Raw genomic sequence first — 221,736 nt, 5'->3', positions numbered from 1 at the left:
CGCGCCCGGCGGCGTCGGATCGTCCCACGCGAACGTGTCGCGGCCGACTCCCCGGAGTTCGCCGTCGACGGTCGCGACGGCGTCGGCGTCGCCGTGGACGCCCACTCCTTGCCGGTCGCTCGTCGTCGCGACCGTCACCTCGTGGGTCGCATCGCCGAAGTCGGCGTCGAACCGCTCGCGGATCGGCTCGGAGGCCTGGACGACCGTGTGGCCCGCGTCCAGGAGCAGATGCGTGACGGCGGTGGTGTAGATGCCGCGGACGCGGACGTTCGCCACGTCGGTGGCGTCGTTGGCGGCCGCGTCGGCACGCTCGCCCCCGTTCTCGTCGTCACTCATCGGCGCAGATCCTCCGGTCGGCTCATCGCAACGCGTCCTCGTCGTGCGCGAACCGGACGCGGTCGTGGACGGTCGGACCGAGCGAGAGCTCGACGACCTCCTCGGAGAGGATACGCCCGTCCTCGACCGGGACGCCCCAGGTGTCGAAACGGAGGTAGCCACGGAGGTCGCCCCCGTGCGTGAAGAGGTCGAGGAACTCGACGTCGTGTTCGTGGATGTCGTCGGTGCTGTGTGCCTTCTCCATATCGGAGTAGACGACGTCGCACTCGAAGAACTCGCGGAGGTCGGCGGCGTCGCGCTCGACGGCCGCCGAGACGAGCTGTGACGCCTCGCGGATGTCCTCGCGAGAGAGTCCGACGTCCTGTAGCGCAGCCTGTGTCCGCTGGTCGAAGTGCATCGGTACGCGTCGCTAGGAGCGGGCGGGTTTTGAATCCAGCCTGTCGGCCGCGCAGGTGAGTGAGACTCGCTGTGAGCTGCCAGGGGCCGAAGACCTTAGGTAGCGGGGTGTGAAGCCGCCGTCGATGACGAGGCGACGGGATCCGGTCGAGGAGGCGTCCGATGGCTCGCAGGACCTCTACGACGTCGCGACGTGGGAGGAGCGAACGCTGGTCGACAGAGCCGCAGCGCTGATCTGGCGGGTCGTCGCCGGATCCGCCCGCCTCGCCGTGGTGTTGTTCGCGTTTCTCCTTCTGCTCGGGATCGGCGGGTTCGCGGCCTTGACCGATCCGCAGACGGGGCTGCTCACGGTCCTCTCGGCGATCCCCGCGATCGGACTGGCGGCGTACGTCTACTCGACGGACGTGACCTCCAGCGAGCCGCTGTCGCTCCTGGTCGCGACGTTCCTCCTCGGCGTGTTGACGGCGAACTTCGCCGCCGTGCTCAACACCGTCCTCCAGCCGTACTTCCGCGTCCTCGGATTCTTGGGTTCGGCGCTGTTCTTCTTCCTCGTCGTCGGGCCGGTCGAAGAGACCGTGAAGCTCCTGGCCGTGCGGCTGTACGCCTACACCGACACCCGCTTCGACGCCGTCCTCGACGGGACGGTCTACGGCGCGATGGCCGGCCTCGGCTTCGCCGTCATCGAGAACGCGCTCTACATCACTCGCCAACTCCCGAATCAGGGCCTCGACCTCGGGCTCGGGCTCATCGGCGCCGGTGGCGGGATCACAGCCGTCCGGGCGCTCGCGGGGCCGGGACACGTGATCTACTCGGCTATCGCCGGCTACTACCTCGGGCTCGCGAAGTTCAACCCCGGCAAGCGCGGCCCGATCGTCGTCAAGGGAATCTTACTCGCGTCGTTCGTTCACGCGACGTACAACACGACCGTCGGAATCGGCACGGCGGCTATCTCGATCGCGACCGGCTTCACGGGGCTGGCGCCGTACCTGGTCTACGTCATCATTTACGACGGCATCTTCGGGCTGTTTCTGCTGCGGAAGATCCGGCGGTATCGGGACTGCTACAAGCGGGCGCACGCGCCGAAAACGGCCGAGTCGGACTTCGACTCTGAGTTGACCGAGTTCGAGTAGGAGATCCGAACGGCGTCAGTCGTCGCCGAGGGCGTCGGCGTACCCAGACACCATCTGTTCGACGTACTTCGCGACCACGTCGACCTCGACGTGGATCGGATCGCCGACCGACTTCTCCGAGAGCGTCGTCAACTCGTACGTCGTCGGGATGATCGCGACGCCGAAGCGCTCGGGCCCGCGCTCGGCGACGGTGAGGCTGATACCGTCGAGTGCGATCGACCCCTTCGCGACGACGTAGCGCGCGATCGATTCTGGAAGGTCGAACTCGAACACCCAGTCGTCGCCGACGCGCTCGATGCCCGTGACTTCGGTCGTCGTGTCGACGTGACCCTGTACGAGGTGGCCGTCGAAGCGGCCGTCGGCGGCGAGGGCGCGTTCGAGGTTCACGCGATCGCCCGCCGCGACCGTTCCCAGATAGGTCTTTGCGACGGTCTCTGCGGCGAGAAACACCTCGAACTGGGCCGGATCGGTCTGGAACGCTTCGACGGTCAGACAGACGCCGCTGACGGCGATCGACTGGCCGTGGTGGAGATCCGAGTACTCGGCCCCCTCGTCCGGTTCGATGCGGATGCGGCGGCCGCCCTCGTCGTCGGTTGCCTCGACGACGGTGCCCGTCGTCTCGACGATGCCGGTGAACATACTGCTCTGTTGGGTTCAGTTCCGAAAAGCGTCTCGGAACGGTGGTGCGGTCGACGTCGAGGCCGACTACCGGCAGTAACTGTGGCGAGCGTTCCGCGCCGCAAATCCGGGTGCCGGCCCGGGGTTCAAACGACCGACCTAAGAGATACCATACCATCAGGCGTTGAGCCGTCTCGCGACCGTGCAGACGACCGGCGGGCGGCACCGTCCATCCCGGCGCCGCCAGCGGATCGGTGGGTTTCCAAAGGTCTTTGCCGTTCCCGCCGCTAGGAGTGGTCGATGGACGACGCCGTGCGGGTCCGTGACGCCGCGCACGAGGCGGTCGACAACATCGAGCCCGACCGACTCCGCGAGGTGCTGTTCGATCGCCTCTCTGTTGCGCCGATGACGCCAGCCGTCCTGGCGCTGGTGAGCGCTCGCGCACCCGAAACCGGAGTAGACACCGATACCGATGGGCTCGCAGAGCGCGCCGCCGGCGTGCAGTTGATCTACGAGGGGCTACGGCTCACACGGTCGCTCGCACACGACGAGCCCTGGACGCTGACCGACGAGAGCGACGTCAGCGGCGACATCGACGCCGACCTCGACGTGCTCGCCGCAGACGTGCTCGTCTCGCGTGGGTTCTACCTGCTGGCCCGGACCGACGCCGCAGACCGCGCGGTCGACGTCGTCCGCGCCTTCGGGCGGGATCAGACGCTCAGACGTGGCGAAGGCGCCGACGTCGACTCCTTAGACCGGAACCTCGAAGCCGACGTCTTCGCGCTCGCCGTCGTCGCCGGGATGACGGCCGTCGGGGAGACGCCCTCGCCCGCCGTACTCGAATACGCCTCGGAGTTGGGCCGCGAGTGCGACCGCGGTGGACGGCTCCAGTCAGCCGACGCCGCATTCTCGGAGTCGACGACCGAGCGCATCGCGTCGCTGTCGACCGTCGGCGGCGGTTCGGACGACCGCGTACCCTCTTCTGCGACCGACTCCTGACGCCCGAAGTCCGACCTGTCGCGTGAGTTCGTATCGCACACGTCACCGCCGGGAATCGAAACGCCTAAAGACGAATCCGCGCTACGGAGAAACGCGCCTGGGTAGCTTAGCGGTAAAGCGCGTCCTTGGTAAGGACGAGACCCCGGGTTCAAATCCCGGCCTAGGCTTCTTCGGATTTTTCGGGCTATTCGAGTCTGTAGCCGTCGTGTCCGGCAGCGACCGTGAATTGCGGCCGTGTGCTCTCCGTACCCGTCGCTACCGATCGAGCGGCGTCAGACAAAACGAGTCGAGTTGACCGACCGATCACGCGCTCGTCGCCCGTTCGCACTTTACACACAGCGCGCTCTCGTCTTCCTCCGGTACCACGGTCCCGCAGCGGGGACACCGAAACCGGGTGTGCGTGTACTCGGTATGGGATTCGATCGGCGTTAGTCCACTTTTCGAGGACATACTCCCGTAAACAACACACTATCTCAAAATACTTCTGGACATACACATACATACTCCTAATATCGGTTGGGGACAGAGCGAACGGGAGCGGTCGCGTTTCGAATAATCGAAAGAAGTTGCCGAAAAAGTGGACGGAACAGATCGAGAGCGAATTACTGGAAGTCCTCGACGAACCGGGCCGGGAGCCGGTCGACGAAGTGCGGAGGGAGCGCGTCGACGGCGATCTGGGCGACGGTCACCATCGGCTTGCGTAGGAGGACGTACACTGCAGAGATACCGACAGCGACGAAGACGGCGGTCTCGACGACGCCGTCGAAGGCGTACACCGCCGGGACCGCGAACACGGCGGCGGCCAGCAGATCCTCGGGCGCGCCGTCGTAGCGGATCCAGCGCCGCGGACGGATCCAGCGGCCGTGGTAGTGGCTGTAGACCGCCCGTTCGGAGGTCCCGAGCCACGGTTTCAGCTCCAGTCCGCCGCCGAGCGCGTCCATCCCCGAGTGCAGCGCCGCTGCAGCGAGGAACAGCGCGGCAGCGACGGTGAGCGTCGTGGGAACGGCGACAGCGACGGCTCCGGCGACGGCTGCCGCGGCCGTGAAGTACACCGGGAAGTGCAGCGTCCGACGGTGACCCGCATAGAGGTCGAAGTCGGGGAACAGCCCACCGAGGGCGGCGGCAGCGATGGGGATCGACGAGGTTCCAGCGGCGCTCTCAGGGAAGAGCACGCCGACGAGAACGGCGAGCACGACGCCTGCGAGCGCGTGCGTGGTAGCCATCATCATCGGTGCATAGGGCGATGAGCCCTAAGACCGTTGCGTGTATCTCGATACCATATCTGTTGGTGCAGGAAGGTCAGAATACCTGCCGGGCTTTTTACTACGGAACGTCTAGGAGGGGTATGTGGCTGCCATCCCGTTCGGAGGCGGCGAGACAGGCAGCCAGCGGAATGCGGATGAGCGTCGCCATCATCCTCGGATACGGCATCGCGACGCGGAACCTCAGCGTCATCATCAACGCCGTCGTCGCACTTGCGGTCACGTACCTCCCAGCGCTGTTAGAGCGCGACTGGGACGTTCGCCTCTCCCCGGAACTGACGTTCGTCGTGACGCTCGCCGTGTCGTTGCACACGCTGGGAATGGTCGGTCTCTACGAGGAGGTCTGGTGGTACGACCACCTGACGCACACGCTCTCGGCGATGCTCGTCGCGGCCGTGGGCTACGCTGCGACGCGGGCGATCGACCTCCACTCCGAGGAGGTCTCGTTCCCGCCGCGGTTTCTCTCGTTGTTCTTGCTGCTGTTCACGCTCGCACTCGGCGTGTTCTGGGAAGTGCTGGAGTTCGCGGCACGACAGGCCACAGCGACGCTCGGGATCGAGGACGTCCTCGTCCAGTACGGACTCGAAGATACGATCCTCGATCTCGTCTTCGATACCGTCGGCGCGATCCTCGTCGCGCTGTTCGGAACCGAACGTCTCACCGAACTGACCGAACAGCTCCGAGAGCGGCTCGCGGTGTGACCGGGTCTACGCTTTTGTACTCCGAGTGTGTTACGTTGTCATATGACGTTCATTATCGTTGGGTACGGACGAGTGGGCGCGCGGACGGCCCGGATTCTCCACGAGGAGGGCCACCCGGTCGTAGTCGTCGAGAACGACCCCGACAAGGCCGACCGGGCCCGCGAGGCCGGATTCGAGGTCGTCGAGGGCGACGGCAGCAACGAGTCGGTGTTGAAGCGCGCCGGCGTCGAGAACGCAGCGGCGCTCGGCGGCCTCACCGGCGACCCGAACGCGAACTTCGCCGCCTGTATGATCGGCAAGCAGTTCGGGTGCCGGGTCGCGATGCGGATCAGCGAGGACTACAGAGAGGAGATCTACGAGCGGTACGCCGAAGACGTCGACGAGGTCATCTACCCGGAACGCCTCGGTGCGGCCGGCGCGAAGACGGCGCTACTCGGCGGGAGCTTCAACGCCATCGGCGAACTGACCGAGCAGTTGCGGCTGACGACGGTGACGATTCCCGAGGACGCGCCGGTGGTCGGACAGAAAGTCAACGACGTCGACCTCGACGACTTCGGCCGCGTCTACGCACACGGCCGCGACCGGGAGCCGATGACGATTCCGCTCCCGGGGACGGTCATCGAGCCCGGTGACCAGTTGGCGCTCGTAGTCGAGGAGGACGGCCTCGAACGGATGAAATCGGCGCTTCTCGGACCGGACAGCGCAACTGCGTAGTCGACACTCGGAACCGAGAACTGTATGCGTCGTCGCGGGGGACGACGACGCCGTGTACCGGGGTGCAACGTCCGCGTGTTGGGCGCGCGGTGGGAGGATGGGAACTGATTTGGCCGTCAGTGCGCGCCCAACCGTGTGCTCTTTCGTACCACACTTAAAACCGCGTCAGACGACAGGCAGACTTGTGGCGTCTGACGCCCGAATGCGGCGACAGAGTCGTCGTACTCGCTCCGCTGGATCTCGGATCGTAGAACGGCAGTTTCGACGCGACTTCGGGGCCGAAGCGGACGCGAACGCGGAAGAACAGCGCGTCTTAGCTGCGCGCGTAGCCCTGGATGTACGCACCGATGAACATCCCGGCGAGCGCCCAGAGGATCGTGACGTTACCGACGCCGAGGCTGGCGTAGGCCGCGCCCGGGCAGATACCGGACAGTCCCCAGCCGACGCCGAAGACCGCGCCGCCGATCAAGACGTTCTTGTCGAACGGCTTCAGCCGGCGCTCGTACCGGCTCCCGGTGAGCGGCGCGCTGTCGCGGATCCGGGGCAGCGCCCAGAAGGCGATCCCGGAGACGATCGCCGCGCCGAACATCACGAACGGCAGTCCGAGGTCGTCGAACTGGAGGAAGTTCAGCACGACTTCCGGCCGCGCCATATGACTGAACCCGAGCCCGAACCCGAAGATCAGCCCGCCGACGAGGATCAGCGGGATGAACAGCGGATGACGGTCGCTCATGGGCTCACCCCCAGCGCAGCGACGACCTGCGCCGTTATGATCGCGACGAGGAGGAACGTTCCCACGCCGGCGAGTGACGTCTTCGACGCCGAGCCGACGCCACAGACGCCGTGACCCGACGTACAGCCCTTACCGATTCGCGTCCCGATCCCGACGAAGATCCCGCCGACGAACAGCCGCCACGGCTGGACATCTGTCGTCCAGAGCGTGATGCCGGCGAATTCGTACAGTGTCCCGGTCGATCCGGGCTCGTAGAGCGATGTCGAGATGAGCCCGGACTGGACTGTCGCGGCGAATGCCAGCGCGCCGAGGATGATGCCCAGCGTGAAGACGACGCGCCAGTTCCGCGAGGAGACGTACTGCTGGAACCGCGATTGGCCCGAGAAGTACGACAGCGTCGACTCGAGGAACGTACTCGCGCCGGCCGGGATGCCGGTGCCGATGTAGATGACGACCACGCCGAGGCCGACGAGGAATCCCCCGACGGCGTAGCGGCTGATCCCGTTCGGGAACAGCTCGGCGGCCATCTGTAGTGGAAGTGGATCTGTTACCATTTCGTATATTTTAGAGTCGTATTGATTTAGGGTCGTCTGTCTCAGTCGTCAGCGAGCGATTCCTGGCTGGCGGCGCAGTTGTTGGGGCCGAGTTCCAGCGAGAAGGCTTCCTCGTCGTCGGCCACGTTCTGCCCGAGGTTCGTCGCGATGATGTCCTCGTAGTTCGCCGGCCGCGGCGGCATATCTGCGAGGATGAGCTCGACGAACGCGTCTTCGTCCATCGACAGCGCGTCCATCCGCTCTTTCAGGTCGCCGATCGGTGCCGTGTACGTGCCATCGTCGGCCGGTACTGCGGCATCACTGAAGTGTGCGCCGCCGATGAGCGTCTCGTCGGGCAGCGTCAGCACGCGCTCTTGCAGCGACTCGTAGAGCATCCGTGCGGCGTCGGGCGCGCCGTCGTCGCCCTCTTCGAGGTCCGGGCGGGCGACGCTCTCGATGAACAGGCCGTCACCCGTCGCCAGCAGACTCTCGTCTAAGAGGTACGACGTCATTCCGGTCGTGTGCCCGGGCGTGTAGACGGTCTCGATCTCGGCGTCGCCGACCTGGAACGTGTCGCCGTCTTCGGCCGTCGTCACCTCGTCCGCGTAGGTGACGCCGCGGTCGACGGCAGCAGCCGGAATGACGCCCTCGACGCCTTCGTCGTCGAGGTTGCGGACGCCCGAGATGTGGTCCGCGTGGATGTGGGTGTCTAAGGCGTACTGCAGGTCGACGCCGAGCTCGTCGGCGTCGTCGAGGTAGCGGTCGGTAAAGGCCCGAAGGGGGTCGACGATGGCGGCTTCATCGCCGTCGACGAGGAGGTAGCCCAGGCAGCCCGAGGAGGGGCGCTGGTACTGGTAGAGGGTGCCCGCGCCGTCGTAGTTGGAGACTTCGACGCGCTCGTAGATCTTCGCCCAGCCGTTCATACCGTCTTCGAGGGTGAGGGCGTCGTAGCCGAGATCGACGAGAGTGCCAGCGACGAACTCGCTGGAGCCGCCTTTGGCACAGAGGACGACGAGTTCCTCGTCGTCGGGGATTTGGTCGAGAACGTCGTCGTCGATGTCGTCGTCGAGGAACTGGAAGTAGGGGAGGTTGATGGAGGTGACGTTGTCGTCGTCGATGTGCCATTCGTCGTAGTCGGACTGCATGCGGACGTCGAGGATGGTGACGTCGTCGCCGGCGTCGATCTGTGCTTTCAGGTCGGTCGGCGAGACGGCGTCAGCCTCTGCGTCGGGGGTGGGAAGGTCGTCGGCGTTCATATCGTACAGTCGCTCTTACTGGGTGGCGACACAAAAATATTTGCATAGTAGTTCAACTGATGCACAATACACGTTCCGAGAAGACGTGTCGAGGCCGGGGTGTTGCCGGGGAAATCCGCTGTGTAAAGTGCTCCAATAGCTCAATAGCGATATCGTGAACGTCCGCTCGAACGCGCGTATTTGAGCTTCATACACTTAGTTGTTCCTGACGTTTGCAAGAATCGGTAATCTTTTAATCACCGGACCGATATTGTGCGGTAGCTCCAATACGAATCACGGAGCGGATACCCAATGAGTGTTGAATTCGATATCGCGGAGACGCTGGACGTGAAAGGTGCATCGTGCCCAATGCCTGTTGTGCAGACGAAGTCTGCCATCGACGACCTCGCGGAGGGTGAGGTCCTCGAAGTACTCGCGACCGACCCCGGCAGTATGAGCGACCTCGACGGCTGGGCGGACGGAACAGACGGCGTCGAGATGCTCGACCAGGTTGAGGGCGACGACGTCTACAAGCACTACGTCCGCAAGACGGAGTAAGCACGATGGACAAGATCGGAATCATCGTCGACAGCGACAGTCCGAAGAGCCTCGCGATGGCGATGAACCTCGGACACACGGCCCTCGCGTCCGATATGGAGGTTCTCGTCTACTTCACCTTCGATGGCCTGACACACCTTCTCGAGGGCGAGAAGGACGTCTCGGAGATCGAGCCCCTCCTCGATGAGGGGATGCCGAACCCCTACGACCTCCTCGACGCCTTCGTCGCCGACGGCGGCGAGCAGGTCACGACGGTCGCCTGTACGTCGACGCTCGATATGCTCGCGTGGGACCAAGAGAACATCGACGACTCTGTCACCACCAAGTTCGCGGGCGCGGCGACCTTCCTCGAAGCGGTCGACGACGCAGACCAGGTGTTTACCTTCTAATTATGAGCACGGATACATCAGACACCACGACTGAAGACGGACCGAACGGCGACGCAGCCGAAGAAATCCCCTCGCGCGCCGAACTCGCAGCGCGCGTCGAAGAGCTCGAAGAAGAGCTCTCCGACGTCGCAGCGGGCCAGAACAGCAAGAAGATGTCCATCGTCGCGACGAAGGGCACGCTCGATATGGCGTATCCGCCGCTCATCCTCGCCAGCACGGCGGCGGCCTTCGGCTACGACGTGACCGTCTTCCACACGTTCTGGGGACTCGACATCCTCCACAAGGAGCGCTCGAAGAACCTCAAGCTCAGCTCTGTCGGCAACCCCAATATGCCGGTCCCGAATATGGTCGGCGCGCTCCCCGGTATGGACCGCGTGACCACCTCGATGATGGAAAAGCGGATCAACGACAACGACACCGCGACCATCGAGGAACTCATCGAGACGTCGCTGGATATGGGCGTGGAGTTCCAGGCCTGCCAGATGACGATCGAACTGATGGACTACGACGAGGACAACTTCTACGACGGCGTCACGACCGGCGTCGGCGCGGCGACGGCCATTCAGGATATGGCCGACGCCGACATCCAGCTACTCGTCTAACCCGGGACTGATTTTTCCGGCCTTACGAGCCGCTACTCGATCCACCGAACCGGCAGACTTCTTGTTCGCGACGGCACACGCGTAGGTATGCAGCCGTGGAGCGCGCTCTTCGAGCGAGCGGCGAGATACGACGTCGACGAGGACGACATCCGAGAGATGCTCGCGGGACTCCGCGAGACTGATTCGGACGACGAGACCGGCGGAACGGCGGGGGGTTCGTCGACTAGCGAGGAGACCGATGCGACGGCAAACAGCGGCGAGAACGAGCTCACCCCACCAGAGGAGTCGGGTCCCGCTCGCGTCGTCGCCGACGCCGACGTCCTCGCGGCGGACCTCCTCGTCGGCGGTGACGCCCGCCGCGCGCTGGACCCGCTCCGCGAACATACCTGGATCACGCTCCTCGCGAGCGAGCCGCTCTTGGACGACGCCGAGGCCGTCGTCGCCGACCTCGCCGAGGCCGATCTCGCAGCCGACTGGCGCGAGCGCGTCACCGAGTGGTGCGAACTCGTCAGCCAGCCCGCCGGCGATCATCCGGCGCTCGCGACGGCCTACCGCGGCGGGGCGATGCACCTGCTCTCCTACGACGACCGCCTGCTCTCGGCGCAGGCGGGCGCGACGCTCGGAAGCCGGATATCGGTGAGCGCCCGCCACCCGCGGGCGTTCGCGACGCTGTTCGACGCCGAAAGCCTGTATCAGGAGGTCGTCGGGGGCGAGTACCCGGGGCCCGATCGCGACCCGCGGTCCTGATACTGTCGGACAGCAGTTCGTGAATGATGTCGGCACCCACAGGGTGCCGCTACTTTTCACATCGTTCTGTTCGACAGTATGAACCGCCACGTCTCGTCGGTTCGGACCGAAGCGCGTTTCCACGACGCGGCCGAGGGGAAAGTATGGTCGCCACGACGACGCCTACGGAACTGCAAGAACGGCTCGACGAGGCAGACGACGACGCCCTCTCGATCGTCGACATCAGAGATCCGTCGTCGTACGCCGCCGGCCACATCGAGGGCGCAGTGAACGTCCAGCCCCACCAGCTCTCGACGGCGACGCTCGACGCCGAGTGGGCACAGGTCGACGAGGTCGTCGTCTCCTGTTACCACGGCAAGAGCTCTCAGCGGGTGGCGATGCTCCTCGATCAACACCTCGACGCCGACGTCGCCAGTCTCAACGGTGGCTTCGAGGGCTGGGATGGCCCCATCGCCGACGGCCGCGGTGATTCCGAAGGCGGCGCAGTGTCGCCTACCCGGACCGAAGAAGGACCGGGGCCGTCTGACGCGCCGTTCTGAGTTCGGCCGTCGTTCTCGATCGGTCGTCGTTCTCGATCGACCGTCGCCGTCGCTTCTCAACCGGACGAAGCGGAGAAGCGCCGCTGTTTGTCGTGTCGGCTGCGAGAAAGTACGTTTAGTGCAGCGTTAGCTGGCTTCCGAGGCCTGCCAGCGGAGCCCGCAGTTCTGACACACGTTCAGACCGCCCTCTTCTGATTCGATGTCGGTGGATCGGCACTTCGGGCATTCAGCGTCCATACTCTCGTGGACGCGAATGGGGAGTAAAAAATGTGTGGGTGGTTCTCATTGACGTGCAGCGAGCTAAAGAGCGATACTACCCGTTTGACAACTGCCGTAGTTGGACGGTTAGAACGCGCTGCTCGGCGGGTAGTCCGGCGTAAAAATTCGGGATTGTGCGTGTCGCGTCGGCGCGTCCGCGGAGCCGACGAGTACCGCAGCGTCGGACCGCGCGGTTACTTGCCGCGGCGTCGGTCCGAGGAGATGCTCGGGCGCGTGTGTTCGGTGCCCTTGCCACGGTTCTGGAGACCGCGGTTGTCGCGTCCGGCGTTCGTCAGACCGCGGAAGGCGCGGCCCTTGTGGTCGTCGCTGCAGATCCAGTTGAGGTCGTCGTCGTTCTCGATCGCGGGGTGCTCGGGATCGACGAGGATCACTTCGTGCCACTTCTGGGAGCCGTCTTCGCCGACCCAGTAGGAAGCGAGCGTGCGGAGGTTCGGGTACTTCCGCGCGGCGCGCTCTTCGGCGATACGCTGTATGCTCTTGCGGCGACCGATCCGGTTGACGCCCTGGCGCTTACTGCGGCGGCCGGCCGTGAAGCGCTGCTTGCGAGCGCCGCCCTTGCGGACGGAGACGCGCGCGACGACGATGCCCTGCTTGGCCTTGTAGCCGAGTTCGCGGGCCTTGTCGAGGCGCGTCGGTCGGTCGACGCGGACGATGGCGCCCTGGTCGCGCCACTCCTGCTTTCGCTGCCACTGCAGCTCGGCGAGCTTGCCGTCGCCGGGCTGTTTCCACGCTTCCTTGATGTGAGAGTAGAAGCTTCGTGCCATTGGTTTCACCACGGGCGCTTTCGATTCGGGCGGCGTTCGACGCCGACCCACATTTCGTCCCGATCTCTCGGGTGCCCGCTGGCGTCCCGTTCGGCCAGCGAGTTGTCGAGCCTACCGTCGTGGCGCTCTTAACCACTTCGAATCGGTCACACTCGGGCGGCGCTCGGGAGTGCACCCGTCGACAGCGACTTCGCGGTGCCGGGAGGACAGACGCCTGCGCGTTACGGGAACGAACGGCTTTTGATGCCGGGTGTCGGAGGCGTAGGTATGGCTACGGAAACGCAGAGCGGACTTTCCGATCACCTTCGGGGAGTCACGGTCACCACGCTCGCCTGCATCGCCGGCGTCGCCGCCGCGCTGGCGTCCGCCAGGTTCGTCGGGACCGACGTCGCCGCCGCGGCGAGCCAGCAGTCGCTCCTCATCGTCGGAGCGCTCGTCCTCGCGCAGTTTCCGATCCTGCGCGTCGTCGGCGTCGACATCTCCGAGTTCGGCGTCAAAGACTACCTCTACGTGGCGTTTATGACGTTCACGCTGTGGTTCATCACGTTCGGCGTGCTACTGACAGAGAGCGTCGCACTGTAAACTATGGCGGACGACAGTATCGCGGTCGTCGACCTCGATCGGTGCCAACCCGACCGCTGCAGTTACGAGTGTGCGAACTACTGCCCACCGAACCGCACCGGCAAGGAGTGCATCGTCACGCGCGGGGAGTACTACGAGGAAGACGAGCCGTACGACGGCGACCCCGACCAGATCCGGATCTCCGAGGAGGTCTGTCTCGGTGAGACCTGCGGCATCTGCGTCGAGAAGTGTCCCTTCGACGCCATCGAGATCATCAACCTCCCGACCGAACTCGAACAGGACCCCGTCCACCGCTACGGCGAGAACGCCTTCGCGCTCTACGGCCTCCCAGTGCCCGAATCGGGGACCGTAACGGGCATCCTCGGTCCCAACGGGATCGGGAAGACGACCGCCGTCCGCGCGCTCGCCGGTGAGATGGTCCCCAATCTGGGCACCTACGACGAGGAGCCGAGTTGGGAGACCGTCCTCGACCGCTTCCGCGGCACCGAACTGCAGACCTACATCGAGCGCGTGCAGGACGGCGACGTCACCATCGCGCGCAAGCCGCAGTACGTCGATCAACTCCCGAAGCAGTTCGACGGCACGACGATCGAACTGCTCGAATCGACCGACGAGCGCGGCGCCCTCGACGACTACATCGATCGGCTGGGCATCCGCCCGGTCGTCGACCAGCCGCTCGACACCCTCTCGGGCGGGGAACTCCAGCGGGTCGCACTCGCGGCGACGCTCGCTCGCGACCGCGACTTCTACTTCCTCGACGAGGTCTCTCCGTATCTGGACATCGGCCAGCGCGTCACCGCGGCGCGCCTCATTCGCGAACTCGCAGACGAGGAGGACCGCGCGGTACTCGTGGTCGAACACGACCTCGCGATCTTGGACCTGCTCGCGGACTCGCTGCACGTCGCCTACGGTGAGCCCGGGGCCTTCGGTGTCATTACTGATCCGAAATCGGTCCGCAACGGCATCAACGAGTACCTCACGGGGTATCTCTCCAACGAGAATATGCGGATCCGACCCGGCGAGATCGAGTTCCACGAACACGCCCCGCGGCAGACCTCGAAGTCGACGCCGCTGGTCGAGTACCCGGCGCTCTCGAAGTCCTACGGCGAGGGCGAGTTCTCCCTGGAAGTCGACTCCGGGACGATCTACGAGTCCGAGGTGCTGGGCGTCGTCGGTCCCAACGGGATCGGGAAGTCCACGCTCGCGAAACTGTTCACGGGCGCGCTCGAACCCGACGAGGGCGACCTCGACTTCCGGCTCGACATCTCCTATAAGCCGCAGTACATCGAGATCGACCAGCCGATGCGCGTCGACGCGTTCCTCTCGTCGATCACCGACGACTTCGGGACCTCCTATTGGAACACGGAGGTCGCGAACCCGCTCCAACTGAACCGGATTATGGAGCGCAACCTCGACGACCTCTCGGGCGGGGAGCGCCAGCGCGTCGCCATCGCGGCGTGTCTCTCCGAGGACGCCGACCTGTACGTGATGGACGAGCCGTCCGCCCACCTGGACGTCGAACAGCGCGTGCAGGCGACGACCGCCATCCGTCGCTACGCCGAGAACCACGACGAGACGGTGCTCGTCATCGACCACGACATCTATATGATCGATCTGCTGGCGGACCGCCTGATGGTCTTCGACGGCGAGCCCTCCGAGTACGGCCACGCCGCCACGCCCCAGGAGATGCGCGAGGGGATGAACGACTTCCTCTCGGATCTCGACATCACGTTCCGCCGCGACGAGCGGACCCAGCGCCCCCGCATCAACAAGCCGGGGTCCCAGCTCGACAGCAAGCAGAAGAAGCAGGGCGAGTACTACTACGCGCCCTGAGCCGACCGCGAAGCGTTCGAGTTCACCGCGACGCCGACACCGTCGCTTCCGAGCCGCCCGACGCCTTCCGAATCGACACGTCGTAGCCGAAGGCTTCGACGAGGGCGACGTTCGTCTCGACGTGATCGGTGACGCGCGGAATCCGCACGCTCCCGCCAGCGAGCGCGAGCCACACCACGAGCTGGTCGCCGAGGTGCGGGTCGACCGGCGCGTCGGTCTCTCGCCACGCCGCGACCTGCTCGACGGCCGCCTGTGCGACTTCCTCGGAAGGGACGCCGCGCTCGCCGTACGCGCCGAACCCTGCCCGCGGGCGGAGCGGTGTCGGGTCCTCCGACGGCGCCTCGCTCCCGCTGCCCGTCTCTGCGCCGAACTCGGCGTCGATGGTGGTCACGGCCCCCGGCGAGTACGACTCGACGTACGTCGCGTTCGCGCTCACAGTGCTTCCCGAGGCCGCGTCACCGCCGATTCCCAACGTCTCCAGTTCCGAAACGGCAGTTTCGGCCATCCGGTCTGCGACCTCCGCGTCTTCGAGGGCCTCGGATGCGACCGCACGAACCGAGTAGCGGTCGGGCGTCGGATCCAGCACAGTACGAGTCGAGTCCGACATATCGCCAGACGGTTCCGGCGCGTCGGCCCCACTGCGCCGCGCTGGAAGCACAATTTCGGACAGCGTAGACGGGCGGATATCGACGACGAGTTCCCCGCCGCCGGCGGGATAGAAGCCGCGTCGGTTCACCGTCACGCTGGCGTCGAGGCCGCACTCGCGGAGGAGCGGGAGTTTGACGTGTCTGAGGTAGTCGGCCGGCGGCGACCACTTGACGTCGGTGCCGCCGACGAGCGTGGCCTGGATCGGGTGATCGAGGGAGGCCGCGAGCGGGAGGAGCGTGTCGGCGACGAGCGTGACGCTGCCGGCGGTGCCGACGTCGACGGCGAACTCGCGTGGCTCGGCGGTCCCCTCGGCTCCGGGGTCCGCGAGCGGACCGTCGCTGTCACCGTTGCCGGGCTCGAACGTCAGCGTCTCCGAGCCGACTTCCGCACCCGACACCTCCGCGTCGGCGACGTCCGCGAGCAGGTCCACGCAGGCGAGGTGCTGCCGTTTCAGTCCGGGGTTCGGTCGGTTGCCGCGGACGTCCGCCATCCGAAACGGGCGCCCGTCGAGGACCGAAAGCGTCAGCGCCGTGCGGACGAGTTGGCCGCCGCCCTCCGTGCCCTCTAGTTCGAGCATCGACGATCCCGCCGGGCGTTACGCCTCGTAACCCTTCACGACCGTCACGGGGACGGTCGCGTGTTCGACGAGCCCTTTCGCGACGCTGCCGACCATCCCCTCGACGCGGTCGGAGAGGCCGCGGTGGCCGACGACGATCCCGTCGACGGCCTCCTCGATGGCGTACTCGTCGACGGTATCGACGGGATCGCCGTAGAGCAGCGTCGTCTCGACGGGTACGCCGGCCCGCTCGGCACGTTCACGGGCGTCGTCGAGGACCTCTTCGCCGCGCTCCTCGGCGACTTCCAGGTCTTCGGTGTAGATTCGCTGGCCGACCTCGGCGTTCGTCGGCGCTTCCTCGTCGTTTTCTTCGACGAGGACGCGCGGTTCGACGGCGTACGCGACGAGCAACGACGCGTCCGCGCGCGTCGCGAGATCGATCGCGTATTCGAGCGCTTCGGTACTCGACTCGGAGCCATCGACGGCGACAAGGTACTGCATCGTCGCTAACAGTACGTTCGGAGCCCGTTTAGTAGTTTGCAGTACTGCAGCGGTCGGACAATCACGGCACGGACGACGAAGAGAAAGCGTGGCGAAACGAGGAGGTGCTCGGCGAGTCAGTACAGCAGTTGACTGCAGGTGCCACAGAGGTTCTCCTCTTTGACGTCGACCTCGCGAACGGTGGGCGAAAACGACATCACGCACTTGCTGTTGTCGCAGTGTTCGAGACCGAGCGTGTGCCCGATCTCGTGGACGACTTCCTTGCGGACGCGGTCGGCGAAGACCTCTGATTGGGGTTTAGAGGTGATGCCGCCGTCAGAAGAAGTCTGGAGCCGGTGTGTCGAAATCACCGAGCCGTTGCCGTTCAGGTAGGCGAGTCCGAAGACGTAGTTCCGCCGCCGGTAGTAGAGGTCCTGTGAGGTGATCCCGATGTTCTTCTCGCCCGTCCCGACCCGACTCGCCAGTTCGATGAACTGCTCGGCGCGGTACTGATTCCGGCTGCGGTCGAACGCGCCGTCGGGAATCGACTGTTCCTCCTGAACCGTGACGTCGCAGTCGTAGACCCCTCGGAGCGCCGCCGACGCCTCACGCTTGACTTGCGCGGAGAGGTCCCCGATCGGCACGATGTCGACGAGCATAGAAGGGCTTAAGCGGGGTGGATTGATAAATATCCCGCCGTGGAAACGCACCGTAACGCCGCTCTCGTCGCCCGGTTTTCGCCGTACGGGTCGGCGACCGAAATCGGAGTTGGCCGCCGTCCGGAGGTCGCCGCCGCGCTGGCGGACGCCGGGGTGTCGGTGACTGCCACAGACATCACCGACGTCGACGTTCCGGCGTCTGTCGAGTTCGTCCGCGACGACGTCGTCGACGCCAGCGAGCGCGACGAGCCCGGCGAGCACTACCAGGTCGACCTCCTCTACGGGCTGAACCTCCCGCCGGAACTCCACCGTCCGACCTGGGACGTCGCCCGAGCCGTCGGCGCCGACTTTCTCTTTACCACGCTCGGGTTCGACGAACCGACGGTTCCGTGCGACACCGAGTCGCTGGCCGGCGGCGAGACGCTGTACGTCGCCCGCGGGGGCCCGTGGCGGTTGTGACTTTCCCGGGCCGTCGCGATTATCCGCGGCGAACGGGACGCAGCGTCAGCGGCGCGACGGGCTCCGACGGTACGGATTCCGGTAGTGGATGCTCGTCGCGTGGTGGTGGCCGTCGTAGGCGTCGATGCCGTCGCCGAAGGCCCACTCCAGACGGAAGTTGTCGAACAGCGTCGAGTAGAAATAGTCGACGAAGGTCATCAGCACACGCACGTTTCCGTCTCCGCGGACGACGCTCGCGAGCCCCGTGTATGCGTGGTCGTGGCGATCGTCGCGAACGATCGCACCGAAGACAGGGATCGACTGCCGATGCGGAGGGACTGCCTGAAAGGCTTCGATCGACCGAAGCGCGTACTCGTAGCAGTACATACCCGAGGAACCGTCGAGGAGTGCGTCGAGGTGGGTCGGCTCGTGGACGTGCCGCTTGAGCGGTACCGCCCCGAGGAGGAGGTATCGCTGCACGGTTCCGGCTACGTAGCGGGCGTAATCGAAGTGCGTCCGCTCGCCGAACCCCTCCGCGAGCCCGTCGACGAGTGCCGCCGGATCGCGGGGGCCGACGCCGGCGAACCGTCGGACCGTCTCGGGTGACGGTCGGCGGTACCGACCGCCTCGAAGCGCAGCGACGGTGAGCGGACGGGGCGTGGCGTCCGCGAGTCGGTCGAAGAACGCGTCGACACCCACAAACTCGAACGCGATATCACCGCGCTCGACGGCTCTGAGATCGGCTACGAGTCCAGACAGCGGCTCCGCGAGGCGGGTGGGATCTTCCCCGGCGTCGGTGACCGAAACCGTGGCCGTCCGGGCTCCGGTCTCGTCGCGCAGTTCGACCGTCTCCCCATCGAACGCCAGCCGGGAGCCCGACAGTCGAAGCGTGAAGGAAGTCGGGGCGAGGCGTCGTCGGGCGACCGGTTCGAGGCGCTGTTCGGTGAGGTTGGTTCCGGTGAGGTGGCCGAACCCGGTGTACTCGTAGCCGACCTTGGCCGCTCCAGCCCCGGCAACGCCGCTTCCCGCCAGTTTGAGGACCTGACGTCGGGTCAGGCCGGAGGGCGGCGTAGACGTGGAGCGATCGTCCGTATCGTCTTTCATATGGCTATCACTGGCTTCCGTCGCCGATCGGGACGCGGTTACCGCCCTATCTCGCCTGTCGGAGACGGGTTTCGGGAGTCGGAGCTCCGCGAAGGATCACGAACTCGGTAGCATTCGGGAGGATGTGGTCGTGCACTGAAACGAGTTTCGCCCATATGAAACGGAGGTCGCCCATACACGGATAGGCGGCCGAATTCCGCGAGTGCTCACCCTGTTTCTCGATTTCGCAAAATCGGTTCGGATCGAGAACGATCCGCGACCTACTCCACGTCGATGTGGTGTGCGTCTTCGTCCTCGATGTTCCGCTTCGGGAGCGTCACGGTGAGGACGCCGTTGTTGTACGTCGCCGACGCGTCTTCGGCGCGGACGGCCGCGGGCAGGCGGATCGAGCGCTGCACCGAGTCAGACCGCCGTTCGCGCTGGACGTAGTGCTCGTCGTCCGTCGCGGTCGATTCTTCGCGAGTGGCTTCGATTGTCAACAGCTCGTCGGTCACCGAGAGGTCGAGGTGCTCTCTCTCGAACCCTGGAAGGTCGATGATAGCGACGAACGACTCCGACCCCTCGCGGAGATCAGCGGCCATCTCACGCCCGAATCGTCGGGTCTCGTCGAACTGGCGGCTCATCTCTTCGAGCTGTCGGGACATTCGGGCGAAGACGTCGTCGAACTCGAAGTCGTCGAAATTGGGGGAACGCTTCATCATTGTGTATTCACCATCCTACAGATGAACGGGAGAGATAATAAATGAGACAGGACGCGTGAGCGCAGATCGCACGCGAGGGAGCCTGTAAGTGGGAAAAAGAGCGCTCAGTACAGAACGTGTCGCTTGTCGTACGATCCGAGCCGCTTGACCCAGCCGTTTTCGGCGATCGCCTCGACGTCTTCGAGCGCGGCCTGTGCGCGGTCCTCGTAGAGGCCGGCCTCGAAGTCGATGTGGAAGAGGTAATCGCCGAGTCGATTGCCGCTCGGGCGGGACTCGATCCGCGAGAGGTTGATGTCGCGGTCGGCGAAGGCTTCGAGGAGTTCGAGGAGCAGTCCGGGGTAGTTCGCGTTGGGGTAGACGACGATCGTGGACTTGCCACCGCCGTCGGCACGCTCGGAGGCGGGGGCGATCACGAAGAAGCGAGTCGCATTCGAGGAGCGGTCCTGGATGTCCTCAGCGATGACAGAGAGGTCGTCACCGGCGTTGTCGGGGTGGCCGATACCGGCGACCGCGGGGTCTTCGCGGGCGTACTCGACGCCCCGAGCAGTGCTCGTGACGGGCTCCAGGTCGACGTCGGGGTACTCGCGTTCGAGGAAGGAGCGACACTGCGCGAGCGCCTGCGAGTGGGAAGCAACGGTGTCGAAGTTCGGCGACTGCGCGAGGAGCGCGTGACGGATCGGCGTGACGATCTCCTGAGTAACGGCGATGTCGGCGTCGGCGATGGCGTCGAGCGTCTCGGTGACGCTCCCCTCGATGCTGTTTTCGATGGGGACGACGCCGCGCTCGTACTCGCCGGCGTCGACTGCGGCCACGATGGCCGAGACCGACTCGCGGAACACGACGTCGTCGTCGACGGCGCGAGCGGCGCGGTGCGAGTACGTTCCTTCGGGACCCAGCGTGACTACCTGCATAGCGCCGTCTACTGCGGGGGGTCCTAAAAGCCCGTCGGGGATCTGTGAGGTGACAGCGGCGAGGACGATGTCGACGGCGTACGGTGGTCGTTAGGATGGGGCAGTGGCAGTTACTGCTCGGCGCAGTACTCGACGAAGTTCCGGAGGATCTGCAGGCCGGTCTCGCCGGACTTCTCGGGGTGGAACTGCGTGCCGAAGACGTTGCCCGCCTCGTTCGCGATCACGGCGGGGAACGTCACGCCGTAGTCGGTGGTCGCGACGACGGCGTCGGGGTCGTCCGGTTCGGCGTAATAGGAGTGTACGAAATACGCGTACTCCCCGTCGACGCCCTCGACAAGTGGGTGATCGCGCTCTACGTGCAGTTCGTTCCAGCCCATATGGGGCACCTTCTGGTCCTGTTCGAACCGGACGTTCGTCCCGGGGACGAAATCGAGTCCCTCGACCTGGCCCTGACCGGCGTGGTCGGCCTCCTCGCTGGTCGTGAGGAGCATCTGCATCCCGAGACAGATACCGAAGATCGGCTGGCCGCGCTCGGCGGCCGCGGCGAGTGGCTCGCGGAACGGGCCGGCGTTCTCCATCCCCTCGCTGAACGCGCCGACGCCCGGGAGGACGATGCCGTCGGCCGCCTCGAAGTCGGCCGGGTCGTCGGTGATCGACACCGACGCGCCGGCGCGTTCGAGCCCCCGCTGTGCACTCCGAAGGTTGCCGAGTCCGTAATCGACGAGGACGACTTCCGCTACCGTCTGAGCGCTCATACGCTCGCTTCGCGGGGCCGGGTCAAATCGTTTCCGACACCCCCGCGCCTCGACCGCATCAGATCGAGTCACGTGGCTTGGGGAGACCTATCGTGTGCTATATATAATTGAATCAGAATTTTTATCCGCCTCATCTCGGTGTATACGCGTGTTCGTATGTCGAAGCGACGAGATTTCATCAAGTCCGCGGGGGCTGTCGGGGTCGCTGGCCTCATCGCTGGCTGTAGCGGAAGCACGGGTGGGAACGAAGAGACGGCCGCAGAGACAGACGGGACCGACTCGACCGCGACGCCGACGGGGACCGAGACCCCCGTCTCCTACGGCGACGGTCGCGCGACGTTCTATATGTCGCCGAGTGAGCCACAGCAGCTGATGGAGGCGCAGTACGCGCCGATCCAGGAGATGCTGCAGAGCGAACTCGCCGTCGACACCGCGACGCTCCAGTACGCCGCCGGCTACAGCGCCGTGCTCCAGAGCCTCGCCGGCGGGACCGGCGACATCGCCGAGACCGGGCCGTTCGCGGCCGCACTCGGCGTCGCCAACGATCGCTGCGACATCATCCTCCAGCGGTACGGCTACGGATCGTGGACCTACGCGTCCGTCATCGTGACGCAGGAGGATTCCGACATTCAGTCCCTGAGCGACCTCGAAGGCGAGCGCGTCGCCTTCGCCGACCGGCTGTCGGCGTCGGGCGCGCTGTACCCGCTGTATATGCTCAAACAAGCGGGCCTCGACATCGGCGACCTGCCGACCGACACGGGCAGCGCCGACTTCACACCGCAGTTCTCCAGCCACGCGGAGGCGTTCGCCGCACTGGAGCGCGGACAGGTCGCCGCAGCCGGCGTCGGGCAGTTCATCACGCTCAACGACAACCGCGAACTGAAGGACGGCTTCCGCTACGTGGAGATGACAGAAGACATCCCGCGGGCGCCGATCGTCGTCAGTCCGGAACTCTCCGACGAGGAGCAGACGGCCGTCAAAGACGCCTTCGTCAACGCGTCGGACTCGCTGTATCTCGGCGAAGACGGCGAAGAGGGAACCGACGACGACCTCTGGTTCAGCGACGTCCGCGAGGCCGACAACGAGACCTACCAGCCGGTGGTGGACGTCGCCAACGAACTCGGTATCAGCGCGGAACTCCTCGACTCCTAAGATCGAGCGACACAGCTCGCACCGCCCGCATTATTTATTTCGACCAGAAGATACCCAGATATGCCACACGTCTCGCTACAGAACGTCACGAAAACGTACGGCGAGGACACGGTCGCCCTCGACGACGTCTCCGTAGAAATCGACTCCGGGGAGTTCGTCGTCGTACTCGGCCCCTCCGGCGCGGGGAAGTCGACGCTCCTGCGCATCCTCAACGGTCTCACAGAACCCACAGAGGGCACTGTCGAGATTGGCGACAGTCCCGTCTCCGACTCCGGAAGCGAGGTCGGGATGGTGTTTCAGATGCACTATCTCATCGAGTCGATGTCGGCGTACCGCAACGCGCTCACCGGCGCGCTCGGCCGGACCGACGACCTCCGGAGCATCCTCACGCTCAACGATCGCGACGACAAGCGCGAAGCCCTCAGCGCGCTCGAAACCGTCGGTCTCCTGCAGGAGGCCGAACAGCGCGCCGGGTCGATGTCCGGCGGCCAGAAACAGCGCGTCGGCATCGCCCGCGCGCTCGTCCAGAATCCGTCGCTGCTGCTGGCCGACGAACCCGTGTCGAGTCTCGACCCGAAGGCCGCCCGCGACGTGATGGGCTATATGAAACAGGCCGCCAGCGAGCGCGACCTCACCACGCTCGTGAGCCTCCACCAGGTGAACATCGCCCGCGAGTTCGGCGACCGGTTCATCGGGATCCGCGACGGGTCAGTGGTCTTCGACGGCGACCGCGAGGAACTGTCGATGGAGGTCGTCGACGACCTCTACTACGGGGCCGAAACCGAGGGGACGTTCGCCGACAGAGCCGAGAGCGGGGCGAGCGGAACCGAATCGGCAGGCGCCGAATCCGACGCTGACGTGGAAGCCGGAGGTGTCGAGACGTGAGCGCCGACTCGATCGATCAGATCCTCACCCGGATCGAGCGGCGAATCGCGATCCGGCGCGGACTCGGAGTCGTCGGCGTCGCGGTCGCGGCGCTAGTCGTCTACTTCGGGACCGGATTCCTCGGAACGCGCCCGGTGCCGGAGATCGTTCGCTTCGCGCAGTTCGACTTCTTCTTCGCGGAGTTCCTCAAGTACGCCCAGCCAACCTTCGTCGATCTGACGTTCTACACCCAGGAGAACGAGATCGGGGGGCTCGGGGCGATTCTCGCGACGCTCGCGCGGCCGATGACGGTCGTCGACACTGTCGGGTCGCTCCGGAGCAGCCTCATCGTCTCGGCAGTCGTGATGACGCTCGCGATCGGTATCGTCGGGACGGTTCTGGGATTCCCGTTCGCGCTGTTCTTCGGCGTGTTCGGCTCCGAGCGCGTCACGCCGTTCCCCTTCAATTTCCTCTTCCGCGGCGTGATGTCGACGATCCGGGCGATCCCGGCGCTCGTGTGGGTGTTCATCTACGCCGCGCTCGTGCCGCTCTCGCCGCTGACGGCGATGCTCGCGGTCGCGACCGACACCGTCGGCAACCTCGGTCGGCTGTTCACGGACGAACTCGAAGAGATCGAAGAGGGGCCGATCGAGGCCGTCTCCTCGACCGGCGCCTCTCGCCTCCAGGTGATCAACTTCGGGATGCTCTCGCAGGTGTCGACGTCGTTCGTCGCGTGGACGCTCTACATCCTGGAGATCAACACGCGGATCGCCATCTCGCTCGGCGTCGTCGGCGCCGGCGGGCTCGGGCAGTACATCCAGCAGAATCTGAATCTGTTCAACTCCTACCGCGCCGGGGCGGGGCTAGTGACGCTGCTCGCTCTCGTCCTCTCGATCGAACTGCTCTCCTCGCGGCTCCGCGCCCGACTGCGCCCCTCCGAACACGACTCCAAGAGCTTCCTGGATTCGCTGCGGGATCTCACCGACAGCAGCAAGTGGCTCGGCACGTCGACGGACCGCTAGAACGACGCCGCTGAATCGGCGCTCGGCGTCTCTTGTCCGCTATCAGAAGTCGCCGAGACTCGACTGGCCGCTGCCGTCGGTCGCGACGCCCGCGAGGTCGGCGGCGTGCGCGATGGTCTCGAAGAACGTCTCGCGCTGACTCCCGTCGTAGAGCGTCGCCGCCGGATGGACCGAGACGACCGCGCGATACGATCGCTCGCCGAGTCTGACGTCGACGACGTCGCCGGCCTCCTTCGTCACCGCGACCGAGCGATCCAGCAGGTGTTCGGAGGGCACTTTTCCGAGCGTCACGACGAGTTCGGGGTCGATGAGCGCGAGTTCGCGCTGGAGATAGCCCCGGCAGTTCGCGAGTTCGGCACTCGTGGGATTCCGGTTCTCCGGCGGGCGACAGCGAACGCAGTTCGTGATTCGGACGTCCGCACGGGCGAGTCCGGCATCGCGGAGCGCCTCGTCGAGCACGCTGCCCGAGCGCCCGACGAACGGTTCGCCCTGGTCGTCCTCGTTCGCACCCGGTGCCTCGCCGAGAAACACCAGGTTGGCGTCCTCCGGGCCGGTGCCGTTGACGATCTGGGACCGCGACTCGACGAGTTCGGGACAGCGTTCACAGGAGGTGACGGCGAGTCCCTCCATCGTTCCGTCGTCCGCGCTGGTCATACCGGAGAGGCGTGCGGGCGTGACTTACTCGTGACGGTCCGGGTCGTCTGGTGACCGGCGCAGACGCCCCGAAGTACGGCAGGGTCAGCGGTCTGCGTCGTCGGCGCGCCACGCCTGCGCGCCGCGCGCCGCGAGGCGGGCGACCCGGACCGGTTCGGGCCGGCCACCGGCCGGCGTGTACGCGCGAACGACGCGAGCGGCCTCGTCGTCGTCGACGCCGACGCCCCGCACGAAAACCGTCTCGTCGTTCACGCGCAGGCGACGCCGGGCCGGCAATCGGTCGTAGATCGCCAGCCGCGAATCGAGCGCGTCGCCGTCGAACTGTTCTCTGAGTGCCGGTTCGAGCCCAGGACTAACCTCGTAGGAGACCGACAGCACCGGCCGGTCGGCGGCTGTGGCGATCCGATCGAGGTCCAGGAGGTTGAACCACGCGGGCGCGACGCCCGACACCAGCAGGTACTGTACGTCCGGCCGGTCCAGTCGGTCGAGAAGCGTACAGACGGCGTCGGTGGCGTCGAGGCCGCCGACAGTGGCCGTCGCGAACGCGAAGCCGTCGACAGCGCGGTCAGCGCGCACGACTGCGCCGCAAAAGATACAGCGGCCGCTAGTCTCGTCGGTCGACTCCGCGATGCCGAGTGCGCGCGTGCCGGGTTTCACCACCCACGCAACACCACCGCGGCGGTTTCGTACTCGGCGGGCCTCCGATCGAAGTCCCGCACAGCGGTCGGTTGCAGAGCGATGCGTCTGTCAGAACAGCAGTTCGGTGTCGCGTCGAGAGATCGATGCGTGTCCGGATCACCCCCCATCGTCGCACCGGTGTTCGGTCGTCGCCCCCGCGGCCGGTACGCGGGAATCACCGTGGCCCTACTCCTCTTTGATGTCTTTGAGTCGGTCCAGGAGTTCGTCGTTCGACGCCCCAATCTCGAACTCGACGTCGCCCCCGTGATCGGCCTGGGAGGTCGCGACCCCGTCGTCGTCGTCGAGATCGGTGTCGAAGTCCTGATTTTCCTGTTCGGACTCGTCGTAGCTCCCAAATCCCATACACGAAGATGTACGAAACAGAACGACAAAAAACACACGCAGGTTTCGGGTCGCCATTTTCAGTCGAGTAGTGAGCTCGAAGGCGACGGGCACGAGTCCCGAGACGACGACGTAGCAGGGAGCGGCCCGGAGGTTTTTCGTCGCCGCCGCAGAACTCTCGCGTATGGAGATTCACACGGTCACCGAGAACGCGACGGAGTTCACGTGTAACGCCTATCTGCTGGACTGCGAGCGTCCCGTGCTCGTCGACGCCGGAACGATGCCGGGCGTCGAAGACGTCATCGCGGAGTACGTCGACGACCTCGACGCGGTCTATCTCACCCACCAGCACGGCGATCACGTCGCCGAACTCGACGCGGTGCTCGACCGCTTCGACGCCGACCTGTACGCCTACGGCGACCACCCGCGACGGACGGGTGGGCTAACCGACGGCGAGGTACGAGAACTCTGTGGAGAGTCCTACGAGGTCGTCTACACGCCCGGCCACGCCGACGACCACGTCTCGCTCGTCGGGGAGACGCGCATCTTCAGCGGCGACGTCGTCGTCTACAACGACGGCGCGTTCGACGACGGGAGTTTCGGCCGGACGGATATGCGAGGGCAGTCGCGCGAGCGCCTCATCGAGAGCCTCGAAACGCTGCTCGATCGGACGCCGGAAACGGTCGAGGAACTGTACGCCGGCCACGGCGACGTGTACCGCGCCGATCCGGACGGCGAGGACGCTGTACGCGACGTGATAGCGCGGGCGCTCGAACGAGCGGAGCGCCGAGAACCGAAGTATCCCGAAGAGTAACTACGCGGCGCGGCGTTCCTTCGACTTGGGTCGAAGGTTCTTGTAGCCGCACTTGCGGCACTGCTCGGCTCGCTTCGGGTTGCGTGCGTTACAGCGCATACAGATCTGCTTTTCCAGTTCTCGTTTCACTGCGGCCTCGTTCTTTGGCATAAGGCAGGCTACCGGGCGGGGAAGTATAATGCTTGCGAGACACGCGACGAGAGCCTCGGGCTACCGCGGTGAAAAACTGGAGCGAGAAGCGCGGATCAGCGACAGCAGGCCGATTAGCCTGGCGGTTGGAACTGATAGGGGTTATCGTAAGTCTCCATAGATGTCTCGCCGGACGGTACGGCGAGAATCTCCGAACAGTGACGATAATCCCTGTGAGACTGCGTTACGCGCCGGCGGGCCGGGCGGCCTGCTGCAGCGCGGCCTCGATGTCTTCGCGCTGTGTGAAGCCGACGAACCGGTCGACGATGTCGCCGTCCTGCTCGACGACGACCGTCGGCAGCGAACGGACCTGGTACTGATTAGCGAGGTCCTGCTCCTCGTCGACGTCGATCTTCTGGAAGTCGACGTCACCGTATTCGGCTTCGAGGTCCTCTAAGATGGGATCCTGCTTCTTGCACGGGCCGCACCAATCGGCGTAAAAATCGAGTACTCGGACGGTCATCGTGTGCGTAGCGAAGTTGCGCGGGGCCTCGCATAAGCGTTTCCACCGCCCCGTAGTCACCATCATATGCGACCGCCAGTGGCGGCCTCGATACGGCCACGACTCCGTCGGGACCGCTCGCAGATCCGAAACGTTTAGGCGAGGGACCGCCGACCTACAGGTATGAGCAGCGGCCAGAACAGCGGCGGCCTGATGTCGAGTGCGGGGCTCGTTCGATACTTCGACGCCGAGGACCGCAACGCCATCCGCATCGATCCGAAGACCGTCTTCGCGTTTGGACTCCTCTTCGGCGTCGGCGTCCTCGTACTGAACGCCGTCGCGATCTAACTCCCGGGCGACGCACGGCGACGCACGACCGGCGGGCGACCCGGGGCGACGCCGTACAGCGACTCCACGTACCGACCCGAGACGACGACGAACAACGGACGCTTTTTGTCGATTCGACTCCGACGCACAGCTATGTTACGAGCGGGTGTCGTCGCCGTCCAGGGCGACGTCTCTGAACACGCGGCGGCTATCCGGCGCGCCGGCGCGGCCCACGACGAGGAAGTCGACGTGATCGAGATCAGGCAGTCCGGTCACGTGGCCGACTGCGACGTCTTACTGCTGCCCGGCGGGGAGTCGACGGCCATCTCACGACTGCTCGCGAGCGAGGGCATCGACGAGGAGATCCGCGAGCACGTCGCGGCCGGCAAGCCCGTCCTAGCGACGTGTGCGGGCCTCATCGTCGCCTCCAGCGACGCCAACGACGAGCGCGTCGACACGCTCGACCTGCTCGATGTGACCGTCGACCGCAACGCGTTCGGTCGGCAGGTCGACAGTTTCGAGGCTCCGCTCGAGGTCGCCGGGTTCGACGAGCCGTTCCCCGCCGTGTTCATCCGCGCGCCCGCCATCGACGAGGTCGGCGAGGGCGTCGAGGTGCTCGCCGAGTGGGAGGGCCGCCCGGTCGCCGTCCGCGACGGCCCGGTCGTCGGCACCGCGTTTCACCCCGAACTGACCAACGACAGCCGGATCCACGACCTCGCGTTCTTCGAGGAACTCGCTGTCGAGGCGTGAGGCCACGGCGAGCGTGAAGCCACGGGGAGCGTGAAGCCACGGCGAGAAGCCGCGGCCGGACGTGGCGGGGACGCCGCCGACGTGCTCCCGAGACTTTTCTACGATGGGGCGGAACCTCCGCGTGTGAGCGAGAATCGGACGGACGTGGTGGCGCTGACGCGACGGCTCGTTTCCATCCCGAGCTACGAGGACGAGACCGCCGCAGGCGACGCTATCGAGAAGTGGTTGCGAACCGAGACCGACGCGGACGTGACGCGAGATCGGCACGGCAACGTCGTCGCCCGGCGGGGAACGGGCGCCACGTCGCTGGCGCTGGTCGGCCACCACGACGTCGTCGAACCCGACGCGTCGCAGGTCGCGAGCAGCGGGACCACCGAGAAAGGCGACACGAAGTACGCCGTCGACGAGCGAGATGGAAGGCTCTACGGCCGCGGCACGGCCGATATGAAAGGGTCGCTGGCGGCCGCGATGCTCGCGTTCCGCGACGCCGACCCCGCTGGTGAACTCGTCTTCGCCTCGTTCGTCGGGGAGGAACAGGGCGGCGTGGGCGCGCGCGCCGCCATCGAGGACGGCTTCGCGCCCGACTACGCCGTGGTCGGTGAGGGATCGACGAACTACGCGGGTGAGAACCAGACGGACGTCGTCGTCGCTCATCGCGGCCGGCGCGGATCGACGATCACGGCACGCGGGGCCGCCGCACACGCGAGTGAACCTGAGACTGGTGAGAACGCGGTCTACCGCGCCTGCGACGCCGTCAGGACGATCCGCGATCTCGACGCGCCCGACGCGACGGTCCTCGGCCGAACGCTCACGGGAAGCGTCGTCGTCACCGAGATCGACGGCGGGTCGGCGTGGAACGTCGTCCCCGATACCTGCACGGTGACAGTCGACGAGCGCACCGTCCCGAGCGAGCGGGCGCACCTGGAGCGAGTCGAGGAGATCGACGGCGTCGAGTGGGCTATCGATCAGGACCTCCCGCCGATGGCGTGCGACGAGGCCGCGTTCGCCGACGCCGCGCTCGCCGCGGCCGACGCGGCGCAGACAGCGACGCCCGAGCGCGTGACCAAACCACACGCGACCGACGCGGGGTGGCTCGCGGCCGCGGGAGCGACCTGTGTCGTCGCCGGCGCGTCAGAGCCCGGTGAAGCGCACACGGCGAACGAGAGTGTCTCGATCGAGGCGCTGGCGCGGTGTCGGCGGCTGTATCAGAACCTCGCCGAGCGGTGGCCGAGCAGGTGACATAAAAGAGAGGCGTCGGCTTGATACGCACTCGCGTCCACAGTCACGACGATGGCGACAGACGCACCCGAGGCGGCTTCGGAGTCGGAGCGAGACGACGAGAGCGCACCGGACGCCTACGAGACGCTGCTCGAAGAGTACCGACGCGTGGCGAACGTCCGCAACGCGAGCGGCATCCTCTCGTGGGACCAGCAGGTGATGATGCCCGACGCGGGGACGCCGGCGCGGTCACAGCAACTCTCGACGCTGTCGTCGCTGTCGCACGACCTCCTCACAGACGACGCCGTCGGCGACGCGCTCGACGAACTCGAAGCGACGGAACTGAGGGACGAACAGGCGGCCGTCGTCCGCGAGATCCGTCGCGAGTACGACCGCGCAGTCGCCGTGCCGTCCGAACTGGTCGAGGAAATTTCGACGACTGCGTCGGAGGCGCTGCCAGCGTGGAAGGAAGCGAAAGCCGAAGACGACTTCGAGGCGTTCGCGCCGTACCTGCAGAAGCACGTCGAACTCAAACGCGAGTACGCAGAGCACATCGATCCGGACCGCGACGCCTACGAGGTGCTCTTCGAGGACTTCGAGCCGTGTCTCTCCTTAGAGCGCGCGGAGTCGATCCTCGAAACGCTCCGGGAGACGCTCGTGCCGATGATCGAGGAGATCAGGGAGTCCGAGGCCGAACTGGCGACGGACGCGTTCACCTCGCTCGGCGAGTATCCCGCCGGCGAGCAGGAGGACCTCTGTCGAGACGTGCTCTCGACGCTCGGCTATCCCTGGGATCGGGGCCGCCTCGACACCGCGCCGCACCCGTTCTCCTCGGGTACGACGTTCGACGCGCGGGTGACCACTCGCTTCGACGAGACCGATCCGCTCGGATCGCTCACGTCGACGATCCACGAGTTCGGGCACGCGACCTACACGCTCGGCCTGCCAGACGAGCACTACGCGAGTCCGCTCGGCGAGGATCGGGACCTCTCGGTCCACGAGTCCCAGTCGCGCCTCTGGGAGAACCACGTCGGGCGCTCGCAGGCGTTCTGGGAGGGCTTCTTGCCCACGTTCGCCGAGCACTTCCCGAAGGCTTCCGAAGTGACGCCCCGAGAGGCCTACGAGGCCGCAAACCAGGTCTACGAGGACAACCTCATCCGCGTCGAGGCGGACGAACTCACCTACCATCTGCACATCATCATCCGCTTCGAGATCGAGCGCGCGCTGATCGCCGGCGACATCGACGTCGACGAGGTGCCGGAAGTCTGGAACGACAAGTACGAGCAGTACCTCGGCGTCCGCCCCGACACCGACAGTGAGGGCTGTCTCCAGGACATCCACTGGAGCCACGGCAACTTCGGGTACTTCCCGACGTACTCGCTGGGGTCGGCGATGGCTGCCCAGTTGTACGCGGCCGCCGAGGACGACATCGACGATCTGGAGGCGGAGATCACCGCTCGCGACTTCGACGCGCTGCACGAGTGGCTGACCGAGAACGTCCACCGCCACGGGGCGCGCTACGAGACGAACGAACTCGTCGAGCGGGCGACCGGATCGGCGTTCACCGCGGAGGCGTTCGTCGACTACGTCACCGAGAAGTACGGCGCGCTCTACGACCTCGATTCCGTCTGAGGGGCGGGCCGGCGGTCGATCGCACCCGCCACCCGTCGGACGCTGTTCTCGACGCGTGAGCGGAGGCTCGCGACCGATCCTCACGACTCTGTACTCGGCAGTAGGACTAAGTATTGGTACGACATACCATATCGTGTATGGCCTCAGCACCGACTTCCGACGACGCTCTGTTCGACCAGTTCCTCGACGACCGCGGTCACGATACCGAGACAGTAGACTGGGAGACGTCGTATAACAAGAAGCAGTGTCCGGAGTGTGGTGCACTTCACGACGCCAGCGCGACCGACTGCGCCGTCTGCGGGTGGGATCCGCGCGCGTAGGACGGCCCGCACGAAGGCTCGAATCGGCGTCTCGAACTTCATTCTCGAAACAGGTACTTTATCACGCGCAAGCGCGTGAACGCCTTCAATGAGCGACTCCGACGCGACGGTCACCCGATTGTTCGGTGGCCCCGGAAGCGGGAAGACGACGGCCCTGCTCGATCGGGTCGACGAGCTACTGGATCAAGACGACGTCACGATCCGGGACATCCTCGTCGTCTCCTACACGCGGGCGGCCGCCGCAGAGGTTCGCGAGCGGCTCGCAGAGCGGCTCGACATCTCCCCGCGGGCCCTGAAGGGCAACGTCGCGACGATGCACGCGAAAGCGTACGAACTGCTGGATCTCTCCCGGAACGACGTCGTCGGCGAGAGCGACAAAAAGGAGTTCTGTGAGGAGTACGGCGTCGAATTCGAAGACGAGTACGGCGGCGCCGGCCGACGGACCGCCCGCTCGACCACGATCGGCAACAAGATCATCGCGACGAGCCAGTGGCTCCAGCGCACCCGCCGAGACGTCTCGGACTGGTACGACGTCCCCTTCCAGTGGAACGTCGAGGAGGTCCGGCTGCCGCCCGAGGTCGACCCGAACGCCCAGGAGGGCAACAAGTACACCCCGACGTGGCCCTCCGACGACGACCGGATCGACGTCCCCGAGGTGATCCGCGCGTGGCGGAGCTACAAGGGTGAACACGGCCTCGTCGGCTTCGCGGATATGCTCGAACGCGTGAAGCAGCGCTCGCTCGTGCCCCACGTCGACTACCTCGTCATCGACGAGTTCCAGGACATCACGACGCTGCAGTACGACGTGTATCAGGAGTGGAAGCCCCATATGGAGCGCGTCCTCATCGCCGGCGACGACGACCAGGTCGTCTACGCCTGGCAGGGCGCGGACCCGAACCTGCTGCTCGACGCCGAACGCGACGAGGACGAGGTCCTGCCGAACTCCTATCGGCTTCCCTCGCAGGTCCTCAACGTCGTCAATCAGGAGATCCGCCACATCGACAAACGCCAGGAGAAGGACCTCCGGCCGCGCAAGGAGGGCGGCGTCGTCGAGGGGATCGAATCCCCGTCGATGCTGGATCTCGCACGGAACGTCCGCTACACGATCGAGCAGGGCGACGACGACGAGACGGTGATGGTGCTGTTCCGCGCCCGCTATCAGCTGTTCCAGTTCATCGACGAGTTCCTGCCGCTCGGGATGCCCTTCTCGGCGCTCACCGACCAGCGGATGTGGACCGATCGGCTGACGCAGTACGTGCGCGGGATCGAGCGCCTCGAACGCGAGGAACCGCTCGACGGACTGCAGGCGCGGCGGCTCGCAGATATGCTGCAGGACTCGGCGTTCGGAAGCAACGACCGCGACGACCTCTTCGATCGCATCGACGAGCTACAGGAGGACGCCGGCGTCGACGACCTCACCGACCTCTCGGTCGATCCCGACGTGATCACCGAGTTCGCGCCGTTCGCCCCCGACGGGGCCTCCGCGGGCGATATGCTCCGGAAGGTCACCTCCTTCCAGCGCAACTCCGTCGAGGCGTACTTCGCGGGCGAGTACCGCGGGATGGACCCCGACCGCGTCCGCATCGGCACGATCCACTCCGCGAAGGGTCGCGAGGCCGACCACGTCTTCGTCGCGACCGACCTCACCGAGAAGGTCGTCGAACAGATGGCCGCCTCGGTCGAGGACGACGAAGTCGACGCCGTCGAGGAGTTCACCGCCAGCACCGACCCCGTTCCGATCCTCACCGACAACGAGCGCCGGGTGTTCTACGTCGGGATGTCCCGTGCGCGCGAGCGCCTCGTCATCCTCGAAAACCTCGTCAGCGGCGCGCCGACGCTCCCGGTGAGCGTGCTGCTGCACAACGAGATCCGCGACGAGTCGGTCGAGGAGCTGCTGGCCGACGCCCAGGAAGGCGAAGTCCCGGCACCCGAGCCGGACGCCTGACCGAGCGTGTCCCGCGAGGGTTCCGAGTCAAGGTCGATTCGGACCGACTGGTCGTTCCTCGACGACGCGCTCGGAGCGACCGACGCGGTCGGCTTCGTCGCCGCCGGCGGCCGGCGTGACGACAGTCTCCGGTACCTGACGCGCTTCGACGGACCGGATCGCGAGTACGCGTTCGTCCGAACGGCGGGAGCAACGCGCGAGAGCGTGCTCTGTGCACCCGCCGGGTTCGAGACGAAAGCGACCCGGCAGTTCGACGGCCGCGTCGCGACCGAGCGCGCCGGCGACCCCGCAGGCGAGCGAGCCGCCGCGATACTCGACCACTCGGAAGCAGGAGCCGCGAGCGACGGCGAACCGCCGCTCGTTCTCGTCCCACCGACGATCCCGCACGATGCCGCCGTCTATCTGGAGCGCGCGGGCTACGAGTTGCAGTCGACGACGGCGGTCGCGGACGCCCGACGGATCAAGACCGACAGCGAGATCGACGCGATCCGGGGCGTCCAGGCGGCGGCAGTCGCGGCGGTGCGTCACGCCGAGGGGATTCTCGCAGCGGCGGACGCGGCGGCAGACGCAGACGCGGGAGACGGCGGGGGGCGCGAACTCCGCTGGCAAGACGCACCGCTCACGACCGATCGGCTGACGCGAGAGGTAAACGCCGAACTGGCTCGGCACGGTGTCAGCGACGTCGGAAACACCGTCGTCAGCGTCGGGGCACATCGCTCGGCCGGCGACGGAGGGACCTGCGAAGCCGTCTCGATCCGAACGAACGAGCCGATCCGTATCGAGGTCGCGCCGCGCGGATCCCACGGCTATCACGGCGCGCTTACGCGGACGGTCGTCGTCGACAGCGACGGCGGCTGGGATCGCCGCGCGTACGTGGCCGTCGAGTCGGCACTCGACGCCGGACTGTCCGAGATCGAGGCCGGTGCCGACGCTGGGGACGTCGCCCGCGAAGCCGACGCGGAACTGGCTGCGTTCGGCTTCGATCCGACGACCGGGATCGAACTCCCAGACGGGCCGCTCGACGTCGGATACGGCGTCGGACTCTCGCGGCGCGAGTCGCCGCCCCTCCGCGGTGGCACAGCACTCGAAGCAGGGATGGTGATTGCTGTCGCGCCCGGGGTGGCCGATCCCGAGCAGGGCTGCGTCCGGCTGAGCGCGCTGGTCGTCGTGACCGGATCTGGGTACGAACGCCTCGGCGACGACTCGCACTCGTTTTCGCCGCGGGCGTAATTGGCCCAGAAATCAGGGTGTGTCCTCGTCGTCGTCCGGGGTCTTCACGACCGCGCCGAGGACGCGTTCGCCGATTTTCATCGGGACATCTCCGGGTGTCGTAAGGTACTGCGGGAGAACGACCATCGCGACAGCGATGGCTACCGCGCCGGCGCCGAGGGCGATGTCGCCCTCCGTCAGTCGAGTAAGCCCGAAGATCCCGACCGGTGCGGCGAAGATCATCGTCGCCGCCAGTTGCAGCGTCCCGAGGATACCGAGTCGCATCGTGCGACAGATCGACCGCGTTCGGGTAAAAGGCTCGCGTTCGGGTAAAAGGCTCGCGGTCAGAAGAAAGACTGCGGGACCAACGCAGGCGAACGGCTGCTCAGCGGTGCAGCGGCTCGGGAGCCGGCGGCATCGAGCGCTTGTGGGCGCTGCCCTCGTAGAGGTCGACGACCCGCTCGATCTGCGCTTCGGTGACGTCCAGTTCGCGGACGGTCGCCGCCACCGAGAGCGGGCCGTCGACGTGGAGCGCGAGGATCGCATCGAGCGTGTCGTAGTCCAGTCCCATCTCTTCCTCGTCGGTCTGGCCGGACCACATCCCGGCGGAGGGCGTCTTCATCACCAGTCCCTCCGGCGCGCCCAGGAAGTCCGCGAGCTGGCGCACCTGCTGTTTGTAGAGGTTGCCGATCGGGTTGCAGTCGACCGCCTGATCGCCGTACTTGGTGAAGTAGCCCGTCAGCGCCTCCGAGCGGTTGCCGGTCCCGAGGACGACCTTGCTCTCGTGGTTGGCGACGAAGTAGTTCAACACGCCGCGAACGCGGACGTAGACGTTGCCGGCGGCCATCCGATCGTCGGCGGCCTCGGGAAATGTATCGAAGAACGTCTCCGCGATCGGCTGGATCTCGACGACGTCGTAGGGGATTTCGAGTTCCTGTGCGAGCCACTCAGCGTCGCTCATATTGTCTTCGGTGTTCACCACGCTCGGCATCACGAGGCCGTGAACGTTCTCGGCGCCCAGCGCTTCGACCGCCAGATACGCCACGGTCGTGCTGTCGATGCCGCCCGAGAGACCGAGGACCGCGCCCTCGGCACCGGCCCCGTCGACGACGTCGCGGATGAACGACTGGAGGTGGTCGGCCGTCCGTTCCAGTTCGGGTTCCGAGAGCCGAAGATCGAGCGGTGCGTCCTCTGTGAGGACCGAATCGTCCGTAGTCATCAGAGAAGGATACCGACTGAGGACACTAATACTCACCCGTCGTGGGAGATAAGTGGCCGTCCGTTCAGTTCCCTGGGGGTTTTCGCGGAGAATAGTCGTCGGTCTCAGCCCGGGAGTCATAGGGATTATCGTAAGTTCTCATAGATGTCTCGCCGGACGGTACGGCGAGAATCTCCGAACAGTGACGACAATCCCTATCAGATGTCGCGACCGCCGTCGACTTCCAGCGCCGTGCCGGTGATCATCTGGGCGTTCTCGCTTGCGAGGAAGACCGCGGCGTCGGCGACGTCGTCCGGTTCGGCGAGGCGACCCAGCGGGATCGTCTCGGCCATTCCCTCGACGGAGAGGTCGTCGCCGGCGAACTGCGGCAGCATCCCGGTGTCGGTGGCGACCGGGCAGATGGCGTTTGCCCGGATGTCGTCGTCCGCCAGTTCGAAGGCGAGTTGTTTCGTGAGCGTGATCATCCCGCCCTTCGAGGCCGCGTACGCCGAGAGGCCCGTCCGCGGGCGGATGCCGGCCGTCGACGCGGTGTTGAGAATGACGCCGCCGCCCTGTTCGCGCATCCGCGGAACGGCGTACTTCGCGCCGAGGAACGCGCTCTTGAGGTTCACGTCCTGAATCCGGTCCCAGGTGGCTTCCGTCACCTCCTCGACGGGCGTCGCCTCCTGTGGGATGCCCGCGTTGTTGTGGAGCACGTCTATCGACCCGAACTCCTCGACCGTCCGCGCGATGAATCCCGCGACGTCGTCGGCGTCGGAGACGTCCGCGGTGATCGCGACGGCCTCGGCGGGTGTTTCGGCTTCGATCGTCTCGGCCGTCGCTGCGGCCGCGTCGGCGTCGATATCGACGACGGCAACGGCCGCGCCGTGTTCAGCGAATCGGTGCGCGATTCGTTCGCCCATCCCCGAGCCGGCGCCAGTGACGGCGACTGCTCGACCCTGAAAGTCCATAGTTGCTGGCGAAGCCGTCGGAGTATGAACGTTTCCCTGTGTTCGATTCATACTGGCGGACAGAACTATGTGAAAAGTATTGGTACCCCGTGGCTACCAAGATGATTCACGAACTGCTGTCCGACAGTATCAGTCATCGGTGTATGTCCGTCTCGATCCAAACATTGACACGGGCCATCGACGACCAGGAGGTATGCGAGAGCCAGACGTTCGAGAGCGGTACCCGCACCTCGTCGGCGGGGAGTGGACCGAGCCCGCGGCGGGCGAGTACGTCGAGACCACCGATCCAGCGACGAACGAGCCGATCACGACGGTCGCCGCGGGGACGGCAGCCGACGTCGACGCCGCGGTGGCGGCCGCCCGGGAGGCGTTTCCCGAGTGGCGCGACACCGACCCCGTGACGCGCGGACAGCGCGTCCACCGGGTCGCGGAGTTGATCCGAGAGCACAAAGACGAACTCGCGGCGATCGAATCGCTCGATCAGGGGAAGCCGCTCTCGCAGGCGAAATCCGACTTCGAGGGCGCGGCGCGGTACTTCGAGTACTACGCCGGCGCGGCCGACAAACTGGAGGGCGAGTCGATTCCGGTCGGCACCGGGCAGGTCGACTACACCGTCAGAGAGCCATACGGCGTCTCCGCGCAGATCGTGCCCTGGAACTTCCCGGGGAATCTGTTCGCGCGGGGCGTCGCGCCCGCACTCGTCGCCGGCAACGCGACCGTCGTCAAGCCGGCTCCGACGACGCCGCTGTCGGCGTTCCACCTCGCAGAGCTCTGCTATGAGGCCGGAATCCCCGAGGGCGCGGTGAACGTCGTCGCCGGCGGCGGCGAACCGGGCGAAGCGCTCACCGCCCACGAGGGCGTCGACACGATCACCTTCACCGGCAGTGTCCCTACTGGGCAAGCGGTGATGCGCTCGGCGGCCGAGAACGTCACGCCCGTCACGCTCGAACTCGGCGGGAAGAATCCCGCGATCGTCTACCCCGACGCCGACGTCGAGGAGGCGGTCGGCTGGATCGCGACGGCGATCTTCACGAACGCGGGGCAGGTCTGTTCGGCCGCCGACCGGGCGCTCGTCCACGAGGACGTGTACGACGAGTTCGTCGAGCAGATCACCGATATCGCGGACGCCTACGAACTCGGTCCCGGACGGGACGATCCCGATATGGGGCCGCTCAACAGCGCGGCGCACCGGGATCGGGTGTGTGAGTACATCGAACAGGGCCGCGAGGAGGGTGCGGCCGTCGCGGCTGGCGGCGGCGTGCCCGACCGCGAGGGCAACTTCGTCGAGCCGACGGTGTTCGTCGACGTCGACAACGAGATGGTCGTCGCCCAAGAGGAGATCTTCGGTCCGGTGTTGGTCGTCGTACCGTTCGGCGACGACGACGATCCGATCGAGATCGCCAACGACGTCGAGTACGGGCTCACGGCGGGGATATTCACGAACGACGTCCGCCGCGCTCACCGCGACGCCCAGCGACTCCAGGCCGGTAACGTCTACGTCAACAAGTGGTTCGGAGACACGAATCAGACGCCCTTCGGCGGGTACAAGAAGTCGGGCATCGGCCGCGAGAAGGGGTTCGAAGCGCTCGACTCGTACCTCCAGACGAAGAACGTCGCCGTCAACCTCGAACGGGGGCTCGGCGACGACCTACCCGGGGCCTGATACTGATTACTCTCGTCTCTTACCGCCGACCGACACCACCGGGAGTGGCGCTCGCCGGTACACAGTGAGAGTAATCACTATGAGATCGGGGCGCGGATAGTTGTGAGTACGTATGTCACCCTAGCAGCGGGGTGAAAACCGATACCATCGCATATACATTTATTACAAATACTCGTCGAGTGTGTCGCGTGAAGCAGAGACGCGAATTCTTAGTTGGGGCAGGGACAGCAGCGGTTGCCGGTCTTGCGGGCTGTTCTGGTGGCTCGGGATCGGGAAGTACCACTGAATCCGGTGAAGGGACCACCGCCACGGGTGGAGACGAGACGACGACCAGCGGTGGCGACGGCGGAAGCGGCGGCGACGCGATCCCGATCGGCGTGCTGCTGCCGTTCTCCGGCGAGTACGCGTGGGTCGGCGAGAACGTGCTGCCGGTGACGCGGATGATCGCCCAGGAGATCAACGAGCAGGGCGGCATCGGCGGCCGCGACGTGACGCTCGTGCAGGCCGACACCGAGGGGTCGCCGTCGGCGTCGCTCTCGGCGGCGAAGAAGCTGATCAACGTCGAGAACGTGGCCGGCATCATCGGTCCGACGTCGATCACTATGTCCGCCGTGTTCGACCTGTTCCAGGAGAATCAGGTGCCGATCGTGACGCCGACGGCGGGGACGACGTCGCTCGACGACCGCGGCGGCGAGTACGTCTTCCGGACGGTGCCATCGGACGCGCTCGGCGGGCGGGCGATCGCGAAAGCGCTCCGGAACCAGCAGTACAACACCGTCACCGACTACTCGAATATGGCGCTGATGGTCGGGAACAAGGAGGTCTTCCAGTCCTTCAAGAGCCCGGTCCGAGAGTCCTTCGAGGAGTTCGGCGGAACGGTCACCGAAGCCGTCGACTTCAAGACCGGCAAGGCGTCCTACGAGAGCGAAGTGCAGACGGTGATGAACTCCGATCCGGAGGTCACCGTCCTCGTCGGGTCGAAAGACGACAGTATCAAAATTATGCGGGCCGCCTATCAGGCGGGCTACGAGGGCAACTGGTACGTCACGCAGGACCAGACGACAGACGTCTTCCTCGAGGAAGCCCCCGAGCAGGTCACCGGCGGGATTCTCGGACTGCAGTCTGCGACCTATCAGGCCGCCGAGGAGGAGGGCCGGATCGAAGCCTTCCAGCAGCGCGTCACCGACTTCAGCGGCTCGAAGCCGAAACTGTTCGCGCGGAACGCCTACGACGCGATGAACACGCTCGGCCTCGCGATGAAGGCCACCGCGACGGCCGGCGACGAGATCACGCCCCCGAACGTCGCGGGGAACGTTCGGACAGTCGCGAACCCGCCGGAGACCGTCGTCACGAACTACACCGACGGCGCGTCGGCGATCGAGGAGGGGTCGGACCTCGATTACCGCGGCCTCGTCGGTCCGATCGACTTCGACGAGGACGGCGACGTCGGGTCGCCGTTCGCGATTATGCGAGTCGAAGAGGGTAGCTGGACGCAAGCGGCGACGATTCCGCCGAGCGAACTGTAGCGTTCGTTCCACGCTATGGTCGCCTTCGTTACGCAGTTCATTCAGACGCTTATCTACGGCCTGATCGAGGGCAGTGTCATCTCCGTCGGCGCTGTCGGACTGACGCTCTCGTACGGCGTGACCCGCTTCATCAACTTCGCGTACGGCGAGTTCCTCACCTACGGGGCGTATCTCGCGTTGTTCCTGTCGGGAGCCGGACTCGGCCTCTCGCTTCCGCTCCCCCTCGCGACGATCGTCGCGGTCCTCGTCGTCGGCGCGTTCGGCGTCGGCGTCTCCCGGGTCTTCTTCGAGCCGTTGTCCGATCGGGGGCCGCTGCCGCTGCTCATCACTTCGATCGGCGTCGCGTTCATCCTTCGGTACGCGCTGACGGCCGCCGTCGGCGTCTCCGCGAAACAACTTCCAGTGCCGCTGATGCGGCCCGTCGAGGTCTTCGGCGTCGGGACGACCCCGCTCCGTGCGGCGGTCTTCCTCGTCGCGATCGCGACGATGCTCCTCATCCACGTGCTCTTGACGTACACGATGCTCGGGAAGACGATGCGGGCGACGAGCGGGAACCGCAACCTCGCCGAGATCGCCGGTATCGACACCGACGGCGTGATCCGGCGGACGTGGTTCATCTCCGCTGGCGCGGGCGCGCTGGCCGGCGTCCTCTATGCGGTCCTGTTCGCACCGTTCCGCCCGACGGTCGGCTTCGAGTACCTCATCGTCATCTTCGCCGCGACGCTTTTGGGCGGCATCGGTCGGCCGTACGGCGCGATGCTCGGCGCGATCATCGTCGGCGTCGCGATGAGCCTCGGGACGACGTACCTCTCTGCGGAGTACACGATGGCGTACGCGTTCGCCATCCTCGTCGGCGTGCTGCTGTTCAAGCCCGACGGCATCGCCGGAGGTGAGATCTGATGGGCGTGTTCACGCCGACGGCGCTCCTTTCGCTGCCCGGTTGGGGATCGTTCCTCCTCACGGTGCTCACCATCGCGGGCATCTACTCGCTTCTGACGCTCGGGCTCAACATCCACTACGGCTACACCGGCCTGATCAACTTCGGCCACGTCGCGTTCTTCGCGGCGGGCGCGTACACGGCTGCCTTGCTGACGGTGCCCCCGCCGGCGCAGGTCTCCGGCGCGGAGTACGTCTTCGGGCTGAACCTCCCGATGCCGCTCGGCCTGCCGATCAGTCTGGTCGCCGCCGCCGTCGTCGGTGGCTTGCTGGCGACGCTCATCGGCGCGACGAGCGTCCGCCTCGGCAGCCACTACCTCGCGGTCGCGACGTTCGCGCTCGCGGGCATCTTCGGCAGCGTCCTCGAAAACGAGGCGTGGCTGACCAACGGCTCGTTCGGCCTCAACAGCGTGCCGAAACCCGGGCGCGCCGCGATGAGTGCCGACACGTGGGCGGTGACGTACTTCGTCTTCGTCGTCGTCGTGCTCGTCGTCGTCGCGTTCGTCCTCTCCCGGCTGACGGGGTCACCCTTCGGTCGCCTGCTCAAAGGCGTCCGCGAGAGCGAAGACGCCGCACAGATGCTCGGCAAGAACACCATCCGCGTGAAGCTCACGTCGTTCGCGATCGGCGGGGCGGTCGCCGGACTGGCCGGCGGTCTCTACGCGCACTACGTCGGCAGCGTCGTCGTCCAGCAGTTCGTCCCCGCAGTGACGTTCACCGTCTGGGCGGCGCTGCTGCTCGGCGGCGTCGCCTCGAACACCGGCGCGGTGTTCGGCGCGTTCCTGCTCGTTGGCTTCCGCGAATCGACGCGGTTTCTCACCAACATCTACGACAGCCTGCTCGCGTCGCTGCCGACGGTCGCCGCCGACGCGCTCCGTCTCGCAGTCGAACCGCTTCCGGATCACGCCTCGTTCGTCCCCAGCCTCCGATTCGTCGTCATCGGGCTGTTGATCGTGCTCGTGATCCGCTACCGGCCGGAAGGCGTCTTCGGTGATCCGAACGAGATCGACGCCATCGGGGAGGAAGACTGATGAGCCGAGACAGCAGCGAATCGGACGCCGCCGCAGGCGTGACCCGTTCCGACTCCGACGCGCCGCTCCTCGAAGTCGACGACGTCGTGAAGCGCTTCGGTGGCCTGACCGCTATCGACCACGCCTCCTTCGGCGTCGAAGCGGAGTCGATCACCGGCCTCATCGGGCCCAACGGGGCCGGGAAGTCGACGCTTTTCAACTGCGTCACGGGGATGCTGACGCCCGATTCGGGGGCCGTCCGCCTCGCCGGCGAGGACGTTCAGGACCTCCCCCCGAATCGGATCGCCCAACGCGGCCTGGGGCGGACGTTCCAGACGCCGAAGATCTTCCGCGGGATGAGCGTGCGCGAGAACCTCGCGTTCGCGGCGCGCGGACAGACTGGCGAACGGCCGATTTCGGCGCTCGTCCAGCCCGGTACCGTCGGCTCCGAGGAAGCAGACATTCGAGAGCGCGTCGACGACACGCTAGAGTTCCTCTCGCTCGATCACCTCGCCGAGGAGTACGCCAGCGGGCTCTCGGGTGGGCAGCGGAAACTGCTCGAACTGGGACGCGTGCTGATGTTAGATCCCGAGATCATCCTCCTCGACGAACCGATGGCCGGCGTCAATCCGTCACTCGCCGACGACCTCCTCGATCGGCTCCACGAACTCAACGACCGCGGGCGGACGATTCTCCTCATCGAACACGATATGGACCTCGTTATGAACCACTGCGACCGTGTCGTCGTCCTGCACAACGGCCAGACACTCGCGAGCGGCCCGCCGTCGATCGTCCAGGAAGACGAACGGGTCGTCGAAGCGTACCTGGGAGGCTTCGAGAATGCATAATGCAGACCTCGAAACAGTCCCGGAGATCGACGACGCGCTCTTCTCGGCGCGTGGCATCGAGACGGGCTACGGCGAACTGCAGGTGCTCTACGGCGTCGACGTCGACGTCCGCGACGACGAGATCGTCCTCGTCTTCGGGCCGAACGGGGCCGGCAAGTCGACGCTGATGAAGGCGCTCTACGGTCGCCTGCCGCTGTGGGAAGGGACGAGCGAGATCGGCGGCACCGACCTTTCAGAAGTCCGTTCGAACCGGATGATCGAACACGGTATCGGGTTCGTCCCGCAGACCGAGAACGTCTTCCCGAATCTCACCGTCTCCGAAAACCTCGATATCGGCGCGATCCACACCGAGGATCCGGCGTCGCGGCGAGCGGAACTCTTCGAGCTGTTCCCGCGACTGGAGGAACGACTCGAACAGACGGCCGAGACGCTCTCGGGCGGCGAGCGGCAGATGCTGGCGATGGCGCGCGCGCTGATGCCGGACCCGGATCTGCTGTTCATCGACGAGCCGTCGGCCGGGTTGGCCCCACAGCTCATCGAACGGACGTTCGAGCACATCGCGCGAATTCGTGACGACGGGACGGCCGTGCTGATGATCGAACAGAACGTCAACGCCGCGCTGTCGGTCGCCGATCGGGGCTACGTCCTCGATATGGGCGAGAACCGTTTCGAGGCCGACGCCGAAACGATCCGGGAATCCGAGCGCATCCGGGATCTGTACCTCGGGAAGTAGGCCGCTCGCCCGTCGGCTGGGAAGAACGCTGCGCGGCTTTCTGCCGGGGGTGAAACCGTTCTCGCCCCCCGTTCCGTCATCCTTAAGTCGAGCCTGTGGCTCTGTTTCGAGTGGAGGCCGGCGTAATTGCTGCCAGTGCGCGCCAGTGGTCCAGTGGTAGGACAGTGGCTTCCCAAGCCACTAGCCCGGGTTCAATTCCCGGCTGGCGCATTCTCGTCCTCGTTTCGCTCGATAGCTGCTGTACTAACCGCTCTCTCGCTCGCTATCGTCTCTGTGAGTCTCGGGGGACGCTCTTACGGCAGGACGCGATCAGAGAAAGATCGGGTTAGGACTCGGACGGCGTCGGATCGACGACGAACAGGTCCCCCTCGTCGACGACGACGTCGAACGTCGGCAGTCGAATGCTCTCGTCGCCGACGTGGACGCCGGTTTCGAGATCGTACTCCCACCCGTGTAGCGGACAGGTGACGGCTGGATCGTCACAGAACCGCTCGACGTCGCGCTCGCCCGGTTCCGTGACGTCCGCGACGAGTCGTTCGTGGACTTTGCCCTCGTTGAGTGGCCCGCCGTCGTGTGCACAGCGGTTCAGGATGGCGAAGTACTCGCCGCCGTAGTTGAGGACGGCGACTTCGTGACCGTTCACCGTCACGACGGCACGCGAGCCATCGTCGAACGAGTCGGCCTCGCCGACGCGGATCCGGCTCATATGCCAAACACCGCCTCGGCGTTTTCGCCCAGAATTTTCCCCTTCTCCGAATCCGAGAGGAACGACTGGTCGGTGATCCGAGTGGGGCGATCGAAGTCCCAGTGAGGATAGTCGGAAGCGTACATCAGTCGCCCCGCGCCGCCGATCATATCGATCACGGATTCGAGATACTGCGGATCGACCTCGGTTTCGAGCGGCTGTGTACCGAAGTAGAAGGACTCTTTGATGTATTCGCTCGGGCGCTGTTCGAGCAGTGGCGCCTCCGACGGCCGCTTGAGATACTCACAGTCGAGTCGGCTCATCAGCAGCGACACGTAGAAGATGCCCGCTTCGAGGAAGACGAAGTCGAGATCCGGGAACTTCTCTGGGATACCTTGCACGAGGACGCTCACCGCCTGCGCGAAATTGTTCTCGACGAAACCGAGCGTGTGCGTCTCGATCAATTTCTCGTAGCCCTTGGTGTGGTAGTTGTCGATGCCCGCGCCACTGGTGTGATAGCAGACAGTGAGGTCCTTCTCGGAGGCCGCCTGATAGACCGGTTCGTACTGGCGATTCCCGAGCGGAGGTTCGGCCCCGCCGGTGATCATATAGACGCCGGCGATCCCCTCTTCGTCGCCGACGCGGTCGATCAGGTCGACAGCGTCGTCGGGGTCGTCGAGCGGGATCGGAATTGCGGTGTAGATGCCCTCGTTCGGATCGACGACCTGATCGAGCAGGTAGTCGGTCGCGCCGCTGGCGAACGTGGTCATTCGCGTGTCGTCGCCTCCGAGTGCTGGCGCGGCCGCCAAGATCAGATGTGAGAGGACGAGACACTTGTCCACGCCCAGATAGTCCATCGCCTCCGGGATCTCCTCGGGTCGCATCTCGCCCGGATACGACGAGTCCATCCCGGCGACGTTGCGGTCGAGACGGCCGCCGACGAACCGATCACCGGTGGACTTCGGGAAGAACGCACGGCGCGCGAAGTCCTCCCAGCCGCGTTCGAGGCGCGTCTTCCAGGGATCGTCGAAGTACCGGACAAGGTCTTCCATTGGTTCCCAGATGTGGATGTCGGTGTCGACGACAGTGTGTCCGTCAGTGCTCATAGCTGCTCCTGCGTGGTAGCCCGTTGTGGTTCGTTCGTTAGCGATCCGTTCGAGACGTCGATTGTGAGTCCGTCGTAGCCGACGATGACGGTCCCGTCGAATGCCTCAGCCGCCGCTGCACGAATCCCGTCGGTGTCGCGGTACGGCGGGAAGTGCGTCAGGACGAGCGTGTCGACGCCTGCGTTCGACGCGATCTCGCCGGCCTGCCGTGGGGTGCAGTGCGTGTTTTGAAGGTTATTTGCCATTTCCTCCGGATACGGCGTGAGGTACCGGTCCCAGACGAGTTCGTCGCCCGACGGCGTCGGGGGGTCACCGACCGGCGACATATGCGCGTCGTGGACGAGCACGTCGGCACCCGCTGCGAACGCTGCGAGATCCTCGGACTTCCGAGTGTCGCCGGAGAAGACGAAGCGCTCGCCGTTCGGCCCCTCGAAGCGATAGGCGTACGTCTCGATCGAGTGCTCGACCGAGGATGCCTCGATCTCGACGTCACCCCGCTGGAACCGGGAGCCGTCTTCGACGGGGATCCATTCGATGTCCTCGATACCGGTCGCGTCGTATCCTACTTGCTGGCGGTAGGCGAGGTCGTCCTCGTAGACGTTGTACAGCGCCTCGATCAAATCGTCGGTACCGTCGGGGCCGTACACGCGCAGCGATTCTCGACCTGCCGTCCACGAGGAGATGGCAAAGTGCGGGAATGCGGCGTTGTGATCGACGTGATGGTGGGTAAACAGGAGTTCGGAGATCGAGCCCGGATCGATCCCGTTACGGAGCAGTTCATAGACCGTTCGAGGCCCACAGTCGACCAAGAACGTCTCACCACCGGTGCTGACGGTGAGCGCGGTGCCAGCGCGGTCGAGGTTCGGGGCCGGGCTTCCCGTGCCGAGAAGCGTTACCTCCATATTACGTCGTCGCCCCCGCACGGGTTTCGAGCTGTCCGACGAACTCCTCGGCGAGTTCGACGAGTTCCGGGTCGTCGATACTGCGCGGTCTGTCGATGTCGATTTTCTCCTGCACCAGAACGCTCGACGGCCGGTGCGACATCACGAGCACGCGGTTTGCGAGATACGTCGCCTCGATGGCATCGTGCGTCACGAAGACGATTGTTCGTTCCTGATCCTTCCAGATGTCGACGAGGTCGCTGCGGAGGTTCCGGGCTGTGATCTCGTCGACGCTGGAGAAGGGCTCGTCCATCAGGATCACGTCGGGTTCGACTGCCATCGCGCGGGCGATAGAGACTCGCTGTTGCATCCCGCCAGAGAGCGACCGGGGATACTCGTCGACGAAATCCTCGAGGCCGACCAGTTCGAGGTACGTCTCGATCCGCTCGTCCCACTCGTCTTTCGGGACGCCTTTGCCGTCCAGCGCGAACTCGATGTTCTGTCTGACGGTGCGCCAATCGAGCAACCGCGGTTCCTGAAAGACGAAGCAGACGTCGGTCGGGGAGTTCTCCGAGCCGACCGCGACCGAGCCCGCGGAGGGTTCCTCCAGTTGCGCGATGATGTTGAGAAGCGTCGACTTTCCGCAGCCCGAGGGACCGAGGATGCAGAGGAAGTCGTTCTCGTCGGTCTCGAAGCGGACGTCATCGAGCACCTGCAGAGAGTTTCCATCCATCTGCCGGTACTGCTTGTCGACGCTGTCGATCTCTATCTTCGTCATGCTGCTCTTGCCCCCCCAGAGTGGCCGTCACCGCGCCACTTGGTCACGCGCTTTTCGATCGTCTTGAGAAGGCCAAATTCGATTGCCATCATCACGAGTGTGAACTCCAGCGTCCACGCGAAGACGCCGACGACGGAGTACAACTGGAACTGCCGATTGATCATAAAGCCGATACCACTGGTGAGGCCGAGTAGTTCAACGATCACGACGATCTTCCAACTGATCGCGAGACCGAAGCGCGCCGCTGCGAGTAGGTGCGGCAGCAGTGACGGCAGGACGACGTTGCGGACGAGGCTCAGTCGCGAGACCTCAAAGGAGCGTCCCATCCGAATGAGGTCCTCGTCGATCGACTTGGTCCCCTGCCAGAAGTTGAACACGATCATCGGCGTCGCCAGGAAGAACACCGAGAAGTACGCGGCGAGTTCCGAGAGCCCGAACCAGATGATCGCGACGATCGCGACCGCCAGCCCCGGCACGGAGATACCGATCAGGATCGGGATGTCGAAGAGGTACTCCGCACGGTGATCTCGGCCCATCGCGATGCCGAGTGGAATACTGACCCCATACGCGAGGAAGAAGCCGACCGCGACTCGTCCGAGGGTGTCGACGAGGTGGTTGGCGAACGCCCCGCTGACCGCGATGGAGACCATCTCGTTCGCGACCGGGACGACACTCGGAAGCAGATCCGCGGCGACGAACCGGGCGACGATCTCCCACGACGCGAGGAAGGCGACGACGGAGATCGTGTAGTAGATGTAGCGCTGGTATCGCTGAAACAGCCGTCTGAGTGGCGTTCCACGGCCGAAGACTGAATCGGATGCCTCCAGCGACATCTCACAGAACCTCGTTGAAGATGTTCTCGGTCGGTTCGGCTTCGATCAGGCCGAGATCTCGGGCTTTTTCCACCATCTTCATCTCGGACTCCTGGAACGCCTCGATGTCCCACTCGTCAGGATAGATATCGACGAGGCGCTCTTTGGCGAGGTCTTTTTGTTCTTGGTTTTCGAGGCCGAAGGAGTCGCTGTAGTTATCGACGACACCATCGATGTTCTCGGTGAGGTACTGCTGCGTTTCGATAAAGGCTTTGGCGAGGCCGGTCGCCGCGTCCGGGTTCGAGTCGTACCACTGTTTTGTCCACGCCAAGTCGACCGTCGTCAGCGGGAGGCTCTCAGCCTCGCGCCAGGCCTCCCGCGGAGAGAAGACAACCTCGAAATCGTACTTCAACAGCGCCTTCGAGACCAGCGGTTCGAACGAGAGGACTGCATCCAGTTCCCCTTTTTCGAGCAGCGACAGTGCCGCCGGCGGCGCAGCCTGTACGAACTCGTACTCCTCGCGTTTGACGTCGTGGGCCTCATCGAGCATCACGACGAACTTTAGCCAGGCGTCCGCGGCGGTGGAAGCGAAACTGACGCGCTTTCCGCGCAGGTCCTCGGGCGCGTCGATATCGCTGTCCGAGCGCGTGATGATGTACGAGTGATACAGCATATACGGGCCGATGAGTTGCGGATTCTCTCCTTTCGAGTGCATTCGGGTCGCCACGATGGACCCCATATATCCCGTCGGGATGTCCGCGTTGAACACGAGTTGCTGCTGGACCTTTGGTGGGCTCGCGAACAGTTCCGGCTGGAGCGAGAGTCCGTGTTTCTCGTCGATGCCCTGTTCCTGCATTACCGTCGTGAGAATCCCCGTCGTGCCGCCGTTCGTCGCGCCGTGAACCACAGTGGTCGGGTCGGAACTGCCTGACGTCGAGCCTCCGGCATCAGTCTCACTCGTCCCCGTCGACGCGTCCGTGCCGGTCGACGTCCCGGACGATCCACTGGAGCCGCCAGCGCAGCCGGCAAGTGCCGACGCGCTCGTCGCCGCAAACGCGCCGGTCAGTTTGAGCGCCGTCCGCCTGTCGATGTGCGTGCTATTGTTTGACATCTTCACCAGTATGAAAAACAATGATATACTATAAAACTATTGTTTAGCTGATATTCGTACTGTAAGAACGCAACACTGCGATTATTTTTTGGCTGTAAGAAAAATTATCAATTTTTAATATCATATTGAAAGATCGGGATATATTGCGGTACGCAGAGTGAGAGCTACAAAAGAAGCGGCGATATCGGGGCCGAGACGAGTATCAATATTCAGAGACGATGGCAACAGAAAGAGAACGGTGTTTGTTCCGGGCAGCGGAACGAGTGCGACAGGGTACTCAGCCGTAGGTGAGATTGACTTCGATTTCGTTCGCAACACCGAGGATGAGTTCTGGGAGTTCGTCGGTCAGATACTCGCCTTTCAATCGGTTCGCTGGGCCGGCGACGGTGAGCGAGCCGACCGGTTCGTCGTCAGAGCCGATGATCGGGGCAGCTACTGCGTGTACGCCACGGATCGACTCGCTTCGATTGAACGCGACTCCCCGTTCGCGGATTGCTTCGAGTTCGTCGAGTAGTTCCGCTCGGTCGGTGATCGTCCGGGACGTCTCGGCCGGGAGACCGCGTCGATCCAAGATGTCTTCGACCTTCTCGCGGTCCATAAACGCCAAGACGGCCTTGCCGGCCGCGAAGGCGTGCAAGCGCGCGCGGTACCCGTCGCGCGTGTATGTCTCGACCGTCTGTTTGCCTGCGTTGTGATACAGGAAGGTCCCGTACCCGTTCTCCTCAGCCATAATCCACACCTTCTCGTCGAGTTCGTTCGCCAAGTCGTCGACTTTGGGCTTGGCGATTTGATAGAGGCCGTGTTCGTTCTGTGCGTGAATGCCGTAGTCCAAAAACAGGAGCCCCACCTGGTAGCCGTCGTCGGTGTTCGTCACGTAGCCCTCGTCTTCGAGCGTGGAGAGGTGCCGGTGGACAGTGCTCTTCGAATAGCCGAGTCGGTCAGCGATCTCCGTCAGATTCGCGGAGCCGTCTTCCTTGAGACTGCGGAGGATCTCGATGGAGCGTCGTGTCGCTTCGACGCTGCTCGGCGCGCTGTCGTTCGATTCAGAAGGCTGCCCCTCGTCACCGTGCCTCATTGTCTAGATGTCTCGTTCGTGGGTACAAAAGTTCCGCCCTCGCGAACAGACGCAGGTCGGAGTCACTCGGCTGTGTCCGGCGGCGTCAACTCCCGCTGGAACTCGTCGAACGTTTCGACCTCCTTGGGCAGGTCGTACTCGATCCGGCGCTCGGCCTGTCGGTTCCGGAGTGTGTCCTCGACGGGGTCGGCGACGGACTCCCAGCCGGGTTTGACCTTCAGGCTCGTGGCGGGGATGCCGGCCGCGACGTGGTGGTCCGGGACGTCACCCTGAACCACGGAACGCGCGCCGACGACGGCGTTCTCGCCGACGCGGCAGCCGGCGCGGACCATCGCGTCGTAGGTGACGCGGGCGTCGTCGCCGACGATCGTGTGGTAGTTCTCGACGTCGGTCTGGTCGACGACGTCGTGGTCGTGGCTGTAGAGGTGGGCGTTGTCCGAGATCGACGCGCGGTCGCCGATCGTGAGTTTGCCGCGGTCGTCGAGGTGGACGTCGTCGTGGATGACGACGTTGTCGCCGACAGTGATGTTGTGCCCGTAGGTGAACGTGATCCCCTTGAAGAACCGGCAGTCGTCGCCGCACTCCTCGAAGAGGTGGTCGGCGAGCATCTGCCGGAACCGGAGCGCGAAGTCGACGTTGTCGGCCATCGGCGTCGCGTCGAACTGCCGCCAGAGCCACTGGAGATACTTCGAGCGCTGGAATCGGTCCTCGTCTTTCTCGGCGTAGTACTCCGATTCGAGCGTCGCGTTGCAGGGGTCGTATCCCTGGAGTCGGACGCGCTCGGCCGCCGAAATGTCTTCGCCGGCCTGCCAGCGGTCGTACGCCTCGCGGTCCCCGTGGAGATCGACGAGCGTCTCGGTGACGACGCGGCAGATCTCCTCCTCGGAGGAGAGCCGCTCGTCTACCTCGTCGATGAACGCCGCGACGTTCGCTTCCGCCTCCGCGGGAAGGGAGACGTTGACTTTTGTCATCGGCGCCGGGTTCGGACTCCGGCGTCAAATCCGTTCGGTTGTGCGAAGCTCTCGACCGACCGCTGTGAATCGATGGCACGGAGCTAGAGAGCGGCCCACAACGTGAAGCGGACCGTAGAAAGCTAACGGGCGATGCTTAGTTCCGTCCGCGCAGGAACCCGAGCACTCTGTAGTCGTGGTCGGGGGTGTACCGACGGAACAGCAGGCTGTTCGTCAGCACCGATACCGACGACAGCGCCATCGCGCCCGCCGCCAGGATCGGCTGTAAGAGTCCCAGCGAGGCGAGCGGGATCATCGCGGTGTTGTACCCGAGCGCCCAGAAGAGGTTCTGCTTGATCTTCGCGAGCGTCCCCTCCGAGACCCGGATCGCTTTCACCACGTCGGTCGGGTCGTCACGCATCAGCGTCACGTCGGCCGCCTCGATGGCGACGTCCGTGCCCGAGCCGATGGCCGTGCCGACGAAGGCGGCCGCGAGCGCCGGCGCGTCGTTGACGCCGTCGCCGACCATCATCGCCTTCCGGCCCTCCGCCTGAATCGCGTCGACGGCGTCGGCCTTCCCGTCGGGGAGTACCTCCGCGCGGACGTTCTCGGGGTCGATGCCGACCTGCTCGGCGACCGCGCGGGCCGTCCGCTCGTTGTCGCCGGTGATCATCTGTACGTCGACGCCGCGCTCTCGAAGCGCGCTGACGGCGTCGGCTGCGGTCTCTTTCACCGTGTCGGCGTCGGCGACGACGCCGAGGACCTCGCCGGTGACGTCGGCAGCTTCCGCGTCGGCGGGCACGCGCCCGACGAGCATCGCGGTCTTGCCCTCACTCTCCAGGCGGCGCATCGCGTCCTCGGCGGGCGCGGGGTCGATCCCGGCGTCTTCGAGGAGGCGGCGGTTGCCGACCAAGACAGTCTGTCCGTCGACAGTCGCACGGACGCCGTGACCGGGGACGTTCTCGAAGTCGTCGCTGTCGGGGACGTCGATGCCGCGCTCTCGCGCGCCGTCGACGATCGCCTGCGCGAGCGGGTGCTCGCTGTGCTGTTCGGCGGCGGCCGCCAGCCGAAGCACCTCGGTTTCGGGGGCGACGCGCTCGTCGGATTCCGCTGGCTCGCCCGCAGCACCCTCGTCGCGGTCGACCTCACGGAGTTGGCCGCCGTCCGGCGTGGGTTCGAGTGCGACGACGTCGGTCAGCGACATCTCGCCTTTCGTCAGCGTGCCGGTCTTGTCGAAGACGACAGTGTCGACGTCGCGGACGCGTTCGAGTATGTCGCCGCCTTTGAACAGCACCCCGTTCTGGGCGCCGATCGAAGTTCCGACCATCGTCGCCGCGGGCGTCGCTAAGCCGAGCGCACAGGGACACGCGATCAGGACGGCGGACGCGAACACGAGGACCGCGAACTCGAGCGTCGAGACGGTGCCGCCGGCCGCGGCCGGGCCGCCGACCACGACGCCCCACAGCGGGAGCGCCTCGACGAAGCCGGCCAACTGCGCCGGGAACAGCATCCAGACCGTCGCCCAGAACAGGGCGTTGACGATGACGGCGGGGACGAAGTACGCCGAGATCCGGTCGGCGAGGTTCTGGATCTCCGGCTGCCGCGACTGCGCTTCTTTGACCGTCTGGACGATCTGCTGGATCGCCGTGTCGGAGCCGACTTTCGTCGCCTCGACGACGAGCACGCCGTTCTGGTTCACGGTCGAACCGACGACCTCGTCACCGTCCGCTTTCGAGACGGGGACAGACTCGCCGGTGACCATCGACTCGTCGACCGCGGACTCGCCGTCGACGACGACGCCGTCGGTCGGGATCTTCTCGCCGGGACGGACCTTCATCCGGTCGCCGACTGCGACGTCTTCGAGCGGGACTTCGCGCTCGGTGCCGTCGTCGTCGACGAGCGTGGCCGTGTCGGCCTCCATTTCGAGCAGCGACCGGAGCGCCTCGGATGCCTGGCCCTTCGAGCGCGCTTCGAGGTAGTTACCGAGCGTGATGAACACCAGGATGAGCGCGGCGGTGTCGAAGTACAGCCCCGCGTCCGGCAGGATGCCGAGCAGCGCGACGACGGAGTACAGATACGCCGTCGTGGACCCGAGCGCGATGAGCACGTCCATATTTGCCGTGCCGTTCTTCACGATCGCCGTGTAGCTGTTCTCGTAGAACTCGCGGCCGAGAATGACCTGTACGGGCGTCGCGAGCGCGAACGCGACCCAGCCGAAGGGGAGGCTCGTTCCGGGAATCGCCTCCGGCACGGTGCCGGGTGCGAACAGGTGCAGCGCCAGCATCGCCAGAAGCGGCGTCGAGAGCGCGGCCCCGAAGAGCGTGAGTCGCTTCTGGCGACGGATCTCGGCTTTCCGAGCCACGTCGCGGGCGTCCTCACGGCTGCCCGCGTCGCCGTCGCCGTCTTCATCCTCGCGGACCGGCGCGTAGCCGGCGGCCGCGATGGCGTCGTAGAGGTCCTCCATCGTGACCTCGCCCGGATTGAACTCCACCTGCGCCTCGTCGGTCGCGAAGTTCACGTCCGCGCTGACGACGCCGGGCGTCGACTCCAGCGCCGTCCGGTTCGCCTCCGCGCAGTTGGCGCAGGACATATCCGTGATCGCGATCGAAACCGTCTCCGAGACCGGATCGTAGCCGGACTCGACGATGGCGTCGTATATCTCACCGAGCGACGTCCGCTCGGGGTCGTACGTCACCGTCGCCTCGTCGGTGGCGAAGTTGACCGTCGCGTCCTCGACGCCGTCGAGTGCGTCCAGCGCTCCCTGTACCGACTGCGAACAGTTGGCACAGGACATTCCTCGGACGTCGAGGTGAGTTGTCCGTGTACTCATCTTAGGTAGTACTAGGGGACCCTCTCTTACCTCGTTTGTCCCTTTCAGACCCGCGATATCCAAGCACCGAAACCTTCGAATCCAAAGTCAGATCGGTCAGCGGTCGCCAGTCGGCTGTCAGCGGACGGTTACGCCGCGTCGGCCTCGAACTGCTCGTAGCGCTCGCGGAACTGCGCCAGACAGGAGGGGCAACAGAAGTGGTAGCGCTCGCCGTCGAAGCGCTCGCTACGGCCCTCGCTCGTGACGGTGTTCCCGCACTCCGCACACGACAGCGCGAACTCGGCGCCGCCGAGCGCCGGACTCCACTCGACGTCGCCGACGACGGTCACCTCGTAGTCGTCGACGCGAGAGAGGTCGACGAGGCGGTCGAGTTGCTCGCGCACGGCATCGGCGCGCAGGCGCGCGTGAAACACCACATCGCCCTCGGCAGTGACGAAGACGTGTTCGACTGGCTCCGCGCCGACGACGTCGTCGCGGACGGCCTCGACCACGTCGGAGGGGAGTTCCAGCGTCACGAGGACGGGCACCCCCGCGCGGAGTTGCGAGCGGTCGACGTCGACGGTGAAGCGCCGGATGACGCCCGATTCGCGCAGTCGTTCCACCCGATCCGAAACGGCCGGTGGGGAGAGGTCGACCGACTCGGCGATGTCGCTGTAGGGGCGTCGAGCGTCCTCTACGAGCAGTTCCAGGATACGAACGTCAGTCTCGTCGAGCGCGGACATACATACTGTTCGTGTCGACGGCTAAAGTACGTTTGCCGGAACGCTTTCGTTTCGAAAGTCACGGCGGGATCTGGCCGAAGAAGAAAAACCGAGAGACACATATCAGACTAGGAGCAACGACGCGAGTGATGAGCCAGACGCAGACGCTCACCGTCGACGGAATGAGTTGTGGCCACTGCGAACAGACGGTCGAAGACGCACTCCAGTCGGTTTCGGGCGTCGAATCGGTCGAGGCCGATCGCGAATCGGACGCCGTGACGGTCGAGGGCGACGCCGCCGTCGCGAATCTCGTCGACGCCGTGAACGACGCCGGCTACGACGCTTCGGCCTGAGTCGGGACGAGCGCTCGGGTCGCCGACTACTGCTCCTGTTCGAGCCGATCCCGCCGGCGCTCGAACTCCTCCTCGGAGAGGTCGCCGCGAGCGTACGCCTGCCGCAGTTCTCGAATCGCCGGATCAGGGCGGTCCGCGGCGACCGCGCGGTAGAGGAGGTATCCGCCGCCGATCAGCGCGACGAGGAGGAGGAGTCGCCACACCACCGCGACGAGGAGCCACCAGCCGGATGTCGACCCCATCATTCCGCTTCCCGTCCAGGAGTCGTGCATCGGCCCCCACATCCCGCCGGTCATTCCGCTCCCCCATCCCATCGTGCTACCGCCCACTCCGAGTAGGAGTGGCCCGACGAGGAGGAGCGCACCGACGGCGACGAGGGCGCCGAGGAGCCACCGCGTGACGTACTGCTGTTCCATCGTGTCTCACCAGTTGCTAGTAAGGGCTCCCGACTTACCGCAGTTTTCACTTCGAAGTGCGTGGTGGAGAGCGCCAGAAATTTCGGTTTCGAAACCGATCAGGCGGCGCTCGCGTCGCTTCCCTTTGCGGCCGTCGGGTCGTTTTCCTCTGTGTCGCCGGCGGACACAGACAAGAGAGCGGAGCGACCGGACGGGGAAGACCCTCGAAACGTATATGAACGCTCCGGGAGACTCCGAGGCAGATGCCGCCTTTCGGGGTGCCCGGCGTGGCCGTCGTGTTCGCGCTGGTCGTCCTCGCCCTCGTCGCGTTCGTGACGGAGATCGTCCCCAACGACGTCACAGCGATCGGAATCGTCGCCGCGCTGGTCGTCCTCGAACCGTGGACCGGAGTGGACGCGAGGACCGCCATCTCCGGATTCGCCAATCCGGCGACTGTCACGATCATCGCGATGTATATGCTGAGCGCGGGGATCCAGGAGACGGGGCTGATCAAGCTGCTCGGCGTCGTCCTCGCGGATCTGACCGAGGGCAGTGAGTTCCGCGCGCTCGTCGCGACGGTCTGTACGACCGGGCCGATCGCCGGCTTCGTCAACAACACGCCCGTCGTCGCCGTCTTCATCCCGATGATCACTGACCTGGCCGAGCGGACGAACACTAGTCCCTCGAAGCTCCTCTTGCCGCTGTCGTATGCGGCGATCCTCGGCGGAACGCTCACGCTCGTCGGGACGGCGACGAACATCCTCGCGAGCGACTTCGCCCGCGTGCTCATCGACGGACGTGACGGGATCGGAGTCTTCGAGTTCACCGGCCTCGGCGCGGTGCTGCTGGTCGTCGGGACCGCCTACCTCCTGACGGTCGGACGACGGCTCACGCCCGCGCGGATTCCGGCCGACGCCGACCGCGTCTCGGAGTTCGACCTCTCGGACTACCTCGCGTTTATGCGGGTACGCGAGGGGTCGGTCGCCGTCGGGGCTGCGTTCGACGCCTTCGACGCGGAGCATCCGGACGTTCGGCTCCTGCAGTTGCGACGCGGCGGGACGGGCATCGCCGGTCCACACAGCGATATGTCGATCGAAGCGGGCGACGTCCTCGTCGTCCACGGATCCGTCCAAGCCGTCAATCGGTTCCGCGAGGAGGCGGACGTGAGCCACCTGCTTCGGGAGTCGGTCACGCAGGACACCTTCGAGACGTCGGCCACCGACAGCACGCTGGCCCGCGCGCTGGTGTCCGAAGGCTCGCGGCACGTGGACGAGACGGTCGCCGAGACGGGGTTCGGCGAGTACCACCAGACGACGGTGTTGGCGATCCGCCGCGAGGGCGACCTGATCCGCACCGAGATCAGCGAGGCGACGCTGCAGGCCGGCGATCTGCTCTTGTTGCGGACGACGCCGGCGTCGCTGCGTTACTTCAGCGACACCGGCGAACTGCTCGTGATCGACGAGCGCGGCCTCGAAGAGCAACTCGGTGACGAGGGCGACGCGCTTCCGCCGGTGTCGTCGACCGCGCCAGTCGCGGTCGGAATCCTGCTCGGCGTCGTCGCGGTCGCCGCGCTCGATCTGTTGCCGATCGTGATCGCCGCGCTCGCCGGCGTCGTCGCGATGGTCGTGACGGGGTGTCTCTCCACGTCGGACGCCTACGATGCCGTCTCCTGGAACGTGATCTTCTTGCTGGCGGGCGTCATTCCGCTCGGGGTCGCACTCACGGAGACCGGCGGGGCGGCCCTGCTGGCAGAACTCCTCGTCGCTATCGGCGGCCTGCTCCCGCATACGGCGGTGCTGTTCGTGCTCTACGTGGCCGTGGGGTTGCTGGCGAGCGTCATCACGCCCGTCGCGACCGCGGTGCTCGCGATTCCGGTCGCCGTCGACGCGGCCGCACGCCTCGGCGCGAACGAGTTCGCGTTCCTGCTGGGGGCGATGTTTGCGTCCGCGACATCGTTCGTGACGCCGGTCGGTTATCAGACGAACCTGATGGTCTACGGTCCCGGCGGCTACGAGTTCACCGACTTCGTGCGCGTCGGCGGGCCGCTCCAGTTGCTCTTGGCGGTCGTGGGAACGGCCGGAATCGCGGTTCTCTGGGGCGTGTAGTGGCAGGTGAAAAGAAAGAGAGGTCAGCGATCGGTCGCGTCGTCGACGTCGTCGGCGTACGAGTACAGCGCGTCCGCGAGCGTCCGTGCTTCCGTCGCAGAGAGCGTGACCTCGTCGGCGTGCGCCGGGAGCGAGTCGAGTTGGGCGTTGTCGAGTTCGAGTTGGAGCGTCACGTGATCGGGGTCCTCTCGCGGCGCGGTGACGTTCAGGACGGCGAGCGCCTCGTTCTCGAAGTCGTGACCGCGTGCAGTGGCGTCGACGAGGTCGAGCGTCGTGTAGGCGTTCACCTTGAGGAGGCGGTCCGGCATCGTCGGCTCAGTCGTCCGCCGGCGTGGGCGGGGCCGCGTCCATCCCGTCTTCCTCGGCGTAGGGGTACCACGTCATCTTCGTGTTGTGCAGCATCGGGTCCTCGTAGTCCGTCTCCTCGGGGTCGACGAAGGCGTCGAGTTCCGCGTCCTCGTGGCGGTCGACGAACGCGCGGAAGGATTCCCCATCGTCGCGCTCGGCGGCGAAGCTGTCGATCAGGTTCGCGATCGCACCGGGGACCTCGTCGGCCGAGACGCGCTGGGTGACCCAGCGGGCGAACTGCGGTTCCTCGCCGAGGCCGCCGCCGAGACCGACGTCGAGCGCCTCGACCGCCTCGCCGTTCTTGCGGGTCTTCATCCCGCGGAGGCTCACGTCGGCGATCTGCGGCTGCGCGCAGGAGGCCGTACATCCCGAGAGGTGGATGTGGAACTCCTCGACGTCGTCGGGCAGGTCGACGTTCTCTTTCAGCCAGCGCGCGAAGCGGACCTGGCGGTTCTTCGTTTCGACGATCGAGAGCGAACAGAACTCGGTGCCCGTGCAGGCGACCGAGCCGCGCATGAACGGCGAGGGGTCGGGCGAGTAGTGTTCGAGGAGCGACTCGGCGAGGAAGTCATCGAGATCGGCCTCGGGGACGTCGGTCACGATGACGTTCTGCCGCTGGGAGAGCCGAACTTCGCCGGAACCGTACTCGTCGGCGAGGTCGGCGAGGTCGAGGACGTCGTCGGCGCCCATCCGGCCGACGAGGACGTTGAGCCCGACGAAGTACTTCCCATCTCGCTGCTCGTGAACGCCGACGAGGTCGTTGCGCTCGCCCTCGCCGGTGTTGTAGGTGTACTCCTCGCGGACGTCGCGGCCGGCGGTGTGCAGCTCGAAGTCGACGTACTCCTCCTGGAGCGTCTCGCGGACTTTCTTGGGGCCCCACTCGTCGACGAGGAATTTGATCCGGGCGTTGTAACGGTCCTCGCGGTCACCGTTGTCACGGAAGAGCGCCGAGAGGCCGCCGGCGACGGCCGGGACGTTCTCGGGACGCACCCACACGTCGATGTCGCGAGCGAACCGCGGCTCGTTGCGCGCGAGGCCGCCGCCGACGCGGACGTTGAAGCCGACGACGTCCTCGCCGTCGATCTCCTTGTACGCCGGCTCGAACGCGAGGTCGTTGATGTCGCCCTGCCCAGAACCGTCGGCGGAGCCGGTGACTGAGACCTTCCACTTCCGCGGGAGGTTCGAGTGGTCGTCGTCGCCTTTGAACGTCTCGTTGAGGTCGCGGATGACGGGCCAGGCGTCGACGACTTCCTGGCCGTCCTTGCCGGCGACGGGATTCCCGACGATGTTCCGCCAGGAGTCGCCACACGCCTGCTGGGTGGAGAGCCCGTTCGCCTCCAGTTTCTCGAAGATCGCCGGCACGTCAGAGAGTTCGATCCAGTGCAGTTGGATCGACTGCCGGGTGGTGAAGTCGGCGTAGGCGTCGCCGAAGATCGGGTTCGTGCCCGGTCCGGTCGCGTACTCGTTCGCGATCTCGCCGACGACGCGCAGTTGTCCCGGTTCGAGCACGCCGTTCGGCGTCCCGATCCGCATCATAAAGTAACCCTCCTGGCCGTTCCGCTGGTGGTACAGTCCCCACCACTTGAAGCGCTCGAACCACGCGTCGCGCTCGTCGTCGGGGATGGCGTCGTAGCCCTCCTCGGCGAACCTGAACAGGTGTTCGCGTATCTCGTTCCCGTAGACCGCTGATTTCCAGTTCTCGACGTCCGTTGGCATCCTATCGGACACAGGAGACCGATACTCAAAGGCGAACGCGTGCCGTCAACCCTGCCCGGTGCTCCCACTATCCGGATGATGTTGCCCACTCTTTTGGGATCGGGGTCGGAGAACGCTCTCGCGGTCGATATCTTCGAATGCACCGTCGACGACCCGGCCGACGGGCACCCAGCCGGTCGTCGCTTTCGTCCCGCAGGCGATGCACTGACCGTAGACGCGGACTTCGACCGTTCGGCCGTCGATACCGACCTCCAGGAAGTTCTCGACGACCAGATCCGAGAGGTCACACTCGCAGAATCCCGGGGCGTCGAGCCGCCAGAGTTCGCTCACGCTCACCTGCCGCGTGTCGTCGACAGAGAGCCACGCACCGTCGTCGAGGATACGAAGTCGAGTCGTCACACGACCGGCTACGCGCTCGGGAGCCCCGTCTCTGACGGCGGTCACAAAGGGCGACGCTGTCGGTGACGCCGTCTCGCACACAATGCCCGCGCTGTCGGTCGGTTTTGGCCTATCGGAGTCGTCGTAGAAGCCGGAACGGAGTTCCGGTATCCGGGAGTAGTGGTCCGATTTACTCCGGAAGCGACCCTTATGCGGAGCGGGGGCATACGCGGATTCGATGACCGACCTGGTCCCGACAGACGACTGCGCTTCGATCGAGAGCCCCCTCGGGGGGCAGCGACAGCACGCCCCCGCCGACGTCGCCCCCGAGCTGTACGGCCGACGAGACGAACCGGCGAGCGACCACGCGACACCGACCCAATGAGCCAGACGAAAGACTCCGACGACGACGCGACGGACCGAATCGGCGACCGCGACACCGCCGAGTACGACCACCTCGACGACCTCTCCGACGGGGCGGGCTGCACCGAAGTCTGGGAGCACCTCTCGGACAGCCGCGAGGAACCCGCCGCGAGCGACTGATAATGATTACTCTCACTGTGTACCGCCGAGCGCCACTCCCGGTGGCGATGGTCGGCGGCAAGAGACGAGAGTAATCATTATGAGGCCGAGGCCGTGCCAGTGACCCATCCGCGAAGCCGAGTCGGTGTCGGACGCGAGCGCGCTACCCGAGGCGGCCGATTGGGTTCCAGCGCCGCTCAGAGCCGACTCCGACGGTTCTCGCCCGCGGCGCACGCCGGGGAGAGGCTTTTAATCGCAGGCTCGCTACGTTGATCCGAAGATGACCGACGACGCCGACGCCCACAGGCGACTTCCAGCCGACCGCGAGGAACCGGTCGGCGAGCCCGTCGTCCGCGCCGATCCCGCCGTCACCGGCGAGCGCGCCAAGGAGGCCGTCGGATTCGATCCCGACGACCCCGAGAGCGTCGCCGAGGCCGCCGAGACGGTGCTGGCGTTCTCGCAGAACACCGTGGGGGCGGCGGACAACGTCTATATGCTCCGCGGGGCGGCCGCCTGTGCCGCGCTCGTCAGGGGCGTCGGTTCGTACAAAGCGGCAATCGACCGCGCCGGCGGGGACGTCTCGGTCTCGTTCGTCCGGAAGTGGGCCCGCGTCCACGACCTCCCGCAGGCGATCCGCCGGCACGTCGCCCGCGGCGACATCGCGCCGACCGCCGCGAAACACATCGCTCGCGTCTCCGGCGTCGACCGCTTCGATCTGGCGTGGGCCGTCGTCGACGCCGACCTGACGGTCCGGCAGGTGCGCCGCATCGCCAGCGAGGTCGACGGCGACACGAGCGCGGCGGACGCACTCGCCGCTCGCGGGGTCGAACTGGGACGGCTCGAACTGGACCTCCCGCTCGAAACGTACCGCGAACTCCGCCGGCGCGCGTCGGTCGAAAACCGCGAGCCCGGCGAACTAGCCGCAGAAGCGCTCGACGCGTACTTCGACGAACGAGCAGTCAGTCCCGACTAACCGTCCCGTCCCACGGCCCCGAGAAGCTACGTTGCGTCCGGCGGCGACACTTCTGTGTCTGACGACCGAGACGACGCCGCAGCATCGCGACCGGATTCGGGCGTCGGCAACTGAAGCGCGACGACTGCTCCGGCCGACTCTCGTTCCGTCGTTCTCTCGTCGCCGGAGCCGTCGGCCTCCGCCGACTCGAAGCGGAGCGACCCCCCAGAGCGCTTCGCGACGTGGTAGACGAACTGCAGGCCGAGACCCGACCCGTGGAACAGCGGCGTGATATCCGTCGTTCCCCGCGCCGCCTGCTGTTCCATCTCGGGGATCCCCGGCCCCGTGTCGGTGACGGTGACGACGACCTGTTCGCCGTCACGCTTGACGGTCACCGAAACGTCGGGATCCTCGCCGCCGTGGACGATCGCGTTCGTGAGGAGTTCGGCGATCGCGTCACTGAGCTCCGGAATCGCATAGACGTCGTACGCCTCCGGACAGTCGACCGAAATCGAATGATCCGGGTGCTCCTCGCGGAGCCCGGAGACGACCTCCTCGAGAATCGGACGAACGCCGAGGCGACGCGGCACGGAGTCGTCGGTGAGGAGATCGACGATCCGTCGTTCTTTGTCGGCGAGGTCGACCAGTTCGTTGCCCGTATTCTGGATCGTCTGCACCGAACGCTTCTCCTGGCCGGTCGTTCGGTCCTCGAGCAGTTCCGCGTGCCCGAGGATCAGATTCATCTTGTTGTAGAGGTTGTGTCGCAGGATCCGATCGAGAACGCGGAGTTGGTGCTCGCGTTCGGCCTGGTCGGTGACGTCCCGACAGATCGCGACCGTGCCGTCGACCTCCCCGTCTTCGTTGTAGTGGGGGTATCGCGTCGTGACGAACGAGCGCTGCCCTTTCGTCGGGAACGTCGGACTGAGTTCGTAGGTGATCGCCCGCTCCTCTTCGACGACGCGGGTCTTCTTCTGTTGGATCTTCTGCGCCGTCGGTTCGTCCATAAAGTCGAACTCGTTGGACCCGACGAGTTCCGATTTCGAGATCCCGGCGTACTCGGCGACGGCGTCGTTGACGACCTCGAACGTGCCGTCGCACTGTTGGAGCATAATCGGATCGTCGAGGCGGAGGACGATCTCCTCGAACGTCTCTAGCCGTTCTTTGGTGTGGATCAGTTCGGTGATGTCGGTCTGGATCGCGACGAACCCCTCGACGGCGTCGTCCTCACCCACAATCGGCGCGATCGTCTCGGATGCGTGGTAGTGCTCGCCCGATTTGCGCTCGTTGACGATCGGTTCGGACCACACCTCCCCCGAGAGAACGGTGCTCCAGAGGGTTCGGTAGTACTCCTTGTTCATCTCGCCGGACTTGAGTATCGAGGGCGTCTCGCCGATCACCTCCCGAGGAGCGTAGCCCGTGACGTCCTCGAACGCGGGGTTGACGTACGTGATCGTCCCGTCCCGCTCGGTGATGAAGATAGCGTGTCCCGCCGCCTCGATCGCGCGTTTGAACCGCCGAATCACGTCTTCGCGGCCCTTCCGTTGGGAAACGTCCTGGAACGCGCCGCGGACGCCGACGATCGTTCCATCTTCGTACATCGGCTCACCGCGGGAGCGTACCCAGCGGACCTCGCCGTCGGCCCTGAAGAGTCGGTAGGTCGAGTCGAACGGGTCCCCGGAGAGTGCCGCCTCCACGTCGGCGCGAACTGCGTCGCGATCGTCGGGGTGATAGAACTCGATGGCGTTCTCGAGCGTCGGATCGAACGTCTCTGAGACGCCGTGGAGACGGTACGTCTGTTCGGTCCACGTGAGTGCCTCCCGCTCGGCGTCGAGTTCCCAACCGCCGACGTCGGCGAGTTCGGACGTCTGTTCGAGGAGTTCGCGCTCCTCTGCGTGTCGTTTCTCGCGGGCGCGCCGCGCGACGAAGTCGTCGATGGCGTCGACGAGGAGGTGGTGCTCGTCGGTGTCGATCGACTCCGGGAGGTACCGGGTCATCGGGCGCTCGGTCGACGCACGCGCCAGTTCCGGATCCTCGGTCGACGGATAGACGATCACGGGGACGGTCACGGTACCGTCGCGACGGTTCGTGGCGCCGTGCGGAGCGTCGGGCGTGATAGCGGCGGACGCGTCCGCGTCCGGCATCGAGCGGCGGACGATGCAGTCGATCGGCTGTTCGCGTCGCGGGCTGTCGCAGTCTGCTGTCGAGGTTACCGAGGCGATCCGGAGCGGACGTGATCGGCCCTCGACCGCCGCACGGAGCGACGACGCGAGCGTCTCGTCGTCACAGACGAGCACAGTTCTGGTGCGTGACCCGGGGGTCATAGGTCACCGGCTCGACAGGAGCGGCGCGCTGGTCGCCAACTGCGAGCCACACGGTTGTCGATTAGCCCCCGAATCACACGTCTCACGCCGAGTAGTATCGGGGCCAGGATATATCTTCTTCTGATTATCAGTTGTGCCGCTGTCAAAACGGCTCCCGAGACTAAACGCTTATCACGACCCGTCAGTTACCCCTGGGTGCGGGCCGGTAGCTCAGTTCGGCAGAGCGTCTGGCTTTTAACCAGACGGTCGGGGGTTCAAGTCCCTCCCGGCCCGCTTGCTGTCACTAAACGATATTCCGAGCGACAGCTCGGTGTCTTCTCTGCGAGCTCGTCTGTTCAAGGCAGCGACCCGTTCAGCACCTTCGCAGCGACGAGGACGGGGTCCCAGACGGGGCTGAACGGCGGCGCGTAGCCCAGATCCTGCCGTTCGAGTTCGCCGACGGTCATCTCCGCGCCGAGCGCCGTCGCGACCGTGTCGATGCGGATCGCCGCGCGGTCGGTGCCGACGACGCTCCCGCCGAGGAGCCGGCCCGTCTCACGGTCCGCAGTGAGCGTGACGGTCGTCTCCGCCGCGCCGGGGTAGTAGCCCGACCGCGACCCGGCAGTGATGGTCTTCGAGACCGGGTCGAAGCCGGCCTCTCGGGCGCGGTCCTCGTCGATGAGCCCGGCCCGCCCTGCTTCGAGGTCGAACGCTTTCACCATCGCCGTGCCCGCGACGCCGCCGACGGGCGAGGGATCGCCACCGACCGTCGCCCCGATCGCGCGGCCGGCGCGGTTGGCCGGGAGGCCGAGCGGGTCCCACGTCGGCTCACCCGTGACCATATGTGGCATCTCCGCGACGTCGCCGGCGGCGTAGACGCGCTCGACGGACGTCTGCCCGTAGGCGTCGGTCGCGATCGCCCCCGACGCGCCGAGTTCGACCGGCGTGTTCGCGAGGAGTTCCGTATTCGGCTCGATGCCGATTCCGACGAGCGCGGCGTCGACGTCGAGTTCCGAGCCGCTCTCGCAGACCACTTCCGAGACGTGCCCGTCCTCGCCGCGGAGTTCGACGACTTCCTCGTCGAGATGGAGCGTGACGCCGGTGTCACGGAGGTGCTCGGCGACGGCCTCCCCGACCGCCTCGCCGAAGCCCGGGACTGGATAGCCCGTGCGCTGGAACAGGTGTACGTCGAGATCCCAGGCCTCGAAGGCTTCCGCCATCTCGACGCCGACGTAGCCCGCGCCGACGACGGCGACGGTCTCGGGCGGCGTCATCGCGCCGTACCGCTCAACGACAGCCTCCGGGAGCGCGTCGCCCCCGCCGAGGCCCGCGGGATCGAACTCCGCGGGCGGGGTCAGATACGAGCGGATCGCGGCCGCGTGGTCGAGGCCGTGGAGCGTGAAGACGCTGTCGAGCGATGCGCCCTCGATCGGGTCCGAAATCGCCCGGGCACCCGTCGCGACGAGGAGGTCGCTGTAGGGCTGTTCGAAGGTCGCTCCCGCGCTCTCGACGGTAACTGTCTGTTCGTCGGTGTCGACCGCGACGACCTCGTGCCCGCGTCGGAGGTCGATGCCGCGCTCTTCGGCGTCTTCCGGAGAGAGCGAGAGCAGATCGTCGAGGCGTTCGACCTCGCCCTTCACAAAATATGGCGTCCCACAATGTGCATAGGAGATCCACTGGCCCTTCTCGAAGACGACGACGTCGCGGTCGGGGTCGGTCCGGCGACACTTGCTCGCAGCCGAGAGACCGGCGGCGTCACCGCCGACCACGACAAACGGATCAGACATACCGCCACCTGCGACCGCCGGTGATAGATAGCTTTCGCCGGACGGCGTCGCTCGCGCACGGCCGCCGGGACGACATCGGTATCAGCGGCGTCCGCTCGAACGCCGGGTTTTAGCATCCCACGGCTCACAGATTGACCGACTATCCGGCGACCTCGTCGTGAACGATACGACGCAGGCAGTGTCACGACCGACCACGCAACTCACAGGACCACGCAACTCACAGCTATGCACGAACGCACCTACGTCGGCGCGATCGATCAGGGAACGACCGGCACGCGGTTCATCGTGTTCGACCACGGCGGCCAACCCGTGGCGAACGCCTACGAGACGCACGAACAGATCTATCCCGAACCCGGCTGGGTCGAACACGACCCCGAGGAGATCTGGGAGAACACGGCGGCCGTCATCGAGCGCGCGCTCGACGACGCCGGCATCGACGCCGCACAACTGGCGGCGATCGGGATCACGAACCAGCGCGAGACGACGCTCGTCTGGGACCGCGAGTCGGGCCAACCCGTCTACAACGCCATCGTCTGGCAGGACCGACGAACGACCGACCGGATCGAAGGGCTCGAACGGGACGGCAAAGACGACTGGATCCGAGAGACGACGGGGCTCGAACCCGACGCGTACTTCTCGGCGACCAAAGTCGAGTGGCTCCTCGACAACGCCGATCCGATCAAACTCAGGCGGATGCGGCCCGAAGACGTCCGCGACCGTGCCGAGGCGGGCGAACTCTGCTTCGGGACCATCGACTCGTGGCTGATCTACAAGCTCACCGGCGAGCACGTCACCGACGTGACGAACGCCTCGCGGACGATGCTGTTCGACATCCACGAGATGACGTGGGACGACGACCTCCTCGCGGAGTTCGGCGTGCCGGAGGCCGTGCTTCCGGAGGTGCGTCCCTCCTCGGACGACGACTACTACGGCACGACCGACGCGGAGGGGTTCCTCGGCGCGTCCGTCCCGGTCGCAGGCGCCCTGGGCGACCAGCAGGCCGCGCTGTTCGGCCAGACGTGTTTCGACGCCGGCGACGCGAAGAACACCTACGGCACCGGATCGTTTATGCTGATGAACACCGGCGAGGAGGCCGTCAGTTCGGAGCACGGCCTGCTCACGACCGTTGGCTTCCAGCGGTCGGGCGAGCCGGTGCAGTACGCGCTCGAAGGCTCGATCTTCATCACCGGCGCGGCGATCGAATGGCTCGAAGACCTGACGCTCATCGACGATCCCGCCGAGAGCGAGGCGCTCGCACGCTCTGTCGACTCGACGGACGGCGTCTACGTCGTACCCGCGTTCACTGGACTGGGTGCACCCCACTGGGATCAACGGGCCCGCGGAACGATCGTCGGGATGACCCGTGGAACCCGGCGTGAACACATCGTTCGGGCGACGCTGGAGTCGATCGCGTTCCAGACGCGCGACGTCGCCGAGGCGATGCTCGAAGACAGCGGGATCGAGCTGTCGGGACTGCGCGTCGACGGCGGCGCGGTGAAGAACAACTTCCTCTGTCAGTTGCAGGCGGACGTCGTCGGAACCGAGATCGTCCGGCCCGAGGTCGACGAGACGACCGCGCTCGGCGCAGCCTACGCCGCCGGCCTCGCGGTCGACTACTGGGAGTCGCTGGAGGCGCTCCGTGAGAACTGGCAGATCGACCGCGAGTTCGAGCCAGCGAGCGACGCCGACGTCGACGAGCGCTACGGCCGCTGGCAGGAGGCCGTCGAGCGCTCGCTCGATTGGGCCAGGGACGACGAACGATGAACGTCGCGGCCGTCCAGCTCCCGGCGGAGAACGCCCCCGAAGAAAATCGCGACCGGGCTGTCGAGCGCGTTCGCGACGCCGCAGAGCGCGGGGCCGATCTCGCCGTCCTGCCCGAGATGTGGCCGGTAGGCTACTTCGCGTTCGACGCCTACGACGACGCCGCCGAACCGGTCCCGGGACCCACGACGGATCGGCTCGCCGCGCTCGCGGACACGCTGTCGATCCACCTCCACGGCGGGAGCCTCGTCGAGCGCGACGGCGACGACCTGTACAACACGTCGGTCCTGTTCGGCCCGGACGGCGAACTGCTCGGGACGTATCGGAAGATCCACCTCTTCGGGTACGACTCCGAGGAAGCGACGCGCCTGACGCCGGGAGACGAAATCTGCGCCGTCGAGACCGACCTCGGGACGCTCGGACTGACGACCTGCTACGACCTCCGATTCCCGACCCTGTACCGCGAACTCGTCGACGCCGGCGTCGAGATACTGCTCGTCACGTCGGCGTGGCCGCGGGAACGACTCGATCACTGGCACCTGTTCACCCGGACGCGGGCCGTCGAGAATCAGTCGCTCCTCGTCGCCGCGAACCTCACCGGATCGATCGACGGCGTCGACCTCGGCGGCGAGAGCGTCGTCGTCGACCCCTGGGGCATCGAGCGCGCCAACGCCGGAACCGACGCCCGAACGGTGCTGGCCGAAGTCGCCCTCGACGAAGTTCGCGAGACGCGCGAGTCGTTCCCGGCGCTAGCGGATCGACAACTGTAATCGAAACGACGCGCGGCGGACGAACGTTTATATCGGATTGCGGGGCCAGCGTCTCCGTGAGCTAACGCAGGTCCCGCGTCGGGACGCGGTTGCCCGGCACGTCGACGCGGGAGCGGTCGTGCCGGCTGTTCATTCCTATCCTCACTTCCGGACGTTCACACCGGCCTGCTCGCCGACGATCTCCGCGCCGTCGTAGACGACGTCGCCGCGGACGAGCGTCAGGTCCGGGAAGACGCCGGTCATCCCCTCGAACGGCGTCCACCCGCACTTCGAGTGGAGTTCCGACCCGCGGATCTCGGTCGCGTTCTCGGGATCGACGAGCACGAGGTCCGCGTCGTAGCCCTCGGCGATGCGGCCCTTCTGCGGGAGGTCGAAGATCTCGGCCGCGTTCGTCGCCGTGACGTCGCGGACGCGCTCGTAGGAGATCTCGCCCTGCCGCGCGCGTTCGAGGAGCAACGGCAGCATCGTCTCGACGCCGGGCACGCCGCTCGGGGCGTTCCAGAGGTCCGCCTCCTTCTCGTCGACGGTGTGCGGCGCGTGGTCGGTCGCGACGATGTCGACGTCGCCGTCGACGAGCCGCTGCCAGAGCCCCGCGCGTCGCTCCTCGCTTCTGAGCGGCGGGTTCATCCGGCCGAAGGTGCCCAGTTCGGTCGCGTCCTCGCGGGAGAGAAAGAGGTGATGCGGCGTCGCTTCGCAGGTCGCCCCGCCGGCGACGGCGGCATCGACGCCCTCGGGCGTGCTCGTGTGCGCGATGTGTATCGACGCACCCGTGTCGGCGCCGACCTCGACCGCGCGTTCGACTGCCGCTTCCTCGGCCGCTGCGCGTCGGTACTGACTCCAGACGTCGGCATCGGCGTCGCGTCCGACGCTGCCGGCGTCGCGCTCGCGCGCCGTCTCGTCGAATAGATCCGCGTCCTCGGCGTGGACGGTGACGACGACGCCTGCGTCGGCAGCGCGCTCGACAGCGTCCGCGAAGAGATCGGCGTCGATACCCATATCGCCCGTCGAGTCCGCGAGGAAGACCTCACCGAGTGCGAACAGTGGCCGCTCGAACAGCGAGTCGGGCTCCCAGTCGGGTGTGACGCCGCCGTTGATGCCGTAGTCGACGTACGATTCGGCGGCCAGCGACGCCTTCTCGTCGAACGCGTCGCCGGTGGTCGTCGGGGGCGTCGTGTTCGGCTGATCGACGACGGTGGTCACGCCACCCGCCGCCGCACTCCGTGAGCCGGTCGTCCAGGTCTCCTTCTGTGAGTGGCCCGGCTCGCGGAAGTGGACGTGCGCGTCGATCGCTCCCGGCAGGAGGAGTCGCTCGGCGGCGTCGACGACGCGGTCGACTGCGTCGGCGTCGATCGAATCGGCGACTTCGACGATCGTCCCCGAGTCCGTGCGGACGTCGCGAACGCGTCCGTCGGCGAGTCGCGCGTCACGAAAGAGTGTCGACATACTCGGGCATCACCCGCAGGCGACCTAAGCCCGACGGTTCGGGTCGAGAATCAGATTCGACAGCGGCTATACGTCGGAATCGAGAAGCGACGCGGCGTCGACCGACGCCCTGCGAACCTCGCCACAGAACGAATCGTAGAGCGCGTCGACGACGCGGTCGGGGGGAGTAGGCGCGCCGGCACGCGCTACGCTGCCGACCGACGTCGGATCGAACGGCACGTCGAGCGCTCCGTACACGGCGTCGAGAACGGCGGCGAGTTCCTCGTGGGCGTCGACAACGACGATTCCCGAGACGACCGCAGCGTCTCGACGGACGCGCTGGGCGATGCCGGAAATCTTCCCGTGCGCCTGGACGGAGTGCGCGCCCGGACAGAACGACGCGTCGGGCTCGCCGCGGCGCGCGGGAACGCCGAGCGACCGGAGCGCGCCGACGACGCCGGTGGTGGCCGCCTCGTATCGCGCGTCGAGTCCCTGACGGGGGTCGGCCTCGGTCATCGGAATCACGGCCGCGAACGCCACCGTCGACCCCGTGTACGCGACCGCACGGCCGCCGACGCTTCGTTCGATCGGCGGGTAGCCGCGATCCTCGGCCCGCTGACAGGCCAGTTCGTAGTCGTCCGCGCGCGTGTCACGGCGGCCGAACGCCACCTGTCGGTGCGGCGTCCACGCGCGAACCGCCGGGACGCCCGTTGCCGCCACCCGGTCAGTGACGGCGTCGAGGACGGCGCGGTCGTCGTCGAGGGACGACGGACGGCCGCGGACGACGCGAACGCGTGCCGCGTCGGGGACGAGACGGTCGATCACGTGGGGACCCTGTGCGCCGACGCACCTAAGCGCTCTCGGTCCACCGATGGCGTATGGCCGGTGAGTCGGCGTGACGCCGGGGAACGAGTCCAGTGCGCACAGCGGGGCAGCGGCGACGAGGCCCACGAGCGCCGAGCGAGTACAGATCCCGGAGTCGACGCTCCGCGAGTACCGCCGTTTTTCGCTCTACAACTCGCCGTACCCCGCGCACGATTCGGGCTGTGCCATCGACCTCTATCCGGCGACGAACGAGGCAGTCTCGCCAGTCGCCGGCGAGGTGCGGGAGACGCGGACCGTGCGCGCGCCGCCGAAGTCGTACGCGGCGGACGCCGAGTACCTCATCCTCGTCGACGTCGACGCAGCGCGGAGCGGAATCGAGACGGGCGGGCGTGAGTCTGCGGACCTCGTCGCGCGCATCCTGCACGTCCGACCCGACGTGGAAGCGGGCGACGTCGTCGCCGTCGGCGACTCGCTCGGGGAGATGGTTCGCTCGGGCTTTTTCGCACCCTGGGTCGCGAACCACGTGCACGTCGGCTTTCGCCACGCGGGCCAGAATCTCCACCGCGCGGGCGGATCACTCCCGCTCGACGTGGCCGTCGACGTCGTTTCGATTCCGTGGGATGGAACGGGCGAGGTCGTCGAGACCGGCGAGACGTACGCGCTCTTGGACGCGCCCGACCACCCCGCTGCGGAGGAGCAGTTCGCCGGCATCGCAGGCGTCGTCGACGACAGTGACGGCGACAGGGGAGAACCAGCCGAGTACGTCGTCCTCGACGGGGGACTGACGCACTACGCGGGCGGCGGGGCGCTGGGACGGAGGGACGAAGCCGCCAGTACGGTCTCCGTTCTGGGCCACCCCGTCGGCGACGTCGCCGGTCGAGACGTGACGTGGCGCGACGTCGACGTCCTCGCCAACGGCGAGCGGATCACGGGAATCTCGCTTTTCACCGGCGTCGACCCGAAGTTCGGCGCGAAGCTCGTCTGTCCGGACCGGGCGTTCACTGTGGGCGAGACAGTCCGTGTAACGGTCCGCGACAGCGACGACCCGATTCGGTTGGGCTGATCTCGCACGGGAAAGCGCACCGACCACTAGCTACATACCGCTCCCCCGCGCGCTTCCGGTATGGCCGACGACCAGACTCGGTCGACGCTCCCGGACGACGCCGCCGCGTTCGTACAGGAGTACATCGAGCAGGAGCACGGCTACCTCTCGTGGCTCGACACGCGCGTCGACGCGCTCGAAGTGGGGCGCGTAGTGATGACCGTCCCCTACGACGAAAAACTCACCAACACCACCAGCCCGCCGACAGTACACGGCGGCATCGCGGCGACGCTCATCGACACCGCCGGGGGAATCGCCCAGCGGACGATGCTCGACGATCCGATCGCCGGCGGCGTCGCGACCGTGAACCTCAACGTCAACTACCTGCGGCGCGCCTCGGGCGATCTGACCGCGACGGCCGAGGTCGTCCGCGCGGGCGGAACGATCGGCGTGAGCACGATCACAGTCATCAGCAGCATCCCCGACGACGTGAAGGGGAACGACGAGGCGTCCCGGCGCTGGGAAGGGACGCAAGAGGAGGAGGCCGTCGCGACGGGACAGGCGTCCTATCGGCTGTTCCGGGAGTGAGTGCAGTGGGCGTCGATTACGCGAACGTCACGTCCTCGCGCGCGACGACGTCGCCGAACAGCCAGTCGGCGTGCTCCAGCGCGTACGCTCGATGCTCGTCTTCGATCGCGCCGATCGCGTCCTCGACGAGGACTGTCCGGTAGTCGCGTAAGCCGGCGCTGCCGGCGGTGTGGAGGACGCAGACGTTCGCGAGCGTGCCGCAGAAGACGAGATCGTCGATGCCGTGAGCCGTCAGCCAGCCGTCGAGTTCGGTCTCGTAGAAGGCGTCGTAGGTGTGCTTCACGACGACGTAGTCGTCCGCGCGGACGTCGAGCTCCTCGATCACCTCGGTCTCCCAGGTTCCTTCGACGACGTGTTCGCCCCAGCGCTCGAACTCGTCGTAGTAGTGGGCGTCCTCGAACTGTTCCGGCGGATGGACGTCCCGCGTGTAGACGACCTGTGCGCCGGCGTCCCGAGCGTCCGAGACGAGCGCGGCGATGTCGTCGACGGCCGCTTCGCTCCCAGGAGCATAGAGGCTCCCGTCGGGGTGGCAGAAGCCGTTCTGCATATCGACGACCACGACGGCGGTGCGTTCTGGATCGAACGTGTCGACAGACATATCCGATAGTCGTCGGCACAGCGGCAAAGACGTTCGGCCGGGCAGGTCAGGTCGGGTGCAGCACCGACCGCGTCCACGGGGAGGTACCGAGTCTGCGAGGGGAAACAAGTCCGCGGCGAGGCGGAAAGGTACTTCCGCGCGTAGACCATCTACTCGCACAATGAAGCGGAGACGCGGCCTCGCGGTCTCGGCGGTCGCCCTGTTGCTCGTTCTCGCCGGCTGTAGTGCACCAGTGATGGAGTCCCGGCCCGCAACAGGAGCGAGCGGCGGACCGGACGTCGCCGTGCCGAACGCCGACTTCGACGATCCCGACGGCGACGTCCTCGGCTGGGAAGACGGCTACTGGTACAACGAATCGGTCGACGTCGACCAATCAGACGGACTCACCGACGCCGAGATGCGGGCGTACGTGGGCCGAGCGATGGCGCGCGTCGAGTACATCCGCGGCGAGGAGTTCCAAAAGCGCGTGCCGGTTTCGGTCATCTCCCGCGAGGAGTACCGTAACCGCTCGTCCGGCGGGTCCGCTGGCGAGCCGACCGAATACGACCAGTGGAACGATCAGGTGTGGGAAGCGCTGTTCGTCACCGGCGAGTCCCAGAGCAGCGGCTCGGCGATCAGCAGCACCCGGAGCGCCGCCGTCGCCGGCTTCTACTCGCCGACCGACGACGAGATAAAGGTGATCACGGGTACGCCCGAGTCGCCGACGATCAACAACGCGACGCTCGTACACGAACTCGTCCACGCGCTTCAGGACCAACGCTACGACCTCACGAAGGCGAAGTACGGCGGCGAGACCCAGGACGCACAGCTCGCGACCGACGGGCTCATCGAAGGCGACGCGAAGTACGTCGAACAGCGCTACGCCGACCGCTGCGGCGGCGCGTGGGAGTGCGTGGCGACGCCGTCCAGTAGCGGCGGCAGCGGTGATGGTGGCGGCGATATGAATCTCGGGATCTTCCTGACGATCTTCCAGCCGTACTCCGACGGCCCGGTCTACGTCCACGACCTCGTCACGGCGGAGGGCTGGAGCGCCGTCGACGAGCGCTTCGAGAACCCCCCAGAGTCCACAGAGCAGATCATCCACCGGACCGACGAGGAGCCGACGCCGATCAATTACCGTGACCGGGCGCAAAACGGCTGGAGTACGTTCGAAAAGCAGGGCGAAGGCGGCTCCGACACCGTCGGCGAGGCATCGATGTACGTGATGTTCTGGTACCAGGCGCGGAACGCGGGTGCAGACACGATCGACCCCCGGAGCATCAGCAGCGTCGACAGTCCCTACGACACGTACAACTACGACGCCGAACCGTCGGCTGGCTGGGCGAACGACCGTCTATTCCCCTACCAGAAGCAGACCAGCGCCGGGAGCCAGTACGGCTACGTCTGGGCGACCGAGTGGGACACCGAACGCGACGCGCGCGAGTTCCAGCGCGCCTACCGCGCGATCCTCGACGCGCACGACGCCGAGCAGCGCGCGGCGAACACCTACGTCGTCCCTGACGGTCAGTTCGCGGACGCGTTCCGCGTCACCCGCTCTGGCACGCGCGTGACGATCGTGAACGGCCCGACCGTCGCAGACCTCGACGACATCCGACCGCGGGCCGCCTAGACCCGTCCCAGCATCGCTGTCCCGGTTGAAGACAGATCGCCTTCGGAGAGTCGAGACGAACGAGTGAACTTTTCAGCGATCCCCCCGAACGGCGCGTATGGAGTTCGACATCGTCGGTCCCGACGCCATCAGGGATGGGAGCGCGACCGACGCGTACTTCGATCGGACGGAGACGACGCTCCGTCACGCGGGACGGAACCCCCGCGTCGTCGCAGAGATCACCGCCGATCAGTTCCCTGACGGCGATTACGAACTGCTGGCGGGCGTGAAAGACGCCGCCGCCCTCCTCGAAGGCCACGACGTCGACGTCGATGCGATCCCCTCAGGTCGGCTCTTCGACGGCGGCCCGGTGATGCGGATCGAAGGCGACTACCTGGAGTTCGCGCGGCTCGAAACGTCGCTACTCGGCTTTCTCTCGCACGCTTCGGGCGTCGCGACCGCTGCACTCGACGTGCGGCGGGCCGCACCCGACTCGCTGGTTCTCTCCTTCGGTGCGCGGCACGTCCACCCCTCTATCGCGGCGATGATCGAGCGGAGTGCCGTCATCGCCGGGCTCGACGGCTTTTCACACGTCGCCGCGGGCGACGTGATCGGTCGCGAGGCTAGCGGGACGATGCCGCACGCGCTGCTCATCTGTTTCGGCCGTGGCAACCAAGAGCAAGCGTGGAAGGCGTTCGACGAAGCGGTCGAGGAGGACGTCCCGCGCGTCGCGCTGTGTGACACCTACTCCGACGAGACAGACGAGGTCCTCCGCGCGGCGGCAGCCCTCGGCGACGACCTCGACAGCGTCCGACTGGATACGACGGGTTCGCGGCGGGGAAACTTCCGCCACATCGTTCGCGAAGTCCGCTGGACGCTCGACGCACACGGTCGCGAGGACGTCGACATCTTCGTCTCGGGCGGGCTGGGACCGGCGGACCTTCGAGAACTCGGAGACGTCGCCGACGGCTTCGGCGTCGGCGGCTACGTCTCGAACGCCGATCCCGTGGACTTCGCGCTCGACATCGTCGAGGTCGACGGCGAACCGGCGGCCAAGCGCGGCAAACTCACCGGCGCCAAAGCGGTCTATCGGACCGCCGACGGCGGCCACCACGTCGGCCTGCGCGACCGAGCGGGGCCGGACGACGGCGACGCCCTCCTCCAGCCGTTGCTTCGCGACGGCGAGATCGTCGAGGACTTCGACTTCGGCCTCGACGCCGCGGTCGAGCGGGCCGCCCGCGACGCAGACCTGTGTGAGTACGAACCGCCGACGTCAGCGTAACGAAGTGGACGGGACGCCTATTCCTCGGGAGCGCTTAGCGTCGCTATGGCGGATGAAGTATGGGTCGTCAGACACGGCCAGCGGCGCGACAGCGTCGACCCGGACTGGCCCCAGACCGGAGAGCGCGTGCACGACCCGCCGCTGACCGAGTTGGGACGGTGGGCGGCGTGGCGCGTCGGCCGGCGGTTCGTCGAGTCGGGTCAGACTTTCGATGCAGTGTACGCCTCGCCGTTTCTCCGGGCCGTCGAGACGGCCGACGAGATCTGTCGCGAGATCGGGAACGAGGTGTTGCTCGAACCCGGACTGGGCGAGCATCGGAACCCCGAGTGGTTCGACGCGGACCCCGAAACGCTCTCGAACAGGCAGCTAGCCGAACGGTTCGACACCGTTCGCGATTCACACGAACCGTACGTCGTTCCCGAGTTCCCGGAAGACCACGCCGAGGCGGCCGCGCGGGTCGGCGAGACGGTCAGGCGGATCGTCGACGAGGTGGACGGGACGGTGCTGTTGGTCGGCCACGGACTCACGGTCGGCGGCGTCGTCGATGGACTGACGGGCGACACCGCAGGCGTCGAGGCGCCGCTATGTGGGCTGACGCGGCTCGAACGGGTCGAGGGGACGTGGCGGCTGGATTTCTCCGGAGAGACCGCACACCTGTGAGTCGCGTGCGGGAGCCTCCGGCTACAGAAATCGAGTCAGTGTGCGTGTCGTCCGCGGCGAGCGTTACAGTTCTTCGACGCTGCCGCCGTCGGCGCGCTCGCGGAACACCTGTCCATCGAACAGCGTGACGGTCGTGTCGTCGTCGTTCTGCCAGGCGAGCGGCGAGATGCCTGCCTTACGGCAGGCGTGGGTGAGAAATTGTTCTTCGTTCCAGCCGTTTTCGAGCGGAATGGTCGGATAGAGCCAGCCGTGGTTCCCGTCTTTGTCGATCACGACGCCGTGTGTCCCCAGTTCGAGGTCTTCCAGCGGTCGATCCGTCTCAGTGTAATCGCAGACGACGCAGACCGAGATCGTCAGATTCGAGAGCTCGGGTTGCTCGATCTCGGAGCCACAGGAGTTCTCCGAGGCAGCCTGGATCGCAGCGTCGACGATCGCGTGTCCCAGTTGGTCGTTACCGCGGTACGCGCCGGCACAGCCGCGGAGTCGCCCGCGTCCGCGCGTCGATCGGATGCGGACGAACGCGCCAGTGCGAGCGTAGAATGCATCACGCATACTCCCTGGCTGTTCACGTTGTCCGTGTAGAACGTACGATTCGACCGATTCACGCGCTAACTCGACCGCCCTCGCCCCGTCGTCGTAGGTGAGACGAACGGTCTGCGCCTCGGACATATATTCGTACAAGCGCTCGCCTGACTTGAACGCTTCCCTTCATTCCAGGGGGTATGAGCCCGGAGCCGTGCGTTCCGGACAATTGCGGTACCCGACTGTCGATGCGTCATCTCGGTCCCGAATGTCCAGAAGTTCGTTATCAATTGTTGGAGATTCGGCGTCGTGTAGTCGATCTATCGAAAATATCGACGGTTCCGGTGTCCGAATCGAAATGCGCGTCTAACCGGACGACCGAACGGCTTATTGGACTCACTCACCTCCGATCGAACGGCAGAGAGAGCTCGGCTCCCGTCGGTCCGATTTCGGACTGACGAGGAAAGTCCCCCCACCGTCCGGACGGGTGACCGGGCGCAAGCCCGGAGTCGGAGACGGCTGGCTCTGGAACAGAGACGAGACCCCTCGGCCCGACCGATGAGACGTGAGCGGCGGAGCGATCCGCCGCCGGCACGATCGGGATACCCCCGATCGCGCGCGAACCGACCCGCGAGGGGAGGGAGCTAACCCGTCGAGGGAACGCAGTCGCGAGGTGATCACCTCGCGTTGTGTGCGCGGCCTCGCCGCGCTGACGGCCGAGAACGGATGGAACGGCGAATCCTCACCGGTGCAAGTCCGCGCCGCCAAGGTAGTCCGGACAGGGCGCGGCCGCTTAGCCGAATGCCGAGACGAACAGAAGGGGGCTTACTCCTCTCAGCCGCTTCCCGCTCCCGAGCGACGGCTGTCGCGACCGGGACCGTACCGCGATCGACCCCCACCGACAGCGTGCCGAACTTTCTTGTCCGTCTCCGCCTTCTCTGCGGCTATGCCGACTCGGTCCGCCAGGCTCGCGGTCCTCTCGCTGGCGCTCGTTCTCGCCCTCGCCGGGTGTGTCGGTCCGGTCGTCGAGTTCTCCGAGCAACGGCCGTCGACGCCGGTGCCGACGGCCGATAGCGACGCTCCGGCGACGGCGTCGTCGCCGATACCCGGGTCGACGGTGACGGGGGGTGGCGCGACCCCGACCGCGACGGCGGCCCCGGAGGCGAGGAATCCGTGGGGCCGGAAACCGATCGTCGTCGCCGTCGAAGATCCGGCGAACACCGGTCGGGAGTGGACGCCGCTCGTCCGGGAAGCCGCCGCCTACTGGGAACGGCGGGGCGAGCGCTTCACGGGCTTTCCCGTCGACTACGAGGTCCGTCCGAACGCCGACGATCCCGACCTCGTCGTTCAGTTCGTCGATACGGTACCGGAATGTGACGGCGCAGACGACGCCGCGGGCTGTGCGCCGCTGATCGAGAATCGCCGGCAGATCGACCGCCCGGAGACCGTCTCGGTCCGCACGGGCTTCTCGGACGACTCGACGGTGCTCGTCGTCAAGCACGAACTCGGCCACACGCTGGGGCTCCGACACACCGATGCGCCGAAAGACGTGATGGCGAGTAGCTCCGTCCTCTACACCGAGCCGCTGCCGGACGCGAAAGACCGGGCGTTCCCCTGGGACGACGGCGACTTCACGGTCTACGTCGACACCGCGAACGCGACTGATCCGGCAGCGGCGCGCCAGCAGGCCCACCACGCCCTCGGGTACTACGAGCGCGGGGCACCGGGGATGCCGTCGAACCTCTCGTTCACGATGGTCGAAGACGCCGACGACGCAGATATCGTCGTTCAGTCCGTCGAGACCTCCCCGTGCAGGTCTGATGCGGCTTCCTGCGGCGGAACTGTCGGCTGGGATCCAGACGGTGACGACGCCGTCGAGACCTACTCGAAGCTCCGGATCTCGCTGGTCGACCTCGACACCGACGCCGTCGCGTGGCACGTCGGCTACTGGCTGGCCTACGGCCTCGGCGCGGAGGACGACAGCGACAAGCCCGAACCGTTCCGGGACGCCACGTACGAGGAGCGCCGCAGCGAGTGGTGGGAGTAGCCCCGGGAGGAGTGAGTATCGGCGTGGGCGCCACGGACGAGGCGTCCGCGAGCGGTCGAACACACCCGGCTCGCGTGCGTCCAACTGGTCCGACGCCGGCGCTTTCTTTTCCTTCGGGACCGAACAGAGAGGTATGACCGAGCACAGTGACACCGGCGGCGACGGGCTGCTCGAAACGGCGGGATTCGACGCCGAAGAGCTAGTGGCAGCCCTCGAATCGGCCTTCGAGGGCAGCGAGTCCGAATTCCGCGTCGTAGCCAGACAGGCGCGTGACCTCGCCGACGCCGGCATCGTCGCCGCCGACCGCGGAGAACCGCTCACTGTCGAGGAGATCGTCCGGAACCTGGAGGACGCGCCCGAGGAGTCCAGCGTCGCAGACCGCTGGAACTGGTGGCTCGGCGCGCTCGAAACCGCCTACGGCGGCTATCGAGAGTTCGAGGTGCGGGCCGTCCCGACAGAAGAGTGAGTCGCGACAGCGTGGAAAAAACGTAGTATGGCCCATCGCGGCGTCGACACACCGACGTGTGCGCCACGGCGGTGTGCGACTCGCGCGAGCGCAGATCACTGACTTCTGCTGCGATTCTGAGCGTCGTGCCGAGGGAAGTCAGTTCCCGACGGCCGTGGCCCGGTCGACGACGTCCTCGCTGTACCGTTCGATCAGTTCCTCGTGTTGGTCCGGACGGTGTTCGTAGACGTCCTGGAACAGCGCGATGGGCGTCATCGCGGCCTGGTAGGTCGCTTCGTCCCACATCCGGTCGGCTTCGATGTCGATCTCGACGCCGTCGAGGCGGAGCGTGGCCGCGCGGGTCATCGCGATGGCACCCTTGCCGGCTTCCTTCGCCGCCTCGAACTCCTCCATCGAGTCGACGACGTCGTCCAGACTCGGGATGTAGGCGGTGCGGTCGAGCAGTTCCTCGCGCAGTTCGTCCTCGTCGAGTTCGAGTTCCTCGCTGCCAACCGTGAGGTGGTAGCCGTCGGGCGTCTCGACGAGCGAGAGGCGGTCGCCGTCGTAGACCTGCGCGTCTCCGGCGTCTTCGAGTTCGACTTCGCGGCTTCCCAGGTCGAGCAGCCAGCTACCGGTCTTCGGTGGAAGCGGGGCCGTGTTGGCCTCCTCGACCTGTCCGGGCGTGAGCGACCAGATGCCGTTCATCCCCTTCGCCCGGTTTTCGGTCATCCGTTCGCGGTACCCCTCGACGTCGCGGATGTCGTCGTAGGGGCCGTCGACGGCGATACAGCCGGCGGCACTCGCCCCGCGGGAGGTGTTGTGCCGGAGTTCGGGCCAGGCCGGGAGTTCGCCCGTCGGCGTCATCGCGCGCATATCCTTGGTGTAGTCGACCTCGCCGTCGACGAGGAGGAACAGGCGTTCGAGGTTGTTCGAAGGCTTGCCCATCTCCTCGCGGAGGTCGCCCATCGCCAGTTCTGCCGCCCCGCTCTCGACGATGACGGACATCGTGAGGCTCCCCTCGTCGAGTCCGTTCTCGGTCTCGACCCAGGTGATGGCCTCGTCGGCCTTCTTCCAGTCGTCGATGTCGCCGACTTCGGGGATCACGAAGCCGTCGATGTGTTCTGCGGCGCCGCCCTCGGGGTCGGTGATCGTGAGCATCTGCTGGAGCCCCTGATACCGGGTAGCAGGGCTGTCGCGGTGCCACACGACGCGCGGGTGGATCTCGCCGGGGAAGTCGGCCCCGTGCTCGGAGACCACCTCGACGATGTTCTCGGCACCTTCATCGCGCATCGAGGGCGCGGTGGCGTCTTCGTTGTCGGGGACCCAGACGTCCGGTGCCTGGAGTCCGCGAAGCGTTGCGGCTCCTTCGAGCATCTTCGCGCTGTTGTCTTCGCCCTCGACTGCCGTCGGCGAGGTGAAGAACGTCCGCACGAACTGCCTGTCGTGTCTTCGTTCCATAATTGTGGCTCGTAGTGGTGGGTAAATATCTGTGGTGGTTGCTATCGAATTATTATGTAGGCCGACGGACCCGTGGATCGGTCCGTTCGGGCCGTCGAACGACGTGAGAAACGTCGGCACTCCGAGGTGCCGACGTCGTTCACGTCTGTCCGACAGGATCAGTCGTCAGACTGGAGCGGCTCGGACTCTTCCTCGGTGAACCCGGCGCTTGACTCCATCCGGCGCTGGGCCTCGGGGTCGAACTCCGTCTCGATGTCCTGGAACCGGGAGACGAACGAGAGTTCGTGGTGGGACTCGGTCTCGTGTCCGAGGTACCGGTCTTCGAGTTCCATCTGGGCCTTCTCGTCGCCCTCGGCCAGTCGCTCGAAGTCCTCGTAGACGCTGTGGGCGCCCGAGTGCAGGCCGAAGAGCGTGATGAAGATGTACTTGTAACCCAGCTCGCCGAGTTCCTGGAACGTCAGCGGGTCCTCCTCTTCGGACCACGCGAACGACGAGGAGTAGTTGAACGCGAGGTCGAGATCGGGGTGCGTCTCGTGGATCGTCTCCGCGTAGTTGACCGCGTCCTCGCGGCTCGGGTCCGGCATCTCCGGCCAGACCAGGTCGACGCCGGCGTCGGCGTAGATGCGCCCCCGTTCGAGGTGTTCCTCCCAGTCGCCGTTGGCCGAGCCGTAGGCATCGGTTCGGGCGATGATGACGGTGTCGTCGCACTGCTTCGCGTCGACGGCGGCCTCGAAGCGGGAGCGGGCAGTCTCGCGGTCCTCGATCTGCTTGCCCGCGATGTGACCGCAGCGCTTCGGCGACGTCTGGTCCTCGATGTGGATGGCGGCGACGCCGGCCTTCTCGTACTCGCGAACGGCCCGGCGGACGTTGTGGACGCCGCCGTAGCCCGTGTCACAGTCGGCGATGACGGGGAGCGTGGTCGACTCGACGATCCGCTTCGCGTTCTCGACCATCTCGGACATCGTCACCATCTCCAGATCCGGGAAGCCGAACTGGCCGAGAACGGTGGAGTACCCCGACATGTAGGCGGCGTCGAGGCCGGCCATCTCGGCGAGACGGGCGTCGAGAGCGTGATAGATGCCCGGCGCGAAGGTGAACGTCTGCTCGTCGAGCATCTCGCGGAACTCGCGGGCCGCGGGATTGTCGAGGTCGTCGCGGATATAAGGATCAGACGGAATGTCGAGCGGCATCTCAGCGACCCTCCTGCGTCGTCGAGCGGCTGTCGGTCGTCGTGCGAGTCGTGTCGGTATCGGTCGCAGTGTCGGTATGTCGTGTCATCGAGTCAGATCGAAAGCGTGAGTCGGTTCGGTCGGTCGTCTCGCGAGTCTCAGAGCGCAGCGTCGTCGACTGGCCGGCCTGGATCCCGCGGAGGTCGGGGACCAACGGCGCGTCGCGTTCGTCTTCGATGCGGGGGTATCGAGGCGTCGACTGGGCCGTGCGGGTCGTCGTCTCGGTCGTCGTCGACTGGCCGGCCTGGATCCCGCGGAGGTCGGGGACCAACGGCGCATCGCGCTCGGCGTCGGTTCGGGGGGCGTTCGTGGTTGGCTGTCGGGTCGTTTCGTCGGTCGTCGTCTCGTACTCGTTCGAGCGTGTCATGTCGGTGGATTCGGCGGTCGTGTCGGCGAGTTCGGTCGTCTGTGGCGGTCCAAACGGGCGTGCTCCGGATTGGAGTGAGAGATTCCGGAACTGGGTACGTGTTTCATCGTTCAGTGCTCGATTTGTCGTGGCTGGTGGTGGGAAATAAATATTATGATCTATAATGATAATATTCTATAATGGGTTTATTGTGTGCAGTTGGATAAGAGGTGTATAATTGAGTGTGAATCTCTGTCACGATATATGACGACGCCCCGCCACCGTCGACCGGCGGGTGCGCCGCGAGCCAGCGACACCCGACGTGGGAGCGAGGCGAGGGAAGGCGCGTGGACCGTCGAGAGTGCGACTCGAAAGCGACGAGGCCAAACGCCCCGGGCGGATACATCGAGTCAATGGACGTTCGCTTCCTCGGCGGCGCTCGCGAGGTCGGCCGAAGCGCCGTGCTCGTGAACGACGCGCTGCTGCTCGATTACGGGATGCTCACCGGGAACCCGCCCCGGTTTCCGGTCGAAGCGCCCGATCCGGAGGCAGTCGTCGTCTCTCACGGCCACCTCGATCACGTCGGGGCGGTTCCCGCACTCCTCGCGGGCGACCGTCGCCCGCCGATCCACTGGACGCCGCCGACGCGCGAACTGGGGCTGACGCTCGCTCGCGACACGCTCAGGCTACACGGTGGGACCTACGACTGTCCGTTCACCGAGGAGGAGGTCCGACGCGTCACGCAGGTCTCAGAGGCTCACGGCTACCGGGAGTCCTTCGAGGCGGCGGGCCACGAGGTGACGTTCTACAACGCGGGCCACATCCCCGGGAGCGCGCACGTCCTCGTCGACGACGGCGACACGCGCCTGCTCTACACCGGCGACTTTCACACCGCCGACCAGCGGCTGGTCTCGGGGTCGACGGCACGCCCGGACGCCGACGCCGTCATCTGTGAGAGCACGTATTCGGACGTCGAACACGAACCACGGGACGAGATCGAACGGCGCTTCGTCGAGAGTATCCGAACGACCGTCTGGGAGGGCGGGACGGTCGTCGTGCCCGCGTTCGCCATCGGCAGGACCCAGGAGATGCTGCTGATCTGTGCGGCCAACGACGTCGACTGTTACGTCGACGGGATGGGAAAGCGAGTGACCGAAACGCTCCGGTCTCACCCCGAGTTCGTCCGGGACGCCGCGGCGCTCCGCCGCGCGAAGTCGAACGCCCGCTTCGTCGACGGCCGCGACGGACAACGGAACCGCATCGCAGAGCAGAATACGGTGATCGTGACGACGAGCGGGATGCTCTCCGGCGGACCGGCGATGACGTACGTGCCGGCGATTCGGTCGAACCCGACGAACAAAATCGCACTGACCGGCTATCAGGTCGAGGGGACGCCCGGACGCGAACTGCTAGAAACCGGCCGTGCCGAGATCGACGGGCGAGTGATGCCGATCAGCGCGCAGGTCGAGCGATACGATTTCTCCGCACACGCCGATCGCGATGGGCTGTTAGACCTGCTCGGATCGTACCGGGACGTACCGATCCTCGTGAACCACGGGGACCGATGTGAGACCTTCGCCGACGAACTCACAGAGCGGGGACACCGGGCGTCAGCGCCGGCAGTCGGGGAGACCGTGACGCTCTGAGCGACAGCGGTCACACGTCATCGTCTGAGGCGTCCTCGTCTTCGGTCAGTTCCTCTGTGCGAAGATCAGCGCTCGCCTCTCGAACCTCGCGCATCACGCTCGAAATGCGCTCTTCGGCCTCCAGTTCCTCCTCGACGGAGAGGTCGACGCCCTCGACTTCGAGCAGGAACTTCGCGATTTCGGTCACCTCGTACATCAGCTCGTCGAGTTCCTCGGCGGTGAAGAAGCCCGACATCGCGCCGTAGAGGAACGTCGCCCCCGACTTCCGGATCTTGTCTTCGAACGACGAGCGGGCCTGATTGACCGCCTGCGGCGTGTACGTGTCCGTCATAAATGGAACGAGCTCCGGGAGGTTCTCGCCGATCTTGGTCATCTCGACGCCCGTCTCGGTTCGAAAGTCCGCACACAGTCGGGCGATCGCCCACTCGCGGGCGGTGATGTAGGTCCGATCCCGGAGGAAGTCGTTGACGCGGTCGTACTGCGCGCCGTCGACTTTCTTGAACCGTGCGTACTTGCGGACGTCGGCCGGCGTCTCGGTCTCGTCGCCAACCGCCCCTGCAGACGCAGCATCCGATTCGGAGCCGCCTGCGTCGCTGTCGGCGCTCGTGTCGTCCATATCCGCCGAATCGACGTCGGCGTCCGGTTCGGCATCGGCCCCTGACTGGACGCTGGCGTCGTCGCTCTCGCTCGATTGGTCCGACCGCGAGGCCGACGCGTCGACGTCGGTCCGCGGCGCGTCGGCCCTCGACGCCTCGGCGTCGTCGTCTTCCATACTGCCGCGTGTCGCCCCGACGCAAAAAAGCGTTCTGTCGGCGAAAACCGGATGATGTGTCCGGATCGAAACAAAGCAAAAGATCATTTCGGATAGTAGGTGAATGAAATTTCACCGCGCCTTTTTCAATCACAATAAAGTCCAATAGAGTGCCGGGGTGGAAACTCGGCGAGGTGCCGTCCGGTGTTGGTGCCTCTGCACCGGGCGGTTTAGTGCACTACTGTTTACTACGATCCGACTCCGATTATCGACGATCGAAACATCTGAGCGCCTGCTCACCGCGTTACGGGAACCGGGTTGGCAGAACTGTTTTCAACGCTGATAGGAAACAATGGACCGTGACACGACAGACGGCCAACCATATCGAGATCGAGGACGGGGCGCTCAAGGCTATCGCCAACGAGACGCGTCTCCGGGTCGTAGAGTGTCTCGGTGCGGCCGTCGAAGACGGACGGTACGGAACCTGCCGCTTCTCGGAATTGATGGACGAGGTGGGGCTGACCGACAGCGGACAGATGACGTATCACCTCAACAAACTCCGCGAGCAAGGGTACGTCGAACGAACCGACGACGGGTACCAACTCACGCTCCGGGGGTTACGAATCTACCAGTTCATCCGATCGGGCGTGTTCGAACAGGGTCCGACGCTCGGTCCCTTCGAGATCGACCTCGTCCATCACAAATGCGGGAATCCGCTGTCGATCTACTACGAGGAGCAGCGGCTGTACGGGATGTGTGAGACCTGCGACGAGCTCATCGGCGTCAATCCGGTCCAGCCGAGCGCGTTCGATCCGACCGATCCGGAATCGCTCGAAGACGCGTATCGACAGCGGTTCTGGATGGACAACTTCGCGATGACGCAGGGGTTCTGTCCCTACTGTGGCGGCGATGTGCGGTCGACCATCGATTACCGACCCACGGCGGCCGTCCCCGAGGACGCACAGGGAGAGGACCCGGCGATCACGTTCACGTGTCAGGTCTGTCGCTGGTTCATCAACACGACGATCGAGTTTCCCGGCTATCTCCACCCGGCCGTCGTCTCGTTCTGCTACGACCACGGCCTCGATATCCGAGCGCACAATCCGTTGAACGTGCCGCTAGAGGTTCCAGAGTACGTCGTTCACTCCGAGAATCCCTGGCGCGTCGCCGTCACCTACGCCTACGAGGGGGACGCGATCACGCTCACCTTCGACGAGGAGTTGACCGTCCACGACGTGACCTCCGAGACGGACGCCGGATCACCGTCGGGGGCGTAGGGTACACCCGACGATTTTTCTACTCCGGCGACGACATCCGGGCGTATGAGAATTCTCTTGGGCATCGGCGGCGCCGATGACTCTCTGCAGGCGCTGGCGCGGACGGTCGAGCGCGCGGTCGAGGCGGGCGACGAACTGACTGTCGCGATCATCGACGAGGGGGGCACAGAGCGCTCTGTCGAGGAGGTCGAATCGGCCGTGACGGAGACACTCGAAGAGAACGGCGTGGACGCCGAGATCCGCTACGTCGCCGGCGATCCGGGGAGCAAACTCGTCGACGTCGCCGAGTCCGAAGGGTACGACCGCATCGTCCTCGGTGGGGGGACGACGAGCCCGATGGGGAAGATCCAACTGGGAAGCACCGCGGAGTTCGTCCTGTTGAACTCCCACGTCAGCGTCACGCTCGTCCGATGAGCCGAAATCGCCGCTATCCAGACGAGATCGCAGGCCCCTTCGAGAGCCCGCCGATCACGTTCGAGGATCGGGACGGGCGCGCGATAGATATTCGCGCGCACGACGGCAGCGACGAGGAGTACGAGGCGCTGGCGTCGATGTACGATGCGTTCGACCCCGCCGACCGCGCCCAGGGGATCCCCCCGAGCGAGGAGCGGCGCATCCGCGAGTGGCTCGACAACATCCTCTGTGCGGAGTGTCTGAACGTCGTCGCGTGGGACGGCGAGACGGCCGCGGGCCACGCGACGCTCGTCCCCGACGGCGACGCCTACGAGCTCGCGATCTTCGTTCTCCAGGCGTATCAGGAGGCCGGGATCGGCACGCACCTGATGAAAGGACTGCTCGGGTACGGCGCGGAGTCCGGCGTCGAGAAGGTGTGGCTCACCGTCGAGCGGTGGAACAAGGCCGCTGTCGGCCTCTACAAGAAGATCGGCTTCGAGGTCAGTGACTCCGAGAGCTTCGAGATGGAGATGGGGATTCGCCTCTCCGATGGGAGCGACGAGGGCGGATAACGCCCCGATTCAGACCGACAGAACAGGCTGACTGGCGTACAGCAGGACGTACTCGGCGGCCTTCGCGAGCACTTCGCCGGGGGCGCCCGAGAGCGGTTCGCGCGGCACCACGAGGAAGTCGGCGTCGAGTTCTTCGGCGGTGTCGAGAACGACGCTGCCCGGATGGCGGAGTTTCATCTTCGTCGAGAAGCCGTAGGCGACGGACGTCGACAAGGAGACGCCGTGATCCTCGGCGATCCGTTCGGCCGTCTCGGTTATCGCCTGGCCGTCGGCGGCGACCTCCGTTTCGTCGACGATTCCGTCTTCGATCGCCTGGACGACGTCCTCACCGAGCATATGGACGACGTGGACCGTCGCGTCGTACTCGGCGGCGATGGCGGCGGCGTGCGCTACCGCCTCGGTCGACTCGTCGCTTGCATCCACCGGGACGAGTACGAGGTCGACGGACAGCGGCCGGCGTTCGGTCATACCCGCACCTGCGGCGTCCGACGGCAAAAATCCTCACTTCGACGGTCGGCGGAGTGCGAACCGCCGCGGCGGACGTGAGCCCCCACCGAACCGCCGAGCCGTCGGGATTTATCCCGAGCGAACGTGAACCGTCGGCTATGTTCGAGACGATCGTCATCGCCACCGACGGCTCCGAGAGCGTCAGACGGGCCGTCGACGTGGCGCTGGACCTCGCCGACCGCTTCGACGCCGAGGTACACTGCCTGTACGTCGTCGACGAGGGCGACGTGGCGTCCTCTCCGGAACGTCTTCGCGACGAGATGCAGGACGCGCTCGTCGAGCGGGGCGAGGAAGCGATCGACGAGGTCAGAGAGTCGACCGACCGCGACGTCGTCACCGCGATCGAGGAGGGTCACCCACCGTCGGTGATCGACGAGTACGCCCGGAACGTCGACGCCGACGTCGTCGCGCTGGGGACGCGAGGCCGACACGGCGAGAATCGCTTCCTCATCGGCTCGGTCGCAGAGCGCGTCGTTCGGACGTGCCCGATTCCCGTCCTCACCGTCCGCCAACTCGCCGCCGACGAAGGAGAAGACGAGTTGACGGGCACGCCGGAGATGGGCTGACTAGCACGCCGGAGATGGGCTGACGGACACACTGGAGATGGCCTAACGAGCGCGAACCACGGGGGCGGAGAACCGCATCCAGGCCCCTGGCCCCGGAACCACGCCGGTTTTCACCCGGGCACCCCTGGTGTGGGCTATGGACGACGAACTCATCGACAGCGCGAGCCTCTCGCTCCCGCGGAAGTCCCAGCTCCCCGGAACCGGCTTTTTCTACCCCGACTCGCTGGACGAAGACCGGACCGAAGAACGCGTCGCCGAGGCCGTCGACGGGGCCGAAGCCGTCGTGATCGCGGACACCGACGCCGACGGACTGGGCTGTGTCGCCCTGCTGCGCGAGATGTACGACGCGACGCTGGAGTGGGCGACGTTCGAATCCGACGTCGCAGCGCGCGTCGAGCGCTGGGAGCGCGACGTACCGGCCGCAGAGGAGGACGAAGCGGAGGCCGACGACGAAGCGGACGAACCGCCGCGCTCGACCGTCGCCCTGGTCGGCGCGGGGCCGTACTCGCTGGACGAGGCGCTCGAAAACGTCGCTGAGTACGCGCCCGATGGAATCGATCTCTACGTCTGTGACCTCTGCCCCGACGAGTACGCGTGGATCGAAGACGAACTCGCCGCCGCGAGCGACCTCGCGGCGTCGGTCGCGTGGTACGACCACCACCAGTGGGACGACGAGACGATGGCTGCGGTCCGCGAGGCGGGCGTCGACCTCGTCGTCGGCGAGTCCGACGAGGAGTGTTCGACCGACGTGACGCTTCGTTCGCTCGACTACGACTTCGACGAGCAGTGGACCGAACTCGCGGCGGTCACGCGCGATCACGACCTCTGGCAGAAGGAGGATCCCCGCAGCGACGACCTCGCGGACTACGCCTACTGGGTCAGCCCCGAGGAGTACGTCACCGTCGTCGGGACGTTCGGCGTCGACCTCCCCGAGGTCGTCGAGCAGTACATCGAACTGCGCCGCGTCGAGAAGCAGGAACTGATCGAGGCCGCCGTCTCCAGAGCCGAGATGAAACAGATCGGCCCCTGGACGGTCGGCGTCACCTACGGCCGCTGCTCGCAGAACGAGGTCGCCGAGGCGCTCCGCGAGCAGGGCTCCGACGCCGCCGTGATCGTCAAGCCCGCCGGCAGCGCGAGCATCCGCGGTTCGGAGGGCTTCGAGTTGGCGCACGAAGTCGCCGGGAAAGTGAACGGCGGAGGACACCCGCGCGCCGCCGGCTGCAAGCCCGACATCTACGACGATATGCTCGATTACGCGCACCACTGGACGACGCAGGGAGCGACCACGAAGCGCGTCATCCTTCGCGCGTTCGAGCGCGTCGCCGACGAGGTCACAGCGGAGAGTGAGGAAGACACGGCGGACGACGGGAGCGACGCCGACGAGGACGAAACCGACGAAAGCGAGTAACCGAAGCGCGGTTTGCGGAATCGCGATTACGGGGTCGCAATTCACGGAGTTGCGAGTACGGAACTGCGGAAAAAGCGGATTTTCGGAACCGGCGGTCCGAGCGCGCGCTATTCGACGTCTTCGACCGGTTCGGCGCCGCCGGGCTGGACGCCCGTCTCGGTCTCCTCGCCGACGACCCACTTATCGGAGTAGCTCTCGCCGCACGCGCAGTGCGCGTAGGCGTGGATGACGTCGCCGTGGGCGTAGAGGCCGCCCACTTCCTCGTTTTGCGCCTCCGAGAAGGCGAAGATGAACTCAACCGCGTGGTCCTCGTCGTCGCCGTCGTCGGCTGGACACTCGCCGCCGTCGAGCGTCCGAGAGATGTGTCCGCGCTGATCCATCGCGCCGCGAGCGAACTCCATCGCGTCCATTCCGGTGCCGGCGGCGAACGCGCGCCGGCCGTCGTCGCCGGGGACGACGAGCACGTAGCCCGAATCGACCGTCTCGCCCATCTTCGGAAGCTTTCCTTGGCTGTCGAGGTACTCGTCGGTGAGAAACAGCGCGACGTCCTCGTGGCGCTCACCGGCGAGGAAGTCTTCGAGTTGGCTCATAGCGTCGAAAGGCCGTCGAGCGATAAAAGCCGCGTGAAATCCGGTGCCGCGATCGCGGCGTCGCCCCCACGGTCCTCTCAGTGTCTCGTCGCCCGCGCTTCGCGGACGTCGGCCCCGTCGCGGACTTTGTCTTCGCAGTTCGGACAGACGCGTGGGTGCTCCATTCCGTTCGGCGCGAATACCCGGACGTACTCCGCAGTGACGAACGAGCCGCAGTTCTCGCAATTCGGCATCGATCGGAGGTTTGTATTGAATCAAAATAATATTTAGGGACTAACATATTATACCTGGAAATTTTCGGCCAGCCACTTCGACACGGCGGATCACCCAGCGCAGATCGGAGCCGTCGGCGTATCGGAGGGAGGGGAGAGTTCTGTCCGACAGTATCAGCAGAGGGCGGCGATAGCATCGAGCGATTCGACTTCGTAGGTGGGGTCGGCGACGAGTTCGTACTCCGTGCGGTGCGGGCGGCGGACGAACGCTGAATCGACGCCCGCGCGGTTCGCGGCCACGATGTCGACGTTGCTGTCGCCGACGTATAGGACGCTCTCGCCGCCGATCTCCTCGATCGCCGATTCGAGATAGTGCGCCGAGGGCTTCCGGCGGCGGAACCCTTCGACAGACGGCTCGCGTCCCGTCGCGAGCGTGAACAGTTCGTGAAGTTCCCAGTGGTCGACGATGGTCTCGATCGTTTCGTGTTGGTTGTTGCTGACGACGCCGAGCGTCCGGTCGACGTCGTAGAGGGCGTCGACGTCCGCGTACAGCGTCTTCTCGCCGCGCTCGATAGCCGCTCGCTGGGCTGCCGCGGCGTTGGCTTCGTGCCGCGGCCAGAACGTCTCGTGATCGAGGTCGAAGAGCGAACACACCGCGCGGATGCGCGAGAGGCCGCCGTGGATGATAGCGTCGACGGCCTCCGTCGTGGGTTCGACGTCGAACTCGGCGAACGCCGCTCGGACTGCTGCCCGGTGCACGGCTGTCGGGGTCGGACGGGTCAGCACGCCGTCGTTGTCGAAGAGGATCGCGTCGTACGCCATACGTACCGTCCGAACCGGAGTCTTCAAACGCTTGCTATGAGTGCTCATTTCGACTCCCGAGCGCTATCGAGACGGCAAGAGTGGCAGCGCTATCTCGGGCCGTCGCGGCTACCGTCGATGCTGTCGGCGGTGCGGCCGGCGACGCTGTCGTCGAGGCTACCGTCGATGCTGTCGGCGGTGCGGCCGGCGACGCTGTCGTCGAGGCTACCGTCGATGCTGTCGGCGATGCGACCGGCGACGCGGGCGCGAGCGAGACCGTCACGTCGGCGCGCCGCGAACACGTCGGCTGCACTCGCCGCGGCCTGCGGGTCGCGTTCGAAGTCGAGCGCGGGGTAGTCGACGGCCGCGAGCAGCAGCGGCTCGGGGGGTGCCGACGGAACTCCCTCGGGACCGTCGAGTGCGTCGGGGCCGAGGAGTCGTCGCACGTCGTCGAGACTCCGAGTCCCTGCGGCGACGCTCCGGACGACCGACGCCAGCCGGCGGACGAGTTCGCGCGGGAAGCCGCCGGCGCCGACGCGAAGCACCAGGAACTCGCCGTCGCGTTCGACGTGGATAGAGACGTCGCGGACGGTCCCCCGATCGTCGAGCGTGAGATTGTGGAAGTCGTGCTCGCCGTCGAGTTCCGCCGCAGCAGCCGTCGCGCGTTCGTCGTCGAGGTCGGGGGCGTAGAGGTCGTAGACGTACTCGCGGCGGGCGGCGTCGTGCGTCGCGTGAAAGTCCGCGGTTGCGTCCGCGGCCGCCCACGCTCGGACGCCGGCCGGTAGCGCGCTATTCAGCGCTCGCGGCGTACACCACGCGGGACACTCGAACGCGACGGTCTGCGCCAGCGCCGAGACACCGGCGTCCGTGCGGCCGGCCGCCGCGTAGTTCGTCGGTTTGTCCTGTGCGGTCCGATCGAACACGTTCAGGGAATCGAGCGCGTCGAAGATGGCGTCCTCGACCGTCGGAACCGAGGGCTGTCGCTGGAAACCGTGGAACGGACGACCGTCGTAGGCGACTCGGAAAGCACGCACGCGCTCTGCGCGCTCACTCATCCGCAGTGTCGAACTCGTTCGGCGCGTCGGCATCGTCCGCGGGAGTTTCGACGTCGTGACCGGCGGCATCGCGGTGGGCGGCGTCGGGGGCGTGATAGCTGCTGTCGTCGCCGCGAAGCACTAAGACGGGGATCGCCGCGAGTCTGAGCACGCGCTCGGTCGTACTCCCGAGGAGGTAGCGTTGGAGGCCGTGACGGCCGTGGCTGCCCATCACGACGAGGTCCGCGTCGACGGCGTCGATCTGATCGAGGATCGCCTGGTACGGTGAATCGCGGCGGACAGCGGTCTCGACGTCGACGCCGGCCTCGCGGGCACGGTCGGCGACGGCTGCAGCGTGGCGCTCGGCCTCCGCTTCGTATCCGTCGAGCAACGCCTCGGTGTCGAGTCCGGCAGCCGAGAGGCGCGGGACGTCGACGACCGAGAGGACAGAGAGCGTCGCCTCGGTGTCCCGTGCCATCGCGATCGCACGGTCGGCCGCCGCGTCGCTCGGTGCACTCCCGTCGACGGGGACGAGGATCGTGTCGTACATACCACATAGACGCGCCAGGAGAGATAAAATTCCACCGCGTGAGCGGATCGCGTAGTCGAGAGGAAACGCGAAGTCGGTATCAGACGAGGTCGTCGTAGGTCGGCGACGCGCGGTCGCCGGGGAAAGAGTCGACTGGAGCGGTCGTCTGCTCGCCGGAGCCCATATCTTTCACCGTCACCTCGCCGTTCGCGAGGTCCTGTTCGCCGACGATGACGACGGTCTCGGCGTTGATGCCGTCGGCGTAGCCCATCTGCGCGCCGAAACTCCGATCGGAGACGTCGACTTCGACGACGTTACCCGCCGCGCGGAGGTCGCGGGCGATCCGCGAAGCCACCTCGCGGGTGTCGCCGACAGTCAGGACGTAGTAGTCGGTCGCGAGCGCCTCGTCGGGCCAGACGCCGGCGCGCTGACAGAGCAGCGAGAGCGGGGCGAGTCCGGGGGCGACGCCGACCGCCGGGGTGGGCTGGCCGCCGAAGCTCTCAATGAGGTCGTCGTAGCGACCGCCGCCGAAGACGGATCGGGAAATCTCGCCCGTCGAGTCGAAGCACTCGAAGACGACGCCCGTGTAGTAATCGAGGCCGCGGGCCGTCGTCAGCGACACCTCACAGAACTCCCGCGCACCGAAGTCTTCGGCGGCCGCGAGGACGTTCCGGAGGTTCTCGACGGCGGCTTCGACGTCGTCGCCGCCGAACGCCGCGATCTCGTCGAGGTCGCCCGTCGCGACCAGGTCGTCGAACTCCTCGGCCTGTTCGTAGGAGAGGCCGGCGTCCGAGAGCAGCCCGAGGTATTCGGTCTCCTCGACTTTCGCGCGCTTGTCGACCGCGCGGATCGCAGCGCGGGTGTCGACGTCGGCGTCGAACGTCTCGAGGAGGCCGCCGAGGATGTCGCGGTGGGAGACGCGGAACTCGAAGTCCTCGCCGGTCAGGCCGAGATCGGTGAGCGCGTCGGCGGCGAACGCCAGCACCTCCGCGTCGGCTTCGGGGGCCGAAGAGCCGAAGATGTCGACGTTCGTCTGGTAGAACTCTCTGAACCGCCCCTGCTGGACCTGCTCGAAGCGCCAGAACGGCCGCGTCGAGTACCACTTGATCGGCTTCGAGAGTTCCTGTTGCTTGGCGACGACCATCCGCGCGACCGTCGGCGTCAGCTCCGGCGTCAGCGACACCCCGCGGCCGCCTTTGTCCTCGAAGGCGTACAGTTCCTCGACGATCTCCTCGCCGCTCTTGTCGACGTACATCTGCGTGCGTTCGAGCGCTGGCGTCGAAATCTCGCGGAAGCCGTACCGGGCGGCGGCGTCCTCGAGCGTGTCGACGACCTGCCGCCGGGCGGCCATCTCCTCGGGGTAGAAGTCCCGAAAGCCCTTGAGTCGGTCGTACATACCGCGGGTTTCGGCGGTGTCGCGCTTGAAACTGTTGAAGGCGCGCAGGGAGGTGCCGCCGCCCCAAGCCGTCACGTCAGGCCGCGATGAGGCCGACGCCGACCACGGCGAGCGCGGCCGCGACGAGTCGAGTACGGAAGGCGTCCTCCCGGAGGAGAACACCGCCGAGAAGCACCGCGACGACCGCCTGCGTGTTGATGATCGGCGACGCGATCGACGCCGGCACGGTCGAAAGCGCAAGCGACGTGATGTGCTCGCCGAGCGCGACGCCGCCACCCGCGAGCAGGAACTTCGGCAGCGCATCGCGGATCGGGACCCACTCGCGGACCGCAAGCGGGAGCACAGCCACGAGGACGCCGCCGAGCACCGTCGGGACCCACAGTTCCAGCGGCAGGGCGAGTTCCTGAAGCGCCACCCGCTTGCCGACGTCGCTGAGGGCGAAACAGGCCGCACTCAGGAGTCCGAACTGGGCCGCTCGCGAGGAGGCCGCTTTCCGAATCGGATCCAAGAGCGAGCCGGTGCGGTAGTTCGCCACGTACACCGCGAGCGTCGCGACGACGACGCCCGTGACCTGCAGCGGCGTGAGTCGCTGCTGGAGGAAGACCACCTCTATCGGCAGGACGAATACGGGGACGATCTTGCTGATCGGTGCGACGTAGGAGACCTCACCCGCCTCGAGCGCCCGCAGGAAGATCAGAAAGGCCGCCGCAGTCGCGAGGATCGTCCCGAGAACGATCGCTCCCTCGTGCAGGCCGAACGACGCGAGCGAGGGCACAGTAGCGGGGTCGGTGCGGTAAACCGTGAGCGGGAGATACCACGCGACGGCCGCGGCGTTGATACCGACCGTCAGGACCGTGCCGGGGTACTCCTCGAAGTACTGCTTGAGGGCGAAGATGTACGTCCCCCAGACGAGGGCCGCAGCCAGGGAGTAGCCGATGCCGGGAGAGAGCGAGAACACGTCTCGACGTGGCCGTCATCGGGAGAAATGTGTTCGGATTCCGGCCGGGAGCGTCCCGGGCTACCCGTCCTCACGGAGTCCGCGGACGTACGACTGAGTGTGATCGGGGAAGACCGAGTCGACGGCCGAGTGGCCGTGCTCGGCGGCGATCAGCGCCCGAAGTTCGGCTTCGTAATCGCCCTTCGGGATCGTTTCTGACGGCCCCGTCTCGACGGCCAGCGTCTTCTCGACCACGCGGTCGATAGCGCGCCGTCCCAGTCCGGAGAGCGGCGAGAGGTAGTCGACCCCGTGTCGGTCTTCGAGGCTCTGCGCCTGCGCGCGCGAGATCGTCGGAACGCGGTCGTCGCGACGCGTCCCGTCGGCGACGGCGTCGACGTCGAGTTCGGCGACCCGTTCGAGGGCGTGCTCGTGCACCCGCTGGATACCGTTCCGCGGGTAGCCGTCCTCGAGCATCTGCGCCGTCGCTTCCTCGGCGACCGACCGATCCAAGTCGACGACCTCGAAGGGATAGCCGAGCCGGTCGGCGGCGGCTTCGGCGTGTTCCCAGTCGTCGGTAGCGCCGAAACAGCCGGTGACGAGCGTCACGTCGTAAAAGGAATCGAGAAACAGCGCGGCGAGCGTGGAGTCTTTCCCGCCGCTGTAGAGGAGCGCGAGGTCCACGAGCCCGCTACCGCCGGCGGATGTCGAAGCTCTTCGATTCGGGCTGGAGCTCCCGGAGCAGGTCTCGCATCTGATCCTCGTCGATGCGGTCCTGAATGCGGCCGCTCTGTGCGAGCGCGACGATCTGTTTCTTCACCGACTCGGCGAAGTCGGGTTTCGACATCTCGACGGCGTTCAGACGCTGTCGCGCCCCGTCGGTGAGATACTGCTTCAGCATCGCCTCCTGCTGGGCCTCGGCCCGGTCGCGCGCGGCGTCCTGTGCGGCCTCGTTGGCCTGCCCGCCCTGCTGACCCTCAGCCTGGTCGCGGAGCTCCTGCATCTTCTTTTCGCGCAGTTCCTCCAGTCGGTCGTCGTCGGGGTTTCCACTCATCGCCTTACGATTCCGTCGCGGCGCTAAAAACGGTTACGTCGTTCGGCCTCGACAGTCGTGGGCGAAATTACGCGTAGCGTTCGAGTTCCGGGCGGTCGAGCTCTTCGAGCACGTCGGAGGCGGCGTTGTCGAGGAAGCTCTGCCCCTCGCTGGTGATGCGGCGGCCCTGGCCCTTCGCGGTCTCGACGAGGTCCTCGTCTTCGAGCTGCTGGAGGATCTTCCGGATGATCTTCTTGCTGCCGTTGCCGGAGCTGTTGCCGGAGACGCGGTAGCGGTTCGAGCCGCGCTTGCGGCCGCCGTACTCCGTCGCGAGGCGGTCGACGCCGATCGGGCCCTCTTTGGCGACCTTGCGGAGGAGCGACGCGGCGCGGACGTGCCAGAAGTCGTCCTGCTGCGGCGGGAGCTCGCGGGTCTGGCCGGTCTTGGCGTACTCGATCCAGTCGGGCTCCTCGATTCGATCCGAGAGGCGGTCGGCGACGTCCTCGATGAGGGCGTCGGCCGGAACGTCGTAGACACTTACCATAGGGATCAATTCCCGACGGCGTCGTTTAAAGCCATCGTATCGGGTCTACAGCCCGTGAGACGGAACCTCACTGCTGTGAGCCCGCAGACTGTCGGACACGTGTCCGTGGAGTCGTCGTCGCTCCGAGTCGCGGAATCTCTCGAAGCAGTCGCGTCTGTCAGTCTCGTACTGTCGGACAGAAGTCCGTGAATCGTGTTGGCCCCTGCGGGGTGCCGATACGCTTCACATCGTTCTGTCCGACAGTATCATAGGGATTATCGTAACTGTTCGGAGATTCTCGCCGTATCGTCCGGCGAGACATCTATGGAGACGTACGATAATCCCTATCAGCTATCGGCTCCGATGCCGATTCCGCTCCCGATCCAGGCCACGACGACGCCGCCGAGTACGGTCGGGATCCAGTAGACGGCCCCGCGGAAGATGACGACGGCCGCGACCGCGATCGGTTCGGTCACCTGCGGAAGCGGCGCGGCGAGCAGCAGCACTACGAGCACGGTCTCGATGCCGCCAGCACCGCCGGGTAGCGGCGTCACGCCCGCGATTGCCGCGATCGGGACGACGATGAGCGCGATCGAGAGGCGGACGTCGACGCCGATCGCGCCGAACGCCAGCCAGAGGGCGACCATCTGACAGAGCCAGCCAGTCGCCGACGCGCCGAGCGCCAGCGCGAGTCCGCGAGGGTTGGAGGCGACGCGCTCGATCGCCCGGAAGAAGCCGTTGATGCGGCGTTCGATGCCCTCGGGCGTCGGCACGGGAACGCGCGGAATCCAGTCTGCGATCGACCGGATGACTGGTGTCAGCGCGTCGACGACGCGGGATTCGAGGCGGTAGCGACGCTTCCAGCCGACGTAGACGAGCGTGGGCACCGCCAGCGCGAGCACGACGACCGCCCCGAACGCCAAGAGGAGGTTCTCGTTGGAACCGAGTGCGACCTCCGTGGCGAAGTAGCCCGCCCCGACGAGCGCGATGGTGATCGACGGGACGAAGTTGAGCGTGTCGACGCTGGCGATGGCGGCGAGGCTCCGTTCGTACTCCGCGTCGGCCGCCTGCGAGATGAGATACGCCGTCACGGGTTCGCCGCCGGCCTGGCCGAACGGCGTGACGTTGTTAGAGAAGGTCGCGCCTGCGAAGACGAGAAACGACGTGAAATACGACAGATCGACGCCGAGGACGTCGAGGACGGTGTTCAGCGCGAGACTCCAGGCACCGAGCCACGCGAAGATGGCGAGAACGACCAGCGCGACGTAGCCGAGATCGGCCATCCCCAGCGTATTGAGCAGGTCGTCGACGCCGGCGAAGTAAAACAGGAGTGCGAAAACGCCCACGGTCGCGAGGAAGCCGAGAATCGTTGCTCGAACGTTCTCGCGGGCCATACGTTGCTCGTCGGCGCTTCCGGGCATCAAGCCATCGAAACACCCGACGGTGTGGGAGTCGTTCACGGACGTGGGTACCGGGGACACTCGCCATCGACAGCGTGACGTCGGGTTTTTGCCCACCCGGGGCGGACGCCCCCTATGGACGAACGTTCGGCGCTCCGGCGGCTCGCGGCTTCGCTCCCGGCCGCTGGCGACGACGCCGCCGTCGTCGACGGACTCGTCGTGACGACGGATATGCTCCACGAGTCGACGGACTTCCCGGCCGGGACGGCCCGCTACACGGCGGGCTGGCGCGCGGTCGGCGCGTCGCTCTCGGACGTGGCCGCGATGGGCGCGTCCGCGACCGCCGCGGTCGCCGCCTACGCCGCGCCGACGCTCGACGAAGCGGAACTCGACGCGTTTCTCGACGGTGCAGTGGACGTCTGTGAGGCCGTCGACGCCGAATACGTCGGCGGCGACCTCGACACCACGAGCGAGTTTACGGTCGCGACGACGGCGCTCGGCGAGACGGACGCTCCGGTACTGCGCTCCGGTGCGGCTCCCGGCGAGGTCGTCTGTGTGACTGGCGCGCTCGGACGGACCGCCGCTGCCCTCCGGGCGTTCGCCGCCGGCGACACTGAACGCGGGAACGAGCTGTTTCAGTTCACACCCCGCGTCGCGGCCGGCGTCGCGCTCGCTCCCCACGTGACGGCGATGATGGACTCCTCGGACGGCCTCGCCCGCTCGCTACACCAACTCGCGGAGGCCTCGGGGGTCGGATTCGAGGTCTCCTCGGAGGAGGTGCCCGTCCACGACGCGGTCGAGGAGTACGCCGTGGACGCGGCTGATAGATGGGAGATGACGACGACCGTGGGCGAGGATTTCGAACTCGTCTGTACGTTGCCGTCCGAAGCCGTCGACGCTGCGAAGGCAGGATCGCCCGTACCCCTCACCGTCGTCGGCGACGTCACCGAGGACGGGGTCCTCGTCGACGGCGAACTGCTGGCCGATGAGGGCTACACCCACGGGTGAACGCGTCGGGTTCTCGGCGGAGCCCCGATTCTCGCTCGATCAGACCACGATAAGATCAGACTGCCATCACTTCGATCGGCACGAGGAGGAAACAGAGCGCGCCGAGCGCGAAGGTGGCGATTCCGACGAGCACCCGCGGCGTATCGAGCGGTGAGTCGTCGATCGGATCCGCCGGTCCTTTGAACGCGATCACGGCCGAGAGCAGTCCCCAGAACGCCCACAGTCCGACCGATTCGTTCAGCGCGTAGCCGAGTCCGTAGTGGAGGTACGCGGCGAGCCCGAACAGGACGGCGGGAACGAGCGCTGCGACGCGCTCTTGGGACTCACCGAGCATCGCGCGCAGGACGTGCCCCCCGTCGAGTTGCCCGACCGGAAGTAGATTCAGGACGGTGAAGAACATCCCGACCCAGCCGCCGATGATGACGGGGTTGACCGCGACTGTCGGGTCGGCGTACTCGGTCGGTTCGCCGAGGAGCCCCGCGAGGAGGTTCAAAAGCGGCGGATTGTTGAACACGATGACCTGCCCGCTCCCCTGGAGCGCCCACGGCGGCACCTCGACCGGCGGGAGTGTGAGGCCGACCGCAGTGACGACGATCGTCGCCGCCAGGCCGGCTAGCGGCCCCGCGACGCCGATGTCGAACAGCGTCTTCCGGTCCGGCATCTGCCCGCGCATTCGGATGACTGCGCCGAGCGTCCCGAACGGGAAAATGAAGGGAATCACGTAGGGGAGCGACACGTCGACGCCGTGGTACCGTCCCAGGGCGTAGTGACCGAGTTCGTGGGTCGCGAGCACTCCGAGGACGGCCGCCGTGAAGGGCCAGGCTCGGAGCACGAGGAGCGGATTCGCGAGCACGTCCGAGAGCGGGATGTAGTACCACGTCAGCGCGCCCACCAGAAGCGTCGAAACGATCGTCGCGAGGAAGAGCCCGAGATTCTTCCACGGCACGCCGTCGACGCCGTTCGTCACGGGGCGTGCGACGACGACGTCTTGGCGGTTGTCCCGCGTCGTCGACACCTGTACCTCGTAGCCCGCCTCGCGGAACGGCTCCCACACCTCACGGACCAGCATCTGCTCTGGGACCAGCGACTGGCCGTAAAAGAGCACGCGGTCCCCGTCGCGTCGGGTCTCGTGGAGATGAAACACCGACTGGAGGTCGTCGACCGGCGGCTCCGCCGCCGAATCGGGGGAATCCATCACGACGTGATATGGCGTACAGTCGGATAAACTCCCCGACGGAAGAGAGTCGTGCGCAGAGCGTCGAGACTGCTCGGTGGTCGACGAATGGGGGAAAATGGGGGACGTTTGTCGGGCGGTCTACAGCGTGGCACCACGGAACCTGCGGTCGGACGGGCTCGTGGGAGCGCGATCCGAGGTTACGCCGCGTCCTGTGCGGGTTCGATACGCCACGTGGTCGCGCTCGTGTACGACCACTTTTCGACGGTGAGCTCCGAGGCGGAGTCTTTGAGTTTCACCATCAGCGCGCCGATCTCCTTGGGAGAGAGACCGACTTCGTCGGCGATGAACTTCGATTTGAAGTACATCTCCCCGTCCTGCGCCTTGTCCAGCAGGAAGGACTTCAGGCGCTCTTCTTTGGACAGGTCTTCGCCGGTGGCGTCAGTGGAGGGTGTCGCGGTTGCGCTCATTGAGTGTCACCTCACTCACCCCTTGTCGTCAGGGGAGTATATAAAGGGAGGAACGTTGGTGGAAATTCGGCTCGATTCACCGGTAAATCGTCGTCAGACGGTTGTTTTAAGACGTATTCAGTATCTTTTAGACCTTTTAAAAATTTCTCTGTGTGTTTATTTCAAGATTGTTTATTTGGAAGAAGTTGTAGTCAGAGACCGTCGTTTGACCCCGGTATGGGAGGTGTACGCCGGCAAAAAGATCCGGTTAGTACGAAAGAGCCGCGCCCGCGACGCGTCGGATGAGTCAGTAATGCGAACGTATCAGGGCCGATCGTGGACCCAGAAGTCCTCCTCGACGGTCGTTTCGCGCTTGAAGATCGGAACCTCGTCTTTGAGACGGTTGATCCCGTCGGAAACTGTCTCGAAGGCCTCCTCGCGGTGCCCGGCGAGGACGACGACGAAGACGATGTCTTCGCCTGTTTCAAGCGCCCCCGTCCGGTGGAAGAGGACGACCTCCTCGACGCCCTCGCGCTCCATCAGTTCCGACTCGATCGTTCGCATCCGCTCTTCGGCGACGCCCTCGTACTTCTCGAAAGTGAGTCGGAGCGTCTCCGGGTCGTCCTCGCCGTCCTTGGCGCGGACCCGACCCGTGAACGTCGCGATGGCCCCCGCACGGCCGGCCCGCGGCGACGCCTTCACCTGTTCGACCAGCGTGTCCAGCGTCACGTGGGGTTCGGCGTCCGCGAGCGCATCGAGGACAGCCTCGACGTCGACGTCGTCGACGGTTTCGGCTTCGATGGCGACGTTTTCTGCTTCCTCGCCACCGAGCGCAACGGTCGGGAACGTCGTGTCGGGAGCACCCGTGAGGAGAGCGTGGTCGTACTGTGGCGCGAGATCGTCGAGCACGTCTTCGAGGCTCCGCCCCTCGCCCGCAGCGGCCCAGACGCCGTCGCCACTGATTTCGTACGCCGCATCCGTCCCGTCCGGGCGCCCTTGAAAGCTCGAGCGGACCGACATATCCGCCTGTGACTGCCCGAATTCGCCCGGCTGCTGCTCGACGAGGGCGACGCGGCCGTCCAGATGCGGTGCAACGCGTTCACAGAGAGCGAGCGCGCCGGGTCCAACGACTCCGAGTACCTGCATACTCCGAATTCGGGGCGGGAAGCGGCTTTATCCTGTCGGCTACGGTGCTGCACGCGGCGGGGCGACCCACAGCAGACGTTACTCGCTCGTGGCGCTGCGGCCCCGCGTACGCGGTTGACAACCCTTAAGCCCGGTTCGCGGCAACGTCGGTGCAATGAGAGTCGTCGTCTCCATCGGTGGGAGCGTGCTCGCTCCGGACCTCGACGCCAGGCGCGTCGAGGGCCACGCAGCGGTCGTCGAGACACTCGCGGAGGAAGGCTGTGAGATCGGCGCCGTCGTCGGCGGCGGCGGCGTCGCGCGCGATTACATCGGCGCGGCCCGCGAGCTGGGAGCCAACGAGGTTCAGTTGGACCAGATCGGCATCGACGTGACCCGAATCAACGCCCGATTGCTCATCGCCGCACTCGGTCCCAGCGTCGACCCGAAAGTCGCCCACGACTACGAGGACGCCGGCGACGCGATCCGGCGCGGCGACGTCTCGGTGATGGGCGGCGTGATGCCCGGGCAGACGACCGACGCTGTCGCGGCGGCCCTCGCCGAGTACGTCGGAGCCGACCTGCTCGTCTACGCGACCAGCGTCGACGGCGTCTACAGCGCCGACCCGAGCACCGACGACGACGCCGAGAAGTACGAACAGTTGACTGGTGGGGAACTGGTCGACGTGATCGCCCCGATGAGTCGCGACGCCGGCGCGTCGGCCCCGGTCGATCTGCTGGCCGCGAAGCTCATCGAGCGCGCGGAGATGCGGACGATCGTGCTCGACGGAACCGACCCCAGTCGGATCGAGGACGCCGTCCTCCGCGGCGAGCACACCGGCACCGACATCGTCCCGACGGGCGTCGACGGCGAACCGAGCTACTGGACGCAGCGATAACCGATGAGCGAAGACAGAGAGACGCAAGACGCAGACGACGCGAGTGCGGAGCCGAAGCGCGCGTTCTGGGCCGACGAGGTCGCAGACGAGATCGAGGCACGCGATCCCGAGGACCCGATCGTGATCAAAGGCGGCGTCTCCCCCTCCGGCGTCGCCCACCTCGGGAATTTCAACGAGATTATGCGTGGCTACTTCGTCGCTGCGGTGCTCCGCGAGCGCGGTCACGAGGTCCGGCAGGTCTTCACCAGCGACGACCGCGACCCGCTCCGGAAACTCCCCCGAAAGCTCGCCGATACGGACGGGAACATCGTCGGTCTCGGCGACGTCGACGCCGGGGCACTCGGCCGGAACCTCGGGCGGCCGTACACGGACATCCCGGACCCGTTCGGGGAGTCTGAATCCTACGCCGCTCACTTCGCGGCGCTCCTGAAAGCCGACGCCGACCGCCTCGGTGTGCCGGTCGAGATGCTCTCGAACACCGAACTCTACGAAGACGGCACCTTCGACGAGGTCGTCGAGCACGTCCTCGGGCACGCCGACACGGCGCGGGAGGTGCTCTCGGAGTACCAGGCGAAGGTCGACGCCGACTACGTTCCGTTCAACCCCATCTGCGAGGAGTGCGGGAAGATCACCGAGAGGGTCACGTCGATCGACCTCGAGGCCGGCACTGTCGACTACGTCTGTACCGATATGACCGTCGGCGACGAGACCATCGAAGGCTGCGGCCACGAGGGCACGGCAACGTTCCGGGAAGGGAAACTCCCCTGGCGCTTCGAGTGGCCCGGACAGTGGCAGGTGCTCGGCGTCGACTTCGAGCCGTTCGGCAAGGACCACGCCGAGGGATCGTGGCCGTCCGGTGAGGACATCGCCCGCAACGTCCTCGGCATCGAGCCACCCGTGCCGATGGTCTACGAGTGGTTCACGCTCAACGGCGAGGCGCTGTCGTCCTCGCAGGGCAACATCGTGACCGTCCCGGAGATGCTCGACCTCCTCGAACCCGAGGTACTCCGGTACTTCTTCGCGCTCAATCCCCGGAAGGCCCGGGACCTCGACATCTCCCGACTGGACCAACTCGTCGACGACTTCGACCGCTTCGAGCGGGCGTACTTCGGCGACGTCGACGACGAGACGCTGACCGCGTTCGCCGAGCGCGCGTACCCCTTCGTCGTCGACGAGGTGCGCGAGGACCGCGTGCGGCTTCCCTACACGTTCGCGGCCGTCCTCGGGATGACCGACGACCGCGACCTCCGGATCGAGATGGCCCGCAACGAGGGGTACTTCGACGACGACACGCCCGAGTGGGCGATCGAGGAGGCACTCGAGCGCGTCGACAGAGCCCGGGCGTGGGCCGAACGCCTGGACAACGAGTACAACTACCGGATCCAGGAAGACCTCCCGGAGGTCGACGTCGACGACGCGGTCGCGACCGCACTCGACGAGCTCGCGGAGTTCGTCGCGGCGGGGCACGACGGCGAGGAGATCCAAGGGGAGATGTACGAGACGGCGCGCCGGCACGACATCGAGGTCGGCGACTTCTTCGAGGCGGGCTATCTGCTGTTCTTCGATCAGCCGCAGGGGCCGCGTCTCGGGGAGTTCCTCGGCGAACTCGACACCGAGTTCGTCGTCGCACGGTTGCGGCGCGAGTCGTAGCGGTGTAATTTGGTGCAGTGCGGTGCGGCGCGGAGACGGGCGATCGAACCGCGAGGCGAGCGCAGCGAGCCGAGCGGGTTTCTGATCCAGCTTTTTTGGCCGGGGTCGAGCGCCGCCGAAGGCGGCCCGAGGCCCCGGTGAAAAAAGGTGGGTGTTAATTCTCCTCGATCGCGTCGACCACCACCATCCCGACCACGAGCAGCCGGGGGTCGACCTCGTCGCCGTGGAGTTCGATCGAGTACTTATCGCGGAGCGAGAAGTGCTCGTGGGCCTCGCCGACGACGCGTCCGTCCGGCGTGACGACCTCGTAGGAGAACGGAATCAGCGTCGTGAGGAGGCGGCGGGCGATCGCCAGCGGGACGTTGTCCTCGCGGATACTCGCGACGACGGTCCCGTCGGGGGCGAGCAGCGAGTACTCGTGTTTGAAAAACGAGATCGCCTCGCGTTTGACCGCGCCGACGCGCTCGCCCGACTGGGAGTCGACGATGTCGTAGGCGGCCGCGATGTCGAGGATGCTGCTGGCTTTGACTCGAAAGCGCTCGGCACCCGTCTCGGGATCGGTGAAGCGAAAGTCCTCCTTGAGCCGGAACTTCTTCTGGGCTGATTCGAGTATCGGCGTGTCGTCCTCGTAGACGCGGTACTTGTTCCCGATGGCGATCTTCTGGCGGACCTCGTAAGAGCGGCTGTCGAACATTTACCGTGGATTGCGCGGCATCGGCAAAAGGGGTTCGCACGGGGAGAATCGCAGCCCATCGGCTGCGTTTGCGGCCGAGAGCCAGTCGCAAGCGCGTAGACCGCGAGACTCGCAGCAGTTTTTGAACCAGCGTTTTGCAAGGAGGGTGCGCCTTCGGTACACTCGGCGCAGTAAAAAGGTAGAGAGGGAACATCTTTCTGCGCGCGACCCTTGCGTTCCGACGATGAACACGCTTCTGTGGGTGCTCGTCGGGCTCGCCGCGTACTCGGCAGCCGCGCTTTTCCTCTCGCAGCGCGGACTCTTGCCCTCCTCCGTTCGAATCCAGGGACCGTTCACGACCGTCCACACGAAACGCGGCCGGGACTTCATCGACTGGATCGCGACCCCGAAGCGGTTCTGGCGCGCGTGGACCAACCTCGGCGTCGGCGCGACCCTCGTCGTGATGGCGGGGATGTTCTTCTTCCTGCTCGCGCAGGGGATCGCGATCGCGCGCAACCCGCCGCCGCCGTCCTCGGTGAATCAGCCACAGAACTTCCTCGTGATCCCCGGCGTCAACGACTTCCTACCGCTCTCTGTCGCCCCCGAGATCGTCTTCGGCCTGCTGGTCGGCCTCGTGGTGCACGAGGGAGGCCACGGCATCCTCTGTCGCGTCGAGGACATCGACATCGAGTCGATGGGCGTCTTCCTCTTCACCATCATTCCGCTGGGGGCGTTCGTCGAACCCAACGAGGAGAGCCAGCGAAACGCCAGCCGCGGCGGTCGGACCCGGATGTTCGCCGCGGGCGTGACGAACAACTTCTTCGTCACGTTCGTCGCGTTCGTCCTCCTCTTCGGCCCGATCATCGGGAGCATCGGCGTCGCGCCGGGGATGGCCGTTCAGGGCGCCTACGACGGCTCGCCCGCGTCGACCGCGGGGATCGCACAGGGCGATCGGATCACTGCCGTCGGTGGCGTCCCCGTGAGCAACGAGAGCTCACTCGATACGGCTCTGCTCGGCACCGACCAGCGAACAGTGACAGTCGAACTCGACAGCGGCGAGAGCGCGGCTGATCGGGAGGTGCGAACCGTCGACGTCCAGCGGTCGCTCGTCGTCGCGGGGTCGGTGGCTGGAAACCCGGCGAACCTCAGTATCGAGGGCGAACCGATCGCCGTCACCCAGGTGAACGGCTCGGCGGTCTACACGCGGACGGGCTTCGCCGAAGCCGTCGGTGAGAGTCGCTTCGCAGAGCTCACGACCGACCGCGGAACGGTCACGATCCCGGTCGGCGCGTACCTCACGCGAGTCGCTCAGGACGGACCGCTCGCACAGTCCGGCGCGCCGACCGATCCGGGCGTGATCGTGATGGCGATCGACGGCGAGCGCGTCGTCTCCTCGACGGAACTCACCCGCGCGCTCGACACGACCGAGCCGGGCCAGACGGTCGCTGTCGAGCTCTACCACGACGGGACGGTCGAGACCTACGAGGTGACGCTCGGCGAGAACCCCCGGGACGGCACCGGCTTCCTCGGCGTCAACATCTTCCCGGGGACGAGCGGGCTGCTAATAACTGACTTCGGCGTGCAGTCGTACCCGGCAGGGACGTACGTGGAACTCCTCGGCGGCGACGGCGGTCCCGACGCGACCGGGCTCACCGGCCCCGTCGCGGACTCGCCGCTCGCGACCGTCTACGTCGCGCTCGTGCTCCCCCTCGCGTCACTCGTGCTGGGAATCCCGAACTTCCCCGGCTTCACCGGAGCCGTGTTCAACTTCTACGCCATCACCGGACCGCTCGGCTTCCTCGGGACGGGCGTGTTCCTCCTCGCGAACGTCGCCTTCTGGATGGCGTGGATCAACCTCCAGCTCGGGCTGTTCAACTGCATCCCCGGCTACCCGCTCGACGGCGGGCGAATCCTCCGAGCGAGCGTCGAGGCGGTCGTCTCGCGACTGCCGATCTCGGACCGTGATCGGGTCGTGACAACCATCACGACCGGCATCGGACTGACGATGTTGGCGTCGCTGTTGCTGCTCGTGTTCGGCCCGACCGTCCTCGGCGGGTAAGGCAAATTTCGGCTGCGACCCCGCGGCCACGCCGCAGATCGATTCCCGTCGGCCGAGAACGACTCGCAACGCCCATACGGGTGGCGTGCTAACCCCGGCGTATGCCAGAGGCCCCACCGACAGACGAGGGCTGGTTCGTGCTGCACGACTTCCGCACCATCGACTGGGACGCGTGGCGCGACGCGCCCGAGCGCGAGCGCGAGCGCGCAGTCGAGGAGGGGACGGCGTACCTCGACCGTCACGAGGACGTCGCCGACATCGACGCCGACGAGGGGGCGTCGGCCGTCTTCTCCGTCCTCGGACACAAGGCCGACCTGCTCGTCGTCCACTTCCGGCCCACGCTCGACGACCTCTCGCGGGCCGAGCGTCAGTTCGAACAGACCGCACTCGCGGAGTTCACCGAACAGCCGACCTCCTACGTCTCTGTCGTCGAAATATCGGGGTACACCGCACCCGAGTACTTCGAGGACCCAGAATCCGTCGACCAGGGAATCCGGACGTATATGGAAGACAAACTGACGCCGGAGATCCCCGACGACGAGTACGTCGCGTTCTACCCGATGTCGAAGCGCCGCGGCGAGGAGCACAACTGGTACGACCTCTCGATGGAGGACCGAGCGGAGATGATGGCGACGCACGCCGAGACCGGCAAGGAGTACGCCGGCAAAATAAAGCAGGTCATCGCCTCCTCGGTCGGCTTCGACGACTACGAGTGGGGCGTCACTCTCTTTGCCGGTGATCCGACCGACATCAAAGACATCGTCTACGATATGCGCTTCGACGAAGTCTCCTCGAAGTACGGGGAATTCGGCCAGTTCTACGTCGGCCGCCGCTTCCCGCCCGCAGACCTCGGCGCGTATCTCGACGGCGCGGCCGTCCCGACGAGCGAACACGAAGACGAGGGGCACGCCCACGGCGAGGGCGGCCACGGACACGCTCACGGCGAAGGTCACGAACACGGCCACGGCGAATCTGCCCACGGTGACGGGCACGGACACGGCGGCGAAGACGGCGACGGCCACCACGGCGCCGCTCACGCGACCGACTCCGAGAGCGACGACGGCGACATCCGCGCGGAACTCGCCGATCTGGACATCTACGCCGGTCAGCCGCACGGCGAAGACGTCTACGCGACGGTTCTCTACTCCGAGGCCGACACCGACGAACTGTTCGACGAAGTCGAGGGCCTGCGGGGGAACTTCGAGCACTACGGCACGCACGTCAAGACTGCGGTCTACGAGGCCCGCGGGCGCGACCGCAGCGCCGTCGTGAGCATCTGGGACACCCAATCTGCTGCCGAGACGGCCGCGGGCTTCCTCTCGGAACTCCCCGAGATCGTCTCCCGCGCCGGCGAGGAGTCCGGCTTCGGAACGATGGGGATGTTCTACACGGTCAAGCCCGAGCATCAGGAAGACTTCGTCGACACGTTCGACACCGTCGGAGAACTCCTCGAAGAGATGGAGGGTCACCAGGACACCGACCTGATGGTGAACGTCGAAGACGAGAACGATATGTTCATCTCCAGCCAGTGGGACGCCCGCGAGGACGCGATGGCGTTCTTCCGCTCCGACGAGTTCAGCGAGACGGTCCAGTGGGGTCGCGACATCCTCGCTGACCGGCCGCGACACGTCTTCTTGGCGTAACAGAACGTTCCGACCACTCACAGAGGGTCGCTTCCACTCCACGCCTTCCTGCGACTGCAGCGTATGACACACCGCAGTCATCCGGTTTCGAAGCGAAACGAGGGGGTTCGGATTTTATTTCGCCCGCTCGTCGACGACAGACGGTCGCGAGCGGTGAATCCGGCGAGACGGTCAGTCAGCGCCGCCGCCGGTATCCGAGGACGCCGACGACGCCCGTCAGGAGCGTCAGGGTATCCCACGGCGACGGGCCGACGTCGCGTTCGCGCGCATCACGCCGGACCCAGAGGGTCAATACGACGTGTGCGACCGCGGTCAGCACGAAAAACGCTGTTTTTCGATCGGTCACGGCGAGAGGTGAGGATCAGTCCGAGGACGCGGAGTTTCGCGGTCCGCTCGTCGCGCGCTTGTCGATCCCGGCGGCACGGATGTCCTCGCCGCCGACCGACGAGCGGAGTTCGTCCATCCCGTCGTCGCGGTCGACGCCGAAGTTGTCCGCATAGAGGTCGGCGACGCGCGCCATCTCCTCGTCGGAGAGTTTCGGCACCTCGGAGGCGGCGGCCCACTCGGTGATGTCTTCTTTCGTGTGGAACGTCGGCGTCACCGACGCGACCTCGTCGTAGGTGAGGAGGTAGGCGATGGCGGCCTGTCCCATCGTGCGCTCGCCGTCGCGTTCGAGGAAGCGCAGCGCGTCGACTTTCTCCCAGCCCGTCTCGTACCACGCGTCGGGGCGGAAGCCGCGGTGGTCGTCGAGGTCGTGGCCGGTCTCGGGCGTCACCTGCTCGTTCAGGAGGCCCGAGGAGTGCGGCACGCGCGGGATGAGGCTGGTCGAGGAGCCGGTCTTCTCGATCGTGTCGAGGAAGTGGTTGCCGACCTCCTGCTCGAAGAGGTTCCAGACGAGTTGCAGGGAGTCGAACTCCTCTTCGATCGCCATATCGCCCTCAGCGAGCCAGCCGATCGAGGGGCCGAGCGCCCAGCCGATCGAGCGGACGAGCCCCTCTTCGCGGAGTTCATCGAGCGCTTCGAGAACGTCGGCGTCGACTTCCTCGACGTTCGCGTTGTGGAGCTGGAGAACGTCGACGTACTCCATATCGAGCCGATCGAGGCTCTTTTCGGTCGCCGAGCGGACCCACTCGCCGGACATCTCCTTCGGGAGTTCGCCGTGTCCAGCCTGGGGGTTGTTGTAGAAGTCGTAGCCGACTTTCGTGGCGACGGTGACCTCCTCGCGGTAGTCGGCGAGCGCCTCGCCGAGGACTTCTTCGCTTTCGCCGTGACCGTACACGTCGCCGGTGTCGAAGTACGTGATGCCCTCGTCGATGGCGTGGTGGATCATCTCGATCGCGTCCGATCGCGTCCGGTCGCCCCACCAGTCGGTGCCGACGACCCACGCGCCGAAGCCGACTTCGCTCACTTCGACGTCGGAATCGCCCAGTGTCCGATGGTTCATATCCCACGGTTAGGGGTCGATTCACTTATACTGTCTGCTACCGCGCTACAGAGTCACTCGCGCTCGTATCGGAAGACACCCGCAGGGTCGTATCGCTCGCGCACCCGGCGGAGTCGGTCTGCGTGCGTCGCGTACACGTCGTCGGCGTCGGGGGCGCTCCCGCCGGCGAAGTTCGGGAGCGTGCCCGGCGTGGAGTCGAGAGCGCGGAACTCTCGACAGGTCTCGCGCACCCACTGGACGTTCTCCGGCGTCGCCATCGGGTCGTCCCAGGCGGCTTCGACGTTCACGACGACCGCCGCGTCTCGGCCGACCACCGGACTCGTCTCGTCGGAGACGCGTTCGACCGCGCCGTGCATCGGCCAGACGACAACCGTCGAGAGTTCCGAGGGGGCGCTCGTCGCCGTGTCGGCGAGGAGATCGATCGCGTCGTCGCCGAGTTCCGGGAGCGGCACCGACTTCCAGAAGTAGTGACGGCCGTCGGGGAAGTCGTGGTCCATCATCGTCTGGAGGTCGGTGTACGCCATCGTGTCGGTCGACGCCGCGAAGGCGTCCGCCCGGTCGATGAACGGTGCACATTCGTCGCGCCCGGCCACAGGATCGCCCGCGTAGACCCCCGAGAGAACGAAAGCGAACTCGCCGTGCCGGTCGGCCGGAAACTCCGCCGTCGCCGGGACAGCAGCGAAGTACGGCGAGACACAGGACTCGTCGGGTGCGTCGCCTTGGTACTCGCGGTACGCTCGGAGCGCGTCGGGGGCGGCATCGATCGGCAGCCACGACTCGAAGTAGAGCACGTCGTGATCCAGCGGGTGGAGGTCGAACTCGAACGCGGTGACGATGCCGACGGTGCCACCGCCGCGGGCCGCCCAGAACAAGTCTGTGCGTTGGTCCGGACCCGCCGTTACGCGCTCGCCCTCGCCGGTGACGACGTCGATCGACCGGAGGTTGTCGGCCGTGAAACCGTGTTTCGGCGAGAGATAGCCCGTTCCGCCGCCGAGCGTGAGGCCGGCGACGCCAGTGTCCGAGAAGACCCCGCCGGGCGTCGCGAGGCCGAACGACTGAGTCGCGCGGTCGACTGTGCCCCAGGTCGCTCCCGGGCCGACGCGCGCCGTCCGGTCGTCGGGATCGACGCGCACCCACTCCATTCGGGAGCAGTCGACGACGAGCGCTCCGGACGCGACCGACGCACCCGAGACGCTGTGGCCGCCGCTTCGGACCGTGAGGTCGACGTCGTGCTCGCGAGCGAACGCGACGCTCGCTCGCACGTCGGCAGTGCTCTCGCAGTACGCGATGGCCGCGGGGTATTCGTTCACCATCCCGTTCCAGACGCGGCGCGCCGCCGCGTAGGAATCGTCCGTCGGCGTGACGAGCGACCCGTCGAGTCCCGACGAAAACTGATCGAACGGGAGCGAGGCGGCGATCGCTCGCGCCTCTCGATTCGCGTCCATATCGGGTCGAAGACGTGGTGTGGCTTACCGCTTGGGGCTGACGCCGCCTCCGAAACCGCGGCTTAGAGCAGGTCGGCCATCTGATCGAGGTAGTCGTCGTACACCGAGAGCGCGGATTCGATCGGTTCCGGCGAGGTCATATCGACCCCGGCGGTGTCGAGGACGTCCATCGGGTATTCGGCGCCGCCGAGCGCCAGCGCCTCGCGGTACGCCGCGGCGGCGTCCTCGCCCTCTTCGAGGATGCGCTCGACGATCGCGACGGCGGCCGAGATGCCGGTGGCGTACTGATAGACGTAGTAGTTGTAGTAGAAGTGCGGAATGCGCATCCACTCGCGGGCGATCCGGTCGTCGAGTTCGGCCGGGTCGTAGAACTCCGCTTTGAGGTCGCGGTACGTCTCGTCGAAGCGGTCGGGCGTGAGCGCGCCCTCGGCCTCGGCGACCTCGTGGATCTGGAGTTCGAAATCTGCGAACATCGTCTGGCGATAGAGCGTCGAGCGGAAGCGTTCGAGGTACTCGTCGAGGACGTGCATCCGGAGTTCGTCGTCGTCGACAGTCTCGAGGAGGTGCTGCGTCAGAAGTGTCTCGTTGACCGTCGAGGCGACCTCCGCGACGAAGATCGTGTAGTCGGCGTACTGCCAAGGTTGCTGGTCTTTCGCGAGTTCGGAGTGCAGTGAGTGGCCGAGTTCGTGCGCCAGCGTGAACATCGAGGCGATGTCGTCCTGGTAGTTCATCAGGATGAACGGCTGGGTGTCGTAGGTGCCGGCCGAGAAGGCGCCCGAGCGCTTGCCGCGGTTCTCGTAGACGTCGACCCAGCGCGACTCCAGGCCTTCTTCGACCCGTTCTTGATACTCCTCGCCGAGCGGTTCGAGCGCGTCGACGATGTACTCGGTCGCCTGCTCGTAGGTGATCTCCGGTCCCTCGTCACCCGTCATCGACATATACAGATCCCACATCCGGAGGTCGTCGACGCCCAGCGCCTCGCGCTTCAGTTCGCCGTGGCGGTGGAGACTGTCGAGGTTCTCCCGGACGGTCTCGACGAGGTTGTCGTACACCTCGACCGGGACGTTGGGGCCGTCGAGCGCGGCCTCGCGCGCGGTCTCGTAGTTGCGTGCGCGGGCGTACTTCACGTCTTTCTTGACGCTGTTCTTCAGCGAGGTGCCGACGGCGTTGCGGACGTCGGCCCACTCGTCGTAGAACTGTTCGTAGACCTCCCGGCGGAACGCACGGTCGGGATGTTTCTGGAGTTTCGTGAAGTTCCCCTGCGTGATCTCGACGTCCTCGCCGTCGGGGCGCTCGACGGTCGGGAACGTCATATCGGCGTTCGAGAGCATCCCGTAGATGTCCGAGGAGGCGCCCGCGACTTCGCCCAACTCGGCGAGCAGCTCTTCGACCTCCGCCGACCGGGTGTGCGGCTTCATTCGCAGGACGTCGTCGAAGTAATGCTCGTACTCCGTGAGTTCGGGCTCGGCGTCGACGAACGACTCGACGTCGCTCTCGTCGAGTTCCTGTAGTTCGGGTTCGAGGAAACTCGTCGCCGACTGCGCCGACGACGAGAGGGACTCCGCTTTCGCCTGGAGCGCCTGGTACTCCTGATTTCGGGTGTCTTCGGCGCTCCGGAGGCTCGCGTAGCTGCTCACTTTCGAGACCTCTCGGAGGATCTCCTCGCGGAGTTCCAGCAGTTCGAGCAGCGTTTCGGGACTCTCTGTCGCGCGGCCCTCGTACGCCCGGAGGTCGTCGACGCGGTCGCTGACGGACTCGTAGGCGGCCTGCCAGGCCTCGTCGTCCTCGTAGATGCTCGCGAGGTCCCACTTGTCCTCGGTGTCGATTTCGCTCCGTTCGGGAACCTGACTCATACCTGGAGAAACAGCGGAGTGGTGGTAAGGCTTACTCACGCGGGGAAATTGGGGGACAGAGAAGAAGCGAGACGAGAGAACCCGAACGCGTTACTCGCGGAGCGAAGAGGCGATGTCCTGAAGCGACTCGTTCGGGCGCGCAGGGACGTCGTAGACGAGTCGGTCACCGGGTTCGCGGAGCCCATAGCAGAATCCCGGATCGAGTTCGTCGAGTTCGACCGCGTCGTCGGGGTCGCGGTCGTGTTCGTCACACCACTCGACGAGTCGGTTCTCGCCCTCGCGTGGCTCGCGGACCAGCCGTTCGTTGTCGTAGGACCCGCGAACGAGCAGCCCGGTCGAGTCAGAAACGACCCGCGCGTACGTCGTGATACCGTCGAGTAGCAGTCGGACGACGTCGCCCTCCTCGGCGGCGACGCCGTCGGGGAGGCGAAGACAGGGGCGTCTGGTGCCGCCGCTGCGGGCGAGCGTCGCGTGAAGGCTCGTCACCGAGGGGTGGTCGCTCGGGACGCGCTCGGACACGGTCGCTTACTCTTCGTCGGCTTCGTCGTCGGCTTCGTCGCCGGCTTCTTCGTCTTCCTCGTCGCCGCCGAGGACGTCTTCGATTGCGCCGTCGACGACGGAGGCGTTGACCTGCGCCGTCTCTTCGGAGACCTGCCGACCGCGGACGGTGATGCGCTTGCGCTCGCCGTCGCGGGAGGGCTTGTAACCGACGCCGCCCTCCAGGAGCAGTTCCTTCAGGTTCGATCCGGCGACGTTTTCGCGCATCGGGCGGCCAGCCTCGTCGGAGCCACCGGTGAGTTCGAGGGTGAGTCCGTCGAGACCGACGGCACCGCCGTCGACCTCGTCGCCGAGTTCGCGACCGAGGAATCGGTTCGCGTCCTGTCCGTCGACCTCGAACTGCTGGGTGTGTCCGGTCTCGTCGGAGACGACGACCTTGAATTCAGCCATAGGGGAGACGAGACGGCCGCCGATAAAAAGTACGTCGAAAGCGACTCTCGGGCGAACGCCGTACGGGGCGGCTCACGCCCCTGTGCTGGTCGGTGTTCTGTCGGCGCTGACAGTCTACGTCTCGGAGTCGGTCTCGAAGCCGTCCTCCCAGTAGAATCGCCCGTTCCGCTGGATCACGTCGCCGTCGACCTCCAGCCGGGAGTTTTCGCTAACGTCGGTGATGAGGTCGGTATGGATGGCCGAGTCGTTGCCGGATTCGCCCGCGGGCACGCAGGCGTCGTACGCGCGCCCGAGCGCGAGGTGGACGGTATCGCCCATCTTCTCGTCGAAGAGGATGTTGTCGGTGACGCGGTCGATGCCGCGGTTCATCCCGATGCCGAGTTCGCCGAGTCGACGCGCACCGGCGTCGGTATCGATGAGGTCGGCGAGAGTGTCTTCTCCAGCGGCGGCGGTGAAGTCGACGACCTCGCCGTCTTCGAATCGGAGCCAGACGTCGCGGACGCGTGCCCCGGAGATGGTCATCGGGACGTCGAATCGAACCTCGCCTTCGGTGTCGTAGGGAGCCGTGAAGACCTCTCCGGAGGGGAGATTGTGCGAGTCGTAAGCGACAGAGGCCGCAGAGTTCACCGCGTTCCGACCCTCGATCGACATCGTCAGGTCGGTGTCGCCGGACACCAGCCGCACTTCGCTGCCGGCGTCGAGAACGTCCTTCACGCGGCTCATCTCCTCGGCCAGGGACTCCCAATCGCGGAGGATCGCCTCGTAGACGAAGTCCTGGTAGGCCTCATACGACATCCCGGCCTGCTGGGCGAGCGAGCGGGTCGGGTGGACCGTCGAGACCCAGTCGGTCGCGAGGCGGGCCTCCCGAACTCGCTGGTTCGCGCGGGCGGCAGCCTGTCGGGTCTCGCCGTCGACGTCGGCCGTCGCGAACGTGTTGCGACCGCCGCCGAGAGCGAGGACCGAGTCGGCGTTCTCGTAGAGTGCGAGTTCGTGTGCCGGCGCTTCGTCGAAGTCTCCCGCGTGCGCGCGGAGGTACGCGCGAGAAACTTCTTTTGACGCGTACGTGGTGACGACGTTCGCGCCGCGTTCACCGAGCACCTCGGCGACGGCAACTGCGAGGTCGTGTGCGCCCTCGGCGACGCTGACGACGACGTCGTCTCCCTCTTCGATCCGAGCGCTCCAGTCGACAAGGATCTCCGCGTGTTCGTGGATGCGTTCGTCCATACTCGGTCCTCGCGCGGCGCGGTGAAAAACGCTTATCGCCCGGCGGGAGGGAACCTCGGGCGTGACCACTATCGCACTTGCCACCTGCGAGGAACTTCCGTCGCTCGTCGACGACGACGCCTCCTTCGTTTCTGCTCTCCGCGATCGCGACGTGACCGTCGAGCCGGTCGTCTGGTCCGACGACTCGGTCACGTGGGATCGGTTCGACGCGGTGCTCGTCCGATCGATCTGGGACTACTACCGCCACCCCGAGGAATTCGCGGCGTGGATCGACCACCTGGAAGCGGCCTCGTGTCCGGTGTGGAATCACCCCGAGACGCTGCGGTGGAATCAGCACAAATTCTACCTCCGCGACCTCGAAGAACGCGGCGTCTCGACGCTCCCGACGGAGTACGTCGAACGCGGTCGCGACGTCGAACTATCGACCATCGTCGACGACCGCGAATGGGACGAGGTGGTCGTCAAGCCCGCCATCAGTGCGGGCGCATTCGAGACGAGACGGATCGCCCGTGCGGACGCTGCAGACGAGCAAGTCTGGTTCGACGACCTACTGGCGGAGCGAGATGTTCTCGTCCAGCAGTTCGCCGGCGGGATCACGGCAGGCGAGTGGTCGCTGGTGTTTTTCGACGGTACATTCAGCCACGCCGTCGTCAAGCGTCCGAAGGCGGGCGACTTCCGCGTACAGGAGGACCACGGCGGCAGCGTCGCGGTCGAGAGACCGAGCGATTCGCTCCGCGCGCAGGCCAACGACGTCGTCGATGCAGTGACGGCAGAGATGGACGGCGAGCGCCCCCTGTACGCCCGCGTCGACGGCATCGAACGCGGAGAGTCGGGTCGTCTGGATAAGACCGAGCCCGGCGCTGGCGTCGACACCGACTTTCATCTTCTCGAAGTCGAACTGATCGAACCGGAACTGTTCTTCCGCGTCGACGGCGACGCCGGCCCGCGGCTCGCTGAGGCGCTCGACGAACGGCTCTAAACCACAATCACTACCACCTCCGGCGGCGGAATCGGTCGTATGCAACTGGGCGTTATCGGACTCGGCCGGATGGGACAGATCGTCGTCGACCGCGTGCTAGACGCGGGCCACGACGTGGTGGCGTTCGACCTCGATGCGGAGGCAGTCGCGACCGCCGCCGACGCGGGGGCGACGCCCGCGGAGGACCTCGACGACCTCACCGACCGACTCGGCGCAGAGAAACGGATCTGGCTGATGGTGCCGGCGGGCGAGGCCGTCGACGCGACGCTCGAAGAACTCGAACCGCACCTCGGCGCAGACGACGTCGTCGTCGACGGCGGCAACTCACACTTCGAGGCGTCCGTCCGCAGAGGGGAATCGACCGACGCGGCGTACCTCGACTGTGGGACCTCCGGCGGTCCGGCGGGAGCCGAACTCGGCTTCTCGCTGATGGTCGGCGGCCCCGAGTGGGCCTACGAGGTGATGACGCCCGTCTTCGACGCCGTCGCGACCGGCCCCGACGGCCACGACCGGATGGGGCCGAGTGGGTCGGGCCACTACGTGAAGATGGTCCACAACGGCGTCGAGTACGCACTGATGCAGACGTACGGCGAAGGCTTCGAGTTGCTCGCGAACGGTCGCTACGACCTCGATCTGGAGTCGGTCGCGCGCACCTGGAACAACGGCGCGGTCATCCGCTCGTGGCTGCTCGAACTCTGCGAGGAGGCGTTCCGCGAGGAGGGCAGCGACCTGGGCGACGTTGCTGACCACGTCGCCGGCGGTTCGACCGGGACGTGGACGGTTCAGGAAGCGCTCGAACAGGAGATCCCGGTGCCGCTCATCTACCAGGCGCTCGCAGAGCGGTTCGGTAGTCGCGCGGACGACGGCCGGTTCGCCCGGCGACTCGCCAATCGGCTGCGGTACGGGTTCGGCCGCCACGAAGTGAAGCGGCGCGACTAGCACGACGGAGGTGAACTCCCTGTTCGTCGGGTTCGTTCGTCGCTGACGACCGCGGCGCGGCAATCACAATTTCCTTAACCCCCGACTCCGTAGCCGGCGATATGGTCGAAATCAACCTCGTGGGGCTGGGCACCGGGGTGGCCCTGGCGCTCCTCGCGGTGGCGCTGCACTACGCTCGCGGCACCGGATGGACGCCCACCGCGGACATCACCCAGGAGGTGCTCGAACAGCGGGCGAGCACCGTTTCGGAGACGGACTTCCCCGAACCGATGAACCGGTCCATCGGCGGCGGTGCCGCCCCCGCAGGGGCTGTCACCGGCGGCGAGGAAGGGGCCGAACTCGAAGAGAGCGGGGAAGCCGAGGAATCGAGTCCTGCCGACATTCCCGAAGACGAAATCGAGTACTTCGACGTCGAGTACGTCAAGCAGGGCGAGACCATCGAGGTCGCGAACAACGAGACAGTTCTCGAGGCCGGCGAAGACGAAGGCTGGGATATGCCGTACGCCTGCCGTCAGGGTCAGTGTGTCTCCTGTGCCGGCCAGATTACCTCCGGCGGCAACTCCGAGGACTACGTCGTCCACGACAACCAACAGATGCTCGACGACGCCGAGCTCGACGAGGGGTACACACTCACGTGCGTCGCGTACCCGCGCGCCGAGTTCTCGATCGAGACTGGCGAAGCTCCCTGAGACGGCCGCGCTTTTGATTCGACGTCACAGACCTGTTCACAACGGTTAAACCACCGGCCAGTCTATCCAATTTCGAGGGCCCGTAGCTCAGTGGACAGAGTCCCTGGTTCCGGACCAGGATGTCGCGGGTTCAAATCCCGTCGGGTCCGTTCGCTTCGCTCACTCCCTCGACGTAGTCGCGTTCGCTGACGCTCACGTGACTCCCGTCGGGTCCGTTTTGTGGAGTTTACGTGTGAACGAGATCTGTCTCGCCTCGCACTGAATCCCTGTCGGGCCCGTTCTGTGAAATTTACGTATGATCGGGGCGTATTGAACTGTCGTCGAGTCCGCGAGTGTCCGCTCGACGTTCTCCATCATACTTCAGCCGAGCGTGACCGGCAGCCACACCCGTTGCCGCCACTAACGTCCCGTTTGCGCTCAGTATCTCCCCGTCGACGGAGTGCGGTCATTTATGCGACAGCAAATCGCCTGCCTACGCGTGAGTCAGGGAGAGAAGATCTTGCCGCGCGAACCTTCTTGCGAGGACCCAATAAAACACTAGTAGAGTTTAAATTGAGAAGGTGTGGAGTCTATCGTGAGTCAGACGAGTCACTCGACGTAACCCAACTCTCGAAGCCGCTCTTCGAGGTCGTCGTCGAGGTCGACATCGGACAAGGTATCGCTGATTCGCTCGTTCCGCACGCGAACCACGTCGAGGAGCTGCAAGGCCGTCCGGAGTTTGAAGTGAACGTCTGCGCCGTCCGTGTCTTCGATCACGCTCTCCAGGAGCGAAGCGAGGGTATCCGAAGTGTTCTGAGGCATAGAAGAGGCTTGTCGCAGTCGAGCAAAAATCGTCGGGTCCGTACAAATATAGTAGCATTTGAGAGTGAGTATACAGCCGATCGCACGCGTCGTGTGAGCGCGTGAAACCAGGAAACGCTGCGGGGGACGGTTACGGCTCCGTCTCGTCGGGGATTTTCCACGTGTTTCCGTCGAGTTCCAGCAGCCCGTAGTGCTTGAGCACTTGCAGAAGATCGACGAGCGACTCGGCGTCGTAATCGGCCGTCATCTCTGCAGGGAGTTCCGCGGCGATCGTACTCCGCGTCCCGGCCTGCATCCGCTCGACCGTTTCGAGGACCTGTTTGACGTCTCCGAGAAGAGGTTCGATGGAATCATCTGAGTCAGTTTTAGATCCTAATTTCTCCATAACGTCTTCGTACGGTCCAGATAGTTCCATAGAGACGTTGATTACATCGTCATTCACAGATTCTGAGTCTTTCATACGACAAAGTGAGAACAGAATGTACAAATTTGCTTCTATCTGGATTGTAGCAGAGCCATCAACCTCCGAGAAGGCGAGAATTTTCGGCCCACAGCAGTTCGGTAGCCGACTTGATGCGCGCCTAGCAGTTGCGGATCACACGTTCGATACGAGAGAACTATAACATACGTACGTATGTTAGGGGTTCGTTCGGAATAGAGACAGTAGAGTAGCGTTCGCAACTGATAGGGATTATCGTCACTGTTCGGAGATTCTCGCCGCACCGTCCGGCGGGAGATCTACGAGGACTTACGATAGTCCCTATGAGTACCCAGCAGATCGCACGACGGTGTGTAATCGGTGAGTGAAGACTCGCAAATGCTACTATAGTCCGCCGAACCGTCGAATCGCATCTCGATGTTGAAGCGCGCGAGGACGAGTCGACGGGTCGGGCTGGAGGCGCCGTAGAACGAGGTTTCGTTTGTTCGAACAACGCTCGTTTAGAAGGTATCTATACAAGTACAGATAGTACATATATTATAGCGTATAGATTGTAGATAACTAAATTGAGTCCGTATAGCGGAACAGGGTCAAGCGTAAAACGCATTTAGACGGCGTCTGACGAGCGACAGCAGACTAATGTTCGTCCTGAGCGAACTTTTATATTTACATCCGTTGACTAAACAGTATGAACGACGACGCGCGCCCGACCGTTCAGACGACGCAGACGTCGATCGAGATTCTCGATGTAGTCAGACGACGGGACAGCGCGCGGCTAACGGAGATTGCCGACGCGGTGGGGCTCGCGAAGAGCACGGCTTACAAGCACCTCGTGACTCTCGAACAGAACGGATTCCTCAGACGGGACGGCAACGCCTATCGGATCGGACTGGGGCTCCTCACCTACGGCGAGCACGTCAGGCATCACTGGCCGGGCTTCGAGGAAGCGACAGAAGCAGTAACGGAGCTAACCGAGCGAACCCAAGAAGAGGTCGACTTCGTCGTCGAGGACGGTGGTCGTGTGACCACCCTCGTCGAGTCGTATCACCCCTGGGTAAAGTACGACGATTCGGTCGATACCGACTCGTCAGCATCCTACCGAGCTCGCGTCGGCGACAGTTACGGGATGCACTCGACGGCCGCCGGGCTCGCGATTCTCGCCGAGTATTCGGAAGAACGGGTCGAGCGGATCCTCGATCGACGGGGGCTCCCGAGACGAACCGAACACACCATCACCGATCGAGCGACGCTGTTCGAGGCGCTCGAACGGATCCGTGAGGACGGATACGCCGTCAACGATCAGGGATACACCGAGGGGATGCGAAGCCTCGGAAAGGCGGTTTGCGGCCCCGACGGGACTGTCGCCGGCGCGCTCAGCGTCGCCGGACCGACGTACCGCATCGACGGCGCCGTCTTGGAAGAGCACCTCCCGAGAGCCCTCGAAGAGACGGCCCGCTCGCTCGAAGCAGCGCTCGCAGAGCGGTCGCGTCCGCCCCGGTAATCCAGCCGACTACCCGGAACCCGAAGCCGTCCAGCAGCTATTGTTTGGTACTGTGCTCTATATTCGCACGGATTGGGGGCGAGTACGCGGAAGATGGTAATAAATCAATGGTAGAATGGGTTGTTTTTCATAGAGAATCGCGGTTGACTGCGGGTCTCTCCCGGCGTAACTGCGGGAAACAGAGTGATATATATAGAACATACCAAAGAATTATGTGGGTAAAATGTAATTTCCATCCGAGTGCAAATGAAGCCAATCAAATCCAGACGGACGTTTCTCAAAGGAGCAGGTGCGGCGACAGTTGCGGGACTCGCGGGCTGTTCCAGTCAGGGCGGCAACGGCGGGGGAGAAGAAACCACCGAGAGCGGCGGTTCAGGCGGCGGCGACTCGACCGGCACGACGGTGGGGTCCAGTGGTGACCAGTCGGTCACGATTCAGTTCTGGCACGCGATGGGCGGCGACCTCGCGCAGCGCATCGACGACATCGTGAATAGTTTCGAAGAGCAGAGCGACGGGATCACCGTCGAAACGACCTCGCGCAACAGTTACCGCGACAACCTCAACGCCACGACGTCGGCAGTGAGTTCCGGGAATCCGCCGGCGCTCTCCCAGATCTTCGAGATCGGGACCCAGTTGGCTATCGACAGCCAGGCGTTCGTGCCCGTCGAAGACATCATTCCGAGCGACCGAATCAACTTCGACAACTTCCTCGATCCGGTGCTGGACTTCTATCGCGTCGACGGAAAGCTAAACTCGATGCCGTTCAACTCCAGCAACGCGATTATGATGTACAACCGGGATGCCTTCGAGGAGGCCGGACTGGATCCGGACTCCCCGCCCACGACGTATCAGGGCATCACGGACGCCGCAAACACGCTCACCAGCGAGGGCGTCGTCGACCAGGGGATGACGTTCCCGAACCACTCGTGGTTCGTCGAGTCCTGGTTCGCACAGCAGAACACGACAGTCGTGAACAACGAGAACGGACGGAACGGGCGCGCCACGGAGTCGAACCTCGACAGCGAGGCCGCACAGAACATCTTCGAGTGGTGGACGGACCTCTACGAACAGGATCAGTACCTGAATCCCGGCATCGAAGCGTGGGGCGAAGCACAGCAGGCGTTCCTGACGCAGAAAACCGGGATGATCATCTACTCGACGTCGAGCATCGCGCCGATGAAGCAGGGCGCCGCCGACAACGGCTTCGAACTCGACACCGCGTACCTGCCCGCGCCCGGTGGCGACCGGACGGGGATTCCGATCGGCGGGGCGTCGCTGTGGGTCCCGCAGGGCCTCTCGGACGCGCAGCAGCAGGCCGCCGCGGAGTTGCTCCTGTTCATGACGCAACCGGAGCAGCAGGCGCAGTGGCACACGGGGACCGGCTACTTCCCGGTTCGTGAGGAGTCGATCACGCAGCTCGAAGACGAGGGCTTCTACGAGGAGAACCCGGCGTTCAGAACCGCGATCGACCAGCTCAACGAGACCGAGAGCACGCCCGCGACGAGCGGGGCGCTGATGGGTCCGTTCCCGGAAGTCCGTACCATCATCGAGGAAGGGTACGTCAGTATGATTCAGGGCAACACGAACGTCAGCGACGGGCTCTCACAGATGAAAAGCGACGTCGACGAGACCCTGCAGAGCTACAACGACCGCGTTGCATAATCGAGTCGTTCGAACGAACGCCCGCATAAGTTCATAATCACCCCCTTCGCATCGAGACTATGTCAGAATTCACGGAACCGTACGAATCGAAGTGGCAGGCGTTTCTGCTGCTCTTACCGACGTTCATCGTCCTAATCGCGTTTCTCTACTATCCCGGGTTGGAGACCTTCCGATTGAGCCTCTCACAGACGATTCTGCTGGGGAGTCAGAAGGTCTTCGTCGGGCTGGAGAACTACGTCACGCTCGCAACGTCTTCAGAGTACCATTCGAGTTTCGCGATCTCCGTCGCGTTCGCGGCCGTCGTCGTCGTCGGGACGCTCGCCGTCTCGCTTTTCGTCTCGTATCTCCTGTTCGAGGTCGACGTCGGCTCGTCGACGTACCTGATCGCGGCCATCTGGCCCTACGCCCTCCCGACAGCCGTCGCCGCGTCGGTGCTCCTGTTCCTGCTTCACCCCTCGCTGGGGATCATCACCTACTACCTGGAACAACTCACCGGGACCTCACTCGACTGGTTCACGAACGGGCCGCAGGCGTTCGCCGTCGTCGCCGTCGTCGCCATCTGGAAGCAGTTGGGGTACAACATCATCTTCATGGTCGCAGCCCTCAACAACATCCCCGAGACGCTGACCGAATCGGCCGAGATCGACGGCGTCGGTCACCTGAAGATGTTGTACCGGGTCTACATCCCGCTGATGTCGCCGACGCTCGTCTTCTTGGTCGTGATGGACACGATCTACGCGTTCTTCTCGACGTTCCCGCTCGTCGATCTGATGACCAGCGGTGGTCCGAGCGGCGCGACGAATCTGCTGATCTTCAAACTCTACCGCGACGCGTTCGAGTTCAGTAGCCTCGGGCTGGCGTCGGCCGAGTCGGTCGTCCTGTTCGCCATCGTGGCGATACTGATGTACGTCCAACTGCGTCTCTCCGAGAGCTACGCGCACTACGGAGGATAATATGCGAGGCAAAGATCCAATACCCACTGTCGAGATGCGGGAGGTACAATAGATGGCGACACAGACAGGTCCGTCTTCGAAATCCGTCTTCGGACGCCTGCTACCGGAGGGTGTCGAGACCGAACAGGTGATCGTCCACGGCGGACTGCTCCTATCGATTTTCCTGATGGGACTGCCGCTGCTCTTGGCGCTCGTTATGAGTACGCAGAACACGACGGAGGTCTACCAGATCACTAATATCGGCGTGGGGAGCGAAGGGCTCTCGAACTACCAGACCGCGCTGAATCAGTACGGCTTCGGCGAGTATATGATCAACTCGGTCGTGATGTCGGTGATCATCGTCGTCGGGAAGGTGACGCTGTCGCTGTTCGCCGCGCTGGCGCTCGTCTACTACCGGTTCCCCTACGAGCGCGCGGTGTTTATGTTCATTCTGCTCACGCTCTTGCTGCCGGTCCCGGTCCGCATCGTGCCGCTTTTCGACCTGATGGCACGGCTGGGGTGGGGGAACACGCTGATGGCCATCACCGGCCCGTACATCGCGAGTGCGACGGCCGTCTTCCTGTTCAGACAGCACTTTATGTCCATTCCCGCCTCGCTGGTCGAGAACGCGCACCTCGACGGCGTCGGCCCGTTGCGGTTCCTCTGGGAGGTGCTGATCCCGATGTCCAAAGGGATGATTGCGGGCGTCTCGGTGATCACGTTCATCTACGCGTGGAATCAGTACCTCTGGCCGCTCATCATCATCAGCGACCAGAGCAAGCAGGTCGTGCAGGTCGGGTTGCGGTTCCTGCAGGCAGCGTCGCAGTCGGGACTCACCCGATGGGGGCTCATTATGGCCGGCGCCGTGCTAGCGCTGCTTCCGCCGCTGGCCGTGCTCATCGTGTTGCACCGACCGCTGCTCAAGACGCTGGCAATCCAACAGAAGTGATTCACAATGTCTGATATAACTATTACCGGACTCACGAAACGGTTCGACGACGTAACGGCAGTCGACGACATCGACCTCGAAGTGAAGAACGGGGAGTTCCTCGTGCTCGTCGGCCCATCGGGCTGTGGGAAGTCGACGACGCTGCGAATGATCGCAGGACTGGAGGACATCACGAGCGGCGACCTCCACATCGGCGACCGGCGGGTCAACGATCTGGAGCCGAAAGAGCGCAGCATCGCGATGGTGTTCCAGAACTACGCGCTGTATCCGCACATGACGGGCGCGGAGAATATGAAGTTCGGAATGAAGTCCGTCAGCGACTACACCAGCGCGGAGATCGACGAGCGCGTCCGCGAAGCCGCCGAGATTCTCGACATCGAGGAACTGCTCGACCGGCGGCCAAGCGAACTGTCCGGCGGCGAACGCCAGCGCGTCGCGATCGGCCGCGCGCTCGTCCGCGAACCCGACGTGTTCCTGCTGGACGAACCGCTGAGCAACCTCGACGCGAAGCTCCGGGTGCAGATGCGGGCCGAACTCCTGCAACTGCATCGGGAACTCGACGCGACGACGCTGTACGTGACGCACGACCAGACCGAGGCGATGACGCTCGGCGATCGGGTCGCGGTCCTGAACGACGGCGAGATCGAACAGGTCGATCCCCCGCAGTTGCTCTACGACTATCCGGCGACGCGATTCGTCGCGGAGTTCATCGGCAGTCCGGCGATGAACATCCTGCCCGTCGAACTCGTTTCAGACGACACCGACGTCAGTGTGCGTCACGAGCAGTTCGAGCTTCCGCTCCCGAACGCCGACTCGTTCACGGCCCAGCCGAAATCGGCGTTCTTCGGGATACGGCCGGAGGACATCTCGCTCGCGAGGAACGTCGCCGGCGACGTCCCGACGTTCGAGGCGGAAGTCACCGTCACCGAACCGCTCGGAGAGTCGCTGCTCATCCACTGTCGGGTCGGCGACGACGAGATCCACGTGAAGGCGGCCGCGCGGAGTTCGATCGACCCAGGCGACAGACTCGAACTCGGCGTCGACGAAGAGCGCCTGCACGTGTTCGACGAGACGGGCGAGGCCATCTATCACTCCTCCCCGCGCGGGCACGCCTCGTCCGACGCGGTACCCACCCAGCCAGAGCCGTGAGCGGGGCGAGACCGCGTCAGCAGGGGCGGCGGTAGCGTGCGGCCGATCGCGCATCGCGGCTGTCTGACGCAGTACCCCGAGAACACGCTCCGGGCGTTCCGGCGCTCGGCGTCGGTCGTCGATATGATCGAAACCGACGTCCAGCGGTGTGGGTCCGGCGAACTCGTGATCTTCCACGACGAGTCGCTCGACCGGGTGACCGACGCCACCGGCGAGGTCGCATCGACGCCGCTGGCGGACCTCAAAGAAGTGTCAATCCTCGACAGCGGCGAGTCGATCCCGACGTTGACGGAGGCGTTCGAGGCTGTGCCCACAGACGTCGGGCTGAATCTGGAGCTGAAAGGGAAGGGGGTCGCCCACGAGACTGTCGAGGTCGCGAGTCGCTACGACCACGAAGTGATCGTCTCCTCGTTCCGGCCGGCAGCGGTCGCCGCCGCTCGCGACGCCGGGGCAGCGTCGCTCGCGCTCTTGCTTTACGAGGACGAGGAAGCCGCCGCCGACTTCGATACCGACGCAGCGCTCGATGCGGCTGCCGAACTCGACTGTGACTACGTCCACCCGCACGTTGGGCTCTGTCTCGAGACCGACATCGTCGGCGACGCGCACGCTCGGGGCTTCGGCGTCAATGCCTGGACGGCCGCGGACGAAGCGGACCTCCGCGAACTGCGAGCGCGCGAGGTCGACGGCGTCGTGATCGACGATTGTGGACTCGCCGCCGTCTGCCGCGACGGAGAGACGGACTCCGAAAAAGAGAGTGAGAGTGATTCTCGGAAGTCCGTATAGATGCCCGCCAACGGTGTGGCGAGCGTCGATGAACAGGTACGACGATCACTACGAGTTGCACGGCAGGGGCACCGAGTAACTCGGGGCCCCGAACGACGCATCGAATCCGGATGTCGACCGGCGCGCCGCACAGAACGGTACCGTGACTGTTCACGGACGAGGCGCAGGCGACTCACGGAGACAGTGGTGCAAAACAGCATCCAAAGTAACGTGATGATTCGCTGTTAATTCTACAGCTGAATAGCGTCTAGAAACAGTTAGAACCACTCAGAATTGGTTTTAGACAAATATGCTATCCGATAGTCAACCGTGTATAAGTCACATAAATGTACTCTATAAGCCATACAAAATTTAACATATGTGTATTTAGAACCAATATAGATATATAATCCTGCAAAAGTATAAATAACAAAACGATCAATTATGATATTATGCGCCGGATAGACCGAAGGAAGTTCGTCAGCGGGATCAGTGCGGCTGCACTCGCAAGCGTCGCAGGATGCAGCGGCGGCAGTAGTGGTACTGAGACGCAAACGCAAACCGAAAGCGGGGGGAGTACGACCACGACTGGTGGTGGCAGTGAGGAGACCACCACCAGCGGTGAGGAAGGCCTCGATCCGACAGATCCGTCGACGTTCCCCGAGTTCGACCCCACAGACCCGCAGTTCCCTCAGTTGACGAGTACGCTGCTCGAAGCGGGGTACGAGACCGGGTCGATGACGGACCTCGAACGGATGCGAGAGAACCCGCGCGAGGAACCGCGCTACGGCGAACCGGTTCCATCGACACCCGAGGACGAGAGCGAGTGGCTCGACCCCGACACACTGCAGTTCTCGCTTGTCCCCACCGAAGACCCGACGGTGTACGAGAACACGCTGGAACCGCTCCTCAACAACATCGAAGAAGAGACCGGAAAGACCGTCGAGTACGCGACGCTCGACTCCTACGCGGCGCAGGTCGAGTCGATGCGATCGGAGCGGCTCCACCTCGCAGGATTCTCGACGGGGACAGTTCCGTTCGCCGTCAACATTGCAGGCGCGGTCCCGTTCTCGGTCCAGATCGACGGCAGCGGCGAGGGCGGCTCGTTCGGCTATCGGCTCTGGCTCATCACCCAACTGGACAACGGAGAGATCGTCGAACTCGAAGACCTGGAAGGAAAGACGATCGCACACGCCGACCCATCCTCGAACTCAGGGAACCTGGCCCCGCGGGCACTATTCGCCAATCAGGGCGTCGTGCCCGGCGAGGACTACGAGGTGGCATACTCCGGCGGCCACCAACAGAGTTCGCTCGGCGTCGCGAACGGAGATTACCCCGCCGCCCCGGTCTGTTCGACCTGTTATGGCCGCGTCGCGGCCGACAATCAGCTCGATCCGAGCGCGATCAAGTGCATCTGGGCGTCGGAACCGTTCCCGACGACTGCCTTCTCGTACGTCCACACGCTCCACCCCGACATCCAGGAGGGCGTTCGTGCGGCGTTCCTCGAGTACGACTACGAAGACACCACCATCGCCGAGGAGTTCGAGGGGCGTGGCACGTGGGTCGAGATCGATTACGCGACGGTCTGGGACATCATCCTCCAGATCCAGGAATCGCTCGAAGTCGAGTACGAGACGGGCAACATCGGCGAGTAGTCGATCCCCCGTCGTTCCGCTCTTCGCACCGTTGTGAGACTCACGATAATACACCAGATATGCTCTCAGTAACCGATCTACAGAAGACGTACTCCTCCGGCGACGAGGCGCTCAAAGGCGTCTCACTCGAAGTAACGGGCAACGAGACAGTCGCAGTCATCGGACCGAGCGGCGCCGGAAAGAGTACGTTCATCCGCTGTATCAACCGCCTCACCGAACCCTCGGGAGGCAGTGTCGAACTCGATGGACTGGAGGTGACAGATCTCTCCGGGAAGAAACTCCGCAACGCGCGGCGCGATATGGGGATGATCTTCCAGGAGTTCAATCTCGTCGAGCGGCTGACCGTGATGGAGAACGTGCTTTCGGGCCGCCTCGGCTACGTCAGTACGTGGGAGGCGTTTCGGCGAAAATTCGGCGGCGACGACGTCGGGCGAGCCTACGAGGTCTTAGACCGAGTCGGTCTCGAAGGGCACGAAGACGACCGCGCCGACGAACTGTCCGGTGGACAACGGCAGCGCGTCGGCATCGCGCGAGCGATCCTGCAGCGCCCGAAGATCCTGCTCGTCGACGAGCCCACGAGCAGTCTCGACCCCGAAACCTCGCGCGCCGTGATGGAACTCCTCACCGAAATCGCCGCCGACGACGACATCCCGGTATTGATAAACATTCACGAGGTCAATCTGGCCGAAGAGTACGCCGATCGGATCGTCGGGCTCCGTAACGGGCAGAAAGTCTTCGAGGGCACGCCCGAAGGTCTCGACGAGACGGCTCGCGGGCAGATCTACCGCGGTGAGGAGATCCCCGAGGAGACGGGCCCCAAACGATCGTCCGCCGAAGAAACGGCAGAGGACGCAGCCACACAAGAGGGCGCGCTGCGCCGGGGATAAAATGGCGACAGAACAATCTGACACGCGGTCGTGGCAGCGCCCGACGGCGTTCTACAACCGGTACGTAAAGTGGGCCGTGTACGTCGTCATCGGCGCGTTTCTGCTATGGAGCGCCTGGAATATGCGGATCTCTCCCGCCCGGGCCGCGCAGGGGTGGACCGCCGCCGCCGAACTCCTCGGCGGGATGTTCCCACCGGAGTTCACGCCGTTCAAGACTGACCTCCTGATCCAGGGACTGATCGAAAGCCTCGCGATGTCGGTCGTCGCGACGATCATCGGCGTCATCCTCTCGATTCCGGTCGCGTTTATGGCGGCCGAGAACATCGCACCCCAGCCGGTGTACTGGGTCGGTCGCGGGATCATCACCGTCTCACGAGCGTTCCACGAACTTATCATCGCGATCATCGCCGTCAAGGCGGTCGGGATCGGCGCACTCGCAGGCGTGATCGCGCTCTCGTACAAGACGGTCGGGTTCTTCGCGAAGTTGCTCGCCGAAGACATCGAAGACATCGACGCGGGACAGATGGAGGCTGTCGAAGCGACCGGCGCGAACCAGACGCAAACGATGCTGTTCGGCGTCGTTCCGCAGGTGATGCCGCGCGTCGTCGGCCTGACGATCTACCGCTGGGACATCAACATCCGTCACAGTACGATCGTGGGAATCGTCGGGGCCGGCGGCATCGGCTCGACGCTCCTCAACTCGTTCGACAAGTACGACTACGACTTTTTCCTGACCATCGTGCTCGCGATCATCGCGATCGTCATGGTCGGTGAGTTCGTCAGCACCTACATCAGGGGGCGGATACAATGACGGACTATCAGACCTGGGAGCGACGCACGCCGCGCCAGCGGTTGGTACGATACGTCCTGATACTGGTCACACTCGTCGCAGCGGCCATCTCCTGGCGACTCTTACAGATAAATTATAATTACGTCGGCAGTGCCCCCGTGGAGTTTATGGACCTCGTGAATCGGATGTATCCGCCGGACGTCGGGTACACGACCGACATCCTCGGCCCCCTCATCGAGACAGTCCACATCGCGATTCTCGGGACCGGACTGGCGTTACTGATGGCGATTCCAGTCGCGTTACTGGGTGCGGAAAACACGACGCCGAACAGACCCGGATTCGTCCTCGGGAAGTTCATCATCTCTGCGTCCCGGTCGGTGAACGTGATCATCTGGGCGCTGGTCTTCGTGATCATCTTCGGATCCGGCGCGCTCGCTGGAACGTTGGCTATCGCAGTGCGGTCGATCGGCTTCTGTTCGAAACTCCTCGCCGAGGCGATCGAGGAGATCGACGCCGGCCAGGTCGAGGCGATCACGGCCACAGGCGCGAACTCGATCGAGGCGGCGATATACGGTATCGCACCGCAGATCAAGCCGGCTTTCATCGGCGTCGCCACCTACCGCTGGGACATCAACGTCCGCGCCTCGACGATCATCGGGTTCGTTGGGGCCGGAGGAATCGGGGTCGAACTCAACACGTCGATCAACTTCTTCCGCTGGCAAGGCGTGCTGACGATCCTGCTTGCGATCCTGGGGATCGTCATCTTCAGCGAAGTCACGTCGGCGTATCTGCGCCGTAAAGTTCGCTAACTCGACATCTCGCGTTTTCGAATCGGGGTCGGAACAGCGAGCCGCTGGAACCCTGAGGTGGTGACCTGCCGTGGGCCAACTGATCCGAGCCACCGCTCACAGGAAGTGGACCGCGAGGACGCCAACCAATCCGAGCATCGAGAGGTAGGCCGATCGGAGGGTGACAGGGCGGAGCAGTTTCCGATTGATGCCGACGGCGAGCCACACTTTCACGAGGATGCTCGCCAGCGTCCCGGCCAAGACGCCCTGCGCAGCGACGCTCGGCGAGATCTGTCCCGTGCTCGTGAGCGAAACTGCGGTCGTCGTCGTCGTCCCACTCGAAAGCAGTCCGCTGAGAAAGCTCGTGACGAGGAAGCCCGCAGTGCCGAACATCTGCTGTGCGCCCGCGGTGACCACGAGCACGACCAAGAACAGCACGCCGAAGGTCAGCGCGTTCGCGCTGCTGAACGGCGAATCGAGATCAAGATCCATCTCGCCGCGCCAGTTCCGTTCGTAACCGGTCAGGAGGACGCCGCCGACGGCGATGAGTCCGAGCGGGAGGCCGACGCTGAACGCCGATTGGGGGACGAACGCGACGACGATGATGAGGTTTCGGATCGCCATCGCGGCGTCGGCGACGAGAATCGTCGCCACCGCTAAGTCGAGGACGCCGAGGTTGGCCTTCGCCCGGTTCGCGATCTCACCGATGACCGCCGTCGAGTTGACGAGGCCGCCGAAAAAGCCCGTGATGAGCATTCCACGGCCGCCGTAGCGTTGCATAATCGCGTAGTTCGCGAACCCGATAGCGCTGACGGCGATGACGAGCATCCAGATGAGTTGCGGATCGATGGCGTTCCACGGCCCATAGGTCCCCGAAGGGAGCAGCGGGTAGACGACGAACGCGATGATCGCGAACTCGGCCGCCCCGCGGACCTCCTGGTGGGAGAGTTGCTTCGCGAACTGGTGGAGTTCCCGGCGTAACACCAGGAGGAACGACGACGTGATCGCGATGACGACGCCCACGAGGACGTAGTCGCTCCCGACGAGGACGCCGACGACGTACGCGACGAGCAGCGACGTCGACGTCGTCAACGCGAGACCGCTTTCCTCGTCTGGGGATCCCTCACGGACGTCGGTCAGCACGCCGCGGAGCCCGAGAAGCATCCCCTGTGTGAGGACCAACAGTCCGCCGAGCGCCAGGAGGACAGTCTGCCCGATAGTCGCGGCCGCGACGCCGACGAGACTGGTCAGAGTGAACGTGCGGATGCCAGCGGACTTGTTCGACCACTCGCGCTCCAAGCCGAGCAGCATACCGAGCGCTCCCGCGACGAAGAGATTGAAGACGTTCGCGTCGATCGGGACGGTCTCGGGGCCAAACTGCATCGTCGTCACCTACTGCCCGGACGAGCCCGGGCGAATTGAACATATGAGTATATACGACTATGTTCTCTATTTAGGATATATAGACAGCCAGATATAATTCTTTCGTGCGTCCTGAGGGAGCCAGATGATAAATGTTATTTTTGTTTATGGTTAAGTACCGCTCGAAAATTCACTCCTCTTTTTGTATATTAGGCCATCTAAAAGAAATGACTTTGGCTAAAGCAGTATTTAATAAATTTGTAGTTGTTTCTGATATGCTGTCGGCGGCAGAAACCTCTTTTTAGGTCTGCCAAAAGTTCGAAAGTGGTTTTACAGATTAGGGTGGCCTAAAAGGTATGGCGAGAAACACGGACGGGAACGCAACGCGACGAGACTATCTTCGGTACGGTGCTGGCGTCGTTACCGCAGGTCTCCTCGCAGGGTGCAGCGGCGGGTCGGGATCAGACACGACCGACACGGCGACACCAGAGACGGCGGCCGCAGACACCGAATCCGCCACGGCGACGCCCGAGGGAAGCGAATCCTACAGCGTCGAGATCGTGCCCGTCGGTGAGGTCACGTTCGAGTCGGTTCCCGAGACGTGGGTCGCGAACAACGGTAGCTGGGCCGATATGGGGATCGCGCTGGGGCTCGAAGCACCGAAGGGCCTCTGGCTCCCGAGTCGCTATCACACCCAGTACTACGACGAGATCCCGGGCGTGAGCGTCGACAAAGACGGAATCACGAAACTGTGGGGTGACGGCGGCGTCGGCAAAGAGCAGTTCCACGCGCTGGACGCGGACGTCCACGTCTTCGACCCGAACTTCCTCCTGAACCGCGGAACGTGGGAGCAGACCGACGTCGACGAACTGCGGAATCAGGTCGGGCCGATCTTCGGCAACAGCATCTTCTCGCGGAACTACACCTGGCACGACGACTACCGGTACTACACCCTGTACGAGGCCTTCGAGAAACTCGCGCAGGTGTTCCAGCGGACGGACCGCTACGAGGCGTTCGAACAGATCCACGAGGACTTCCAGGCGAACCTTGCACCGGTCGTCCCCGGTCGCAGCGAGCGACCGTCAGCCGCCGTCGTCTGGGGCGGCGGAGATCAACCCGAGAAGTTCTACCCGTACGTCATCGACGAGGGCACGAGCTTCAAACACCTCAACGACCTGAAAGTGAAAGACGCGCTCGCGAACACCGAGGTCAAGGACTTCCACAGCAGCCGCGGATCCATCGACTTCGAGACGCTGCTGGAGGTCGACCCCGAAGTGCTTCTGGTCCGCGGACAGGAGGCGAAGACGGCGACGGAGTTCCAGGACACCGTGGTCGCGTTTATGCAGAATCACAACATCGCGAGCGAACTCACCGCCGTCTCGAACGGCGACGTGTACCGCGCGGGGCCGCTCTATCAGGGGCCGATCACGAACCTCCTCGTGACCGAGCGGCTCGCGGGTACACTCTACGACGTCGACGAAGAGTTGTTCGATAAACAGCGCGTCGCTGACGTCGTTCACGGGGACTTCTGAGTATGGAGAACGACGGCGATGGGCTCGCCACCGACCCCGACGTCGTCATCGTGGGTGGCGGTCCCGCCGGCTGTTCGGCGGGCGTGTTCCTCGCCCGGTACGGGCTGGACGCGGTCATCTTCGATCGCGGGCCCGCGTCGCTGCGACGGTGTGCGTATCTGGAGAACTACCTCGGGTTCCCGGCGGGGATCGACATCGAGACGATGTACGACCTGATGCACGACCACGCCGCGACGGCCGGGTGTGAGATCGTCTCGGACACGGTCGACGCAGTGGCTCGGAGCGGCGACGGCGAGTTCGTCGTGCGGACCCAAGACGACCGCACCGTCACGACCGAGCGTGTCGTAGCCGCGGCGCGGTACGACGCCGATTTCCTCCGCTCGCTCGGCAGCGACGAGATGTTCGCGGTCCACGAGCACGAGGGCGAGCGGCGCGAACACTTCGATCGGGACTACCCGGACCCGGACGGGACGACGCCGATCGACGGCCTGTACGTGGCCTCGCCGGCGGGCGACGCCGAAGCACAGGCGATTATGTCCGCCGGTCGCGGCGCGCGCGTCGCGCGGACGCTTCTTGCCGACGTGCGGCGCGAGCGGGGGTTCCCGGAGGCGATCGCACCGCACTGGGACTGGCGCCGGAAGGAAGCGACGCTGACCGGCGAGTGGACCGACCGCGATCGGTGGGACGCGTGGTTCGACGAGCAGGTCGACGGCGACGACGACGTGGCCGAAGGGCAGCTTCTCGAACTCCGAGAGCAGGAGATCGACCGCCGAGTCGCGACGTACGTCTCCGAAGCGGAGATCGAACGGCGGACCGAGCGCGGACACAAGCGGCTGCTCGAACACGTCGACGACGAGTACATCCTCGAAGCCGCCCGCGAGATCGAGGGACGCGCGAAAGCGTCGGGCGGGGGTAGCGGCCAGTGAGTAACAGCGCGGTTCCCGGGGCGGAATCTACGAGTCGGGTACAGCAGTGGCTCGCCGGCGTCGACGGCGCGCTGCTCAGTCTCTGTCTCGGGAGCGTGCTGGTCGTCGTCGCCGGCGGCCTCGTGCAGGTGAGCTTCGGGACCTACTCGATGACCGTCGTGGAGGCGTGGCAGGCCGTCGTGAATCCGAACGTACTACTCAATCTGCAGGCGTGGGAGGCGTTCGTCTTCGGTGCGGACCTCCCGGAGATGAATCAGCGGAGCCTCATCGTCTGGAACATCCGACTGCCGCGCGTGTTCGTCGCGATGCTCGTCGGGATGAACCTCGCCGTCTCGGGGGCGATCTTTCAGGCCGTGACGCGGAACGAACTGGCGAGTCCATTCATCCTCGGGGTCTCCTCGGGCGCGGGGCTTTTGATCCTCCTCACGCTGGTCGTGTTCTCCGGGCTGTCCGCGTTCCTGCCGCTCGTGGCCGCGCTCGGCGGCGCGATCGCGTTCCTCACCGTCTACGCGATCGCCTGGAAGAACGGGACCTCGCCTGTCCGTTTGGTCCTCGCAGGCGTGATCGTCGGGACCATCTTCCAGTCGCTCCAGACGGGACTGTTCTTCTTCGCCGGCGACATCGGGGTCGTCCAGTCGGCCATCGCCTGGACGACGGGGTCGCTGACCGGCACAGACTGGGAGCAGGTGCGGATGGCGCTCCCGTGGACGGCGCTCGCGGTGCTCCTGTCGCTCGTCAGTTCCCGGCAGTTGAACGTCCTCTTGCTCGGCGAGAGCACCGCCCGAGCGCTCGGAATGTCGGTCGAGCGCGTCCGGTTCGCGCTCTCTGGGATCGCCGTCCTCGCGGCGGCCGCGAGCATCGCCGTCGCGGGGATCGTCGGCTTCGTCGGGCTGATCGTCCCGCATCTGGTTCGCAACATCGTCGGCAGCGAGTACAAGAAACTGGTCGTCGGCTGTCTCTTCGCCGGCCCGGCGCTGATGGTCGCCGCCGACGTCGGCGCGCGACTCGGGCTGCAGGTACTCGTCGGCGCGTCGACGCAGATCCCGGTCGGCATCGTCACGGGACTGATCGGCGGGCCGTACTTCCTCTATCTGATGCGGAAACAGGACGCGTTAGGTGAGATCTGATGTCCGAGCACGAACGCTTCGAGCGCGAATCGAACGGCAGATCGAACGGCGAATCGAACGCGGGCGGCACCGCGACGGACGCAGATGCATCGGCGGCTCACGGTTCGGCGGTCGAGCTTCGGGGCGAAGACCTCGAAATCGGCTATCCGTCGACCGACGAGCCGGTCGTCGAGTGCGAGACCGTCCTGTTACCAGCGGGCGAGGTGACGGCGCTCGTCGGGCCGAACGGGAGCGGCAAGAGCACGCTCCTGAGGTCGATGGCGAACCAGCTCGCGCCCGACTGCGGGCAGGTCATACTCGACGGCGAACAGGTGCAGTCGCTCGAATCGAAGGAACTCGCGCGTCGCCTCGGCCTCCTCTCCCAAGAGAACGAGTCGCCCGCGAGCCTCACCGTGGAAGACCTGATCTACCACGGGCGGTACCCACACCGCGGGTTCTTCGAGTCTGTCGGCGACGAGGACCAGGCAGCCGTCGAGCGCGCGATCGACCTGGCGGGTGTCGAAGACCTTCGCGAGAAAGAGATGAAGAACCTCAGCGGCGGCCAGAAACAGCTGGCGTGGATCGCGATGGTCCTCGCCCAGGAGACGGACGTGCTCCTCTTGGACGAGCCGACGACGTATCTCGATTTACACCACCAACTGCGGGTGATGGAAGTCGTCCGCACGCTCAACCGCGAGCAGGGCGTGACCGTCGGCATCGTCCTCCACGACATCGGGCAGGCCGCGCGCTTCGCCGACAACCTCGTCGCGATGAAAGACGGCGAGCCCTACGACTGGGGGCCGCCGCGCGACGTCGTGACCGAAGAACTCCTCTCTGAGGTGTTCCACGTCGACGCCAGCGTCGACAGCGAGAGTCCGACTGGACCGCACATCGCTCCCCACCGCGCGCTCGACGACTGAGAATAGGCTTGGACGAAAAATATGGCTCGACGAAGACGCGGCCCCCTGTCGGCGAGCACACCGATACTCACCGCAGGGCACGAAGGGAGTAGTGGACTGCAGACGAGCACTGAGGGCACCGAGGCGGAAACGGAGAGCGCGGATAAGACGCCGACCCCGATGAGGTCACCGGCGAACTGACACGCACACGCCAGAGGATGACAGAACCGTCGCTCACGGCGCTCCGCGCGCGGATCGAAGCACTCGCGAGCGACAGCGGGCGCTACGTGGTCGTCTGCGGACGGACGGGCGAGCAGCCGATACCCGTCGCCGGTGATCGCTTCGCGACCCGAGAGGTGGCCGAACGCGCCGTCCGGGCGGCCGAGCAGTACCGGAGAACGCTCCGTCGCTACGACGACCGCCTCCCCTACTACGACCTGATCGCCGTGGAGGACGCTGCGTCTGAGACAGCGACCACAGAGCGGGTCGTCGGACCGACCACGTAGCGGTGTCGTGACGGGCGGACCCGCGCCGTTAAGTACGTTCCCGCGGTTACAGACCACAATGGCCGAGAAGCGCGCGACGGTCACGTGCCCCGAGTGCGACCTGACAGAGACCTTCGACAAACTCGCGACGGCGCGGGAGTTCATCGAAACCCACCGCACCGAGACCGGCCACGACGCGACGTGGGAACTGCACCGCCTCGCGCCGGGCGTCGAGCGCGCGGGCGAGGAGGCGGGCGTCTGCGGGCGTCCCGCGTGCACGACCGAGGACTCGCCGCTGTATCAGGGCTAGCGGCCTGCTCGCCGGTCAGGCTGACGCGACTCTCCGACGCTCGATTTCTCCGCGGTCGTCGAACGGTTCGCGCTGCGTCCGAGAGTGTCGCCTGCCGTCGGCAGCGTGCCCTCATCAGCAGGTAGTCAGCTACAGTATCATTTGCAAGTCTTCACGCACCCGATCGTTCGACAGCGTCTGATCTAGTTCGCAATCAGTTGCAAATGCTACGATAGGAATTTCCGCACCGCCGGCGAACGCGATCCGGCCCACCGGGATCGAATACAACTAAATTTGTTCTATGGCAACTGCGTTGGGAAACGTTTATGCAGGGGTCGTCGAATACGACATAGTGCGGCCGAGATAGCTGACCCACAATATATGGGATTAACCGCCTGGAGGGACGACGAGTGACAACTATGGAGTGCCCGGACTGCGGTCACGACCGGACGAGCGTGGTGGACACGAGAAGCGGCGCGGACGGGACGACCGTGCGGCGTCGCCGCGAGTGCAGTCGGTGTTCCTTCCGGTTCACCACCTACGAGCGCCCCGAGTGGGAGACGCTCCAGGTGAAAAAGCGGGACGGCTCGATCGAGCCGTTCGACCGCGAGAAGATCAGAGGCGGCATCGAGCGCGCCGTCGAGAAGCGCCCCGTCACAGACGACGAAGTCGACCGACTCGTCGCGGAGATTCACGCGGACATCCGGGATCGAGGGACGCGCATCGTCTCCTCGAAACTCGTCGGCGAGTTGGTCTCCGAGAAGCTTCGGGAGGTCGACTCCGTCGCGTACGTCCGATTCGTCTCGGTGTACAAGGCGTTCTCCGACCCCGAGGAGTTCGTCCGCGAGCTCGATCGAATCATAGACGAGGAACTCGACGGCGAGGAAGTGATCACAGACGATGCGGATTCGGGTCCGGATTCGCCACCCGACTCGGAGGCGGACTGAGGCCCGAACGATACGCAACTCAGGAGTTAGATAAGATGGCTAGCGCAACAGCGACACAGGACGCAGCGATACGAGAACTACTCGACCGAGCGCGACGCGGACAGACCGACGTCGTCGACGACGACACCGCCGCCGACCTCGTGCGGGAAGCCGAACGCGACCTCTACGAGGGCGCCTCTCGAGACGAGGTCTACGAGGCGCTCATCAACGTGACGACCGCCCGGATCGAGCGCGACCCCGCGTACAAGCGCATCGGGGCCGTGCTCCACCTCGATCGGTACTTCGACGAGGTGACCGGACAGGAGCCGATCGACCTCCTCGGAACGGAGAGCGAGGAAACCACAGACGACGCGGGCACGAGCGACCGTGACGGCGCGGCCGACTACGACGCACTGTACCGGGACACGTTCGTCGCGAACGTCGAGCGCGGCGTCGAGGAAGACCTGCTGGACGAGCGGATGACCGACGGTCGGTTCGATCTGGACGAACTGGCGGACGCGCTCGTGCTCGACCGCGACGAGAAGTTCGAGTACCTCGCGGCGTCGACGCTGACCCAGCGGTACTTCATCCGGATCGAGCAGGACGGCGAACCGCTCGAACTGCCGCAGGCGTTCTGGATGCGCATCGCGATGGGCCTCGCGCTCGAAGAAGACGACCCCCAAGAGCGCGCGCTGGAGTTCTACGACGTCCTCTCGCGGCTGCTCTTTACGCCCTCGACGCCGACGCTGTTCCACAGCGGCACGACGCACCCACAGCTCTCCTCGTGTTACCTCACGACCGTCGAAGACGACCTCGAACACATCTTCGACTCCTACAAGCACCACGCACAGCTCTCGAAGTGGAGCGGCGGGCTCGGCAACGACTGGACGAACCTCCGTGCGGGGGGCGCTCTCATCGAGAGCACTGGCGTCGAATCCACCGGAACGGTGCCGTTCCTGAAGATCAGCAACGACGTCACGGCGGCGATCAACCGCTCGGGCAAGCGCCGCGGGGCCGCCTGCGCGTATCTGGAATCGTGGCACCTCGACTTCCCGGAGTTCCTCGACCTGCGGCGGAACACCGGCGACGAGCGCCGGCGGACCCACGACATGAACACCGCGGCGTGGGTACCGGACCTGTTTATGAAGCGCGTCGAGGCCGACGAGGAGTGGACGCTCTTCTCGCCCGACGAGGTTCCCGACCTCCACAGTACGTACGGCGAGGAGTTCGAGGAACTGTACCGCGAGTACGAGGCGAAGGCCGAAGCCGGCGAACTCCGACAGTACGAGCGCGTCGACGCCGCCGAACTCTGGCGGACGATGCTCACGCGGCTCTTCGAGACGGGCCACCCCTGGATCACGTTCAAGGATCCGAGCAACGTCCGCTCGCCGCAGGACCACATCGGCACCGTCCACTCCTCGAACCTCTGTACGGAGATCACGCTCAACACCAGCGCCGACGAGCACGCGGTCTGTAACCTCGGAAGCGTCAACCTCTCGAATCACATTTCCGGCAACGGACTCGACCGCGACGCCCTCGCGGAGACGATCGAGACCGCGATGCGGATGCTCGACAACGTCGTCGACCTCTGTTTCTACCCGACCGACGAGGCCGAATACTCCAATATGCGCCACCGACCCATCGGCCTCGGTGTGATGGGCTTCCACGACGCGCTGATGCAGGTGGGCGTCCCGATGGGATCGGAAGATGCGATCGAGAAGTCGAACCGCTGGCAGGAGTTCGTCTCCTATCACGCGATCCTGAACAGTTCGCGCCTGGCCAAAGAGCGCGGCACCTACGAGACCTACGAGGGGAGCAAGTGGGACCGCGGCATTCTCCCGCACGATACCGTCGAGCTGCTGGAAGAAGAACGCGGCCGCGAGATCCCGACCGATCGCTCGGAGACGCTCGATTGGGACCGCGTGCGCGACCACATCGGCAAGCACGGGATGCGCAACTCGAACACGATGGCGGTCGCGCCGACGGCGACGGTCTCGACGATCAACGGGACGACCCCGTCGATCGAGCCGATCTACTCGAATCTGTACGTGAAGTCGAATATGAGCGGTGACTTCACGATCATCAACGACCAGCTCGTCGCGGATCTGAAAGCGCGGGGCCTCTGGGACTCGGAGATGCTCGATCGGCTCAAGTTCCACGACGGCTCGATCCAGGAGATCGACGAGGTCCCCGACGACCTGCAGGAGCTCTACCGCGGGGCGTTCGAGATCGACCCGCGGCACCAGCTCCAGTTGACCGCCCACCGCGGGCAGTGGATCGACCAGTCGGTCTCACACAACGTCTTCTTCCCCAGCACCGACGGCTCGCTGCTCGACGACGTCTACAAGACGGCGTGGCGGCTCGGCGTGAAGACGACCTACTACCTCCGGACGCTCGGCGCGTCCCAGATCGAGAAGTCGACGCTCGATATGGCCGAGTACGGCCGGACGCAGCGCCGAGACGTCGGGTCCGCCGGCGACGAAGATAGAGACGGATCCGCGGACGACGATCAGCACGACGACAGCGACCTCGCACGTGTCGAGGATCCGACCTGCGAGGCCTGTCAGTGAGGTGACGAAGATGCCACTACTCAATCACGACGCGGAACACGACCCGAACAAGATCCTGCCGATCGACTACGACTGGGCGCGCGAGTACTACCGCGACGGCGTCGCCAACAACTGGGTCCCCGAGGAGATTCCGATGCAGGACGACATCTCCCAGTGGAACGGCGACGAACTCACCGACTCGGAGCGACAACTCGTCGAGTGGAACCTCGGGTTCTTCTCGACGGCGGAGTCGCTGACGGCGAACAACATCGTCCTCGCGATCTACGAGTACGTCACGGCGCCGGAGTGTCGGCAGTACCTCCTTCGACAGGCCTACGAGGAGGCGATCCACACGGATACCTTCATCTACTGCTGTGACTCGCTCGGCTTCGATCCCGAGTACCTCTACGGGATGTACGATCGCATCCCAACGATCAGCCAGAAAGACGAGTTCGTCGTCGAACTCACGCAGAACCTCGACGATCCGGAGTTCAGCCTCGACGAGACCGAGGACGTGCGCGATCTCCTCCGGGACCTCGTCGGCTTCTACGTCGTGATGGAGGGCGTGTTCTTCTATGCCGGCTTCGCGATGATGCTCGCGCTGAAGCGCCGGAACCGGATGGTCGGCATCGGCCAGCAGTTCGAGTACATTATGCGCGACGAGTCGCTGCACGTGGGCTTCGGCGTCGATCTGATCAACCAGATCCGCAGGGAACATCCCGACGCCTGGACCGAGGAGTTCGGCGCGGAGGTGCGCGACCTGATCGAGACGGCCGTCGACCTCGAACAGGAGTACGCGCGCGAGGCGTGTCCCGAGGACGTCCTCGGGATGGGCCCAGAGCAGTTCTCCGAGTACGTCGAACACGTCGCGGACCGCCGGCTCGGCCAGTTGGACCTCGAAGAGAGCTACGGGACGGACAACCCCTTCCCGTGGATGAGCGAAGCCGTCGACCTGAACAAAGAGAAGAACTTCTTCGAGACGCAGGTCACCGAGTACCAGAGCGGCGGGTCCCTCGACTGGTAGGACACCACTGGCGCGCGCAGGGCGACGTCACCTGTCACCGAGCGCGTCGTCGAGTTCGTCACGTCGCCGCCGACACTCCCGGACGCCACGGAGCAGCGCATCGAGGGCGGGGTAGGTAACCTCCCGCTCGCCGAACAGGTATTCGACGACCGTGTCGTGGCCGATCCCGGCTTTCACCTCGGTCGCGGTCACGCTCTCCAGCGTGGACTGTCGCTCGCGGATCGCGGCGTCGAGGTCGTCTTCGAGGGAGGCGGCGCGCTCGCGACGCGACCACAGATCCGCGTCCTCCGACAGGATCCGAACCGACGCGTCGACGGCCGGCAGCGACTGTTCGACGTGTTTCAACGTCTCGATGGCGCTGTCGAGCGAGTCGAGTTCGATCGCCAGCGCGCGGCACATCACCCGACTCTCCGCGAGGCGCTGTTCGACGTGTTCGAGGATGGCTCGCTGGAGCGGTTGGGTGAACCGATTGCCGCCGCCCGTAGACGCGAGCGCGACGGCGACTTCCGTGCTCAACTCGGCGGCCAGCACCGCGCGGACCGTCGCCGATTCGTCGTCGACGTGCGGGACGACGTACTCCTCGAACGCGGCGCGGACGCGACGGCACCGATCGTCGGTCGTCGCCGTCGCGCCCGTCGTCCATCCGGGAGACGGCGATCCGAGACGCTCGGCGGTGCCACCGGCGCTCACGGGCTCGGTCTCGGCGACCGTCGCGCGGAACTGCTCGAAGCCGCGTCGCTGGCGCTGCGTCTCGCGCCGTTCGTCACGGACGGCGCGGCGGGCCGCGGTCAGATCGCGAATGGCGGCGTCGACGTCGGGCACGCTCGGTTACCTCCCCGCTTCCGATTCCAGTCCCGAACCGCCGGAGCCGCGAGGCCGACCGGTGCTCGAATGCTGTGGTAGTCGATCGCTACGCATATTTTAGGTATACCTAAACAATCGTCATAACCGTTACGGAGCGCCGACCGAATCCGCCGCGAACCTCGACTTTTTCCTCGCGCCGGACGCAGAGCCGGTATGCGCGCAGCAGTGTATCACGGCCCCCGCGACGTCCGAGTCGAGGACGTACCCGAACCGGAACTGAGCGCTCCCACGGACGCGATCGTCCGCGTAACACACACCGCCGTCTGCGGCTCGGACCTCTGGTTCTATCGCGGCGAGAGCGACCGCGACCTGGGATCGAAGATCGGCCACGAGCCGATGGGAATCGTCGAAGCCGTCGGCGAGGAGGTCCGCTCGATCGAACCGGGCGACCGCGTGTTCGCCCCGTTCAAGATCAGCTGTGGCTCCTGTGAGTTCTGCCGGAAGGGGCTCCACACCTCTTGCGTGAACGGCGACAGCTGGGGCGGCGACAACGGCGGCGCACAGGGTGAGAAGATCCGCTGTCCGCAGGCCGACGGCACACTCGTCCGCGTGCCGGACCGCTACGCCGACGACGAGGACGCGCTCCGGTCGCTGCTTCCGCTCACTGACGTGATGGGCACCGGCCACCACGCTGCGGTGAGCGCCGGCGTCGAGGCGGGCGAGACCGCCGTGGTCGTCGGCGACGGGGCCGTCGGACTCTGCGGCGTCCTCGCGGCCCGCCGGCTCGGGGCGGAGCGCATCGTCGCCGTCGGCCATCACGAGGACCGATTGGAACTGGCCGAGTCGTTCGGCGCGACCGACCTCGTCGCCGAGCGGGGCGATGAGGCGGTCGAGCGCGTCCGCGAGTTGACCGGCGGCGGCGCAAATCACGTGCTGGAGTGTGTTGGCGCGGCCTCGTCGATGGAGATGGCGACAGAAGTCTGTCGCCCGGGCGGCACGATCGGCTACGTCGGCGTCCCGCACGGACTCGACGGCGGCCTCGATCTGTTCTCGTTCTTCGGGGACAACATCTCGCTCCGCGGCGGGATGGCTCCCGTTCGCGCGTACGCCGACGAGCTGATGGCCGACGTCCTGCAGGGGACGCTCGACCCCGCGCCGGTGTTCACGAAGACGGTCGACCTCGAAAACATCGCCGAGGGCTACAGGGCGATGGACGAACGCGAAGCGATCAAAGTCCTCGTCGAGGTCTGAAACGAAGAACGCGGCGCGTCAGTTCACTCGACGCCGCCAACGCCCGAGGAGGCGTCGGGGAGGTCGTACGGAGTCGCGTCGAGGCCGAGTGCTTCGAGTGCGGCCGCGAGGTGTTCGTCCTGGGCGTACTCCGCGCCGTCCTCGACGCGCAGTTCCTGGGCCTTCGCGAGCACCTCGCCGCGGCGGTCCTCGGGGATGTCGTATTTGTCCGTCGAGAGTTCGATGACGAGACCGTTGTTGTCGTGGGTGTACAGCGAGAAGAAGATCCCCCGGTCGAAGACGTTGTAGCCGCGGCCGTCGTCCTCGAGTGCGGCCGCGACGTCCTCGAAGTCCTCGGGGGCGATGCTGAAACAGAGGTGGTGGACGGACCCGGTGCCGCCGCGCTGCGGGCCGCGGTTCGAATCCCGATCGCCGACGAACACCGTCAAAATGCGGCCGTCGCCGGTGTCGAAGAACAGGTGCGTCTGCGAGGGGTCGTCGAGGTTCGGCTGGCGGAGAACGAGCGGCATCCCGAGGAGGTCGCGATAGAACGCGAGCGTGTCTTCTTCGTTGCTCCCCCAGATGGTGATGTGGTCGGTCCCGGTCGTCTGAATCGGGCTGTCCGGCCGGTCCGCGGTGACGGGCGTTTCGTCGCTCATACCGGAGGTAGCATCGCGACCAGCATAAGTATCGGAGTGACACCGGTGTCACCACTGCGTCGTCCACGAAGCGCCCGAATCACGTCCGGCAGAATCAGCGATCGACGTCTGTCCCGACGAACGTGTCCCGGCGATAGCGACACTGCTCACAGAAGAACTGGGCGTAGCCCGCCGGCTGTACCCCGCTGAACGACATCTCGTCGCCACAGTCAGGGCACCACTCGGAGCCGATGCCGGACGGTCGCTGAATCGACATAGTACTGCGAAATGGGGGCTGCTACATTATCCTGTCGATCTTTCATTATAGATAGCCGACAGGCCGGTCGATGGCGTCGGTGCACGCGGCAGACGTGCCAGTGCTCGTGCGGGCGAACGGAAAAAAGCGGTCGAGCGCGGTTAGTACCGCGAGGGGAGGTACGCGAAGCCGACGAGGAAGATCACCGTCAGGAACGAGGCGATGCTGACGCCCCACAGGCCGTTTTTGTGGAGCGTGTGCTGGTCGATTTCGGCGTTCTGCTGCCGGAAGCTCTCGAAGTCCTGAGTGAGCTGAAGCGTCGATTCGTCGGCGAAGTGTGCGAGGTACGTCTCGCCGCCAAGCGTGACGTTCGAGTTGTCGCTGACGCCGATCGTGTTCGTCCGCGGGCCCGCCCACGCGAGCGTGACTTCGCTCGTCGTCACCGCGTCGATGGTGCTGGCGTTGCCCTCGTACTGAACGGTGTCGCCTTCGGCGTACGTCCGCGTTTCGGGCTCGGGGAAGTACTCGCTCGCGGGGACGAGTTCGGAGCCGTCGATGACGACGTACTGCGTGCCGTTCTGCGTCACCATCTCCTCACTCGCTGCGGGGTCCTCTTGGAGGATCGCGGTCTCGTTGATGTCCTCGCGCAGGGTGAACGTCGTGGGATCGTCGCCGCTACCGACGAGCACGCGCCACTCGTTCCCGTCGAACGACTGCGTGGAGTTGTTCTCCCACGCGGCGGTGTAGCGCGCGGATTCGTTCGTATACTGGAGTTCACCCTCGACGACGGTGGTCGCGATTCCGCCGTGACCGCCGCCCTGCTCGGTGGTCGTGATCGTTGAGACGGTATAGGTCTGTTCGCCGACCTGGAACTGATCGCCCTGAGCGAGTTCGTACTCCGGATTCTCGAACTCGACGTGTGGCGTCTGTGCGGTCGCGATGAGCGAATACGAGGCCGCACCGATGACGATGAAGAGTGCGACGTAAATCGCCGCGGCACGTCGTTGCATATCTCCGGATTTGGTCACGTGGCGTATAACGGTTACCGTTTTCCGGAAGGCGTTTCCGGGGGTGCGTGCGCCGACCACGACGTCGGCGGGGGCGTCAGATCAGACAACGACCGCTGATCACTGCCGCTCGGCGTGCTGTTTCACGACCGCTGCCTCCGCTTTGCGCAACAGTTCTCCGGCCGTGCTCGACGAACAGCCGAGGGCGTCCGCGACGTCTGCCACGGATCCCTCCCGAGGTACCTCATAATAGCCGACGTCGACGGCTGCTGCGAGTGCGGCCCGCTGTCTGTCGGTGAGGCCCGATGGCGCTGCGCGCCGCTCGAACTCGTGGACGCGCTCGATAGAGAGCGTACCGAGCGCGGAGAGTCGCTCGTGGAACGTACTGAGTGCCGTCGGCTCGCCGACGGCCTCGAACCGAACCGCGCCCGTGTCGAGGAAGACGACCGGCGGAAGGAATATCACGCGCGCGTCCACGATCGTCTCCAAGATGGCCGCCGAAAACTCGTAGTCGTCCTGTTGGAGGAACGCGTACGTGCCGTCAGTTCCCTTGACGAAGTGACTCGCGAGGAGCGAGTCGATCGCCTCGGTGGCCGCCGCCGCAGCGTCGCGGTCGACGTCGAGCCAACAGAGGCTCGTCGCGTCCGCCGTCGGACTCCACATCAGCAGCTCGGTCCGCGTGAGGGGCGTCTCTGCGACGACCTGTCGCTGGAGCGGGTGGACGAATTCGGGGTAGCGGACGGCAAACTGGACGCGTTTCATCTCGCCGTTGGGCCACGTCGTGCTGCGGGACGTATCAATCACGGCGGTTCGCGGCGGGGGGCGCCCAGCCATCACGTCTCGGTGCGATGCGCCGCGAGAGCTTCTGGAACCGCCCGAAGCAACGTGCCGAGGTGGTCTTCACCCTCTAAGACGTGGATGTGAGCCGTCGAAAGTGTGGTTTCGAGGCGGCGAGCATCCGTGATCGGAACGTTCGTGTCGCGGTCGCCGTGCCAGAGATGCACCGGGACGTCGATATCCTCGAATCGGATTCCCCACTCGGTCGAGACGTTCTGAAAATCGGTCACGGCTCCGCACCGACTGTGAGCGAACGCTTCGAGAAAGTCGGCTTGCACGATCGTGGCGACCTCTTGCGGTATCGAGCCGGTGGCCTCCCCCGCCGTGTACTGATCGACGACAAACGCGGGATCGCGGCGGTGGGCCAGCCACGCGTGCCCGCGAAACAGCACCCCGAGGAGCGTCGGCGTCGTCGACGCCAGCCCCCCCAGGAGACGCTGTGTTAGTGGCACCGTCTCGCTGAGATGCGGCGGCGTCGCTCCGGCAACGAGATCGACGCGACTGACCCGGTCCGGTCGAGCGGCCGCAGTCGCGAGTGCATACGGACTCCCGCCCGAAAACGCGACGATCGAAGTCGATCCGGCGTCGGCGTCGTCGAGGATGGCACTGACATACGTTTCGGCGTCGGTAATCGACTGGTCCGGCCACGGCGTCGAGCGGCCGTATCCCGGTCGATCCGGGGCGAGCAATCGAACCCCGTGCTCCTGTGCGTCGGCGTCGAACAGCCGTCCCAACAAACGAGAACCGGGAGTTCCGTGCAAAAATACGACTGGTCGGCCGTCCGGGTCGCCGTACTCGCTGTAGGCGACCTGCTTGTCTGCGGCTATCGATACCGTTCGTGTGCGACCGTTCGTGGCCTCGGAACGACGTCGCGGCCGATTAGAGGTGGATGTCGCCATTGGGTGCCGATAGTCGTCTCCGCACCGAGAGGTTGGTGCCGGATCCATCCGGTGGTTTATGTATTTTTGGAGGGGCGCTCGACAACGCTGCCGCTCGTGATACTGGACGCGGTGAGAGAGAGTGTCCGCAAAATGCCAAGCCAAGGGCCGGATTTGAACCGGCGATGATCCGCTCTGCAGGCGGACGCGTTCGGCCAGACTCTGCCACCTTGGCGCACCTATCTCTATTCCGTTTCTGCGTTTAAGCCTAGCGGTCCGCTATCGTTCGAAATGAAGAGAGCCCACGAGCACGCGCTCGTGGGCTCTGAAAGTATGAGTGGAGGCGGCGAGCCAGTGTTCCCAGAGGATCGCTCACTCCAGTACTACCTCGCACGCTGGCAGGCTTAACTTCCGTGTTCGGGATGGGTACGGGTGTCGCCCTGCCGCTCTGGCCGCCTTAATGCCGACTGATGGATTCGAACCACCTGGACTCGTATCGTGAGTCCACACCAGTGTCGGTGTGCCAGTCGAATTTGTGATGCGTACATTCGACCATTGTTACGCACGCAATCCAGCTTCCGCCTGAACCCGTTCGACCGTGGGTCACCTTGTTGGTGGTGGTAGTCTCGATCCCCATCACGGCATCCACTGTGACACGGATTGGGTAGTCACGTGACACTATGCTCGTGTATGAGTGTGGCTTTGGACTGTTAGTGCTCGCGGGCTCACACCTCGTTGCCTCGGTGCGTACACCCCGAGTCTATCGAACTCGTCTTCTACGAGTGTCCTCGGTGGTACTTCTTTTTGAGGTAGGTTTCGAGCTTAGATGCGTTCAGCTCTTACCCTGCGGTGCGTGGCTGCTCGGCATCTGCCCTTTCGGACAACCGATACACCAGCGGCACCCATTCGTAGTTCCTCTCGTACTATACGAACGTTCCTCTCAAGTACCAATACACCCCCAATAGATAGCAGCCGACCTGTCTCACGACGGTCTAAACCCAGCTCACGACCTCCTTTAATAGGCGAACAACCTCACCCTTGCCTGCTTCTGCACAGGCAGGATGGAGGGAACCGACATCGAGGTAGCAAGCCACCCGGTCGATATGTGCTCTTGCGGGTGACGACTCTGTTATCCCTAAGGTAGCTTTTCTGTCATCAACGGGCCCCATCCAGGAGCCTCGTTGGTTCGCTAGACCACGCTTTCGCGTCAGCGTCACTCGTTGGGAATGACACTGTCAGACTTCCGTTTGCTCTTGCGCTCTTCTCCGGGTTTCCGACCCGGATGAGGAAATCTTTGGGCGCGCTCGATATCTTTTCGAGCGCGTACCGCCCCAGTCAAACTGCCCGGCTACCGGTGTCCTCCGCCAGGAGTGAGAGTCGCAGTCACTAACGGGTAGTATTTCACTTGTGTCTGGGTGGCCCGCTAGCGCGGGTACCTCTGTAATGACTCCTACCTATGCTGCACATCAGCGACCACGTCTCAGCGACAGCCTGCAGTAAAGCTCTATAGGGTCTTCGCTTCCCCTTGGGGGTCTCCAGACTCCGCACTGGAACGTACAGTTCACCGGGCCCAGCGTTGGGACAGTGACGCTCTCGTTGATCCATTCATGCAAGCCGCTACTGAAGCGGCAAGGTACTACGCTACCTTAAGAGGGTCATAGTTACCCCCGCCGTTGACGGGTCCTTCGTCCTCTTGTACGAGGTGTTCAGATACCCGCACTGGGCAGGATTCAGTGACCGTACGAGTCCTTGCGGATTTGCGGTCACCTATGTTGTTACTAGACAGTCGGAGCGTCCGAGTCACTGCGACCTGCTCGGTAAAAAGCAGGCATCCCTTCTTCCGAAGGTACGGGACTAACTTGCCGAATTCCCTAACGCCGGTTGTTCCCGACAGGCCTTGGCTTTCTCTGCCTGAGTACCTGTGTCGGATCTCGGTACGGTCGCCGTGCGCCTTTTCACGGGCTCTCGGTACCAGCGACTTGCGCTGTCTCGTGATTCGATCGCTTCGTGCCATTACGGCGTCCACGATCTTCCACGATTCGACGAGGCGAAGGCCTCGCTCGCTGTTTCCAAAAGCGTCGGCTGAGTGCACGGTGGCACTGGAATATTAACCAGTTTCCCTGGTTGTCCCAGTCGAGTTACGGTGGGACTTAGGACCGGCTAACCCTCGGCTGAGTGGCAGTGCCGAGGAACCCTTACTCGTAAGGCCGTCGGGGTTCGCACCCGACTCTCGCTGCTACTGTGACCAGGATTTTCGTCACTAATCGGTCCACGCGAGCTCTCGCCCGAGCTTCCGCCCGATCAGTGCGCCAAGCCTACTAGATCGTCCTGTGATGGACGCTGCCAGGTCTCGGTGGTGGATTTGAGCCCCGATCATTTTGGGCGCCTCGAACCTCGGCCGGTAAGCTGTTACGCTTTTCTTAGAGGGTAGCTGCTTCTAAGCTCACCTCCCGGCTGTTTAGGGCTCGAGACCACCTTCGGTTGCACTTAATCCACACTTGGGGACCTTAACCCGGCTCTGGGTTGTCTCCCTCACGGACCACAGGCTTACCCCGCAGTCCGGATTCCCAACGTCTACGGCGTCTGCAAGTTTGGAGTTCGACAGGAAGGCCGACTCCTCTCGGAGGCGGGACTTCCAATCGGTCGCTCTACCTCGCAGACTACCTCGGTTGAGGTCATGCTTCGACATGTTTCGGCTGGAACCAGCTGTTGCCGAGTTCGATGGGCCTTTCACCCCTACGCACGAGTCACGGGAGGGTATTGTAGGACACCAACCCTTGCAGGCTTCCACGCAGCTTTCGCCACGCTTCACCTTGCTCGCGCGTAGATCACTCGGTTTCGGGTCGCATCAGTATGACTCCCCGCGCTTGAACACGGTGGCCCTGGTCCGGATGGACTGCGGCCGTATCGGTTTCCCTGTGCCTGCCCGGATACTCCGGTTAGGCTTGCCATACAAATGCACTCCCTGGGTCGTTTTTCAAAACGCACGACGCGACATCGGCTTCCCAAGAGTCCTACTGGTGGGTCGCCCCACGCTCGTTTTTCTTGGGACCTTGTATGCCCCGTCGTTCTATCACTGACTGAGTTCAGGCCCTATTGCACCGCCCTGTTCGGGGTGCTTTTCAGCGTTCGCTCACGCTACTTGTTCGCTATCGGTCTCGAGGAGTGTTTAGTCTTCGCAGTTGATGCCTGCGAGATTCACGAGGAATATCCAATCCTCGCTACTCTGGAGGTAGCCCGGGAACACGCTCTCGCGATACGGGACTGTCACCCTGTATCGTACTCCGTTCCAGGAGATTTCTCGTGAGATTGTGTTCCGTTATGGCTAGTCCGAACACCACATTTCCTTCCGGATTCGGTTTGGACTGTGTCGCGGTCACTCGCGGTTACTGACGACATCACTATTGTTTTTTGTTCCTGCTCCTACTGAGATGTTTCAATTCGGAGCGTTCCCCATTGCGCGAAGCAATTGCGGTGGGGATTCCCATTCGGAGATCCCGAGTTCTTAGTCTCCGTGCGACTCCCTCGGGCTTTTCGCAGCTTGGCACGTCCGTCGTCGGCTCTCGAGCCGAGCCATTCACCAGCCAGTACAGTAGCCAGTTTGAGTGTCGTGTGTTACTGGTCTGTTGTGTACAGTGGTTGCTGTTGCAGTTGCAAGTTAAGTTGCTCTTGCTGTTTGGTGATCTGAGACGTCCACGTGTGATCCGTTCGGTTGAACGGGTTCAGTGGGCGTCTGGATTGCGTGCGTACAATGGTCGTCATTGAACGTCCGGTGGCGGCCGGAGCGTTCGTCGAACCCTTCCCATCCGCGCTTTCACGGGATGGTGCATCAGTTCGTGTCCACTCCAGTCGAGTGTGTGCCCACACTTAAGGAGCACGTTCTGTGTCGAGTGGAGTGGGGGATGGACCCGCTGGGATTTGAACCCAGGGCGTCCTCCTTGCAAAGGAGGTGCTCTACCGCTGAGCTACGGGCCCAGTTAGCCTTGATGGTTCTAAGGTGCCTGTCTGGTGGGCGTGAGCCACGATCGGGGCCAGGCGATGAGTGAAAGTTGAGCCACCCCGTCGGGGTGGTCTCGGTCTGTAGGAGGTGATCCAGCCGCAGATTCCCCTACGGCTACCTTGTTACGACTTAAGCCCCCTTGCGAAGCCCAGATTCGACTGTGGTGACACAGCCTCATCCGGACCTCACTCGGGTGCTTTGACGGGCGGTGTGTGCAAGGAGCAGGGACGTATTCGCCGCCCTCTTGTGAAAGGCGACTACTACCGAATCCAGCTTCGTGAGGGCGAGTTTCAGCCCTCAGTCCGAACTACGACCAAGTTTCGGAGATTAGCGCCCTCTTTCGAGGTTGCAACCCATTGTCTTGGCCATTGTAGCCCGCGTGTAGCCCAGCTCATTCGGGGCATACTGACCTACCGTTGCCCGTTCCTTCCTCCAGTTTGGCACTGGCAGTCCTCCTAATGTACCCAGCCAGTCGGAACTGCTGCTGGCAATTAGGAGTGCGGGTCTCGCTCGTTGCCTGACTTAACAGGACGCCTCACGGTACGAGCTGACGGCGGCCATGCACCTCCTCTCTACAGCGTCGTGGCGAGGTCATCAACCTGACCGTCATCACTGTAGTCGGAGCTGGTGAGATGTCCGGCGTTGAGTCCAATTAAACCGCAGGCTCCTCCGGTTGTAGTGCTCCCCCGCCAATTCCTTTAAGTTTCATCCTTGCAGACGTACTTCCCAGGCGGTTCGCTTCTCGGCTTCCCTACGGCACAACACAGGCGCGTAGCCTGTGTCACACCTAGCGAACATCGTTTACGGCTAGGACTACCCGGGTATCTAATCCGGTTCGAGACCCTAGCTTTCGTCCCTCACTGTCGGATCCGTTTTCTCGAGGTGCTTTCGCCATCGGTGGTCCGTCCGGGATTACGGGATTTCACTCCTACCCCGGACGTACCCCTCGAGCCTTCCGGTCCCAAGCCTCGGAGTTTCCGCCGGACGCCCACACGTTGGGCGTGTGGATTTCCCGACGGACTTTCGAGGCCAGCTACGGACGCTTTAGGCCCAATAAGATCGGCCATCACTTGAGCTGCCGGTATTACCGCGGCGGCTGGCACCGGTCTTGCCCAGCTCTTGTTCGTGTACCGCCCTACGGTACACAAAAGCGAGGACGATATGCCCTCGCACTCGGAGTCCCCTTATCGCACGTGCGTGCAGTGTAAAGGTTTCGCGCCTGCTGCGCCCCGTAGGGCCCGGAATCTTGTCTCAGATTCCGTCTCCGGGCTCTTGCTCTCACAACCCGTACCGATTATGGGCACGGTGGGCCGTTACCCCACCGTCTACCTAATCGGCCGCAGCCACATCCTACAGCGCGGGAGCGTTTGTGCCTCTTGGCATTCCAGCGTGAGAGGGGTATGACGAATTAGCCTCAGTTTCCCGAGGTTATGCGTCTCTGTAGGGTAGTTTGGCCACGTGTTACTGAGCTATTTGCCGCGAGTGTGAACTCGCACGACTAGCATGGCTAAATCGGACTCCGATAGCAATGGCCTCCGGCAGGATCAACCGGAATGGGTCTCCCCCGTAGTGGGGGAGGGGTGTGGCGGGATTTCCCTCTCGGAGAGAGGGAGATCACCATATATCATTGCGTGGTCCGTTCGTGGTTCAGTGGACACCAGACAGGTGTCACCGAACCATCAAGGCTAACATCAGATTCCATCTGTACGGCGGACCGCAGGGGTGGAATCCTCATCTCTTGCGGACGTAAGCGTACGTTGGACGAAGCCATAAAGGCTCCGATCCGTCTCGCTGCCGGCCGAAGCCGGCGTGTCCGAGTGGGCGCGGGGTTGAACCGCACCCAGTCGCGGTGTGTCGTTCGCATTCATCCGAAACGGACTTGCACACTTAAGCCCGTCGTATCGTCCTCGGCTCGCGTTCGAGCCGAAGACCAAACGGGGGCGTGCAAATCCGATCCGTCGTAGATCCCGTCCGGGGTGACCCGGGCGGGCTTCCGCGTATTTCTACGAATGCCGGGTAAATATAAAAGGCCGTCGAACCGTCCCCGCCTCGTTATGCGATTTCACACCGAACCAGGTAATGAATATTCGGACAGCCGGGATCGCAATAGCTCACCGTCGTAGATGGAATGACCAGCCGGCGGGACAGTGGTACGCGCGCTACGTGCACGCGGAGAGATACACGAGGATACGAGTGAGACGTATAGCGCGGTCGGAGGCCGACACGTCATCCCACGCGTCGCGCGTGCGGTCGGGTCGGATGATAACCGCGCGCGAGAGACTCACCACGGGACGGACAAAGCGGTGTCGGATAGCAAAAATGGACCAAGAGACGAGAGAGCGAGGAGTGGACGCGAAAGAGAGGACGGACCGGCCCATCACGGAGTGCCGAAGGACGGTTCCAACGGCCCGGAAGCGGACATCGCGCGAGCGCGACGCGCGGTAGTTACTTTTCGATGTGTTCGATGCCCTGTTTCGAGACGTTGCCTCGCGTGACTGTCGAGACCTCGTTCTGTTTCATCCACCCTGGCTTGTCGTTCGGCGCGGTGTCGTGCCACGCCCACGCGTGATAGACGTGTACCCGATCGGTGCCCCGTTCGAGCAGTCGGATTTCGGTGGGGTGCTCTTTCGCCTCGTCTTCGGATTCGTAGGACTCGTATCCCTCGAGGCGACGGGCTGCCTTGAGTGCCGCCTGCCGCGGCATCCGGCCGGTGAACTGTTTGGTCTTCTCGCCGTCGTCGAGCATTACGAAATTCCGTTTACCGTCCTCGCGTACCATCGCTGTGTACCTCTATGTCAAGGAAGCGCATAGTCTGGCATAAATATATCGGCAAAAATCGACTGCAGCGGCGGGGTCAAGGGGTAGTTGGCGACGTCAGCGTCCGGGCGATCGTCGTTCGTGCCGGAGACAGACAGACGATTACGGCGGCAACCGCGTCTTCAGAACGGGTCGAGCGCGCGTACGAGCGAAAAATCGTCGTCAGACGCGCGCCGGCGCCTCCATTTGGAGTAATTGAAGCAAGGCGTAAACAACACTTATGTATATCCTGCAGCGAACCAACGCCTAGACAGCTCCGATGGTTCGGAAAAAGAAGCTCAGCCCGAGTGGCGCGAAAGACGAACACGGCGAGTACCACAACGTCCACGTGAACCTCCACGAAGACGAACTCGCCGTGGCCGGGATGGAGATCGGCGACGAGGTGTTCGTTCGCGTCCGAGACGGCAAGATCATCATTCAGAAGGCCGACCCCGACGCGGTCGAGCACGACTTCTGAACGCGCGATGAGCCGAGGCACCGACCGGTCGACACGAAAGTGCCGACGAGACGGCAACGCGCGACACGTGAGAAGATCGTGATACGCTCGGCGTACCGCGCTCTCAGGCCGGCCCTCTTCTCGCTCCCCGCGGAGACCGCACACCGTGCAGTACACCGCGGACTCGCGACAGTCCAACACACGCCAGTCGAGACGCTCCTCCGGGACCGACTCGTCGTCGACGACGACCGGCTCGCAGTCGACGCCTTCGGGCAGTCCTTCGCGAACCCGATCGGCGTCGCGGCGGGCTTCGACAAGAACGCCGAACTGCCGTCAGTGCTCGGTGCGCTCGGCTTCGGCCACGTGGAGGTCGGCGGCGTCACTGCGCGCGCACAGCCGGGCAACCCACGCCCGCGAATGTTCCGTCTCGTCGAAGACCGGGCCATCATCAACCGGATGGGTCTCAACAACGAGGGCGCAGACGCCGTCGGCGAGCGCCTGCGGACGAGCCCCGATCCCGAGATCCCCGTAGGCGTCAACGTCGCGCTCTCGGAGGAGACAGACGCCGCGGACGCGCCGGAAGATTACCGCTACACCTACGAGCAGGTCGCCGACGTGGCCGACTACCTCGCGGTCAACGTCTCCTGTCCGAACAGCGAGGGGATGCGCGAGCTACAGAACCGCGACTCACTGGAGGCGATCCTCGGCGGGCTCGTCGACGCCGGCGCGTCGCCACTGCTCGTGAAGCTTTCGCCCGATCTCCCCGAGCCAGCGATCGAAGACGCGCTCGCGGTCGTCGACGACTTCGACCTCGACGGCGTCATCGCGACCAACACGACGACCGACCGGCCGACGGGGCTCCACAGCCCGAAACGCGCCGAGAAGGGCGGACTCTCGGGCGCGCCGATCGAGCACCGCGCGACCGAGATGGTCCGCTTCGTCGCCGAACGAACGGACGTTCCCGTCGTGGGCGTCGGTGGCGTCTCCGACGCCGCGGGCGCGTACGCGAAGATCCGTGCGGGCGCGAGCCTCGTCCAGCTGTACACCGGACTCGTCTACGAGGGACCGACACTCGCACGCGACATCAACGAGGGACTGCTCACGTTACTCGAACGTGACGGCTTCGACAGCGTCGAGGACGCGGTCGGCGCAGATCTCTGATAGGGATTATCGTCACTGTTCGGAGATTCTCGCCGTACCGTCCGGCGAGACATCTATGCAGACGTACGATAATCCCTATGAGAAGGAACCGAAAAGCGACGGCGGGCGCGGCGTTAGGCTTCTTCGTGGACGATCACGATCGCATCGCCCGCCTCGACCATCTCGCCCTCGCCTAGGTACTGCCGCTCTTCTTCGATCTCGAACATCTCGGGCTCCAGTTCGACGCCCGCGACGTGGAGTTCGCCGTCGACGGTCTCGTACTCGCCCGCTTCGAGCGCGTCGTCGATCGCCGAGACCTGACTCCCGAACTCGGGGCCGACAAGCGAGTAGTCGAGGTCGACGCCCGTGACGACCGACTCGACCGCCGGACGCTCATCGAGCGTCTCTAACTCCTCGACGTGCATCACGCTGGAGATGTCGGCCTCGAAGCCGGAGACGTCGCCCCAGACCTCGACGCGGTCGAGTTCGGCGTTCATCGACAGTTTCGCGTCGCTCTTGTACTTCCGGAGCGCGCCGACGACTTCCATCGCCGTCTCGCCGGCCTCGAAGTCGGCGTCGACACCGAGCGGTTCGGGCCAGCCGCTGTGGTGCACGCTCTCGCCGTCGTCGTACATATCGTGCCACAGCTCCTCGGTCGCGTGCGCGAGGATCGGCGAGAAGAGCTTCAGGAAGCGTCGGTGCGCGACTTCGAGGGTGTACGCCGCGGAGGCGTCCCCGCCCTCGCGGACGCGCTGCTTTGCGATCTCCAGGTAGTCGTCACAGAACGTGTGCCAGAAGAAGCCGCGGAGGCCGTCGCGGGCCTTCGAGAACTCCCGGCTCTCGAACCGGCCGGTCAGCCGCTCGATCTCGCGGTCCAGCGAGGCGAGCAGCCAGCGATCGAGTTGGGTGAGGTCCTCGTGGTCGAACTCCGCGGGCGCGTCCTCGGTGAGGCTCTCGACGAGTTTCGAGGCGTTCCAGAGCTTCCGGAGCAGTTTCTCGCCGGCGCGGAGGCCCTTCTCGGAGTACGGCAGGTCGTCGCCGACGGCCGATCCGGCTGCCCAGTAGCGCGCGGCGTCGACGGGGAACTTCGAGACGACCTCGTCGGGCGCGACGACGTTGCCCTTCGACTTCGACATCTTCTCGCGGTTCTCGTCGAGGACCATCCCGTTGATCATCACGCTGTCGAACGGCACCTCGCCGGTGTGTTCGTAGCACTTGACGACGGTGTGGAAGAGCCAAAACGAGATGATGTCGTGGCCCTGCGGGCGGAGGTCGAACTGGTAGAGTTCGGGGTTCTCGAAGGTGAACTCCTCTCGTTCCGCGTCCCAGTCCCAGCCGGCGTTGATCAGCGGCGTGAGCGACGACGTCGCCCACGTGTCGAAGACGTCGTCCTCGGGGACGAACTCGTCGTGACCGCACTCCGGACAGGCGTCGACCGGCGGCTCGTCGCTGAGCGGGTCGACCGGCAGGTTCTCTTTCTCGGCTAACACGACGTGTTCGCACGCCTCGCAGTACCAGACCGGGAACGGGATGCCCGAGGAACGCTGCCGGGAGATCGACCAGTCCCACTGGAGCCCCTCGATCCAGTTTTTGTACCTGGTGAACATCTTCTCGGGGTACCAGTCCATCTCTCGGCCCGCTTCGAGGTACTCGTCGGTCTTATCGAGCAGTTCGACGTACCACTGATCTTTGACGAGGAACTCGACGCTCGTCCCGCAGCGCTCGTGGACGTTCACCGTGTGGGTGATCGCCCGGCGGTCGAGGAGCGCGCCGTCCTCCTCGAGGTCGTCGACGATCTCCTCGCGCGCCTCTTCGGAGGAGAGCCCGGCGTACTCGCCCGCGACGTCGGTCAGCGTGCCCGACTCGTCGATAGCGAGCCGGAGATCCAGATCGTGCGCCTGGTACCACTCGATGTCGGTCTGGTCGCCGAACGTACAGCACATCACGATCCCCGAGCCGGTCTCTAGGTCGACCCGCTCGTCTTCGAGGATCGGCACTTCCTGATCGAACAGCGGCACGCGCGCTTCCTCGCCGACGAGGTACTGGTTCTCGTCGTCGTCGGGGTGGACGAAGACCGCGACGCAGGCCGGCAGGAGTTCGGGACGCGTCGTCGAGATGGTGAACGTCTCGTCGGCGTCGATCGAGTCGCTCTCGACGACCTCGAAGGCGATGTCGTGGAAGTGACTCGGCTGTTCGTCGTCTTCGGTCTCGACCTGCGAGATCGCCGTCTCACACTCGGGACACCAGATCGCCGGCGCGCGCTGGCGGTACTCGCGACCCTGCTCGTAGAGGTCGATAAACGAGAGCTGAGAGATCCGCTGGGTCTTCGGCGAGATCGTCTGGTAGGTCTGGTTCCAGTCGATAGAGATGCCGAGGCTCTGCATCTTCTCGGTGAACTCGGCCTCGTACTGCTCACAGACCTCCTGGGTCATCCGCTGGAACTCGCGGCGCTCGTAGTCCTGATGGCGGACGTCGAGTTCGTCTTCGGCGAGTCGCTCGGAGGCGATGCCGTTGTCGTCGTAGCCGAACGGGAAGTAGACGTCCTTGCCGCGCATCCGGTTGAACCGAGCGACGAAGTCCTGCAGCGTGAAGCCGTAGACGTGGCCCCAGTGCAGACTCCCGGATACCGTCGGCGGCGGCGAGTCGATAGAGAAGGCGGTGTCGGGGTTCTCTACGTCACCCTCGTACGCGTAGGTCTCGTCGTCGACCCACCTGTCTTGCCACTTCGCCTCGACGGTGTCCGGGTCGTATTCTCCGCTCGGCATTATCGGGCGAAAATACCGGCGGGAGGGCTGTTAAGTTACTCGATTACGCGGACGCGAGCGCCGACAGATCGAACTCGAAGGCCGCGACCGGGAGTTCCAGGTCGTGTTCGACCAGAACCGCGGGGTGGAGTTCGCCCACGACGCCGACCGCGTCGCCGTCGATCACGACGGACGCGGCGCGACCGTCGATGAACGAGGGGTGCTCGGTCGGCGGCGTCTCCAGGTCGACATCGAAGTCGCCGCAGATCGCCTGCAGCCGGGCCTTCGCGTCCTCGTAGGTCGCGTCGTGGCGCGCGAGCACGCCAGCGACGTGTCGCCGCTCGCGGACGCGCGTGTTGACGTCGTCGTCGCGCTCGGCCACGAGGCCGACTTCTGCGAGGTCCTGTGGGTACGCGCGGTGCGTGTTGTTCTCTAAGACCATCACGAGCGAGGGCAGCGCCCACTGACGGAGGATCGTGTAGTCCTCGCTGTAGGGTTCGGTGATCTCGACGGGGTCGCCGCCGCCGAGGTAGTCGGTTCCGGGCTCGACGTTCATCCGGTCGTACGTCTCGTCCTCGCTGGACATATGGAAGTTCAGGAGGTCCTCGAAGCCGAGGCCGGTCAGGGCGTTCCGGGTGGCGGCTTCGAGCCGGGAGCGCTCGTGGCGGCCGCCGACGGTCCCGATGTCGGGATAGCGCGGTTCGAGTTCGTCGAAGCCGTACGCGCGGCCGACGTCGTCGACCAGATCGAGCGGGTGGAGCACGTCAGTGCGGTACGGCGGGATCGACACCTCATAGACCGTCTCGGCGTCTGCGGCCTCGTCGGAAGCGTCCGCGTCGTCCGCGACGACCGCGTCGAGTCCGGAGCGCTCGAACAGGTCGATCACCTCTGCCGTCTCGAATTCGACGCCGAGCATCGTCTCGATCCGGTCGTGCGTGACAGACTTCGTGTCGACCTCGAAGTCCGGGCGGACGAGCGTGCGGTCGGCGTACTCGATCTCGACGTCTTCGATCGTCGCACCACGGGCCGACAGCGCGTAGCAGATGATGTTGCACATCCGATCGATCGTCCACTGATCGGTGCCGGTGAGTTCGACCAGCAGTTCCCGGGAGTCCGTCGACACCTCGGTCCGGCGGCCGTTGATGACCGGCGGGAACGAGAACAGGCCGAGTTCGTCGTAGATCGCGGGATAGCGATCGTAGTCGGCGATGAGGTCCGCGTACGTCTCTCCGGTCGGGTGGTCTTCGAGGACCTCTGCGGGCGTCATCTCGCGGTCGCTATCGAGCGGGACGAAGGTGTCGCCCTCGGGGTCGATGCCGGTGTAGGTGATCGAGTTGCCGCCGCTGTCCTCTGAGAGCACCTCGCCTTTGATCATCGTCAGGTCGTGGATCCCGATCGCGCCCTTCGCGCGCTTGCGGCCCATCGTGGCGTGGAGTTTCTCCTGCAACTGGATCAGCGAATCTAACCCCGCTTCGTCGAGGTCGACGCCGCGGATGATCGCGCCCGTGACGTACGGCCGCTCGTCGGGGACGTCCTCGTCGACGACGAACGTGTAGTCCGCGTCGTTCGTGTCGGGCACGCGGACCCCGCGGTCGTCGCCGTACTGGTATCGCAGCGAGCGGGCGACGCCCTCGACGGAGAGCCGATCGAGGCGGTCGGGGCCGAACTCGAACTGCAGGAGTCCGTCCTCGGTCTCGCCCTCGAACTCCAAGCCGAGGCCGAACAGGTCGGATTTGAGGTCTTCGTCGCCCTTCTCCTCGTGGCCGGTCAGTTCCCGAAGTTCGTCGGGATCGATGTCGACGACAGGCATCAGTAGGTCACCTCCGCGTCGCGGAGGAATTCAAGGTCTGCGAGCGTTCCGTGCAGATCGCGGATGTCTTCGGCACCAGTGGTCAGCATCGCGAGGCGTTCGAGGGCGAGCCCCCACGCCATCACGTCGTGTTCGACGCCGAGCGGTTCGAGCACCTCGTCGCGGAACATCCCCGAGTTCCCGATCTCGATGAGCTCGCCGGTCGTCGGGTGCCGCCCGAACAGCTCGAAGGAGGGCTCGGTGTAGGGGTTGTAGTGCGGTTTGAACTGCACGTCGGTGATGCCGAACTGCTCGTAGAACTCGACGAACGTCCCCATCAGATCCCTGACCGAGAGGTTCTCGGCCATCACCCAGCCCTCGATCTGGAAGAACTCGAGCAGGTGCGTCGCATCGAGGGTGTCGTTGCGGTACACCTTCTCGACGGAGAAGTACCGCTGGGGCGGTTCGAGTTCGCCCACTTCGGTCCCGGAGAGATAGCGCATCGACAGCGACGTGGTGTGTCCGCGCAGCGCGACGGCGCGCGCGAAGTCCTCGGACCACGGCGAGTGGTAGCCGTCGCCGTCCTCGCCGACGCCCTCGCGGTGGGCGTGTTCGACGCGGTCGACGAGGTCCTCTGGGATATCGGCGATCGGGGGGACGTCGAGCGCGAAGCGGTCCCAGTGGGTCCGTGCGGGGTGGTCCTGCGGCATAAACAGACAGTCGTTGATCCAGAAGTCGGCGTCGGCGTGGGGGCCGTCCATCTCCTGGAAGCCCATTCCAACGAGGACGTCTTTCACGCGCTCGGCCGTCTGTCGGAGCACGTGCGTCTTGCCGCCGCGGACCTCGGGCGCGTCGGCCTCGACGTTGTACTCGGTGAACTCGACGTCCTGCCACTCGCCGGAGGTGAGCATCTCGGGCGTGAGACGGTCGACCGCCTCGGTCGCTTCGACGCCTTCCATCAGCGCCGTGACGCCCGCATCGGTGAGCGTGACCGTCCGGACGGTCCGCTCGTGGCGTTCGAGGAGGTTCCGCGAGACCAACTGATCGAGGACGTCGTCGTCGACGTCGGCGAGGGCCGCGTCGGAGTCGTCTTCGTCGTCGACGGCAGCGAGCGCGGCGAGCGCGGCCGCTTCGGGGTCGTCCTCGGCGTCGGCGTCGCCGTCGGCCGAGAGTTCGCCGCTCTCGATGGAGCCGTAGCCCTTGCGGCCGAAGTTTGCGAGGGCGATGTCGACTTCCGGGCCGTCGAGGTCGGCCGCGCCGATGATCCGACCCATCTGTACCGGGTCGTCGTCGGCGCCGGCTTCGATCGCGGCGCGGTACAGGCGCACTTCGGGGAGGCCGGCGTCGATGTACTCGCGGCCCTCCGCGGTCAGTTCGTACTCGACCGTCTCGCGCTCGGTGACGTCGAGGAGCCCGTCGTCACGGAGTTCGAAGACGGCTTGCGTCGCCGTCTCGGGCTTCAGTCCCGCCTCGTCGGCGAGTCGTTCGATCGGCGTCTCGTCTGTCGCGCTCGCGGCGTTCAACACCGCGACCTGTGGTTCGGGAAGTTTCATTCTGTGTTCGATGTGGATGATCGGGGCCGCAGGTCGGTCGTTGTCGCGTCTACCGACCGGCCGCCAGTTAGCAGTTCCGAAGACCGCAGACGCGCGAGCGTCTGCACCGGACCGATTCGAGCGGTTTCGCCGCCGTCGCGGCGCGCCGTCGGTGCCGGCGCGTGGGTCGGCGGGTCCGCCGCTCTCAGGCGGGCCGGAAGAAGAAGACGGACCCGTCGCTGTCGATCGATTCCACGTCGACACTGCGTTCGGGACTGCAGGGTCCGTATCGCATACCCGAACCCACTCTATCGGCGATCAAAACGATTGCGGATTCGTGCGAATAGGTGCCACGGCAGGGTGTGGCGGCGGCGACAGCATCCTTATCTCCCGAGGCGGCGAAAAGGGAGATATGCCCGAAGAAGTCCTCTTCAAATCCGAAAGCGCACAGGGCCGAGAGTCGATCGCAACGTACCTACGCGACGTCGCCGACAAACTCGATGCTGGAGACGCGATCACGCTGACAGCCGGCGGTCAGTCTGTGACACTCGAACCGCCGGCGAAGCCGACGTTCGAGGTGAAAGCCGAGCGCGAAGGCCCCACAGAGGGGCCGGGCGAACTGAGCATCGAGTTCGAGATCGAGTGGGACGAAGGATCGAGCGGCGAGGACGGCGACTTGACGATCGAGTAGAACGAGCGCCCCGAACTCACTCGTCGCCGGGGGCGACGCCGCGACGTGACGACGTCAGGGAGATGTCGAGATCCTCGAGGAGGTCCTCGACTTCCTCACGCTTCTCCTGGTGGTCTTCGAGGAACTCGCGCATCAGTTCCGCAGCCTGTTCCTTACAGCCGCCACAGAGGCGCTCGCCGCCGACGCACTCGTCGTAGACCTCCTTCGCGAAGTCGTCGTCGTCGCCCGCGAGCAGATAGGCGTACAGTTCGTAGACGGGACACTCGTCGGCCTTGCCGCCGAGTTCGCGCTGTTTCTCTGCGGTCTCGCGACCGCCGGTCGTCGCCGCCTTCACCTTGTCGTAGCCCTCCTCGGGGTCGTCGAGGAGAGAGATGTGCGACGCCGGGATCGACGAGGACATCTTCCCGCCCGTGAGCCCGGTCATAAAGCGGTGGTAGATCGACGAGGGCGGGACGAAGCCGTAGCCGCCGTGGTCGAGTTCGATCTCGCGCGCGAGTTCTTCGGCGTCGGCGGGATCGAGGTCGAAGGCGTCGACGTGCTCCTCGTACCGCCGTTTCTCGCCGTCGATCGCTTCGATCAGTCCTTCGAACGCCGCCTCCGTCGCGTTGGCGTCGAGGAAGCGGACGCGGGGACGGAGCGGCTCCATCCCGGCGTTGTTCAGTTTTTCCACTGCTGACTCGCGGACGTCGTCGCCGACGACGACACCGAGGTCGTCGAGGTCCGCGTGGGCAGCGAGCCACGCGCCTGCCTCCTCGCAGCGGGGGCGGTCGGGCTCTTCGGCGTACTGCTCGCGTTCGTCGTAGACGGCCGCCACGAGCGCCCGCTCGGCGTCGGTGAGCTCGAAGCTCGCGTACGCCTCGGTCACCTTGAAGAAGCGCATCCGCGCCGCGAGGTCACGGGCGAACCGCACGTGGGGGTCCTGGTCGGGGCCGACTGGGATGACAGTGGGTTTGGGCTCCTCTAACTGCGGATAGAGGATGTCGGCCATCTGCGTGACGACCGACTGCATATGCGAGACGTTGGTCTCGCCGTCGAAGCCGTAGATGCCCTGGAACTCCGAGAAGTTCGCCTTCGAGCCGAGTTCGAAAGAGAGGTCCTGCAGCTCGCGGTTGTCGGACTGCCGGTAGAGTTCACCCTCCTCGGGGTCGAAGCCGAGCGCGAGCAGGCTCAGGAGGTAATCGCGCGCGTGCTCGTCGATCTCCGACCAGGTCATCCCGCGGGCGGCGTGTGCCTCCAGGTCGGCGATCAGGCCGTAGGCGTCTGCGCCCTGCTGTTGGTGCCAGATGATCTCGTCGAAGACGAGCTTGTGGCCGATGTGGGGGTCGCCAGTCGGCATAAAGCCCGAGAGCACGGCCGCGTCCTCGCCCTCGCGGAGCGCGCGGGCGACGGGCTCGTAGTCGCGGTGCCCGAAGATGACGCCCCGCCGCATCAGATAGTGGGGGTTCGGCACCTCGGGGAGCACGTCGTCGAACTCCCCGATGCCGAACTCCTCGAAGAGCTTTCGGTAGTCGGAGACGGTCGAAGAGCCCCACGGATCGAGCGCGACGTCGTCTGCGCCGGCCGCGGCGTCGTCGGTGCCGCCGTCCGTCAGTCGCTTTTCGTCCTCCCGCGCGCTCTCATCAGGGGCGCGGTCGTCACTGTCGCGGGCGTCGTGGTCTCGTGTCATGGGGTGAGTCGGGCTACCGAGAGCCAGTCTATCTCGCCGTTGGCCGCGGTGAGCGCAAAAACCATTCGCTTCCGGACCCCGCCGGCGAGTCTGACGTCGAGCGAGAGGTCCCGCGGGTAGAAGGTGTGGTCGGGCGCGACGACGCGCACGAGGTCCGTCGAGTGACTCAGCGAGTCGACGTCGGTGAACTCCTCGTAGACGCGGAAGTCCGCGCCGAACTTGAATCCGCTCTTGGGGACGACGCCGCGGTCCCGCAGGGCGGCGTACGCGCGCAGGCGGCGGTCGAACCGCTCGCCCTCGACGTCGCGGCCGAGGTCGACGACGGCCGCGGGGTCGACGTCGACGACGCCGCGCTGGGCGAGATACGCGCCCTCGACGAGCGATAGTTGGAGCGGCCCCGAGTCGGCGTTGCGGCCGAACAGCCGCTGGCCGTAGAAGTGCGCCTCGTAGAGGTCCTCGGCCGTCGCATAGCAGACCACGCGGTCGTCGAGCAGATCGGCGTCGACGGCTGCGGGGAGTCCAGTATCGGAAGTGTCGGCACCCTCTCCACTGCCGGCGCCGGACCCGTCTGGGGCCTCCGCTGCTCCTTCGCCGATCGCCGGAGCGGCGTCGGTCTCGAAGTACGTCAGTTCGCCGTCCTCGTCGACGACCGCGAGGACGACGCCCCCGAGCGACGCTGCGCGGACCGCTTCGCGCTCGCCCGCGACGCGGATCCGGTAGGCGACCGCGTCGTCCCACGGCCCCTTGCCGCGCGGATAGACGACGAAATCGACGTCGCTGTCGGCGGCCGCGACGTCCGCGTCGACGCCCGGCCACGCCTCGCGGGTGGGCGAGAGATAGAAGCCGCGGTCCCGCAGGTCCTTGTAGACCGCAAAGCGCAGCGTCGCGCCCGTCCGAACGAGGAACTCGCGGAACCCCAGCCGGTCGCCGTCGCGCTCGGACTCGTCGACGACGGCGTCGAGGTCATCCCGCGAGAGGAGGTGCGCCGCCTCGACGGGCGCCAGTTCGATGCGGTTGCGGTCGAGCGGGCGACCGTACCCGCGGGCGTCGTAGAACCGCTGTCTGGCGTCGCCGCCGACGCGAACCACGCCGTCGACCAGTGTCCCATCCATACACGCATCGGCGGTCGGCGACGACAAAGGGGCTGCGATCACCGGGTGCTGGAGTGGGGTTTCGAAACGAGCACACGGCGGCGTATCACGCCTCGAACGCGTCGCACGTCGCGTCCAGACAGCGCCGACCGCGCGCGGTCTCGAAGACCGGCAGCCCGCAGTCGCACTCGTCGACGACGACCCCGGCCGGAATAGCGAAGGCGGTATCGCAGTCGGGATAGGCGTCACACCCGGCGAGGAGGCGACCGCCGCGGCGGATGATCCGAAGGTCCGATCCGCAGTCCGGACACGTCCACTCCCGGTCGTATCGCTCGCGGACGGCGTCGTCGAGCGACTCACAGGAGCGGTCGAGGCAGATCTCGAAGACCCCGCCCGCCTCCGCGCGGATCTTCGGGAGGCCGCACGCGTCGCACGTCTCGTCGAGGACGGTCGCGCCGGCGGGCAGCGGATAGCGGAGGTCGGAGTCGAGACCGACGACGTCGCCGCTAGTGCGGACGAGCGGTTCGCCCGTGTCGGGGTGCGATCCGACGGGGACGCCGGCCTCGGTAACGGGATACTCGGCCTCCCCCGAGCGCTCGTGGGCGACGACGCGGAGGACCTGCTCGCCGGCGCGCGCGACGAGGCCGAAGCCGCCGGCGTCGGTCTCGACGGTCAGCGAGTCGGGGCGCGTCAGCCACGCCACGGGCTGGTAGCCGTCGGCGTCGTGGACGAGAACTGTTCGGTCGGGCTTGACGACGATGACGACGCGGCCGCGTTGCGTGCGGGCGCGAGCACCCTCGAAGGTCGTCGTACAGTCGCCGGCGAAGACGCGAATCGTCTCGGACATACGACGGGCGTGGTCCCGTCATCGGTGATAGACCCTCCCACGAAGGTCTTTGCACCAAGGGCTGTGAGGGGGTGTATGGACGTGCCCGACGGCGCGGTGTTGTTCGATATGGACGGGGTGTTGGTCGACTCCGAGACGTACTGGCACCGCTTCGAGGACGAGTGGGTCTTCGCGGCGGCCCTCGCGGACGGGTCACCCGCCCACGAGGAGGTGACGGGGATGCCCTACGACGAGATCTACGACTACCTCGACGAGCGGTACGGGGCAGTCGTGACGAAAGACGAGTTCGTCGCGAAGTACGAGGAGCGCGCGGAGTCGCTGTACGGCGAGCAGGTGGAGTTGGCCGACGGGATCCCAGAACTGTTCGACGCGCTACGGGCCGTCGGTCGGGCGATCGCGATCGTCTCCTCCGCGCCGCGGGCGTGGATCAATATCGTTCGCGAGCGGTTCGACCTCGGCCCGCTCGATCTGGTGTTGAGCGCCGAGGAGATAGACGAGCACGGCAAGCCCGAACCGCACATCTACGAGCGCGCCGCCGACCGACTCGGGGTCGACCCCAGCGAGTGTGTCGTCGTCGAAGACTCGCTCAACGGCATCGAGGCCGCCGTCCGCGCGGGTGCGTTCACCGTCGCGTTCCGAGCGGCGCACAACGCCGACCTGGATCTCTCGCGTGCCGACGTCGTCGTCGAGGGGACCGCGGAACTGCGCGACGTCCTGCTGGGTTGAGGGCGTCAGTCGGGCCTGTTGGGTCGAGCGCGTCGTTCGCGTCCCTCGCGCCTATCCGATCTCGACGGTTCGACTCGCAGTGACGGGGTGAAGCGGCTCTCCGGGGAACGTCACCTCGACGGTGAAGTCGAGTTCGTCGGCGTTCGCGCCGAAGACGCCGACGGGGACCGTCAGCGAGTCCGAGAGGTACGCCTCCTTCGTCGTCATCTCGACGTCGTTGACCGTCACGCGGATCCCGACCGCCGCGCCGCCGCCCGCGTTGCGGACGGTGACGTCGCACATCTCGTTCGCCCCGGGCGCGATGCTATCGGGGAGGGAGCCCCACGAGACGTCGATCGCGGGGAACGAGCGGGCGTTCTCGACGATGCGGTCTGCGACCCCGGCAGAGAGTCCCGCTCGCTGGAGTTCCTCGGCGCCGGCGTCGACGACGTCCGCCGGGCTGTGGAGGCCGCCCGTCGCGAGCGTCCGCGCGCGGTTCGGGCCGATCCCGTCGACCGCAGTGAGGCCGACGGCGTCTCGGGGGACGCCGTGTTCGACGCGGGACTCGACGCGCCGCGCGAGGTTGGCCGCCCGCGGGCCGGCGAACTCCGCGAGGAACTCCCGGAGCGCCGAGAGAAGCCGCAGTGCGTTCTGTCTGATGATCCACGCGTCAGAGCGCAGATCGGCGGGCGTGCTGTTTTGCATCCCGGCGTGGAGAATCGCGAGCACCTTTCGGGGGCCGTCCTCCAGCCCAGTCGAGACGTCCGAGAGCACGGCGTCGACGGCGTCGGCCTCCGACTGGCGCGCGGAGACCGAGTGGAACTCCTCGGCACCGGCGACGGTCTCTAAGATGCCGTCCGCAGAGATCGTCTCGCGCTCACAGAGGTCGTGGAAGCGCTCTGCGGTCTCCAGTCGGAGGTAGTACTTCGAGGCGAGGCGACCGAGCGCGGTCCCGTTCACCGAGAGGTCTTCGCCCATCTGGACGAAGCCGCGGGCGACGAGCGATTCGAGCGTCTCGCGCACGCGCTCACGGAGGTTCTCGAAGTCGTACTGCTCGGGTTGCGACTGCGCCCGCCGATAGTAGAAGGTCGTCTCCAGCCACGAGATGACGTCGTCGAGGTCGCGGATGGTTCCCATCGCGATCTCGGCGTTGAGGTGCGAATCGAGGTCTTCGGCCAGCCGCGACTCGATCTCTTTGCCTTCTCGGAGGAGTTGCCGGTACTTGTCGGCGTCCGAGCGGTCGCAGACGACCCAGCCGTAGCCCACGTCGTCGTAGCCTGGGCGGCCCGCGCGGCCGAGCATCTGGAGGATGTCGAGCGGCGAGATGTCGACTTCGCCCTCCAGCGGGTCGTGGTACTTGGTGTCGCGGATGACGACGCAGCGCGCGGGGAGGTTCACGCCCCACGCGAGCGTCGACGTCGAAAAGAGCAGTTGGATTTTGCCCTCCTTGAACCACTCCTCGACCCGGTCGCGGTCGCCCTTCGAGAGGCCGGCGTGGTGGAATCCGACGCCGTCCGGGGCGGCCTTCGCGAGCGCGTCGTCGTCTAACTCCTTCGCGTCGGTGTGGAAGTCGTAGTCGCCGCGCGCGCCCATCGGGACGTCGCGCTTTGCGATCTCGTCGCGCGATTTGCCCGCCGCGCGCACGGCGTCCTGCCGCGAGGAGACGAACACGAGCGCCTGACCGCCGTCGCGGATGTGTTCCTCCGCGAGATCCAGCGCCGTGTAGAGGCGGCGGTACTTGTCGGCGAAGGCGTTGTCGCCGTGAGTGTACGTCCGCACGCCCGCGTGGAGGTCGACGGGGCGGTACTCGTCGCCGAACTCGAAGGTCGTCTCCGGCGGCGCGTCCAGCCACGCCGCGACGTCCTCGATGTTCGGCATCGTCGCCGAGAGCGCGACGACCCGGGGGTCGCAGATCCGGCGGAGGCGCGAAACGGTCACTTCGAGGACGCCGCCGCGGGTGTCCGAATCCAGCAGGTGCACCTCGTCGATGACACAGCAGTCGACGTCGGTGATGAACGAGTAGCGCGCGGAGTCGTGCTTTCGCGTCGCGGAGTCGGTTTTCTCCGGCGTCATCACGAGGATGTCGGCGCGCTCGGCACGGCGAGGGTTCAGGTCCCGTTCGCCGGTGACGACGTAGACCGAGTAGCCCAGTTCCTCGAAGCGTTCCCACTCCGACTCCTTCTCGTTGGTGAGCGCGCGCAGCGGCGCGATAAAGAGCGCCGTCCCGCCGTCGTCGAGGGTGCGACAGATGGCGAGTTCGGCGAGCGCGGTCTTCCCGCTCGCCGTCGGCGCGGCCGCGACGACGTTCTCGTCGCTGTCGAGGATGGCGGGCGCGGCCTCCCGCTGCATCCGGTTGAACTCGTCGAATCCGAAGGCGTCCGCGAACTCCGGGACGACGTCTGCGACCTTCACGCGCCGCACCTCCGAACGGGCGAGGCGGCGGCACCCGTCGGGACGCGGTGAGTCGAGGAGGAAATCCGAGCGAGACGAGTCATACGCGGTACGCGGACCTCCGGCGGCAAAGTCGTTTCTCCATCCGGGCGGGTCGCGGTGGTTCTCCATCCGGGCGGGTCGCGGTGGTTCTCCATCCGGGCGGGTCGCGGTGGTTCTCCATCCGGGCGAGATGCCGCCCCGCGTCTCGGTTCAGCCCCGCGAACGGAACGGCAGCACCTGCCCCCAGACGTACTTGTGCAAGAGCCTGACCGTCATCGGTTCCTCGACCGTGAGACAGCAGGAGAGCCGCGGGTAGCCGAATCGGACCGCCGCGGCGTCGTGCCAGTGGGTCGCGTCCGGAACCGGGTCGACCTCGACGGTGCAGGTCGCACACAGCCCCCGGCCGCCGCAGTTGGCGCGTTTCGAGACCGTGCCGTAGACGGGAAAGCCGCGGTCGAGCAGCGCCTCGCGGAGGTTCGCGCCGCGTTCGACCTCGATGGTCGTCGTGTCGTCGCCGTCGACGACTGTCAGCGGCACGGTCTCGGTCTCGGGCATACAGGCTGGGTCGGCCGCGAGACACCTGACTCTGCTGGCGGACTCACAGAAGCAGAGGCGAAACCGGCTGGTGGATCGAGCGCGTCGAAACAACCCGCAGGCTTTTGCTCGGCGACACAAAGAAAGCGGTATGAGCGGCAGGCGGAAGCCCGACTGGCTGAAGATGCGTCCGCCGTCGGGGCGGCAGTTCACGGACATCAAGGACACCCTCCGGGACCGAGACCTTCACACGGTCTGTGAGGAGGCGAACTGCCCGAACCTCGGCGAGTGCTGGAGCGGCCGCAACGGGCCGGGGACGGCGACGTTTATGCTGATGGGCGACCGCTGCTCGCGCGGCTGTAACTTCTGCGACGTCGAGACCGGCGGGATGGACGCGCTCGATCCCGAGGAACCAGCGAACGTCGCCGACGCCGTCGCAGAAATCGGGCTGGACTACGTCGTGCTCACCTCCGTCGACCGCGACGACCTGCCGGATCAGGGTGCGAGCCACTTCGCGCGGACGATCCGCGAGATCAAAGACCGCGATCCGGGCATCCTCGTCGAGGTTCTCATCCCCGACTTCCAGGGCGACCCCGACCTCGTTCGAGAGGTCATCGAGGCTGGCCCGGACGTGATCGCGCACAACATCGAGACCGTCGAGCGACTCCAGTGGCCCGTTCGGGACCGCCGCGCCGGCTACGAGCAGTCGCTGGCGGTGCTCGAACAGGTCTCGAAGGAGTCCGACGTCTACACGAAGACGAGCATTATGCTCGGCCTCGGCGAGTACGACCACGAGATCTATCAGACGCTCTCGGACCTGCGGGAGGCGGACGTCGACGTCGTCACGCTCGGGCAGTACCTCCAGCCCTCGCGGTCGCATCTCGACGTCTTCGAGTACGTCCACCCCGACGCCTTCGAGACGTGGCGGCGCGTCGCCGAGGACGAACTCGACTTCCTGTACTGCGCGTCGGGCCCGATGGTCCGCTCGTCGTACAAGGCGGGCGAACTGTTCGTCGACGCCGTGTTGCGGGACGGCAAGAGCGTCGAGGCGGCTCGTCTGGAAGCCCGCGCCGCGGGCGGCTGACGGGGACGCGTCGAGCAGCACCGAACGGCGCCGATTCCCGTACTGCTTTGACCCCGGGCGGCTGAATCGAACGTATGCCCGGAATGGACGAGGAGACCGCAGAGCTGATTCTGTCGATACGGGAGGACGCCGAGCGGACGGCGTTGCTCGCCGAACTCGCCGATAGCGGCGACACGGCGGGGGTCGACGAGAGTGCCGACACCGAGTCGTTGCTCTCGGCGTTCGCCGACGAGGGAATCGTCGAGATCGAGGGCTCGACGTACGTACTCACGGACTTCGGCGAGCGCGTCTTCGAGTACGCCACGCGGGATTGGAACCCCTCGAACGAGGGGACGAAGCGCGCGGCGACGTTCGAGACGCTCTCGGACTGCGAGTGGCACTGTTCGGCGTGTGAACTTCCGAGTTCCCAGCCCGCGAAGGACATCCAGATGCTCCGCAAGGAGGGCTTCGAGTTCGTCCAGAACACCGGTCAGGGGCAGGGCGATTACCGACACTGCGAGACCTGCGAGAACACGACGTTTCACCGAAAGCTCAAGTACCCGTTCCCGACGCAGAAGTCGATCACGCGGCAGGATATGCCCGACTCGTTCAAGCGGCGCGTCCGCGACCTCTACGACCACCGCGACGCGTTCGACGGCTCCTCGCCGAGCACGACGCTGGAAGTCGACCACCGCGTCCCCGAGGTCCGGTGGGACGAATCCGAGAGCTTCGATTACGAGTCGATGAGCGACGAGGACGTCCGCGAGCACTTCCAGATCCTCTCGCGGAAGCACAACCTCCTCAAGAGCCGGAAGTGCGAGGCCTGCGTCGAGAGCGGCAAGCGCCCGAGGTTCTTCGAGATCGACTACTACTACGAGGGCGGCGAGGAGTACGACGAGGACGTCGGCTGCGTCGGTTGTGGCTGGTACAACCCCCACGAGTGGCGGGCCGCGCTGCAGGCAGAACTGGACGGAGACGGCAGTGAGACACCGAGCTAGAGGCGCCCTCGCACGTGCGTCGCTGCGAAAAGAGTTATAATCGGCTGCGGCCCTACTGGCTCAACTGAGAAGGCCGTGTCTGCACAGATCACTGACGGGACGCTGGAGCTGGTTCAGCGCGTGATCGAACTGAACTGCGACGGCGAGTTGATCGTAGCGATGTCCGCCACGGACGTCGCACGGGCCTTAGAGGGGAGCGGTCTCTCCGAATCCGACGTCGAGCGGGCGCTGACGGAGTTAGTCCGTCAGGGCGAACTCGAAACGGTCGAAGGGGGCTATTGCCTCACCGAGACGTGATCGTCGTCGGGCGCGTCCGTCAGGCGCGAAGTGAGCGCGAGCGTCCGCAGCGCGCGCCCCGCGACTGTTAAATACGGTCGGAAACGAACACCGAGCGACCTCGAATGTCGGATCCCGATCCCGGTCAGTCGTCGATCACGGTGCTCGATCTGTTCTGCGGAGGCGGCGGTCTCTCTGAGGGCTTTCTGCAAGCGGGCTACGACGTCGTCGCCGGCGTCGACGCCAACGAAGACTTCCTCGCGACCTACGAAGCGAACCACGAGGACGCGCTCGCGATCCAGGCGGACCTCTCCGAAGTGGACCCCGAGTCGTTCTTCGAGACGCACCCGGTCGATCCGGACGCGATCGACGTGATCATCGGCGGGCCGCCGTGTAAGGGATTCAGCATCGCGGGCCACCGCGACCCCGACGACGAGCGCAACTACCTCGTCGGAAACTTCATCGACTTCGTCGAGTTCGTCCAGCCCGAGGCGTTCGTGATGGAGAACGTCCCCGGCATCAAGTCGATGGAGGGCGGCGACACCCTTCGCTCGATCCTGGAGGGGTTCGAGCGCGCGGGCTACGAGAAGCCGGCCTACGAGACGCTGAACGCCGCCGACTACGGCGTCCCGCAGAAGCGCCGCCGCGTGATCTTCCAGGGGCGGCGCGACGGATCGATTCCGACGTATCCAGAGCGGACGCACGGCCCCTCGAAACAGGCGACGCTCACCGGCAGACAGCTCGAACCGTACGTGACCGTCGAGGACGCGCTCTTAGAGAAGGACGTCGCGGACCTGCCGAACCACGAGAAGACGAATCACTCCGCGGAGATGGTCGAGCGGATCGGAGACGTCGAACCGGGCGACAGCCTCTATGAGAGCTACGGCGACAGTTGGCGCCGACTGCGCCGCGACGAGCCTTCGATCACGATCAAAGAGAACCACAACGCCCCGTTCGTCCACCCCGAGGAGGACCGGGTCGGGACCGTCCGCGAGTGTGCGATCCTGCAGACGTTCCCCGACGACTACGTCTTCCAGGGGCCGAAGAGCACGCAGTTGAAAGTCGTCGGCAACGCCGTCCCGCCGAAACTGGCGAAGGCCGTCGCGGAGGCGCTCGCCGACGACCTCGAGGCGATGGGCGCCGCCGCTATCGCTGACGCAGAGTGAGGTGACTCTTACTCCTGCTCGCGCCGCAGGACGCTGTATCCTTCGAGCACCTTGCCGAGTCGGTACATCGAGGCGACGACGGCGTCACACGAGGGTCGCACCGCGTCTTTCGGGATGTAGCCGACTGAGAGACCGGCGACTTCGAGCATCGGGAGGTCGTTCGCGCCGTCGCCGACTGCGATGGTGCGCGAGAGCGGGACGTCGAGGTCGGCCGCGAGCGATTCGAGCGCGTCGTCCTTCGTCCCGGTGATGAGCGGTCCCTCGACGTCACCCGTGAGGCGGCCACCCTCCATCGGGAGGCGGTTGGCGACGATGGTGTCGACCTCGACGCCCTCGCGCTCTAAGGCGCGCTCGACCCCGCGCTCGAAGCCGCCGGTCAGGATCGCGACGTGGTGTCCGGCGTCGCGGAGGCGCTTGATGAGGGCCGCCGCGCCCGGTCGGAGGCGGACCTCGCCGAAGGCCTCCTCGGCGTCTTCCTCCGAGAGGCCGTCGAGAAGCGACGCGCGCTCTCTGAGGCTCTCCGCGTAGGAGAGTTCGTCGTTCATCGCACGCTCTGTGATGTCTGCCATCCGGTCGGCGACGTCCATCCGCTCGCCGAGCAGCACCGTCATCTCGGAGTCCGAGAGCGTTCCGTCGAAGTCGAAGGCCACGAGTCGCATACGTGGGGCGTCGGCGGCGGACGGTTTTAAATCACCTATCCGGCGAACCCTAGACAGTCGGTAACAGGCCACAGGTGGCCGTTTGCGCCGATGAAGAAACGTTTAACCACGAACCCGAGGTGGGTTAGGATATGAAGGTGCTTATTACGGATCCGATCGACGACGCGGGCCTCGAACGGCTTCGCGAATCGGGTCACGACGTAGAGACAGCCTACGATGTGGAAGGCCAAGCGCTGCTGGACGCGGTCGCGGACGCCAACGCGCTGGTCGTCCGCTCCGGGACCGAAGTGACCGAGGAGGTCTTCGACGCCGCACCGGACCTCGTCATCGTCGGCCGCGCCGGCATCGGCGTCGACAACATCGACATCGACGCCGCGACCGACCACGGCGTCATCGTCGCGAACGCGCCCGAGGGGAACGTCCGCGCGGCCGCAGAGCACACCGTCGCGATGTCGTTCGCCGCCGCGCGCTCGATCCCGCAGGCGCACGCACGGCTGAAAGCCGGCGAGTGGGCCAAAAGCGACTACCTCGGCACGGAACTCAACGGCAAGACGCTGGGCATCGTCGGCCTCGGCCGCGTCGGCCAGGAGGTCGCAAAGCGACTCGACGGCCTCGGGATGAACCTCGTCGCCTACGACCCCTACATCAGCGAGGAGCGCGCCGACCGACTCGGCGCCGAACTCGTCGAGTTCGAGGCGTGTTTAGAGCAGGCGGACTTCCTCACCGTCCACACGCCGCTGACGCCCGAGACGGAAGGGATGATCTCGACCGACGAACTCGAGCTGATGGGCGGCGGCTTCCTCGTCAACTGCGCCCGCGGCGGCGTCGTCGACGAAGAGGCGCTCGCTGAGGCCGTCGACGACGGCGTCCTCGACGGCGCCGCAGTCGACGTCTTCGCGGACGAGCCGATCTCGGAGGGGCATCCGCTCTTGTCCGTCGACGACGTCGTCGTCACGCCGCACCTCGGCGCGTCCACCGAGGCGGCACAGGAGAACGTCGCGACGTCGATCGCCGACCAGATCGACGCGGCGTTCGCGGGCGAGCCCGTGATGAACGCGCTGAACGCGCCGTCGGTCGACGAGAGCGTCTTCCCGCGCATCCAGCCGTACATCGGCCTCGCCGAGACGGCCGGCAAGATCGGCGCCCAACTGCTCGACGGTCGGATCTCCGAGGTCGAGGTCGCCTACGAGGGTGACATCGCCGAGGAGGACGTCGAACTCGTCACCGCATCGGGGCTGAAAGGCGTCTTCGAGCCGCTGGAGTGGCAGGTCAACGCCGTCAACGCGCCGCAGATCGCCGAGGAGCGCGGCATCGACGTGACCGAGTCCAAGCGCCTCCAGTCGGACGACTTCCAGAGCCTCGTAACCGTCAGCGTCGGCAACGAGGACGAGACCCTCAGCGTCTCCGGGACGCTGTTCGCGGGCGACGACCCGCGCATCGTCCGGATCGACGGCTACCGCGTCGACGCGATCCCCCACGGGAAGATGCTCGTCGCACGCAACGCCGACAAGCCGGGCGTCATCGGCTTCATCGGCTCCGTGCTCGGCGAACACGACATCAACATCGCAGGGATGTTCAACGCCCGTCGCGACGACCGCGGCGGCGAGGCACTCACCGTCTACAACCTCGACGACCCGGTCCCCGACGAAGTCGTAGAGCGGATTCTCGCCGACGACCGGATGATCGCCGTCAAGTACCTCACGCTCAACGGCGAAGACGACGAAGGCGAAGACGAGTAATACTGCCGGACAGAAGTTCGTGAATTATGTTGGCACCCACGGGGTGCCGATGATTTTCACATCGTTCTGTCCGACAGTATAAGTCGCACCCGCTACAGCAGCGACGGATCCTCAGAGGAATTCCGCACCGCGGTGAGCCGACCGACGACGGCGTCGACGAGACGCCCGGGCCGCGTTTCGGCTCCAGCATCCTGTTCTGCGAGCTCTCTGTTCGCGGTTTCGAGCCGACGTTCGTAGTCGTCGATGGTGTACCCGTGCGCCAGTCGGCGGTGATCGAGATCGCACGCGAGTCGTTCGGCCTTCCGTTCGAGCCGCTCGTTTTGTTCGCGTAGCCGCTGGTTCGCCCGTTCGAGTTCGACGATACGATCCAGAAGGGCCGAGGCGTCGAGCGACTGGACCCCGCCGTCGGTCCGCGACCCCGGGTCGTCGGTCATCGAATCGTCCCCGTTCACCGGTGGCTCGGAAGATGCGGAGGACATACGTGTGGATTGGTGTCACACGACTAAGAAAACCCGTCAGACACAGGACAGACGGTCGTCGGCCGGTATAAGCGTCGAAAGAGACAGAGAGGCGAGCGCTCAGTTCGCGCCGATGAGGTCGAGAACCGCCTGCGTGTCGTTGGCGACGGGTTCGGGCTTGCCGCCGGCCTCGAACGCCGCGTCGGGGTCCTTCAGGAGGTGGCCGGTAGTGAGACAGACGACGTCCTCGCCGGCGTCGACGACACCCTTGTCGCGGAGTTTCTTGAGGCCGGCAACGGACGCTGCGGAGGCGGGTTCGACGCCGATCCCTTCGCGTGCGAGGTCGCGCTGGGCCTCGGTGATCGCGTCGTCGGAGACGGCGACGGCGGTGCCGCCCGTCTGGCGGATGCCGGGGAGCGCCTTGGGCGCGTTGACGGGGTTGCCGATTCGGATCGCCGTCGCGCGCGTCTCGACGTGGTCCCAGCGCTTGGTGTCTTCCCAGCCGTTCTCGATGGCCTCGACCATCGGCGCGGCGCCCTCGGCCTGTACGCCGGTGAGCATCGGGACCTCCGAGGGATCGAGCGCGCCGGACTGGACCAGTTCGCGGAAGGCCTTGTAGAGTGCGGAGGTGTTGCCCGCGTTCCCGACGGGCAGGACGATGCGGTCGGGGAAGCGACCGTAGTCGTCGCGGAACTCCTCTAAGATTTCGAGGCCGATCGTCTTCTGTCCCTCCAGTCGGAAGGGATTCAGCGAGTTGAGGAGGTAGACCTCACCGAGTTTGGCGAGGTCCTGAACGATGTCGAGGCAGGCGTCGAAGTTGCCGTCGACTTCGAGGATGCGCGCGTCGTGGAGCGCGGCCTGGGCGATCTTGCCGGCCGCGACCTTCCCCGATGGGAGGAGAACGAGCGTCTCCATCCCGCCACGAGCGCCGTACGCGGCGAGCGCGGCCGAGGTGTTCCCCGTCGAGGCACACGCGAGGCGGCCGACGCCGAGTTCCTTCGCGACGCGGACGCCGACGGTCATCCCGCGGTCTTTGAACGAGCCGGTCGGGTTCATCCCCTCGTGTTTGACGCGGAGCGTCTCGACGCCGATCTCCTCGCGGAGGCGGGGTGCCTCGTGCAGCGGCGTGTCGCCCTCGGGGAGGCTGACGCCCTCCTCGAACGGGAGCGCGGCGCGGTAGCGCCAGACGCCGCGGCCCTGGCCCTGGAAGTCCTCGAACGTCGGCGGATCGGCGTAGCGTACTTCCAGCAGGTTGCCGTCCTCGCCGGTGTAGCGGATCTCGTCGAACGGGGCGTACGTCTCGCCCGTCTCGATGTCAGCGAGCCAGACGCCGTCCTCGGCCACCTCGGGGGCGTCGGGCGTGGGTGCGGTGAGTTCGAGGCTCATTGTCGTATCCGTCGTATTCGGCCGTGAAAAGGAGGGTGGTTCGCGTGCGACGTCATCACGCCGCGTCCTCTCGTCCGTACTCGTCGATGCTCCGGTGGACGCGGTCGACCCACTCGTCGAGCGCGGCGTGGAGCATCTCTTTCGCCTGCGGGAGTTCGGTGGCCGTATACTGGTAGATGTAGCCGCCGGAGTCGAGGAGTCGCCGTTCACGCTCCGCGAGGCCCTTCTCCATCAGCGTCGTCAGCGAGCGGTTGACGTTGCTCCGGTCGCGGTCGAGGAGGTCTGCGAGTTCCGCGACGGTGCTCCCCGGACTGTCGAGCAGCGTGAGATACGTCCGGCTCTCGTGACGCTGGATCCCGAACACGCAGGCGAGCACCTGCTGGAACCCCGGCTCTTCGGTCTCCAGGAGGTCGCTCATCTCTGGTACGTCGCTCATACTCCTCAGTTCACCGCCGCCACGACTAAAGTCCCGCGTCGTCGGCAGTTCCGGTAGAGGGCGAGAGCAGGGTTCACTCGGTCCGTCCGTACCCCATATTCTCGATGCACGTGAGCATCGACTCCTCGTCGGGGTGCTTATGCAGCGTCGTCGGTGTATCGCAGTAGTACATCTCGCCGTCGTGCCGGAGCGAGAGTTCGTGCGTCCCGCCGAGCAGTTCCGCCTCGACGACGACGCGGCGGCCGTCCTGGAGCACGTCGAGAATCTCCCGGCCGGTTAGCTCGCCCGATTCGATGCGGAGTGGCGCTGGCATACACTCCCATTCGTCGCCAGGGATATGACTATTGTCGGTGCGAGAGGGGTCAGACGAGATCCCACAGAGAACGAGCGATTAATTGGTGGTCGAACGAGACCGATCCTCGGATTGGGGCGGTTCGACGCCTTCTGCGGCCTCGACCGTCTCGGTCTCCTTTTCGGTGTCGACGTGCCAGCGCGTCACCTCGTCGTCGAACTCGCCGAGGCGGTCGCTGACCTCCGATTTCAGGTCGTCGTCGTTGACGTTCACCTCGAAGATGAACGAGACTTCGTCCTCGCCGCGCGTGGACTTCTGGATGTTGGCGCTGACGAGTTCGTTGTCGAAGTAGTAGGGGGCCAGTTGGGTCATCACCCGCTGATAGACCGTGTTCTCGACGCGCCGGAGCGCGCGACGGCCCGCCGAGTCGGCCGCGCGCGCGACGTAGCCGAGCGATTCGGACCACCGTTCGACGGCGCCGTCGCTGTCGCCCTCCTCGACGTGCTCGTAGGACTCCGACAGCCGCTCGCCCGCAGTCTGGAGGTCCTCGTCGGGCGCTTTCCCGGCTTTCTCCCCCTCGCCTTCGGCGACGCTCGCCTGGGCGGCGGTCTTCTTGCTGACGTCCTCGCCGAGCCGTTCGTGGGACTTCGGTCGCCACTCGTCCCACTCCTCGAAGGCCTCGCCGTCGACACCGGCGTCGCGCAGGGCACGCGTGATGCGCTCGCCGTGTTCGACGACGTCGCCCCAGGTCCCCCGAACTTTGAATCCGGAGACACTCTCTTCCATCGTCTCGGACGAGGTAGGAACGGCTAAGTATAAAACTCTACTCCGCGACGTGCGGGCGTTCGACAGGGGAGAACAGCTACCTATTCGCTCGCGAGTGCCCGGTCTGATCGGGCAAATCACCAGGCAGCAGCGGCGTGTGGATGCTACTGCGGCGGGGCTTCGTCAGTCTCGCGGACGATCGGTGCGACTCAGCGCTCGCCGTGGACGAACCGCGTGGCCGCCTCGTCGAGGCGACGCACGAGACTGCCGAGCCACGCCCCCGGGGAGACGCGTCGGAGCGCGTCGTCGTCGACTTCGATACGGTCGCCGTCGAACGGACCGTCGTGATCGGAGTCCGTCGCGTCGACGACGGTGGACATCGAACAGCGGCCGCAGGATTCAGCACTGTCGTTCGTGCGCATCGGTACTCTACCGAAGGCGCGGAACAGACATAAAAATCGGGGACGATCGGACGGGTCCCGAGCGGCTTTTGTGTCTGTGTGTGAAGCGTACCCGTATGGGATACCACGTGGTCGACTCCGAGACGGTCTCGCCCGCCGACGGGCGGCCGTGTGAACTGCGGCGACTGGGCGGCGCAGCCGGGCTCTCGAACGTCGCGGTCAATCGCTTCCGCGCCGAACCGGGCGAGCAACTGCCGCTGAAGTACCACTATCACGAGGAACAGGAGGAGGCGTTCTACGTCCTCTCGGGTACGATGCACGTGGAGACGCCCGAGGAGACGTTCGTGGTCGACACCGACGAGCTATTCGCCGTCGACCCCGAGAGTCCCCAGCGCGCGTACAATCCGGCGGACGCCGACACCGACCTCGTCGTCCTGGCGGTCGGCGCACCAGCCGTCGATGGCGACGCCGTCGCGTACGACCCCGCAGCGTCGGACGCGGAGTGATGTCCGAGGACTCCGCGGAAGCGTTCGATCCGGCCGAGGCCGCCGAGGCGGCGGGAATCGACCGCGACGAGATCCCGGTGTGGGACGACGAGTACCTCGATCGGGTCTCGGATCGGCTGATGTTCAACTACGACCTCTCGAAGGACGAGAGCGTCCGCGGCGAGCGGTTCCCGCTGTTCGCGGAGATGCGGATGGAGAGCCAGAAGCACTTCTTCCACCCGTCGCTGGAGTACGCGAACCACCAGCATCGCGAGTTCGTGTTCGCGCGCCGTCTCGACCGCCCGACGGTGGCAGAACTGGAGCGACTCGTCGAGTTGGGCCACGACCTCGCCGACGACGAGACGTGGGTCGAGCCCGACGAGGAGCACTTCGGGACCGACTTCACGTTCGTCCTCGTCGCCGAGGAGCTTCCGCCGGACGTGGCCGAGTTCGTCGCGTCCTTCAAAGACCGGACGCTGCTGAAGTTCGGGTACTACGGTCACTACGAGATCGGCCTCGCGGTCGTCGTTCCCGAGCGCGAGGAGATCGTAAAGAGCGAGAGCGCGGCGGCAGCCGAGGCGTTCGCGCTCTGGCGTGACGTCCCGCCGGCGGACGAAGGGACGATTCTCGACCGACTGCGCGACGCGGTGGCCAAGCGGCTCGATCCAGGGCAGTAGGACGGAGAGACTGGGAGAACGCTGAGTGAGAGACAGCGAGTGGATGGATCGAGAGCGCAGTGCGAGAAGTAAACAGAGAGTAGACCGAGAAAAAGAATCCGCCGCGTGTGCGGTTAGTCGTCGCTCGGCGAGAAGCCGCCGGATTCCTCGCCGTCGCGAATCGCACTGATGTTCGAGTAGCCCATCCGGACCAGTGCGAGTCCGAGATACACTAACACGAGTGCGAGGACGATCTGTGCCACCGCCGACAGCATCTGGACGAGCGACGCGCCCGCCATCCACGTCGGATCGAGGAACTTCGCGTAGAGGTTGCTGTAGAAGGCGAGCCAGAGCAGCCCGGAGACGGTGATGACGACCATCACGGCCATCGGGCCGCCGGTGCTGATGAGCTGTTTCGAGTCGTCCCAGTTCGCCAGCCACACCGTCGCCGTCAGCAGCGCGAGCGCCGCCAGCAGCTGGTTGGCACCGCCGAAGAGCTGCCACAGCGTCGCCCACGAGCCGCTGGCGATGAGGATGTACGCCGGGATGGTCTGGAGCGCCGCGTTGCCGTAGCGGTCTGCGGCGAACGACTGCACCGAGGATTCGGGCGTGCCGATGATCTCCTCCATCATATAGCGGCCGAGGCGAACGGCCGTGTCAGTCGACGTGAGGAGGAAGCTCACGAGCACGAGCGCCATAAAGGGCCCACCGAAGGAGGTCGGGATTCCGAAGCTCGTGAGCAGGATGCCGCCGCCGGTCGCGAAGGTCGGGAGCGCGAGTCCGATCCCGCCGCCGACGTCGGGCGCGACGAGCGCGACGGTGATGAGCGCGACCGTCGCGAGCAGCCCCTCACCGAGCATCCCGCCGTAGCCGATCGGACGAGCGTCGCTCTCGCGGTTCAGCTGTTTCGCGGTCGTCCCCGAGGAGACCAGCGAGTGGAAGCCGCTGATCGTCCCGCAGGCGATCGTGATGAACAGGAGCGGGAAGAGCGGGGCGCCGTTGCGGCCGATGAAGCCGTAGAACGGTTCGAGGTTGGTGACGAGCGGTTGGCTCGACGTACCGAGGATAGTGCCGACGATGACGGCGAGAAGCGCGCCGCCGACGCCGGTGTACAGGAGGAACGAGGAGAGGTAGTCACGCGGTTGCAGCAGCACCCACACGGGGAGTGCGCTCGCGACCGCACCGTAGACCAAGATGATCGGGATCCACGCCGCCGTGTTCGCGCCGAAGGCGCCCGCCGCCGGGAGCCACGACATCTGCGAACTGAGCAGCACGATCGTTCCCGCCGGGTATTCACCCGGGACGAGCGCGAGCGGGTACTGGATACCGACCCAGACGCCGGCGAACATCAGCGCGACGAACAGGCCGGTCCCCGCCAGGAACGGCAGGTCGAACTGGTAGAGCCACGCGCCGAGCAGGATCGCCAGCCCGATGTAAATGAGGCTGGCCGTCGCCGCCTGCGGGTAGGCGTTGAACACGATGGCGACGACGAGCGCGAACACGGCCACGACGAGGATGATCGTCAGGAACGCGAACCACAGCAGCATATTCTTGCCGCGTTCGCCGACGTACTCACCGATGATGTAGCCGATCGACTTCCCGTCGTGGCGGAGACTCGCCGAGAGCGACGAGAAGTCGTGGACGCTCCCCATCAGGGGATTCCCGATGGCGATCCACGCGAGCGCCGGGACCCAGCCCCACAGGACGCCGGCCGTGATCGGGCCGACGATCGGGGCACCCCCCGCGATGCTCGAGTAGTGGTGTCCTAAGAGAACTGGCTTCTTCGCTGGCACGTACTCCTGACCGTCTTCGTACTTGTGCGCGGGCGTCTCGCGGCTGTCATCGAGGTCTACGAACTGGGCGAGGTACTTCGAGTACCCCAAATACCCAACCGAGAACAGTGCGAGAATCCCCACGACGAGCCAAATTACCTGGACCATATTGTGGTAACTCCACACGGCACCATGGGTAGATAGCGTATAACCTTAACGATCGTTAACCTGATATGCGGGAGACACGACGCTGAACCACGTCAGCTGAGAGGTTCTGTAGTATCGAAGCCGATAGCGGTCGGGTCGACAGCGGTCGTCCCGATCCGGGGCTCATACTGTCGGACAGGAGTTCGTGACTCATTTTGGAACCCACGGGACGGCAATACCTTCACATCGTGGTGTCCGACAGTATCAGTCCGCCGACGCCGACGGCCGATCGACGTCGATGTCGAGTTCGGCGGCCACCGTGTCCAGAAGGCTGCCTTTCACCTCGGAGACGCGTGTCTCGATCTCGGCTACGACCGGCGGACCGAACGAGTTGTGGAGTTCCTCGAGGTGCTCGCGCTCGGTCGCGACGCGGTCGCGGAGGAACCGCGCACCGCGGCCCTCCTCGTCAGGATCCGGTTCGGGCGTGAGTCGGTTCACGGCCAGTCCGCGGACGTCGAGGCCGTAGGAGTCGAGTTCGTCGATCGCGCGGCGCGTCTCCCGGAGCGAGAGTTCGTCGGGGTTGACGACGAGGACGAACGCCGAATCGTTCCGCAGTTTCCTGCCGGCGAACTCGAAGCGTTCCTTTCGGGTCCGGAGCCGGTCGAGGATCGGGTCGCCATCCATCATCCGTCGGGGCTCGGTGTTCCCGACGGCCGCCCGCTCGTAGAGGTCGATCGCCTGCTCGCGCTTGTGAGCCAGGCGGTCGATCCAGCCTTCGAGCATCTCGGGAAGCGAGAGCAGTCGCAGCGTGCCGCCGGTCGGAGAGGTGTCGAAGACGATCCGATCGTACTCGTCGGCCTCCCGCATCACCTGGATGAAGCGATCCATCAGCGCGGCCTCGTACGCGCCCGGTGTCTGGTGGGCCATCTCGATCTGGCGATCGATCTCGTTGACCATCGCGGCGCTCACCTGATCGCTCATCGCGCGCTTTGTCTCCATCAGGTGGCGCTCGGTCTCGGCTTCCGGATCGATCTCCATCGCGTCGAGGCCGTCGACGCCGTCGACGGCGGTCGGACTGTCGTCGAACTGCTGGTCGAAGACGTCGGAGGTGCTGTGTGCCGGGTCGGTCGACACGATCAGCGTGCGGAGATCCGAGCGCGCGGAGGCGAGCGCGTACGCCGAGGAGACGGTGGTCTTGCCGACGCCGCCCTTCCCGCCGAAGAATACGTGCTTACGCATCGTCAGAAGTGGTACTGCTGGCCCTTTCGTTCGAGGAGCGAGCCGCGATCCCACATCCGACGCTCCCAGGATTCGAACTCGTCTTCGAGGTACGGAAGCAACTCCGCAGTGTAGTACGACACTGGCGAGGGAATCCCGAAGGCCTCCGGGAAGCACGCGAGCATAAAGGTGTCTTCGAGGTCCTCTGCTTCTTTCTCGATTTTCTCGTAGGCAGGGTGGGTGATCATTCCGTGATAGAGACCGCGGAGCCACTCCGAAAGGTGCGCTCGGAACCGTTCGATCCGGTCGACCAGCGACATAGCGCGAGGTACGGTCTCCGAGATAAAAGCATATCGCCCGGCGTACGCAATCACGGCCGCACGAAGTCGGCCGCGGTCGGGACTCGTCCGGACGTTGAAATAGGGGGAGCGCCCAGAGAGAGTATGTCGCTGTCGTCGGATCAGACGCCCGTGACGATTCTGAGCGGGAGCCTCGGCGCGGGAAAGACGACGCTCCTCAATCGCCTCCTGTCGGGTGCGGGCGATCGGGACGTCGCCGTCCTCGTGAACGATATGGGTGAGTTGAACGTCGACGCCGACCTCGTGAGCGAGGAGTCGGAGCTCACCGTCGCCGACGGGCAGGTGACGGAACTGTCGAACGGCTGTATCTGCTGTGAACTCCGCGACGACCTCGAAACCGCCGTCGTGCAGTTAGCACAGGAGCGTTCCTTCGACCATCTCGTCGTCGAACCGTCGGGGATCAGCGAGCCGGCACCGGTGGCACGCCTTTTCACCGGCGGGTCGCCCGCGGCGGCGAAGTACCGCGTCGACGCGGTCGTCGCCGTCGTCGACAGTCGGCTGTTCGCGGATACGTTCGGCCCCGACGGAGAGCCGACCGAGACGATCGCCGAGGGCGGCGATGGTGAGCGGCGGCCGCTGTCGGACCTCCTCGTCGAGCAGGTCGAGTTCGCGGACGTCGTGGTGCTGAACAAGACGGACCTCGTCGACGACGCGGAGCGGGAGCGCGTCGAGCGCGTGGTCCGCACGCTGCGGCCGGACGCGCGGGTCCTCGCGACCACCTACGGCGACGTCGCGATCGACGACGTGCTCGGCGTGGACCTGTTCGACCCGGGTGCGGCCGCGGAGAAAGCAGGGTGGAAACAAGCACTGGATGCCGCGGAAGGTGCAGATGCCGATGGAACGGGCGGACGTGAGTTCCGCCAAAGCAGCCACGAGCACGCCGATCACGACCACACCGACCAGAGCCGCGACCGCCACGAGCACGACGGCCACGGACAGACCGGCCACGACCACGCTGGTCACGAACACACCCACCCCGAGGACGACTACGGCATCACCTCGTTCACGTACCGACGGCGGCGACCGTTCCACCCCGAACGCGTCGCCGCCGTCCTCGCGGACCTTCCGGCGTCGGTGTTGCGGTCGAAGGGCCACCTCTGGGTTGCCGGACGCGAGGAAACGCACTTGACGTTCAGCCAGGCGGGCGCGTCGGCCAGCGTCGAGGCGACGGGGCGGTGGATCGCGAGCCTTCCCGAGTTCGAGCAGCGAAGCTACCGGAACAACCGATCGGACCTCGGGTTCGAGTGGGACGAGACGTGGGGCGACCGGCGGACCGGCCTGGTGTTCATCGGGCAGGATATCGACGAGTCGGCGCTGATCGACCGCCTCGACGACGCGCTACTCACCGACGCGGAGTTCGAAGACGAGTGGGAGACGCTTTCGGGGCTCGACCGCTACCCGACCGAGCCCGGCGGGAGGGTCGTCCTCGCGAGTCCGGGCGAGTGAGGCGATGCGGTCGGATCCCGACCTCCCGGCGTTAGCAGGCGCAGCCAGTCGATCCGGGCGACCGTTCGAGTTCCATCTCGTCGCCGCACTCCGGACAGGTCGGCGACGCGTCGTCGGCGACGTCGCGCGCCGGAATCCGTTCGGCGCAGTCGTGGCACCAGTAGGACCCACGCGTCGACGACGTGGCGTCACCACGGTTCGGTGATTCCGTCGAAGCCGCGAGTGCGTCTCTGATCGTTCCGAGCAGCCCCATATCCGACGTGATCCGGCGCAACAGTGTTAATTCCGCGTCGCTCGTGCGTGCGGGTCGGGAAAGCGCAGTGATGACAGTTGCTGGAGAGGTTCGGTCACCCCCCGCTCGCGAACGCGAGCAGACTCAGGAAAGTGAGGACGGCCCCGAATACGAGCGCCCCGTAGCAGATGCGGCGGAAGCGGAGGTCCGCCGGGAGTTCGCGGCGGACCGCCGGGTCGACGGTCCAGACGAATCGTCGGTACGCCCACACCGTCGTCGCGAGCGCGGCTGCGACGGAGACGGCGAGGCCGCGGGGCCAAGGAACGGCGAACGCATCGAGATACAGCGGGCCGAAGGAGAGACACAGAAGCCACGCGGAGCCGGCGACGACGACGAACGGCACCGGGTCGACCGGGTCGCCCTCACGATTTCGGACGGACACAGTTGGCGTTCGGCCGCCAGCACAAAATATGTGAAGGCCGGGAGCGAGAGCCGAGTATGGAGACTACTTCGCAGGGCGATCCACGGGTGCTCTTCGTGATGAACCTCGTGTTATCGTCGCTCTTTGCGACCGTGGTCGTCTGGGGGTTGGATCTCGTCGGCATCGCGGCGTTCACGCCGGTGAACGTCGGCTCGTTGGCGCTCGTAATTATGGCGGTGACGTACGTTATGACCCGCTGAGGCCGGCCTCGGAGTCCCTCGGGCGCGCCGCAGACCCCCGGAGTTATGTGGATCCGAAGCGGCGACTGTACCTATGGCCATCGAAGATCGCGACGACGCGTATCTGATCACGCACGCACTCGCCAGAGACACGCTCTCGCGACTCCGCGACGTCGGGACCGAACAGGTCGCGTTCCGGAAAGGACTCGTCAAGCTCGGTCGGATCTGCGGCTACGAGATCATCGACGGCGCGATGGAGACCGAGTACGTCACCGTCGAGACGCCACTGACGGAGACGACCGGCGAGCGCGTTCGGGGACTGGACGACGTCGTCATCATCAACGTGTTGCGGGCGGCGACGCCGTTCGTCGAAGGACTCCTGAAGGCGTTCCCCCGCGCGAAGCAGGGCGTGATCAGCGCCGGCCGCGACGAGAACGCCGGGATGAACGACGAGGGAGAGTTCCCGATCTCGATCGACTACGTGAAGCTCCCGGAGATCACCGAGCGGGACACCGTCATCGTCGCCGACCCGATGCTCGCGACCGGCTCGACGATGTGTGCCGTCCTCGACCACGTCACCGAAGTCGGCGAAGCCGAGCCCGCAGACCTGTTCGTGCTCTCGGCGGTCTCAGCACCTGACGGACTGCTCCGCGTCGGGGACGAGTTCCCCGAAGCAGACCTCCTGACAGTCGCCATCGACGACCACCTCGACGACGACGGATACATCGTGCCCGGACTCGGCGACGCCGGCGACCGGGCGTTCCGGACGACCTGAGAACCCAGACGACGTGAACACCTTTACCGACGGGTCGCACAGGGACACGTATGACCGGCAGCGAGCCCTGTGACGCCTGTGGCGAACCGATCGAGGAACCGCTCGCGCGGACCATCCAACTGAACGTCGACCGTTCGGAAGTCGATAGCCAGCGCCTCTGTCCCGGCTGCTTCGCCGACTGGATCGAACGCTATCGAATGGAGATGCAGCCACGGGCCCGCGAGGACGTCCACGACGCCGACGCGGACATCATCGTCGACTGAGAAGAAGCGCGTTTCGGGCCGGTGGGTAAAACGACCCGGCCCGCTCAGACCGGATACACGCGTCGTTCGTCCGTCGCGCGCTCGTAGATCGCAATGTAGGGCGTCCCCGACTCGTCGTCCGGGCACGACGAGGTCTGTTCGATCCGGAACGTCTCACCCGTCGCGTTCGCCGCGTCGAGGTACAGCGTCACCGGATACGTCTTCGAGCCGAAACTCATCACGTGCTCGTTGTAGCCGTCCTGTACGTTCAGGTGGACGCGGGGCGCGGAAGGTCGTTCACGGCCGGGTTCGGACGGGAGCCGATACTCGCTCCAGTCGCCAGCCGCACACGCCGCGTAGTTCGGCGTCTCGACGCGTTCGGGGAGCGGCGTCGGATTGGTCACGACGACGGAGGCGACGCGGAGGTCTTCACGTGGTGATTCAGCAATCTCGATCTGACTCTCCGGTTGGAGTTCGTACGCGAGTCCGCCGGTCGCAATATCGACAGCGAGGACGACGACAGCCAGCACCGCGATCACGCCGAGGAGAGACGCCGCCTGTCTCCCGGTGAGGAGGTGATTTCGGTCGTCGAAGCGGGTGCGGAGCGCGAACAGCACGGCCGCGAGGAGTAGCAGTCCGAGGACGGTGAGTTCGCTGCCGACGTTGAACGTGTTCACGACGTCGAAGAAGAGTCCAACGACAGACACGACGACGACGCCGTATCCGAGCAGCGTCAGTTGAGCATCGTCGGTTCGCTGGGAGATCGCGAGCACCAGCGCGAGGAACAGAAAGACGATCGCGACCTTCGAGACGGGAGAGTAGTTGAACTCGACGTTGAGAATGAAAAAGAGGACGGCGAGTGTGGTGAGAGCCGCCGCCGCGCCGTTGAACAGCGTTTCCGAGTCGATATCGACCATACGGCGCGCTTCAGCGTCCGGCGGCAAGTATCTCCGGGTGAAACAAAGGGGCGTTTCAGTTACCAGAGACGAACGGTTCTATCGATCCTCGCGTCAGATCGAACCCCTCTATTTCGTCTCGAACGTCGTCGCAGTCGGTCGAATGTCGTATCGGAGGCGGCTGGCGAAAGCCACCCCCGAAACACTCGGGAGTCTACCTGTGAGATAGGTACTCACCCGGAGACGTCGCGGCCGGTATATCTGAGGATGTCGCGGCCGGTGTCCCCAGGGACACCACGTCTGATGTGGAATACCGGGTGCGGCGAGGAGAGAAAGGCCGGCGACGTATTATTGGTGCTCGATCTTCGCGCGCCCGCTGGTCGCGCTACGGATGCGATCACGGAGATCAGATGCCTCGTCGACGGGCGCGCGGATCTCGAAGAAGACATCGGCTTCGTAGGCCGCGTCGAACTCGACGGCCGCGCTTTCGAGGAGTCCGCGGACCGTCCCGGAGTCGTCGTAGGCGACGGTGACGTCGAAGCGCTCGTGCGGCACCGTCTCGACGACTCCCGCGTCGTCGACGGCGTCTTTCACCGCTCGCGAGTACGCGCGAGCCAGTCCGCCGACGCCGAGGTTCGTCCCACCGTAGTATCGTGTCACGACCGCGACGACGTTCCGGATCTCGCGCTGGACGAGGACGTTGAGCGCGGGCTTGCCCGAGGAACCGCTCGGTTCACCGTCGTCGGACTGGTACTCGCGGAGCATCGTCGCGGCGGACGACCCAGTGCCGGTGCTGCTGGCCCCGTCTTCCCCGGCTGCTGGCACCCGGTACGCGGGAACGTTGTGCGTCGCGTCCGGGTGGCGAGTGCGGATCTCCTCGACGAACGATTCGGCCTCCGCGACGGTGTTCGCAGGCGCGACGTAGCCGATGAACTCGGAGCCTTTCACCTCGAAGCGGGCTTTTCCGGGTCCGGCGACAGTCCGGAAGGCGTCAGCGCGGGCGTCAGATCCGCCAGCAGCGTCGGTCACAACACGTGGTAGGCCCGGCATCGTTCAAAAGGATTCGCGTCGGTGGGTCAGGAGAGACGAGACGCGATCGAGAGACGAAGCGAGAAGCGGGGGGCGAGAACCAGGAAGCGAGAAGCGGGAGGCGAGAACCAGGAAGCGAGAAGCGGGAGGCGGGAGCAAGAAGAGGGGAGCAGAAAGCCGAGGTCACGCGATGCTGATGCGGCGGACGAATGCGAGACCGGAGAGTTCGTTCAGTAGATCGCCGGGAATCGGCTCGTCGGTGACGATGTAGAGCTTCGGCTCGTCGGTGAACTCGGGGTCCTCGCTGATCGTCTGGCGGATCGAGATGCCGCGGTCGGCGATCCGAGAGGTGACTTCGGCGACGATACCGGACTGCTCGGCGTCGTTCGGCTCGATCGTCAGCACCGACAGATCGAGTACGGGCGCGAGATCCATCAGGCTCGGGATCGACGAGATGTTCTGGAAGATGCGTCTGAGCTCTTCGTCCTCGAGGATTGCCGTCGTCGTCGAGTCGACGACGCGCCGGTCGACGTCGATCTCGCGCGCGATCCCCGTGTTCGGGATCTCGATACCGCCGGAGACGACCCGCCCGTCGTCGTTGACCGAGAAACCACGTTCGAGGAGGAGGCGGATGACCGCCTGCTGGCTCGGACTTCCCTCGAACTTCTCCATAATCTCGTCGAACATCCGTCAGAAGGGTGCGTCGCCAAGGCTATTATAGTAGCGTTTGGCGGGCAAGAGCGTTTGTCAGGGAAGACCAAAGGGCACCGTTTCGGGTGGAAACGGGTCCCGCTAGTAGAAACAGAGATTCTGGTGGAGACGGCCGTTCCACCCGAAACCAGGGGTGTTCAGTTATCGAACCGCGCCTGGACGAACGGCTGGGCGTTCTCGATGTCGCCGAGTCGGGAGTCAGAGAGGAGGACGGCCTCGGTTTCGTCGATCGGGACCGACAGCGAGATTTCTTTGGTTCGGCCGTAGCGTCCCTTGGAGACGACGACGGCGTTGACGATACCGAGCATATCGAGTTCCGAGATGAGGTCGGTCACGCGGCGCTGAGTGAGGACGTCGGCGTCGATCTCCTCGCAGAGTCGCTTGTAGATGTTGAACACCTCGCCCGTGTTGACGTTGTGAACGCCGTTCTTCTCCAGCAGAATGGTGGCGAAGAGGACGATCTTCGACTGCGTGGGGAGCGTCCGGACGACTTCGACGACGCGATCGAGTTCGATCTTGTCCTGGGCCTGCCTGACGTGGGCCTCCTCGACGGTGTCGGCCTGACCGCGTTCCGCCAGTTCTCCCGCGGTTCGGAGCAGATCGAGCGCGCGGCGAGCGTCACCGTGCTCCTGGGCCGCGAAGGCGGCACACAGCGGGATGACGTCGTCGGTGAGCGCGTCGTCTTTGAACGCGACGTTCGCGCGGTGCTGGAGGATATCGCGGAGTTGATTCGCGTCGTAGGGAGGGAAGACGATCTCCTCCTCACCGAGGCTGGATTTCACCCGGGGATCGAGGAAGTCAGTGAACTTCAGGTCGTTCGAGATCCCCATAATCGAAATCCGTGAGTTGTCGAGTTCGGAGTTCATCCGCGAGAGGTTATAGAGCGTGTCGTCACCGGACTTCTCGACGAGTTTGTCGATCTCGTCGAGCATAATCACGACGACGCGCTCCTCGTAGTCGACGGCGTCAAAGAACGTCGAGTACACGCGGTCGGTGGGCCACCCCGTCATCGGGACGGGTTCCATCTCGTCGTGATCGGATTCGAGTTGCTCGATCCGGTCGGCGACGGCCTCGACGGTGTCGAAACGGGTTTCGACGAGGGCTGTCGCGTCGTCGGCCGCGCGCGAACGGAGCTGTTTCAGCTCGTCGAGTTCCGTCTCGATGACCTCCTGGTTCTTCTCGATGAATTTGTTCGCGAGCTGGGCGAGAACACGGTACTGGGTGTCAGTCACCTCGCAGTTGATGTACTCGACCTCACAGGGGACGTCGTACTTCTTCGAGGTCGATTCGAGTTCCTGGCTGACGAATTTCGCGCTGGCCGTCTTTCCGGTTCCCGTTTTCCCGTAGATCAGGATGTTCGACGGAGTTTCGCCGCGGAGCGCCGAGACGAGAATCGTCGCCATCTGATTGATCTGCTCGGTGCGGTGAGGGAGTTCGTGGGGGGTGTAAGAGGGTCGGAGGACTTCTTTGTTCTCGAAGATCGGTTCCCCCGAGAGGAGGTCGTCGAAGAGTCCCTGGCTGTCGCCGTCGTCGTCGAGGACGACTTCGTCGAGACTCACGTCGGTCGATCCGGCCGACGAGTCCCCGACGCCGATCGAACTCGCGTCCGTCGGTCCGATGCTCTCTTCGATGTCGATGTCCTCGGCGGTGACCGGTTCACGATCCGCGGGTTCCTGAGCAGCACTGTCGTCGTCAGTCGATCTGCCGGAGTCTGTCGAGGGATCGGCGCGCTCCGGATGCGACTGAGCGTCTCCCTCGGAATCCGTGCGACTCTGCGTGCTATCGGTTCGGTCCTCAGGGTCGTTCCCATCGCCGGGTTGCGTGTCCTCGTCCATCGGTGAAACCCCCCTATTTCGACTGGAAATCACACGCCCACCGTCGTTAGATCGGATGTTACGCCGAGAGAAAACGAGATTGCACCGGTTCCCTCTCAGCGACGTGTCCAGTTGATGCAGACGAAGCAGAGGAACACGTGGTACAAAAAACTTGCCTCTTTCACACCAGCCGGTGGCTCGACGAATTGTTTGTAAAGCCCTAAGATGACATTTCAGAGCCTCTAATTCCTCTCAGACGGATATAAGCACTGTGAATACCACGTAGTTGTAGATTAGTTTCGCCTCAATTACACACTAGAAACTAATGTAAAATAAGTAGGGTATTGAATTTGGTCGCTGGATCGTTCGGCGGTCGTGGGAAGCGGTTCCCGACGCTCTTGGAGGAACGCAACTGGACGTGGGAACGATTCCTCCGGCTCCTCGCCCCATCCCCGCCCCCCACCCCTTCGTTTCGGGTGGAACCCGAGATACAGAGGGAGGGGGTGTCGAAGGAGCCTCTAGGTACCGGTGGCTTTATCACTTCTTAGCCTGAAACATACCCGTACTGCAGCAAAGTAATTAATTAAGAGCTATATTATATTTAATTTTATTAGTTTTAAGCTAGTTTCTAGTGGCGCGTCTGCACGCACCGGCCGCCTTCGGGGCGTTCCAGTTGAAACGAAGGGGTGGGGGAGGGTGTTCGGCCCGACATTTGCATCGACCAACCATCGACGACTTCGGCCAACCCCGTCGCCCGACTCCCACTGGAACCGACAAATTCGGAGCAACAGACGGCGAACCCCGTTTTCGTATCACATTTCGGTGGTACGTCTGACGCAGTGTTTAAGTGAACACGCGAATGTGGTACCTCCATACGCCCCTCCACGAAGCGGATCGGGAGGCGCGGGAGGCCAGGATGGGACTGTTCACAGAACTTAGAGACAGCATCTCACGGGTCGTCGACCGGATGTTCTCCGATGCCGAACCAAAGCGGATCGGCATCTACGGACCACCGAACGCCGGGAAGACGACTCTCGCAAACCGCATCGCACGTGACTGGACCGGCGACGCCGTCGGTCCGGAGAGTCACATCCCGCACGAGACCCGACGCGCGCGCAGGAAAGAAAACGTCGAGATCGAACGCAACGGGAAGACCGTCAGCATCGACATCGTCGACACGCCCGGTGTCACGACGAAGGTCGACTACAAGGAGTTCCTCGAACACGATATGGAGAAAGACGACGCCGTTCGGCGCTCACGCGAGGCGACCGAGGGCGTCGCTGAGGCGATGCACTGGCTCCGCGAGGACGTCGACGGCGTTATCTACGTGCTCGACAGTACTGAGGACCCCTTCACGCAGGTCAACACGATGCTCATCGGTATCATCGAGAGCCAGGACCTGCCCGTCCTCATCTTCGCGAACAAGACGGACCTCGACGACTCGAACGTCCAGCGCATCTCGAACGCGTTCCCCCAGCACGAGACGGTGCCGCTCTCGGCACTCGAAGGGAACAATATGGACGAAGTCTACGGGAAGATCGCGGAATACTTCGGGTGAGAACGATGCCAGAAGTCACACCAGGAGATTCCGGAGACGGCGTCCAGATCGACCTCATCAGCGGCGCTCGGATGGAGGGACTGACGAGTATGGAGAAGATCCGGCTCATCCTCGACGGCGTCCGCGACGGCAACATCGTCGTCCTCGAAGAAGGCCTCTCACCTGACGAGGAGTCGAAGCTCATCGAAGTCACGATGACCGAGATCAGCCCCGACGAGTTCAACGGGATCGAGATCGAGACCTACCCCCAGACGGGCAGCGCCAATCAGGGATTTCTCGGCCGCCTGATGGGTAAGGAGTCGACGAAGAAACTCACGGTTATCGGCCCCGCGAACCAGATCGAGACGCTCCACAAAGACGAGAACCTCATCAGCGCGCTGGTTTCTCGGAAGTAATGACCCCGCACTGTTCCTTCGGCTGCCGAAATCCGACGCCGCTCCACCTGAAACGGGCCCCTCCACAGTAACCACAGATGCCTCACGAATGCACAAACTGCGGACGCGTATTCGCCGACGGATCGAAAGAGATGCTCTCGGGGTGTCCGAACTGCGGCGGCAACAAGTTCCAGTTCCGTCCCTCGTCCGCGACAGACACGGGTGCAGGTGACCGGACGACTCCCACGGGAGCAGACGACCGGACGACTCCCACGGGGGAAGATGATCGAACGACGGAGCGTCAGCGACCCGACGCGGACCCTTCATCCAGCGGAACGGAACCCGCTCGTGACACGTCGTCGCCGACCGACGACTCGAGCGGGTCTAACGCTTGGCGTGAGGCCGCCGAACGCGTGCTCGGAAAAGGATCGGACGAAACTACGGATTCGTCCGAACCGGACCGACAGGAGCCGTCTCGACAGTGGGTGAATCAGCGCCGCGACGAGCCGTCTTCGTCGGGTCGAGACACTGCGCCCCACAGAACGCGCGCGTCGGAAAGTACCGATCGGACGCACGCGATGGACTCTCAGGCGCAACCCCGTCACTCCGAACAAACTGGGGGGGAAACACGTCCGGGCGACACCGACACCAGTTCCACCTCACCGCCGTCGGATACTGACGACGCAGAAAGTCAGCCAGGTACGACGGAGGCCCCATCTACCGTCAGTCCGAAAGAGAACACGGCGCAGGCGAGCGCCCGCAGCGAGGTCGTCTCGCCCGACGAAATCGCGGCAGCGAGTCCGGACGAACCCGACACCGTCGCACCCGCTGAGACGCCCACGGAAGCCACTTCGGACTCTGACGGACCGCCGACCACCTCCGAAGGACGGGTCATCGAGCCGTCGAGCGACGAGCGTCCCGACCTCGACGAACTCCGCGAAGAACTCAACGAGCAGTTCGAGAGCATCCGCATCGTCGCTCCCGGCGAGTACGAACTGAACCTGATGGAGCTGTACGACCGGACCGAATACATCATCTCGCTGCAGGAGGACGGGCGCTACGTCATCGAAGTCCCGGATACGTGGGATACGACGCCCGGCGGCGCCGAAGACGCCTAGTACGACGACAGCCACGCTGACTCTCTTTTTGCTCGCAGCGGCGGATTGAAGCATTTAAGCGCTCCCGCTGACAGGGTGTCACTATGAGCCAAGCGACGAAGATCGTTCTCGGAACCGTCGGTGTGTCGGCCGTCCTCGCGATCGCAATCATATTCGCGCTCGCGTTCGGGTAACGTCCGCAGCGCGTTCCCACACGCCGCTTTTCCGTTGGCTGCACGTTCAAATCAGAGCCACGCGGCTCCGATCGGTACTCACTACCCCGGTTCGACTGCACGAACACATCTCGACTGCACTCGCCACCCTCACCGGAGTCGAGACGGGGGCCTGAAGGCATCGCGTCCCCAACTCCGGATATGTTCGACCGACGCGACCTCGCCGACGACGTCGCCGCCGTCCGCGACGAGCACGCACCCGACGCGCTCGTCCTCGACGTCGCCGCCGACTTCGAGACCATCCCGCCGGCAGCCGCGGAGGATCTCGGCCTCCTCGTGGACGGACTCTCGCCGGCCTCGTACCCGAGCGACTGGCTCCCGGACGATGCGCCGAGCGCCCTCGTCACCTACGCGAGTTCGGATTTCACCGTTGGGATGCCGGGCGACGGCACCGTCACGTGGACGAGACAGACCACCCCGCCGACTGTCCTCGTGAAGAAACGCGCGGAGGGTACCCCGACGGAGTTCCTCGATTTCCTCCTTGCGGAGGCGTTCGTACAGATCGGAACCGACGCCCCCGAGCACTTCCTCCCGTTCTTCGGCGAGCAGTACCGCGAACTCGATCGCGTCGTCCCGCTCGGCCCTGCGGACGTCTATCAGATCGCTGCCGCGCTCTACGACGCCTGGCTGGGACTCCAGACCAGAGAGACGTTCGCCGCGTGGGAGAGTACCCAACCGCGTCTCTTCGACGCCTGGGAAGACGCCGGACAGCGATTGAAGGGTCGACTCTCGACGCTCCCTCGGGCAGTCGCGCGCGGGCAGACGTCGTTCGCCGAAGCCACCGAGTACGCCTGCTCTGCGATCAAACACGACCTCGAACTCCCCGCTCCGTTCGCCGCGCTCGACACGCAGATGTTCCTCGAACACGGCGCGGAGTACGGCGTTCGATGGGCCGAAAAGACCTTCGAGAAACTCGAAGAGGGATCCGACCGCACCGATCAGTCCTGACCGGTTCGCATTACGCTACAGAGTACGAGCCCCCACTCTCGGAACCGACTCATAGGGATTATCGTAACTGTTCGGAGATTCTCGTCGTACCGTCCGGCGAGACATCTATGGAGACGTACGATAATCCCTATCAGAACTCGGCGGTGACCTCGCCGCTGACGTCGAGTTCGACGACGGCGTCGAAGAGATCGCGGAACCGCTGGATCGTCTCCTCGTCGTGGACCTCGTTCGAGAGGTGGAACAGCCCGACGGCGTCGTGTTCGTCGAGCAGCTCGAGGAGTCGCTCGCTCGCTTCGTACGCGCCGTCGACGTCCGCGTAGTAGGCCATCTCAGTCACCGAGTCGATGCTGATCCGTAGCTTTCCGTCGTGGGACTCCAGGAACTCCTGTGTCTGTGCGACGATTCCGTCAAGGTCGTCCGGTGCCGAGACGTAGTGGACGTGGTCCGTTCGTCGACGGGAGTAGCCGCGTTCGACCGACAGCGTATCGAGGACGACCGCCTTCTCCTCGTCGACGTCGTAGTGTTCCAGTTTCTGCTCGACCTCGCGGGCGGTGGTTCGTGTGGAGATTACCAGGAAGTGGTCCGTATCTGTCTTCAGGAAGTCCGTGTCGATGCGGTCCGTCTCACCAATGCTCGGGTGCAGCAGCAGAATGCCCGTACCGCCAGGGATCGAATCCGGTGCGTTCTCGATGGCGAGGTTGTAATCCATACCCGTAGGTCCGGCCCCGCTGACTTAATCGTGCGGGGGATCAGATCCGGAGCGAGGAAAGGATCAGATCCGGTGCGAGGAAGACCTGTCTGGATCGAACGTGTCGACCGCGCCGACCGAACTTGGTACCCAAACTCAGTACAGCGAGTCGGCAGTCGCCGCGCCGATGACACTGAATATCGCTCCGATACTGACTGCTTTGAGCGTCGCGTCGATCCGCGCTGGATGGAAGACGACGTCGAAGACGACCATCGACCCCGACGCAGCGGAATCGAGGAACGTCGCCGGAGCGTCGAACGCGAGCGCGAGGACGACGACGGAGAAGTACGCCACGGAGATGAGCGAGACGAACCGCAGGGGGACGCCCCCGACCTCCGTCTCCCTGTCGGGGTCTCTGTCGTCGGCCTTATACAACGCGCCGTACCCGACGGTGAAGACGATGAAGACGGTGAAAAGCGCCTGTAGCGACGACATACTCTGCGCCAACACCCACACCTCTTCGGTGACCACGAACGGCCCGGCGAGCAGGAACCCCCCGACGATCTGCTGTGCGGTGTCCGACAGCGCGAACCGACGACGACGTCCGACCATACCTACTTTCGCCTCTCTCCCCGCATATACCCCGGCCTTACTGCAGACCGGGGTGCGAACACCACGCGAAACCCGACGCTTCTTGTTCGGGGCGGTCGACGCACCCGTATGAGCGTTCGAGCCGAATTCGATGCCTGGGCGGCCGAGGGCCGTGACCGGGGAATGGAGGAACGACACTGGCACACCGCGAAACACGCGCTCGCCCGGATGCCGATCGAGTCCGGCGACACCGTCCTCGACCTCGGTTGCGGGAGCGGCTACGCCGGTCGCGCACTCCGAGACACGCAGGATGCCGGCCGAGTGTACGGTCTCGATGGATCTCCCGAGATGGCGCACAACGCGCAGTCGTACACCGACGATCCGAACGTCGCCTACCTCGTCGGCGACTTCGACGAACTCCCCTTCGCGGACGACAGCGTCGACCACGTCTGGAGTATGGAGGCCTTCTACTACGCGTCGGACCCCGAGCACACGCTCGAAGAAGTCGCGCGGATCCTCCGGCCCGGAGGGACGTTTTACTGCGCCGTGAACTACTACGAGGAGAACGTCTACTCCCACGAGTGGCAAGAACGGATCGACATCGAGATGACGCGCTGGTCCGCCGACGAATATCGCAAAAAGTTCCGCGAAGCAGGTCTCCACGTCGCCGAACAGGACTCGATTCCGGACCGCGAGATCGAGATTCCGCCGGCCGAGGCGTTCCCCACCGACGACTGGGAGTCGCGAGAGGCGATGGTCGAACGCTACCGCACGCACGGCACACTTCTCACGGTCGGCGTCGCGCCGTAGCGAGTCCGGTGTCGCCGAACGCAGCGAGGCCCATTCCGCCGGACGTAGCGAATCCTATTCGCCGCGCTCGAGGTCGACCACGTGGGCCGCTGTCGCGTCGAACCCGATCCGAACCTCACCGGAGAGTGGGTCCGCCGATCGAACGGTCAGTTCCCGGCCGTTCCACCGGAGATAGGTTCGCGTCGACTCGCCGAGGAACTCCGTGCCGGACACCGTCGCGTCGAGAACGTTCGTCTCGGTGCCTGTTCGCGACCTACTCGACTCTCCATCCATTAGCTCTGATCCACTCGGCTCGCTATCCCTCTCTGAGCCACTCGCGAGCACCCGCATCTGCTCGGGCCGGACGCAGAACGCGACTCGGTCGTCCGTTTCGACTGCGTTCTCTGTTACAATCGTGATCGCTGCCCCGCCGACGTCGAGTTCGACGCGCTGGGGCCGACCGGCGGTCCTATCGCGTTCTCCCTGCCATTCAGACCCCTCTGTTTCAACTGGAGATTTGCCTTCTACAGCGACTGAATCCCGGCTTTCTTCGAACTCGTCAGCCGCTCGACTCGAAACGACGCGGCCCTCGAAGACGTTGTTGTCGCCGACGAACTCGGCGACGAAGCGGGTCTCCGGGCGTCGGTACACCGCCTGCGGCGTTCCCACTTGCTCGACTGCGCCGTCGTTCATAACGGCGACGCGGTCGGAGATGGCGAGCGCCTCCTCCTGATCGTGCGTGACGTAGAGCGTAGTTATCCCGAGTGTCGATTGGATTTCTTTGACCTGTAGCCGAAGTCGCTCGCGGAGTCGGGCGTCGAGCGCGCTCATCGGCTCGTCGAGCAACAGCAGATCCGGGCCGGGAGCCAGCGCCCGCGCGAGCGCGATGCGCTGTTGCTGACCGCCGGAGAGCTCCGTCGGATCGCGGCCGCCCGCGTCGGGGAGATCGACCAACTCCAGCAACGACGCCACGCGCTCTTCTCGGCTCTCATCGCCCGGCGGATCCGAAAACCTGAGTCCGTAGGCGACGTTCTCCGCGACCGAGAGATGCGGAAAGAGCGCGTAGTTCTGGAACACGACGCCGACGTCCCGTTCTTCGGGTGGCACGCCGCGCATCTCGCGGCCTCCGAACCGAATCGATCCCGTACTCGGTACCTCGAAGCCAGCGACGAGGCGGAGCGTCGTCGTTTTCCCACAGCCGGAGGGACCGACGAGCGTGAAGAACTCACCGTCGTCGACGTCGAGGTCGACGCCTGACCGCCCGCCACTCCCGTCTCTCCCTCCGAGCGCGACCGTCTCACCGTACTCCTTGCGAACGTTCTCCAGTGTCAGTTGCATCCTCAGAAGCCACCTCGGCCGCCGTAGCGACCGCCGAACCGTTCGATGATCACGAAACTCAGGCTCGTCACCGCGAGCAGGACACAGCCCATCGCGGTCGCCGGGCCGAGCCGCCGGCCCAGATACCGCTCGACGGCGACGGGCATCGTGTAACTGGCCGACCCCTCCGCGAGGACGACCGTCGAGTCGAATTCGCCGATGCTGATCGCGAAGGCGAACGCCGCGCCGGCGACGACGCCCGCGGCGACCAGCGGCAGTTCGATGTCGACGAGCGCGCGCACGCGACTCGCCCCCAGACTCCGCGCGGACTCCACTAGTAGCGGATCGAGATTCCCGAGCAGCGGCGCGACGTTCCGCGTCACGAACGGGTACGCGCCGACCGCGTGCGCGGCGACTACCGCGAGCGCTCCGGTGACCTGAACGCGCGTCCCGAACACCTCGATCCCGAAGACGAGTCCGCGAAGCAAGCCGAGGCCGACGACGATCCCCGAAACCGCGAGCGGAGCCATCGACAGCGCGTCGACAATGGCCCGCCCGCGGAACTGCCGCGTCGTCAACACTGCCATCACGACTCCCATCGGGAGCGCGACGAGCAGCGTTCCGACGCCGAAAAGCAGCGAATTCTCGATCGCCGGCAGCGGCCGCACCTGATACGACGCGCCCGTCTGCTGACGTTCGAGGAGAAACAGGTAGTGATCGAGCGTCAGGCCGCCCTGTGGTCCGGTCAGGCTCGTGAGGACCATCGAGGCGATCGGTCCGACGAACACCGCGAGCACGACCAGGGCGTACGCGACGATCCCGATCCGGGTTCCCAGCGATCTGACGCTCGTCGACTCCGGCCACAGCGACCGTCGCGGTTGCGGCCGCGCGCCCTGTCCGGAGGCGCGCTGTCGTCCCTCGTAACGCAGGTACAGATACGTCAGTCCGAGCGAGATCGTCGTCTCGACGACTGCGAGCGCGGCCGCCTCGGCGTACGCGAGGTTCTGAATCCGCGAGTAGATGAACACCTCGACGGTCGCGAGCTGGAATCCGCCGAGCGCGAGCACGATCGGGAACGACGCGAACGTGAACACGAACGTCAGCGTCGCGCCGATCGCGATCGCCGGGAGCAACTGCGGGAGGACGACGTCACGAAACGCCCGCACCGGCGACGCTCCGAGGCTCCGCGCGGTCTCGACGGCCGACGCGTCGACGCTCTCCCAGGCCGCAGTCGTCACCCGCGCGACGAGCGGGGCGTTGTAGAAGGCGTGTGCGATCACGATTGCCTCGATGGTGAAAAGCAGGTCGACGGTCGGAAGGCCGAGCGCCCCCAACACCGCGTTGAGCGTGCCGTTCCGGCCGAACGTCGCGACGAAGCCGATCGCGACCATGATCGACGGCATCACGAACGGGAGGATCGTCAGCGAGCGCAGCGTCTCGCGACCGGGGAACTCGAACCGCGCGAGGAGCCACGCCCCCGGCAGGCCGAGCAGGACGGACGCGATCGTCGACAGCAGCGCCTGGTAGGCCGTGAATCCGAAGATGTCGACGAGATAGAACCGCGAGGTGAGCACCGACACGAGCGGGGCGATCGTCACCTGCCCGTCGACGACGACGGCGTCGACGAACACCGTCGCGACCGGATAGTAGAAGACGACGACGAGGACGAGCGCGGTCGCTGCCGTCCCGAGGGTGAGCGCGTGCGCTTCGAGTCGCGAGAAGGCGGTCCGAAGCACAGCGTTCACCGTCTCCACTCTGTCGGCGTCGCCCTCACTTGCTGGCGAACTGCCGTTCCCACGCCTGCGTCCACTCACTCACGTTGTCTCGAAGGGCGTCGTACGTGAAAGTGACTGCTTCCGGCGGGGCCTGGGCGTACTCAGAGAACGACGCGGGGAGTTCCGCGGTCGTCGTCGCCGGGAACGCGACGTTCCGCTGGGCGATCTCGCCCTGCACGTCGGGCCGCAGCATAAAGTCGAGGAACGACCGCGCCAGTTCGGGAGTGTCCGTCCCCTCGAACAGCGCCATCCCCTCGGGATAGGCGTAGCCCTGGTCGTTCAGGAATCGGATCTGGTGCTTCGCGAGGTCCTCGCCGGACCGCTGAGCGTACACCTGATCCGTCGAGTAGGAGACGACCATCGGCGCTTCCTCGTTCGAGTAGGCCGTGTACGACGACGACCAGTCCGAGAGGATCCGGACGCCGTTGTCCTGGAGTTGCTTCCAGTAGTCGAGGTAGCCGTTCGCCCCCTTCGCTTTGATCGTGTGCAAGAGGAACGACTTGCCCGTCGCACTCGCCGTCGGATTCTGGGCGAGGAGGTCGCCCTCGTAGGCCGGATCGAGGAGTTCGTCGAACGTCTCCGGCGCGCTGTAGGCCCCGTTGTCGCCCAGCGTCTCGTTGTAGACGATACTGACGTAGCTCGTGTCGTAGGGGATCGTGCGGCCCTTCGGATCGAACGACAGGGACTCTTTGACGTCGCCGCCTCGTGAGAGCCCGTTGACGGGCGTGAACAGTCCGTCGTCGAGCTGTTCGTCGATCCGGATGAGCATATCCACGTTGAGCCCGACGTAGACGTCGGCGTCGATGTCGACGCCCCGGAGTGCGCGCTCGATGAAGTAGTTGATCTCGCTGTCGGGCGTCGCATACCGGAGCGTCGCGTCGAACTCGGACTCGAACGTCTCTTTGATCCACGCGCCGGGGCTCGACGACGGTGCGTCGACGAACGGCCCGTACGTCGCGACGACGAGTTCGGGGACTGCGCCGCCTGCAGTTCCGGTCGCCGTCCCCGTCGACGTCTCGCTCGTGTCCTCGGTCGTGCCCTCAGTCGTCGTCTCCGTCGCGCCGCCGTCACCACCGGCGCAACCGGCCAGTCCGGCGATTCCGCCCGCACCCGCCGCCCGCAGGAACGTTCTCCGTTTCATTACTTGGTGATCACACCCGGTGATATTTAATCGTGGTGAAGCGGTCCCGACCGCTGCCGACCACGCCTGCCCGGAGCAACGCTCTTGTCACTTCGCCGTGAGACGCAGGCGTGTCACGACAGCGACGGTACACGCTCGGTGCGCTCTTCGTCCTCGCGGGCGCGGTCGCGGCCGTCCTCCTCGCGTCGGTGCTGAGCACTGTCTTTTTCGCGGTCACCGTCGCGTATCTGCTCTGGCCGGTCCGCCGCGAACTCGTCGCCCGCGGCCAGTCACGGCGCGTCGCGAGCGGCGGTGCGACCGCCGGTGCGTTCGTGATGACGCTTCTCGTGTTCGTCCCGCTCGCGGTCGTCGCGTACCTTCGGTTCGACTCGTTCGTGGACCTGATCGGCCTCCTTCCGGCCCAAATCGACGTCTCGCTGCTCGGATTCGAGTACGTGGTCACGCTGGAATCGGTCGCGACGCTCGTCGTCGGACTCGTCGAGCGCGCGGCGCGGCGCGCAGCCACGGCCGCGCCGGTCCTCCTGGTGAAAGTAACCCTGTTCGTGTTCCTGATCTACTCGCTGCTCTTTTACGGCGAAGACGCCCAGCGCGCGGCGCTCGCGCTCGTTCCGGCCGACTACCGCGACGCCGCGCGGTCGCTGAACCGCCGCGCTCGCGAGACGCTGTTCGCTATCTACGTGTTGCAGGCGGCGACCGCAATCGCGACGTTCGCCCTCGCGCTCCCGGTGTTCTTCGCGCTCGGCTACGAGTCGGTCGTGACGCTGTCGACAGTCGCTGCGGTCCTCCAGTTCGTTCCCATAATCGGCCCGAGCGTGCTTCTCGCGGGACTCGCGGCGTACCACGCCGCGCTCGGAGAACTCCTCCAGGCGGCGCTCGTCTTCTTCGTCGGCGGGTTCGTGATCGCGTGGCTCCCCGACGTCCTCGTCCGCCCGCGACTCGCCCGCGAGACGGCCGACATTCCGGGGAGTCTCTACTTCGTCGGGTTCTTCGGCGGCGTGCTCACCATCGGTCCGATCGGTGTCGTCGCCGGCCCCCTCGCCGTCGGCCTGTTCGTCGAGTCGGCGGCGCTGCTCTCGACGGAACTGAACTCGGTCGGCGACGCCGACCACGACACTCCGGAGTCGACAGCCAACCACGCCGATTCGGAGTCGACTGCTAACCGCGACCACGCGGCGTCGACCACCGACCACGACGACGCAGAGACCTCCTCCGATGTGGATCAACAGGAATCAGACGACGAATAGGAGCCGAATCACTGCCGCTCGCGACTACTCGTAGTCGCTTCCGATGACTTCCCGGATGCGTTCGGCGGTCACCTCGCCGATCCCGCTAACCTCGGTGAGGTCGTCCTTGCGGGCCGTCATCACCGCCTCGACCGTTCCGAACTCTTTCAACAGCGACTGCGCGGTCACAGGGCCGATGTCCGCGATCGAGGAGACGACGTACTCCTGCTGCTCGGCCAGCGTCTTCGCGCTCTTCTCGCCGTGGACGCTCACCGTTCGATCGCGCTCGGTCTGCTCGCGCTCGGCGATCGTGAGCAGCAGTTCGCCGGTGTCGTCCTCGTCGCGCGTCTGGAGCACGCTCACGTCGAAGTCGACTGCCAGCGAGGCGAGCGCACCCCGGATCGCGCCGGGGTGGACGTTCCGCTCCTCGTAGAGACCTTCGCCTTCGATGATCAACACCGGGCGGGCGTACGCGCGGGCGAGGTCGCCGATCTGCTCGAACAGCGAGCGGTCGCCGCCCAAGAGCGTGTCGAGGAAGTCCGCGACGGACTTGCGCTCGACGGCGACCCGGTCCGAGAGCACGTAGTCGCCGACGGCCAGCGTCTCCAGTCGCGTGCGGACGCCATCGCGCTTCGAGAGGTCCTTCGCGATCGCGGCGTCGAGTTCCCGCTGGTCGACGACGATTTCGGTCTCCTCGTCGTCGCCGTCGGCGGTCGCGACGACGCCCGAATCGGCCGCCGCGTCACCGTCTTCGGCGTCGCTATCCGTCCCGCTGCTCTCCTCGTCGACGTCGTCGGCCGCCTCGCTGCTCTCGTCTCCGGACTCGTCGTCCTGCGCCCGTTCGATCTCTTCGTCCGTCGGCCCGAAGTCGGTGAGACCGGCCTGTCCGTTCGACTGCGCGACCGACCCGGTGCCCGCTCCAGTGTCGCCCGTCGACTGCCCACCGCTTCCCGTGTCGTCTGCCTGGGTGTCGTCTGCCTGGGTGTCGCCGGAGCGTTCCGCGTCGGTCACCTCATCTGTGCTCCCATCGTCCCCCTCGCTGTCGTAGGCTTCGAGGTCTTGTTGCGGTGCGGTGAGTTCGGACTCGATGTCGCCGGCGAAGCTCTTCAGTTCGCGGAGCTCCGATTCCATCTCCTTCTCGCGGCGCCGCGAGATCCAGAAGTAGGCCTCGTCGCGCGTGTCCTCGGCGAGGAGCACGACGACGCGGCCCTCGGCCTGCCGTCCGGTCCGCCCCTTCCGCTGGATGGACCGGATCGCCGTCGGCACCGGCTCGAAGAAGAGCACCAGATCCACCTCGGGGACGTCCAGTCCCTCCTCGGCGACGGAGGTCGAAACGAGGACCTCGAACTCACCGTTCCGGAACGCGTCGAGCGTCTCCTGTTGCTCTTTCTGGGTCATTCCCTCGGAACTCTCCTTGTCGCCCTGGCCGACGAACCGGCGCACGTCGAACGACGCCGAGAGGAACTCCGTCAGCGCTTCGGCGGTGTCGCGCGACTCGGTGAAGACGATGACGCGCTCGCCCTCCTCGATGCCGAGCGTCTGCGCCAGCAGGATCCGTGCCCGCGAGAACTTCGGGTGCGTGCCGTCGAACGACTCCGCGAGCCGCATCGCCTCGCGCACTTTGGGCTCGGCGACGAGCCGCTGGCTCGCCTTCGACGCCCCTGAAGAGCGCGCGGCGTTGCGCTGGCGTTCGAAGTATCTGCGAACGGATTCGACCGACTGGGTCTCGACGAGTTCGACCGCCCGCCGGAGCTTCATCACCTCCGCGTGCGTCGACATCCCCTTGTAGCCCTCCGATTTGTCGGCGTTCATCAACTCCTGCAGTTTCCCGCGCATCCGGTTCAGTTGCTTCTGGGAGACGTCGGGCTGGGTGGTGTTCGTCACGCCCAGCGACTTCAGTTTCTGAAGTCGGTCTTTGATCACCTCGTTCAGCGCGTCCCGAATCTGCAGGATCTCCTCGGGGAGTTCGATTCGCTCCCACTCGACGGACGTGTCGTGGGTGTACTCGTCGACGTCGGCGTCGTCTTCGGTCATCACCTCGACCTCGCTGAGCCCGAGATTCTGACACACCTCCAGGATCGCCTCCTTGTCGCCGCCCGGGGAGGCGCTCATCCCCGTCACGAGCGGGTTCTCTGCGTCCTCGTGGTACCGCTCGGCGATGTAGACGTACGCGTAGTCGCCGCTCGCGCGGTGACACTCGTCGAACGTGAGGTGGGTGACGGTCGACAAGGAGATGCGACTCCCGACCAAGTCGTTCTCGACGACCTGCGGGGTCGCGACGACGATCCGCGCGTCCTCCCAGCGCTCGGCTCTGTCTTCCGGTCGGATCTCTCCGGTGAAGACGACGATCTCCTCGTCGGGAATCTCTAGCGCCTCGCGATAAAACTCCGCGTGCTGCTGGACCAGCGGCTTCGTCGGCGCGAGAAACAGCGCCTTACCGCCGATGTCGTCGAGCCGATCGGCCGTCACGAGCAGGCTCACGGTCGTCTTTCCTAACCCGGTCGGAAGACAGACGAGCGTGTGCGACTCGCGTGCGGCGCTCGCGAGGCGCATCTGATAGAGCCGCCGCTCGATGAAGTCAGGACTCAGGAGGGGATGGTCCACGTACGCGGGGTCGTCGGTGGCCGCCATCACGCTCGATTGGGCGTCGTCGCTGTTAAGGGTTCGCCGACGACGGTGAAAGTGAAACGAGGCGCGTACGGTCCCCTGACGGGGACGCAGGCGAAACGGGAACTGCGTCCGACCGCGAGCGTTCCTGACTGCCAAGCGTGACTCCGTGATCGTCGTCGACAGCCCGGGTTCCGATCTCCCTCACGCAGTCGCGCCGACAGTTTTATCCGTTCCGTTCGGGATCCGCGCCGAACTCCGACCCGAGCGCATCCAGTGCCTCCACGCCGTAGGCCTCCGAGCCTGCGCTCGCGTCTTCGAGGTCCTCGACGGAGTCCGGCAGCGACGCGCCGATCAGCTCTGCCCACTCCGAGAGGTTCTGACCGTGACTTCGGTGGCTCATACTTTTGCCTCGGTCGTAAAACTCTCTACCGACGTATATAATGATTGTGCTGGCTCTCTGCGGATGACAGCCGTCCCGAAAATATCCGTCTCTGCGACGGCGACACGGCCGTCGACGGGACCTGCCGAATTGACGAGCGCGGCGTTAGACGACCTGTTCGCCGTCGTCGTCGTACAGTTCGATCGCGTCTACGGGACACGCCCGCGCGGCGAACTCCGCGTCGAGTTCGGCGCCGTCGGGAACCTCTAGCTCGAAAATGTCCTCTTCGACCTCGGTCGCTCCGTCGAGGTCGGCCTTCCCCGCGTCGAGATTCTTCTCGAAGGCGTCCCACTCGTCGACACACTGGAACATCCCGATGCAGGTCTCACGATCGTAGCGGATCTTCATACCCGCCGTTCGGTGACCGGCAACATATCGTTGGCGACGTTGGTGCGGTCGCGACGGGACCCTACGATGACTACCCGCCACGCACGCCGCGTCTCCGACGGTTTAAACGGGAGGACGGCGTAGCCTGGCCCAATGCAACCGGAGGAGGTGCCCGAACTGCCCGAGGAGGTCGCGGCCCACCTGCGCGAGGAGGGAATCGAGGAACTCTACCCTCCGCAGCGCGCGGCCGTCGAGGCGGGCGTCACCCGCGGCGACAGCCTCGTCGCCTCGGTCCCGACCGCCTCGGGGAAGACGCTCGTCGCCGAACTCGCGATGCTGTCCAGCGTCGCGCGCGGCGTCTCCGGGTCACGCTCGGATGGCTCGGAAGCACCGCCCAGCGGTTCGTCCGGCGGCAAGGCGCTGTATATCGTTCCGCTCCGAGCGCTCGCCTCCGAAAAGAAGGCCGAGTTCGAGCGCTGGGAGGAGTACGGGTTCGACGTCGGCGTCTCGACGGGCAACTACGAGTCCGACGGCGAGTGGCTCGCGTCCCGGGATATCGTCGTCGCGACCTCCGAGAAGGTCGACTCGCTCGTCCGAAACGGCGCGGCGTGGATCGACGACTTGACCTGTGTCGTCGCGGACGAGGTCCACCTCGTCGACGACGCGCACCGCGGCCCGACGCTGGAAGTCACGCTCGGGAAGTTGCGGACGCTCAACCCCGGACTGCAGGTCGTCGCGCTCTCGGCGACGGTCGGGAACGCGGACGTCGTCGCCGAGTGGCTCGACGCCGAACTCGTCGAGTCCACCTGGCGACCCATCGACCTGCGGATGGGCGTCCACTACGGAAACGCGGTCACGTTCGACGACGGCAGCCAGCGCGAGGTCCCGGTCGAATCCGGCGGCCGCCCGACAGCAGCGCTCGTCGCAGACGCGCTCGCCGGCGACGACGACGGCGATCAGGGCTCCTCGCTCGTGTTCGTGAACTCCCGGCGCAACGCCGAGGCGTCCGCAAAGCGCCTCCGCGACGTCACCGCCGACCACCTCGCTGACGACGAGCGCGGCCGACTCGCCGAACTGGCTGCCGAGATCAGAGACGTCTCGGACGCCGAGACGAGCGACACGCTGGCCGACTGCGTCGCGAAGGGCGCGGCGTTCCACCACGCCGGCCTCGCGCCCGAGCACCGCTCGCTCGTCGAGGAGGCGTTCCGCGACCGACTCGTCAAGTGCGTGTCGGCGACGCCGACGCTCGCCGCGGGCGTCAACACGCCGAGCCGCCGGGTGATCGTCCGCGACTGGCGGCGCTACGACGGCGAGTACGGCGGGATGAAGCCGCTCGACGTGCTCGAAGTCCACCAGATGATGGGCCGCGCCGGCCGGCCCGGTCTCGATCCCTACGGCGAGGCCGTACTACTCGCGAAGAACTCCGAGACGCGCGACGAACTGTTCGAGCGGTACATCTGGGCCGACCCCGAGCCCGTTCGCTCGAAACTGGCCGCCGAACCGGCGCTCCGGACGCACGTCCTCGCCACTGTCGCCTCCGGGTTCGCGCACACGCGAGAGGAACTCCTCGACTTTCTGGATCGGACGCTGTACGCGACCCAGGCGGACGACTCCGGCCGCTTGGAGACCGTCACCGACGACGTGCTCGCGTACCTCGAACGCAACGACTTCATCGAGCGCGAGGACGGATCGCTCACGGCTACGAGCGTCGGACACACCGTCTCCAGACTCTACCTCGATCCGATGACCGCCGCCGAGATCATCGACGGCCTGGAGTGGGGCGAAAAGCACCGTGAGGAGATGGTTCGCGCGCTCGCCGGCGACGCCGCGGACGCGACTCCTGCCCGCGACGCCGCCGACGGGACGCAGACGGGCTCCGACCCCGAGTCCGCCGGCTTCCAGCGGGCCAGCGAGCTGCAGTCGGGATCGTCGTCAGACGACTCCGACGGCGCGGCGGATGCGTCCACCGCCGACGCCGACGAGGCCGAGACGGGCGCCGACGGGGACGCTACGGCGTCGTCGGAGCAACCCACCTATCCGACCGCGCTCGGGCTCTTTCACCTCGTCTCGCGAACGCCGGATATGTATCAACTCTACCTCAAGTCCGGCGACCGCGAGACGTTCACCGAGGTCTGTTACGAACGCGAACCGGAACTGCTCGGCCGCACCCCCTCGGAGTACGAGGACGTCCGCTTCGAGGAGTGGCTCTCGGCGCTGAAGACGGCGACGCTGCTGGAAGACTGGGCGAACGAAGTCGACGAGGACCGGATCACGGAGCGCTACGGCGTCGGCCCGGGTGACATCCGCGGGAAGGTCGAAACTGCCGAGTGGCTGCTCGGCGCGGCCGAACAGCTCGCGGGCGAACTCGAACTTCCCGTCGTGCCCGTCCGCGAGGCGAAAAAGCGCGTCGAGTACGGCGTCCGCGACGAACTGCTGGATCTCGCCGGCATCCGCAACGTCGGCCGCAAACGCGCGCGACGCCTCTACGAGGCCGGTATCGAGACCCGCGCGGACCTCCGCGAAGCCGACAAATCCACCGTGCTCCGCGCGCTGCGCGGGCGACGCAAGACCGCCGAGCGGATCTTAGAGAACGTCGGTCGCAAGGACCCCTCAATGGAGGACGTCGCGAGCGGAGACTCGGGAAGCGAGTCGACTGGGGAACCACCGGATCGCACGGGGTCCGCGCCTACGAACCGACCACAGAGCGAAAGCGGCGACGGCGACCCCGAAGAGCAGGCCAGCCTGGGTGATTTCGGATGAAGATCCTCGAAGGAACGGCCGAGGTGGACGACGTCGACGCGTTCGTCGCCGAGATCGGTGAGATTTCTGCGGAGACGGGCGCGACGATCCAGGCGTTCGACGCGCGGTACGTCGTGAGCGAGCGGCACCTCGAACGCGCCGTCGAGTTGGCCGACCGTGCCATCGAGCGCGGCGAGAACGTCGCTCGCGACCGCGCCGTCGAGATCCTCCTGTACGCGGCCGGTCGCCGCCAGATCACCGAGGCACTCGAACTCGGCGTCTCACCGGGCGAAAACCGCGTCGTCGTCCTCGTCGACGGCGGCGACGAAACCGACGCGGCAGCGACTGTTCGCTCTCGCGTCCTCGACGCGGAAACGCCGACGCTCGGCGACTACGACTCCGGACGCGTGTGCGAGTATTTCGACGTCAGCGACGCCGAACTCGACGTGGTCGACGGCGACCTCGAACTCCTGGTGCTCGAACGCGTCGCGCTGCTGGTCGTCGAGAAGTAAGTCGGGCTCTCGCAGGCGCGGCGACCCACGATCGACGTGAACCGTTCGCAACCCCTCCATTTCGGGTGGAAAAGTTTTCCGTAGCCTTCAGAACTGTTCGGCATTCGTTCCCGCGAGACGATCGAGGTTCCCGACGACTACGATTCGTCGTCGCAGAGCCCTATCGCAGTGAGCAATAGCGGATTCGGAGGCTGAATCGGGACGTTTCCCAGACCCACCGCTCGGGATCGTAACGCCGTGAGAAGTTCGAGTAGTCCCACCAGGATTCGAACCTGGGTCGAAGCCCCCAGAAGGCTTCAGGATTGGCCACTACCCCATGGGACTGCATCGACGCCGACGCCGACCGTCGACTGTGTGCCCGTTTGTTGCCCGTGGCTCCATATGAGTGTTGCGAAGTCAGTCCTCAGATCCGGCGGCGTCCCAGCCGCCGCTCATCGCCTGACGGGTCAACGCCGGCGCGCCGCGCAGAGCGACGACAACCGTCGCGAGCACGAACGCACTGATCCCGGCGAGACCGACGGGACTCGCCACCAGTTCGCTCCGGATCGGATCCGACGCCGTCGTGTAGGCGAGCAGGGCGCCGGCCGAGGCGTTGAACACGCCGTGGAAGAACGCGGCGGCGAGAACCGAACGGGCCCGGACGACGAGGTAGGTGTAGAGCGGCGAGAACGCCACCGTCGCGGCGGTCATCGCGACGACGCCGACGAGCGGAAACGACGGGTAGTTGTAGCCGTCGAGGATGACCGGAGCGTGCCAGACGCCCCAGCATACGCCGATCACGCCGCTCGTGCGCCAGAATCCCAGCGGGGCGAGTTCCCACAGCAGGTAGCCTCGCCAGCCCAGTTCTTCGCCGAGCGCGAAGACGGCGTTGACTGTCACACCCAGTCCGAGTGTCAGGGCTGCGAGCGCGAGCAGTCCCAGCGGTCCGGCGGGGAGTGCGATTCCGGGTACCGGGTTCGCGTTCGGATTGAATCCGATCCCGGGGACGGCGAGCGCGAGCGCGAGAGCCACGCCCACGAGGGCGAGGACCGAGAGGGCAGCGAGCACGTGCCAGCGGAGTCGACCCACGCGGACGCCGACTTCCCGGACTGAGACGCCGGTCGTGAACAGCGTCGCCGCGGCGGCGACAGCGGGAGTGAACATATACAGCGGTGCGAGCGCGACGAGCCGGACGTTCGCGACCTGCGCTGCGACGACGATGGCGATCGCGAGGCCGACGAGCACGCCGAAAAATCTGGCGAGCCGCGCGGTGTCGATTTCCGCCGTGTCGGGCTCGCGTTCGGCTTCTGGAACACTGGTCGACTCTGGAGCCGTGTCTGGAGTGGAGGGCATTACCTTACATCATAGGTAGCTTACACGAATAGATTGTGTGTTAGGGCGTGTGTATCCCGTCGCTCGCTGTCGACTTTTGTATAATTTCATTCACATTAGATGCTGATGATATGTACTGTGAACAGAGAGAATTGACGAATAAGCAGGGTCCGCGGTTGTCGTAGATTTATAGCTACACCCTCCAACTGTGACTATATAATACAGTTTTCATTACATTTTTAATTCAAGGTTTTATTGAACCAACTGGTAATGTCAGATGAAACACCTGGAGAGGATGAACAGTACTGTCGGGAGTGCGGCGAGATTATCCTAACGAAGGCCGAAATCTGTCCGGAATGCGGTGTTCGACAGGCACAGACGCAGACACAGAGCCAACAGCGTCAACAGCAAGTACCACATAATCAAGCAGCCCAACCCACGGCGAACCCGGGGAACGCTGCTGCCACTCAGAGCTACGGCATACTCTTCGCTATCATCGACTCTTGGAAGTATCAGAGACCCCTTCGTCATCTACTGAACATTGTGATGGCACTCAGTACCGTGGGCGTCTATCTTATCATCCTCTTAGTCGAGGGGCTGATTCACTATCGCAACCTCAACAGCGGTTCCAGTCAGCCATATGATGAGAGTAAAAGCAAAGTCTGGACCACCTTCACCCACGTTCAGTAACCACTGATTGACAATTTAAATATAAATGTCTACGCAAAACGTCTCCGACGAAGAAGATCTAGTCCACTGTTATGAGTGTGGTGCAGAAATACGGCGCAGTGCGGAGATCTGCAAAGAGTGCGGTGTGAGGCAACAAAGTGCACCACCATCCTCTTCGGGACACACAGTGGATGACCCGACTTCCACAGAACCCGAAGAAACTCAGAGTACAGACTTTCTCGCGGAATACAGCATCCTTCAGTGGATCGTCGCCGCTATCGTCGGCCTAGTGACTTTCCCTGTCGGGCTGCTCGTCCCTGCCTATCTGTTTTATAAGGCATCTAACGGATCTGGAAAAGAGCAGAGCGGGCTAGAATCGTGGACCGCTATTCTCTTCGGGATACTCGGGATCATCGGCGTCGAGATCGGTGGTAAAACTGCAGCCAAAGTCCTCTGGGGCCTCTTCAGTCTCCTGATTGCCGTGTCTGTGGCGATTATCGTCGCTGGATAGTATCCGCTACTTCCTCACTTTTCGACAACCGACTGGCTGATGATGCCGCTATCGTGCACAATCCACCACCTATTTATCTCATTCTTGGCCACGTTCGTGTATGTACATCGGACGATTCGTCGTCGTCGCGCCCGACTTCGGCGCCTACCGCGTGTCCTCGCGCTCGTTCCCCAACCGCCAGATCGTCGCTCGTGACGGGACGCTGACGGTCGCCCCGACGCCGGACGCACCCGAGAACGACAACCCCTACGTCTCCTACAACTGCGTCCGCGAGGGCGGCGACGGCGTCGTCGTCGGCAACGGCTCGCACGTCGATCCCATCGCGGAGAAACTCGACCTCGGCTATCCGGCGCGCGACGCCCTCGCGTCGTCGCTTCTCGCGCTCGACTACGAGAAGGACGATTACGACACACCGCGCGTCGCGGGCGTCGTCGGCGAGGAGTCCTACGTCGGCATCGTCCGCCGCGACGCGCTCCTCGTCGAATCGGTCTCCGAACCCACGCTCGTCGCCACCTACGAGGAAGACGAACCGACGGCGATCGACTTCGACGGCGACGGCCCCGACGCCATCGCGAAGGACGCCTACGATCTCGACTACGAACACGCCGTCTGCGCGGCGGGCGTCACCTACGACGGCGGCGGCGTCGACGTCGGCTTCTACAACGGCGCGTAGTCGCTCGGACACCTCCTCCCTGTCTGAAACTCACCGCCGGACAGCCCCTCCCGTTTCGGTGCTGCATTCCGGCACGGAACTTTTTGTCCGCAGGGTCACGTATCCTCGCGTATGCAGGTCGCCGTCATCTCCGACATCCACGCGAACAAAGTCGCGCTCGATGCCGTCCTCGACGACCTCCCGCCGGTCGACGCGCTCGTCTGCGCGGGCGACGTGGTCGGCTACAACCCCTGGCCCGCCGAGTGCGTCGCGGCGATACGCGAGCGCGACGTACCGACGGTGATGGGAAACCACGACCGCGCGGTCTCCTCGGGGACGTCCTTCCGGTTCAACTCGATGGCGGCGGCCGGCGTCGAGTACGCACGCGAGGAACTCGACGACGACGCGCTGGAGTGGCTATCGGATCTCCCCGACGAGCGAACCGTCCTCGACGGCCGGATCAAACTGGTCCACGGCCACCCCGAGGATCCCGACCGCTACACCTACCCCGAGGAGTTCTCGCCCGCGATGCTCGACGGCGAGGACGTGCTCGTGACGGGTCACACTCACGTCCAAGGCCACGAAATATTTGCGGACGGGATCGTGATGAACCCCGGCAGCGTCGGCCAGCCGCGCGACGGCGACCCTCGGGCGGCCTACGCGCTGGTGGATCTCGACGATCCCGCAGTTGAGGAGCGACGCATCGCATACGATGTCGATGCCGTGGCCGAGGCTGTGCGCGAAACTGATCTCCCCGAACGGATCGGTGAGCGACTGTACGAGGGTCGGTGAGGACCTCCCGCGCGCTCAGAATTCGCCTTGGACGATCTCGAGCGTCTCCTCGCGGTCGTCCCACGCGACGAAGATGGCGACGGACGTCGCCGACGTGATAACGTCGTGGATATTGATCCCCGCTTCTGCGATCGGCTGGACGATGTCGAGGATGACGCCGGGCCGGTTCGGCAGTTCGCCGCCGGTGACGCGGATGACCGCGATGTCGTCGTCGACGGTGACAGACGACAGCGTCTGGTCGTCGACGACTTTCGAATGCAGCAGGTTCTCGGCTTCTTCGGCGCGGTCCTCGCCGATGTAGAACGTCACCGAGTCCATCCCGGACGCGACGGCGTCGATGTTGATCTCGGCCTCGCGAAGCGACTGCGAGAGGTCTGCGAGGATCCCGGGGCTGTTTCGGATCGAGCGCCCGGCGACGGTGAGACACGCCAGCGGGTTCTCCTGCATATCGATGAGGTTCTCGAACTCGCCTTCGATCAGCGTCCCGCCGGTCAACAGGTCACCGTGCTGATAGTGGACGACGCGAACCCCGAGCTCGTCGTTCTTGTACGACAGCGCCGAGGGTGCGACGACTTCCGCGCCGCGGAAGGAGAGGTTGCGGAGTTCGTCGACGGTGATCCGGCCGACGTTGCGCGCGCCTTCGACGACGTGTGGGTCGCCGGTCATCACGCCTTCGACGTCGGTGACGATGACGACCTCGTCGGCGTCCATATAGCGGCCGAGCATCACGGCGGTCGTGTCCGAACCGCCGCGTCCGAGCGTGGTGATCTCACCTTCGAGGTTCTGTGCGAGAAAGCCCGTGATGACTGGGACGACGTTGTCCAGTTCTTCGGCGAGTTTGGCGGCGCGGCGCTGCGTCTCCTCGACGTCGACTTCGCCGAGGTCGTTCGCGATGACCGGCCAGTCTTCCGCGCCGGGTTCGACGAAGATGGCGTTGACGCCGCGCGCGGCCAGAGCCGCTTTGAGCATCCGGACGCTCGTCCGCTCGCCCATCGAGACGATCTCCGCGCGGTCGCGGTCGTCGGCCTCGAACTCGATGTCTTCGAGGAGTTCGTCCGTCGTATTCCCCATCGCGGAGGCGACGACGGCGATCTCGTGGCCTTCCTCGACCGCCGCGGCGATCGAGTCGGCGGCGCGGTTGATCCGGTCGCCGCTTCCGAGAGAAGTTCCCCCGAACTTTGCAACTACGCGCACGGTCGATCCTCCTGTCGGCATACGAGACAGATCTGCGAGTGGTGCTCTGACATAGCCGATGATTGCGGGGGGGTAGTGTAAAACCTTGTCTCCCGTCTCAACCGTTGCCGAGTTCTGCTGATCGGCGTGCGACCGCCGCTACGGACGATACTCGAAACTGAATCGTGATGGATCGTGAAATCCTGACAGCTTCGGCGCGAATCTGCCGCGGTCGTTTAAGTTTCTCCGCTCTAATACGGACGTATGACCGTAAACGTCCGAGACGCCGTCGAGGCGGACGCCGAGACGCTCGGGTCCATCGTCGACCTCCCCGCAGACGCGCTCCGGAACGTCGTCCACGACCGGACGGTGCGCCTCGCGGTCGACCAAGCCGACGCGGGGCCGAACGCCGACGCCGAAAACGGTGAGAACGCGGAATCGGTGCTCGGATTCGTCGCCTTCGACGTCAGAGACGGCACGGTACACGTGACTCAGCTCGCGGGCGACGCCGACGTGGCCGAACGACTGCTCGCGGAGCCGGTTCGCTTCGCGGTCAACGAGGGCTTCGACGTCGCCTTCGTCGTTCCGGACTCCGACGACGACGCCGAGGCCGCCGCCGAAGCCGCGGGCTTCGAGGCCGTCGGTCCGGGGCCACGCTTCGACGGCGACTCGACGACGCGGTACCGATTCCGGCCGGGTGACTGATCGCTGGTAGATCCCTATCAGGAGAACTTCCGCACCGTCATATCGAGCGTGTCGAGGTCGAGGATGGGTGCGTAGCCGACGTCGGGGTCGATGTTGACGGACTTCTGGAAGTCGGTCTGCGCCTGCCAGCAGCCGGAGTTGACCGCGAGGACGTTGTGGTACTTCCCCCACCCGAGTTTGTGGACGTGGCCGGTGTGGAAGACGTCCGGGACCTCCTCCATCACCAGGTAGTCCTTCTCCTCGGGGGCGAGCCGTGTCTTCCCGCCGAACTGCGGCGCGACGTGCCGCTTCTTCAAGAGTTGATACATCGCCTTGTGGGGGTCGTCGTAGCTCGCTTTCTCTTCGGGGAGTTCGGCGATGACCTCGTCGAGCGAGACGCCGTGATACATCTGGATATTCACGCCTTCGACGGTCACGAGCGACGGGTTACCCGTGATGCGCGCGTCGTGGGCCGACATAATGTCCCGGAGTCGCTCGTCGAACCCGGGTTGGGGCTCCGCGAGGCGAACGGCGTCGTGGTTCCCCGGGATCATCAGAATCTCCATATCGCCGGGGACGTCTTTGAGGTGTTCGGAGAACTGCTCGTACTGCTCGTAGATGTCGACGATGTCGAGCTCCTCGTCCTGGTCCGGGTAGACGCCGACGCCTTCGACCATATCACCCGCGATGAGCAGGTACTCCACCCGTTCTGCCGCCTCGGTGTGGAGCCAGTCGGCGAAGCGACCCCAGGCGTCGGCCTCGAACTCCTGGCTGCCGACGTGGACGTCCGAAATGAGGGCCGCCTGGACGTGTCTGTCGGCGGTGTTCGGCGAGTACGTCCGCGGCACGTCCGGGAAGTACATCGCGTCGACGAACATAATCCCCGCGTCGTCCGAGAGCGTCCCCTCGACGGCGATGCACTCGTCGAGCAGCAGTTCGTCGACCAGGCTGGCGAACTCGCGGTCTTTCATCACGAGACAGGGGAACGTCCCGGTCGTGTCTTCCAGTTCCACGAGCCAGTGGCCGCTTTTCGTCGATCGGATGTCGTTGACGAGGCCGATCATCGCGGCGTCGTTGCCGCCGCTCATCGACTGGATCGCCTCGGCCGGCCGGTGATTGACGCGGCCGCGGAGTTGCTTCGAGAGCTTCTCGTAGCGGTCGCGGAACACCTTCACGAAGTCCTCGTACGCCCCCGTCCCGGTGCTCTGACCGGTTATGTCGCCGCTGACCGCCAGCGACCGGAGCGCTGGGTCGCGTCGCGACGCTGCGTCCCCAGTGGGAGATGCATCGTCTGTAGCCCGCGTCGAGGTAGGCGCGCTCTCCACCTCCGGCGCGGTCGAATCCTCCATTTCGTCTGGAACCTCTGAATCGGGGCGACCATCTGCCGCTTGACGATTTTGTCCCGATTTTCCACTAGAAACAGAGGGGTCTGGAGAGACGCCGGAGTCGTCGGCGGTAGGTGCGGCATCTGTCGGGTCGGCGTCGGGTCGCGCCCCGCCGAGCGCGGCCCGGACGTCGGCGACGGTGATCCGCAGCGCGTCGTCGTCGACGGACTCGACGACCCGTTCGAGCGCTCGCGCGGGGTTCTCCGCGCCCGCGATGAGCGTCACTGCCTCCTGTTCGGCGTTGTAGCCGCGTCCGGCGAGTTCCCGCACGATGCGCACCGGCGTCTCCAGAGGCACACCGGGCGAAGGAGGTAGCGGAAGAAAAGCGTACTGAACCCGCCCGCCGATCGGGAGGCGCGGCCCAGAAGCTTGAAACGCGGCGACGGAGAACGTTCCGGTAGATGACGGACGACGAGGGCAGCGCGGACGACCCCGGCCGTTCTGACGTTCCCGACGACGTAGATTCGTCGGCCGACACGGACGCTGCCGACGCGGGTGAGCGACGCGACGAGGCTCGCGGGACGACGACGCCCCGTACTGACGACACTCCCTCCGGGACGGCGCACGAGGCGCGAGCGTCGTCCCCAGCCGACAGCGAAGACGACCAGCGTGGCGTCTCCGGTGGCGTCGCCGAATCGGGTCCGAACGGCGACCGTCGGCCGCGCCCCGAACCGGGATCAGCTGCCGCCGGCTCACAGAGCTTTCTCACGCGCTTTCGGACGGCCCAGAGCGGCCCTTTGATGTTCGTCCGCGAGACGATCTATAGCGCTGCGGCCGTTCTCGGCGTTGGCCTCCTGCTGTTTGCGATCAGCGGCGTCTGGCCGCCGATGGTCGCCGTCGAGAGCGGGAGTATGGAGCCCGAGATGCACCGCGGCGACCTCGTGTTCGTGACCGAACCGCACCGGTTCACGCCCGACTACGCCTACGACGACACTGGCATCGTCACGGTCGACATCGGCACCGAGCGAGGATATCGAAGCTTCGGTGGCAACGGCTCGGTCGTGATCTACGATCCGCCGGACCGCGTCGGCTCGCCCATCATCCACCGGGCGCACTTCTACGTCGAGGAAGGAGAGAACTGGTACGACGAGGCGAATCCGGCGTACGTGACGGCGGACGACTGCGATGCCCTCCAGAACTGCCCCGCGCCGCACGCCGGATTCATCACCAAGGGCGACGCGAACTCCCGATACGATCAAGCCAGCAACATCGCTGGCCCAGTGCGCCCCACCTGGATTCGCGGGACGGCCCGGCTCCGAATCCCGTATCTGGGGTACGTCCGGCTCCAGCTAGCCGGGATGTTCGCCGCGTAAGTCGCGGACGGCCGCTGGGCGTTCCCGCTCGGCGCTACTGATCGAGGACGTCGAGCGCCGCGGCCGCCTCCCGCGCGGCCGAGAGGTGCTCGCTCGCGCGTCGCGGATCGTCGGTCTGCTCGGCTAATTGCGCGTGTCGCGTCAGCGCCCGCAGCAGCGACTCGCGTGCGGTCTGTCTGTCCGCTGCGCCGTCCGCTGTCGACACACCCTCGGTGCGCCCCTCGCTATCGGGGGCTGCCGTCGCCTCGGGACGAGGCGTCGCGGTCACCGGGGTGGACTCGTGCCGTCCGTTCGCTGCCGACTCGGTGCTCGGTGTCGAAGCGGCACTGCTCGGCGTCGTTCCGGCGTCGGGGATCTGATCAGCCGCGGCTTCTGCCGACCGCTCCGCGGGCGAAACCGCGTCGACTTCGATCGATTCGGGCTCCCGCTGCGCTCCGGCACTTGCGTCCGTAGCATCTGCGGTGGGCTCCGGCGATCCCGACGCCGCAGGCGACTCGGCTGCTTGGGCCTCCGGCTCGGTTTCGGCGTCGGCCCCGGCGCCGCCCGCCTGCGCCTGCTCGCCGCCAGCGACGCGCTGGCAACTCGGACAGAACTCCTGACCCTGATACCGGAATATCGGCGCGCCGCACTCGTCGCAGTGCCGGTTGGTCATCGTCGCGCCCTTCAGCAGGAGTTCGCTCATCTGCTGGGTCTCTTTGCGTCGCTCTTCGTCTTTTTCGTACTTCTCGCGCAGTCGCTTCCGCTCCGCTTCCTCGTCGAAGTCGCTCACGTGTCCTGAAACGCGTCGTACGTCGAAAAATCCTCCGGGGTCCGGAGACGGGCGCGAAGCCGGCCTACAGCAGCGTCCCGCCGTAGAGATACAGACCGGCGAGTGCGACCTCGAAAACGAGCGTCCCGACCGCCGACAGGCCCAGGAACTTCCGGTCGTCCATCTCCGCGAACCCGGCCGGGACGGTCAACATCCCGCGCGTGAACAAGAGCGCGTTGCTCACGGGGACGACGATCGGCCCCCAGCGCTCGAACCACCCGTCGAAGCGGTCGAGCTTCGACTCCTCGATGCGGAACCACGACTTCGCGAGGAGGTACTCGCGGCCGCCACGCTGGGCGACTTTGAACAGCGCGTACTGGCCGACGGTCGCGCCGAGGACGGCGACGGCGAGGACCGGGAGGAGCGCGTCCCCGCCGAGCAACAGCAGCGAACCGGGGACGATCAGCTCGCTCGGCATGAAGTACATCAGCATCGCGCCTTCGAGCACGAAGACGCCGAAGAGCGCGACGTAAGCCCACTCGGACTCTAAGAGCGCCAGCAGGCGCGGGGGCATCGCGTCGAGTTGGAGGGCAAGCGCCGGCAACTGCATTATGTATCTGTTCCAGAGAGCGTCACAAACATATTTCGCTCCGTACGCCACGACCAGCGACGTCAGGATCCCACGCGTGTCGTCTCTTGCCGTGTCGGCACCTCGCGAGCGATGCGATTTTTTCCGGCCGTCGCGAAGTCCCGGTATGGACCTCACAGACCGCCCGCGGCGACTCCGCCGAGACGGCATCAGATCGCTCGTCAGCGAGACACAGCTCGACGCACACGACCTCGTCGCGCCGGTCTTCGTCGACGCGACCACCGACGAGCGCGTGCCGATCGACTCGATGCCGGGCCACGAGCGCGTGCCGATCGACGAAGCGGTCGCGCGCGTCGAGGAAGTGCGCGAGACGGGCGTCGAGGCCGTGATGGTGTTCGGCATCCCCGAGTCAAAAGACGAGCGGGGCACGCGCGCGTGGGCGGACGACGGCGTCGTCCAGGAGGCCGTCCGCCGGATCACCGCCGATACCGACGCCTACGTGATCACCGACGTCTGTCTCTGTGAGTACACCAGTCACGGCCACTGTGGCGTCCTCGAACCGGAGGCGGCCGAGGAACCGACGCTGACCGTCCAGAACGACCCGACGCTGGAACTGCTGGCGAAGACCGCCGTCTCCCACGCCGAGGCGGGCGCGGATATGGTCGCGCCGAGTTCCATGACTGACGGGATGGTCGGCGCGATCCGCGAGGGCCTCGACGCCGCGGGCTACGAGGACGTCCCGATTATGTCCTACGCGGCGAAGTACGAGAGCGCCTTCTACGGGCCGTTCCGCGACGCCGCCGACGGCGCGCCGGCGTTCGGTGACCGGCGACACTACCAGATGGACCCCGCGAACGGTCGCGAGGCGCTGCGGGAAGTCCGCCTGGACGTCGAACAGGGCGCGGACGTGTTGATGGTCAAGCCCGCGTTGGCGTATCTCGACGTCGTCCGCGACGTCCGACGGGAGTTCGAGCACCCGGTGGCGGCGTACAACGTCTCCGGCGAGTACGCGATGCTGCACGCCGCCGCCGAGAAAGGCTGGCTCGACCTCGAAGAAGTCGCCTACGAGTCGCTGCTCGCGATGAGACGCGCCGGTGCGGACCTGATCATCACCTACTTCGCCGAGGACGTCGCAGCGCGGCTCTGATCCCGCTGTCGGACCCTCAGCTCTCTCCTCGAAGACAATTTCCATACTGAAATCAGAGGCGGCGCGCGCTCCCTAGATAGTATAATCTGGCAGGAATTGCCTGAACGGATGTCCAATAGAATTCGAAATAATTCTGCGATTCTGGACAGAATAGGGCCTTATACACATAATATTGTTACCCAAATCATACGAACGTCTGAATACGAACACGTATTTTGGACGTTTTCAACTCCAAATTTTATATACTACCTTTGCTTGAAGATATCTCGTGAGACACAATACGAATCGCACCGAATTTGACGCACTGTTGGACGAATGTTCGTCAAAAGTGGTGAAAGTATGGTAACTCCGTTACAGGTCGATCCCGCGACGGTCGCCACCGGGATCAACAACGTCTGGGTGCTGGTGGTCACGTTCCTGATCTTCTTCATGCAGCCAGGCTTCGCGCTCCTCGAAGCGGGGCAGGTCCGCGCGAAGAACGTCGGGAACGTGTTGATGAAGAATATGACCGACTGGATCCTCGGCACGCTCATCTACTTCGTCGTCGGTGCCGGGGTGGTGAGCATCGTCGGAGCGCTGACCTCCGGCGGCAGCGTCGCCGGCGCGTTCGCGTACGTCAGCGATCCGAACGCGTGGATCGGCTGGCTCTTCGGTGCCGTCTTCGCGATGACGGCGGCGACCATCGTCTCCGGTGCGGTCGCAGAGCGGATGAACTTCAACGCGTACGTCCTCTTCACGATCCTGATGACGGCGGCGATCTACCCGGTCGTCGTCGGCTTCACGTGGGGCGGCGGCCTCCTCGCGAGCGGCGGATTCATCGGCGCTGCACTCGGCGCAGGCTACCTCGACTTCGCCGGCGCGACCGTCGTCCACATGTGCGGCGGCGTCGCCGGTCTGGTCGCGGCGAAGTTCGTCGGAGCGCGCAAGGGCCGCTACGACGAGAACGGTAACAGCCAGCCCATCCCGGGTCACTCGATGCTGCTGGCCGTCCTCGGAACGTTCATCCTCGCGTTCGGCTGGTACGGCTTCAACGTCGGCACGCAGGCGACC

Annotated in this window: 225 protein-coding genes, 7 tRNA genes, 3 rRNA genes and 1 other RNA gene (2 of these 236 cut by a window edge); 114 read left to right on the top strand and 122 right to left on the bottom strand. The window is 65.3% G+C overall.

Going from position 1 to position 221,736, the window contains the following annotated elements:
• Both NO362_RS04900 and NO362_RS04895 read right to left on the bottom strand, forming a co-directional pair.
• On the bottom strand, positions 1-336 hold the beginning of the coding sequence (locus NO362_RS04900; protein WP_256546334.1) for a ribonuclease FAU-1 family protein. The gene continues 1,146 nt to the left of window position 1, outside the view; 336 of the gene's 1,482 nt are visible here — the first part of the coding sequence; it begins with the start codon at positions 334-336; its stop codon lies beyond the left edge, outside the window.
• 22 nt (positions 337-358) lie between these two features.
• Positions 359-733, bottom strand: a complete 375-nt coding sequence (locus NO362_RS04895; RefSeq protein WP_256546333.1) for a DUF7532 family protein — start codon at positions 731-733, stop codon at positions 359-361.
• 124 nt (positions 734-857) lie between these two features.
• On the opposite strand from NO362_RS04895, the gene NO362_RS04890 reads away from it, so the two are divergent.
• Positions 858-1,862, top strand: coding sequence for a PrsW family intramembrane metalloprotease (locus NO362_RS04890; protein ID WP_256546332.1), 1,005 nt, complete (start codon positions 858-860; stop codon positions 1,860-1,862).
• A 15-nt stretch (positions 1,863-1,877) separates the two neighbouring features.
• On the opposite strand, the gene NO362_RS04885 is transcribed toward NO362_RS04890, so the two are convergent.
• Positions 1,878-2,501 (bottom strand): riboflavin synthase, encoded by a 624-nt coding sequence (locus NO362_RS04885; RefSeq protein WP_256546331.1) that lies wholly within the window; start codon positions 2,499-2,501, stop codon positions 1,878-1,880.
• Between the two features lie 279 nt (positions 2,502-2,780).
• On the opposite strand from NO362_RS04885, the gene NO362_RS04880 reads away from it, so the two are divergent.
• Together NO362_RS04880 and NO362_RS04875 are read left to right on the top strand one after the other, a co-directional pair.
• On the top strand, positions 2,781-3,479 hold the full coding sequence (locus tag NO362_RS04880) for a DUF7114 family protein (protein WP_256546330.1): 699 nt from the start codon (positions 2,781-2,783) through the stop codon (positions 3,477-3,479).
• Between the two features lie 95 nt (positions 3,480-3,574).
• Positions 3,575-3,646: transfer RNA gene (locus tag NO362_RS04875), tRNA-Thr, on the top strand.
• Between the two features lie 435 nt (positions 3,647-4,081).
• Here NO362_RS04875 and NO362_RS04870 read toward each other — a convergent pair.
• Positions 4,082-4,705, bottom strand: coding sequence for a metal-dependent hydrolase (locus NO362_RS04870; protein ID WP_256546329.1), 624 nt, complete (start codon positions 4,703-4,705; stop codon positions 4,082-4,084).
• Positions 4,706-4,824: 119 nt separating this feature from the next.
• On the opposite strand from NO362_RS04870, the gene NO362_RS04865 reads away from it, so the two are divergent.
• Both NO362_RS04865 and NO362_RS04860 read left to right on the top strand, forming a co-directional pair.
• Entirely contained in the window at positions 4,825-5,442 is a 618-nt protein-coding gene (locus NO362_RS04865) for a DUF2238 domain-containing protein (protein ID WP_256546328.1), read from the top strand.
• Positions 5,443-5,484: 42 nt separating this feature from the next.
• Entirely contained in the window at positions 5,485-6,156 is a 672-nt protein-coding gene (locus NO362_RS04860) for a potassium channel family protein (protein WP_256546327.1), read from the top strand.
• Between the two features lie 313 nt (positions 6,157-6,469).
• Here NO362_RS04860 and NO362_RS04855 read toward each other — a convergent pair whose 3' ends face one another.
• From NO362_RS04855 to NO362_RS04845, 3 genes are read right to left on the bottom strand one after another with little or no spacing between them, the layout of a single operon-like run.
• Complete coding sequence (locus tag NO362_RS04855; RefSeq protein WP_256546326.1) at positions 6,470-6,889, bottom strand: YeeE/YedE family protein; 420 nt, start codon at positions 6,887-6,889, stop codon at positions 6,470-6,472.
• Positions 6,886-7,443, bottom strand: coding sequence for a YeeE/YedE family protein (locus NO362_RS04850; RefSeq protein ID WP_256546325.1), 558 nt, complete (start codon positions 7,441-7,443; stop codon positions 6,886-6,888). Before NO362_RS04850 ends, NO362_RS04855 begins: the two co-directional genes overlap by 4 nt.
• A 41-nt stretch (positions 7,444-7,484) precedes the next feature.
• A complete protein-coding gene (locus NO362_RS04845) occupies positions 7,485-8,678 on the bottom strand; it encodes an MBL fold metallo-hydrolase (RefSeq protein WP_256546324.1) in 1,194 nt (397 codons plus the stop codon).
• 291 nt (positions 8,679-8,969) lie between these two features.
• Between NO362_RS04845 and NO362_RS04840 the strand changes: the two genes are divergently transcribed.
• From NO362_RS04840 to NO362_RS04820, 5 genes are all read left to right on the top strand, one after another.
• Positions 8,970-9,215, top strand: coding sequence for a sulfurtransferase TusA family protein (locus NO362_RS04840; RefSeq protein ID WP_121569048.1), 246 nt, complete (start codon positions 8,970-8,972; stop codon positions 9,213-9,215).
• A gap of 5 nt (positions 9,216-9,220) precedes the next feature.
• Positions 9,221-9,604, top strand: coding sequence for a DsrE family protein (locus NO362_RS04835; protein WP_256546323.1), 384 nt, complete (start codon positions 9,221-9,223; stop codon positions 9,602-9,604).
• Between the two features lie 2 nt (positions 9,605-9,606).
• Positions 9,607-10,206: a DsrE/DsrF/DrsH-like family protein gene (locus tag NO362_RS04830; protein ID WP_121569050.1), complete on the top strand. Its 600-nt coding sequence runs from the start codon at positions 9,607-9,609 to the stop codon at positions 10,204-10,206.
• Between the two features lie 87 nt (positions 10,207-10,293).
• Positions 10,294-10,953 (top strand): PIN domain-containing protein, encoded by a 660-nt coding sequence (locus NO362_RS04825; RefSeq protein ID WP_256546322.1) that lies wholly within the window; start codon positions 10,294-10,296, stop codon positions 10,951-10,953.
• Positions 10,954-11,096: 143 nt separating this feature from the next.
• A complete protein-coding gene (locus tag NO362_RS04820; RefSeq protein ID WP_256546321.1) occupies positions 11,097-11,492 on the top strand; it encodes a rhodanese-like domain-containing protein in 396 nt (131 codons plus the stop codon).
• 452 nt (positions 11,493-11,944) lie between these two features.
• On the opposite strand, the gene NO362_RS04815 is transcribed toward NO362_RS04820, so the two are convergent.
• Complete coding sequence (locus NO362_RS04815; protein ID WP_121569053.1) at positions 11,945-12,535, bottom strand: 50S ribosomal protein L15e; 591 nt, start codon at positions 12,533-12,535, stop codon at positions 11,945-11,947.
• 267 nt (positions 12,536-12,802) lie between these two features.
• Between NO362_RS04815 and NO362_RS04810 the strand changes: the two genes are divergently transcribed.
• Together NO362_RS04810 and NO362_RS04805 are read left to right on the top strand one after the other, a co-directional pair.
• On the top strand, positions 12,803-13,117 hold the full coding sequence (locus NO362_RS04810; protein ID WP_121569054.1) for an EMC6-like membrane protein: 315 nt from the start codon (positions 12,803-12,805) through the stop codon (positions 13,115-13,117).
• A gap of 3 nt (positions 13,118-13,120) precedes the next feature.
• Positions 13,121-14,950 carry a ribosome biogenesis/translation initiation ATPase RLI gene (locus tag NO362_RS04805; RefSeq protein ID WP_121569055.1) on the top strand — a complete coding sequence of 610 codons (1,830 nt, stop codon included), beginning with the start codon at positions 13,121-13,123 and terminating at the stop codon, positions 14,948-14,950.
• A 22-nt stretch (positions 14,951-14,972) separates the two neighbouring features.
• On the opposite strand, the gene NO362_RS04800 is transcribed toward NO362_RS04805, so the two are convergent.
• From NO362_RS04800 to NO362_RS04790, 3 genes are all read right to left on the bottom strand, one after another.
• Complete coding sequence (locus NO362_RS04800) at positions 14,973-16,175, bottom strand: RNA 3'-terminal phosphate cyclase (RefSeq protein WP_256546320.1); 1,203 nt, start codon at positions 16,173-16,175, stop codon at positions 14,973-14,975.
• An 18-nt stretch (positions 16,176-16,193) separates the two neighbouring features.
• Positions 16,194-16,655, bottom strand: a complete 462-nt coding sequence (locus NO362_RS04795; RefSeq protein ID WP_256546319.1) for a universal stress protein — start codon at positions 16,653-16,655, stop codon at positions 16,194-16,196.
• 116 nt (positions 16,656-16,771) lie between these two features.
• Positions 16,772-17,293 (bottom strand): archaemetzincin family Zn-dependent metalloprotease, encoded by a 522-nt coding sequence (locus tag NO362_RS04790; protein WP_121569058.1) that lies wholly within the window; start codon positions 17,291-17,293, stop codon positions 16,772-16,774.
• A 39-nt stretch (positions 17,294-17,332) separates the two neighbouring features.
• Between NO362_RS04790 and NO362_RS04785 the strand changes: the two genes are divergently transcribed.
• Positions 17,333-17,752, top strand: coding sequence for a UPF0146 family protein (locus NO362_RS04785; protein ID WP_256546318.1), 420 nt, complete (start codon positions 17,333-17,335; stop codon positions 17,750-17,752).
• A gap of 45 nt (positions 17,753-17,797) precedes the next feature.
• Here NO362_RS04785 and NO362_RS04780 read toward each other — a convergent pair whose 3' ends face one another.
• From NO362_RS04780 to hisH, 4 genes are all read right to left on the bottom strand, one after another.
• Positions 17,798-18,835 (bottom strand): hypothetical protein, encoded by a 1,038-nt coding sequence (locus NO362_RS04780; protein ID WP_256546317.1) that lies wholly within the window; start codon positions 18,833-18,835, stop codon positions 17,798-17,800.
• 260 nt (positions 18,836-19,095) lie between these two features.
• Positions 19,096-19,533 (bottom strand): Hsp20/alpha crystallin family protein, encoded by a 438-nt coding sequence (locus NO362_RS04775; protein WP_256546316.1) that lies wholly within the window; start codon positions 19,531-19,533, stop codon positions 19,096-19,098.
• Between the two features lie 107 nt (positions 19,534-19,640).
• A complete protein-coding gene (gene pheA / locus NO362_RS04770) occupies positions 19,641-20,447 on the bottom strand; it encodes a prephenate dehydratase (RefSeq protein WP_121569062.1) in 807 nt (268 codons plus the stop codon).
• Between the two features lie 110 nt (positions 20,448-20,557).
• Positions 20,558-21,202 (bottom strand): imidazole glycerol phosphate synthase subunit HisH, encoded by a 645-nt coding sequence (gene hisH, locus NO362_RS04765; protein ID WP_121569063.1) that lies wholly within the window; start codon positions 21,200-21,202, stop codon positions 20,558-20,560.
• A 156-nt stretch (positions 21,203-21,358) separates the two neighbouring features.
• Here hisH and NO362_RS04760 point away from each other — a divergent pair, with 156 nt between their 5' ends.
• Genes NO362_RS04760 through NO362_RS04750 form a run of 3 tightly spaced genes read left to right on the top strand, consistent with a single transcriptional unit; the run spans position 21,359 to position 24,240 of the window.
• Entirely contained in the window at positions 21,359-22,354 is a 996-nt protein-coding gene (locus tag NO362_RS04760; protein ID WP_256546315.1) for a PhnD/SsuA/transferrin family substrate-binding protein, read from the top strand.
• Between the two features lie 60 nt (positions 22,355-22,414).
• Positions 22,415-23,239: a phosphonate ABC transporter ATP-binding protein gene (locus NO362_RS04755; RefSeq protein ID WP_256546314.1), complete on the top strand. Its 825-nt coding sequence runs from the start codon at positions 22,415-22,417 to the stop codon at positions 23,237-23,239.
• The gene (locus tag NO362_RS04750; RefSeq protein ID WP_256546313.1) at positions 23,236-24,240 is read left to right on the top strand and encodes a PhnE/PtxC family ABC transporter permease; all 1,005 of its coding nucleotides are present in this window, start codon (positions 23,236-23,238) and stop codon (positions 24,238-24,240) included. The genes NO362_RS04755 and NO362_RS04750 overlap by 4 nt, the downstream gene beginning before the upstream one ends.
• A gap of 42 nt (positions 24,241-24,282) precedes the next feature.
• Here the strand turns inward: NO362_RS04750 and NO362_RS04745 are convergent, their stop codons facing one another.
• From NO362_RS04745 to NO362_RS04735, 3 genes are all read right to left on the bottom strand, one after another.
• Positions 24,283-24,894, bottom strand: coding sequence for a uracil-DNA glycosylase (locus NO362_RS04745; RefSeq protein WP_256546312.1), 612 nt, complete (start codon positions 24,892-24,894; stop codon positions 24,283-24,285).
• Positions 24,895-24,978: 84 nt separating this feature from the next.
• Positions 24,979-25,551 (bottom strand): endonuclease dU, encoded by a 573-nt coding sequence (locus NO362_RS04740; RefSeq protein WP_305881660.1) that lies wholly within the window; start codon positions 25,549-25,551, stop codon positions 24,979-24,981.
• Positions 25,552-25,758: 207 nt separating this feature from the next.
• Positions 25,759-25,935: a DUF5786 family protein gene (locus NO362_RS04735; protein ID WP_121569067.1), complete on the bottom strand. Its 177-nt coding sequence runs from the start codon at positions 25,933-25,935 to the stop codon at positions 25,759-25,761.
• A 163-nt stretch (positions 25,936-26,098) separates the two neighbouring features.
• Between NO362_RS04735 and NO362_RS04730 the strand changes: the two genes are divergently transcribed.
• Complete coding sequence (locus NO362_RS04730; protein WP_256546311.1) at positions 26,099-26,728, top strand: MBL fold metallo-hydrolase; 630 nt, start codon at positions 26,099-26,101, stop codon at positions 26,726-26,728.
• On the opposite strand, the gene NO362_RS04725 is transcribed toward NO362_RS04730, so the two are convergent.
• Positions 26,729-26,878, bottom strand: a complete 150-nt coding sequence (locus tag NO362_RS04725) for a 50S ribosomal protein L40e (protein ID WP_121569069.1) — start codon at positions 26,876-26,878, stop codon at positions 26,729-26,731.
• A gap of 223 nt (positions 26,879-27,101) precedes the next feature.
• Positions 27,102-27,380 carry a thioredoxin gene (trxA, locus tag NO362_RS04720; RefSeq protein ID WP_121569070.1) on the bottom strand — a complete coding sequence of 93 codons (279 nt, stop codon included), beginning with the start codon at positions 27,378-27,380 and terminating at the stop codon, positions 27,102-27,104.
• A gap of 162 nt (positions 27,381-27,542) precedes the next feature.
• Between trxA and NO362_RS04715 the strand changes: the two genes are divergently transcribed.
• From NO362_RS04715 to NO362_RS04685, 7 genes are all read left to right on the top strand, one after another.
• Positions 27,543-27,707: a preprotein translocase subunit Sec61beta gene (locus NO362_RS04715; protein WP_049985347.1), complete on the top strand. Its 165-nt coding sequence runs from the start codon at positions 27,543-27,545 to the stop codon at positions 27,705-27,707.
• Positions 27,708-27,839: 132 nt separating this feature from the next.
• On the top strand, positions 27,840-28,436 hold the full coding sequence (gene pdxT / locus NO362_RS04710; protein WP_256546310.1) for a pyridoxal 5'-phosphate synthase glutaminase subunit PdxT: 597 nt from the start codon (positions 27,840-27,842) through the stop codon (positions 28,434-28,436).
• A 123-nt stretch (positions 28,437-28,559) separates the two neighbouring features.
• Positions 28,560-29,675, top strand: coding sequence for a M20 family metallopeptidase (locus NO362_RS04705; RefSeq protein ID WP_256546309.1), 1,116 nt, complete (start codon positions 28,560-28,562; stop codon positions 29,673-29,675).
• Between the two features lie 51 nt (positions 29,676-29,726).
• On the top strand, positions 29,727-31,286 hold the full coding sequence (locus NO362_RS04700; RefSeq protein ID WP_256546308.1) for a carboxypeptidase M32: 1,560 nt from the start codon (positions 29,727-29,729) through the stop codon (positions 31,284-31,286).
• Positions 31,287-31,423: 137 nt separating this feature from the next.
• A complete protein-coding gene (locus NO362_RS04695) occupies positions 31,424-31,606 on the top strand; it encodes an HVO_0416 family zinc finger protein (RefSeq protein WP_256546307.1) in 183 nt (60 codons plus the stop codon).
• Positions 31,607-31,694: 88 nt separating this feature from the next.
• Positions 31,695-33,551 (top strand): UvrD-helicase domain-containing protein, encoded by a 1,857-nt coding sequence (locus tag NO362_RS04690; RefSeq protein ID WP_256546306.1) that lies wholly within the window; start codon positions 31,695-31,697, stop codon positions 33,549-33,551.
• 6 nt (positions 33,552-33,557) lie between these two features.
• Positions 33,558-34,781: a M24 family metallopeptidase gene (locus NO362_RS04685; RefSeq protein WP_256546305.1), complete on the top strand. Its 1,224-nt coding sequence runs from the start codon at positions 33,558-33,560 to the stop codon at positions 34,779-34,781.
• Positions 34,782-34,793: 12 nt separating this feature from the next.
• Here NO362_RS04685 and NO362_RS04680 read toward each other — a convergent pair whose 3' ends face one another.
• The 3 genes from NO362_RS04680 to NO362_RS04670 all read right to left on the bottom strand — a co-directional run bounded on the left by NO362_RS04680 (position 34,794) and on the right by NO362_RS04670 (position 36,929).
• Positions 34,794-35,045: a DUF7533 family protein gene (locus tag NO362_RS04680; RefSeq protein WP_256546304.1), complete on the bottom strand. Its 252-nt coding sequence runs from the start codon at positions 35,043-35,045 to the stop codon at positions 34,794-34,796.
• 100 nt (positions 35,046-35,145) lie between these two features.
• Positions 35,146-35,979 (bottom strand): NAD+ synthase, encoded by an 834-nt coding sequence (locus NO362_RS04675; RefSeq protein WP_256546303.1) that lies wholly within the window; start codon positions 35,977-35,979, stop codon positions 35,146-35,148.
• Between the two features lie 197 nt (positions 35,980-36,176).
• Positions 36,177-36,929 carry an SDR family oxidoreductase gene (locus tag NO362_RS04670; RefSeq protein ID WP_256546302.1) on the bottom strand — a complete coding sequence of 251 codons (753 nt, stop codon included), beginning with the start codon at positions 36,927-36,929 and terminating at the stop codon, positions 36,177-36,179.
• A 193-nt stretch (positions 36,930-37,122) separates the two neighbouring features.
• Here NO362_RS04670 and NO362_RS04665 point away from each other — a divergent pair, with 193 nt between their 5' ends.
• The 7 genes from NO362_RS04665 (at position 37,123) to NO362_RS04635 (ending at position 43,855) form a co-directional block, all read left to right on the top strand.
• A complete protein-coding gene (locus NO362_RS04665; protein WP_256546301.1) occupies positions 37,123-38,592 on the top strand; it encodes an aldehyde dehydrogenase family protein in 1,470 nt (489 codons plus the stop codon).
• Between the two features lie 188 nt (positions 38,593-38,780).
• Entirely contained in the window at positions 38,781-40,118 is a 1,338-nt protein-coding gene (locus tag NO362_RS04660; RefSeq protein WP_256546300.1) for an ABC transporter substrate-binding protein, read from the top strand.
• A gap of 15 nt (positions 40,119-40,133) precedes the next feature.
• Positions 40,134-41,018, top strand: a complete 885-nt coding sequence (locus NO362_RS04655; RefSeq protein WP_256546299.1) for a branched-chain amino acid ABC transporter permease — start codon at positions 40,134-40,136, stop codon at positions 41,016-41,018.
• Positions 41,018-42,085: a branched-chain amino acid ABC transporter permease gene (locus NO362_RS04650; protein WP_256546298.1), complete on the top strand. Its 1,068-nt coding sequence runs from the start codon at positions 41,018-41,020 to the stop codon at positions 42,083-42,085. The genes NO362_RS04655 and NO362_RS04650 overlap by 1 nt, the downstream gene beginning before the upstream one ends.
• On the top strand, positions 42,085-42,912 hold the full coding sequence (locus NO362_RS04645; protein ID WP_256546297.1) for an ABC transporter ATP-binding protein: 828 nt from the start codon (positions 42,085-42,087) through the stop codon (positions 42,910-42,912). Before NO362_RS04650 ends, NO362_RS04645 begins: the two co-directional genes overlap by 1 nt.
• A complete protein-coding gene (locus NO362_RS04640; protein ID WP_256546296.1) occupies positions 42,905-43,645 on the top strand; it encodes an ABC transporter ATP-binding protein in 741 nt (246 codons plus the stop codon). The genes NO362_RS04645 and NO362_RS04640 overlap by 8 nt, the downstream gene beginning before the upstream one ends.
• 139 nt (positions 43,646-43,784) lie before the next feature.
• Positions 43,785-43,855, top strand: a tRNA-Gly gene (locus NO362_RS04635).
• Positions 43,856-43,970: 115 nt separating this feature from the next.
• Here NO362_RS04635 and NO362_RS04630 read toward each other — a convergent pair.
• From NO362_RS04630 to NO362_RS04585, 10 genes are all read right to left on the bottom strand, one after another.
• The gene (locus NO362_RS04630) at positions 43,971-44,351 is read right to left on the bottom strand and encodes a Rieske (2Fe-2S) protein (protein ID WP_256546295.1); all 381 of its coding nucleotides are present in this window, start codon (positions 44,349-44,351) and stop codon (positions 43,971-43,973) included.
• Positions 44,348-45,436 carry an amidohydrolase family protein gene (locus NO362_RS04625; protein ID WP_256546294.1) on the bottom strand — a complete coding sequence of 363 codons (1,089 nt, stop codon included), beginning with the start codon at positions 45,434-45,436 and terminating at the stop codon, positions 44,348-44,350. The genes NO362_RS04630 and NO362_RS04625 overlap by 4 nt, the downstream gene beginning before the upstream one ends.
• A complete protein-coding gene (locus tag NO362_RS04620) occupies positions 45,433-46,338 on the bottom strand; it encodes an MBL fold metallo-hydrolase (protein ID WP_256546293.1) in 906 nt (301 codons plus the stop codon). The genes NO362_RS04625 and NO362_RS04620 overlap by 4 nt, the downstream gene beginning before the upstream one ends.
• A 1-nt stretch (position 46,339) precedes the next feature.
• Positions 46,340-47,095 (bottom strand): ABC transporter ATP-binding protein, encoded by a 756-nt coding sequence (locus NO362_RS04615; RefSeq protein WP_256546292.1) that lies wholly within the window; start codon positions 47,093-47,095, stop codon positions 46,340-46,342.
• Positions 47,092-47,928: an ABC transporter permease gene (locus NO362_RS04610; RefSeq protein WP_256546291.1), complete on the bottom strand. Its 837-nt coding sequence runs from the start codon at positions 47,926-47,928 to the stop codon at positions 47,092-47,094. Before NO362_RS04610 ends, NO362_RS04615 begins: the two co-directional genes overlap by 4 nt.
• 1 nt (position 47,929) lies before the next feature.
• Positions 47,930-49,018, bottom strand: a complete 1,089-nt coding sequence (locus tag NO362_RS04605) for an ABC transporter substrate-binding protein (protein ID WP_256546290.1) — start codon at positions 49,016-49,018, stop codon at positions 47,930-47,932.
• Between the two features lie 277 nt (positions 49,019-49,295).
• Positions 49,296-50,093 (bottom strand): IclR family transcriptional regulator, encoded by a 798-nt coding sequence (locus tag NO362_RS04600; RefSeq protein ID WP_256546289.1) that lies wholly within the window; start codon positions 50,091-50,093, stop codon positions 49,296-49,298.
• 62 nt (positions 50,094-50,155) lie between these two features.
• Complete coding sequence (locus tag NO362_RS04595) at positions 50,156-51,064, bottom strand: acyltransferase (RefSeq protein WP_256546288.1); 909 nt, start codon at positions 51,062-51,064, stop codon at positions 50,156-50,158.
• 136 nt (positions 51,065-51,200) lie between these two features.
• Positions 51,201-53,873: a heavy metal translocating P-type ATPase gene (locus NO362_RS04590; RefSeq protein WP_256546287.1), complete on the bottom strand. Its 2,673-nt coding sequence runs from the start codon at positions 53,871-53,873 to the stop codon at positions 51,201-51,203.
• Between the two features lie 128 nt (positions 53,874-54,001).
• Positions 54,002-54,595 carry an AsnC family transcriptional regulator gene (locus tag NO362_RS04585; protein WP_256290212.1) on the bottom strand — a complete coding sequence of 198 codons (594 nt, stop codon included), beginning with the start codon at positions 54,593-54,595 and terminating at the stop codon, positions 54,002-54,004.
• Positions 54,596-54,723: 128 nt separating this feature from the next.
• Between NO362_RS04585 and NO362_RS04580 the strand changes: the two genes are divergently transcribed.
• Positions 54,724-54,927 carry a heavy-metal-associated domain-containing protein gene (locus tag NO362_RS04580; protein ID WP_256546286.1) on the top strand — a complete coding sequence of 68 codons (204 nt, stop codon included), beginning with the start codon at positions 54,724-54,726 and terminating at the stop codon, positions 54,925-54,927.
• 26 nt (positions 54,928-54,953) lie between these two features.
• Here NO362_RS04580 and NO362_RS04575 read toward each other — a convergent pair whose 3' ends face one another.
• Positions 54,954-55,343, bottom strand: coding sequence for an SHOCT domain-containing protein (locus NO362_RS04575; protein WP_256546285.1), 390 nt, complete (start codon positions 55,341-55,343; stop codon positions 54,954-54,956).
• A gap of 242 nt (positions 55,344-55,585) precedes the next feature.
• On the opposite strand from NO362_RS04575, the gene NO362_RS04570 reads away from it, so the two are divergent.
• Positions 55,586-57,427 (top strand): SLC13 family permease, encoded by a 1,842-nt coding sequence (locus NO362_RS04570; RefSeq protein ID WP_256546284.1) that lies wholly within the window; start codon positions 55,586-55,588, stop codon positions 57,425-57,427.
• A 23-nt stretch (positions 57,428-57,450) separates the two neighbouring features.
• On the opposite strand, the gene NO362_RS04565 is transcribed toward NO362_RS04570, so the two are convergent.
• From NO362_RS04565 to NO362_RS04555, 3 genes are read right to left on the bottom strand one after another with little or no spacing between them, the layout of a single operon-like run.
• Positions 57,451-57,735 (bottom strand): DUF6360 family protein, encoded by a 285-nt coding sequence (locus NO362_RS04565; protein ID WP_256546283.1) that lies wholly within the window; start codon positions 57,733-57,735, stop codon positions 57,451-57,453.
• A 7-nt stretch (positions 57,736-57,742) separates the two neighbouring features.
• A complete protein-coding gene (locus NO362_RS04560; protein ID WP_256546282.1) occupies positions 57,743-59,491 on the bottom strand; it encodes a nitrite/sulfite reductase in 1,749 nt (582 codons plus the stop codon).
• Positions 59,492-59,536: 45 nt separating this feature from the next.
• Entirely contained in the window at positions 59,537-59,890 is a 354-nt protein-coding gene (locus tag NO362_RS04555; RefSeq protein ID WP_256546281.1) for a DUF8134 family protein, read from the bottom strand.
• Between the two features lie 217 nt (positions 59,891-60,107).
• Here NO362_RS04555 and NO362_RS04550 point away from each other — a divergent pair, with 217 nt between their 5' ends.
• The 3 genes from NO362_RS04550 (at position 60,108) to NO362_RS04540 (ending at position 61,364) form a co-directional block, all read left to right on the top strand.
• Positions 60,108-60,254: a hypothetical protein gene (locus tag NO362_RS04550; RefSeq protein ID WP_256546280.1), complete on the top strand. Its 147-nt coding sequence runs from the start codon at positions 60,108-60,110 to the stop codon at positions 60,252-60,254.
• Entirely contained in the window at positions 60,251-60,412 is a 162-nt protein-coding gene (locus tag NO362_RS04545) for a DUF8595 family protein (RefSeq protein ID WP_256290224.1), read from the top strand. Before NO362_RS04550 ends, NO362_RS04545 begins: the two co-directional genes overlap by 4 nt.
• 259 nt (positions 60,413-60,671) lie before the next feature.
• Positions 60,672-61,364 carry a DUF7119 family protein gene (locus NO362_RS04540; protein ID WP_256546279.1) on the top strand — a complete coding sequence of 231 codons (693 nt, stop codon included), beginning with the start codon at positions 60,672-60,674 and terminating at the stop codon, positions 61,362-61,364.
• Between the two features lie 26 nt (positions 61,365-61,390).
• Here NO362_RS04540 and NO362_RS04535 read toward each other — a convergent pair whose 3' ends face one another.
• Entirely contained in the window at positions 61,391-63,664 is a 2,274-nt protein-coding gene (locus tag NO362_RS04535) for a PAS domain S-box protein (RefSeq protein ID WP_256546278.1), read from the bottom strand.
• A gap of 199 nt (positions 63,665-63,863) precedes the next feature.
• On the opposite strand from NO362_RS04535, the gene NO362_RS04530 reads away from it, so the two are divergent.
• A tRNA-Lys gene (locus NO362_RS04530) sits at positions 63,864-63,937 on the top strand.
• 62 nt (positions 63,938-63,999) lie between these two features.
• Here NO362_RS04530 and NO362_RS04525 read toward each other — a convergent pair.
• Entirely contained in the window at positions 64,000-65,430 is a 1,431-nt protein-coding gene (locus NO362_RS04525) for an FAD-dependent oxidoreductase (protein ID WP_256546277.1), read from the bottom strand.
• A 225-nt stretch (positions 65,431-65,655) separates the two neighbouring features.
• Between NO362_RS04525 and glpK the strand changes: the two genes are divergently transcribed.
• Together glpK and NO362_RS04515 are read left to right on the top strand one after the other, a co-directional pair.
• Positions 65,656-67,194 (top strand): glycerol kinase GlpK, encoded by a 1,539-nt coding sequence (gene glpK, locus NO362_RS04520; protein WP_256546276.1) that lies wholly within the window; start codon positions 65,656-65,658, stop codon positions 67,192-67,194.
• A complete protein-coding gene (locus tag NO362_RS04515; protein WP_256546275.1) occupies positions 67,191-67,961 on the top strand; it encodes a carbon-nitrogen family hydrolase in 771 nt (256 codons plus the stop codon). The genes glpK and NO362_RS04515 overlap by 4 nt, the downstream gene beginning before the upstream one ends.
• A gap of 141 nt (positions 67,962-68,102) precedes the next feature.
• Here NO362_RS04515 and NO362_RS04510 read toward each other — a convergent pair whose 3' ends face one another.
• Together NO362_RS04510 and NO362_RS04505 are read right to left on the bottom strand one after the other, a co-directional pair.
• Positions 68,103-69,404, bottom strand: coding sequence for a dihydroorotase (locus NO362_RS04510; protein WP_256546274.1), 1,302 nt, complete (start codon positions 69,402-69,404; stop codon positions 68,103-68,105).
• Between the two features lie 66 nt (positions 69,405-69,470).
• Positions 69,471-70,208 carry a lipoate--protein ligase family protein gene (locus tag NO362_RS04505; RefSeq protein WP_256546273.1) on the bottom strand — a complete coding sequence of 246 codons (738 nt, stop codon included), beginning with the start codon at positions 70,206-70,208 and terminating at the stop codon, positions 69,471-69,473.
• Between the two features lie 145 nt (positions 70,209-70,353).
• Here NO362_RS04505 and NO362_RS04500 point away from each other — a divergent pair, with 145 nt between their 5' ends.
• Both NO362_RS04500 and NO362_RS04495 read left to right on the top strand, forming a co-directional pair.
• Positions 70,354-71,271, top strand: coding sequence for a DUF8155 domain-containing protein (locus tag NO362_RS04500; protein WP_256546599.1), 918 nt, complete (start codon positions 70,354-70,356; stop codon positions 71,269-71,271).
• Between the two features lie 60 nt (positions 71,272-71,331).
• Positions 71,332-71,838, top strand: a complete 507-nt coding sequence (locus tag NO362_RS04495; RefSeq protein WP_256290237.1) for a PaaI family thioesterase — start codon at positions 71,332-71,334, stop codon at positions 71,836-71,838.
• A gap of 16 nt (positions 71,839-71,854) precedes the next feature.
• On the opposite strand, the gene NO362_RS04490 is transcribed toward NO362_RS04495, so the two are convergent.
• Positions 71,855-72,436, bottom strand: coding sequence for a cysteine hydrolase family protein (locus tag NO362_RS04490; protein WP_256546272.1), 582 nt, complete (start codon positions 72,434-72,436; stop codon positions 71,855-71,857).
• A 160-nt stretch (positions 72,437-72,596) separates the two neighbouring features.
• On the opposite strand from NO362_RS04490, the gene NO362_RS04485 reads away from it, so the two are divergent.
• The 3 genes from NO362_RS04485 to NO362_RS04475 all read left to right on the top strand — a co-directional run bounded on the left by NO362_RS04485 (position 72,597) and on the right by NO362_RS04475 (position 75,966).
• Complete coding sequence (locus NO362_RS04485) at positions 72,597-74,045, top strand: Hvo_1808 family surface protein (protein WP_256546271.1); 1,449 nt, start codon at positions 72,597-72,599, stop codon at positions 74,043-74,045.
• A 97-nt stretch (positions 74,046-74,142) separates the two neighbouring features.
• The gene (locus NO362_RS04480) at positions 74,143-75,306 is read left to right on the top strand and encodes a nicotinate phosphoribosyltransferase (RefSeq protein WP_256546270.1); all 1,164 of its coding nucleotides are present in this window, start codon (positions 74,143-74,145) and stop codon (positions 75,304-75,306) included.
• 45 nt (positions 75,307-75,351) lie between these two features.
• Positions 75,352-75,966 (top strand): histidine phosphatase family protein, encoded by a 615-nt coding sequence (locus NO362_RS04475; protein ID WP_256546269.1) that lies wholly within the window; start codon positions 75,352-75,354, stop codon positions 75,964-75,966.
• A gap of 63 nt (positions 75,967-76,029) precedes the next feature.
• Here NO362_RS04475 and NO362_RS04470 read toward each other — a convergent pair whose 3' ends face one another.
• Positions 76,030-76,635 (bottom strand): TIGR00296 family protein, encoded by a 606-nt coding sequence (locus tag NO362_RS04470; protein ID WP_121569112.1) that lies wholly within the window; start codon positions 76,633-76,635, stop codon positions 76,030-76,032.
• A gap of 269 nt (positions 76,636-76,904) precedes the next feature.
• On the opposite strand from NO362_RS04470, the gene rnpB reads away from it, so the two are divergent.
• The 3 genes from rnpB to NO362_RS04455 all read left to right on the top strand — a co-directional run bounded on the left by rnpB (position 76,905) and on the right by NO362_RS04455 (position 79,001).
• Positions 76,905-77,328: RNase P RNA component (gene rnpB / locus NO362_RS04465), an RNA gene on the top strand.
• Positions 77,329-77,434: 106 nt separating this feature from the next.
• The gene (locus tag NO362_RS04460; RefSeq protein ID WP_256546268.1) at positions 77,435-78,535 is read left to right on the top strand and encodes a matrixin family metalloprotease; all 1,101 of its coding nucleotides are present in this window, start codon (positions 77,435-77,437) and stop codon (positions 78,533-78,535) included.
• Positions 78,536-78,668: 133 nt separating this feature from the next.
• Positions 78,669-79,001 carry a WNWW family protein gene (locus NO362_RS04455; protein WP_121569114.1) on the top strand — a complete coding sequence of 111 codons (333 nt, stop codon included), beginning with the start codon at positions 78,669-78,671 and terminating at the stop codon, positions 78,999-79,001.
• A 138-nt stretch (positions 79,002-79,139) separates the two neighbouring features.
• On the opposite strand, the gene aceB is transcribed toward NO362_RS04455, so the two are convergent.
• From aceB to NO362_RS04440, 3 genes are all read right to left on the bottom strand, one after another.
• Complete coding sequence (aceB, locus tag NO362_RS04450) at positions 79,140-80,438, bottom strand: malate synthase AceB (protein WP_369335098.1); 1,299 nt, start codon at positions 80,436-80,438, stop codon at positions 79,140-79,142.
• A 158-nt stretch (positions 80,439-80,596) separates the two neighbouring features.
• Complete coding sequence (aceA, locus tag NO362_RS04445; protein WP_256290243.1) at positions 80,597-81,628, bottom strand: isocitrate lyase; 1,032 nt, start codon at positions 81,626-81,628, stop codon at positions 80,597-80,599.
• 1 nt (position 81,629) lies between these two features.
• Positions 81,630-82,034 carry a hypothetical protein gene (locus NO362_RS04440; RefSeq protein WP_256290244.1) on the bottom strand — a complete coding sequence of 135 codons (405 nt, stop codon included), beginning with the start codon at positions 82,032-82,034 and terminating at the stop codon, positions 81,630-81,632.
• Between the two features lie 392 nt (positions 82,035-82,426).
• Between NO362_RS04440 and NO362_RS04435 the strand changes: the two genes are divergently transcribed.
• Positions 82,427-83,659: an MBL fold metallo-hydrolase gene (locus tag NO362_RS04435; RefSeq protein ID WP_256546267.1), complete on the top strand. Its 1,233-nt coding sequence runs from the start codon at positions 82,427-82,429 to the stop codon at positions 83,657-83,659.
• Positions 83,660-83,669: 10 nt separating this feature from the next.
• On the opposite strand, the gene NO362_RS04430 is transcribed toward NO362_RS04435, so the two are convergent.
• Positions 83,670-84,431 carry a DUF5806 family protein gene (locus NO362_RS04430; RefSeq protein WP_256546266.1) on the bottom strand — a complete coding sequence of 254 codons (762 nt, stop codon included), beginning with the start codon at positions 84,429-84,431 and terminating at the stop codon, positions 83,670-83,672.
• 338 nt (positions 84,432-84,769) lie between these two features.
• Between NO362_RS04430 and NO362_RS04425 the strand changes: the two genes are divergently transcribed.
• Genes NO362_RS04425 through NO362_RS04415 form a run of 3 tightly spaced genes read left to right on the top strand, consistent with a single transcriptional unit; the run spans position 84,770 to position 86,652 of the window.
• Complete coding sequence (locus NO362_RS04425) at positions 84,770-85,687, top strand: winged helix-turn-helix domain-containing protein (RefSeq protein WP_256546265.1); 918 nt, start codon at positions 84,770-84,772, stop codon at positions 85,685-85,687.
• Positions 85,688-85,732: 45 nt separating this feature from the next.
• Complete coding sequence (locus NO362_RS04420; protein ID WP_256546264.1) at positions 85,733-86,101, top strand: universal stress protein; 369 nt, start codon at positions 85,733-85,735, stop codon at positions 86,099-86,101.
• Positions 86,098-86,652, top strand: coding sequence for a GNAT family N-acetyltransferase (locus NO362_RS04415; RefSeq protein WP_256546263.1), 555 nt, complete (start codon positions 86,098-86,100; stop codon positions 86,650-86,652). The genes NO362_RS04420 and NO362_RS04415 overlap by 4 nt, the downstream gene beginning before the upstream one ends.
• A 9-nt stretch (positions 86,653-86,661) precedes the next feature.
• Here NO362_RS04415 and NO362_RS04410 read toward each other — a convergent pair whose 3' ends face one another.
• On the bottom strand, positions 86,662-87,120 hold the full coding sequence (locus NO362_RS04410; RefSeq protein WP_256290251.1) for a universal stress protein: 459 nt from the start codon (positions 87,118-87,120) through the stop codon (positions 86,662-86,664).
• A gap of 137 nt (positions 87,121-87,257) precedes the next feature.
• Here NO362_RS04410 and NO362_RS04405 point away from each other — a divergent pair, with 137 nt between their 5' ends.
• Both NO362_RS04405 and NO362_RS04400 read left to right on the top strand, forming a co-directional pair.
• A complete protein-coding gene (locus NO362_RS04405) occupies positions 87,258-87,725 on the top strand; it encodes a universal stress protein (protein WP_121569124.1) in 468 nt (155 codons plus the stop codon).
• A gap of 136 nt (positions 87,726-87,861) precedes the next feature.
• Positions 87,862-89,133, top strand: coding sequence for a DHH family phosphoesterase (locus tag NO362_RS04400; protein ID WP_256546262.1), 1,272 nt, complete (start codon positions 87,862-87,864; stop codon positions 89,131-89,133).
• 107 nt (positions 89,134-89,240) lie between these two features.
• On the opposite strand, the gene NO362_RS04395 is transcribed toward NO362_RS04400, so the two are convergent.
• From NO362_RS04395 to NO362_RS04345, 11 genes are all read right to left on the bottom strand, one after another.
• Entirely contained in the window at positions 89,241-89,723 is a 483-nt protein-coding gene (locus tag NO362_RS04395) for a DUF5807 family protein (protein WP_256546261.1), read from the bottom strand.
• Positions 89,724-89,800: 77 nt separating this feature from the next.
• Positions 89,801-89,956 (bottom strand): DUF7563 family protein, encoded by a 156-nt coding sequence (locus tag NO362_RS04390; RefSeq protein ID WP_199723024.1) that lies wholly within the window; start codon positions 89,954-89,956, stop codon positions 89,801-89,803.
• A gap of 153 nt (positions 89,957-90,109) precedes the next feature.
• Positions 90,110-90,757, bottom strand: a complete 648-nt coding sequence (locus NO362_RS04385; RefSeq protein ID WP_256546260.1) for an HAD family hydrolase — start codon at positions 90,755-90,757, stop codon at positions 90,110-90,112.
• Positions 90,758-90,846: 89 nt separating this feature from the next.
• The gene (truA, locus tag NO362_RS04380; RefSeq protein ID WP_256546597.1) at positions 90,847-91,770 is read right to left on the bottom strand and encodes a tRNA pseudouridine(38-40) synthase TruA; all 924 of its coding nucleotides are present in this window, start codon (positions 91,768-91,770) and stop codon (positions 90,847-90,849) included.
• Between the two features lie 13 nt (positions 91,771-91,783).
• Positions 91,784-92,320 (bottom strand): universal stress protein, encoded by a 537-nt coding sequence (locus NO362_RS04375; protein ID WP_256546259.1) that lies wholly within the window; start codon positions 92,318-92,320, stop codon positions 91,784-91,786.
• Between the two features lie 79 nt (positions 92,321-92,399).
• Positions 92,400-93,695, bottom strand: coding sequence for a histidine--tRNA ligase (gene hisS / locus NO362_RS04370; protein WP_256546258.1), 1,296 nt, complete (start codon positions 93,693-93,695; stop codon positions 92,400-92,402).
• Between the two features lie 76 nt (positions 93,696-93,771).
• On the bottom strand, positions 93,772-94,653 hold the full coding sequence (locus NO362_RS04365) for an EamA family transporter (protein ID WP_256546257.1): 882 nt from the start codon (positions 94,651-94,653) through the stop codon (positions 93,772-93,774).
• Between the two features lie 60 nt (positions 94,654-94,713).
• The gene (locus NO362_RS04360) at positions 94,714-95,313 is read right to left on the bottom strand and encodes a DUF7411 family protein (RefSeq protein ID WP_256546256.1); all 600 of its coding nucleotides are present in this window, start codon (positions 95,311-95,313) and stop codon (positions 94,714-94,716) included.
• Positions 95,314-95,320: 7 nt separating this feature from the next.
• On the bottom strand, positions 95,321-95,683 hold the full coding sequence (locus NO362_RS04355; protein ID WP_256546255.1) for a DNA-binding protein: 363 nt from the start codon (positions 95,681-95,683) through the stop codon (positions 95,321-95,323).
• Between the two features lie 67 nt (positions 95,684-95,750).
• A complete protein-coding gene (locus NO362_RS04350) occupies positions 95,751-96,206 on the bottom strand; it encodes a 30S ribosomal protein S19e (RefSeq protein ID WP_256290259.1) in 456 nt (151 codons plus the stop codon).
• Between the two features lie 326 nt (positions 96,207-96,532).
• Positions 96,533-97,579 carry a lysylphosphatidylglycerol synthase transmembrane domain-containing protein gene (locus NO362_RS04345; RefSeq protein ID WP_256290324.1) on the bottom strand — a complete coding sequence of 349 codons (1,047 nt, stop codon included), beginning with the start codon at positions 97,577-97,579 and terminating at the stop codon, positions 96,533-96,535.
• A gap of 141 nt (positions 97,580-97,720) precedes the next feature.
• Here NO362_RS04345 and thiL point away from each other — a divergent pair, with 141 nt between their 5' ends.
• Positions 97,721-98,593, top strand: coding sequence for a thiamine-phosphate kinase (gene thiL / locus NO362_RS04340; protein WP_256546254.1), 873 nt, complete (start codon positions 97,721-97,723; stop codon positions 98,591-98,593).
• A gap of 55 nt (positions 98,594-98,648) precedes the next feature.
• On the opposite strand, the gene NO362_RS04335 is transcribed toward thiL, so the two are convergent.
• From NO362_RS04335 to NO362_RS04325, 3 genes are all read right to left on the bottom strand, one after another.
• Positions 98,649-99,788: a site-2 protease family protein gene (locus NO362_RS04335; protein WP_256546253.1), complete on the bottom strand. Its 1,140-nt coding sequence runs from the start codon at positions 99,786-99,788 to the stop codon at positions 98,649-98,651.
• A gap of 179 nt (positions 99,789-99,967) precedes the next feature.
• The gene (locus NO362_RS04330; protein WP_121569137.1) at positions 99,968-100,237 is read right to left on the bottom strand and encodes a DUF7123 family protein; all 270 of its coding nucleotides are present in this window, start codon (positions 100,235-100,237) and stop codon (positions 99,968-99,970) included.
• Positions 100,238-100,540: 303 nt separating this feature from the next.
• A complete protein-coding gene (locus NO362_RS04325; protein ID WP_256546252.1) occupies positions 100,541-101,362 on the bottom strand; it encodes a molybdopterin synthase in 822 nt (273 codons plus the stop codon).
• A 154-nt stretch (positions 101,363-101,516) separates the two neighbouring features.
• On the opposite strand from NO362_RS04325, the gene pyrH reads away from it, so the two are divergent.
• A complete protein-coding gene (pyrH, locus tag NO362_RS04320) occupies positions 101,517-102,236 on the top strand; it encodes a UMP kinase (RefSeq protein WP_256290263.1) in 720 nt (239 codons plus the stop codon).
• A gap of 3 nt (positions 102,237-102,239) precedes the next feature.
• On the top strand, positions 102,240-103,886 hold the full coding sequence (gene lysS / locus NO362_RS04315; protein WP_256546251.1) for a lysine--tRNA ligase: 1,647 nt from the start codon (positions 102,240-102,242) through the stop codon (positions 103,884-103,886).
• Between the two features lie 154 nt (positions 103,887-104,040).
• Here lysS and NO362_RS04310 read toward each other — a convergent pair whose 3' ends face one another.
• Positions 104,041-104,580 carry a hypothetical protein gene (locus NO362_RS04310; RefSeq protein ID WP_256546250.1) on the bottom strand — a complete coding sequence of 180 codons (540 nt, stop codon included), beginning with the start codon at positions 104,578-104,580 and terminating at the stop codon, positions 104,041-104,043.
• A gap of 223 nt (positions 104,581-104,803) precedes the next feature.
• On the opposite strand from NO362_RS04310, the gene NO362_RS04305 reads away from it, so the two are divergent.
• Positions 104,804-106,618 (top strand): site-2 protease family protein, encoded by a 1,815-nt coding sequence (locus tag NO362_RS04305; RefSeq protein WP_256546249.1) that lies wholly within the window; start codon positions 104,804-104,806, stop codon positions 106,616-106,618.
• 101 nt (positions 106,619-106,719) lie between these two features.
• Positions 106,720-108,261, top strand: a complete 1,542-nt coding sequence (locus tag NO362_RS04300) for a heme-binding protein (RefSeq protein WP_256546248.1) — start codon at positions 106,720-106,722, stop codon at positions 108,259-108,261.
• A 361-nt stretch (positions 108,262-108,622) separates the two neighbouring features.
• Here NO362_RS04300 and NO362_RS04295 read toward each other — a convergent pair whose 3' ends face one another.
• The 6 genes from NO362_RS04295 to NO362_RS04270 form a co-directional block, all read right to left on the bottom strand.
• Positions 108,623-109,705 carry an aldo/keto reductase gene (locus NO362_RS04295; RefSeq protein WP_256546247.1) on the bottom strand — a complete coding sequence of 361 codons (1,083 nt, stop codon included), beginning with the start codon at positions 109,703-109,705 and terminating at the stop codon, positions 108,623-108,625.
• A 53-nt stretch (positions 109,706-109,758) separates the two neighbouring features.
• A complete protein-coding gene (locus NO362_RS04290) occupies positions 109,759-111,150 on the bottom strand; it encodes an FAD-binding oxidoreductase (protein ID WP_256546246.1) in 1,392 nt (463 codons plus the stop codon).
• Positions 111,151-111,212: 62 nt separating this feature from the next.
• Positions 111,213-113,003, bottom strand: a complete 1,791-nt coding sequence (pepF, locus tag NO362_RS04285; RefSeq protein WP_256546245.1) for an oligoendopeptidase F — start codon at positions 113,001-113,003, stop codon at positions 111,213-111,215.
• Between the two features lie 90 nt (positions 113,004-113,093).
• Positions 113,094-113,522 carry a DUF7112 family protein gene (locus NO362_RS04280; RefSeq protein ID WP_256546244.1) on the bottom strand — a complete coding sequence of 143 codons (429 nt, stop codon included), beginning with the start codon at positions 113,520-113,522 and terminating at the stop codon, positions 113,094-113,096.
• A 6-nt stretch (positions 113,523-113,528) separates the two neighbouring features.
• Positions 113,529-113,951 carry a 30S ribosomal protein S6e gene (locus NO362_RS04275; protein WP_256546243.1) on the bottom strand — a complete coding sequence of 141 codons (423 nt, stop codon included), beginning with the start codon at positions 113,949-113,951 and terminating at the stop codon, positions 113,529-113,531.
• 114 nt (positions 113,952-114,065) lie between these two features.
• Positions 114,066-115,175: an aminopeptidase gene (locus NO362_RS04270; protein ID WP_256546242.1), complete on the bottom strand. Its 1,110-nt coding sequence runs from the start codon at positions 115,173-115,175 to the stop codon at positions 114,066-114,068.
• Positions 115,176-115,236: 61 nt separating this feature from the next.
• On the opposite strand from NO362_RS04270, the gene NO362_RS04265 reads away from it, so the two are divergent.
• From NO362_RS04265 to NO362_RS04250, 4 genes are all read left to right on the top strand, one after another.
• Complete coding sequence (locus NO362_RS04265) at positions 115,237-116,154, top strand: ATP-grasp domain-containing protein (RefSeq protein WP_256546241.1); 918 nt, start codon at positions 115,237-115,239, stop codon at positions 116,152-116,154.
• A gap of 39 nt (positions 116,155-116,193) precedes the next feature.
• Positions 116,194-117,093, top strand: a complete 900-nt coding sequence (gnd, locus tag NO362_RS04260; protein ID WP_256546240.1) for a phosphogluconate dehydrogenase (NAD(+)-dependent, decarboxylating) — start codon at positions 116,194-116,196, stop codon at positions 117,091-117,093.
• Between the two features lie 101 nt (positions 117,094-117,194).
• Positions 117,195-117,782 carry a 2Fe-2S iron-sulfur cluster-binding protein gene (locus tag NO362_RS04255; RefSeq protein WP_256290276.1) on the top strand — a complete coding sequence of 196 codons (588 nt, stop codon included), beginning with the start codon at positions 117,195-117,197 and terminating at the stop codon, positions 117,780-117,782.
• A gap of 76 nt (positions 117,783-117,858) precedes the next feature.
• Positions 117,859-117,931: transfer RNA gene (locus tag NO362_RS04250), tRNA-Arg, on the top strand.
• Positions 117,932-118,370: 439 nt separating this feature from the next.
• On the opposite strand, the gene NO362_RS04245 is transcribed toward NO362_RS04250, so the two are convergent.
• Complete coding sequence (locus tag NO362_RS04245) at positions 118,371-118,583, bottom strand: hypothetical protein (protein WP_256546239.1); 213 nt, start codon at positions 118,581-118,583, stop codon at positions 118,371-118,373.
• Between the two features lie 130 nt (positions 118,584-118,713).
• Complete coding sequence (locus NO362_RS04240; protein ID WP_256546238.1) at positions 118,714-119,043, bottom strand: hypothetical protein; 330 nt, start codon at positions 119,041-119,043, stop codon at positions 118,714-118,716.
• A gap of 667 nt (positions 119,044-119,710) precedes the next feature.
• Here NO362_RS04240 and NO362_RS04235 point away from each other — a divergent pair.
• The 10 genes from NO362_RS04235 to phnE (NO362_RS04190) all read left to right on the top strand — a co-directional run bounded on the left by NO362_RS04235 (position 119,711) and on the right by phnE (NO362_RS04190) (position 130,118).
• The gene (locus NO362_RS04235; RefSeq protein WP_256546237.1) at positions 119,711-120,523 is read left to right on the top strand and encodes an IclR family transcriptional regulator; all 813 of its coding nucleotides are present in this window, start codon (positions 119,711-119,713) and stop codon (positions 120,521-120,523) included.
• A gap of 246 nt (positions 120,524-120,769) precedes the next feature.
• A complete protein-coding gene (locus NO362_RS04230; protein ID WP_256290294.1) occupies positions 120,770-122,185 on the top strand; it encodes an ABC transporter substrate-binding protein in 1,416 nt (471 codons plus the stop codon).
• Between the two features lie 59 nt (positions 122,186-122,244).
• Positions 122,245-123,138, top strand: coding sequence for a carbohydrate ABC transporter permease (locus NO362_RS04225; RefSeq protein WP_121569157.1), 894 nt, complete (start codon positions 122,245-122,247; stop codon positions 123,136-123,138).
• Between the two features lie 52 nt (positions 123,139-123,190).
• Entirely contained in the window at positions 123,191-124,066 is an 876-nt protein-coding gene (locus NO362_RS04220; RefSeq protein ID WP_121569158.1) for a carbohydrate ABC transporter permease, read from the top strand.
• 6 nt (positions 124,067-124,072) lie between these two features.
• A complete protein-coding gene (locus NO362_RS04215) occupies positions 124,073-125,215 on the top strand; it encodes an ABC transporter ATP-binding protein (RefSeq protein WP_256546236.1) in 1,143 nt (380 codons plus the stop codon).
• A gap of 36 nt (positions 125,216-125,251) precedes the next feature.
• On the top strand, positions 125,252-125,998 hold the full coding sequence (locus NO362_RS04210) for a glycerophosphodiester phosphodiesterase (protein ID WP_256546235.1): 747 nt from the start codon (positions 125,252-125,254) through the stop codon (positions 125,996-125,998).
• 431 nt (positions 125,999-126,429) lie between these two features.
• Positions 126,430-127,632 (top strand): phosphate/phosphite/phosphonate ABC transporter substrate-binding protein, encoded by a 1,203-nt coding sequence (phnD, locus tag NO362_RS04205; protein WP_256546234.1) that lies wholly within the window; start codon positions 126,430-126,432, stop codon positions 127,630-127,632.
• Positions 127,633-127,691: 59 nt separating this feature from the next.
• Positions 127,692-128,519: a phosphonate ABC transporter ATP-binding protein gene (phnC, locus tag NO362_RS04200; protein WP_256290300.1), complete on the top strand. Its 828-nt coding sequence runs from the start codon at positions 127,692-127,694 to the stop codon at positions 128,517-128,519.
• A 1-nt stretch (position 128,520) separates the two neighbouring features.
• Positions 128,521-129,330, top strand: coding sequence for a phosphonate ABC transporter, permease protein PhnE (gene phnE / locus NO362_RS04195; RefSeq protein WP_121569163.1), 810 nt, complete (start codon positions 128,521-128,523; stop codon positions 129,328-129,330).
• Entirely contained in the window at positions 129,327-130,118 is a 792-nt protein-coding gene (gene phnE, locus NO362_RS04190) for a phosphonate ABC transporter, permease protein PhnE (protein WP_256546233.1), read from the top strand. The genes phnE (NO362_RS04195) and phnE (NO362_RS04190) overlap by 4 nt, the downstream gene beginning before the upstream one ends.
• 96 nt (positions 130,119-130,214) lie before the next feature.
• Here the strand turns inward: phnE (NO362_RS04190) and NO362_RS04185 are convergent, their stop codons facing one another.
• Positions 130,215-131,480, bottom strand: a complete 1,266-nt coding sequence (locus NO362_RS04185) for an MgtC/SapB family protein (RefSeq protein ID WP_256546596.1) — start codon at positions 131,478-131,480, stop codon at positions 130,215-130,217.
• A gap of 335 nt (positions 131,481-131,815) precedes the next feature.
• Between NO362_RS04185 and NO362_RS04180 the strand changes: the two genes are divergently transcribed.
• The 9 genes from NO362_RS04180 to NO362_RS04140 all read left to right on the top strand — a co-directional run bounded on the left by NO362_RS04180 (position 131,816) and on the right by NO362_RS04140 (position 141,195).
• Positions 131,816-132,991 (top strand): ABC transporter substrate-binding protein, encoded by a 1,176-nt coding sequence (locus NO362_RS04180; RefSeq protein WP_256546232.1) that lies wholly within the window; start codon positions 131,816-131,818, stop codon positions 132,989-132,991.
• A 2-nt stretch (positions 132,992-132,993) separates the two neighbouring features.
• A complete protein-coding gene (locus NO362_RS04175) occupies positions 132,994-133,917 on the top strand; it encodes an NAD(P)/FAD-dependent oxidoreductase (protein WP_256546231.1) in 924 nt (307 codons plus the stop codon).
• Positions 133,914-135,044: a FecCD family ABC transporter permease gene (locus NO362_RS04170; protein WP_439331162.1), complete on the top strand. Its 1,131-nt coding sequence runs from the start codon at positions 133,914-133,916 to the stop codon at positions 135,042-135,044. The genes NO362_RS04175 and NO362_RS04170 overlap by 4 nt, the downstream gene beginning before the upstream one ends.
• The gene (locus tag NO362_RS04165; protein WP_256546230.1) at positions 135,044-135,943 is read left to right on the top strand and encodes an ABC transporter ATP-binding protein; all 900 of its coding nucleotides are present in this window, start codon (positions 135,044-135,046) and stop codon (positions 135,941-135,943) included. Before NO362_RS04170 ends, NO362_RS04165 begins: the two co-directional genes overlap by 1 nt.
• Before the next feature lie 197 nt (positions 135,944-136,140).
• Positions 136,141-136,428 carry a DUF7552 domain-containing protein gene (locus NO362_RS04160; RefSeq protein ID WP_256546229.1) on the top strand — a complete coding sequence of 96 codons (288 nt, stop codon included), beginning with the start codon at positions 136,141-136,143 and terminating at the stop codon, positions 136,426-136,428.
• Positions 136,429-136,486: 58 nt separating this feature from the next.
• The gene (locus tag NO362_RS04155) at positions 136,487-136,717 is read left to right on the top strand and encodes a DUF7542 family protein (RefSeq protein WP_256290310.1); all 231 of its coding nucleotides are present in this window, start codon (positions 136,487-136,489) and stop codon (positions 136,715-136,717) included.
• 398 nt (positions 136,718-137,115) lie between these two features.
• Positions 137,116-137,643 carry a transcriptional regulator NrdR gene (gene nrdR, locus NO362_RS04150; RefSeq protein WP_256546228.1) on the top strand — a complete coding sequence of 176 codons (528 nt, stop codon included), beginning with the start codon at positions 137,116-137,118 and terminating at the stop codon, positions 137,641-137,643.
• Positions 137,644-137,678: 35 nt separating this feature from the next.
• Positions 137,679-140,192: a ribonucleoside-diphosphate reductase subunit alpha gene (locus tag NO362_RS04145; protein WP_256546227.1), complete on the top strand. Its 2,514-nt coding sequence runs from the start codon at positions 137,679-137,681 to the stop codon at positions 140,190-140,192.
• 10 nt (positions 140,193-140,202) lie between these two features.
• Entirely contained in the window at positions 140,203-141,195 is a 993-nt protein-coding gene (locus NO362_RS04140; protein ID WP_256290313.1) for a ribonucleotide-diphosphate reductase subunit beta, read from the top strand.
• 27 nt (positions 141,196-141,222) lie between these two features.
• Here the strand turns inward: NO362_RS04140 and NO362_RS04135 are convergent, their stop codons facing one another.
• Positions 141,223-142,017: a DUF7260 family protein gene (locus tag NO362_RS04135; RefSeq protein WP_256546226.1), complete on the bottom strand. Its 795-nt coding sequence runs from the start codon at positions 142,015-142,017 to the stop codon at positions 141,223-141,225.
• Between the two features lie 195 nt (positions 142,018-142,212).
• On the opposite strand from NO362_RS04135, the gene NO362_RS04130 reads away from it, so the two are divergent.
• Positions 142,213-143,250, top strand: coding sequence for a zinc-dependent alcohol dehydrogenase family protein (locus NO362_RS04130; protein WP_256546225.1), 1,038 nt, complete (start codon positions 142,213-142,215; stop codon positions 143,248-143,250).
• A gap of 23 nt (positions 143,251-143,273) precedes the next feature.
• On the opposite strand, the gene NO362_RS04125 is transcribed toward NO362_RS04130, so the two are convergent.
• From NO362_RS04125 to NO362_RS04075, 11 genes are all read right to left on the bottom strand, one after another.
• The gene (locus NO362_RS04125) at positions 143,274-143,888 is read right to left on the bottom strand and encodes a VOC family protein (protein ID WP_256290316.1); all 615 of its coding nucleotides are present in this window, start codon (positions 143,886-143,888) and stop codon (positions 143,274-143,276) included.
• Positions 143,889-143,982: 94 nt separating this feature from the next.
• Entirely contained in the window at positions 143,983-144,144 is a 162-nt protein-coding gene (locus NO362_RS04120; RefSeq protein ID WP_256546224.1) for an HVO_2142 family zinc finger protein, read from the bottom strand.
• Between the two features lie 140 nt (positions 144,145-144,284).
• On the bottom strand, positions 144,285-145,133 hold the full coding sequence (locus tag NO362_RS04115; RefSeq protein ID WP_256546223.1) for a DUF8231 family protein: 849 nt from the start codon (positions 145,131-145,133) through the stop codon (positions 144,285-144,287).
• A 117-nt stretch (positions 145,134-145,250) separates the two neighbouring features.
• Positions 145,251-145,892 (bottom strand): helix-turn-helix domain-containing protein, encoded by a 642-nt coding sequence (locus tag NO362_RS04110; RefSeq protein WP_256546594.1) that lies wholly within the window; start codon positions 145,890-145,892, stop codon positions 145,251-145,253.
• Positions 145,893-145,963: 71 nt separating this feature from the next.
• Complete coding sequence (locus tag NO362_RS04105; protein WP_256546222.1) at positions 145,964-146,866, bottom strand: alpha/beta fold hydrolase; 903 nt, start codon at positions 146,864-146,866, stop codon at positions 145,964-145,966.
• Positions 146,867-147,004: 138 nt separating this feature from the next.
• Positions 147,005-147,080 (bottom strand) — tRNA-Cys (locus tag NO362_RS04100).
• 103 nt (positions 147,081-147,183) lie between these two features.
• Positions 147,184-147,305 (bottom strand): 5S ribosomal RNA (gene rrf / locus NO362_RS04095).
• A 231-nt stretch (positions 147,306-147,536) separates the two neighbouring features.
• Positions 147,537-150,450, bottom strand: a 23S ribosomal RNA gene (locus NO362_RS04090).
• 298 nt (positions 150,451-150,748) lie between these two features.
• Positions 150,749-150,820: transfer RNA gene (locus NO362_RS04085), tRNA-Ala, on the bottom strand.
• A gap of 107 nt (positions 150,821-150,927) precedes the next feature.
• Positions 150,928-152,400, bottom strand: a 16S ribosomal RNA gene (locus NO362_RS04080).
• The 16S, 23S and 5S rRNA genes sit together here with 2 tRNA genes alongside, the layout of an rRNA operon.
• 890 nt (positions 152,401-153,290) lie before the next feature.
• On the bottom strand, positions 153,291-153,623 hold the full coding sequence (locus NO362_RS04075) for a non-histone chromosomal MC1 family protein (protein ID WP_256546221.1): 333 nt from the start codon (positions 153,621-153,623) through the stop codon (positions 153,291-153,293).
• Positions 153,624-153,921: 298 nt separating this feature from the next.
• Between NO362_RS04075 and NO362_RS04070 the strand changes: the two genes are divergently transcribed.
• A complete protein-coding gene (locus NO362_RS04070; protein ID WP_121560175.1) occupies positions 153,922-154,119 on the top strand; it encodes a hypothetical protein in 198 nt (65 codons plus the stop codon).
• A gap of 81 nt (positions 154,120-154,200) precedes the next feature.
• Positions 154,201-155,259 carry a quinone-dependent dihydroorotate dehydrogenase gene (locus tag NO362_RS04065; protein WP_256546671.1) on the top strand — a complete coding sequence of 353 codons (1,059 nt, stop codon included), beginning with the start codon at positions 154,201-154,203 and terminating at the stop codon, positions 155,257-155,259.
• Positions 155,260-155,372: 113 nt separating this feature from the next.
• On the opposite strand, the gene NO362_RS04060 is transcribed toward NO362_RS04065, so the two are convergent.
• Genes NO362_RS04060 through pheS form a run of 3 tightly spaced genes read right to left on the bottom strand, consistent with a single transcriptional unit; the run spans position 155,373 to position 161,324 of the window.
• Positions 155,373-158,003, bottom strand: coding sequence for a valine--tRNA ligase (locus tag NO362_RS04060; protein ID WP_256546220.1), 2,631 nt, complete (start codon positions 158,001-158,003; stop codon positions 155,373-155,375).
• Positions 158,004-158,046: 43 nt separating this feature from the next.
• Positions 158,047-159,792 carry a phenylalanine--tRNA ligase subunit beta gene (gene pheT / locus NO362_RS04055; RefSeq protein ID WP_256546219.1) on the bottom strand — a complete coding sequence of 582 codons (1,746 nt, stop codon included), beginning with the start codon at positions 159,790-159,792 and terminating at the stop codon, positions 158,047-158,049.
• The gene (gene pheS, locus NO362_RS04050; protein ID WP_256546218.1) at positions 159,792-161,324 is read right to left on the bottom strand and encodes a phenylalanine--tRNA ligase subunit alpha; all 1,533 of its coding nucleotides are present in this window, start codon (positions 161,322-161,324) and stop codon (positions 159,792-159,794) included. Before pheS ends, pheT begins: the two co-directional genes overlap by 1 nt.
• Positions 161,325-161,715: 391 nt before the next feature.
• Here pheS and NO362_RS04045 point away from each other — a divergent pair, with 391 nt between their 5' ends.
• Positions 161,716-161,994 (top strand): amphi-Trp domain-containing protein, encoded by a 279-nt coding sequence (locus NO362_RS04045; protein WP_256546217.1) that lies wholly within the window; start codon positions 161,716-161,718, stop codon positions 161,992-161,994.
• Positions 161,995-162,010: 16 nt separating this feature from the next.
• On the opposite strand, the gene NO362_RS04040 is transcribed toward NO362_RS04045, so the two are convergent.
• The 3 genes from NO362_RS04040 to NO362_RS04030 all read right to left on the bottom strand — a co-directional run bounded on the left by NO362_RS04040 (position 162,011) and on the right by NO362_RS04030 (position 165,598).
• Positions 162,011-163,660, bottom strand: a complete 1,650-nt coding sequence (locus NO362_RS04040) for a tryptophan--tRNA ligase (RefSeq protein ID WP_256546216.1) — start codon at positions 163,658-163,660, stop codon at positions 162,011-162,013.
• Positions 163,657-164,772 (bottom strand): tRNA-intron lyase, encoded by a 1,116-nt coding sequence (endA, locus tag NO362_RS04035; protein WP_256546215.1) that lies wholly within the window; start codon positions 164,770-164,772, stop codon positions 163,657-163,659. The genes NO362_RS04040 and endA overlap by 4 nt, the downstream gene beginning before the upstream one ends.
• A gap of 85 nt (positions 164,773-164,857) precedes the next feature.
• A complete protein-coding gene (locus NO362_RS04030) occupies positions 164,858-165,598 on the bottom strand; it encodes a PDDEXK family nuclease (RefSeq protein ID WP_256546214.1) in 741 nt (246 codons plus the stop codon).
• A 75-nt stretch (positions 165,599-165,673) separates the two neighbouring features.
• Between NO362_RS04030 and NO362_RS04025 the strand changes: the two genes are divergently transcribed.
• Positions 165,674-166,324 (top strand): HAD family hydrolase, encoded by a 651-nt coding sequence (locus NO362_RS04025; RefSeq protein ID WP_256546213.1) that lies wholly within the window; start codon positions 165,674-165,676, stop codon positions 166,322-166,324.
• A gap of 51 nt (positions 166,325-166,375) precedes the next feature.
• On the opposite strand, the gene NO362_RS04020 is transcribed toward NO362_RS04025, so the two are convergent.
• Together NO362_RS04020 and NO362_RS04015 are read right to left on the bottom strand one after the other, a co-directional pair.
• Complete coding sequence (locus NO362_RS04020) at positions 166,376-168,715, bottom strand: DEAD/DEAH box helicase (RefSeq protein WP_256546212.1); 2,340 nt, start codon at positions 168,713-168,715, stop codon at positions 166,376-166,378.
• Between the two features lie 231 nt (positions 168,716-168,946).
• Positions 168,947-169,291 carry a 2Fe-2S iron-sulfur cluster-binding protein gene (locus NO362_RS04015; protein ID WP_256546211.1) on the bottom strand — a complete coding sequence of 115 codons (345 nt, stop codon included), beginning with the start codon at positions 169,289-169,291 and terminating at the stop codon, positions 168,947-168,949.
• Here NO362_RS04015 and lipA point away from each other — a divergent pair.
• The 4 genes from lipA to NO362_RS03995 all read left to right on the top strand — a co-directional run bounded on the left by lipA (position 169,233) and on the right by NO362_RS03995 (position 172,773).
• Positions 169,233-170,354 carry a lipoyl synthase gene (gene lipA / locus NO362_RS04010; protein ID WP_256546210.1) on the top strand — a complete coding sequence of 374 codons (1,122 nt, stop codon included), beginning with the start codon at positions 169,233-169,235 and terminating at the stop codon, positions 170,352-170,354. The genes NO362_RS04015 and lipA overlap by 59 nt on opposite strands.
• Positions 170,355-170,428: 74 nt before the next feature.
• Positions 170,429-171,331 carry an NlaIII/IceA1 family type II restriction endonuclease gene (locus NO362_RS04005; protein WP_256546209.1) on the top strand — a complete coding sequence of 301 codons (903 nt, stop codon included), beginning with the start codon at positions 170,429-170,431 and terminating at the stop codon, positions 171,329-171,331.
• Positions 171,332-171,406: 75 nt separating this feature from the next.
• A complete protein-coding gene (locus NO362_RS04000) occupies positions 171,407-171,628 on the top strand; it encodes a hypothetical protein (protein WP_256546208.1) in 222 nt (73 codons plus the stop codon).
• A 104-nt stretch (positions 171,629-171,732) separates the two neighbouring features.
• Complete coding sequence (locus NO362_RS03995; RefSeq protein ID WP_256546207.1) at positions 171,733-172,773, top strand: DNA cytosine methyltransferase; 1,041 nt, start codon at positions 171,733-171,735, stop codon at positions 172,771-172,773.
• 8 nt (positions 172,774-172,781) lie between these two features.
• Here NO362_RS03995 and serB read toward each other — a convergent pair whose 3' ends face one another.
• Positions 172,782-173,432, bottom strand: coding sequence for a phosphoserine phosphatase SerB (gene serB / locus NO362_RS03990; protein ID WP_256288441.1), 651 nt, complete (start codon positions 173,430-173,432; stop codon positions 172,782-172,784).
• A gap of 131 nt (positions 173,433-173,563) precedes the next feature.
• Between serB and serA the strand changes: the two genes are divergently transcribed.
• Complete coding sequence (serA, locus tag NO362_RS03985) at positions 173,564-175,171, top strand: phosphoglycerate dehydrogenase (protein WP_256546206.1); 1,608 nt, start codon at positions 173,564-173,566, stop codon at positions 175,169-175,171.
• 92 nt (positions 175,172-175,263) lie between these two features.
• Here serA and NO362_RS03980 read toward each other — a convergent pair whose 3' ends face one another.
• The 6 genes from NO362_RS03980 to NO362_RS03955 all read right to left on the bottom strand — a co-directional run bounded on the left by NO362_RS03980 (position 175,264) and on the right by NO362_RS03955 (position 178,930).
• Positions 175,264-175,650, bottom strand: coding sequence for a hypothetical protein (locus NO362_RS03980; protein ID WP_256546205.1), 387 nt, complete (start codon positions 175,648-175,650; stop codon positions 175,264-175,266).
• 99 nt (positions 175,651-175,749) lie between these two features.
• Entirely contained in the window at positions 175,750-177,015 is a 1,266-nt protein-coding gene (thrC, locus tag NO362_RS03975) for a threonine synthase (protein WP_256546204.1), read from the bottom strand.
• Positions 177,016-177,070: 55 nt separating this feature from the next.
• Positions 177,071-177,451, bottom strand: coding sequence for a helix-turn-helix domain-containing protein (locus NO362_RS03970; RefSeq protein ID WP_121570762.1), 381 nt, complete (start codon positions 177,449-177,451; stop codon positions 177,071-177,073).
• A 73-nt stretch (positions 177,452-177,524) separates the two neighbouring features.
• Entirely contained in the window at positions 177,525-177,764 is a 240-nt protein-coding gene (locus NO362_RS03965) for a DUF8001 family protein (protein WP_121570763.1), read from the bottom strand.
• A 78-nt stretch (positions 177,765-177,842) separates the two neighbouring features.
• Positions 177,843-178,529, bottom strand: a complete 687-nt coding sequence (locus NO362_RS03960; RefSeq protein WP_256546203.1) for a DUF5828 family protein — start codon at positions 178,527-178,529, stop codon at positions 177,843-177,845.
• A gap of 188 nt (positions 178,530-178,717) precedes the next feature.
• Positions 178,718-178,930, bottom strand: coding sequence for a DUF8007 family protein (locus NO362_RS03955; protein WP_256288446.1), 213 nt, complete (start codon positions 178,928-178,930; stop codon positions 178,718-178,720).
• Between the two features lie 95 nt (positions 178,931-179,025).
• Here NO362_RS03955 and NO362_RS03950 point away from each other — a divergent pair, with 95 nt between their 5' ends.
• Both NO362_RS03950 and NO362_RS03945 read left to right on the top strand, forming a co-directional pair.
• On the top strand, positions 179,026-179,415 hold the full coding sequence (locus NO362_RS03950; protein ID WP_256546202.1) for a cupin domain-containing protein: 390 nt from the start codon (positions 179,026-179,028) through the stop codon (positions 179,413-179,415).
• Positions 179,415-180,071: a DUF8052 family protein gene (locus NO362_RS03945; RefSeq protein WP_256546201.1), complete on the top strand. Its 657-nt coding sequence runs from the start codon at positions 179,415-179,417 to the stop codon at positions 180,069-180,071. Before NO362_RS03950 ends, NO362_RS03945 begins: the two co-directional genes overlap by 1 nt.
• A 113-nt stretch (positions 180,072-180,184) precedes the next feature.
• Here NO362_RS03945 and NO362_RS03940 read toward each other — a convergent pair whose 3' ends face one another.
• The 3 genes from NO362_RS03940 to NO362_RS03930 form a co-directional block, all read right to left on the bottom strand.
• Positions 180,185-181,990, bottom strand: a complete 1,806-nt coding sequence (locus NO362_RS03940; protein ID WP_256288449.1) for a carbon starvation CstA family protein — start codon at positions 181,988-181,990, stop codon at positions 180,185-180,187.
• Positions 181,991-182,233: 243 nt separating this feature from the next.
• A complete protein-coding gene (locus NO362_RS03935) occupies positions 182,234-183,208 on the bottom strand; it encodes an ArsA family ATPase (protein WP_121570769.1) in 975 nt (324 codons plus the stop codon).
• A 2-nt stretch (positions 183,209-183,210) separates the two neighbouring features.
• The gene (locus NO362_RS03930; RefSeq protein ID WP_121570770.1) at positions 183,211-183,507 is read right to left on the bottom strand and encodes a DUF7990 family protein; all 297 of its coding nucleotides are present in this window, start codon (positions 183,505-183,507) and stop codon (positions 183,211-183,213) included.
• Between the two features lie 123 nt (positions 183,508-183,630).
• Between NO362_RS03930 and NO362_RS03925 the strand changes: the two genes are divergently transcribed.
• Positions 183,631-184,992 (top strand): GTP-binding protein, encoded by a 1,362-nt coding sequence (locus NO362_RS03925; protein ID WP_256546200.1) that lies wholly within the window; start codon positions 183,631-183,633, stop codon positions 184,990-184,992.
• A 31-nt stretch (positions 184,993-185,023) separates the two neighbouring features.
• Here NO362_RS03925 and NO362_RS03920 read toward each other — a convergent pair whose 3' ends face one another.
• Together NO362_RS03920 and NO362_RS03915 are read right to left on the bottom strand one after the other, a co-directional pair.
• A complete protein-coding gene (locus NO362_RS03920; RefSeq protein ID WP_256546199.1) occupies positions 185,024-185,245 on the bottom strand; it encodes a zinc-ribbon domain-containing protein in 222 nt (73 codons plus the stop codon).
• Positions 185,246-185,339: 94 nt separating this feature from the next.
• Positions 185,340-185,666 (bottom strand): hypothetical protein, encoded by a 327-nt coding sequence (locus tag NO362_RS03915; protein ID WP_256546198.1) that lies wholly within the window; start codon positions 185,664-185,666, stop codon positions 185,340-185,342.
• Between the two features lie 56 nt (positions 185,667-185,722).
• On the opposite strand from NO362_RS03915, the gene NO362_RS03910 reads away from it, so the two are divergent.
• The 3 genes from NO362_RS03910 (at position 185,723) to NO362_RS03900 (ending at position 186,922) form a co-directional block, all read left to right on the top strand.
• Complete coding sequence (locus NO362_RS03910; protein WP_121570774.1) at positions 185,723-185,905, top strand: DUF8107 family protein; 183 nt, start codon at positions 185,723-185,725, stop codon at positions 185,903-185,905.
• 73 nt (positions 185,906-185,978) lie between these two features.
• On the top strand, positions 185,979-186,659 hold the full coding sequence (upp, locus tag NO362_RS03905; protein WP_256288454.1) for a uracil phosphoribosyltransferase: 681 nt from the start codon (positions 185,979-185,981) through the stop codon (positions 186,657-186,659).
• A gap of 50 nt (positions 186,660-186,709) precedes the next feature.
• The gene (locus NO362_RS03900; protein WP_121570776.1) at positions 186,710-186,922 is read left to right on the top strand and encodes a DUF7569 family protein; all 213 of its coding nucleotides are present in this window, start codon (positions 186,710-186,712) and stop codon (positions 186,920-186,922) included.
• Positions 186,923-186,966: 44 nt separating this feature from the next.
• On the opposite strand, the gene NO362_RS03895 is transcribed toward NO362_RS03900, so the two are convergent.
• From NO362_RS03895 to NO362_RS03880, 4 genes are all read right to left on the bottom strand, one after another.
• Positions 186,967-187,818: a hypothetical protein gene (locus NO362_RS03895; protein ID WP_256546197.1), complete on the bottom strand. Its 852-nt coding sequence runs from the start codon at positions 187,816-187,818 to the stop codon at positions 186,967-186,969.
• Between the two features lie 327 nt (positions 187,819-188,145).
• Complete coding sequence (locus NO362_RS03890; protein ID WP_256546196.1) at positions 188,146-188,826, bottom strand: IMPACT family protein; 681 nt, start codon at positions 188,824-188,826, stop codon at positions 188,146-188,148.
• 183 nt (positions 188,827-189,009) lie between these two features.
• A complete protein-coding gene (trpY, locus tag NO362_RS03885; protein WP_256288457.1) occupies positions 189,010-189,513 on the bottom strand; it encodes a TrpY family transcription regulator in 504 nt (167 codons plus the stop codon).
• A 161-nt stretch (positions 189,514-189,674) separates the two neighbouring features.
• Positions 189,675-191,372: a Cdc6/Cdc18 family protein gene (locus NO362_RS03880; RefSeq protein WP_256546195.1), complete on the bottom strand. Its 1,698-nt coding sequence runs from the start codon at positions 191,370-191,372 to the stop codon at positions 189,675-189,677.
• An 895-nt stretch (positions 191,373-192,267) separates the two neighbouring features.
• Here NO362_RS03880 and NO362_RS03875 point away from each other — a divergent pair.
• The 5 genes from NO362_RS03875 to NO362_RS03860 all read left to right on the top strand — a co-directional run bounded on the left by NO362_RS03875 (position 192,268) and on the right by NO362_RS03860 (position 195,561).
• The gene (locus NO362_RS03875) at positions 192,268-192,909 is read left to right on the top strand and encodes an Era-like GTP-binding protein (RefSeq protein ID WP_121570781.1); all 642 of its coding nucleotides are present in this window, start codon (positions 192,268-192,270) and stop codon (positions 192,907-192,909) included.
• Positions 192,910-192,914: 5 nt separating this feature from the next.
• Complete coding sequence (locus NO362_RS03870; protein ID WP_256546194.1) at positions 192,915-193,304, top strand: DUF2073 domain-containing protein; 390 nt, start codon at positions 192,915-192,917, stop codon at positions 193,302-193,304.
• A gap of 77 nt (positions 193,305-193,381) precedes the next feature.
• The gene (locus NO362_RS14645) at positions 193,382-194,401 is read left to right on the top strand and encodes an OapC/ArvC family zinc-ribbon domain-containing protein (protein WP_256546193.1); all 1,020 of its coding nucleotides are present in this window, start codon (positions 193,382-193,384) and stop codon (positions 194,399-194,401) included.
• Between the two features lie 83 nt (positions 194,402-194,484).
• Positions 194,485-194,574, top strand: coding sequence for a hypothetical protein (locus tag NO362_RS14640; protein WP_425492341.1), 90 nt, complete (start codon positions 194,485-194,487; stop codon positions 194,572-194,574).
• A 180-nt stretch (positions 194,575-194,754) separates the two neighbouring features.
• A complete protein-coding gene (locus NO362_RS03860) occupies positions 194,755-195,561 on the top strand; it encodes a DUF7089 family protein (protein WP_256546192.1) in 807 nt (268 codons plus the stop codon).
• A 130-nt stretch (positions 195,562-195,691) separates the two neighbouring features.
• Here the strand turns inward: NO362_RS03860 and NO362_RS03855 are convergent, their stop codons facing one another.
• Together NO362_RS03855 and NO362_RS03850 are read right to left on the bottom strand one after the other, a co-directional pair.
• Positions 195,692-196,270, bottom strand: coding sequence for a DUF7090 family protein (locus tag NO362_RS03855; protein WP_256546191.1), 579 nt, complete (start codon positions 196,268-196,270; stop codon positions 195,692-195,694).
• Positions 196,271-196,405: 135 nt separating this feature from the next.
• A complete protein-coding gene (locus NO362_RS03850; RefSeq protein ID WP_256546190.1) occupies positions 196,406-196,861 on the bottom strand; it encodes a DUF2391 family protein in 456 nt (151 codons plus the stop codon).
• A gap of 108 nt (positions 196,862-196,969) precedes the next feature.
• Here NO362_RS03850 and NO362_RS03845 point away from each other — a divergent pair, with 108 nt between their 5' ends.
• Positions 196,970-197,650, top strand: coding sequence for a class I SAM-dependent methyltransferase (locus tag NO362_RS03845; RefSeq protein WP_256546189.1), 681 nt, complete (start codon positions 196,970-196,972; stop codon positions 197,648-197,650).
• 54 nt (positions 197,651-197,704) lie between these two features.
• On the opposite strand, the gene NO362_RS03840 is transcribed toward NO362_RS03845, so the two are convergent.
• From NO362_RS03840 to NO362_RS03830, 3 genes are read right to left on the bottom strand one after another with little or no spacing between them, the layout of a single operon-like run.
• Positions 197,705-198,967, bottom strand: coding sequence for an ABC transporter ATP-binding protein (locus NO362_RS03840; RefSeq protein WP_256546188.1), 1,263 nt, complete (start codon positions 198,965-198,967; stop codon positions 197,705-197,707).
• A gap of 2 nt (positions 198,968-198,969) precedes the next feature.
• Positions 198,970-200,682: an ABC transporter permease gene (locus tag NO362_RS03835; RefSeq protein ID WP_256546670.1), complete on the bottom strand. Its 1,713-nt coding sequence runs from the start codon at positions 200,680-200,682 to the stop codon at positions 198,970-198,972.
• A 34-nt stretch (positions 200,683-200,716) separates the two neighbouring features.
• Positions 200,717-201,862: a thiamine ABC transporter substrate-binding protein gene (locus NO362_RS03830; protein WP_256546187.1), complete on the bottom strand. Its 1,146-nt coding sequence runs from the start codon at positions 201,860-201,862 to the stop codon at positions 200,717-200,719.
• A 110-nt stretch (positions 201,863-201,972) separates the two neighbouring features.
• On the opposite strand from NO362_RS03830, the gene NO362_RS03825 reads away from it, so the two are divergent.
• On the top strand, positions 201,973-203,106 hold the full coding sequence (locus NO362_RS03825) for an AI-2E family transporter (protein ID WP_256546186.1): 1,134 nt from the start codon (positions 201,973-201,975) through the stop codon (positions 203,104-203,106).
• Between the two features lie 24 nt (positions 203,107-203,130).
• Here NO362_RS03825 and NO362_RS03820 read toward each other — a convergent pair whose 3' ends face one another.
• The 3 genes from NO362_RS03820 to NO362_RS03810 form a co-directional block, all read right to left on the bottom strand.
• The gene (locus tag NO362_RS03820; protein WP_256546185.1) at positions 203,131-205,716 is read right to left on the bottom strand and encodes a DEAD/DEAH box helicase; all 2,586 of its coding nucleotides are present in this window, start codon (positions 205,714-205,716) and stop codon (positions 203,131-203,133) included.
• Positions 205,717-205,918: 202 nt separating this feature from the next.
• Complete coding sequence (locus NO362_RS03815) at positions 205,919-206,095, bottom strand: hypothetical protein (RefSeq protein ID WP_158599384.1); 177 nt, start codon at positions 206,093-206,095, stop codon at positions 205,919-205,921.
• Positions 206,096-206,239: 144 nt separating this feature from the next.
• Positions 206,240-206,482 carry a ferredoxin gene (locus NO362_RS03810; RefSeq protein WP_256546184.1) on the bottom strand — a complete coding sequence of 81 codons (243 nt, stop codon included), beginning with the start codon at positions 206,480-206,482 and terminating at the stop codon, positions 206,240-206,242.
• Between the two features lie 132 nt (positions 206,483-206,614).
• On the opposite strand from NO362_RS03810, the gene NO362_RS03805 reads away from it, so the two are divergent.
• A complete protein-coding gene (locus tag NO362_RS03805) occupies positions 206,615-209,221 on the top strand; it encodes an ATP-dependent DNA helicase (RefSeq protein ID WP_256546182.1) in 2,607 nt (868 codons plus the stop codon).
• Complete coding sequence (gene cgi121 / locus NO362_RS03800; RefSeq protein WP_256546181.1) at positions 209,218-209,712, top strand: KEOPS complex subunit Cgi121; 495 nt, start codon at positions 209,218-209,220, stop codon at positions 209,710-209,712. The genes NO362_RS03805 and cgi121 overlap by 4 nt, the downstream gene beginning before the upstream one ends.
• 251 nt (positions 209,713-209,963) lie before the next feature.
• Here the strand turns inward: cgi121 and NO362_RS03795 are convergent.
• Both NO362_RS03795 and NO362_RS03790 read right to left on the bottom strand, forming a co-directional pair.
• Positions 209,964-210,036, bottom strand: a tRNA-Gln gene (locus tag NO362_RS03795).
• Positions 210,037-210,108: 72 nt separating this feature from the next.
• Complete coding sequence (locus NO362_RS03790) at positions 210,109-211,044, bottom strand: CPBP family intramembrane glutamic endopeptidase (RefSeq protein WP_256546180.1); 936 nt, start codon at positions 211,042-211,044, stop codon at positions 210,109-210,111.
• Between the two features lie 249 nt (positions 211,045-211,293).
• Here NO362_RS03790 and NO362_RS03785 point away from each other — a divergent pair, with 249 nt between their 5' ends.
• The 4 genes from NO362_RS03785 to NO362_RS03770 all read left to right on the top strand — a co-directional run bounded on the left by NO362_RS03785 (position 211,294) and on the right by NO362_RS03770 (position 213,647).
• Entirely contained in the window at positions 211,294-211,713 is a 420-nt protein-coding gene (locus NO362_RS03785; protein WP_256546179.1) for a hypothetical protein, read from the top strand.
• Between the two features lie 25 nt (positions 211,714-211,738).
• Positions 211,739-212,203, top strand: coding sequence for a hypothetical protein (locus NO362_RS03780; RefSeq protein ID WP_256288476.1), 465 nt, complete (start codon positions 211,739-211,741; stop codon positions 212,201-212,203).
• 100 nt (positions 212,204-212,303) lie between these two features.
• Complete coding sequence (locus NO362_RS03775) at positions 212,304-212,876, top strand: IMP cyclohydrolase (RefSeq protein WP_256546178.1); 573 nt, start codon at positions 212,304-212,306, stop codon at positions 212,874-212,876.
• Between the two features lie 111 nt (positions 212,877-212,987).
• A complete protein-coding gene (locus tag NO362_RS03770) occupies positions 212,988-213,647 on the top strand; it encodes a metallophosphoesterase family protein (protein ID WP_256288478.1) in 660 nt (219 codons plus the stop codon).
• Between the two features lie 15 nt (positions 213,648-213,662).
• Here NO362_RS03770 and NO362_RS03765 read toward each other — a convergent pair whose 3' ends face one another.
• Positions 213,663-214,841: an aspartate kinase gene (locus NO362_RS03765; RefSeq protein ID WP_256288479.1), complete on the bottom strand. Its 1,179-nt coding sequence runs from the start codon at positions 214,839-214,841 to the stop codon at positions 213,663-213,665.
• Between the two features lie 243 nt (positions 214,842-215,084).
• On the opposite strand from NO362_RS03765, the gene NO362_RS03760 reads away from it, so the two are divergent.
• Positions 215,085-215,525 carry a hypothetical protein gene (locus NO362_RS03760; protein ID WP_256546177.1) on the top strand — a complete coding sequence of 147 codons (441 nt, stop codon included), beginning with the start codon at positions 215,085-215,087 and terminating at the stop codon, positions 215,523-215,525.
• 17 nt (positions 215,526-215,542) lie between these two features.
• Here the strand turns inward: NO362_RS03760 and NO362_RS03755 are convergent, their stop codons facing one another.
• Positions 215,543-217,186 (bottom strand): DNA-directed DNA polymerase II small subunit, encoded by a 1,644-nt coding sequence (locus NO362_RS03755; protein ID WP_256546176.1) that lies wholly within the window; start codon positions 217,184-217,186, stop codon positions 215,543-215,545.
• Positions 217,187-217,290: 104 nt separating this feature from the next.
• On the opposite strand from NO362_RS03755, the gene NO362_RS03750 reads away from it, so the two are divergent.
• The gene (locus NO362_RS03750; protein ID WP_256546175.1) at positions 217,291-218,202 is read left to right on the top strand and encodes a S24/S26 family peptidase; all 912 of its coding nucleotides are present in this window, start codon (positions 217,291-217,293) and stop codon (positions 218,200-218,202) included.
• 34 nt (positions 218,203-218,236) lie between these two features.
• Here the strand turns inward: NO362_RS03750 and NO362_RS03745 are convergent, their stop codons facing one another.
• Entirely contained in the window at positions 218,237-218,971 is a 735-nt protein-coding gene (locus tag NO362_RS03745) for an Sjogren's syndrome/scleroderma autoantigen 1 family protein (protein WP_256546174.1), read from the bottom strand.
• A 64-nt stretch (positions 218,972-219,035) separates the two neighbouring features.
• Positions 219,036-219,560, bottom strand: coding sequence for a DedA family protein (locus NO362_RS03740; protein WP_121570804.1), 525 nt, complete (start codon positions 219,558-219,560; stop codon positions 219,036-219,038).
• 145 nt (positions 219,561-219,705) lie between these two features.
• On the opposite strand from NO362_RS03740, the gene hemB reads away from it, so the two are divergent.
• The gene (gene hemB / locus NO362_RS03735; protein WP_256546173.1) at positions 219,706-220,686 is read left to right on the top strand and encodes a porphobilinogen synthase; all 981 of its coding nucleotides are present in this window, start codon (positions 219,706-219,708) and stop codon (positions 220,684-220,686) included.
• A 339-nt stretch (positions 220,687-221,025) separates the two neighbouring features.
• On the top strand, positions 221,026-221,736 hold the 5' portion of the coding sequence (locus NO362_RS03730) for an ammonium transporter (RefSeq protein WP_256288485.1). 663 nt of this gene lie beyond the right edge of the window; the window shows 711 of its 1,374 coding nt (coding positions 1-711); it begins with the start codon at positions 221,026-221,028; its stop codon lies beyond the right edge, outside the window.

This window comes from Halobellus inordinatus (assembly GCF_024498335.1).
GTDB classification, from domain to species: Archaea; Halobacteriota; Halobacteria; order Halobacteriales; family Haloferacaceae; genus Haloquadratum; species Haloquadratum inordinatus.
The sequence above is the reverse complement of the archived record's forward strand: the minus strand, read 5'-3'. Positions and strand labels throughout refer to the sequence as shown.

Bases quoted from the DNA above. Each gene is read 5' to 3' on its own strand.
- NO362_RS04895 (WP_256546333.1), bottom strand. From the start codon at position 733: ATGCACTTCGACCAGCGGACACAGGCTGCGCTACAGGACGTCGGACTC.
- NO362_RS04890 (WP_256546332.1), top strand. From the start codon at position 858: ATGACGAGGCGACGGGATCCGGTCGAGGAGGCGTCCGATGGCTCGCAG.
- NO362_RS04885 (WP_256546331.1), bottom strand. From the start codon at position 2,501: ATGTTCACCGGCATCGTCGAGACGACGGGCACCGTCGTCGAGGCAACC.
- NO362_RS04880 (WP_256546330.1), top strand. From the start codon at position 2,781: ATGGACGACGCCGTGCGGGTCCGTGACGCCGCGCACGAGGCGGTCGAC.
- NO362_RS04870 (WP_256546329.1), bottom strand. From the start codon at position 4,705: ATGATGGCTACCACGCACGCGCTCGCAGGCGTCGTGCTCGCCGTTCTC.
- NO362_RS04865 (WP_256546328.1), top strand. From the start codon at position 4,825: ATGTGGCTGCCATCCCGTTCGGAGGCGGCGAGACAGGCAGCCAGCGGA.
- NO362_RS04860 (WP_256546327.1), top strand. From the start codon at position 5,485: ATGACGTTCATTATCGTTGGGTACGGACGAGTGGGCGCGCGGACGGCC.
- NO362_RS04855 (WP_256546326.1), bottom strand. From the start codon at position 6,889: ATGAGCGACCGTCATCCGCTGTTCATCCCGCTGATCCTCGTCGGCGGG.
- NO362_RS04850 (WP_256546325.1), bottom strand. From the start codon at position 7,443: ATGGTAACAGATCCACTTCCACTACAGATGGCCGCCGAGCTGTTCCCG.
- NO362_RS04845 (WP_256546324.1), bottom strand. From the start codon at position 8,678: ATGAACGCCGACGACCTTCCCACCCCCGACGCAGAGGCTGACGCCGTC.
- NO362_RS04840 (WP_121569048.1), top strand. From the start codon at position 8,970: ATGAGTGTTGAATTCGATATCGCGGAGACGCTGGACGTGAAAGGTGCA.
- NO362_RS04835 (WP_256546323.1), top strand. From the start codon at position 9,221: ATGGACAAGATCGGAATCATCGTCGACAGCGACAGTCCGAAGAGCCTC.
- NO362_RS04830 (WP_121569050.1), top strand. From the start codon at position 9,607: ATGAGCACGGATACATCAGACACCACGACTGAAGACGGACCGAACGGC.
- NO362_RS04825 (WP_256546322.1), top strand. From the start codon at position 10,294: ATGCAGCCGTGGAGCGCGCTCTTCGAGCGAGCGGCGAGATACGACGTC.
- NO362_RS04820 (WP_256546321.1), top strand. From the start codon at position 11,097: ATGGTCGCCACGACGACGCCTACGGAACTGCAAGAACGGCTCGACGAG.
- NO362_RS04815 (WP_121569053.1), bottom strand. From the start codon at position 12,535: ATGGCACGAAGCTTCTACTCTCACATCAAGGAAGCGTGGAAACAGCCC.
- NO362_RS04810 (WP_121569054.1), top strand. From the start codon at position 12,803: ATGGCTACGGAAACGCAGAGCGGACTTTCCGATCACCTTCGGGGAGTC.
- NO362_RS04805 (WP_121569055.1), top strand. From the start codon at position 13,121: ATGGCGGACGACAGTATCGCGGTCGTCGACCTCGATCGGTGCCAACCC.
- NO362_RS04800 (WP_256546320.1), bottom strand. From the start codon at position 16,175: ATGCTCGAACTAGAGGGCACGGAGGGCGGCGGCCAACTCGTCCGCACG.
- NO362_RS04795 (WP_256546319.1), bottom strand. From the start codon at position 16,655: ATGCAGTACCTTGTCGCCGTCGATGGCTCCGAGTCGAGTACCGAAGCG.
- NO362_RS04790 (WP_121569058.1), bottom strand. From the start codon at position 17,293: ATGCTCGTCGACATCGTGCCGATCGGGGACCTCTCCGCGCAAGTCAAG.
- NO362_RS04780 (WP_256546317.1), bottom strand. From the start codon at position 18,835: ATGAAAGACGATACGGACGATCGCTCCACGTCTACGCCGCCCTCCGGC.
- NO362_RS04775 (WP_256546316.1), bottom strand. From the start codon at position 19,533: ATGAAGCGTTCCCCCAATTTCGACGACTTCGAGTTCGACGACGTCTTC.
- pheA (WP_121569062.1), bottom strand. From the start codon at position 20,447: ATGCAGGTAGTCACGCTGGGTCCCGAAGGAACGTACTCGCACCGCGCC.
- hisH (WP_121569063.1), bottom strand. From the start codon at position 21,202: ATGAGCGCTCAGACGGTAGCGGAAGTCGTCCTCGTCGATTACGGACTC.
- NO362_RS04760 (WP_256546315.1), top strand. From the start codon at position 21,359: ATGTCGAAGCGACGAGATTTCATCAAGTCCGCGGGGGCTGTCGGGGTC.
- NO362_RS04755 (WP_256546314.1), top strand. From the start codon at position 22,415: ATGCCACACGTCTCGCTACAGAACGTCACGAAAACGTACGGCGAGGAC.
- NO362_RS04745 (WP_256546312.1), bottom strand. From the start codon at position 24,894: ATGACCAGCGCGGACGACGGAACGATGGAGGGACTCGCCGTCACCTCC.
- NO362_RS04735 (WP_121569067.1), bottom strand. From the start codon at position 25,935: ATGGGATTTGGGAGCTACGACGAGTCCGAACAGGAAAATCAGGACTTC.
- NO362_RS04730 (WP_256546311.1), top strand. From the start codon at position 26,099: ATGGAGATTCACACGGTCACCGAGAACGCGACGGAGTTCACGTGTAAC.
- NO362_RS04725 (WP_121569069.1), bottom strand. From the start codon at position 26,878: ATGCCAAAGAACGAGGCCGCAGTGAAACGAGAACTGGAAAAGCAGATC.
- trxA (WP_121569070.1), bottom strand. From the start codon at position 27,380: ATGACCGTCCGAGTACTCGATTTTTACGCCGATTGGTGCGGCCCGTGC.
- NO362_RS04715 (WP_049985347.1), top strand. From the start codon at position 27,543: ATGAGCAGCGGCCAGAACAGCGGCGGCCTGATGTCGAGTGCGGGGCTC.
- pdxT (WP_256546310.1), top strand. From the start codon at position 27,840: ATGTTACGAGCGGGTGTCGTCGCCGTCCAGGGCGACGTCTCTGAACAC.
- NO362_RS04700 (WP_256546308.1), top strand. From the start codon at position 29,727: ATGGCGACAGACGCACCCGAGGCGGCTTCGGAGTCGGAGCGAGACGAC.
- NO362_RS04695 (WP_256546307.1), top strand. From the start codon at position 31,424: ATGGCCTCAGCACCGACTTCCGACGACGCTCTGTTCGACCAGTTCCTC.
- NO362_RS04690 (WP_256546306.1), top strand. From the start codon at position 31,695: ATGAGCGACTCCGACGCGACGGTCACCCGATTGTTCGGTGGCCCCGGA.
- NO362_RS04680 (WP_256546304.1), bottom strand. From the start codon at position 35,045: ATGCGACTCGGTATCCTCGGGACGCTGCAACTGGCGGCGACGATGATC.
- NO362_RS04675 (WP_256546303.1), bottom strand. From the start codon at position 35,979: ATGACTACGGACGATTCGGTCCTCACAGAGGACGCACCGCTCGATCTT.
- NO362_RS04670 (WP_256546302.1), bottom strand. From the start codon at position 36,929: ATGGACTTTCAGGGTCGAGCAGTCGCCGTCACTGGCGCCGGCTCGGGG.
- NO362_RS04665 (WP_256546301.1), top strand. From the start codon at position 37,123: ATGCGAGAGCCAGACGTTCGAGAGCGGTACCCGCACCTCGTCGGCGGG.
- NO362_RS04655 (WP_256546299.1), top strand. From the start codon at position 40,134: ATGGTCGCCTTCGTTACGCAGTTCATTCAGACGCTTATCTACGGCCTG.
- NO362_RS04650 (WP_256546298.1), top strand. From the start codon at position 41,018: ATGGGCGTGTTCACGCCGACGGCGCTCCTTTCGCTGCCCGGTTGGGGA.
- NO362_RS04645 (WP_256546297.1), top strand. From the start codon at position 42,085: ATGAGCCGAGACAGCAGCGAATCGGACGCCGCCGCAGGCGTGACCCGT.
- NO362_RS04640 (WP_256546296.1), top strand. From the start codon at position 42,905: ATGCATAATGCAGACCTCGAAACAGTCCCGGAGATCGACGACGCGCTC.
- NO362_RS04630 (WP_256546295.1), bottom strand. From the start codon at position 44,351: ATGAGCCGGATCCGCGTCGGCGAGGCCGACTCGTTCGACGATGGCTCG.
- NO362_RS04625 (WP_256546294.1), bottom strand. From the start codon at position 45,436: ATGAGCACTGACGGACACACTGTCGTCGACACCGACATCCACATCTGG.
- NO362_RS04620 (WP_256546293.1), bottom strand. From the start codon at position 46,338: ATGGAGGTAACGCTTCTCGGCACGGGAAGCCCGGCCCCGAACCTCGAC.
- NO362_RS04615 (WP_256546292.1), bottom strand. From the start codon at position 47,095: ATGACGAAGATAGAGATCGACAGCGTCGACAAGCAGTACCGGCAGATG.
- NO362_RS04610 (WP_256546291.1), bottom strand. From the start codon at position 47,928: ATGTCGCTGGAGGCATCCGATTCAGTCTTCGGCCGTGGAACGCCACTC.
- NO362_RS04605 (WP_256546290.1), bottom strand. From the start codon at position 49,018: ATGTCAAACAATAGCACGCACATCGACAGGCGGACGGCGCTCAAACTG.
- NO362_RS04600 (WP_256546289.1), bottom strand. From the start codon at position 50,093: ATGAGGCACGGTGACGAGGGGCAGCCTTCTGAATCGAACGACAGCGCG.
- NO362_RS04595 (WP_256546288.1), bottom strand. From the start codon at position 51,064: ATGACAAAAGTCAACGTCTCCCTTCCCGCGGAGGCGGAAGCGAACGTC.
- NO362_RS04590 (WP_256546287.1), bottom strand. From the start codon at position 53,873: ATGAGTACACGGACAACTCACCTCGACGTCCGAGGAATGTCCTGTGCC.
- NO362_RS04585 (WP_256290212.1), bottom strand. From the start codon at position 54,595: ATGTCCGCGCTCGACGAGACTGACGTTCGTATCCTGGAACTGCTCGTA.
- NO362_RS04580 (WP_256546286.1), top strand. From the start codon at position 54,724: ATGAGCCAGACGCAGACGCTCACCGTCGACGGAATGAGTTGTGGCCAC.
- NO362_RS04575 (WP_256546285.1), bottom strand. From the start codon at position 55,343: ATGGAACAGCAGTACGTCACGCGGTGGCTCCTCGGCGCCCTCGTCGCC.
- NO362_RS04570 (WP_256546284.1), top strand. From the start codon at position 55,586: ATGCCGCCTTTCGGGGTGCCCGGCGTGGCCGTCGTGTTCGCGCTGGTC.
- NO362_RS04565 (WP_256546283.1), bottom strand. From the start codon at position 57,735: ATGCCGGACCGCCTCCTCAAGGTGAACGCCTACACGACGCTCGACCTC.
- NO362_RS04560 (WP_256546282.1), bottom strand. From the start codon at position 59,491: ATGCCAACGGACGTCGAGAACTGGAAATCAGCGGTCTACGGGAACGAG.
- NO362_RS04550 (WP_256546280.1), top strand. From the start codon at position 60,108: ATGACCGACCTGGTCCCGACAGACGACTGCGCTTCGATCGAGAGCCCC.
- NO362_RS04545 (WP_256290224.1), top strand. From the start codon at position 60,251: ATGAGCCAGACGAAAGACTCCGACGACGACGCGACGGACCGAATCGGC.
- NO362_RS04540 (WP_256546279.1), top strand. From the start codon at position 60,672: ATGACCGACGACGCCGACGCCCACAGGCGACTTCCAGCCGACCGCGAG.
- NO362_RS04535 (WP_256546278.1), bottom strand. From the start codon at position 63,664: ATGACCCCCGGGTCACGCACCAGAACTGTGCTCGTCTGTGACGACGAG.
- NO362_RS04525 (WP_256546277.1), bottom strand. From the start codon at position 65,430: ATGTCTGATCCGTTTGTCGTGGTCGGCGGTGACGCCGCCGGTCTCTCG.
- glpK (WP_256546276.1), top strand. From the start codon at position 65,656: ATGCACGAACGCACCTACGTCGGCGCGATCGATCAGGGAACGACCGGC.
- NO362_RS04515 (WP_256546275.1), top strand. From the start codon at position 67,191: ATGAACGTCGCGGCCGTCCAGCTCCCGGCGGAGAACGCCCCCGAAGAA.
- NO362_RS04510 (WP_256546274.1), bottom strand. From the start codon at position 69,404: ATGTCGACACTCTTTCGTGACGCGCGACTCGCCGACGGACGCGTTCGC.
- NO362_RS04495 (WP_256290237.1), top strand. From the start codon at position 71,332: ATGGCCGACGACCAGACTCGGTCGACGCTCCCGGACGACGCCGCCGCG.
- NO362_RS04490 (WP_256546272.1), bottom strand. From the start codon at position 72,436: ATGTCTGTCGACACGTTCGATCCAGAACGCACCGCCGTCGTGGTCGTC.
- NO362_RS04485 (WP_256546271.1), top strand. From the start codon at position 72,597: ATGAAGCGGAGACGCGGCCTCGCGGTCTCGGCGGTCGCCCTGTTGCTC.
- NO362_RS04480 (WP_256546270.1), top strand. From the start codon at position 74,143: ATGGAGTTCGACATCGTCGGTCCCGACGCCATCAGGGATGGGAGCGCG.
- NO362_RS04475 (WP_256546269.1), top strand. From the start codon at position 75,352: ATGGCGGATGAAGTATGGGTCGTCAGACACGGCCAGCGGCGCGACAGC.
- NO362_RS04470 (WP_121569112.1), bottom strand. From the start codon at position 76,635: ATGTCCGAGGCGCAGACCGTTCGTCTCACCTACGACGACGGGGCGAGG.
- NO362_RS04460 (WP_256546268.1), top strand. From the start codon at position 77,435: ATGCCGACTCGGTCCGCCAGGCTCGCGGTCCTCTCGCTGGCGCTCGTT.
- NO362_RS04455 (WP_121569114.1), top strand. From the start codon at position 78,669: ATGACCGAGCACAGTGACACCGGCGGCGACGGGCTGCTCGAAACGGCG.
- aceB (WP_369335098.1), bottom strand. From the start codon at position 80,438: ATGGAACGAAGACACGACAGGCAGTTCGTGCGGACGTTCTTCACCTCG.
- aceA (WP_256290243.1), bottom strand. From the start codon at position 81,628: ATGCCGCTCGACATTCCGTCTGATCCTTATATCCGCGACGACCTCGAC.
- NO362_RS04440 (WP_256290244.1), bottom strand. From the start codon at position 82,034: ATGACACGCTCGAACGAGTACGAGACGACGACCGACGAAACGACCCGA.
- NO362_RS04435 (WP_256546267.1), top strand. From the start codon at position 82,427: ATGGACGTTCGCTTCCTCGGCGGCGCTCGCGAGGTCGGCCGAAGCGCC.
- NO362_RS04430 (WP_256546266.1), bottom strand. From the start codon at position 84,431: ATGGAAGACGACGACGCCGAGGCGTCGAGGGCCGACGCGCCGCGGACC.
- NO362_RS04420 (WP_256546264.1), top strand. From the start codon at position 85,733: ATGAGAATTCTCTTGGGCATCGGCGGCGCCGATGACTCTCTGCAGGCG.
- NO362_RS04415 (WP_256546263.1), top strand. From the start codon at position 86,098: ATGAGCCGAAATCGCCGCTATCCAGACGAGATCGCAGGCCCCTTCGAG.
- NO362_RS04410 (WP_256290251.1), bottom strand. From the start codon at position 87,120: ATGACCGAACGCCGGCCGCTGTCCGTCGACCTCGTACTCGTCCCGGTG.
- NO362_RS04405 (WP_121569124.1), top strand. From the start codon at position 87,258: ATGTTCGAGACGATCGTCATCGCCACCGACGGCTCCGAGAGCGTCAGA.
- NO362_RS04400 (WP_256546262.1), top strand. From the start codon at position 87,862: ATGGACGACGAACTCATCGACAGCGCGAGCCTCTCGCTCCCGCGGAAG.
- NO362_RS04395 (WP_256546261.1), bottom strand. From the start codon at position 89,723: ATGAGCCAACTCGAAGACTTCCTCGCCGGTGAGCGCCACGAGGACGTC.
- NO362_RS04390 (WP_199723024.1), bottom strand. From the start codon at position 89,956: ATGCCGAATTGCGAGAACTGCGGCTCGTTCGTCACTGCGGAGTACGTC.
- NO362_RS04385 (WP_256546260.1), bottom strand. From the start codon at position 90,757: ATGGCGTACGACGCGATCCTCTTCGACAACGACGGCGTGCTGACCCGT.
- NO362_RS04375 (WP_256546259.1), bottom strand. From the start codon at position 92,320: ATGTACGACACGATCCTCGTCCCCGTCGACGGGAGTGCACCGAGCGAC.
- hisS (WP_256546258.1), bottom strand. From the start codon at position 93,695: ATGTACGACCGACTCAAGGGCTTTCGGGACTTCTACCCCGAGGAGATG.
- NO362_RS04355 (WP_256546255.1), bottom strand. From the start codon at position 95,683: ATGAGTGGAAACCCCGACGACGACCGACTGGAGGAACTGCGCGAAAAG.
- NO362_RS04350 (WP_256290259.1), bottom strand. From the start codon at position 96,206: ATGGTAAGTGTCTACGACGTTCCGGCCGACGCCCTCATCGAGGACGTC.
- NO362_RS04345 (WP_256290324.1), bottom strand. From the start codon at position 97,579: ATGGCCCGCGAGAACGTTCGAGCAACGATTCTCGGCTTCCTCGCGACC.
- thiL (WP_256546254.1), top strand. From the start codon at position 97,721: ATGGACGAACGTTCGGCGCTCCGGCGGCTCGCGGCTTCGCTCCCGGCC.
- NO362_RS04335 (WP_256546253.1), bottom strand. From the start codon at position 99,788: ATGGATTCCCCCGATTCGGCGGCGGAGCCGCCGGTCGACGACCTCCAG.
- NO362_RS04330 (WP_121569137.1), bottom strand. From the start codon at position 100,237: ATGAGCGCAACCGCGACACCCTCCACTGACGCCACCGGCGAAGACCTG.
- NO362_RS04325 (WP_256546252.1), bottom strand. From the start codon at position 101,362: ATGCAGGTACTCGGAGTCGTTGGACCCGGCGCGCTCGCTCTCTGTGAA.
- pyrH (WP_256290263.1), top strand. From the start codon at position 101,517: ATGAGAGTCGTCGTCTCCATCGGTGGGAGCGTGCTCGCTCCGGACCTC.
- lysS (WP_256546251.1), top strand. From the start codon at position 102,240: ATGAGCGAAGACAGAGAGACGCAAGACGCAGACGACGCGAGTGCGGAG.
- NO362_RS04310 (WP_256546250.1), bottom strand. From the start codon at position 104,580: ATGTTCGACAGCCGCTCTTACGAGGTCCGCCAGAAGATCGCCATCGGG.
- NO362_RS04305 (WP_256546249.1), top strand. From the start codon at position 104,804: ATGAACACGCTTCTGTGGGTGCTCGTCGGGCTCGCCGCGTACTCGGCA.
- NO362_RS04300 (WP_256546248.1), top strand. From the start codon at position 106,720: ATGCCAGAGGCCCCACCGACAGACGAGGGCTGGTTCGTGCTGCACGAC.
- NO362_RS04295 (WP_256546247.1), bottom strand. From the start codon at position 109,705: ATGAACCATCGGACACTGGGCGATTCCGACGTCGAAGTGAGCGAAGTC.
- NO362_RS04290 (WP_256546246.1), bottom strand. From the start codon at position 111,150: ATGGACGCGAATCGAGAGGCGCGAGCGATCGCCGCCTCGCTCCCGTTC.
- pepF (WP_256546245.1), bottom strand. From the start codon at position 113,003: ATGAGTCAGGTTCCCGAACGGAGCGAAATCGACACCGAGGACAAGTGG.
- NO362_RS04275 (WP_256546243.1), bottom strand. From the start codon at position 113,951: ATGGCTGAATTCAAGGTCGTCGTCTCCGACGAGACCGGACACACCCAG.
- NO362_RS04270 (WP_256546242.1), bottom strand. From the start codon at position 115,175: ATGGACGAACGCATCCACGAACACGCGGAGATCCTTGTCGACTGGAGC.
- gnd (WP_256546240.1), top strand. From the start codon at position 116,194: ATGCAACTGGGCGTTATCGGACTCGGCCGGATGGGACAGATCGTCGTC.
- NO362_RS04255 (WP_256290276.1), top strand. From the start codon at position 117,195: ATGGTCGAAATCAACCTCGTGGGGCTGGGCACCGGGGTGGCCCTGGCG.
- NO362_RS04245 (WP_256546239.1), bottom strand. From the start codon at position 118,583: ATGCCTCAGAACACTTCGGATACCCTCGCTTCGCTCCTGGAGAGCGTG.
- NO362_RS04240 (WP_256546238.1), bottom strand. From the start codon at position 119,043: ATGAAAGACTCAGAATCTGTGAATGACGATGTAATCAACGTCTCTATG.
- NO362_RS04235 (WP_256546237.1), top strand. From the start codon at position 119,711: ATGAACGACGACGCGCGCCCGACCGTTCAGACGACGCAGACGTCGATC.
- NO362_RS04230 (WP_256290294.1), top strand. From the start codon at position 120,770: ATGAAGCCAATCAAATCCAGACGGACGTTTCTCAAAGGAGCAGGTGCG.
- NO362_RS04225 (WP_121569157.1), top strand. From the start codon at position 122,245: ATGTCAGAATTCACGGAACCGTACGAATCGAAGTGGCAGGCGTTTCTG.
- NO362_RS04220 (WP_121569158.1), top strand. From the start codon at position 123,191: ATGGCGACACAGACAGGTCCGTCTTCGAAATCCGTCTTCGGACGCCTG.
- NO362_RS04215 (WP_256546236.1), top strand. From the start codon at position 124,073: ATGTCTGATATAACTATTACCGGACTCACGAAACGGTTCGACGACGTA.
- phnD (WP_256546234.1), top strand. From the start codon at position 126,430: ATGCGCCGGATAGACCGAAGGAAGTTCGTCAGCGGGATCAGTGCGGCT.
- phnC (WP_256290300.1), top strand. From the start codon at position 127,692: ATGCTCTCAGTAACCGATCTACAGAAGACGTACTCCTCCGGCGACGAG.
- phnE (WP_121569163.1), top strand. From the start codon at position 128,521: ATGGCGACAGAACAATCTGACACGCGGTCGTGGCAGCGCCCGACGGCG.
- phnE (WP_256546233.1), top strand. From the start codon at position 129,327: ATGACGGACTATCAGACCTGGGAGCGACGCACGCCGCGCCAGCGGTTG.
- NO362_RS04185 (WP_256546596.1), bottom strand. From the start codon at position 131,480: ATGCAGTTTGGCCCCGAGACCGTCCCGATCGACGCGAACGTCTTCAAT.
- NO362_RS04180 (WP_256546232.1), top strand. From the start codon at position 131,816: ATGGCGAGAAACACGGACGGGAACGCAACGCGACGAGACTATCTTCGG.
- NO362_RS04175 (WP_256546231.1), top strand. From the start codon at position 132,994: ATGGAGAACGACGGCGATGGGCTCGCCACCGACCCCGACGTCGTCATC.
- NO362_RS04165 (WP_256546230.1), top strand. From the start codon at position 135,044: ATGTCCGAGCACGAACGCTTCGAGCGCGAATCGAACGGCAGATCGAAC.
- NO362_RS04160 (WP_256546229.1), top strand. From the start codon at position 136,141: ATGACAGAACCGTCGCTCACGGCGCTCCGCGCGCGGATCGAAGCACTC.
- NO362_RS04155 (WP_256290310.1), top strand. From the start codon at position 136,487: ATGGCCGAGAAGCGCGCGACGGTCACGTGCCCCGAGTGCGACCTGACA.
- nrdR (WP_256546228.1), top strand. From the start codon at position 137,116: ATGGAGTGCCCGGACTGCGGTCACGACCGGACGAGCGTGGTGGACACG.
- NO362_RS04145 (WP_256546227.1), top strand. From the start codon at position 137,679: ATGGCTAGCGCAACAGCGACACAGGACGCAGCGATACGAGAACTACTC.
- NO362_RS04140 (WP_256290313.1), top strand. From the start codon at position 140,203: ATGCCACTACTCAATCACGACGCGGAACACGACCCGAACAAGATCCTG.
- NO362_RS04130 (WP_256546225.1), top strand. From the start codon at position 142,213: ATGCGCGCAGCAGTGTATCACGGCCCCCGCGACGTCCGAGTCGAGGAC.
- NO362_RS04125 (WP_256290316.1), bottom strand. From the start codon at position 143,888: ATGAGCGACGAAACGCCCGTCACCGCGGACCGGCCGGACAGCCCGATT.
- NO362_RS04120 (WP_256546224.1), bottom strand. From the start codon at position 144,144: ATGTCGATTCAGCGACCGTCCGGCATCGGCTCCGAGTGGTGCCCTGAC.
- NO362_RS04115 (WP_256546223.1), bottom strand. From the start codon at position 145,133: ATGCAACGACGTGCCGCGGCGATTTACGTCGCACTCTTCATCGTCATC.
- NO362_RS04110 (WP_256546594.1), bottom strand. From the start codon at position 145,892: ATGAAACGCGTCCAGTTTGCCGTCCGCTACCCCGAATTCGTCCACCCG.
- NO362_RS04105 (WP_256546222.1), bottom strand. From the start codon at position 146,866: ATGGCGACATCCACCTCTAATCGGCCGCGACGTCGTTCCGAGGCCACG.
- NO362_RS04075 (WP_256546221.1), bottom strand. From the start codon at position 153,623: ATGGTACGCGAGGACGGTAAACGGAATTTCGTAATGCTCGACGACGGC.
- NO362_RS04070 (WP_121560175.1), top strand. From the start codon at position 153,922: ATGGTTCGGAAAAAGAAGCTCAGCCCGAGTGGCGCGAAAGACGAACAC.
- NO362_RS04060 (WP_256546220.1), bottom strand. From the start codon at position 158,003: ATGCCGAGCGGAGAATACGACCCGGACACCGTCGAGGCGAAGTGGCAA.
- pheT (WP_256546219.1), bottom strand. From the start codon at position 159,792: ATGCCTGTCGTCGACATCGATCCCGACGAACTTCGGGAACTGACCGGC.
- pheS (WP_256546218.1), bottom strand. From the start codon at position 161,324: ATGAAACTTCCCGAACCACAGGTCGCGGTGTTGAACGCCGCGAGCGCG.
- NO362_RS04045 (WP_256546217.1), top strand. From the start codon at position 161,716: ATGCCCGAAGAAGTCCTCTTCAAATCCGAAAGCGCACAGGGCCGAGAG.
- NO362_RS04040 (WP_256546216.1), bottom strand. From the start codon at position 163,660: ATGACACGAGACCACGACGCCCGCGACAGTGACGACCGCGCCCCTGAT.
- endA (WP_256546215.1), bottom strand. From the start codon at position 164,772: ATGGATGGGACACTGGTCGACGGCGTGGTTCGCGTCGGCGGCGACGCC.
- NO362_RS04030 (WP_256546214.1), bottom strand. From the start codon at position 165,598: ATGTCCGAGACGATTCGCGTCTTCGCCGGCGACTGTACGACGACCTTC.
- NO362_RS04025 (WP_256546213.1), top strand. From the start codon at position 165,674: ATGGACGTGCCCGACGGCGCGGTGTTGTTCGATATGGACGGGGTGTTG.
- lipA (WP_256546210.1), top strand. From the start codon at position 169,233: ATGGTCGTCGTGTCGTCGCCGTCGACGACTGTCAGCGGCACGGTCTCG.
- NO362_RS04015 (WP_256546211.1), bottom strand. From the start codon at position 169,291: ATGCCCGAGACCGAGACCGTGCCGCTGACAGTCGTCGACGGCGACGAC.
- NO362_RS04005 (WP_256546209.1), top strand. From the start codon at position 170,429: ATGCCCGGAATGGACGAGGAGACCGCAGAGCTGATTCTGTCGATACGG.
- NO362_RS03995 (WP_256546207.1), top strand. From the start codon at position 171,733: ATGTCGGATCCCGATCCCGGTCAGTCGTCGATCACGGTGCTCGATCTG.
- serB (WP_256288441.1), bottom strand. From the start codon at position 173,432: ATGCGACTCGTGGCCTTCGACTTCGACGGAACGCTCTCGGACTCCGAG.
- serA (WP_256546206.1), top strand. From the start codon at position 173,564: ATGAAGGTGCTTATTACGGATCCGATCGACGACGCGGGCCTCGAACGG.
- NO362_RS03980 (WP_256546205.1), bottom strand. From the start codon at position 175,650: ATGTCCTCCGCATCTTCCGAGCCACCGGTGAACGGGGACGATTCGATG.
- thrC (WP_256546204.1), bottom strand. From the start codon at position 177,015: ATGAGCCTCGAACTCACCGCACCCACGCCCGACGCCCCCGAGGTGGCC.
- NO362_RS03970 (WP_121570762.1), bottom strand. From the start codon at position 177,451: ATGAGCGACGTACCAGAGATGAGCGACCTCCTGGAGACCGAAGAGCCG.
- NO362_RS03965 (WP_121570763.1), bottom strand. From the start codon at position 177,764: ATGCCAGCGCCACTCCGCATCGAATCGGGCGAGCTAACCGGCCGGGAG.
- NO362_RS03960 (WP_256546203.1), bottom strand. From the start codon at position 178,529: ATGGAAGAGAGTGTCTCCGGATTCAAAGTTCGGGGGACCTGGGGCGAC.
- NO362_RS03955 (WP_256288446.1), bottom strand. From the start codon at position 178,930: ATGCGCACGAACGACAGTGCTGAATCCTGCGGCCGCTGTTCGATGTCC.
- NO362_RS03950 (WP_256546202.1), top strand. From the start codon at position 179,026: ATGGGATACCACGTGGTCGACTCCGAGACGGTCTCGCCCGCCGACGGG.
- NO362_RS03945 (WP_256546201.1), top strand. From the start codon at position 179,415: ATGTCCGAGGACTCCGCGGAAGCGTTCGATCCGGCCGAGGCCGCCGAG.
- NO362_RS03940 (WP_256288449.1), bottom strand. From the start codon at position 181,990: ATGGTCCAGGTAATTTGGCTCGTCGTGGGGATTCTCGCACTGTTCTCG.
- NO362_RS03935 (WP_121570769.1), bottom strand. From the start codon at position 183,208: ATGCGTAAGCACGTATTCTTCGGCGGGAAGGGCGGCGTCGGCAAGACC.
- NO362_RS03930 (WP_121570770.1), bottom strand. From the start codon at position 183,507: ATGTCGCTGGTCGACCGGATCGAACGGTTCCGAGCGCACCTTTCGGAG.
- NO362_RS03925 (WP_256546200.1), top strand. From the start codon at position 183,631: ATGTCGCTGTCGTCGGATCAGACGCCCGTGACGATTCTGAGCGGGAGC.
- NO362_RS03920 (WP_256546199.1), bottom strand. From the start codon at position 185,245: ATGGGGCTGCTCGGAACGATCAGAGACGCACTCGCGGCTTCGACGGAA.
- NO362_RS03910 (WP_121570774.1), top strand. From the start codon at position 185,723: ATGGAGACTACTTCGCAGGGCGATCCACGGGTGCTCTTCGTGATGAAC.
- upp (WP_256288454.1), top strand. From the start codon at position 185,979: ATGGCCATCGAAGATCGCGACGACGCGTATCTGATCACGCACGCACTC.
- NO362_RS03900 (WP_121570776.1), top strand. From the start codon at position 186,710: ATGACCGGCAGCGAGCCCTGTGACGCCTGTGGCGAACCGATCGAGGAA.
- NO362_RS03895 (WP_256546197.1), bottom strand. From the start codon at position 187,818: ATGGTCGATATCGACTCGGAAACGCTGTTCAACGGCGCGGCGGCGGCT.
- trpY (WP_256288457.1), bottom strand. From the start codon at position 189,513: ATGTTCGACGAGATTATGGAGAAGTTCGAGGGAAGTCCGAGCCAGCAG.
- NO362_RS03880 (WP_256546195.1), bottom strand. From the start codon at position 191,372: ATGGACGAGGACACGCAACCCGGCGATGGGAACGACCCTGAGGACCGA.
- NO362_RS03875 (WP_121570781.1), top strand. From the start codon at position 192,268: ATGGGACTGTTCACAGAACTTAGAGACAGCATCTCACGGGTCGTCGAC.
- NO362_RS03870 (WP_256546194.1), top strand. From the start codon at position 192,915: ATGCCAGAAGTCACACCAGGAGATTCCGGAGACGGCGTCCAGATCGAC.
- NO362_RS14645 (WP_256546193.1), top strand. From the start codon at position 193,382: ATGCCTCACGAATGCACAAACTGCGGACGCGTATTCGCCGACGGATCG.
- NO362_RS14640 (WP_425492341.1), top strand. From the start codon at position 194,485: ATGAGCCAAGCGACGAAGATCGTTCTCGGAACCGTCGGTGTGTCGGCC.
- NO362_RS03860 (WP_256546192.1), top strand. From the start codon at position 194,755: ATGTTCGACCGACGCGACCTCGCCGACGACGTCGCCGCCGTCCGCGAC.
- NO362_RS03855 (WP_256546191.1), bottom strand. From the start codon at position 196,270: ATGGATTACAACCTCGCCATCGAGAACGCACCGGATTCGATCCCTGGC.
- NO362_RS03850 (WP_256546190.1), bottom strand. From the start codon at position 196,861: ATGGTCGGACGTCGTCGTCGGTTCGCGCTGTCGGACACCGCACAGCAG.
- NO362_RS03845 (WP_256546189.1), top strand. From the start codon at position 196,970: ATGAGCGTTCGAGCCGAATTCGATGCCTGGGCGGCCGAGGGCCGTGAC.
- NO362_RS03840 (WP_256546188.1), bottom strand. From the start codon at position 198,967: ATGCAACTGACACTGGAGAACGTTCGCAAGGAGTACGGTGAGACGGTC.
- NO362_RS03830 (WP_256546187.1), bottom strand. From the start codon at position 201,862: ATGAAACGGAGAACGTTCCTGCGGGCGGCGGGTGCGGGCGGAATCGCC.
- NO362_RS03820 (WP_256546185.1), bottom strand. From the start codon at position 205,716: ATGGCGGCCACCGACGACCCCGCGTACGTGGACCATCCCCTCCTGAGT.
- NO362_RS03815 (WP_158599384.1), bottom strand. From the start codon at position 206,095: ATGAGCCACCGAAGTCACGGTCAGAACCTCTCGGAGTGGGCAGAGCTG.
- NO362_RS03810 (WP_256546184.1), bottom strand. From the start codon at position 206,482: ATGAAGATCCGCTACGATCGTGAGACCTGCATCGGGATGTTCCAGTGT.
- NO362_RS03805 (WP_256546182.1), top strand. From the start codon at position 206,615: ATGCAACCGGAGGAGGTGCCCGAACTGCCCGAGGAGGTCGCGGCCCAC.
- cgi121 (WP_256546181.1), top strand. From the start codon at position 209,218: ATGAAGATCCTCGAAGGAACGGCCGAGGTGGACGACGTCGACGCGTTC.
- NO362_RS03790 (WP_256546180.1), bottom strand. From the start codon at position 211,044: ATGCCCTCCACTCCAGACACGGCTCCAGAGTCGACCAGTGTTCCAGAA.
- NO362_RS03785 (WP_256546179.1), top strand. From the start codon at position 211,294: ATGTCAGATGAAACACCTGGAGAGGATGAACAGTACTGTCGGGAGTGC.
- NO362_RS03780 (WP_256288476.1), top strand. From the start codon at position 211,739: ATGTCTACGCAAAACGTCTCCGACGAAGAAGATCTAGTCCACTGTTAT.
- NO362_RS03775 (WP_256546178.1), top strand. From the start codon at position 212,304: ATGTACATCGGACGATTCGTCGTCGTCGCGCCCGACTTCGGCGCCTAC.
- NO362_RS03770 (WP_256288478.1), top strand. From the start codon at position 212,988: ATGCAGGTCGCCGTCATCTCCGACATCCACGCGAACAAAGTCGCGCTC.
- NO362_RS03760 (WP_256546177.1), top strand. From the start codon at position 215,085: ATGACCGTAAACGTCCGAGACGCCGTCGAGGCGGACGCCGAGACGCTC.
- NO362_RS03750 (WP_256546175.1), top strand. From the start codon at position 217,291: ATGACGGACGACGAGGGCAGCGCGGACGACCCCGGCCGTTCTGACGTT.
- NO362_RS03740 (WP_121570804.1), bottom strand. From the start codon at position 219,560: ATGCAGTTGCCGGCGCTTGCCCTCCAACTCGACGCGATGCCCCCGCGC.
- hemB (WP_256546173.1), top strand. From the start codon at position 219,706: ATGGACCTCACAGACCGCCCGCGGCGACTCCGCCGAGACGGCATCAGA.